173 protein-coding genes, 3 tRNA genes and 5 pseudogenes are annotated in these 204680 nt (G+C 60.5%); 117 read left to right on the top strand and 64 right to left on the bottom strand.

The annotated features are described in order from the left end of the window. The 10 genes and pseudogenes from nifH to V3H18_RS00850 form a co-directional block, all read left to right on the top strand. Positions 1–126: pseudogene (nifH, locus tag V3H18_RS00895) on the top strand (nitrogenase reductase); the annotation flags it as partial. Between the two features lie 6 nt (positions 127–132). Further along, positions 133–897, top strand: a complete 765-nt coding sequence (locus V3H18_RS00890) for a nitrogen fixation protein NifQ (protein ID WP_332079978.1) — start codon at positions 133–135, stop codon at positions 895–897. A gap of 152 nt (positions 898–1049) precedes the next feature. After that, positions 1050–1370, top strand: coding sequence for a HesB/IscA family protein (locus V3H18_RS00885; protein ID WP_332079977.1), 321 nt, complete (start codon positions 1050–1052; stop codon positions 1368–1370). A 151-nt stretch (positions 1371–1521) separates the two neighbouring features. After that, positions 1522–2721: a homocitrate synthase gene (gene nifV / locus V3H18_RS00880; RefSeq protein ID WP_332079976.1), complete on the top strand. Its 1200-nt coding sequence runs from the start codon at positions 1522–1524 to the stop codon at positions 2719–2721. Between the two features lie 7 nt (positions 2722–2728). Then, positions 2729–3517, top strand: coding sequence for a serine O-acetyltransferase (cysE, locus tag V3H18_RS00875; protein WP_332079975.1), 789 nt, complete (start codon positions 2729–2731; stop codon positions 3515–3517). A gap of 11 nt (positions 3518–3528) precedes the next feature. Next, a complete protein-coding gene (gene nifW, locus V3H18_RS00870; protein WP_332079974.1) occupies positions 3529–3858 on the top strand; it encodes a nitrogenase stabilizing/protective protein NifW in 330 nt (109 codons plus the stop codon). A 16-nt stretch (positions 3859–3874) separates the two neighbouring features. Beyond that, the gene (locus tag V3H18_RS00865) at positions 3875–4717 is read left to right on the top strand and encodes an electron transfer flavoprotein subunit beta/FixA family protein (RefSeq protein ID WP_332079973.1); all 843 of its coding nucleotides are present in this window, start codon (positions 3875–3877) and stop codon (positions 4715–4717) included. 26 nt (positions 4718–4743) lie between these two features. Next, positions 4744–5847, top strand: a complete 1104-nt coding sequence (locus tag V3H18_RS00860; protein WP_332079972.1) for an electron transfer flavoprotein subunit alpha/FixB family protein — start codon at positions 4744–4746, stop codon at positions 5845–5847. A gap of 13 nt (positions 5848–5860) precedes the next feature. Beyond that, positions 5861–7168 (top strand): FAD-dependent oxidoreductase, encoded by a 1308-nt coding sequence (locus V3H18_RS00855; RefSeq protein WP_332079971.1) that lies wholly within the window; start codon positions 5861–5863, stop codon positions 7166–7168. 36 nt (positions 7169–7204) lie between these two features. Beyond that, entirely contained in the window at positions 7205–7501 is a 297-nt protein-coding gene (locus tag V3H18_RS00850) for a ferredoxin family protein (RefSeq protein ID WP_332079970.1), read from the top strand. Positions 7502–7611: 110 nt separating this feature from the next. Here the strand turns inward: V3H18_RS00850 and V3H18_RS00845 are convergent, their stop codons facing one another. The 8 genes from V3H18_RS00845 to V3H18_RS00810 all read right to left on the bottom strand — a co-directional run bounded on the left by V3H18_RS00845 (position 7612) and on the right by V3H18_RS00810 (position 15352). Next, the gene (locus tag V3H18_RS00845) at positions 7612–8037 is read right to left on the bottom strand and encodes a group II truncated hemoglobin (protein ID WP_332079969.1); all 426 of its coding nucleotides are present in this window, start codon (positions 8035–8037) and stop codon (positions 7612–7614) included. Between the two features lie 92 nt (positions 8038–8129). Then, on the bottom strand, positions 8130–8999 hold the full coding sequence (locus V3H18_RS00840) for a xanthine dehydrogenase (RefSeq protein WP_332079968.1): 870 nt from the start codon (positions 8997–8999) through the stop codon (positions 8130–8132). A 150-nt stretch (positions 9000–9149) separates the two neighbouring features. Continuing rightward, positions 9150–9464 (bottom strand): hypothetical protein, encoded by a 315-nt coding sequence (locus V3H18_RS00835; protein ID WP_332079967.1) that lies wholly within the window; start codon positions 9462–9464, stop codon positions 9150–9152. A gap of 117 nt (positions 9465–9581) precedes the next feature. After that, positions 9582–9914: a Rieske 2Fe-2S domain-containing protein gene (locus tag V3H18_RS00830; protein WP_332079966.1), complete on the bottom strand. Its 333-nt coding sequence runs from the start codon at positions 9912–9914 to the stop codon at positions 9582–9584. Positions 9915–10005: 91 nt separating this feature from the next. Beyond that, a complete protein-coding gene (locus V3H18_RS00825) occupies positions 10006–10623 on the bottom strand; it encodes a DUF938 domain-containing protein (protein WP_332079965.1) in 618 nt (205 codons plus the stop codon). Between the two features lie 3 nt (positions 10624–10626). Then, a complete protein-coding gene (locus tag V3H18_RS00820) occupies positions 10627–12333 on the bottom strand; it encodes an ATP-binding protein (protein ID WP_332079964.1) in 1707 nt (568 codons plus the stop codon). Then, on the bottom strand, positions 12330–13988 hold the full coding sequence (locus tag V3H18_RS00815) for a SagB/ThcOx family dehydrogenase (RefSeq protein ID WP_332079963.1): 1659 nt from the start codon (positions 13986–13988) through the stop codon (positions 12330–12332). Before V3H18_RS00815 ends, V3H18_RS00820 begins: the two co-directional genes overlap by 4 nt. Before the next feature lie 341 nt (positions 13989–14329). Continuing rightward, positions 14330–15352, bottom strand: coding sequence for an aldo/keto reductase (locus tag V3H18_RS00810; RefSeq protein WP_332079962.1), 1023 nt, complete (start codon positions 15350–15352; stop codon positions 14330–14332). A gap of 302 nt (positions 15353–15654) precedes the next feature. On the opposite strand from V3H18_RS00810, the gene V3H18_RS00805 reads away from it, so the two are divergent. Then, complete coding sequence (locus tag V3H18_RS00805; protein ID WP_332079961.1) at positions 15655–17010, top strand: (Fe-S)-binding protein; 1356 nt, start codon at positions 15655–15657, stop codon at positions 17008–17010. A 38-nt stretch (positions 17011–17048) separates the two neighbouring features. Here the strand turns inward: V3H18_RS00805 and V3H18_RS00800 are convergent, their stop codons facing one another. Next, positions 17049–17390, bottom strand: coding sequence for a hypothetical protein (locus tag V3H18_RS00800; protein WP_332079960.1), 342 nt, complete (start codon positions 17388–17390; stop codon positions 17049–17051). A gap of 113 nt (positions 17391–17503) precedes the next feature. Here V3H18_RS00800 and V3H18_RS00795 point away from each other — a divergent pair, with 113 nt between their 5' ends. Genes V3H18_RS00795 through V3H18_RS00775 form a run of 5 tightly spaced genes read left to right on the top strand, consistent with a single transcriptional unit; the run spans position 17504 to position 20515 of the window. Continuing rightward, positions 17504–18211 carry an alpha/beta hydrolase gene (locus V3H18_RS00795; RefSeq protein ID WP_332079959.1) on the top strand — a complete coding sequence of 236 codons (708 nt, stop codon included), beginning with the start codon at positions 17504–17506 and terminating at the stop codon, positions 18209–18211. Further along, the gene (locus tag V3H18_RS00790; RefSeq protein ID WP_332079958.1) at positions 18183–18824 is read left to right on the top strand and encodes a cysteine dioxygenase family protein; all 642 of its coding nucleotides are present in this window, start codon (positions 18183–18185) and stop codon (positions 18822–18824) included. Before V3H18_RS00795 ends, V3H18_RS00790 begins: the two co-directional genes overlap by 29 nt. Positions 18825–18833: 9 nt before the next feature. After that, a complete protein-coding gene (locus V3H18_RS00785) occupies positions 18834–19532 on the top strand; it encodes a glycosyltransferase family protein (protein WP_332079957.1) in 699 nt (232 codons plus the stop codon). A gap of 17 nt (positions 19533–19549) precedes the next feature. Further along, a complete protein-coding gene (locus V3H18_RS00780; protein WP_332079956.1) occupies positions 19550–19954 on the top strand; it encodes a hypothetical protein in 405 nt (134 codons plus the stop codon). Positions 19955–19984: 30 nt separating this feature from the next. Beyond that, positions 19985–20515: a flavin reductase family protein gene (locus tag V3H18_RS00775; protein WP_332079989.1), complete on the top strand. Its 531-nt coding sequence runs from the start codon at positions 19985–19987 to the stop codon at positions 20513–20515. Positions 20516–20535: 20 nt separating this feature from the next. On the opposite strand, the gene V3H18_RS00770 is transcribed toward V3H18_RS00775, so the two are convergent. From V3H18_RS00770 to V3H18_RS00755, 4 genes are all read right to left on the bottom strand, one after another. Continuing rightward, positions 20536–21657, bottom strand: coding sequence for an ABC transporter permease (locus tag V3H18_RS00770; protein ID WP_332079955.1), 1122 nt, complete (start codon positions 21655–21657; stop codon positions 20536–20538). A gap of 1 nt (position 21658) precedes the next feature. Continuing rightward, positions 21659–24394 (bottom strand): ribosome-associated ATPase/putative transporter RbbA, encoded by a 2736-nt coding sequence (gene rbbA / locus V3H18_RS00765; RefSeq protein ID WP_332079954.1) that lies wholly within the window; start codon positions 24392–24394, stop codon positions 21659–21661. An 8-nt stretch (positions 24395–24402) separates the two neighbouring features. Beyond that, positions 24403–25473 (bottom strand): HlyD family secretion protein, encoded by a 1071-nt coding sequence (locus V3H18_RS00760; RefSeq protein WP_332079953.1) that lies wholly within the window; start codon positions 25471–25473, stop codon positions 24403–24405. Between the two features lie 191 nt (positions 25474–25664). After that, a complete protein-coding gene (locus tag V3H18_RS00755) occupies positions 25665–26363 on the bottom strand; it encodes a pirin family protein (RefSeq protein WP_332079952.1) in 699 nt (232 codons plus the stop codon). Between the two features lie 100 nt (positions 26364–26463). Here V3H18_RS00755 and V3H18_RS00750 point away from each other — a divergent pair, with 100 nt between their 5' ends. Together V3H18_RS00750 and V3H18_RS00745 are read left to right on the top strand one after the other, a co-directional pair. Further along, positions 26464–27399 carry a LysR family transcriptional regulator gene (locus V3H18_RS00750; protein WP_332079951.1) on the top strand — a complete coding sequence of 312 codons (936 nt, stop codon included), beginning with the start codon at positions 26464–26466 and terminating at the stop codon, positions 27397–27399. Positions 27400–27595: 196 nt separating this feature from the next. Continuing rightward, complete coding sequence (locus V3H18_RS00745) at positions 27596–27787, top strand: hypothetical protein (RefSeq protein ID WP_332079950.1); 192 nt, start codon at positions 27596–27598, stop codon at positions 27785–27787. Between the two features lie 169 nt (positions 27788–27956). Here the strand turns inward: V3H18_RS00745 and V3H18_RS00740 are convergent, their stop codons facing one another. The 3 genes from V3H18_RS00740 to V3H18_RS00730 all read right to left on the bottom strand — a co-directional run bounded on the left by V3H18_RS00740 (position 27957) and on the right by V3H18_RS00730 (position 29721). Beyond that, a complete protein-coding gene (locus V3H18_RS00740; protein WP_332079949.1) occupies positions 27957–28157 on the bottom strand; it encodes a hypothetical protein in 201 nt (66 codons plus the stop codon). Positions 28158–28486: 329 nt separating this feature from the next. Further along, positions 28487–29032 (bottom strand): GNAT family N-acetyltransferase, encoded by a 546-nt coding sequence (locus tag V3H18_RS00735; RefSeq protein WP_332079948.1) that lies wholly within the window; start codon positions 29030–29032, stop codon positions 28487–28489. A 113-nt stretch (positions 29033–29145) separates the two neighbouring features. Then, complete coding sequence (locus tag V3H18_RS00730; RefSeq protein WP_332079946.1) at positions 29146–29721, bottom strand: hypothetical protein; 576 nt, start codon at positions 29719–29721, stop codon at positions 29146–29148. Positions 29722–29843: 122 nt separating this feature from the next. Here V3H18_RS00730 and V3H18_RS00725 point away from each other — a divergent pair, with 122 nt between their 5' ends. Further along, the gene (locus tag V3H18_RS00725; RefSeq protein WP_332079945.1) at positions 29844–30878 is read left to right on the top strand and encodes a LysR family transcriptional regulator; all 1035 of its coding nucleotides are present in this window, start codon (positions 29844–29846) and stop codon (positions 30876–30878) included. Positions 30879–30908: 30 nt separating this feature from the next. On the opposite strand, the gene V3H18_RS00720 is transcribed toward V3H18_RS00725, so the two are convergent. The 4 genes from V3H18_RS00720 to V3H18_RS00705 all read right to left on the bottom strand — a co-directional run bounded on the left by V3H18_RS00720 (position 30909) and on the right by V3H18_RS00705 (position 35593). Beyond that, positions 30909–31493, bottom strand: coding sequence for a hypothetical protein (locus tag V3H18_RS00720; protein WP_332079944.1), 585 nt, complete (start codon positions 31491–31493; stop codon positions 30909–30911). 281 nt (positions 31494–31774) lie between these two features. Continuing rightward, positions 31775–32425 carry an ABC transporter ATP-binding protein gene (locus V3H18_RS00715; RefSeq protein WP_332079988.1) on the bottom strand — a complete coding sequence of 217 codons (651 nt, stop codon included), beginning with the start codon at positions 32423–32425 and terminating at the stop codon, positions 31775–31777. A gap of 21 nt (positions 32426–32446) precedes the next feature. After that, positions 32447–33640: an ABC transporter permease gene (locus V3H18_RS00710; RefSeq protein ID WP_332079943.1), complete on the bottom strand. Its 1194-nt coding sequence runs from the start codon at positions 33638–33640 to the stop codon at positions 32447–32449. 153 nt (positions 33641–33793) lie between these two features. Beyond that, positions 33794–35593, bottom strand: coding sequence for a YncE family protein (locus V3H18_RS00705; RefSeq protein ID WP_332079942.1), 1800 nt, complete (start codon positions 35591–35593; stop codon positions 33794–33796). 571 nt (positions 35594–36164) lie between these two features. Here V3H18_RS00705 and V3H18_RS00700 point away from each other — a divergent pair. Further along, entirely contained in the window at positions 36165–36650 is a 486-nt protein-coding gene (locus V3H18_RS00700; protein ID WP_332079941.1) for a GlcG/HbpS family heme-binding protein, read from the top strand. A 134-nt stretch (positions 36651–36784) separates the two neighbouring features. Here V3H18_RS00700 and V3H18_RS00695 read toward each other — a convergent pair whose 3' ends face one another. From V3H18_RS00695 to V3H18_RS00645, 11 genes are all read right to left on the bottom strand, one after another. Further along, the gene (locus V3H18_RS00695; RefSeq protein WP_332079940.1) at positions 36785–39892 is read right to left on the bottom strand and encodes a condensation domain-containing protein; all 3108 of its coding nucleotides are present in this window, start codon (positions 39890–39892) and stop codon (positions 36785–36787) included. A 45-nt stretch (positions 39893–39937) separates the two neighbouring features. After that, entirely contained in the window at positions 39938–40177 is a 240-nt protein-coding gene (locus V3H18_RS00690) for a phosphopantetheine-binding protein (protein ID WP_332079939.1), read from the bottom strand. A 64-nt stretch (positions 40178–40241) separates the two neighbouring features. Continuing rightward, entirely contained in the window at positions 40242–41081 is an 840-nt protein-coding gene (locus V3H18_RS00685) for a siderophore-interacting protein (RefSeq protein WP_332079987.1), read from the bottom strand. A gap of 15 nt (positions 41082–41096) precedes the next feature. Then, positions 41097–42458, bottom strand: a complete 1362-nt coding sequence (locus V3H18_RS00680; RefSeq protein WP_332079938.1) for a condensation domain-containing protein — start codon at positions 42456–42458, stop codon at positions 41097–41099. A 30-nt stretch (positions 42459–42488) separates the two neighbouring features. After that, a complete protein-coding gene (locus V3H18_RS00675; RefSeq protein ID WP_332079937.1) occupies positions 42489–47024 on the bottom strand; it encodes an amino acid adenylation domain-containing protein in 4536 nt (1511 codons plus the stop codon). Between the two features lie 5 nt (positions 47025–47029). Then, positions 47030–47797 carry a 2,3-dihydro-2,3-dihydroxybenzoate dehydrogenase gene (gene dhbA / locus V3H18_RS00670; protein ID WP_332079936.1) on the bottom strand — a complete coding sequence of 256 codons (768 nt, stop codon included), beginning with the start codon at positions 47795–47797 and terminating at the stop codon, positions 47030–47032. 36 nt (positions 47798–47833) lie between these two features. Beyond that, positions 47834–48721: an isochorismatase family protein gene (locus V3H18_RS00665; protein ID WP_332079935.1), complete on the bottom strand. Its 888-nt coding sequence runs from the start codon at positions 48719–48721 to the stop codon at positions 47834–47836. A gap of 18 nt (positions 48722–48739) precedes the next feature. Further along, on the bottom strand, positions 48740–50362 hold the full coding sequence (locus V3H18_RS00660) for a (2,3-dihydroxybenzoyl)adenylate synthase (protein WP_332079934.1): 1623 nt from the start codon (positions 50360–50362) through the stop codon (positions 48740–48742). After that, positions 50353–51552 carry an isochorismate synthase gene (locus V3H18_RS00655; RefSeq protein WP_332079933.1) on the bottom strand — a complete coding sequence of 400 codons (1200 nt, stop codon included), beginning with the start codon at positions 51550–51552 and terminating at the stop codon, positions 50353–50355. Before V3H18_RS00655 ends, V3H18_RS00660 begins: the two co-directional genes overlap by 10 nt. A 135-nt stretch (positions 51553–51687) precedes the next feature. Further along, on the bottom strand, positions 51688–53061 hold the full coding sequence (gene fes / locus V3H18_RS00650; RefSeq protein ID WP_332079932.1) for an enterochelin esterase: 1374 nt from the start codon (positions 53059–53061) through the stop codon (positions 51688–51690). Continuing rightward, complete coding sequence (locus tag V3H18_RS00645; RefSeq protein WP_332079930.1) at positions 53058–54749, bottom strand: PepSY-associated TM helix domain-containing protein; 1692 nt, start codon at positions 54747–54749, stop codon at positions 53058–53060. Before V3H18_RS00645 ends, fes begins: the two co-directional genes overlap by 4 nt. Positions 54750–55491: 742 nt before the next feature. On the opposite strand from V3H18_RS00645, the gene V3H18_RS00640 reads away from it, so the two are divergent. Beyond that, positions 55492–56796, top strand: coding sequence for an NtaA/DmoA family FMN-dependent monooxygenase (locus V3H18_RS00640; RefSeq protein ID WP_332079929.1), 1305 nt, complete (start codon positions 55492–55494; stop codon positions 56794–56796). Between the two features lie 3 nt (positions 56797–56799). Here the strand turns inward: V3H18_RS00640 and V3H18_RS00635 are convergent, their stop codons facing one another. From V3H18_RS00635 to V3H18_RS00625, 3 genes are all read right to left on the bottom strand, one after another. Continuing rightward, positions 56800–57948 carry a pyridoxal phosphate-dependent aminotransferase gene (locus V3H18_RS00635; protein ID WP_332079928.1) on the bottom strand — a complete coding sequence of 383 codons (1149 nt, stop codon included), beginning with the start codon at positions 57946–57948 and terminating at the stop codon, positions 56800–56802. 303 nt (positions 57949–58251) lie between these two features. Beyond that, the gene (locus V3H18_RS00630) at positions 58252–59463 is read right to left on the bottom strand and encodes a DUF5666 domain-containing protein (protein WP_332079927.1); all 1212 of its coding nucleotides are present in this window, start codon (positions 59461–59463) and stop codon (positions 58252–58254) included. Then, a complete protein-coding gene (locus V3H18_RS00625) occupies positions 59460–60323 on the bottom strand; it encodes a DUF6502 family protein (protein WP_332079926.1) in 864 nt (287 codons plus the stop codon). The genes V3H18_RS00630 and V3H18_RS00625 overlap by 4 nt, the downstream gene beginning before the upstream one ends. Before the next feature lie 538 nt (positions 60324–60861). Between V3H18_RS00625 and V3H18_RS00620 the strand changes: the two genes are divergently transcribed. Further along, entirely contained in the window at positions 60862–62280 is a 1419-nt protein-coding gene (locus V3H18_RS00620; protein WP_332079925.1) for a glycosyltransferase family 4 protein, read from the top strand. 132 nt (positions 62281–62412) lie between these two features. On the opposite strand, the gene V3H18_RS00615 is transcribed toward V3H18_RS00620, so the two are convergent. Next, positions 62413–65679 (bottom strand): efflux RND transporter permease subunit, encoded by a 3267-nt coding sequence (locus V3H18_RS00615; protein ID WP_408631741.1) that lies wholly within the window; start codon positions 65677–65679, stop codon positions 62413–62415. 47 nt (positions 65680–65726) lie between these two features. Next, the gene (locus tag V3H18_RS00610; RefSeq protein ID WP_332079924.1) at positions 65727–66932 is read right to left on the bottom strand and encodes an efflux RND transporter periplasmic adaptor subunit; all 1206 of its coding nucleotides are present in this window, start codon (positions 66930–66932) and stop codon (positions 65727–65729) included. 378 nt (positions 66933–67310) lie between these two features. On the opposite strand from V3H18_RS00610, the gene V3H18_RS00605 reads away from it, so the two are divergent. The 5 genes from V3H18_RS00605 to V3H18_RS00585 all read left to right on the top strand — a co-directional run bounded on the left by V3H18_RS00605 (position 67311) and on the right by V3H18_RS00585 (position 75029). Continuing rightward, positions 67311–68906, top strand: coding sequence for an efflux transporter outer membrane subunit (locus V3H18_RS00605; protein WP_332079923.1), 1596 nt, complete (start codon positions 67311–67313; stop codon positions 68904–68906). A gap of 75 nt (positions 68907–68981) precedes the next feature. After that, positions 68982–69320, top strand: a complete 339-nt coding sequence (locus V3H18_RS00600) for a P-II family nitrogen regulator (RefSeq protein WP_332079922.1) — start codon at positions 68982–68984, stop codon at positions 69318–69320. 718 nt (positions 69321–70038) lie between these two features. Beyond that, a complete protein-coding gene (locus V3H18_RS00595) occupies positions 70039–72312 on the top strand; it encodes a TOMM precursor leader peptide-binding protein (RefSeq protein WP_332079921.1) in 2274 nt (757 codons plus the stop codon). Between the two features lies 1 nt (position 72313). After that, a complete protein-coding gene (locus tag V3H18_RS00590; protein WP_332079920.1) occupies positions 72314–73756 on the top strand; it encodes a SagB/ThcOx family dehydrogenase in 1443 nt (480 codons plus the stop codon). 289 nt (positions 73757–74045) lie between these two features. Then, positions 74046–75029 carry an antibiotic biosynthesis monooxygenase gene (locus tag V3H18_RS00585; RefSeq protein WP_332079919.1) on the top strand — a complete coding sequence of 328 codons (984 nt, stop codon included), beginning with the start codon at positions 74046–74048 and terminating at the stop codon, positions 75027–75029. A 133-nt stretch (positions 75030–75162) separates the two neighbouring features. Here the strand turns inward: V3H18_RS00585 and V3H18_RS00580 are convergent, their stop codons facing one another. Beyond that, positions 75163–75432 carry a hypothetical protein gene (locus tag V3H18_RS00580; RefSeq protein ID WP_332079918.1) on the bottom strand — a complete coding sequence of 90 codons (270 nt, stop codon included), beginning with the start codon at positions 75430–75432 and terminating at the stop codon, positions 75163–75165. A gap of 145 nt (positions 75433–75577) precedes the next feature. After that, positions 75578–76198, bottom strand: coding sequence for a hypothetical protein (locus tag V3H18_RS00575; RefSeq protein ID WP_332079917.1), 621 nt, complete (start codon positions 76196–76198; stop codon positions 75578–75580). A gap of 239 nt (positions 76199–76437) precedes the next feature. On the opposite strand from V3H18_RS00575, the gene V3H18_RS00570 reads away from it, so the two are divergent. The 4 genes from V3H18_RS00570 to V3H18_RS00560 all read left to right on the top strand — a co-directional run bounded on the left by V3H18_RS00570 (position 76438) and on the right by V3H18_RS00560 (position 81806). Continuing rightward, positions 76438–76911, top strand: coding sequence for a FeoA family protein (locus V3H18_RS00570; RefSeq protein WP_332079916.1), 474 nt, complete (start codon positions 76438–76440; stop codon positions 76909–76911). Next, positions 76908–79277 carry a Fe(2+) transporter permease subunit FeoB gene (gene feoB, locus V3H18_RS00565; RefSeq protein ID WP_332079915.1) on the top strand — a complete coding sequence of 790 codons (2370 nt, stop codon included), beginning with the start codon at positions 76908–76910 and terminating at the stop codon, positions 79275–79277. The genes V3H18_RS00570 and feoB overlap by 4 nt, the downstream gene beginning before the upstream one ends. Before the next feature lie 9 nt (positions 79278–79286). After that, positions 79287–79556, top strand: a complete 270-nt coding sequence (locus V3H18_RS16620) for a FeoC-like transcriptional regulator (RefSeq protein WP_408631740.1) — start codon at positions 79287–79289, stop codon at positions 79554–79556. Positions 79557–79709: 153 nt separating this feature from the next. Then, on the top strand, positions 79710–81806 hold the full coding sequence (locus V3H18_RS00560) for a heavy metal translocating P-type ATPase (protein WP_332079914.1): 2097 nt from the start codon (positions 79710–79712) through the stop codon (positions 81804–81806). Positions 81807–81879: 73 nt separating this feature from the next. On the opposite strand, the gene V3H18_RS00555 is transcribed toward V3H18_RS00560, so the two are convergent. From V3H18_RS00555 to V3H18_RS00540, 4 genes are read right to left on the bottom strand one after another with little or no spacing between them, the layout of a single operon-like run. Continuing rightward, a complete protein-coding gene (locus V3H18_RS00555) occupies positions 81880–82155 on the bottom strand; it encodes a DUF3325 domain-containing protein (RefSeq protein ID WP_332079913.1) in 276 nt (91 codons plus the stop codon). A gap of 4 nt (positions 82156–82159) precedes the next feature. Then, on the bottom strand, positions 82160–83713 hold the full coding sequence (locus V3H18_RS00550; protein ID WP_332079912.1) for a PepSY-associated TM helix domain-containing protein: 1554 nt from the start codon (positions 83711–83713) through the stop codon (positions 82160–82162). Continuing rightward, complete coding sequence (locus V3H18_RS00545) at positions 83713–84054, bottom strand: hypothetical protein (RefSeq protein ID WP_332079911.1); 342 nt, start codon at positions 84052–84054, stop codon at positions 83713–83715. The genes V3H18_RS00550 and V3H18_RS00545 overlap by 1 nt, the downstream gene beginning before the upstream one ends. Before the next feature lie 19 nt (positions 84055–84073). Next, entirely contained in the window at positions 84074–86071 is a 1998-nt protein-coding gene (locus V3H18_RS00540) for a TonB-dependent siderophore receptor (RefSeq protein ID WP_332079909.1), read from the bottom strand. A gap of 564 nt (positions 86072–86635) precedes the next feature. Here V3H18_RS00540 and V3H18_RS00535 point away from each other — a divergent pair. Next, positions 86636–87313, top strand: a complete 678-nt coding sequence (locus V3H18_RS00535; protein WP_332079908.1) for a response regulator transcription factor — start codon at positions 86636–86638, stop codon at positions 87311–87313. Beyond that, entirely contained in the window at positions 87310–88674 is a 1365-nt protein-coding gene (locus V3H18_RS00530) for a sensor histidine kinase (RefSeq protein WP_332079906.1), read from the top strand. Before V3H18_RS00535 ends, V3H18_RS00530 begins: the two co-directional genes overlap by 4 nt. Before the next feature lie 142 nt (positions 88675–88816). Here V3H18_RS00530 and V3H18_RS00525 read toward each other — a convergent pair whose 3' ends face one another. Continuing rightward, complete coding sequence (locus V3H18_RS00525; RefSeq protein ID WP_332079905.1) at positions 88817–89437, bottom strand: pyridoxamine 5'-phosphate oxidase family protein; 621 nt, start codon at positions 89435–89437, stop codon at positions 88817–88819. Between the two features lie 308 nt (positions 89438–89745). On the opposite strand from V3H18_RS00525, the gene V3H18_RS00520 reads away from it, so the two are divergent. Together V3H18_RS00520 and V3H18_RS00515 are read left to right on the top strand one after the other, a co-directional pair. Beyond that, positions 89746–90696 (top strand): LysR family transcriptional regulator, encoded by a 951-nt coding sequence (locus V3H18_RS00520; protein ID WP_332079904.1) that lies wholly within the window; start codon positions 89746–89748, stop codon positions 90694–90696. 244 nt (positions 90697–90940) lie between these two features. Next, positions 90941–91834 carry a LysR family transcriptional regulator gene (locus V3H18_RS00515; RefSeq protein ID WP_332079903.1) on the top strand — a complete coding sequence of 298 codons (894 nt, stop codon included), beginning with the start codon at positions 90941–90943 and terminating at the stop codon, positions 91832–91834. Here V3H18_RS00515 and V3H18_RS00510 read toward each other — a convergent pair. Genes V3H18_RS00510 through V3H18_RS00500 form a run of 3 tightly spaced genes read right to left on the bottom strand, consistent with a single transcriptional unit; the run spans position 91799 to position 94580 of the window. Beyond that, positions 91799–92557, bottom strand: a complete 759-nt coding sequence (locus V3H18_RS00510) for a peroxiredoxin-like family protein (protein ID WP_332079901.1) — start codon at positions 92555–92557, stop codon at positions 91799–91801. The genes V3H18_RS00515 and V3H18_RS00510 overlap by 36 nt on opposite strands. A 31-nt stretch (positions 92558–92588) precedes the next feature. Continuing rightward, positions 92589–93725, bottom strand: a complete 1137-nt coding sequence (locus V3H18_RS00505) for a patatin-like phospholipase family protein (protein WP_332079900.1) — start codon at positions 93723–93725, stop codon at positions 92589–92591. Between the two features lie 33 nt (positions 93726–93758). After that, positions 93759–94580 carry a 3-hydroxybutyrate dehydrogenase gene (locus V3H18_RS00500; protein WP_332079899.1) on the bottom strand — a complete coding sequence of 274 codons (822 nt, stop codon included), beginning with the start codon at positions 94578–94580 and terminating at the stop codon, positions 93759–93761. A 262-nt stretch (positions 94581–94842) separates the two neighbouring features. Here V3H18_RS00500 and V3H18_RS00495 point away from each other — a divergent pair, with 262 nt between their 5' ends. The 6 genes from V3H18_RS00495 (at position 94843) to V3H18_RS00470 (ending at position 99051) form a co-directional block, all read left to right on the top strand. Further along, on the top strand, positions 94843–95301 hold the full coding sequence (locus V3H18_RS00495) for a cupin domain-containing protein (RefSeq protein ID WP_332079898.1): 459 nt from the start codon (positions 94843–94845) through the stop codon (positions 95299–95301). A 158-nt stretch (positions 95302–95459) separates the two neighbouring features. Continuing rightward, complete coding sequence (locus tag V3H18_RS00490) at positions 95460–96605, top strand: MFS transporter (RefSeq protein ID WP_332079897.1); 1146 nt, start codon at positions 95460–95462, stop codon at positions 96603–96605. A gap of 113 nt (positions 96606–96718) precedes the next feature. Continuing rightward, positions 96719–96991, top strand: coding sequence for a BufA1 family periplasmic bufferin-type metallophore (locus V3H18_RS00485; RefSeq protein ID WP_332079896.1), 273 nt, complete (start codon positions 96719–96721; stop codon positions 96989–96991). A gap of 5 nt (positions 96992–96996) precedes the next feature. Continuing rightward, a complete protein-coding gene (gene bufB / locus V3H18_RS00480; protein WP_332079895.1) occupies positions 96997–97836 on the top strand; it encodes an MNIO family bufferin maturase in 840 nt (279 codons plus the stop codon). Next, positions 97826–98581: an HvfC/BufC family peptide modification chaperone gene (locus V3H18_RS00475; RefSeq protein ID WP_332079894.1), complete on the top strand. Its 756-nt coding sequence runs from the start codon at positions 97826–97828 to the stop codon at positions 98579–98581. The genes bufB and V3H18_RS00475 overlap by 11 nt, the downstream gene beginning before the upstream one ends. Beyond that, positions 98581–99051 (top strand): DoxX family protein, encoded by a 471-nt coding sequence (locus V3H18_RS00470; RefSeq protein ID WP_332079893.1) that lies wholly within the window; start codon positions 98581–98583, stop codon positions 99049–99051. The genes V3H18_RS00475 and V3H18_RS00470 overlap by 1 nt, the downstream gene beginning before the upstream one ends. An 84-nt stretch (positions 99052–99135) precedes the next feature. Here the strand turns inward: V3H18_RS00470 and V3H18_RS00465 are convergent. Then, positions 99136–99212, bottom strand: a tRNA-Met gene (locus tag V3H18_RS00465). A gap of 302 nt (positions 99213–99514) precedes the next feature. Between V3H18_RS00465 and V3H18_RS00460 the strand changes: the two genes are divergently transcribed. The 15 genes and pseudogenes from V3H18_RS00460 to V3H18_RS00390 all read left to right on the top strand — a co-directional run bounded on the left by V3H18_RS00460 (position 99515) and on the right by V3H18_RS00390 (position 117471). Next, entirely contained in the window at positions 99515–100390 is an 876-nt protein-coding gene (locus V3H18_RS00460) for a phosphoribulokinase (RefSeq protein WP_332079891.1), read from the top strand. Positions 100391–100401: 11 nt separating this feature from the next. Further along, on the top strand, positions 100402–102405 hold the full coding sequence (tkt, locus tag V3H18_RS00455) for a transketolase (RefSeq protein ID WP_332079985.1): 2004 nt from the start codon (positions 100402–100404) through the stop codon (positions 102403–102405). 19 nt (positions 102406–102424) lie between these two features. Further along, complete coding sequence (gene fba, locus V3H18_RS00450) at positions 102425–103507, top strand: class II fructose-bisphosphate aldolase (protein WP_332079889.1); 1083 nt, start codon at positions 102425–102427, stop codon at positions 103505–103507. A gap of 2 nt (positions 103508–103509) precedes the next feature. Continuing rightward, on the top strand, positions 103510–104193 hold the full coding sequence (gene rpe, locus V3H18_RS00445; protein WP_332079888.1) for a ribulose-phosphate 3-epimerase: 684 nt from the start codon (positions 103510–103512) through the stop codon (positions 104191–104193). A 147-nt stretch (positions 104194–104340) separates the two neighbouring features. Further along, a tRNA-Gln gene (locus V3H18_RS00440) sits at positions 104341–104415 on the top strand. 241 nt (positions 104416–104656) lie between these two features. After that, positions 104657–105040 (top strand): hypothetical protein, encoded by a 384-nt coding sequence (locus tag V3H18_RS00435; protein ID WP_332079887.1) that lies wholly within the window; start codon positions 104657–104659, stop codon positions 105038–105040. 516 nt (positions 105041–105556) lie between these two features. Further along, a complete protein-coding gene (locus V3H18_RS00430; protein ID WP_332079886.1) occupies positions 105557–106777 on the top strand; it encodes an urea ABC transporter substrate-binding protein in 1221 nt (406 codons plus the stop codon). A 3-nt stretch (positions 106778–106780) separates the two neighbouring features. Continuing rightward, complete coding sequence (locus V3H18_RS00425; RefSeq protein WP_332079885.1) at positions 106781–109585, top strand: response regulator; 2805 nt, start codon at positions 106781–106783, stop codon at positions 109583–109585. Beyond that, on the top strand, positions 109586–109960 hold the full coding sequence (locus V3H18_RS00420; RefSeq protein WP_332079883.1) for a response regulator: 375 nt from the start codon (positions 109586–109588) through the stop codon (positions 109958–109960). 28 nt (positions 109961–109988) lie between these two features. Then, complete coding sequence (locus V3H18_RS00415) at positions 109989–111611, top strand: adenylate/guanylate cyclase domain-containing protein (protein ID WP_332079882.1); 1623 nt, start codon at positions 109989–109991, stop codon at positions 111609–111611. A gap of 682 nt (positions 111612–112293) precedes the next feature. Further along, positions 112294–113028, top strand: coding sequence for a polysaccharide biosynthesis/export family protein (locus V3H18_RS00410; RefSeq protein ID WP_332079880.1), 735 nt, complete (start codon positions 112294–112296; stop codon positions 113026–113028). A 44-nt stretch (positions 113029–113072) separates the two neighbouring features. Continuing rightward, a pseudogene (locus V3H18_RS16615) lies at positions 113073–113426 on the top strand (Wzz/FepE/Etk N-terminal domain-containing protein); the annotation flags it as partial. A 159-nt stretch (positions 113427–113585) separates the two neighbouring features. Beyond that, positions 113586–115379: a GumC family protein gene (locus tag V3H18_RS00400; RefSeq protein ID WP_332079877.1), complete on the top strand. Its 1794-nt coding sequence runs from the start codon at positions 113586–113588 to the stop codon at positions 115377–115379. After that, positions 115360–116013: a DnaJ domain-containing protein gene (locus V3H18_RS00395; RefSeq protein WP_332079875.1), complete on the top strand. Its 654-nt coding sequence runs from the start codon at positions 115360–115362 to the stop codon at positions 116011–116013. Before V3H18_RS00400 ends, V3H18_RS00395 begins: the two co-directional genes overlap by 20 nt. 534 nt (positions 116014–116547) lie before the next feature. Continuing rightward, positions 116548–117471 (top strand): hypothetical protein, encoded by a 924-nt coding sequence (locus tag V3H18_RS00390; RefSeq protein ID WP_332079874.1) that lies wholly within the window; start codon positions 116548–116550, stop codon positions 117469–117471. A 14-nt stretch (positions 117472–117485) separates the two neighbouring features. Here V3H18_RS00390 and V3H18_RS00385 read toward each other — a convergent pair whose 3' ends face one another. After that, positions 117486–118385, bottom strand: a complete 900-nt coding sequence (locus V3H18_RS00385; RefSeq protein ID WP_332079872.1) for a tyrosine-protein phosphatase — start codon at positions 118383–118385, stop codon at positions 117486–117488. Positions 118386–118565: 180 nt separating this feature from the next. Between V3H18_RS00385 and V3H18_RS00380 the strand changes: the two genes are divergently transcribed. The 28 genes and pseudogenes from V3H18_RS00380 (at position 118566) to V3H18_RS00250 (ending at position 148691) form a co-directional block, all read left to right on the top strand. Further along, positions 118566–119219 (top strand): methyltransferase family protein, encoded by a 654-nt coding sequence (locus tag V3H18_RS00380; RefSeq protein WP_332079870.1) that lies wholly within the window; start codon positions 118566–118568, stop codon positions 119217–119219. A 209-nt stretch (positions 119220–119428) separates the two neighbouring features. After that, positions 119429–119896 (top strand): hypothetical protein, encoded by a 468-nt coding sequence (locus tag V3H18_RS00375; RefSeq protein ID WP_332079867.1) that lies wholly within the window; start codon positions 119429–119431, stop codon positions 119894–119896. Positions 119897–120003: 107 nt separating this feature from the next. Next, entirely contained in the window at positions 120004–121368 is a 1365-nt protein-coding gene (locus V3H18_RS00370; protein ID WP_332079866.1) for an O-antigen ligase family protein, read from the top strand. Positions 121369–121577: 209 nt separating this feature from the next. Next, a pseudogene (locus tag V3H18_RS16610) lies at positions 121578–121970 on the top strand (transcription termination/antitermination NusG family protein); the annotation flags it as partial. Between the two features lie 36 nt (positions 121971–122006). Beyond that, a complete protein-coding gene (gene nusG / locus V3H18_RS00365; RefSeq protein ID WP_332079865.1) occupies positions 122007–122189 on the top strand; it encodes a transcription termination/antitermination protein NusG in 183 nt (60 codons plus the stop codon). A gap of 460 nt (positions 122190–122649) precedes the next feature. Beyond that, positions 122650–123441: a class I SAM-dependent methyltransferase gene (locus V3H18_RS00360; protein WP_332079864.1), complete on the top strand. Its 792-nt coding sequence runs from the start codon at positions 122650–122652 to the stop codon at positions 123439–123441. Positions 123442–123634: 193 nt separating this feature from the next. Beyond that, positions 123635–125476, top strand: coding sequence for an asparagine synthase (glutamine-hydrolyzing) (gene asnB / locus V3H18_RS00355; protein WP_332079863.1), 1842 nt, complete (start codon positions 123635–123637; stop codon positions 125474–125476). 74 nt (positions 125477–125550) lie between these two features. Further along, complete coding sequence (locus V3H18_RS00350; RefSeq protein ID WP_332079862.1) at positions 125551–126621, top strand: glycosyltransferase family 4 protein; 1071 nt, start codon at positions 125551–125553, stop codon at positions 126619–126621. Then, entirely contained in the window at positions 126587–127507 is a 921-nt protein-coding gene (locus V3H18_RS00345) for an ABC transporter permease (protein ID WP_332079861.1), read from the top strand. Before V3H18_RS00350 ends, V3H18_RS00345 begins: the two co-directional genes overlap by 35 nt. A gap of 3 nt (positions 127508–127510) precedes the next feature. Next, positions 127511–128812 carry an ABC transporter ATP-binding protein gene (locus V3H18_RS00340; protein ID WP_332079859.1) on the top strand — a complete coding sequence of 434 codons (1302 nt, stop codon included), beginning with the start codon at positions 127511–127513 and terminating at the stop codon, positions 128810–128812. Then, positions 128809–129798, top strand: coding sequence for a class I SAM-dependent methyltransferase (locus V3H18_RS00335; RefSeq protein WP_332079858.1), 990 nt, complete (start codon positions 128809–128811; stop codon positions 129796–129798). Before V3H18_RS00340 ends, V3H18_RS00335 begins: the two co-directional genes overlap by 4 nt. A gap of 37 nt (positions 129799–129835) precedes the next feature. Beyond that, the gene (locus tag V3H18_RS00330; protein ID WP_332079857.1) at positions 129836–130252 is read left to right on the top strand and encodes a cupin domain-containing protein; all 417 of its coding nucleotides are present in this window, start codon (positions 129836–129838) and stop codon (positions 130250–130252) included. Further along, a complete protein-coding gene (locus tag V3H18_RS00325; RefSeq protein WP_332079856.1) occupies positions 130249–131367 on the top strand; it encodes a DegT/DnrJ/EryC1/StrS family aminotransferase in 1119 nt (372 codons plus the stop codon). The genes V3H18_RS00330 and V3H18_RS00325 overlap by 4 nt, the downstream gene beginning before the upstream one ends. Further along, positions 131364–132161, top strand: a complete 798-nt coding sequence (locus V3H18_RS00320; RefSeq protein ID WP_332079855.1) for a class I SAM-dependent DNA methyltransferase — start codon at positions 131364–131366, stop codon at positions 132159–132161. Before V3H18_RS00325 ends, V3H18_RS00320 begins: the two co-directional genes overlap by 4 nt. Before the next feature lie 98 nt (positions 132162–132259). Next, a complete protein-coding gene (locus tag V3H18_RS00315) occupies positions 132260–133069 on the top strand; it encodes an FkbM family methyltransferase (RefSeq protein ID WP_332079854.1) in 810 nt (269 codons plus the stop codon). 57 nt (positions 133070–133126) lie between these two features. Next, on the top strand, positions 133127–134272 hold the full coding sequence (locus V3H18_RS00310) for a glycosyltransferase (protein ID WP_332079853.1): 1146 nt from the start codon (positions 133127–133129) through the stop codon (positions 134270–134272). Continuing rightward, entirely contained in the window at positions 134269–135576 is a 1308-nt protein-coding gene (locus tag V3H18_RS00305) for a glycosyltransferase (protein WP_332079852.1), read from the top strand. Before V3H18_RS00310 ends, V3H18_RS00305 begins: the two co-directional genes overlap by 4 nt. Positions 135577–135596: 20 nt before the next feature. After that, positions 135597–137771 carry an NAD-dependent epimerase/dehydratase family protein gene (locus tag V3H18_RS00300; protein ID WP_332079851.1) on the top strand — a complete coding sequence of 725 codons (2175 nt, stop codon included), beginning with the start codon at positions 135597–135599 and terminating at the stop codon, positions 137769–137771. Next, complete coding sequence (locus V3H18_RS00295) at positions 137731–138861, top strand: acyltransferase family protein (RefSeq protein WP_332079850.1); 1131 nt, start codon at positions 137731–137733, stop codon at positions 138859–138861. The genes V3H18_RS00300 and V3H18_RS00295 overlap by 41 nt, the downstream gene beginning before the upstream one ends. Further along, positions 138861–139865, top strand: coding sequence for a glycosyltransferase family 2 protein (locus V3H18_RS00290; protein WP_332079849.1), 1005 nt, complete (start codon positions 138861–138863; stop codon positions 139863–139865). Before V3H18_RS00295 ends, V3H18_RS00290 begins: the two co-directional genes overlap by 1 nt. Then, complete coding sequence (locus tag V3H18_RS00285) at positions 139862–141193, top strand: glycosyltransferase (RefSeq protein ID WP_332079847.1); 1332 nt, start codon at positions 139862–139864, stop codon at positions 141191–141193. Before V3H18_RS00290 ends, V3H18_RS00285 begins: the two co-directional genes overlap by 4 nt. Positions 141194–141199: 6 nt before the next feature. Beyond that, positions 141200–142264, top strand: coding sequence for a glycosyltransferase (locus V3H18_RS00280; RefSeq protein WP_332079846.1), 1065 nt, complete (start codon positions 141200–141202; stop codon positions 142262–142264). A gap of 106 nt (positions 142265–142370) precedes the next feature. Continuing rightward, a complete protein-coding gene (locus V3H18_RS00275; protein WP_332079984.1) occupies positions 142371–143645 on the top strand; it encodes a glycosyltransferase family 4 protein in 1275 nt (424 codons plus the stop codon). A gap of 8 nt (positions 143646–143653) precedes the next feature. Next, positions 143654–144940 carry a glycosyltransferase gene (locus tag V3H18_RS00270; RefSeq protein ID WP_332079845.1) on the top strand — a complete coding sequence of 429 codons (1287 nt, stop codon included), beginning with the start codon at positions 143654–143656 and terminating at the stop codon, positions 144938–144940. 108 nt (positions 144941–145048) lie between these two features. Further along, a complete protein-coding gene (locus V3H18_RS00265; protein ID WP_332079844.1) occupies positions 145049–145675 on the top strand; it encodes a class I SAM-dependent methyltransferase in 627 nt (208 codons plus the stop codon). Between the two features lie 30 nt (positions 145676–145705). Beyond that, positions 145706–146455, top strand: a complete 750-nt coding sequence (locus V3H18_RS00260) for an FkbM family methyltransferase (RefSeq protein WP_332079842.1) — start codon at positions 145706–145708, stop codon at positions 146453–146455. Beyond that, a complete protein-coding gene (locus V3H18_RS00255; protein WP_332079840.1) occupies positions 146452–147762 on the top strand; it encodes a glycosyltransferase family protein in 1311 nt (436 codons plus the stop codon). Before V3H18_RS00260 ends, V3H18_RS00255 begins: the two co-directional genes overlap by 4 nt. Beyond that, entirely contained in the window at positions 147756–148691 is a 936-nt protein-coding gene (locus V3H18_RS00250) for a glycosyltransferase (protein WP_332079838.1), read from the top strand. Before V3H18_RS00255 ends, V3H18_RS00250 begins: the two co-directional genes overlap by 7 nt. Positions 148692–148738: 47 nt before the next feature. Here the strand turns inward: V3H18_RS00250 and V3H18_RS00245 are convergent, their stop codons facing one another. Beyond that, positions 148739–149374, bottom strand: coding sequence for a class I SAM-dependent methyltransferase (locus V3H18_RS00245; RefSeq protein ID WP_332079836.1), 636 nt, complete (start codon positions 149372–149374; stop codon positions 148739–148741). Positions 149375–149561: 187 nt separating this feature from the next. Here V3H18_RS00245 and V3H18_RS00240 point away from each other — a divergent pair, with 187 nt between their 5' ends. The 10 genes and pseudogenes from V3H18_RS00240 to V3H18_RS00195 all read left to right on the top strand — a co-directional run bounded on the left by V3H18_RS00240 (position 149562) and on the right by V3H18_RS00195 (position 159461). Continuing rightward, entirely contained in the window at positions 149562–150266 is a 705-nt protein-coding gene (locus V3H18_RS00240; RefSeq protein ID WP_332079835.1) for a class I SAM-dependent methyltransferase, read from the top strand. Between the two features lie 51 nt (positions 150267–150317). Continuing rightward, positions 150318–151151, top strand: coding sequence for a class I SAM-dependent methyltransferase (locus tag V3H18_RS00235; RefSeq protein WP_332079983.1), 834 nt, complete (start codon positions 150318–150320; stop codon positions 151149–151151). A gap of 4 nt (positions 151152–151155) precedes the next feature. Beyond that, positions 151156–152331 (top strand): glycosyltransferase family 4 protein, encoded by a 1176-nt coding sequence (locus V3H18_RS00230; RefSeq protein WP_332079834.1) that lies wholly within the window; start codon positions 151156–151158, stop codon positions 152329–152331. Positions 152332–152416: 85 nt separating this feature from the next. Beyond that, positions 152417–153772 carry a hypothetical protein gene (locus tag V3H18_RS00225; protein WP_332079832.1) on the top strand — a complete coding sequence of 452 codons (1356 nt, stop codon included), beginning with the start codon at positions 152417–152419 and terminating at the stop codon, positions 153770–153772. Between the two features lie 5 nt (positions 153773–153777). Beyond that, positions 153778–154947, top strand: a complete 1170-nt coding sequence (locus V3H18_RS00220; protein WP_332079831.1) for a glycosyltransferase — start codon at positions 153778–153780, stop codon at positions 154945–154947. Further along, positions 154935–155720, top strand: a complete 786-nt coding sequence (locus V3H18_RS00215) for a glycosyltransferase family 2 protein (protein ID WP_332079830.1) — start codon at positions 154935–154937, stop codon at positions 155718–155720. The genes V3H18_RS00220 and V3H18_RS00215 overlap by 13 nt, the downstream gene beginning before the upstream one ends. A 42-nt stretch (positions 155721–155762) precedes the next feature. Next, positions 155763–156485 carry an O-methyltransferase gene (locus V3H18_RS00210; RefSeq protein ID WP_332079829.1) on the top strand — a complete coding sequence of 241 codons (723 nt, stop codon included), beginning with the start codon at positions 155763–155765 and terminating at the stop codon, positions 156483–156485. A gap of 136 nt (positions 156486–156621) precedes the next feature. Then, positions 156622–157677, top strand: a pseudogene (locus V3H18_RS00205) (carbamoyltransferase N-terminal domain-containing protein); the annotation flags it as partial. A gap of 102 nt (positions 157678–157779) precedes the next feature. Next, positions 157780–158475 (top strand): carbamoyltransferase C-terminal domain-containing protein, encoded by a 696-nt coding sequence (locus tag V3H18_RS00200; RefSeq protein WP_332079982.1) that lies wholly within the window; start codon positions 157780–157782, stop codon positions 158473–158475. Between the two features lie 161 nt (positions 158476–158636). Further along, positions 158637–159461, top strand: coding sequence for an FkbM family methyltransferase (locus V3H18_RS00195; protein ID WP_332079828.1), 825 nt, complete (start codon positions 158637–158639; stop codon positions 159459–159461). Positions 159462–159503: 42 nt separating this feature from the next. Here the strand turns inward: V3H18_RS00195 and V3H18_RS00190 are convergent, their stop codons facing one another. After that, on the bottom strand, positions 159504–160484 hold the full coding sequence (locus V3H18_RS00190) for a UDP-glucuronic acid decarboxylase family protein (protein WP_332079826.1): 981 nt from the start codon (positions 160482–160484) through the stop codon (positions 159504–159506). 307 nt (positions 160485–160791) lie between these two features. Here V3H18_RS00190 and V3H18_RS00185 point away from each other — a divergent pair, with 307 nt between their 5' ends. Next, positions 160792–162036 carry a glycosyltransferase family 4 protein gene (locus V3H18_RS00185; protein ID WP_332079825.1) on the top strand — a complete coding sequence of 415 codons (1245 nt, stop codon included), beginning with the start codon at positions 160792–160794 and terminating at the stop codon, positions 162034–162036. 47 nt (positions 162037–162083) lie between these two features. Beyond that, positions 162084–163028, top strand: coding sequence for a GDP-L-fucose synthase (fcl, locus tag V3H18_RS00180; RefSeq protein ID WP_332079981.1), 945 nt, complete (start codon positions 162084–162086; stop codon positions 163026–163028). A gap of 63 nt (positions 163029–163091) precedes the next feature. Here the strand turns inward: fcl and V3H18_RS00175 are convergent, their stop codons facing one another. Beyond that, on the bottom strand, positions 163092–164609 hold the full coding sequence (locus V3H18_RS00175; protein WP_332079823.1) for a sugar transferase: 1518 nt from the start codon (positions 164607–164609) through the stop codon (positions 163092–163094). Positions 164610–165037: 428 nt separating this feature from the next. On the opposite strand from V3H18_RS00175, the gene ppsA reads away from it, so the two are divergent. Further along, positions 165038–167464, top strand: a complete 2427-nt coding sequence (gene ppsA, locus V3H18_RS00170) for a phosphoenolpyruvate synthase (RefSeq protein WP_332079822.1) — start codon at positions 165038–165040, stop codon at positions 167462–167464. A gap of 177 nt (positions 167465–167641) precedes the next feature. On the opposite strand, the gene V3H18_RS00165 is transcribed toward ppsA, so the two are convergent. Then, a complete protein-coding gene (locus V3H18_RS00165; RefSeq protein WP_332079821.1) occupies positions 167642–167980 on the bottom strand; it encodes a rhodanese-like domain-containing protein in 339 nt (112 codons plus the stop codon). A 299-nt stretch (positions 167981–168279) separates the two neighbouring features. Between V3H18_RS00165 and V3H18_RS00160 the strand changes: the two genes are divergently transcribed. Together V3H18_RS00160 and V3H18_RS00155 are read left to right on the top strand one after the other, a co-directional pair. After that, the gene (locus V3H18_RS00160) at positions 168280–168924 is read left to right on the top strand and encodes an alpha/beta fold hydrolase (RefSeq protein ID WP_332079820.1); all 645 of its coding nucleotides are present in this window, start codon (positions 168280–168282) and stop codon (positions 168922–168924) included. Then, a complete protein-coding gene (locus V3H18_RS00155; protein ID WP_332079818.1) occupies positions 168863–169243 on the top strand; it encodes an alpha/beta fold hydrolase in 381 nt (126 codons plus the stop codon). Before V3H18_RS00160 ends, V3H18_RS00155 begins: the two co-directional genes overlap by 62 nt. A gap of 50 nt (positions 169244–169293) precedes the next feature. Here V3H18_RS00155 and ppc read toward each other — a convergent pair whose 3' ends face one another. After that, positions 169294–172104, bottom strand: a complete 2811-nt coding sequence (ppc, locus tag V3H18_RS00150) for a phosphoenolpyruvate carboxylase (RefSeq protein WP_332079817.1) — start codon at positions 172102–172104, stop codon at positions 169294–169296. 149 nt (positions 172105–172253) lie between these two features. Further along, positions 172254–172553 (bottom strand): hypothetical protein, encoded by a 300-nt coding sequence (locus tag V3H18_RS00145; RefSeq protein ID WP_332079816.1) that lies wholly within the window; start codon positions 172551–172553, stop codon positions 172254–172256. Positions 172554–172760: 207 nt separating this feature from the next. On the opposite strand from V3H18_RS00145, the gene V3H18_RS00140 reads away from it, so the two are divergent. Then, a complete protein-coding gene (locus V3H18_RS00140) occupies positions 172761–173267 on the top strand; it encodes a PTS sugar transporter subunit IIA (RefSeq protein ID WP_332079815.1) in 507 nt (168 codons plus the stop codon). Continuing rightward, entirely contained in the window at positions 173264–174247 is a 984-nt protein-coding gene (gene bioB, locus V3H18_RS00135; protein WP_332079814.1) for a biotin synthase BioB, read from the top strand. Before V3H18_RS00140 ends, bioB begins: the two co-directional genes overlap by 4 nt. Positions 174248–174277: 30 nt before the next feature. Here bioB and V3H18_RS00130 read toward each other — a convergent pair whose 3' ends face one another. Then, on the bottom strand, positions 174278–174661 hold the full coding sequence (locus V3H18_RS00130) for a VOC family protein (RefSeq protein ID WP_332079813.1): 384 nt from the start codon (positions 174659–174661) through the stop codon (positions 174278–174280). Between the two features lie 51 nt (positions 174662–174712). Further along, complete coding sequence (gene lipB / locus V3H18_RS00125; RefSeq protein WP_408631739.1) at positions 174713–175480, bottom strand: lipoyl(octanoyl) transferase LipB; 768 nt, start codon at positions 175478–175480, stop codon at positions 174713–174715. A 62-nt stretch (positions 175481–175542) separates the two neighbouring features. On the opposite strand from lipB, the gene V3H18_RS00120 reads away from it, so the two are divergent. From V3H18_RS00120 to V3H18_RS00105, 4 genes are all read left to right on the top strand, one after another. Then, positions 175543–175797, top strand: a complete 255-nt coding sequence (locus V3H18_RS00120) for a type II toxin-antitoxin system VapB family antitoxin (protein ID WP_332079812.1) — start codon at positions 175543–175545, stop codon at positions 175795–175797. Next, positions 175794–176186 (top strand): type II toxin-antitoxin system VapC family toxin, encoded by a 393-nt coding sequence (locus V3H18_RS00115; protein WP_332079811.1) that lies wholly within the window; start codon positions 175794–175796, stop codon positions 176184–176186. The genes V3H18_RS00120 and V3H18_RS00115 overlap by 4 nt, the downstream gene beginning before the upstream one ends. Before the next feature lie 82 nt (positions 176187–176268). Next, positions 176269–176353 (top strand) — tRNA-Leu (locus V3H18_RS00110). Positions 176354–176578: 225 nt separating this feature from the next. Further along, the gene (locus tag V3H18_RS00105) at positions 176579–177412 is read left to right on the top strand and encodes a hypothetical protein (protein ID WP_332079810.1); all 834 of its coding nucleotides are present in this window, start codon (positions 176579–176581) and stop codon (positions 177410–177412) included. Positions 177413–177445: 33 nt separating this feature from the next. Here the strand turns inward: V3H18_RS00105 and V3H18_RS00100 are convergent, their stop codons facing one another. Continuing rightward, positions 177446–178351, bottom strand: coding sequence for a polysaccharide deacetylase family protein (locus V3H18_RS00100; protein ID WP_332079809.1), 906 nt, complete (start codon positions 178349–178351; stop codon positions 177446–177448). Positions 178352–178431: 80 nt separating this feature from the next. Between V3H18_RS00100 and mgtE the strand changes: the two genes are divergently transcribed. The 5 genes from mgtE (at position 178432) to V3H18_RS00075 (ending at position 182892) form a co-directional block, all read left to right on the top strand. Beyond that, on the top strand, positions 178432–179844 hold the full coding sequence (gene mgtE / locus V3H18_RS00095; protein ID WP_332079808.1) for a magnesium transporter: 1413 nt from the start codon (positions 178432–178434) through the stop codon (positions 179842–179844). Positions 179845–179897: 53 nt separating this feature from the next. Further along, entirely contained in the window at positions 179898–180908 is a 1011-nt protein-coding gene (locus V3H18_RS00090) for a glycoside hydrolase family 25 protein (protein ID WP_332079807.1), read from the top strand. A 102-nt stretch (positions 180909–181010) separates the two neighbouring features. Then, positions 181011–181199 carry a 50S ribosomal protein L32 gene (gene rpmF, locus V3H18_RS00085; RefSeq protein WP_016919986.1) on the top strand — a complete coding sequence of 63 codons (189 nt, stop codon included), beginning with the start codon at positions 181011–181013 and terminating at the stop codon, positions 181197–181199. 176 nt (positions 181200–181375) lie between these two features. Further along, on the top strand, positions 181376–182140 hold the full coding sequence (locus V3H18_RS00080; RefSeq protein WP_332079806.1) for a bestrophin-like domain: 765 nt from the start codon (positions 181376–181378) through the stop codon (positions 182138–182140). 395 nt (positions 182141–182535) lie between these two features. Beyond that, the gene (locus tag V3H18_RS00075) at positions 182536–182892 is read left to right on the top strand and encodes a hypothetical protein (RefSeq protein ID WP_332079805.1); all 357 of its coding nucleotides are present in this window, start codon (positions 182536–182538) and stop codon (positions 182890–182892) included. Position 182893: 1 nt separating this feature from the next. On the opposite strand, the gene V3H18_RS00070 is transcribed toward V3H18_RS00075, so the two are convergent. Continuing rightward, the gene (locus V3H18_RS00070; RefSeq protein ID WP_332079804.1) at positions 182894–183688 is read right to left on the bottom strand and encodes an SDR family NAD(P)-dependent oxidoreductase; all 795 of its coding nucleotides are present in this window, start codon (positions 183686–183688) and stop codon (positions 182894–182896) included. After that, positions 183685–184203, bottom strand: coding sequence for a tellurite resistance TerB family protein (locus V3H18_RS00065; protein ID WP_332079803.1), 519 nt, complete (start codon positions 184201–184203; stop codon positions 183685–183687). Before V3H18_RS00065 ends, V3H18_RS00070 begins: the two co-directional genes overlap by 4 nt. 367 nt (positions 184204–184570) lie before the next feature. Here V3H18_RS00065 and V3H18_RS00060 point away from each other — a divergent pair, with 367 nt between their 5' ends. The 7 genes from V3H18_RS00060 (at position 184571) to addA (ending at position 199099) form a co-directional block, all read left to right on the top strand. Further along, a complete protein-coding gene (locus V3H18_RS00060; RefSeq protein WP_408631738.1) occupies positions 184571–185479 on the top strand; it encodes a hypothetical protein in 909 nt (302 codons plus the stop codon). A gap of 439 nt (positions 185480–185918) precedes the next feature. Beyond that, positions 185919–187328 (top strand): adenosylhomocysteinase, encoded by a 1410-nt coding sequence (ahcY, locus tag V3H18_RS00055; RefSeq protein ID WP_332079801.1) that lies wholly within the window; start codon positions 185919–185921, stop codon positions 187326–187328. 337 nt (positions 187329–187665) lie between these two features. Beyond that, a complete protein-coding gene (locus V3H18_RS00050) occupies positions 187666–190158 on the top strand; it encodes a PAS domain-containing sensor histidine kinase (RefSeq protein ID WP_332079800.1) in 2493 nt (830 codons plus the stop codon). Continuing rightward, complete coding sequence (gene tsaE / locus V3H18_RS00045) at positions 190155–191690, top strand: tRNA (adenosine(37)-N6)-threonylcarbamoyltransferase complex ATPase subunit type 1 TsaE (protein WP_332079799.1); 1536 nt, start codon at positions 190155–190157, stop codon at positions 191688–191690. The genes V3H18_RS00050 and tsaE overlap by 4 nt, the downstream gene beginning before the upstream one ends. A 34-nt stretch (positions 191691–191724) precedes the next feature. After that, a complete protein-coding gene (locus tag V3H18_RS00040) occupies positions 191725–192417 on the top strand; it encodes a nucleotidyltransferase family protein (RefSeq protein WP_332079979.1) in 693 nt (230 codons plus the stop codon). 11 nt (positions 192418–192428) lie between these two features. Beyond that, positions 192429–195536 carry a double-strand break repair protein AddB gene (gene addB, locus V3H18_RS00035; RefSeq protein WP_332079798.1) on the top strand — a complete coding sequence of 1036 codons (3108 nt, stop codon included), beginning with the start codon at positions 192429–192431 and terminating at the stop codon, positions 195534–195536. Further along, positions 195533–199099, top strand: coding sequence for a double-strand break repair helicase AddA (gene addA, locus V3H18_RS00030; RefSeq protein WP_332079797.1), 3567 nt, complete (start codon positions 195533–195535; stop codon positions 199097–199099). The genes addB and addA overlap by 4 nt, the downstream gene beginning before the upstream one ends. Before the next feature lie 12 nt (positions 199100–199111). On the opposite strand, the gene V3H18_RS00025 is transcribed toward addA, so the two are convergent. The 5 genes and pseudogenes from V3H18_RS00025 to V3H18_RS00005 form a co-directional block, all read right to left on the bottom strand. Then, on the bottom strand, positions 199112–200185 hold the full coding sequence (locus V3H18_RS00025; protein ID WP_332079796.1) for an AI-2E family transporter: 1074 nt from the start codon (positions 200183–200185) through the stop codon (positions 199112–199114). Between the two features lie 277 nt (positions 200186–200462). Next, positions 200463–201023 (bottom strand): hypothetical protein, encoded by a 561-nt coding sequence (locus tag V3H18_RS00020; protein ID WP_332079795.1) that lies wholly within the window; start codon positions 201021–201023, stop codon positions 200463–200465. Between the two features lie 221 nt (positions 201024–201244). Further along, positions 201245–203386 carry a polyribonucleotide nucleotidyltransferase gene (gene pnp, locus V3H18_RS00015; protein WP_332079794.1) on the bottom strand — a complete coding sequence of 714 codons (2142 nt, stop codon included), beginning with the start codon at positions 203384–203386 and terminating at the stop codon, positions 201245–201247. Positions 203387–203581: 195 nt separating this feature from the next. After that, positions 203582–203851 (bottom strand): 30S ribosomal protein S15, encoded by a 270-nt coding sequence (gene rpsO, locus V3H18_RS00010; RefSeq protein WP_332079793.1) that lies wholly within the window; start codon positions 203849–203851, stop codon positions 203582–203584. A 189-nt stretch (positions 203852–204040) separates the two neighbouring features. Continuing rightward, positions 204041–204680: pseudogene (locus V3H18_RS00005) on the bottom strand (sodium:solute symporter); the annotation flags it as partial.

Below are 204680 nucleotides of genomic sequence, written 5' to 3'. Positions count from 1 at the left end.
GGCATCATCCCGACCCCGATCACCATGGACGAGCTCGAAGACATGCTCATGGAGCACGGCATCATGAAGCAGGTCGACGAAAGCGAAGTCGGCAAAACCGCCGCCGATCTCGCCGCGATCGCGTAATAAGAAATGGCGTCAGTCTCTCCTCTCACGGACGAGAGAGTGGCGCCTTTCAACGCCGAACATCACGCGGCTCCGCGCGCAAGCGCGGGCCGCGTGCCGAATGACGCGAACGACCGGACGCCGAATGCGCCCGCGAGTGAAGTTTGCGCCGCCGCCCTTTATCGCAAATTGACGGGCGTCTCGCCGGAAGCGGCGATTATTGACATCGATGAAGATTTCGACAGGCATGTCCTCGCCTGCGTCTTGGCGCTCGCCGCGACCGAACCTGCTCCTTTGACGTCTCAGACCGGCCTTACTGAGGCGGAGCTGGAATCGCTCATCTCGCGCACTTTCGTCGACAGCAAATTCACCGCGCCGCCAAGCTCCGATCGCGCGCGCGCGGCTGGCGTCGACGAAGATGAAATCGAAATTGTCCGGGACCTTCTCGCGGCGAACAGATCCACCCAAGGCGATTGCGGTCTTTGGCTCGCGGCGATGGTGGCGCGCCGTGCGCTGGAGCCAAACCATCTTTGGGAAGACCTCGGCCTTAGAAACAGAACCGAACTCACGCGGCTCCTGGAGCGGCATTTTGGACCGCTCGCCATCCGCAACGACAAGAACATGCGCTGGAAGCGCTTTATCTACCGGGTGATGTGCGAAGCGGACGGCTTTGTGATGTGCAGCACGCCCGTCTGCACCAATTGCGCCGATTACAATCAGTGTTTCGGCGAGGAAGCCGGATTGAGCCGGGTGGCGGGGGACGGCGTCTCGAAGGAAACAATGCGAGACTGACGCTCATCGGCCCTGTCGGCCATGTTTGTGTCGTAAACAATACAATTAAAATCGCAAATTGTTGTAATTGCGCTATATATTGCGGCGCACCCCTGGCATATGCATTGCTTAATCCTTACCCAGCGAAGCAATTGAATTCGGGGGTTCCGGGCATGATTGTCGTCTCAGATACCGCCATCGCCGCGGTCAAGGAAGCGATGGCGCAAGCCGGCCAGCACGAGGGCGGTCTCCGGATCCTGGTTAAGGAAGGCGGCTGCGCGGGATACCAATATGTCGTCGATCTCGACAAGGAGCAGAGGAGCGACGACATCGTGGTCGAAGCGGGCGGCATCCGCTTCTTCATCGATCCTGCGTCTCGCCCGCGGCTGGAAGGGATGACGCTCGGATATAAGCAGGACCTCGCGGGCGCGGGCTTCACCTTCGAGAACCCGAACGCGACTTCCACCTGCGGCTGCCAGAAGTCCTTCAACTGAAGCCAATGAGCGACTCGAATGCGGAACAGGATTCCATCCTTCGAGCGTTGGACGCTTACGAAGCAAAGCCCGTGTCTGGGGCCTTGAAAAAGGGGGCGCGCCGCATCCTGCGCCCGAGAGGAGCGAGCGGCAATCTTGCTCGATCAGGTCGATGTTCCAGTCGAAACGCATAGAGAAATCCGAGCAAATCAGCGGCCCGCAGGGACCCTATGCGCGAGAGGTCGTGCTTAATGACACGACCTTGCGGGATGGCGAGCAGGCGCCTGGCGTCGCCTTCACAGTCGCCGAAAAAGTCGAGATCGCGCGCGCCCTTTCCAAGGCTGGCGTCACCGAACTCGAGGCGGGCACGCCCGCTATGGGGGCTGAAGAAATCGGCGCGATCCGTTCGATCGTGGAGGCCGGTCTGCCGCTGACGCCCATCGCCTGGTGCCGCATGCGGCGCGAAGACGTCGACGCGGCGATCGCCTCCGGCGTGACGATGGTCAATCTCTCCGTTCCGGTTTCGGATACGCAGATCGAGATAAAATTGCGCGGCGACCGTTCGCGCGTGTTGGAGCAGACGAAGAGCGTCGTCGCCTATGCGCGCGGCAAGGGCCTGGACGTCGCTGTCGGCGGCGAGGATTCCTCGCGCGCGCATCCCGATTTCCTCATCGAAGTCATGGCCGCCGCTCGGGGCGCGGGCGCGCGCCGGTTCAGGGTGGCCGACACGCTGAGCGTGCTCGATCCGTTCTCCGCCTTCGATCTCGTCGCGAAGCTCCGCGCCGAGACGGATATGGAGCTCGAGATTCATTGCCATGACGATCTTGGCCTTGCGACGGCGAACACGCTCGCCGGGATCAAGGCGGGCGCGACCCATGCGTCCGTCACCGTGATCGGGCTTGGCGAGCGCGCGGGCAATGCGCCGCTCGAGGAAGTGGCGATGGCCGCCATGCAGCTCTACAAATACCGAACGGGCGTGGTGCTGACCGAATTGCAGAATGTGGCCGCTCTGGTCTCCGCCGCCGCAAGACGGCCGATCCCGTTGAACAAATCCATCGTCGGGGACCATGTCTTCACGCATGAATCGGGCATCCACGTCGACGGCTTGCTGAAGGACCAGCGCTCCTACGAAGCCTTCGATCCGCGTATCCTCGGCCGGGCGCACCGGATCGTCATCGGCAAACATTCGGGTTCGGCGGCGGTCACGGCGGCGCTGGACGGCCTGAGTTTGCCGGCCAGTTCGGAAGAGCTCAGCCAGATCGTGGCTTTCGTCCGGGTTCACGCCCTTAACCACAAGGAGCCGGTCAGCGGCGAGCAGCTGACCTCGATTTGGCGCAACGTGCGCGAACAATCGGCGTCGAGAGGTCTGTGAGGATACGATGCTCGAATGCGCGAAAGAGGCCGTTCACGAAACCGCCCCGGACCGGAATATTCGGCGTCCGACCCGGCTGCAGCTGGTGTGGGAGGATTTGAGCTGCGTTTCCCTGCGGGATCCGGCGGCCCGTGGAATGCTTGAAACCTTGCTGACCTATCCGGGCGTTCACGCCGTCATCTGGCATCGGCTCGCGAACTGGCTTTGGTTGTGTAACTTTCGTTTCGCGGCGCGCTTCATCTCCTGGTTTGCAAGGTTTCTGACAAATATCGACATTCATCCCGGTGCGACCATTGGCCGCCGTTTTTTCATCGACCATGGCGCGGGAGTCGTTATAGGAGAAACCGCCGTCGTCGGCGACGACGTGACTCTCTATCACGGGGTGACGCTTGGCGGCGTCTCATGGTCGCCGGGAAAACGACATCCCACGATCGAAGACGGCGTCATCATCGGGGCTGGGGCCAAGATTTTGGGGCCGATCACCGTCGGCCGCAATTCGCGCGTGGGCGCCAATTCCGTGGTCATTGAAAACGTCATGCGAGAAGCGACGGTTGTTGGCATTCCCGCCAGGATCGTGCATCGTGAAATGAGCCGTTGCACCTTCGATGGGCGCATCAATCTCAATCATCATTTGATGCCGGATCCGGTCGGGGAAGCGTTCGCGGTTTTGGTCGATCGCGTGGAATTTTTGGAGACGCGCCTGTCGCATCTCCAGCAGCGCTTGCGGGATAAGGAAGGCCGCCCGAATAAAACAAGCGACGCGGCGCCCAAGCTACCGGAAGCAAGGATCATATAGAGGAGACTGAAATGACCGACGCCCCAGGCATTTTGGAGCAGCTGCGAAAGGCTTCTTCCGCCGAAGATTTCTTTTCGCTGCTCGGCGTGGACTACGACCCCAAGGTGGTTAACGTGGCGCGCCTGCATATTTTGCGTCGAATGGGCCAATATCTCTTCAGCGAGGATTTCTCCGCCGCCTCCGACGGGGAAGTGACGGAAAAATGCAAAGCTTTTCTGGAGCGCGCCTATGAGGATTTCCTCAAGTCGTCGCCGATAGACGAGCGTCTGTTCAAGGTCCACAAGGACGCGGTCAAGCCGGCTGCGCCGCCGACATTGGTGCAACTCAACGTTCTAAAGTGAGCAAAGGACCATCGCAGTGCACATTGTCGTTTGTATGAAGCAGGTGCCCGACTCGGCGCAGATCCGCGTTCATCCGGTGACGAACACGATCATGCGCCAGGGCGTTCCGACGATCATCAATCCTTACGATCTTTTTGCGATCGAAGAGGCGCTGCGGCTACGCCAGCAGTATGGCGGCGAGGTCACGATCCTGACCATGGGGCCGCCTTCGGCGGAGGATAGTCTGCGCAAGGCGTTGAGCTTCGGGGCCGATCGCGCGGTTCTGCTGACCGATCGCTTTTTCGCCGGCGCCGATACGCTCGCGACGACCTATGCGCTCGCGACGGCCATCCGAAAGATCGGCGCCGAGTTCGGTCCCCCCGATATCGTCTTCACCGGCAAGCAGACGATCGACGGCGATACCGCGCAGGTCGGACCGGGGGTCGCCAAACGGCTCGGATTGCTTCAGCTCACCTATGTTTCGCACATCAATTCGGTCGATCTCGAAAACCGCATGATCGAGGTTGAGCGGCGCGCCGAGGGCGGCGTGCAGACCCTGCGCAGCAAGCTGCCCTGCCTTATCGCCATTCTCGAAGGCGTCAATGAGATACGCATTGGTTCGCTGACTGACGCGCTGAAGGCGGCGCGGGCGGAAGTCGTCAAATGGAGCGCGCAGGACGCCGGCGTCGAGGACATCACGAAATGCGGTCTGCGCGGGTCGCCGACCATTGTTAAAAAGGTCTTCGCGCCGAAGCCGCGCGCCGAGAAGGCCGAGCTTCTGGAGCTTGGCGAGCAGCCTGGAGAGGCGCTCATCGAGGAACTCTTCAAGCGGCGCCCGAAGCTCGAGAGCGAACTCGAGAAGCTTTCAAGAGGCTACTAGCCTATCCAGAAACAGGAGCGAGAAGAATGAGTGACGCACCAAAAGCTCCTGCTCCGGCGGGGCGCGCGGCGGCCAAGAAGGAGCTGCCCGAACATCTCAAAGCATACAAACACGTATGGACCTTTGTCGAACAAGAGCGGGGGCAGGTTCATCCCGTGTCCTGGGAGCTCTTGGGCGCGGGGCGCGAACTCGCCAACAAGCTTCGCGTCGATCTCGCCGCGGTCGTCGTCGGAGAGCCAGGCGAAGCGACGCAGGCGGTCGTGCGCGAGGCCTTTTGCTATGGCGCCGATCTCGTCTATCTCGTCGCCGACGATCTCCTGAAGGACTATCGCAACGAAAGTTACACCAAGGCTTTGACCGATTTGGTCAATGTCTATAAGCCCGAGATTCTGATGTTGGGCGCGACGACGCTTGGCCGCGATCTCGCCGGCTCCGTGGCGACCACGCTGCTCACGGGACTGACCGCCGACTGCACCGAACTCGATGTCGACGCCGAAGGTTCGCTCGCGGCGACGCGGCCGACATTTGGCGGCTCGCTGCTGTGCACGATCTTCACGCTGAATTACCGACCGCAGATGGCGACCGTGCGACCGCGCGTGATGCCAATGCCCGAGCGCGTCGAAAAGCCGCTTGGCCGCGTCATCGAGCATCCGCTGGGGCTGGTCGAAGACGACATCATCACTAAAGTGTTGTCTTTCCTGCCGGACCGCGATTCTTCGAAATCCAATCTCGCCTATGCGGATGTTGTGGTGGCGGGAGGTCTTGGACTCGGCTCTCCCGAAAATTTCCAACTCGTTCGGCAACTCGCCTCGGTGATCGGCGCCGAATATGGTTGTTCGCGGCCTCTCGTCCAAAAGGGATGGGTGACTTCGGACCGCCAGATCGGCCAGACCGGCAAGACGATCAGGCCGAAGCTTTACATTGCCGCGGGGATATCCGGCGCGATTCAGCACCGGGTCGGCGTCGAGGGCGCCGATTATATTCTCGCGATCAACACCGACAAAAACGCGCCGATCTTCGATTTTGCGCATCTCGGCGTCATCACCGATGCGGTACGACTTTTGCCTGCATTAACGGAAGCATTCCGTAAGCGACTGTCTCCGAATCAGCGCGACCGGCTCGCGAGCTAAGGAGAGAAAGCCCATGATCGACGAACGCTTCGACGCTATCGTGGTCGGCGCTGGCATGGCGGGCAACGCCGCCGCTTTGACGCTCGCGCGAAGAGGACTCAAAGTCCTGCAACTGGAGCGGGGAGAATATTCCGGCTCGAAAAACGTGCAGGGCGCGATCCTTTATTCGGACATGCTCGAAAAGCTCGTTCCGGATTTCCGGGAAGATGCGCCGCTGGAGCGTCATCTCGTCGAGCAGCGCTTCTGGATGATGGACGACAACTCGCATACCGGGCTGCACTATCGTTCCGACGACTTCAACGAAGAGCGTCCCAATCGCTACACGATCATTCGTGCGCAATTCGACAAATGGTTCTCCAAGAAGGTTCAGGAGGCCGGCGCCACCGTCCTTTGCGAAACGACCGTGACGGAATTGCTGCAGGATGCGCGAGGCAAGGTGATCGGCGTCAGGACCGATCGCAAGAACGGTCAAGTGGCTGCGGACGTCGTCGTGCTCGCCGAGGGCGTGAGCGGACTGCTCGGGACCCGCGCCGGACTGCGCGACAGGCCGCCGCCGGACAAAGTCGCGCTTGCCGTGAAGGAAATGCATTTCCTGCCGAGCGAGACGATTGAAGCCCGTTTCAATCTTCGCGGCGATGAAGGCGCGGTGATCGAAGCCGTCGGCACGATCTCCCACGGCATGACGGGAATGGGTTTCATCTATTCCAACAAGGAGTCGATCTCGCTTGGCATCGGCTGCCTCGTGTCGGACTTCGAGAAATCCGGCGAGACGCCCTACGGGCTCCTCGAGAAGTTCAAACAGCACCCTTCCGTTCGGCCGCTCATCGAAGGGTCTGAGGTCAAGGAATATTCGGCGCATCTCATTCCGGAGGGCGGCTACAAGGCGGTGCCGCAGCTCTACGGAGACGGCTGGGTCATGGTCGGCGACGCGGCGCAGTTGAACAACGCCATCCATCGCGAAGGCTCCAATCTCGCGATGACCTCCGGTCGGCTGGCGGCGGAGGCGATCTTCCAGGTCAAGTCGCGTCGCGACCCCATGACCAAGGAAAATCTGGCGCTCTACAAGAAAATGCTCGACGATTCCTTCGTGATGAAGGATCTGAAAAAATACAAGGATATGCCTGAACTATTGCATATCCAGTCGCAGAACTTCTTCCTGACATATCCGCAGCTCGTCTCGAAGGCGATGAGCAATTTCGTTCGCGTCGACGGCACGCCGAAAGCGGAAAAGGAAAAGAAGACATTCCGTTCATTCATTCAGGCGCGATCCTGGTCGGGTCTGTTTGGCGACGCCTTCAAGTTGGCGCGAGCGTGGCGCTAGTCGGGAAATTCTCGACGGTTGGAAACGGAGATGGAAATGACCACTGAGTCTTCCGTAAGGGTAGAGGACAAGCTCTATCTCAATCGCTATCTTGTCGACGCCGGCCGCGCCCATATCAAGGTGAGGCCTCATACGAAGCCGTCGCCGCAGCTCCTCAGCCTTTTGAATGTCTGCCCGGCCCATTGCTATGAGCTCAATTCGGCCGGCCAGGTGGAAATCACGACCGATGGCTGCGTCGAATGCGGAACTTGCCGCATCATCGGCGAGCCCACTGGCGACATCGAATGGAACTATCCGCGCGGCGGCTATGGGGTTCTGTTCAAATTCGGCTGATCTTGACGGTTGGCTTTATGCAATAGGCGTTTTGCGCAGCCGCTTCATGCTGCGCGTCGCCGAACGGCAAATCTCGACTTGCGCCTAACTGAAATATCGTCGCGACTGATTTAGCGATGACCCTTATCATGCGCATTATCGGGGTCATTGCGCATCCAGTCCGCTAGCTTCGCGAGATTCTGATAGAGATGCTCGCGCATTTCCACATCGGGGACTGTTGTAGCGAGGGCCTGGCTCATGCAAAGCAGCCAGGCGTCCCGTTCCTGCGGTCCGATTGAAAGATGCATGTGGCGCATGCGCAATCGCGGATGTCCTTTCTGCGCGGAATATTCCCTAGGCCCGCCGAGCCATTCCGCAAGATATACTTTCAAGATCGCGCGCGTCGGTCCGAGATCTTGCGCGTGCATCGCGCGAATGGCCTGCGCCTCGGGCAGCGTCTCCATATTGTCGTAGAAGGCGTCGACCAGGCGATCGACGGTGGTCGCCCCCCCGATGCGGGCGAAGGGTGAAGTATCGCTAAGCGTCGCTGACGTCATGGTTCAACTTTCGCAGTGGTTTGCGCCAAGCGTTTATGCGCACGGGAGGAAATTGACGCGCCAACGGCCGCCGCGTCTATCTGTGAAGTCTGTCAATGATGGGTGACATTGACGGGGACAGCGGTCGTTCGGAGCCGCCAAAAGGCGCTTCTGATCGCCTTCGAGGTCGCTTCGGCGATCGCGCGGCCCCTGTCGTCCGTGTCCGTCCAGCTCGAGTCTCGTCCGCGCGGATCGACTTCAATGAGCTTCACTCCCTCGGGAATATGGGCGCCGTCGCGGGCGACGCCGCGCAAGAAGCCGTCCATGGGCGCATGGACTTCGAGCCCGTCGAGTCGGCCGATGACGAAATTCTTGAAGACCCGAGCGCCGATGTCGAGCGGCGTATGCCACACGCCGGGGCGACTCGAATAGACAAAGCGTTCCTTGCCAACCCCGCCAAGAAATCGGGGCGCGCCGTCCGGATGCCGCGTGGTTCCCTCTTCCAGCATTTCTCCCGTATGGGAGGGATGGGTTTCTATGGCGATGTCGCAGTTGACGTCCGCGGTGAAATTCGGGCCGAGACCGATCGAAAGGCCTGAGATCGCGCGCAAATTTGGCGTCAGCTTGTGCTTTTGAATGCGGGCGTCGACCAAGATATCGGGGACGCGGAGAGCAAGTATATCGGTGAGTTGCAGGGAGCTGACGGCGACGAGACCCGCCTCGGACAGCACTTGGACAATTTCCAGATTGCTCTCGGCGCGACGTCCGCTCACGCCGTCGACTTCCGCGCGATCGTCGAATAGTGCGTCATGGAAAGCCATTCCGCGGCGGATGACAGGGGGATAGGGGTCGTGACTGAGCACCACGCGAAACCCTTCGCGCGTCAATTGAACCGCTACCGCCGAGGCGATCTCATTCGTGCCTAAGATGACGACGAAATGCCCGCTCTTGTCTGACAGAAATTTGTGCAACAATCCCGCCATCGGCCCCTCCGCCCGCGCTTCGCAAAGCAAAGAATGCGCCAGCGATGGAGATAAGCTTCTGGGATAATGCGGTCTTCATCTTTGGCGAGAGGTTTTCCGCCAAGTCGAAAGCGCCGCGCTTTTCAAGCGGCGATCGCTGTTCCTTCGCGCTTATAATTCCACATAGACAAATTTCGTCGCTTTCACGGTGGGGTAATTTTCGCGCAGCGCCTTCGCGATCTTTCCCACCAGCTGCTTGTCGCTCGCCGCCGATGACCCGACGAAGTCCGTTCCCTGCATCCAGGTTTCAAAGAAGCAATGGAGCGTCTCGTCATAATCCGCGCCGGTAGGATTTGCGGTCTTATCCGCAAGATCGGCGACGCCTTCCGGGCTGACCTCCAAGCGCCAGTCGCGATCGTCTTCGACCGAGCCGATCAATGCGGCGAGTTCCGCCTCCGTCCAATCCTTTTTGAGGTCGACAGGCATAATAGAGCCACTCCCGTGATTGCCAGAGCTTCTTCCTTTGGAGACGCGAGGCAAATTAGAGGCCAATAGAGCGCGTCATCGTTCGACCTCAAAACTCCCTTCAGGAGGCAGAAGCAATCATTGCTCGGCGAATATCGGCGTCACGCCCTCCGCATCCACGTATACGATTCCATCCTCGATTTTCACGGGATATTCGGCGAGCGGCGTTGCATGAGGATGCGTCGGCTGGCCCGTGTTCATGTCCCAGGTCCAGAAATGAACGGGGCAGGTGAGCGTCGCGCCGTCGAATTCCGCCTCCGCGAGCGGCGCGTTCGTATGCGGACAAACGCCCTGAAATCCTTTGACGACGCCGTCCTCCGGCCATGCCAGAACGACAAGCTGGGAGTCGACGATCACGATGCGCATGCCGCCCTCGACAAGCGTGTCTTCCTTGCAGACCCTGACGAACATTTCGTTCCTCTATGGCGCGACCAGTCATAGGAAACGCCTTTGGCGGCGTATTCTTCTCAAAGCAGCAAAAATTAAGCCGCCGCTCCTCGAGCTACGCTTCGGTCGCGCTGCGCCGCCGAAAAATCAGGCTCAAATTATTCGCGGGCATTGCGATGATTTGGGGCTCGGAGAAACCATGCGCCACGCCGCATTCGACGACCGCCTCGATATCCCTCACGCCCCAAGCCGGGTTTTTATTGCGGAGCCAGGCGTCAAACTCTTCGTTGCTTTGACTCGTGTGCGCGCCCGCGCGCTTATAGGCGCCGTAAAGATATAAGGGCGCGCCGGGAGCCAAAATTCTATTTGCGCCCCTGAACAGTCCCTCAGTGGCGGCCCAGATCGAAATATGGATCATATTGATGCAAAGGATTGCATCCGCTCTCTCTAACGGCCAATCGGCGCTCGCCGCGTCGAGCGCGAGGGGCGCACGAACATTTTGAAGTCCCGACGTTTGGGTCCAGGCCGCGATGCTTTGACGCGCGCCTTGGTCGATATCGGAGGGACAGAACACAAGCTCGGGAAAATGCGCCGCCAGATAGACAATGTGTTCGCCGGAGCCGCTTGCGATCTCAAGCGCAACGCCTTGCTTGGGCAAGTTGGAACGCAGGACGTCCAATATCGGTTCGCGATTGCGCGCGACCGCTGACGCCGTCTGACGATGGGTTTCCATCGATCAATGAGCGCCGGCGCTTCTCATGACGTCGAGTCCGCGGAAGATCGCGCAACGCCGGAAAACGTCGATATCCGGAACGGCGTTCTTCTGATGACAGAATTTCGCGGTGAGCTTCGCGAGGCCTTTAATGTCGCGGCCCGTCGCTTCAGGGAAGGTCTCGACAAGCTGATCGATCACCGGCTTGTCCAGCGCGAGACCGAATTGTTCGCCCATGACCTGCCAGATGCGTCGTTTGGCGTCGTCGTCGGGGGGATTATATTTGATCAAGGCGATGCAACGCGAAACGATGGCTTCGTCGATATCGTCGACGCGGTTCGTGGTGAGAAACAGCAGGCCGTTGAAATATTCGAGCACGCGCAGAAACACGCCAACGACGGCGTTCATGGCGATATTGTCGTCGCGCCGTTTGATATAGACATCCGCCTCGTCGATGAGCATGACCGCGCCCCATCTTTGCGCGCGCGTCAGAATCTCTTTCAGCGCCGTCTCCATCGTCGCGACATTGAGGCCGAGCTGGCCGGAATGGACCCGATAGAGCGGACGCTGAATGATCTCCGAATAGACTTCCGCGGTCAGCGTCTTACCGACGCCGGGCGGACCGGCGCAAAGCACCGTTGTGCCGCCGGATTTGCCCTGAACGATGTCGTCCATGAGCACATCCATCTCCGCCGTGAGAATATCGATGAGATCGGTCTGCTCCTCCGGCAGCACGAGCTTTTCTTTCAACTCCGGCTGATAGCGATAGAGGCGCATCTCATCGACATGCACCCAGACATGATGGTGCAGATCGAGATGGAACATCAGGATATAGGGATGCACGGGGATTTGCGTGAAAAGTCCCTCCGGGATTTGCGCCTGCAGCTCGGCCAATTCGTCCTCGGCGGCGAAGCGGTTGCTCTTGCCGGCCTTGCGGAGAAAGTGGCCCAGCACGTCGCCCGGCGCTTCGAGCGTCAGGCTGCGCGCCGAGAGCACCGCCTCGTCATTGACGAGCCGCGCCTCGCCGCCGCTTGTCGACAAGACCACCACATCCTTGCGCGACCAGTCGGTGTCGCGATGCGTGGCGTTGGGATCCTCCGCGAAAAAGCCTGTTCCCTTGCCCGAAAATTGCGCGCCGTAGCGGCGACGCCAATCGAAGTAAGTCTCGCTTGAGGCGTCGAACGCCTCGATCAGCGCCGGCGTTTCGCGCAGGAATCCTCTGGCCGCCAGAATTTCGCTTATCGTGCGCCCCGCGACGTCGGCGGCCATGATGCGGACAAGGCTCGTCTGCAAGGTGCCCTTCACATTGGCCTTCATCTCAATGAGAATTTTACCGGCCTCGTCATTGGAGGCCGGCACGTAATCGAACCGCGTTATGACGTAAGGCAGGGCCTTGGTGGTGACGCTCGCCGAAAACAGCCAGCCGCGGATCGCGCCGGTCGTCAGATATTTTACCAGCGCAGGCAGAACGTCTTCGAGATCATTGGCTTCGAAACGAGTGCCTTCCGTTGCGAGCGCGGACCGCAACGTTGCGAGCTGCGCGGCGCGCGCATGCAGCTCCGGTCCGGATTCGCGATAGAGTTCTTCGAGAAAATCGAACTCGGCGGTTGAAAGATGCGCGAGATCGACTTCCACCTTGTCGCCAAACCGCAGTTGCGCGGAGAGTCCGGCGTGTCCCGGAAAGCGCGCGATCAGCGCTTCCACATGCGGCTTATCGATTTGAATGTTCATGCGCGTTCCCGAAGTTCAGGAGGATAGGCCGGCAGCGTCGCGATGCGAACGTCTTCCAAAGGCCCGCCGACAGTGAAGTGGTAAATGTCTTGAAAGAGGTCGCCATCCGGCGAAAGACCGATGAGACGATGGACTTCATCGTCGAAGAAGCAGCCGATCCCCGTGCCCGAGAGACCTGCGGCGGTCGCCCACAGATAAAGCGCCTGGCCGATGAGGCCCGCTTCCCAATGCAGCCGCCGATAGGCGAAGCCGCCTTCTTCGACAAGGGCTCGGTCGAAATCCGCGATCATCGCAACCGCGAAACATCCCTTTCCCGCAATCGGCTGCAGGCAGGCCATTTGCGCGGCCTCTCGCTCGAAAGAGCCTGAGCGCAGGAGAAAAATCTCAAACCCGTTCAAATCGACGGGCGTCCAGGCGAGGTCCGGCGCGGCCGCCGCACGCAAACGGGCGGCGACATCCTCGTCGCGCGGCAGGAGATAGAGGCCGGGCTCGACGCGCTCCACCCGATGAACGTAAAGCAAAAGAGAAAGCGCGGGACGCCACGAAAAGGCGGCAAGCAATGGCTCGGCTCCCGGGAGCGTCGCCATCAGCATCGCCCGGAAGTTTTCGCGGGAGAGAATTGCGACGCCATCCATTTTTTGCGCGCTGCGCCGTTTGCGCACGACTTCGCCGATCTGCGACGCATAAGGGGCCTGTCTTGCCGGATGAGCCGCCGGGGGCGACGGCGGCGACATGCGCGGCTTTCGGCATAGCCGCGGCGCCTGGTCGACGACCGGCCAGCCATCGTGATCGTCGCTGACTTGGTTGGCCTTGCCGCTCCATTGGCGCGGCGCGGCAAGCAAGGAGGAGAGATCGGGCGTCTGCGAATTTTCGCTCGTCGAGATCCAGAGCAGCGCGTCGGGATGCTCCTCCTCGCGCCGGCGCCAGGCGTCGGCGCGATCGAGGCCAATAAGCGCCGCGACCTCATCGTCCGAAGGTTCAGTCAAAACTTCGGCGCGCCATCCCAGGGCCGCGGCCGCCTGCGCGGCCGCGCCAATGGCGTGGCCAGCGTCGAGCTGGCAATAGCGATAGGCGCGTTCTCCATATTTCCAACTTTCACGCCAAGCAATGGCGCTGAGCCCCAGCAGGAATCCGCCTTCGGGCAGCGCATCGGCTTCGTAACGCGCGCGCTCCTCCAGGAGATGATATTCCGGCGCGTAGTGATAAAGCGCGGCTCGGGGGCCCAAATCTGGGATCGCGTTTGTCAGCAGATAGGCTTCCGTCGGATGAAGATTGCCGGAAGACGGATTATTGCGCAGCGCCCAGGTCGAGCCCTCGACGCTCTTCCAGGCGCTCAGTCCAAAGCCCAATTCGCAGAAGAGGCCGAGCGCCGCGCGGCTCAACGGAGCGGGCGTCGGCGCGGGACCGGGGAAAGGCGGCGTTTCCTCGGCGTCGCGCAAGGGCAATTCGACAAGAGGCGCTCCCTCGAAGCGCCGATAGGGATTAGGCTGCGAAGTCCAGTCGAGGAAGGCGGGCCCGAGCGCATAGCGGGTCGGGGCGTGTTTCGTGCGCTGATGATAGGCGCGGATGTCGGCGGGCAAGGCGTCGCCGTCCAAGGCGATCAATGTGCGCAGGGATCGTGATTGGGCGCGAGAATCGCTCTCGGCGTCGGTCATATGGGCCTCCATAGGGAGGCCCAATTCAAGAACGGCGCCGTTCCGCGCCGCTTAAGGAAAAGGGCAAACTGACGCCGCTCATTCGGCCCGAGGGCGTCGAAAAGAGCAGAAATCTCCTTGGCGGCGCATGCGCCCGTCCTGCCTCTTCGCCTCTAAATAGTTGATTAGCATATAAATCTGAGAGAGACGACGAATGACGCCACGCGCGCAACGCAGAAGTTCGCGCTCAATCGCGAGAAAGACCTTGTCGCTTCGCGCGGCGTCAAGCTGCATAGGGAACGAACATAGCTGTGTCGTAGTCAACGACAGAAAGGTCGCTCCAAAAGACGCGGCGCGCCGTTTTAGCCCCATTCGTTCAAGGTGGGAAAACCCCGCTGGTGCCAGACCGGATAGGCCGCCGGCGCATCGCTCGCCGCACAGAGCATTGCGACCTGCTCGGCGGTCAAATTCCAGCCCACCGCGCCGATGTTCTCGACCAACTGCGCTTCATCGCGCGCGCCGATGATGACATTGGACACGGTCGGTTGCTGCAGGAGCCAATTGAGCGCCACCTGCGGAATGGATTTTCCGACCTGCTGCGCCACCACATCCAATGCGTCGACGATCCTGAACAGCCGCTCCTCCTCGAAAGGCGGCCCGGTGTCGGCGATGTCATGCGCGCGCGTGCCTTGCTTCGCCGGCTGGCCTCGACGAATTTTGCCGGTGAGTTTTCCCCATCCGAGCGGGCTCCAGACCACGGCGCCGACGCCCTGATCGCGGCCGAGCGGCGCCAACTCCCATTCATAGTCGCGGTTGAGCAAAGAGTAATAGGCCTGATGCGCGACATAGCGGGGATAGCCGTAACGCTCCGCAACGCCCAGCGACTTCATCAAATGCCAGCCGGTAAAATTGGAGCAGCCGATATAACGAATCTTGCCGGATCGCACGAGCGCATCAAGCGTGGAAAGCGTTTCTTCGACCGGCGTATTATAGTCCTGTCCGTGAAGCTGAAACAGATCGATGTGATCGACGCCCAATCGCTTGAGCGCGCCATCGACGGCGTCGATAAGATGCTGGCGCGAAGAGCCATAATCATTCGGTCCTTCGCCGAAGGCAAAAGTCGCCTTGGTTGAAATCAGCAGCCGATTGCGCTTGCCTCTGATGGCTTCGCCAAGAATCTGTTCCGCCAGACCATTCGAATAGACATCGGCGCTGTCGAACATGGACACGCCATGATCGAGGCAAATATCGATCAAGCGCGCGGCGCCGGCGGAATCGGTCGACCCCCAGGCTTTGAAGAAATCATCGCCGCCGGCGAAGGTGGCCGTTCCAAAGCTGAGAGCGGGCACGCGCAGGCCGGAGCGTCCAAGGCGCCGATATTCCATGTTGGTCTTCCATCAAGAAGGTTGCGTGAGCCGTCGCGACAAATCCCGATGACTGAGATCGTCATCGTCATAAGATCGCATCGTCTTCACTTGTGGGCTTGATATAGGGCGACGACGAAATCCGCGCACGCAGGCCCCGAACGGCCGATGCGCGACATATTGGCTCGCATTAAGCGATCCCACTGTTTTCCTATGAGTTTATTGTTTGCCGACATTGGCCGGGAGCCTTTCGTTGATGGCTGCGTCGCCAGTTCGCGGTGCAGTTCTTGCTTGCGCTCCGCCGGGCAAGAAATAGAAGCTGCATGAAAACCTTCCTCGATTGGTCGGCTTACGATACGTACGGCATCGGCGACGCTTATTCCGGCATTCCGGCCACCGGCGGCAATTACGCCAAGGCGGTGGCGGTATGCATGCACAGCCGTGATTGTCAGAATACCGGCAAGGGGGTGATGTGCCCGAGCTATCGCATCACCGGCGATCGCAAACATTCGACGGAGGCGCGCGTCGCGGCCTTCAAGGCGGCGCTCAATGACGGCGCCGGCGAAGGCGCCTTCGCCGACCCTCGCCTCGACGAAGCGATGGATTTATGCGTCTCCTGCAAGGCGTGCAAGAAGGAGTGTCCGAGCGCCGTCGATATGACGCTGATCAAGACCGAATATCTTGCGCAGCGTCACGAGATCGCGGGCGTTCCTCTCCGCACCCGCCTGTTCGGGGGCGTGCCGGAATGGACCGGCCGATATCGCGCCCTCATGCGCTTCGCCATCCGCCTGCGCAACAGCTTTGGCCCGATCGCGAAACTCGTCGAGAAATGGCTTGGCGTCACGGCGAGGCGACCGATTCCCGAGCCCGCCCCAAAAGCTTTTGCGTGGACGACGCCGGCCCGCCGAGAGACCGGCGCGCGCGGCGAGGTCATCCTGTTCGTCGACACTTTCTGCCATCATTTCGATCCGCATGTCGCCGAAGCGGCCGTATCCGTGCTCGAATATGCGGGTTATCGCGTACGCGTCGCGAAGCCTGCGGCGACCGATGCGGAGCCTGAGAGGCCGCTTTGTTGCGGGCGCACCTATCTCACCACCGGCATGGTCGAAAAGGCCAGGGGCGAGGCCAAGCGGGTTCTGGCCGCCTTCCGCGATGAAATCGTCGCCCAGACGCCGATCATCGGCCTTGAGCCTTCATGTCTGCTGTCGCTACGCGACGAACTCTACAGTCTGGGCCTCGGACAGGAGGTCGGCGACCTCGGCAAGCAGCTTTATCTGCTCGAAGAATTTCTTTCGCGCGAATATCAGAACAATGGCCTGCGCCTCGAGCTGAAGCCGCTGAATCTTCCCAAGGCGCTGGTGCATGGCCACTGCCACCAGAAGGCCTTCGGCGCGATGAAGGCGATGCGCAAGGTGCTGGGTTGGATACCTGGCTTTTCCTTCGACGTCGTCGAGACGAGCTGTTGCGGAATGGCCGGGAGCTTCGGGCTGGAGGCTGAACACTATGAGGCCTCCATGCGGATGGCGGAACTCTCGCTTCTACCGGCGGTGCGGGCGTCCGCAGCCGATACGCCGCTCATCGCCAATGGATTTTCCTGCCGCCATCAGATCGAACATGGCTCCGGTCGTCGCGCCAAGCATATCGCTCTGCTGCTGCGCGATGCGCTTGTGGCGAACTGATGGGCCGCGAAGCTGAATATGAACCGCTTATCCGCCTGTCACGAACGACCGGAGCCTTCGCGTCGCGCGAGTTCCTCCATCCAGGTGGAGACAGTGTCGAGCAGGCGGATCGCTGCGGGAAGACGCGCATGCGCTTCCTGTTGACTTTCGTTCGTTGGCTCCAAGCCGCGCCACCAGTCGATGAACAGCCCGATCAAGGCGCGCGCCGGAATCCGCTCGAAGGGAACGCCCGGAAAGGCGTCGAGCCCAAAGGCGGCTTCCACATCGCGAAGGCAGCCTTCGATATAGCGGGCGTCGTCCGCGCTAAAGGCGAAAGGCTTCTCCGGCGCGCGGCGCACCATGCGGACTTCGCTGAGCTCCGGGATATAATCTTTCTTCAACGCTTCATGCTCCGCGAAACAAGGCCGGCCGTCTCTTTGCATATTGCGAACCAGGGACATATCCGTTCCCGCGCCCCGTTTACAAGATTTCGGCCATCTCTCGGAGACCGGACATGACGGCGATTGTCGAAGGACCCAGGATCGCGGCTTTGTCCTGCGGCAAGCCGGCTTTTCTCGTGGTCCTGCTGCATGGTCCGGGGGCCGATGGGGAGGCGATCGTCAATCAGGCGCTCAACTGGGCGCCGACGATGCCCAAGGCGGATTTTCTCGCCGCCGAGGCGCCTTTTCCGGCGGCTTCCGGCGGCCGGCAATGGTTCGACACGACGGATTGGAGTCCCGCAGGCCTCAATGACGCGATCAGAGCCGTGGGGCCTCTTCTCGATCAATTTCTCGACGAGGCGCTCGCGCGGCGCCGTCTGCCGGACAGCCATCTCGCGCTCGTTGGCTTTTCGCATGGGGCGATGCTTGCCCTGCATGTCGGTCTTAGGCGTCAAAATCAAATGGCGGCGCTCGTCGCCTTTTCGGGGGCGCTTTACGATGAAGAGACGCTCCAAAACGAAATGCGCTCGAAGCCGCCGGTGCTCATGATCCATGGCGAAGAGGATCCCATCGTGCCCTTCAGCGCGATGACGGCGACAAAGGAGCGGCTCAAGGCCCAGGGCGTGCCGGTCAAAAGCATGCGGCGTCCGGGCCTCGGCCATGAGATGGACGACGACGGCGTAATTGCCGCCGGCGATTTCCTCACCGCCCTTGTCGTTCATAAGCCGGCCGCGCACGCGGAAGATCACGACCATGACCATGACCACGATGACCATAGTTGATCCGACATTGCCGCCGTTGGAGCGAGGCCCTGTCCCAGCAGCGCTGAAGCGCTTCATCTGGGACATTCAGTCCATGGTGGAGCTTGCCGACAGCGAACGGGAAATTCTCGTGATCGGCCGCGATCTGATGGCGCGTCTCGTCGCCAGCGACGACTGGTTGCCGGAGACCTTTGCCATAGCGAGCCCGGGCGGCGGCGCGCAGTTCCAGCTCTACAGCGACGGGCTCGAACGCTTCACCGTGGTCAGCACGATTCTCTCGGGTGGCGCCGGCCTGCTGATCGAACGGCCGTCGATATGGGAGATCAGGGGCGTGCTGCGCGGCGCTGTCGTGGAAGAGCCTTGCGACGCGCATGCGAAAGGCGCAGGCCGTTCCTTGCCGCCGCGTTCGGTGGAGACGCGCGCATCCGGAAAGGGCGATCGCTTGCGGCTGTCGAACGCTCTGCCGGATCAGCTCTCGATCAGCATTCACGTCTATGGCGGCGAGATCGGCAAGTTGAGCCGCCGCGCGCTGAAGCAGGATGGGCAGGCGGAGGAACAGCCATTGGGCTACGCCAATGGCGAAAACGCGCCGCCCTACGACATATTGACCATTCAAACCGAAATCCGGGATTGACGCGCGATCATGGACGTTCTCGCCATCATTCCCGCGACATTGGCGCGCGATGGACGCGAGACCGGCATATTGTCGCCGATCCTTGGAAAGCCATTGCTCGGTCATTTGCTCGATCGTCTTTCGGGCGTCGACAAGCTTGCCGGCGTCGTCGTCACGACGAGCGACGCGCCGGAAAACAAAGCGATCCTCGATTATTGCGCCATGCGCGGGACGCCTTGCGAGAGCGGCGCGCGCGACGATCTGCTCGGCCGCCTGCTAACGGCTCTCAAGACCGCCGGCGCCAAGGGCGGGTTGATGGTGGACGCCGGCAATCCGCTCATCGACCCGGCGCTGGTCGATCAGGTCGCCAATCTCCTGCAGATGACCGACGGCATGCTGGACTGGATTGGCAATACGCTTGCGCCCACATATCCCAAGGGCATGGAGATCGACGGATTCACTGCGGCCGCGCTCGAAGAGGCGGGAAGGCGTTGCGCCGAGCCCGAACAGCGAAGGGAGGGACCCGCCTTTCTGCGCCGGAACAGTCGCCTCTATCGGCCCCTGAGCCTGACGGCGCCGCCAGAACTCGCGCGTCCCGAGGTGAAGCTCAATGTCGAAGGGCCGGAGGATTTGCCGCGCATCGAAGGGATTTTTCGCCGCTTCGACGGCAGGACGGATTTTGGCCTTGCGGAAATCCTGGCCTATCTTGACGCCACGCCCGCCGCATAGCTTGCCAGGAGAAGAAAATGGCTCGCGCGCTGACCGCCTATCTCAATCGCAACAATGTTCCCGAACGCAAGCCGCTGCAGCAGGCGATCGACGCGCTCAAAATCCCGCTGACGCTCGACGACGGCTATGCGCCGTTCGAGACCTCTGACTATCTGCCCTGCACGCTCGATGGCGAAGACGCCGGCTTCGATCTGCGTTTTAAAGATGTCGCGGCGGATGTCTCGAGCGCGCTGAACCTTGGCGATCGCGACGCCGCGCTCTCCTTGAAATGGGGCGGAGACCCGCGCGAAGAGGCGGCGGCCCATGTTTTTTGCGCCGCGCTCGCCAAGAATTTCGACGCGCTCATACAGACAGGCGACGCGAATGCGCTATTATCCGTCGAGCAGCTCCTCTCAAAGGCCAAGAACGCTTTAGCCGAATGAGGCGCGCATCGCCGGGAGACTGGCATGACGATGAAAGATCTGCCGCTCGCCAAAGTCTATCAGCTGCTCGAACCCGGCCCCGTCGTGCTGCTGACGACGGCGCATAAGGGCCGCGCCAATGTCATGACCATGTCCTGGCATATGATGGTGGATTTCGAGCCGCCGATCATCGCCTGCATCGTCAGCAATCGCGATCACAGTTTCGCGGCGCTGCGCGCGACCAAGGAATGCGTCATCGCGATCCCCTCGGTCGAATTGGCGGAGAAGGTCGTCTCGATCGGCAATTGCTCGGGACGAGACGTCGATAAATTCGCGGCCTTCCAATTGACGCCGCGCAAGGCGGCGGATGTCGCGGCGCCGCTCCTCGCCGACTGTTTCGCCAATATCGAATGCCGCGTGATCGATACGCGCTTCGTAAATCGCTATTGCCTCTTCATGCTCGAAGGATTGAAGGCCTGGAGCGATCCCGCGCGGAAAAATCCGAAGACGATCCACCATCAGGGTTTTGGCCAATTCATCGTCGATGGCGAGACGATTAAATTGAAGTCGAAAATGCCGTGATCGCCGCGCCTTTGCGGCATTCATTGCATTTCGCTGATTGTCTTTCTGAATCGCGCCAGGGCGATTCCGAAAAGCGCCGCGCCGATGACGCCAAGCGCGAGGAATTGCGGCCAGACGACGCTAAAGCCCGATCCCCGAAAAAGGATGTTCTGCGCGAGGACGATAAAATGCGTCGTTGGAGCGACGAGCATGATGTCTCGAACGAGCCAGGGCATGCTCTCGCGCGGCGTCATGCCGCCCGAGAGCATTTCCAGCGCCAGCGCGACGAGAATGAAGAGAAGGGCGAATTGCGGCATGGATCGCGCGGTGGTCGCGAGAAAAATGCCCAGCGACGTCGTGGCGAAGAGATTGAAAGCGGCGCCCGCCAGGAACAGCGCGACCGAACCCTGAATAGGCATCGACAGAATAATCTGAACGATGACGACAAGCGATACGGCGGAAGCGACGAGGACGACAAGGCCCATCGCGACGACTTTGCTCACCATGATCTCAAAGGGCGTGACCGGCATGACGAGGAGATGTTCGATCGTTCCATGTTCGCGTTCCCGGATCAGCGCCGCGCCGGTCAGCACCATGGACAGCATGGTGATTTGGTTGATGATTTCCACGACAGCCCCGAACCAGGTTCTATTTAAGGTGGGGTTGAAGCGCGTGCGAAGGGCGAGTTCGATCGGCAAAGTCGCCACGGCGCGATAGCGCTGCAGAAAAGCAGCGACCTCCGTCGCCACGATGGTCTCGACATAACCGGCCCCCGAATATGCTTGGCTTATTCGGGTGGCGTCGACGTTAAGCTGGATCGTCGGCCGGTCGCCGGCCAAAACGTCCCGCTGAAAATCAGGCGGAATATCGAGGGCGAAAGTGATAACGCCCGAATTCATCAGCGAATCCATTTTGGCGAGGGTGGTAATGATCGGGGGCGTGAAATAGGGCGGGTAAAAAGCGCCGACGATGCGGGTGGAAAGAGCGGAGCGATCTTCATCGACAATGGCGATGGGCGCCTTGTTGAGCGTATCCGGTATCGCGGTCGCCCCGGTATAGATCGCCACGGAGAACGCGTAGACGATCAACGCAATCATTACGGGGTCGCGCGCCAGACTGCGCAGCTCCTTGACGCTCAGGGCTAGGATGTTCGAGATCCGCATGTCATGCCTCCTGCTTCTTCAGGAGGATGACGCAGACGCCGAGAAGCGTGGGAATGGCGATCAACAGCGGGATGAAGGCGCTTTGCAGATCAAAGAAATTCAAAGCCTTTGAAAAAGCGCCGCGCGTGATTACAAGAAAATATGCGGTCGGATAGATGCGCCCGATAAAGGCGCCGGCGCCTTCGAGCGACGAAACCGGATAAATGAAGCCGCTATCCTGGATCGCGGGGATAAGGGTTGCGATCGCCGTCCCAAAAATCGCCGCGATCTGGCTGCGCATGAAGGATGACATGACGAGCCCCATCGCCGTCGCCGCGCCGATATAGAGCGCCGCGCCTAAAAAGAGCGCAAGAAAACTGCCTTTGAGCGGCACCTGAAACCAGAATACGGCAAGCAAGACGAGCAGCAGGAAATTAAGAAGGCCGAGCGCGACATAGGGAAGCTGCTTGCCGAGCAAGAACTCGAGCCTTGTCGTCGGCGTCACGTAAAAATTAATGATCGAGCCGAGCTCCTTTTCGCGCGTGACGCTGAGCGCCGTCAGCATCGCCGGAATCAGCATCAGCAGCAATGGAATGACCGCCGGAACGATCGCCATGATCGTCTTCACGTCGGGATTGTAGCGATAGCGGATGGCGATGCTGGCGGGACTCGCCAGATCGCTCTTGGCGCGCAACCACTGCGCATGCATCGCCTGGAGATAGCCTTGCGCCGTCTCGGCCCGCATAGGCATGGAGCCGTCGACCCATGCGCCGATCTCGACCGGGCGGCCGCGCGCCGCGTCGCGGCCGAATCCGGGCGGGATTTCGATCGCAACGGTCAGTCCCCCGCTTCGCATCCGTCGATCGAGATCGGCGTAATCGGCGATCGGCGTCTTTTCGCTGAAATAGCGCGATCCCGCGATGTTGATGATATAGTTTTGGCTCGTCGTCGTTTGGTCCCGGTCCAGCACGGCGAAGGACAGATTCTCGACATCCATGCTGATGCCATAGGCCATGATGAACATCAGAAATACAGTGCCGAGCATGGCGGTCGCCGCGCGGATCGGATCGCGTCTCAGCTCCAGCGTTTCCCGGCGCGCGTAACTCAGCATGCGCATGGGTTCGAAAAACCGCGTTGGCGGCGGATCGTTTGGCCTTGCCTCAAACGCCGGCGCGCGGGTTTCGGGCTCCCGAAATGATCCCGGAGAAGCGTCTTTTTTTTTCGCGGTTTCGACGGCGTCTTCCAAATAGCCGATGAAAGCTTCCTCCAGATCCTTCGCGCCGCGTTTCGCGATGAGCGCATCGGGCGCGTCGCTCACCAGCACCCGGCCGGCGTGCATCAGAGAAATCCGGTCGCATCGCTCGGCTTCATTCATGAAATGAGTCGAGATGAAAATCGTCACGCCGTCGCGCCGCGACAGATCGATCAGTCTTTGCCAGAAGGCGTCTCTGGCGATCGGATCGACGCCAGACGTAGGTTCGTCGAGAATGAGCATGGCCGGCGCATGGATCATCGCGACCGCGAGCGAGAGGCGTTGCCGCTGTCCCAAAGGAAGCGTGCCGGGAAGTTCGTCCATAATGCCGCGAAGATCGAATTGGCCGGCGACCTCGGCTATGCGGCCTTCGATTTTTTCAGCCGGCAGGCGAAACAATCGGGCGTGCAGCTCTAAATTTTGCCGGACCGTCAGCTCGGAATAGAGCGAAAAGGCTTGCGACATATAGCCGACGCGCTGGCGGGTCGCGAGATCGCGCGGGTCAACCTCCTTGCCGAAGAGCCGGGCTTCTCCCTCGGTCGGCGGCAGGAGGCCGGTGATCATCTTCATTGTCGTGGTCTTGCCGCAGCCATTGGAGCCGAGGAAGCCGAAAATCTCGCCCCGATGGATGCGAAATCCGACATGGTCGACCGCGACGAAATCGCCGAAGCGCATCGTCAAATCCCGCGCTTCGATGGCGATCTCCGTGTCTTTCTCCTCTCTCGGCGGGATGACGACCGCATGGTGCGTTCGCCGCCGCTCCTCGGGCAGCAGCGCGATGAAGGCCGCTTCGAGCGTCGTCGTCTTCGTGCGCGCGAGCAATTCCTCCACTGCGCCGGTGGCGAGCGTCCGTCCGCCATCCATGGCGACGAGCCAGTCGAAACGGGCCGCCTCCTCCATATAGGCGGTCGCGACGATCACGCTCATGCCGGGTCGGTCATGCCGAATACGGTCGATCAAATCCCAGAATTGTCGCCGCGACAGCGGATCGATGCCCGTCGTCGGCTCGTCCAGAATGAGCAGATCGGGATCATGCACGAGGGCGCAGCAAAGCCCGAGCTTTTGCTTCATGCCGCCGGAAAGCTTGCCCCCCGGGCGATCCACGAAGGGCGCAAGCCCGGTATTTTCCACGAGGTCCGCGATGCGCCGCGCGCGTTCCTCTCGTCCCTGGCCGAACAGGCGCGCGAAGAAATCGATGTTCTCTTCGACCGACAAGGTCGGGTAGAGATTCTTCCCCAACCCTTGCGGCATATAGGCGATATGGGGGCAGACGGCGTTGCGATGCGCGGCGCTTGCCATGTCGCCGCCGAGCGCCTCGACCGTGCCGGTCTGCGTCGCGCGCGCGCCGGCGATGAGCGAGAGCAAGCTGGATTTTCCCACGCCGTCTGGTCCGATGAGCCCGACCATCGCGCCGGCGGGGATGTCGAGCGCGACGGAATCGAGCGCGCAGACATCGCCATATCGCAAGCTGACCTCGCGCAGGCGCGCGACGGGGCCTGAGCGCATTCCTTCGTTCATTGCAGCAATTCGCCCTGAAGATGGTTCGGCCATGGCGCCTTGGGATCAAGGCGCACATAGGCGACGCCTGGGAGCCCGGTCTTCACCTGCTTGATGTATTTTTTTAAAAGCTCTGGCGCGATTTTCGCCTTGATGCGGAACATCAGTTTTTGGCGTTCTTCCGTCGTCTCGACCGTTTTGGGCGTGAATTGGGCCACGTCGGCGACAAAGGTGGCAGTCGCTGGAATGACATATTGCGGCGCGGCGTCGAGGACGATGCGCGCCTCCGCGCCGATCGCGACGCGTCCGGCCGTTTCGGTCGGAAGAAAGAAAGTCATATAGACGTCGGTGAGGTCGACGACATTCAGCACCTTGCCGCCGGCGCCGAGCACTTCTCCCGGCTGCGCCACCCTATATTGAACGCGCCCGTCGCGGGGCGACGACAAAGCGCTGTCGTCGATGTCCGCTTGAATGCGGTCCACGGTGGCGTTTGCGGCGTCGACGGCCGCCTCCGCGCCCACGGCTTGGGATTCCGCGGCGTTGATCGCGGATTCCGCCGCGGCGATTTGCGCTTCCGCCGCGCTGACGGCGGCTTTCGCGCCCTCGAAACGCGCACGATCATTATCTAAGGTTTCAGTCGAAGCCGTGCCTCGCTTCGCCAATTCCCTGGAGCGGTCGAAACGCCTCTGCGCCGCGTCCAACTCGGCCTGCCGCTGGCCGAGCGCCGCGACAGCCGCTTCTTTCTCTGCTTTGCGTTGGACGACCTGAGCGCGCGCGGCGCTGACATTTATGTCCGCGCGCCGACGGTCGGCCTCCGCCTCGCGAAGTTGGGCGCGAAGCGTTCGCGTGTCCATTTCGACGAGAATCTGCCCAGCGTTCACGAAGTCGCCTTCGTCGACAAGGATTTTCTCAATGCGTCCGGGGGTTTTCGCCGCGAGATCGATTTCCGTCGCTTCGACGCGTCCATTGGCGCTGGCGATGCCGGAAGGAAGCGTCTGCGGCTTCAGTTTCTCCCATGCGAAATAGGCGGCTCCGGCGATTGTGACGGCCATGACTGACCGCAGCGCCCAGTTCCGCATATTTGTCATCGCAAGTCCTTTCGATATTCGGCTTGAGCGTCCCGGCGTTTGGACGTCTCTAAGCGCGAGGAGGACTTTATTTGCTAATATGATCCCCACCAAGGCGCACATAACATAGCGCGCATTTTGCCGCATTGACCCACGTTTGGGATCGCCAAAGAAATGCGGCGGAGCGAGAGGGCGCGTGTCGCGCCCTCCTCCTAACTCACGTCGACGAGCACGATCTCGGCGTCTTCGAGCGCCTTGATCGTGATGGCGTCCACATCGCGGATCGCCGCGCCGTCGCGCGCATTCACGGTCACGCCGTCGACCTCGACGACGCCCGTCGCCGGCACGAGATAGGCGCGCCGACCGGCGCCAAGACGGACCTCGCAGCTTTCGCCGGCCTTCAGCGTCGCGCCGAGGACGCGCGCCGGCGCGCGCAGGGGCAGCGCCTCCCGATCCTCGGCGAAGCCCGAGGCGAGGGCGACGAAGCGGCCGGCGCGTTCGCCTTTGGGAAAAGGCCGCGCGTCCCATCGCGGTTCGCCGCCGCGCTCCGAGGGCTCGATCCAAATCTGGAAAATCTGCGTCGAGCCGCTTTCAAGATTATATTCGCTGTGACGAATCCCCGAGCCGGCCGACATCACCTGAACGTCGCCGGCCTCCGTGCGCCCGCGATTGCCGAGACTGTCCTCATGGGTGATCGCCCCCGCGCGGACATAGGTGATGATCTCCATGTCGCGGTGCGGATGGGGCGGAAAGCCTTCCCGCGGCTGGATCGTATCGTCGTTCCAGACGCGCAGCCCGCCCCAGCCCATGCGGCCGGGATCGTAATAGTCGGCGAAAGAAAAATGATGCTTGGCCTGGAGCCAGCCATGATCGGCGCCGCCGAGCGTCGCGAATTTTCTCACTTCAATCATTGGGCTCTCCGTCATTCGGACTTGACATACGGAGGGAGTTAAGTCGCTTGCTGCTATTCGAGAATGGCAATGATAGAATTTCATCTATTCTGAAATTGATATGCACAAGCTCCCCGACCTGGAAGCATGGGCGATCTTCGCCCGCGTGATCGAAACCGGCTCCTTCGCCAAGGCGGCCGAGACGCTGGGCGTCTCGCAGCCGACCGTCTCGAAGGCCATCAGCCGTCTGGAGCGGCGTTTGGGCGTGACGCTGCTGCATCGCACCTCGCGGCGTCTCTCGCTCACGCAAAGCGGACATATGGCGCGCGAGCGCGCCATGCGCATTCTCGCGGAGGGCGAGACGGCGGAAGCGGAAGCCCTGGCCCAAGCAATCGCGCCGCAGGGCCTCGTGCGCGTCGTTGCGCCCATGTCCTTCGGACTCAAATATCTCGCGCCCTTGCTGCCGGAATTTCTCCGCCGCTATCCCAAGGTCGACGTCGATCTCCATCTGGGCGACGAGATCGTCGATCTCGTCGCGGGCGGATTCGATCTCGCGCTAAGAATCGCGGCGCTCGCCGATTCTTCCCTGCGCGCGCGCCGGCTCTGCCGGGTGCGCCGCCCCCTTGTCGCTTCTCCGGCCTATCTCGCCAAATATGGGCGCCCCGAGCATCCGCACGATCTCGAAAAGCATGGCTGTCTTATCTATACGAATCCGCCTTCCCCTGAACTGTGGCGTTTTCATCATGCGTCGTTGGGGGACTATGCGGTCGCTGTCGAGGGGCGGTTGAAGGTCAATAACGCTGACGCATTGAGGCCCGCGCTGCTCGAAGGATATGGCCTCGCGCTTCAGCCCGAATTCATGATCTGGGAGGATATAGCGGCGGGCAGATTGGCGGAGGTTATGCCCGATTGGCGGATCGCCGAAATCGCGCTGCACCTCATTACGCCGCCGGGCGCGCTGCGGCCCGCCCGCGTGTCGGCGCTCCTCGATTATTTATCCGAACATCTCGCGAAAGCGGCATGGGCGCGAGAGATAGGCGACACGCCTGAAGAATAAACCCGACCGACGTCAACCATATCTTTTTTGCGGCGCAAAATGACAATCCACGGCGATTTTGTCCCTAGCGCGCGCATGACAAACACCGTGGGACAATGGCGAGGTTATTGCTTTGGCGCGGACGCGGCTGCGAGCGCGCAGTTTCCCGCATGCGCGGCGTTGCGAGGAAAGCGCCAAAAGCAAAAAGGGTGAAGGTATGGCGGATCATAAGGTCACGGTGGAACAATTGCCGAATGGCAAATGGGCGTGTTTCCTCCATCTGGAAGGCCATGACGAGCCGGTTAATCTGGGCCGGGAATTCAAGAACGACGAACAGGCCGAAAACTGGCTCAATGTTTCGGAGTCGGTGACGGCGATCGAAATGATGATCCGCAAATATAAAAAATAGCCGGCGGCCCATGTCGCATTCCTGACAGGCGATATCCGGATAATGTCTCCTATGTTTTGGTTTTGCGGCGCACAGTTCTTTGTGCGCTGCCGTTAGCGATCGGCGCGAGTTCCACCGCTGCGAAGAGGGTGGCGGGACTCGCGCCGCGGTCGCAGCTTCCTGATCTCGATTATCGCCGTATTGTCCCCCGCGCGACCAGAATATGCATGATCGTTTGCGGGGAGGCCTCCATGGCGAAATGACGAAGGCTGCCGATCGCGCGCTTGCGCGCCGCCGCGTCATTGGGCGATGAGCGCGTGACGCCCGCCGTATCGGGAAGAAAAACGGCCGGCGTTCTTCTCTCCGCCGCGCCGACGGCGACGGCCATCATGCTTCGGTCCAGATCCCCCCCAACGAGGACGATCGGCGGCGCTCCCTGATCGCGATGGAATTCGCGAAATCGCGAGCAGCTCCATATCGACGCCGTATCGCTTTCGAACCAGAGCGAACCCGGCTGAATCAGCGCCGTCTCCGGCGGCGGCGATTGGCCTGACGCCGGGTCTGGAAGAAAATGGACGATCGGCCAGTTTCTCGCTCGCCAAAGCTCGACGAGCGACATTGTAAATGACAATGGAAATGGCGAGCCGAAACGCGAAGCCGCGATACATACAAGCGTAGCCTTATCAGTTAGCCACCATTCCGGTTCCGTCTTGAAATCTTTCATGTCAAAGTCGTCCGCGCTTTTACAGAATTGCTTTCTCGATATGTCGAACCTCTTAACCCGGATTGATCGAGTATGCCCGGTCGATCCCAGTCTCCTTCCGGACGAATGATGACATGACCCCCGCTCATCAGGCCAATGGCGGTGGCGTCCGGCTCCAAATCGATGACCATCTCCTTGTAGCGACAGTCCGAAAATTCAATTGAGCGATTGTCGGCGAAAGGCTTCGCGCCGAACCGAGCCCAAAAAGACTCCAATCCTTCCCTGGAATGGCCGTATATTCTGCGAAACCCTTTTCGACGCGCGAGCGATATTCCCTCCCGCACAAGGTCGAATGCGAGAAGCGAAGCGCGGTATCGTTTGAGAACGGCGAGGCGCTCGAGTTTGACGAATTCGGCGAAAAATCTCGCGCGGAGAACGCCGGCGGGTTCGGAGCCGACGAAGCCCACGAAATGCATGGCGCATGCGTCGTTTCCGTCGAATTCCTCATGGTACGGACAATCCTGCTCGGCCATATAAACCGCCGCTCGGATTGCGTAGACCATCGCCATATCGTCGAACCCTCGCGCGATTCGGATGTCGTGACGTCTAGATTTGCGAGAAGCGAAGTTTGGCGTCGCTTTATGGAATTTCTCATGTTCTGACATTTTGACTGGCCTCAAGCCGCGATTGACGCATCGTTCGAGATAGGGCGCTCGTATCGCCACAGATCCGGTTGTCCGCAGGCGATTGGATGAAAGCCGCCATGGCGCATGAATCGTTCCCCTTGAGTCGTCGTGGGGCGCGAATATAGATGCGCATTTTCGCGACCGTTTTGCTTGGCCCACGCCATGATCGCTGAGAGCGACCCGACGGCGCGGCCCTTCATGCAAAGCGCCCATACGTAGATCGCCGCCGGCGCCTCGCCGGTGGGAGTAAGGTGGTCAAGCTTCGGACGGTTGAAGCAAAAGTCGCCGGCAAGGAGGGCGTCCAGACCACGGGAATTCAGCAATAACAGCGCCGCCAATCCAATTGGCCCTTCGGGGCCGTCGACAATCAAAAATGTTTCCGAATTTCGTTCATGGATGCTTAAAGCCGTTTCGATGTTTACATCGCTAAGAGGTAAAAGCTCCTTCGTGAAAGCAAGCAATGATTCAATATCTTCCGCGCAAGCGGGTCGAACCGGCGGTCCGAATGGCTCCAAATAATCCAGCCGCCGCCGCCCGGCGGAAACTTGCGCCGCTTCCGGTCTCATCAGCCCTCTCCTTGCCTTGCGCCTATTCCTGCAATAACCTCAATGGTTAAGGCTGTATGCAGGAGATTTGGCGTAGGTGTGCTGCGTTTTTGCAGCAGGGCGCTTGATGGGGCGGCGTCGCGATGAGCTGGGACGACTATCGGCTGTTTTTCGCCTGCGCTGAAGCGGGAAGCCTGCGAAAGGCGGCGACCGAACTCGCCATCGATCAGGCGACCATCGCGCGCCGGATCGATCGGCTGGAGAGCGAGCTCGGGCAGCGGCTGCTCATTCGATTCAAAAATGGCGTCAAGCTCACGCCTTTTGGAATGTCGATCTTCGAGGAAGTCGCGTCGATGGCGCGCGCGACGCAGAATATTTCGCGTCGCTCGCACGCGGGGGACGTAAAGGGCGTCGTTCGTCTGGCGGCGACGGAAGGCTTGGGCACTTACTGGATTTTGCCAAAGCTCATCGATTGGCAACGCGCTAATAATTTTCTAACCATCGATTTCCGGGCTTCCATGCAGGAAGCCGATATATCGCGGCTCGACGCCGATATCGCGATCCAATTCCATCGTCCGACGGACTCGGATTTGAAGATCGTCAAGCTCGGCCGGCTTCACACCTATCCCTTCGTCTCCGTCGAATATCGCAATCGTTTCGGCGTTCCCAAATCTCTTGCTGACGCGGTCAATCATCGATTCATCCAGCAATCGTCGCGGTTGCTGGATGACGACGTCATGAAGCGCGCGCTCGCTGTCGACGATCTTTTCGGAATCGTCGGCATTCGCACCAATTCAAGCTCCGCCGTGCTTTACGCCGTGGAATTAGGAGCGGGGATCGGCGTCCTTCCGAGCTATGCGCTGAATTTCGGCGCGCAGATCGTTCCTGTCGACATGGGCGTGGAATATAGCCTGGATATTTTCATGATTTACCATCCTGATCTCAGGAAATCAGAGCGGCATATGCTGGTCATTGATTGGCTGAAGAGAATATTCGACCCGCGCCATTATCCCTGCTTCAGGGACGAGTTTATTCATCCTCTCGATCTGATACGGTTGATGCAGGACACGGGACGAACCGCGAGAGAACGCAGCTATGCGGCGATCAACCTTGGCGCGTCGCTTCTGGCGGGCACGAGCGTCAGATCTGTGGTTCCCAAGACGGAAAAATCTAAATAGGAACCGCCATCCGCTTCGTCAGAGCATGCGCTAATGCGGCGGCATCGTTATATATAGAGGCGGATCGACTGAGTAGTTCATCTGTTTGCGAATGGCGTCGTCATCCGCGTCGAGCGGCTTTAGAAACACGTAATAAGGGTCCTTGCGCGCGACGATGTCCTCGTCCGGTTCGCTGCGCAGGCTTATGAGCATGTCATTGTCGAATCGAATATGCATATAGCCCGGCATCAGCTCGGCCCAGTCCTTGACGTTTGGCGTGAAGATCGTCTGATAAAGCCGTCGCCCAGTCAGTTTGACGACTCCGCTCGAGGAGTCGCGCGGCGTTCGCGCGGGAACCTCTTTCCAAACCAACCCGGACTGCTCGAATACCCGAATTGGATTAAGCATCACGTAGATTGGATGCTGTGGATCGAGACTCTGCATCGCCATGGTCAGCCGATAGCCGCTGCGGTCGGGCTCGTAAGCGACATTCACCAGTTCGACGAACAGGCTCGTGTAGGCGGCGCGCTCAAGCGCCAATTGAGCCGACCGTTTCTGCTTCGCGCTATAGGCTTGAAAGCGACCGACGCCGTAGTCGAGCGAAAGCAGCAGTCCCCCAATCAGGGCCGCCGCCACGATTGCGCCTGGCCGCAAGAAGCGCAGACCGCCGCCCAGCCTGTAAAGGGAATTAGGCGCCCGCTTCGCGGCGCCGCGCTTCGACGTGCCCCGCGCTCGAAGTTCGGCCAAAAGCGGATGAGCGTCCGCTGCGCCCGATTTATCTGCCAGCTGGGCCAATTGGCGATCGAGCAATTGCGACCGCGCGCGTTCCTCAGACAGATCCTTCCAAAGGCTGGCGATCAACTCGTCCTTTTCCGCTTCTGAGAGCGCGGCGAGGCCCTTGAGAGGCTCCTTATCCTTCATGCGACAAGCCCGCCATTGGCGATGTGCAAGATGCGATCGGCCCGTTGCGCCAGAGCGAGATTGTGGGTCACCATGATCAAGGTGACGCCTCGATCGCGATTGAGACGATAGAGTCGGTCTATGATCTCGATTTCAGTTTGCTCATCGAGGTCTGACGTTGGCTCATCGGCGATAAGCAATGATGGAGAGTTTATGAGCGCTCGCGCGATGGCGACGCGACGCTGCTCACCAGCCGAGATTTCGTGCGGATAGGCGTCGACATAATCGGCCAGCTCCAACTCGGTCAGCAATTCTGCCGCCTTTTCATATGCGGCCGCTTCTTCCTTTCGACTATTCAGCAAAGCTGGCAGGGCGACATTGTCGATGATGCGCAAGGTTGGAAGCAGGCTCGGAAATTGAAAGACAAATCCCATTTCCCGGCTTCTGAACTCCGCAAGGCGGCTATCGGGCATCTTCCAAATCTCCGCGCCGGAGACGCGCACGACGCCGCGGGTTGGGCGGCTCAATCCGCCGATCATGGCCATGAGCGACGACTTCCCCGAGCCGGAACGCCCGACAATCGCGACAAACTGTCCGGCGGGAACGCGCAGATCGACGCCGACGACCGCGTGAACAAGTCCGCGTTCGGTCGAATAGCTCTTGCCCACTCCCTCGCAGGTCAGCACGTCCTATCCCTCGGCGCGGATAAGATCATAGGGCTCGCGCCGGCTCGTGCGCCATGCCGGAATCAACGCTCCCGACGCGCCGATCAACGAGGCCAATATCACGCAAGCAAGCGCGATCAGCAAAATCTCCCGCCAGCTCAGCCAAGCGAAGGGAACGCCCATATTGGCGAGGTGGTAAACGAGAGAATGCTGGTAAGAACGCAGAAGCGCGACGCCGAGCATGCAGCCCAGCAATCCGCCTGACGCCGTCGCGATTGCCGCTTCGGTCGCGAGAATGCCGACAACTTGCCACGGCCGGGCGCCGATCGCCATCAGGAGTCCGAGCTCGCGGCGGCGTTCCGTGATGATCGCCGAGAATAATACGCACACCATCGACGCGGTGCTGACGAACATGATGACCAGCAGCGCGAGAACGCCCTCAAGCAGCGCCGAAAGACCCTGGCGAATGGACGTGAGCGTCGACTCGCTGGCGATCGTCTTTACGCCGGGGAAATTAGCCAATACGGCGAATTGGACTTGCTTTGCCGTCGCTCCCGGCGCCAATTCGATCAGCACGCCGGACAGTCTATTTGGCCCCAAATCCGCCTTGGAAGCCGAGCTTCTTTGAATGGACTCCCGCAGCGCGTCGAATGTCTCGAATGACATAAAGACGCCTCGTTCATGCGTGCCGACCGCCGTCTTCTCGAGCTTGCCATAGACAGTATGGCGGACTCCAAAAAGCATCATCTCGGAACCTAGCGGCTCTTCTCGTCGACCGCCGATGATGAGGTCGCCTTTGCCAAAAGCGCGACCCAGTCGCTCAGCCAACCAGGGCTGGATGGTGATGTCGCGTTCGGGGTCGAATCCAATCAGATCCGTCGGATGGCGCTGCTCGCCGGATCCCAGCGACTCGGTTCGAACGATTCTTTGCGGGCCAAGCCGGCCGACGCCTTTCAATTTCGCTAAGCGGTCGAGGACGCCATCCTCCAAAGTAAAGTCGGTAGGTTCGGCGGTCAGAAGCGCCGCCGTGATGTTTGTCAGCGTTCCTTCGGGAACGATGAGCATGTCCGCGCCGAGACGCGCAAAGCCGATATCCATGCTGTTCTTGATGCTTTGCATAAGAACCGCGCCGGTGAAGACGGCGCCGCTGCAAATCGCCACGGCCGACAGCAGCAGGAATGTGCGGGCTTTGCGTCGTCCGAGATTCTGTATCGCCATCCGGGCGAAAAAGAATCTCGCTCCCGTCTTATCTCGCATCGCCGATTGCTCTGCGGGAGACGCTTCCATGCCTTGCGGACATTCCTGCTCGCCGGGCGACCGCGCCGACATGCCGCAAAGAGCCCTCCCGTCTCTTCGACGCCGCGAGAATTTCTATAGCGTGCATGAGCGGGTGTGCTTCATATGTTCGAGTTCGGTTGGAATGATGACGCTGTCGTGATGGCCGCCGCTGCTCGGCAATATGCCGATCAACTCGTCCTTTTCGGCGTCGATGACGGCAATGCCGCTGGACAGCCGCTGGAAGCCGCTGAAGGGCGCGAGTATATATTTGCCGTCATAGGTGATGGCGAGGGTCTGCAAGTCGGGGCCTATGCCCTGAATTTCCTTCTTGATCGTCCAGCTCGCAGTGTCCACGACCATCACGCCGCTTGCCGCGGGCGACGGATGCAGAACCGAGAGGTAAAGCTTCGATCCGTCGAGCGAGAACACCATATGGAATGGATTCGGATATTTGCCGACCCACAATGGGTCCTCGACATGCGCGATCTTTTTCCATTTGGTTGGATCGGGATCGCTTGAGTCGAATACGCCGCAATTGTTTTCGCGCAGATTGTTCATCATGCAAAGAAATTTGCCGTCGGGCGAAAAGCCGATCTCATGTCCCGGCGAAAAGATCGAGTCGAATTTCACTTCCCAATGGTCTTTGTCGATCTTGGCGACCGCATATTGGCTGGGCGAATTCTTATTGAATTGCAGAAAGGCGACCGGGTCGAAATTGGCGTTCGCGTCCAGGATCACGACGCCGCCGCAGAGCCGTACGACCGTCGCCGCCCATCGGCCGCTCGGATGCCAGATGGTGCCGTCAGCGCCGGAGAGCGTATGCGGGGAGTCGCCGGGAATCGTGCCTTCCTCGACATAGAGTTCGCCCATAGGCACCATTTCCCATTCGATCTTCTGGCCTTTTGTGCCGAGGTAATCATATTTGCCGGTGGTTCCGTCCGGATAGATTTTCGAGATTTTCAGAACGCCGCCTTTTTGCCAGCAGTCCGACATGCCGCTCGAATTGGACGACCAGTCGAATTTGAGCGCCGCGCGAACTTTCGACGTATTGCGATCGAAACAGGCGGCGATGTCCTTTTGTCCGTCGGTGACGAAATAGGATTGCGCGTCCTTCGGATTGATCGTGACATGGACGCCCAAGCCAAGGCCGGTGGTTTCGGAAACGTTTTCCAATAGCTCCATTTGCGCGCCGTCATATCGCACGCGGTAGATGTTGAATCCCGGCGCCGGATTCTTGGTTCTGGTCGGAATGCCGTAAATCAGGCTGTTCTTTCCGCCTTGCGTGCTGTTAACGAATTCGAAGGAGTGGTAGGGGTCGGCGCTTGGGAAAGCGCACAGATGATGCGAGATCGGACTGAAGTCGCCATAAGTCCAATACCAGATGGAGGCGAGCACCCTGTTCGAGTTAAGATCAATCGCATAGGTTCCGCCGCCGAGCTTCGTCGGCAGCAATAATATCCATTTTCCCAGGCTGCGACCGCCGACTTCGGCGCTCGAGTCGGTCATTTCGCGAATGATTTGGCCTTGTTGCGCTTGCGCGCCGGCGGCGCTCTGTTGCGCCAAGGCGGGGCTGTTCTTGATTGTCGTATATGTCATGCCGAGCGCGCCGCCAGCGGCTACGGCGCCGACGCTGGCCGCTAACATGTTGCGTCGGTTGACGCCCGAAGAAACGCCCTGTTTCGTCTCTTCTTCCATGGGCTTTTGAAGCGACTTGGCTTCCAGATAAGCCTGAAACTCGGCGTGGTCCTGCGCGGTCATCTCGCTCTTGCGCTTCAGGAAGCGATCGATTTCCGAAAGCGCCGTTTCGCTTGCCGTTGAAGCATCGGTGGAGTTTGTTTCATCCGCGCATTTGGAGCCGCTAATATCACGCGAACCGCCTAGATCTTGAGTCATTCCACTCTCCCAGCCTATCGGCGCTCGGCACATGTCGCGTCATATTCAAGCTTCAACGAGGCGGCATTCAAATCGCCTCCCTGAAAGACGCGACTCCTTTTATGCCATCGGCCGCCGAAGAGCGCCATATGAAACGTCGCGCGCCCGTTCACGCTCCGGTCTTCGCCTCCAAGCTATCTCAAAACGCATAAGGGGTTGGTCGTTATTGAGCGCGTCGGCGATTCAATGTCGCGCCGAAGTCGGCGCCGCAGAGGCTATTGGCCTCTGATCGAATTTGATCGCGGCGCGAGTTCGCGCGTGCATTCGCGCGCGAAAATTTTCCACTGCGGCGCTTTGTCTGAGCGTGAACTTCCGTCAGGCGCGACGAATGCATGCGATTGCGCTTTCACTTTTTGATCTCGCCAGCATGAAGGATTTATGACGCGTCGCCGAGTTATCGGCGCGATCATGTCGCCGTCTCGCCGCGATGCGTGGGAGCTTAAAAGCTTCGTCTGTTTCGAGAGTCCAAGGCGGCTTGACCCGTCAATCCACGCGCTTTAATCACATAAAAACGATAGAGAGAAAAAATGTTATGCGCTGGGTCACCGTCGCCGTCCTCGCCGCTCTTGTCTTCTCAGGCTCGGGCGGCTTTGCAGCGGAGAGCGTTACACAGAAATATGCATTGACCCTTGAGGGCGCGAAGAGAGTCGCCGCTGCGGCCGAGACGGAAGCCTTCAAGAACAAATGGAACGTGGTGATCGCCATCGTCGACGATGGCGGCAATCTACTGTATCTCCAGCGGCTTGATGGGACACAGGCTTCTTCGAGCGAGACGGCCACACGCAAGGCACGCACCGCAGCGCTCTTCAAGCGTCCGACCAAAGTTTTGGAAGACGCCGTGGCGGCCGGGCGCGTCAGCTTGCTTAGCCTGCCGAATATGACGCCGATCGAGGGCGGCCTTCCGCTCGTCTATAAGGGCGAGATCATCGGCGCGATCGGGGTTTCGGGCGCGACGCCCCAACAAGATGCGCAGGTCGCCAAAGTCGGCGCCGATACGCTCTTGCCGCTCCCCCAATAGGACGACTCTTTGCGTTTGGGGGCGACGCACTCACTCCTGTCTCCCGCATATTCGCGCATCCCGCTCGAGCGCATCATGGCCGTTGCAGCCATAGTCGAGAAGCCGCGCTCAGATGCAATTTCATATCCGCGTCCTCATGAGCCGAATTCCGGAGCTTTATTGATTTGCGACCAGAAGGCGGCGAGCGGGAGTTGCGAATCGGCGGCTCGCGAAAACAGCGAGAAGACCTCGCTCATGGTCGATCTGATCAACGCGACCTGCTCGGGATTGTAATGATCGGAACGATAGCTCATGAGAACCCGTATGGTCCGCTCTCCCGCAACTGTCTCCTCCATCACCTCGAATTGCAGGCCGAGGAGCGACTCATTCCTATCGGGATCCACCTGTTGAAATTCTATCGTGCGTCCGTCCGACAGCGTGAACGCGCCGTTGAATTTGTTCTTCGCATGCAACTGGATGAAAATTTCGAACAAATGGTCCTTTCCCTGTACCGCCCCTAGGGCTTCTTCGACAAGATCGATGGGGATGTCCGTATGCGGCAGGGAGTCATTGATGCTGTTTTTTACCTGTTCGATCAGGCCGGCCAATGTGATCCCTTCGGGAAATTTGACGCGATGCGCGACGACCGTCGTGAAGTAGCCGATGGTGTCGAAAAATTGCGGATTGTTTCTTCCAGAAGCGGATGTGCCGATGACGATGTCGTTCAACGAGCCGAGAAAGTGAAGGGAGGCTGCGATCGCAGAATAGACCACGTTGAAGAGTGAGGCGCTATTTTGCTTCGCCAGCGCGTAAAGCCCCTCCGAGACCGCGCGTTCAAGTTTAAGTTCCACCCAGCCGCCAGCGCTCGATGCCTCCTGCTTAGCGTGTCCCTCCGCAATGAAAGTCTCTTTAAAGATCGGCGCGCCTTTGGGCGCTCCCCGCAGCGTTTCGGTCCAATAGGCGAGATGCGCTTGATTGAGTCCCGCGTCGTTCTGGTGAATAGCGAATTCATGGAAGGGCGCCGGCTGGTTCTCCCAGCGCGGCACTTCGCCGTCGACGCGGCGCCGGTAGGCGTGGCCCAGCTCGTCCATCATCAGATTCACCGACCATTCGTCCAGCACGATGTGATGAAACAGGAAGGATAATATCTGGCGGCCGGTCGCCTCCTCGATCATGAAGCGGAGGCGCAGCGGCAATTCGTGAGCGAGGTCGAAGTGGTGGCCTCCTTCGCTACGCCTGTCGACGGATTGGCTTTCTTCGGAGCGCCAGAACCATTTGTAATGGGAGAGCTCGTCGAGCGACACGACCTGTTGCCGCACGTCGTCGCCTTCCTTCCGGAACAGCGTGCGGAGGCCAGGATGTCTTTCCAACACATCGAGGAAGGCGCGTTCGAACGCTTGTTCGTCCACGCGATCCATGAATCTCAGCGCGAACGGAAGATTGAATATTTCATTATAGCCGAAGGCTTCATATGCCTTCCAGAGCGACTTTTGCGCCAATGACAGCGGCGCGACTTGCGAGGCGCGGCGTTTTCGATCGAGAACGGCAGAGGTCGCATCTCCATCGCCGCGCTGTCGGGCGTATTTCGACAGAGCCGCCGCCGTCGGGTGACTGAACAGATCGTTGAAGCGCACCTCGACGCCATGGATGGTCAGCAGTCGACCGATGACCCTTGTGGCGACCAGCGAATGGCCGCCGTAATCGAAGAAGTCATCGTGAACAGTCATGGCGGGAGAGAGGAGAGCCTGGCGGAATTCGGCCAGAATGAGCTGCGCGACCGCCTCTTCATCGATGCCGTTCGCGCCGTTGTAAGAAGAAACGGCGCTCGGTTCGGCGTCGGACGTTCGGCGTTCCGCTCCGGCGGCGGCGCCCTGCAACAAGCCATCGAACGCCACCGGCGCGATTGTCTGGTCCTCCTCAATGAAGGCGATGAAACGCTCCAGGAGAAAGGCTCCAATCGTGGGCGACAAGCTTTGACCCGTCACAAGCTCCAGCGTCATCTTCCGTGCGCCGTCCCAACCGATACCCAGAATGAGGTCGGGATAGCGTTCCGTGGACGGCGTCGGAAGCCGCTCGACGGATAGGCCATCCAGCCGCAGATAGGCGGAAGGGTCGGTCAGCCAAGTCACCAATATGCGAGGATGAGAGAACGCGGCTTGTTCAGAGGCGGCGGGGCGTTTGTCCTCCTGGTGCTCCAAATCCGCGACGATTCGGCGAATGTCCTCCTTTTCGCTCGCGCTATCATGCCGCAAAGTCGCGCGTACGAGATCGAGCTCGGCGAATGATATGCCGAAATCGGACATGGCCGCAGCTGCGCCGCGCTGCATGCATATATCGACTGGGGTTCCGCCATTGAGCGCGGAGAGATATCGGCCAAAAAGCGCCGCGCCCGCCGCGAGCAAGGCGTGCGGCGTCGGCTGCGACTCCAGAAGTCGGAGAAAGGGGGTCGCCTCGATTTGTGCGCCATATCGGGGCGCCGCCTTGGCTCGCAGCGATTTTTCGAGGAACGACGCCTTTCCGAAGTCGACAATATCCAGTTCGCTACCCGCTTTCGATTTTTGTAGCCACGGCGCGAAGGATTGGCCGATGTCGGATTCGATCGCCGCGAGCCATCCAGCCTTAGCCAGAGTCGCTCCCTCGCGATCATCATAGCCGTCTGCGTCGGCTACTGGCGCCAAGCCCTCATTGTATAACTGCGACAGTGAGCCGAATATCCGCTTCCATGGCGAGGCTCCGTCCAGAATGTGATGCGCCACGACGCCAAGAATGACTTCGTCGCGCGCCAGGAACAGCGTGAAGCTGATCGGCGCCGCCTCTTCCAAATTCCAGGGCGTTTCTTGTTCCCTCAGAAGCGCGTTGACTGCGTCGGCGCATGACTCGACGCGCTGGACATGAATGTTCTGCGATGCGCCGGCGCCGTCGTATTTTCTCAGCCCATCGTCATTATCGAAGCGATATCTTACATCGAGGCCTGGAAGCTTCGTGAGCGTCGCGCGTAAGGCTCCGATCAGTCGACCAATATCTGCGCCGCCAACCAGTCTGTAAGCCGCCACATGTTTCAACACGGCGTCTGGATCTTGCTGCTGGCGGAGCCATGTCCTTTCTTCATGTTCCGTCAGCTCCAGGCCTCTCTGGATGGTCTCCTTCGCTTGCCTTATATCCATAGCTGCAGGAGCGCAGGCTGCGTCGTCGAGACCCGGGAGCGCTTGATCGAAACGACGGATCTCCTCGTTTGCCAGCAAGCGGGTGAATTCTTCAGCCATCTCACTCTCCAATGCGTCCGATAGCGTAGGCCGGGATTTTATTGCTCAGACCGTCTTGGATCGGCCCGCGACAAGGACGTCCCAGTCTCGCACCGTTGGTCGACGAGCGAGATCGGCATAGTCGATTCTGGCTCCCGCGAGCTTCGAAAGCGGTTCGATGAGTCGCAGGAGAGCGAGGGAATGCAGGCCGATCTCAATCAGATTGATCTCCTCAGGCACATCCTCGAACTCGATGCCGAGGACGGTCGCCACGTGCCGCCGGATCTGTTTTTTGATCGTCGCCATTTCGAATATGTCTCCCTTTGGCGCCGTTCTCGCTCGTACGCCTGAGTGGGTCCGGCGGCCATTTTCATTCGTCATGGCTATCGTGCGCGCCGGCCTCGCCGCGTCGCCAATAGCCGGAGGCGCGCATCCATTTGGGATTCGCCCCGCGATATTCGATCAAGAAACTTCTCGCCTGCTTGGCGACAAGCGATTCGCAAGCGATCCAGGCGTAATAATCGCCGCTCGGCAGGTTCGTCGCTTCCAGCGCCTCCAAGAGGCCGCCAGCCTTGTTCGGCGCCACGCCATTTCGATGCGCCCAATAAATATCCGCGTCGGCCGCACAGCGCAGAGCGATCTCATCCGCCGCGCCGTCGACCTCGATGAGCGCCACGACGCGCGCGCCCTTTGGCAATTCCTCAAGCCTTCTGGCTAGGGCGGGCAAACCCGACTCGTCCGCAATCAAAAGATGCCAATCGAAATCCAAAGGAATGACCAGGGAACTGCGCGGGCCGGCGATCCAGGCTCTGTCGCCGGGCTTGGCCGACGCGGCCCAATCGCTTGCCGGTCCCTCGTCATGAAGCGCGAAATCTATATCGATCTCTTCGGATTTCGTATCGTGGCGTCGTACTGTGTAGTCACGCGCGATCGGCTTTCGGGCGTCGTCGGACGGCTCGATGCCGTTCGGCCCGATGGAGGGGAGTCGCGGCTGCGTTTCTCCCGGAGCAGAGAAAAACATCTTCACATGGTCGTCGAAGGCCAGGCTGACGAAACCTTCCAGTTCGGGGCCCCCAAGCGTCACCCGCACCATCGACGGCGCAATGCGCGTCGTCCGGCGCACGTCGAGACAGCGCAGCCGGACGTCATGACGGAATCGCTTCGGCGCCCGATCTGTCGCGCGCTCTGGCGCAACGCTTGTTGTTGTCATGTTCAACGTTTGATCCTATGCCGTCAGGGATGCGGGGAGGTTGATGCAAAGATCTTCGACCGGCGCGGCCAGCGCGCCCGGAGTTAAAGCGCGCTCGATGAACGCAGGCAGATTTTGCTGATGCCGTTCGAAGGCGTCACGACTGACCAGGGCTGGGTCCACCTCGATATGCAGCGTTAAGCCGCTCCCGTCCTCGCGCCCTCGAAAAGTAATCTCGAATCCGTCTCCGGGGCCATTGGCGAGAACGTTGCGCCTGACGTTGCATCCTTCGAATACCGGCGGATTGAAGGGCACCACATTGACGAGAGGCGAGAAGAGGTAGCGGGAGCCCTTTGGCATTCCCTGATCCGCGGCGATCTGTTCGACGCGATATCTGCCATGCGACCTCTGCTTGCGCAGAATGCCGGCAAGCCTTTTCAAAAAGGCGGCCAAGGTCTCCTCTCGTTCGATGCTTAATCGAAGCGGCAGGATGTTCGCCAGCATCGCAGGTATGTGCGCGCTCACGCTCCCCCATCGACTCATGAAGGGCAGCCACAATGTCAAAGGCTGCTTGCTGGCGAGCTCCATCGTTGGAAAGTGATAGAAGAAATAGGCGGCGGAGAGCATGACCAGAAGATCTGGCCAGCCTATCCGGGTTTCCGCCGTCGTCCGCTGCAAGTCGCGGCATAGGTCGTCCGACAAGGCGCATTGGAAATACATGCCGGGCGCCCTGTACGCCTCCGCGCCCTTGTGCACGATCGGAAGCTTCGTCGAGGTTTTGAGGTATTCTGTCCAGAACAGCCTGTCGTCGATATATCGCTGATCGGCGCAATAGGCTTCCTCCTCGGCGAGAAAGCTGGCGAAGGGGTAGAATGCGTGTCCCGAGTCAATATGGCCGAGAAAATGCGCATAGAGTTGCGCGCATCTTTGTTCAATCAGCAGCAGGCCGAAGCCGTCGAGGATGATGTGGTGCGCGCGAATATACCAGAGATAGCGCGTTTCGCTCAGCCGGAGGAGCCATTGCGCCGAAACCGGATCGTTCAGCAGATCGAGTTTGGCGCGAACGTCGGCCTGCATGACGTCTTGCGCGGCCTCCAGAGGATCGGACCGATCGCGCAAGTCGAATTGCAACACCTTTGGCGCCTGTTGCGGGTCGCAATATTGCAGAGGATTTTGTTCGCCGGAGGGAATTCGGAATCTTACCGAAAGAATTTCCGCTTCGCGAACCGTCTGGGCGATCGCGTCATATAGCGCAGCGCCGTCGACAACGCCGTCGATGTCGAGATAATGCGCGACAGTCGAAATGGGTTGATCTGGATGAAGAGCAAACTCCTCCCAGAAATCGAGCTGGGGCAGGGTGAGCGGCATCCAACCGCGGGTCAGAACGGTTTCCGACATCGAGCGAATCCTAGTGCGTTTTTGGCTTCATCACGAAAACAGCTGCGCCACTTGTCTGGCGTTCCTACAGCGCACCAGAAGGGCCGGGGAGAGATCGACCCCGAACTCCTCGTTGATGCGCGAGGCGATCTTTTTCAAATGCGAAGGCAAGAGGCCCATCGTTAGGAAGTCCGCGCTCTCGGCTGGCGCGTCGCGCGACGATACGCCGATGACGCTTTGATAAATTTCGAGGATGCGGTCGCCATGCGGCGAGACCCCTTCCAGCGCGACGCCGCGCTTCGTCTCGGCGCGTTCGGCGTCTTGACTCACGGCCAAGAGTTCTCGGGCTTGGCGGCGGTCCGGCTTGCCATTCGCTGACAGCGGCAGTTCCTGAACCCGGAGGAAGCGAGTAGGGATATGCGATTCGGGCAAATGAAGACGCGCGAAGCTCCTCAGCTCGGCCGCCGGAATCTCGACGTCATTCTTCGCGACGTATAAGGCGCCAATGGCCGCTTCCCCCATTTTCTCTGCGCCGTAGTCGACCACAAGCGCTTGCTTGATCGAGTCATGGCCCGTCAGTTCGTTCTCGATATCGGGTAGTGAGACCCTGACGCCGCGGACCTTCACATAGCCGCTGATCCGACTGGCGAAGATGAGGACGCCATCCTTACGGTAGTACCCCTGATCACATGTTCTGAACGCCCGGACCGGCTTGCCTTGTTCATCAGCGATCGTCACGAAGTCGTTCTGATTGACGACGCCATTCTCCAGATAGCCGATCGCGACATTCACGCCGGCCGTGTAGATCCTGCCGACGACCTGGGGCGGGCAATGATCGTTCGCTTCGTTGACGACAAAATAGCGATTGGCGGGCAATGGCCGCCCATAGGGTATGACGTCTATGTCGGCGTCCGTGATTTCATGCCATATGCTCCAGATGGTGGTCTCGGTCGGTCCCCCTAAAGAAAACAGCCTAAGGTTCGGATCGAGCCGCCTAAGTTGGGCGATCACGGCGGGCTTAATGTAGTCGCCGCCCTGTGCGATCAGCTTGAGCGAACGCAGCTCGTCGCCGCAACTGCAGGAGAGAAGCATTTCGAGGATTGCCGGAACGGAAGACCATATCGAAACGCAATGTTCTTTGACTAATTGGCTCCAGCGAATGGCGTCCTTATCCTCGCCGGGACCTGGAATCACCAGCGTTGCGCCGGCGGTCAAGGAGCCGAAAACGTCGAAGACCGACATGTCATGATGCAATGGCGTGACGGAGATGAAGACGTCCGCCGCATCGATCCGCCATTCCTCTAGGGTGCGGCCGATGACGTTCGAGGTCGCCTTATTGGACAGCGACACGCATTTGGGTTTGCCCGTCGTGCCCGAGGTATAAAGGTAATAGGCGGGGTCGTCGCTCTGCGACAGCTCCGACAGCGACTCTATAATCCTCGCCTGATCGTCAATGGCTTTTGCGTCGAGGAGTCGCTGAGGGGTGACAGCGTCGACTTTGTCGATCTCGCCCAAGCTAACGACCAGATCGGGAAGACAGTTCTCCAGCAAGTAGCGCATGCGCTCGGGCGGCGAGCTGGCGTCTACCGGAACCCATATTATCCCCATCAGGGAGCAGGCGACGGAGACCATCACATGCTCGGGGCTCCGTGGAAGGCAGATCGCTACGACCTTGCCTCTCGCGAGTCCGCGATCGCGAAGGCTTTGCATGACTCGCGCGACGCTTTGACCGAGTTCGGAATAGGAGATCCTTCTGTCTCCGCAGACGAGCGCATTTTTCGCAAGCGCGCCGCCGAAAAGGTTTCGCGCGATACGCTCCAGAAAGCCGGAGCAGACAAAATCGCTCTCTGCGCCATTGTAGCGGTAGTGAGCGTAGTCGAGAAAATCTTGAGCTTTGACCTCTAACGCGCCGCGTCGGCAGACCGCGCCGATTGTCTTATCGATTGCCTGGAGAATGTCGCGCACAACCTCCTTGTCGATCGCCTGCCGCGCATAATCGACGCATAAGAGCAGATTTCCCCCCTCATCCAGCGACATGCGGATATCCATCGCCACCTGCGGCGTTTGCGTCAGTCCGGCGTGCAGCCGGATTGGGCTGTCGTCGCCCAGCGTTTCCCAGGACAGTCCGTTGGTGACGATCATCGGCAAGGCCACGCCGCCGCCGTTACGACTCAGCAACAGCCTGTTGATGTCGACGCCGGAGAATGACAGATGCTCCAGCGCCTCGAGCGTGTCCTCCTGGAGCAGGCGCGCTCGTTCTAAAAACGAACCTTCCCTGAGGTCGTAATTAACGGCGATGAATGTGGAGGCGTTTCCCATGTCTCCGGTCGGCGGCGCCACCGGAACGCCGACGCAAAGCGCGCCCTCGCTCATCCAGCGTGACAGCGTCTCCAGAATGGCGGCGGACAGGATCGAATTGCGAAAGAGATTTTGCGACGCCCCGATCTTGGCCAATTTGGCGAAGTCGGCGCGCGATATAGTCAATGTGTCGCGGGCGTAGCGAGAGACAGTAATGGTCTCCAACGGCCTTTTCCACGGCAGGCGCGGCGGTCCGGCGATAGCGTGAAGTTTTTGTGTCCAATAGGCGGCGTCCTCGCTTCGCTGGGGCGCTATCGCCGCGCTGTTTTGCTGGCCGAGTAGGGCGGCCGGGCGCAGCTTTCCGCCCTTATTTGCGTCGAAGAGCTCGACCATGATGGTTGCGATCGAGCGGCCGTCCATAATCAGGGCGTCGAAGCAGGCGAATATTGCACAATTGTAGGCGTCGCTTCCCTCCCCCTCCGGAAGGCGAAACATCAGCATGCGCCAGGGCGAAAGCCGCAAATCATGGAGCCGATGAGCGTATTCCTCTCGCAGGGCGTCGATCCGCTCCGAGGCCTCGGCGCTTGACAGGCCGCGCAAATCCACCTCTTCGAGATTGACGACGGGCTTCTCGCTGACGCTTTGCGTCAGTCTGTGCGGATCTATTCGGGTGCGGAGGCATTCGTGCCGACGCACGAGCTCGTGGAGGCGCCTGCGGAGTTCGTCGGCTTCGATCCTGCCCCTGTATTCGCGAAACTCCTGCATCGCGACGCCGCCAAGCGGCAGATGCTCGCTTCGACCCAGAAGGTAAGCCTGCTGCAACGGCGTTAAAGCCCGTTCCATGATCTTTCCTTCGGATGCCGATGATAACTCTCCGTCGCCCAAGGAGTTCGTCGTGGCGACGCCTTTGCGGTCGATGAGGCGCGCAGCGACGGCATTCCCGTTCCGTCGCTCGACAGACGCAGCGTTCTTTCCGTTAAGGCGGGAGAGAAATTGATCGAATGGCTGCTCTATGACTTCTGGCGCGCGAGCGATATGACGGATAGAGGCCACATAGGCCTCGAACATATCCTCGATCCAAGATTTTGGAATCGCGTCCAGCCGAACGTCCCAATTGATCAGAATTCCGCCATAAGCAGAGACGATTTGCGCATCGAGCGCGACTTGGGGCGCTTGGGAAATAACCCACGACATTTCCCCGAACAGACGCGTCACGCCTTCCGAAAAAAGCTCGCCGCCGATATCGAGGCCTGCCGTAAACACGACGGGAGCCAGCTCCATGCCGCCGTGGCGGCGCGACAGGTCGCGCATGACGCTCACCCCGGGATAGCCCGAGTGCGATATCAATTGTGTCGTCTCTTCGGCGAGGCGCGCGCATAACGCCCCCAGCGACTCTCCCTCTTTCAGATCGACGCTCAGGATGAGGAGGTTTGAAAATTCTCCAATAATTTGATCGACGCCCTCTACATAGCCGTTGCGCTGGAACATCGGCGCGTTCAGGCGGAACCGGGCGGCGCCTGTCCCTGCGCCAAGAAGCCCGGCGAAGAGTCCGAGCGCCAGCATCGAAGGGGTCAAGCGATGTTTTCGCGCCGTTCGCTCGAATACGCGACGCTCCTCGGGCCCTAATTGCGCGGCGAAACTCTTGCTAAGGACTGTGCTCGCGCCGTGGGCGCTTCGCGGCAGCGGCGGAGCCGGAGGGATTTGCCCAATGCGAGGGCGCCACCAGTTTCTATCCCTTTCGCGCCGCAGATTGAGATCGGCGTCGCTCCGCATTCGTTCGAGATAGTCGAAATAGCAGGAAGACGCTTGCGCCAATTGTCTCGGCTCTTCATAGAAACGCGCGAGATCCTCCATGAGCAGGCGAAAGCTCGGCGGATCGACGGCGATCATGTCGGTATCGACATGCAAACGTCGACGCTCGCCAGGAAGAAGACTGAGGCTCAGGTCCGCGGCCTGACCGCGATAGAGGTCAAGCTGTTGATTGGTCTTGGCCAGGCGTTTGGTCGTTAGCGATCTCTCGCTCTCTTCCTGGCTGAACTCCCTCATATCGTCCACATGCAATTCGTGGCGATCGCACGGGGCCTCCACCGTCTGCAGTCCTTCGTCGGTGATGCGAAGGCGCAGCATGGGGTGAGCGTCGTATAGGCGTTTGACCGCCATCCGCAATCTGTCGACGCTCAGCCCGACGCTATCGAACTCGGCATAGAGATGCGCGGCCACGCCGCCGAGCGCCGCGCCGGATTGCCGACCGACCCAATAAGCGGCCTGTATGGGCGTCAACTCTCTCATAATCTCTATGCCGACAAGGTTGCGCCGCCGTCCACGACGACGTCCTGGAGCGTGATATGGCTTGCGAGGTCCGAGGCGAGGAAAGCGACGGTATTGGCGATTTCGGAAGGCGTGGCGATTTTGCCGAGCGGAATTCCAAGCTTGTACATGGAGGGATCGCCCGCGATGGTTTGCGCTTCGCCGTCCCGCGCTCGCCACATCCCGCGAAGCATGGCCGTATTGGTGGAGCCAGGCGAGACCAGATTGCATCGAACCCCATAGGGCGCGAGCTCCAGCCCCACGCAATGGGTCAGACTGGCGAGCGCCGCTTTTGAGGCGCAATAGGCGGTCATCAGCATCCGCGGCGTATGGGCGGCGTTGGAGCCGACGCTCACAATGACGCCAGAGCGCTGGCGCTTTAATTGCGGTATCGCCTGCCGCATTAGATAGAAGGCGCCGGACGCATTGACGCTCATGCAGGCCTGCCAGTCGTCCAAGCTCAATTCCTCCGCTCGTCCCAGGCGCAAGACCCCCGCGGCATTGACCAGCACATCGAGTCTCGGGATCGTATCGAGCAGAGCGCCACAAGTTTTCGCGACTTGCTCATGCTCGCTGATGTCCAGAGACGCGGTGGCGAAGGGATAGTTCTGCTCCGGAAAAGCCTTGTCCAATCCAACGACGTCGCCGCCGAGCGCCACGAAATGCGCGGCGATCTGGTGGCCGATTCCCTGCCCGGCGCCCGTCACCCAAACGCGCTTTCCCGTAAAATCCATCTGCAGATTGGCGCCTGTCATCGTCGCGAGGTCCAATTCATCTTTTGGCGTCGCCGGTTACGCCGAGGCATTGGCTGCGAGTTTGCGCTCGATCAGCTCCCACCAGCCGTTGAGCGTGGGCTGTCTGGCGAGATCGACGAAGCTCACGTCGATCCCCAGCTTCCGCCATTCGGACACGATCGCCATGGTGCGCACCGAATCGAGCCCGTAATCGATGAGATTTTCATTGGGATCGAATTGCTCTTCATCGATCTCGACCATCGTCAGGAGCTGCGTCTTGAGCTCCTTCTTGGTGAGCGAAGACGCGCGCGAAGGTCGTGCGGATGTCGCCGCGTCGCAGCCGATGACGGCTCCGCAGCGGCGCGAAACGTAATTGAGCGTCATAAGATGATCGTCGAGAGAGAAATCGGCGATGGCGTCGCCAATGACGAAGGGCTTAATGTCCTGCATGAAAGCGTCGAGCGTCGTGGTCAGGCAGCCGATGTGGCCATAAACGCCGCAAATCGCCAATTGATCCCTTCCCATGTCCTTCATTAACTGTGCGAGGGGGGAACGCTTGAAGGCGCTGTAACGCCATTTGACCAGAACCGTGTCATTCTCGTCCGGCGCCACAGCCTGCACGATTTTGTCGAGATGCGGATGGGCGTTTAGTCCAGGCCCCCACATGTCGTTCAAGAGCCCTCGATCCTCGTCGCTCTGTTGCTTGGGCTGCGCGGTATAGATCACCGGCGCGCCAAGCGCTTTGAAATGGTCGCGCAGCCTCTTGATGTTGGCGAGGAGTTGATCGACCAGCGGACTTTGTTCGCCATAAAAGCCGATAAAATATTCCTGCATGTCATGAATGAGCAGCGCCGCGCGATCGGGTTCAAGAGTCCAGTCGACCTTGTTCCGCGGCAAAGATTCCTGCCCCGGCATTGGATAGGAAGGGAGCGCCTGTATCGCCATTATCTGCTCCTGTCGCGCTTACGCATTGAGCTTGGTTTGGATGCGGTCGCGCAGCGTCTGCTTGTCGATTTTTCCGAAAGCGGTGACCGGCAATTGACCGACGAATTCGAAACGGTCGGGAAGCTTGAAATCCGCTACGCCGAGGCTTCGCAGATATTTTCGCAGCGCAAGCGCCTGAAGATCGTCGTCATTTGCGACGATATAGGCGCAGCTCTTTTCGCCCATGAGGGAGTCGGGCATGGAGACAAGCGCCGCATCCATGACCGCCTCATGCGTTAGCAGAAGGTTTTCGATCTCTTCTGCGGAAAATTTTTCCCCGCCCCGATTGATCTGATCCTTCTTGCGCCCGACGACCTTCACATAGCCGTCCTCGGTGATTTGAACGAGATCGCCCGTTCGGTAGAAGCCTTCGGCGTCGAAGGCGCGCGCGTTATGTTCAGGGCTGCGATAGTAGCCGCGGATCGTGTAAGGCCCGCGCGTCAGCAACTCGCCGACTTCGCCCGGGCCAACGCGTTCGCCTTCGGCGTTCACGGCTTTGATTTCATCGTCGGGGCACATGGGCCGGCCCTGCGTCGTGAAAATGCGCTCCTCGTCGTCATCGAGGCGCGTATAATTCACCAGCCCTTCCGCCATGCCGAAAACCTGCTGAAGGCGGCAGCCGAGCGCGCATGGAATACGGCGGGCCACGGCGTCGCCGAGCCTCGCGCCGCCGATTTGCAATAGCTTCAGGGTCGCGAGCGGGGCGGCGCCGTCCGCCGCCGCCTCGATCCAAAGAGAGGCGATGGGCGGGACTACTGCGGCGATGTCGATCTCATGGCGTCTGATGAGATCGAAACAGGTCTGCGGGCTGGGGTCGCGCGCCAATACAACCGTCCCGCCGGCGTGAAACACGCCGAGCGCGCCAGGAGAGCTGAGCGGAAAATTATGAGGCGCCGGCAGCGCGCAGAGGTAACGGCTTTGCGGCGTCAATCCGCAGACTTCCGCGCTGCGCCGCACGCTGTAGTAATAGTCCTCATGCGTGCGGGGAATGAGTTTCGGAACGCCCGTGCTTCCTCCCGACAGTTGGAAGAAGGCCACTTGGTCCGGAGCGGAGCTTTCTTGGTTGAATCCGAAGGCCTCATCGCCTGGCTCGGTGAGGAGAGCCAGATTTTCCGCATAGGCGGTCGTCCCGTGAATCGCGACGAGCCGTAGCATGGGGAAAGATTTCGTAAGCGCTTCGGCATAGGCGCCATCTAAAAACAATGCGTGTTCGGCCGATCCGATCAGAAGCGTCGGCTCGATCTGCTCGGCGTAGGCCGTCATTTCCAACCGGTTGTGGCTGAACAACGCATTGATCGGCGCCACTCCCATTTTTAGCAGCGCAAAGAAAGCGATGTAGAATTCCGCGACATTGGGCAATTGAACGAGCGCCGCATCGCCTGCTTTTATCCCGCGCCGTGCGAGATTTTCAGCCAGCTGCGACGAGCGGGCGTCGAATTCCGCATAGGAGATTTGCCGATCGCCGCAAATAAGCGCGACCGCATCCGGATCGATGGCGCATCGTCCCCGCAATATTTGCGTCAAAGACTCTCCCCGCCAGTAGCCTTTCTCGCGGTAAGCGCGAGCGAAGTCCTCCGGCCAGGGCGTGAATTCTATAGGCATGAGGCGCAAGCTCCGGCGTCGATCCCGAAGGCGCGCAGCATGGTGCCGAGCTTCGCGCCGGTTTCCGCCCATTCGGCGTCTGGATCGGAGGCTTCGACGATGCCGGCGCCGGCGAAGAGACGGATCGTTCTGTCATTCACGGTTCCGCATCTGATCGCGATCGCCCATTCGCCGTCGCCCTTGGCGTCGCACCATCCGACAATGCCGCTGAAAAGGCCGCGATCGAAAGGTTCGAGATTGTCGATGAGCGAACGCGATTCCGGCGTCGGATAGCCACAGACCGCCGGGGTAGGATGCAGGCGGCACGCAAGCTGAAGGGCGGAAGTATCGTCGTTCGCAAGCTCGCCCGTGATCATTGTGGAGAGATGCCACATGGTGGCGGTGTTCATCAGCGCCGGGGCGTTCGGCGTCGTCAGCCTCTTGCAGACGGGTCTGAGGGCTTCGTGAATTTCTTCGACCACGAGCTTATGTTCGAAATTGTCCTTGCTCGATTCGAGCAGCTTGCGGCTTGTGAAGTCGTCCTGTTGGGGATCGGCGACTCGTTTGGCGGAGCCGGCGAGAGGATTGGAGCGGATCGAGTCGCCGTCCTTGCGAATCAGCAATTCCGGGCTTGCGCCGAGCAATATGGCGCCGTCATGCAGCGGCGCCTGGAAATGATAGCCATTTGGATTCTGCTTTAGCAGCGCGTTTAAAATGGCCGTCGCGTCGACCCGCTCGGCGAGTTCGATTTCGAGAATGCGCGAGAGTACGGCCTTCGACATTTTTCCGGCGCGAAAACATTCGATCGCGCGCATGACGGCGTCTTTGAAGCCTTCCTTTTCCGGTATGCTGCGGATCGCTACGACTTTCGGCGCACAAAAGCAGTCGCGTTCCTCGGGAACCAGGGAGTCCCTTGAAATCACGTCGTACCTCTTGGGCACGAAGAGGTTGGAAGGCTGACGGACGTCGAATGGGATTGCGCCGACGACAATGGGATTCTCCTGTCCGAGCAGGCTGGCCCTCTCGATGGCGTCGCGCACGGCGGTTTGCAGAAAGCTGTCGGCATGCGCGGCGCCGGAGGCGGAGAGGCGAATCTTTTCGTTCACGCCGAAGGCTCTGATGCTGCGATGCGGCGATGTGAACAGGAATGAAGCGGTCGGCGCGCAGCCCGCTTCATGAGGAGAGATTGTTTCAGCGGCAATGTCGGTCATCGCAAATCCCCTGTGGCCTTCTGGTCATTGACTTGATCGAATTGTCACGCCGGGCGGCGCGATTCGCTTGTTGCGCGCCGGCCGGGAAAGCAGATTAAAAGGATTTTTTGCGCCGCATCGCTCATTGTCGTTCTTTCACTCCTCAATGTGTGAAGCTTCGAACGACAAGGCGCTCGCATCCCGCGTCCCGCCGCGGCCGTCCGTCGAGCGGCGCTCGGCAAGTAGAAATGAAAGACCGTCGAGCAACCCGCCGCGCCAGCAAAGCGGATCATGGCCGCCCGTATAAATGCGATAGCGCGCGTCGCGCCCCGTCGCGATCAGCGCCTGATGCACGCGGTCATTCGCCGAGCGGATGATTTTCTCGAAGCTGCCGGCCTCCATGAAAATTCGCAGGGGAGCGGACGCGCTCTTGGTCTTGCCGATCAATGCGGCGATGACTTCGGATTTGTCGTCGAGAGCGGCGGATGCTGGCGGAGCCGCGCTTTTTTGAGCATAGGCGTCCGACCACCAAAAGGAGCCCGACTGGCTGAGCGCGCAGCCGAAGCGCTCGGGCCAGCGCAGGCCCGCGTAAAGCGCCGCCAATCCGCCAAAGCTCTGGCCTGCGACGACCGTCCTGCGCGGATCGCCGGCGAATGGCGCCGCCGCGGCGATCTGCGGGAGCAATTCTTCCTGAACCGCTTCCCAAAACGTCGCATGGCAAGGCAATTCGCGCGCGCGCGTCTCGACGTCCAGACTGTCGATCAGCGCATAGACGCTAGGCGGCAGCGCGCCCGCTTGCGTCTCGTGGTCGAGAGCGGAAAAGATTGGCATGCCGCCGGCCCAGTATTGACCGTCTAGCAGCAAGATTAGGGGCCGCTGCTTCGTTGCGCCGAGCGTCGGACCTGTGGCGTAGATCCATATGTTGCGGCGATTGCGCAGTCGCTCGCTTTCCCATTCGATGCGCTGGAGGCGGTTCGAATCGCCCCTTGCGCCTTTCCTTCTGTCGGCGTCGCGCCATGCCGGCTGCGCGGGCGCTTCCGGAAGATGCGCCGCCGAACGCAAAAGCCCCCGGCCATCGATATGCGGCGCGCCCGGATTGAGCGGATCGGTTTGCGCATGATCGAGCAGCGCCAGGCGCCAGCTTCGCAGCGTAGCGCCGGCGTTCGGCGCCGCTGCGTCAAATGCCGGCGGCAGGCGCGTGGCGTCGACGGGAATGAAGCAATAGCCGCCTCTCCAATTGGACTCGACCTCCATTGACCATCGCCAGACGTTTGTTCCTTCTATTCTTTGCAGCGATGTGGGCGCGCTGTGGTGGTCGGCGATGGAGTTGATGTCGATATAAACTTGACGCGTGGCGGAAGCGGTTTCGTCTCCTTCGGGGTCGCGCCATAGGAACACGACTTGCGCGCGACCGCGTCCAACCGCCGAAACGATTGGCGTCCCTTCTATCGCGACGCGCCGCCACCATCGATCGCTTCCCAGATCGTTGCCGAAGCGCTCTTGCAGGAATTGCAGGGAAGCCGTCGTCATCTATTGCCTCCCACTTCGTCGGAGAGGGATGCGTTGATGAGTTGCTTTGCGGGTTGGCCGTCGAGCGGAGCGGCGTGGGCTGCGGCGTACGTCAGCTGGCGGCGCGGGGCGGCCCAGACGCTGTCGGCGGGCCCCTCTTCGCTCCGTCGGGCCGCCGCGCGCGCCATAAGGGCGAAGCCGAGCGCGCCGCAAAGCGCCACGAGATCGACGCCAAGCGCGGCAAGGCTCGCCGAGGGCCGCATGCCGAGAGAAGGCAGAGCCCAGGTCGTCGCCCAAGCCGCAAGCGTCGTGAGCGGGATCGCGGCGGTCGAGACGGCGGCGAGCCGTAAGAGATCAACGCCGGCCAAGGCTGCGCCGCGCGCGAAGGACCAGGCGACGCAGGCGAGAAAGACGGCGTAAAAGACGCCCTCATGCCAGGCCTCGGCTTCGGTCACATGCCCATTGAGCCATTTGCCAGCGACGATGGCGACCGAGAGGGCGCAGATCGCGCCAAGGCAAACGCCAACCGTCGCCGCGCCCATCAGCCGCGTTGAACGCTTCTGGTTGACTGGCCCGCCGGCGCGCCGCTCCGTGCGCCGGCGCGATTCGATCCAGAGCAGATTGCCGGAATAAAATAGAAAAGCCCCGGCAAGACCCAGCAGGAAATAGCAGGCGCGCATGGAGTCGCCGCCGAAGGTCGCGAAATGCAGGGCGAAGAAGGTCGAAACCGTGGCCGTCCAGGCGCTCCGCCCGCCCGGAAGATAGTCCGTATTTAGAATATCGCCCGTCGCGGCGTTTAAGACGGCAAAGCCGTTGCCTCGCGTCATATAGCTTGGCTCATGGCCCCAAACCATCGCCGTGGCGTCGCGCAGACCGGCGTTGCGATAGCGAATTTCGATCGGCGTAAAAGCGGGAGAGACAGTCCGCACCCGCTCGACCAACGCCCCGACCGGCAGCATCGACGCCGGATGAGGATCCTTGCCGACCTGCTGGAACGGATTGCCCGCGCTCATGACCGACTTCAACTGACCGTCGTAAACGACGCGGTCGAGCGCCCCGTAGAAAATATCGTGCAAGCCGAACACCACGGCGGTCAGGGCGATCACGATATGGAAGGGCAGGCTCAAGACGCCGACGACATTATGCGCGTCGAGCCACATGCGCTTGAGATTGGCGCCGATGCGCAGCGCGAAAAGATCCTTCGCGAGCGAGGGGAGGACGATGATCAACCCCGAAATGATCGCGACGACATAGACCGCGGCCACGACGCCCATGATCGTCTGGCCGATCTCCACGTCGCCGGGTAGGCCGCCGGTCTTGTGAATCCTGTCGACGAATTCCGCGACGCCTGCGGGATGCAATTGCTCCATGCGCAATTCGCCTTCGGAGGATAGCTCCGCCGACCAGGGCGCCTTGTCGTTGCGCGACTTCTTCCAGATCAGGCGCGCCGGCACATCCTCGGTCTCCCCGAGATAGAGGGTGAGGTCCTTGCCCGCGTCGGGCCGCGCCGCCAGGACGCGGTCGAGCAATTCGTCGGATTGTTCGAGCGGCGTGAGGCGCGTCAGGCCCGGCGTAGCAATCCAGCGCGCGAGCGGTTCGGCGAAGACCGTGATCGCGCCCGCGTAAAAGGCGATGAAAAGGAGCATGCCGGCGGTAATGCCGGTCCAAGTGTGAACGACTTTATAGAGCCGAACGACGTCGCTACGCATCGCTTAATCGCTCGCTCGTCGACGAAGAAAATGCCGCAGCGCCAATAGTCCCGCGTGAGTCGACGCATTCGCCTCGCCAAACAACAGCCATGCGCCTTTCTCCGATGACGCGGCTTGCTGCGCCGACAAGGATGTCGAGACCGATTGCGGCGCGCGCGCCGAGCGAAAGATTCATCGTCCGCTCCTGTTGTTAGAAGTTGCCTGTCGCCGCCGCGCCGACGGCGCCAGAGGCGCTCTGTGCGGGGAGCGGCCTATTGAGAATCGGGGACGGCGAAGCGCCGAAGCCCGATGCGCACAAAGTTACTTCTTCGCTCCACGCCAGCGCGCCGCCGCTGAGTTTAGAGAGCTTCTCAAGCATCTAGGAACCTTTATACTATGTGTTTTATGTTACTGTTGTAAAACATGGTCAAATGATACGTTTTCATTCTGAAAGCGTCAATAAAAAGCTGACATAAATTGGAAATATTTCAATAAGTACTTATATTACATTGGATTTATTCTCATTACAAAGAGGGGTTCTCTTGTTCGGTGCGCGCGCGTGGACTTTGGAAGAATTCGCAGTGATCGCTTTTGCGCCGCCGACGAAGCGCAGGTAAATCCAACCAGCGCTCGCCAAGTCGCTTGCACGACAAATTCGGCTTGGCCGACTGCTTATCGAACGGGAAAAACAATTTCGCATTTCGATCCGAGCCGACGAGCACGCCTCGCCCTCCTGTACGTCGACAATATGCTGGGTTATTGAATGAGTATTGGAAAGAAGCTTCATATTGGGATGTCGCTTGCTCCTACATGGTTGAGCGGCGACGCCTGGCGCCGGGCCGACAGCGATGTCGAGCATCTATATTCGAGCGAGTTCTACATAGATCTCGCCAAGCGCGCCGAAGCGGCGAAGCTCGATTTTGTGTTTCGTCCCGACGCCCTGTTTCTCAATGCGGCGGCGGTCGAGGACGGGCCGGGGTTCGCCAGTCTCGATCCCACGATCCTGTTGGCTTCCATCGCGCGTGAAACGTCGCGGATCGGCTTGCTGTCGACCGTTTCCACGACCTTCTATCCGCCCTATGTCGTGGCGCGCCAGATCCAATCGCTCAATTGGATCAGTAACGGGCGGGCGGGATGGAACATCGTCACGGCGCTCGATGGAAATGAGAATTTCGGCCTTTCCGCGATGCCCTCGGCGCAGGAGCGCTACGAGCGGGCCGCGGAGTTCGCCAAAGTCGTCGGTCTACTCTGGGAGAGCTATCCTCACGCGGCGCTGAAGGTCCAACGCGAAGGCGCGCATTACGCCGATCCTTCGCTCGTCAAGCCGATTAACCATCAAGGAACGCATTTCAGCGTCAAGGGGCCGCTTAATCTTCCAGCCTGCGGCGAAATCCCGATTCCGCTCATTCAGGCGGGCGCTTCTCCCGCCGGGCGCGATTTTGCGGCTTCGGTCGCGGATGCGGTTTTCCTCTCGGCGCCCGATAAGGAAGCCGGAATCGAACAACGCAAAGACCTTCGCGCGCGCGCCGAAGCGCATGGACGCAAGGCGGACGACATTCGCATTCTGCCGGGCCTCAGCCTCTATCTCGCGTCCAGCCGCGCGCAGGCGCTCGATCTTTTCGCCGAGACACATGCGCGGTTGGACAAGGCGAGAAAAATCGCCTCCATCCGGGAGATGACAGGTCTGGACCTTTCCCAGTGGCCGACCGACCGACGCATTAGACTCGCCGATCTCCCGCCGCCGCCGCCTAACGTGCGGAGTCGAACCCATTCAGACTTGCTTCGGCGCGTGATCTCGCGTGAAGAGCCAACAGTGGCGGAATTGTTGATGCGTCCCGAGGTCATAGGATCTGCGCATTGGCAGGTAATCGGAAAGGTCGATGACGCAATCGAACAGATCAAGGATTGGGCCGTCTCCGGCGCAATGGATGGCTTCATCGCCCTTCCGGGAGGAGCGGTCAGCTCGATGCGGCTCGTTTTGGAGGAACTCGCGCCGCGTCTCGTCGAGGAAGGTTTATTCCGCGAAGAATATTCCGGCGCGACTTTCGCCGATCACTTGCGCGATTAAGCGCTAACTTCCCGTGCGGCGGACCTGCCGGCCGTCCAGGCCCTGGCGCAACAAGTCGCCGGCAAGTTTCAGCGTTTCCGGCGTCTTGCAAAAGCAGAAACGAATCTTGCTGCGCCCATCTTCCTTGCGGCTGTAGAAGCTGCCGCCGGGCACGGTGGCGACGCCGAGCTCTTCAATCATCCAAAGCGCGAAAGCGACATCATCGTCATGCCCCGTGCGTCGCATCAGCGCCGAGGCGTCCGTCATCAGATAATAAGCGCCCTGTGGTCGATAGACGATAAAACCGATTTCCTCCAGGACCGGAAGCAGCAGATCTCGCTTCGTCGCATAAAGCCGGGCGAGCTCCTGATAATAGCCATTGGGAAATTGCAGCGCGCAAACTGCGCCTTCCTGCAAGGGAGCCGGCGCGCCCACCGTCAGGAAATCATGAACCTTGCGTATGGCGATCGTGGCCTCGGGCGGCGCGATGAGCCAGCCGATACGCCAACCTGTGGCGCTATAGGTCTTTGAGACGCCGGCGATCGTGACCGTACGTTCCGCCATCCCCGGAATATCAGCCATGCGGATATGCGCGCCATCATAAACGATATGCTCGTAAATCTCGTCCGTGATCGCGACAACGTCCCATTTCTGGCAAAGCGCGGCGATGAATTCCAGTTCGTCGCGATGAAAGACCTTGCCTGTCGGATTGCCGGGGTTGCAGATGATAATGGCGCGGGTCTTGTTGTTGAAAGCAGCCGTCAGCTCATCGGAATCGAAACGCCAGTCGGGTTCGCGAAGCCTGACGAATCTCGGCGTCGCGCCCGAAAGTATCGCATCCGGCCCATAGTTCTCGTAGTAAGGCTCGAAGACGATGACTTCGTCCCCCGGATCGACCAGAGCCATCATCGCCGCCATCATGGCTTCCGTCGTGCCGCAGGCGATAGTGATCTCCCGCTCGGGATCGGGCCTCACGCCATAGTGACGCTCGGTCTTGTCGGCGATCGCCTTGCGCAGGTTTTTCGCGCCCCAGGTTATGGCGTATTGATTGTGGTTATCGCGAATGGCCTGGCAGGCCGCTTCTTTCATGAGCTCCGGCGCCGGAAAATCCGGAAATCCCTGGGCGAGATTGGCTCCGGGCGAATCGCCTCTCGCCTCAAATACGCGAGTCATTTCGCGGATGACGGACTCAGAAAAAAATGAAACTTTCCGCGAAGCGCGAATAGACATGAGCCGAGTTGCTTTCCGGCGGATTGAGAAACCCTCGGCTATATTAATGCATGCGCGCCCGGCGACGCAAAATCCTGGCGACGGGGATCATGCGGCGCGCCACGAAGATATTTTGCGACGAAATAATTCGCCCGCGCGCGCGGTCGTTCCAACGGAACGCGCGTCAGCGGGGGGAGCGGCATCCGGCCCAGCGCCGTCGAATCCATCGTCGTCACGCGTCATGCGGCGACCTTATGCCGGCGTTTCTTAGCGCGGCGGTCCGCCGCCTCCAGGACCGGGACCTCGCGGGCCTCCGAAACCGCCAGGCCCCCTGATTCCGCCGGGCGGCCCAAAGCCGCCGGGGCCGCCAAACCCGCCCGAGCCAAAGGGATCGCCAAAGCCTCCGGGCAAACCTTGGCCTTGGAAGCCCCCGGGACCGCCTGAGCCTCCCATGCCCGGAACGCCTCCAGGACCGCCGCCCTGGCTGTCGGGCGCTGGCCTATCCAACCAGTGAGGCGTTTCCGCGCCGCCCTGATTCTCCTTAAAAGATCCGCGCGTTCCAAGGTTCTCCGTCGCTCGGAACGACTGAATGGTCCATGCGCCTTCCGTATCGGCGTCAACGCCGATGACGGCTCGGGCGACGCCCTGGAACGTCATGTCGCGCGCGGCACCCAGGGTCAGGCCGCTTGCTGTCCTAACCCTCGATCCTTCGCGCTGAAGATAGGTTTCGACAAGAAAACGTTGAGGACCGGGCGGCAACAACGGGTCGGCGGAAACGGACGTCACATCCAACGCTCCGGCGCCTGAAACGCCGCGCACGACCACCCTTTGGCCCGTCATCGCTTTTGCGACCCCGAAAACCGGCTGCGAGCCAATCATTAATTGCCCGTCCGCTCCGTGAGTCACGGTTCCCACGAGTTGCGCGGCGCCGGGCTCGGCGGTCTCGATGAGGCTTGCGACAATTGTCTGATCCGGCAAACGCAAACCGCTCACGGCGACGTGCTGGCCAACCGTTAGCCGGCCAGTCTTCAAATTGCGCCCCAATTCGATCTTCTGCCCGAGAACCTGCAGCCGACGATCGGACACGGCTTCGATCGCGCCGACGGCTTCCCGCAAGATTTGAATTCGCTTGGTCGTGAGTCGCGTCCCGTCGCGTTCGGCGACAAGCGAAACGACATGCCCGATTCGCATTTGCGAGAGATCGGCGGGTCGGCCGTCGATCGTCAGTTCGGCGTCAGCGGGATAGGCGACCCGAACGCCATTCACGATGATGCTTCCGAACCCGCGAATGGTGCCGGCGATTCCGGTGCCGCCGATGCCGTTATCGGGATCGGGCAGGGTCGATATGTAGCCGGTTCCGCCGATTCCATTGTCTTTCGGCTTGTCGCCGGCCGCTCCCGCGCGCGCCGCGAGAGAGGATAATAAGGCAATAAGCGCCGCGCCAAATTGGCGCCGGGAGGGTCGGCGAGAGGCGCTCACGACCGAGGCTCCTCCTCGTCGGTCGCGTCATGCGCGCCGCCCGGCTCCTTTTCTCGATAAACGTAGATTCCAAAATTCCAGCGCCATTCGCCGCCCTCATCCTTTCGATGCAGCGCTTGCGCTTCACGGTTCGCCGCCACCAGCGCGGCCATCGCCAATTCGCGAGAAAGCGCCTCGAGGCGGCGCGCCGCATCTTCGGTCAGGCCTTCGTAATGGACGGCGCGCTCCATGAACGGAGACGAACTGGACGAGATATTTGCGACCGCGGCGGCGATGTGATCGTGGAGATTGCGGCCGAAATAATAGAGCTGGCGCTCGTCGCCCCTGTTAGGCGCGATCGCGGCCTCGGTAAGAACCACTCTTTCCTGTTCGTCGAAAGTGACGATCTTGCGGTCGAGCCAGTCGTCGAGAACGGCGCGCGGCCGCACGTCGCGCGTGACTTCGCCGACGAGATCTTCAAAGGTCGGTCCGTTCCCTTCCAATCCCGAGCGGCGCAGGGGCGCTGGCGCGCCGGCCTCAGTGGCGAAGCGGGGGTCCGCCATCCAAAGCGCGACGATTTGCGTCGTACGCGACACGGCGGCAGGCGTTTGTCGGACCGGGGCGCCGGCGTTGCGCAGCCGTCGGACTTCCTTGCGGTGAATGCCGGTCAAAAGACTGATCCGGCTATCCGTTTGCTCCTTTTTTGGCAGCGGAAAGTCGTGGACGGCCACATTGACGTAAAGCTCGCGCAACAAATCGCAAAGCGCCGGAAAAGTCGTTCCACAACGAATGAAAAGGCGAACCAACGGTCTAAGCAGTCGCGCAATCGGCTGCTGAAGACGCGCGGCGTCGGGAAGCCCGTCGTCTTTTCTTTCGGTCATGCCTGTCCGTAACCCGATCCCGAGTGGGATACAATCCCACGACGGCTTGACGTGAGCAAATTTCCCACGTATACCGATTCAGTGGGATATATTCCCACGGATGCGAGGCGAAGCCATGCCCCGAACTGATTTGTCGATCGTCCCAAATGTCGCCTCGCGTGGGGCGCGCTCCGCCTATCCGGCAAAACGCGGAGTCGCTCGTCGTCTTATCGTCGTGCTGGCTCTGGCGTCGTGTTTTGTGCTCGCCGTCGACTCGCCGCGCACGAATCGCTCGAGCGTGCAGGAGAGACTCTCTTGCAATCCCTTTCTTCCCAACGACCCCTGCAGGGTGACGGACCTTCGATACAAGCAGCCGCTTTTAGCGCCGGATTGACCCCGCTCTCGGCGCGTTCCGACAACGGCTGATCAAAAAAGGCTGCACGGGTTGCAGCGAAACTTCCAGATCAGCCGCCGACATCGACATCCCCGAAACCAATCCCTGGACGACGACTCGAAAGACTCGGTCCAGCCTTTGGCGCGCACTCTGGAGAAAGGCGCAATGGAAACGCAAATTGATTACGAAACCAGAGTCGCTCTCTATTTGGCGTCACAGATTCAGCAAGAGAATCTCGAGATAAATCGGAAACGGACAGCGGACGCGCTGGATCCCGTGACGGCGTTTGTCTATTTTAAACTGAGGGAGCTCTATTGGACAGTGACCCGGCGGATGGGGCTTGCCCATCTCCATGACGGATCGAGATCGCGGCGTCGTCCGATCCTCGAGCCCCGCCCCCCTTTGCCCGAAGAACTCGCGTCGGACGAGGAGTTTACCTTCGCCTCGTCTCGCCGCGTGTTCATCGATGTTACGCCAACGCATCGGTTTGGCGGGAAGACCGGCGTTCAACGCGTCGTTCGCGAAATTGCGAAGAGATCGGTCCGAGATCGATTTGCGCTTCCCGTTATAATCGAAAACGGGGAGCTTCTTTCCTACTATGATCATCCTTCGCTTCCACATTCGATCACATTCAGCGAAGGCGACAAATTTGTGCTCCTCGACGCAAGCTGGGGCATGCTTGCCGAGTATGCGCCTTTCGTGCGGGCTCTTTCCGACGCGGGAGGCCAACTCATAACGGTCATACATGACCTCATTCCCTTGATTCATCCGCTCGGGGTCGCTCCGCAAATGACGGAGGAATTCAGGGAGTGGTTCGAAAGATTCGCGTTGAAGAGCGATCGCGTCATATGCGTTTCGAAAAGCGGCGCGATGGATTTTATTGCTTACGTCACCCGCAGCAATCTCCCCACGAATCCCTATCTTCATATTGGCTGGTGGCGACTGGGCGCGGATTTCGACGATGAAGACGACGCTCCAATCTCCGCTGCGGCCAAAGCCGTGAATGCAAATGAAAGGCCTTATTTCCTGAGCGTGGGAACCATTGAACCGCGGAAAGGCTATCCTATCGCGCTTGACGCCTTTGAACGTCTGTGGTTGAGGGGTGTCGACGTCGGCTACGTCATCGTCGGCCGCGCTGGATGGCAGAGCGAAGCTCTCGAGCATCGGATCAAGCGCCACTGGGAATATGGACGACGGCTCCTGTGGCTCGACAAGGCGAGCGACGCCGACCTGCGTCACTGCTATGCGCATGCCCGCGCTTTAGTCTACCCATCGATGATTGAGGGGTTTGGCCTGCCCTTGGTTGAAGCCGGATATTGCGGGCTTCCTATTATTGCCTCGGATTTGCCTGTGTTCCACGAAATCGGCGGCGACCACGTCCGCTATTTCAACTTACTGGACTCGGTCGACTTGGCGGACAAAATCGAGAAACTCCATCAGCTGCCGGCAGAAAATGAAAGATGGCCTGCATACAGCTGGGACGACTCAGCGCAGAATCTCGAGAGCCTCATCTTGAATGACGCTTATCAAACACAAGCTGAGCTTCGGCTCCCGCGTCTAAAATGGATCCAGGCGTTCCCCTGACGCCGACATTAAGACCGCGCGCAAAGTCCCCATGAGCATTCCGGCATGCTTCGCCTGAGTTGGCGACCCGGCGCGATCAAGACGCCGGGTCTTTGCGGACCGCGATGATTTACATGCGCGCGCTTCCCGACCTCACCCGCCTTCGGACAGACTGTCGATTTTCCCGTCCGCTGGGGGAGGACGCTGCGAAGGAGCCCTCTTAAACGGGACGAGGAAGACTTGACGCAGGGCCGGCGCGACTAAGAGAAGCATGATCGGTCCCAATAACATGCCGCCGACGACGACCGTGGCCAAGGGTCGTTGAACCTGAGAACCGATGTCGTGCGACATGGCGGCCGGGAAAAGGCCGACGCCAGCGGACAGCGCCGTCATAAGCATCGGTCGCATGCGTTGTTCCGCGCCATAAAACACAGCTTCCTTAAACTCCATGCCGTGCAGCAGGAGTTCGCGGATGTATGTGATGTTGACGATGCCGTCCATCACAGCCACGCCGAACAAGGATATAAAGCCGATCGCAGCGGAAACGCTAAAGTTCAGCCCCGATACGTAAAGGGCGATAATTCCGCCGCTAATCGCGAAGGGAATGCCTGCGAGAGCGACGAAGCTGTCTCGGAATGAATTGAACAAGCTATAAAGAAGCGCAAAAATCAGCACGAAGGATAAGGGCACCACAACCGCCAGTCGGCTTTTCGCTTCTTGTAGATTGCCAAACTCTCCCGCCCAAATAATTTGATAGCCGTTCGGGAGCTCTACCTTCTCCTCAATTTTTTTCTGCGCTTCAGCGATCGTAGAGCCGAGATCTCTCCCGCGAATGTTGAACTTCACGGGAATATTGCGTCGACTGCTTTCCCGGTAAATGAACGAGGCGCCGGTCTCCAGCGAGATCGTGGCGAGCTCCTTGAGAGGGATATAGGTCGGTACGGCGGCGCCGACCTCTGTAAAGCCAACTTTTATTTCTCGGATCGTGTCGATGGAGTCGCGAAATTGCGGCGCAAGACGCACTGCGACCCCGAACTGGCGCTCTCCTTCGAAAACGGTCGTCGCATTTACGCCAGCGATCGCCGCCTGGACGACGGCGTTGATGTCTCCGGAATTAATGCCGTATCGCGCCGCTTTGGAGCGGTCGATGCGAATGTTGAGATTGGGTTGACCCAGCGAGTGAAGCGTTTCGAGATCGGTGACGCCGTGGACCGTCTTCAGCAGCGACTTCACCTTTTCGGCGATATTCTCGAGCGTCTGCAGATTGCGGCCGACAATTTTCACCGCATTGCCGCCTTTAACGCCAGACATCGCTTCGTCGATATTGTCTTCGATATATTGTGAGAAATTGAAGACCACTCCCGGAATTTCGTCGTTAAGCGCGCGCCGCAATTCTTCGGTGAGGCGCTCTTTGGTCATGCCATCGGGCCATTCGTCGAAAGGCTTGAGCGGCGCGAATATTTGAACGTCCGCGAAAGACTGCGCATCGCTGCCGTTATCGGGGCGTCCATGTTGCGTGACGACGGTTCTCACTTCCGGATAGCGCATGAAAATTTCGCGAATCTTCGCCGTGGTGCCGATGCCGGCTTCGAGAGACATCGTGCGAGGCAGCGACGCGCGGATCCAGTAGTTCCCCTCTTCCAGCGTCGGCAGGAATTCGCTGCCCAACCGGCTGCCGAGGACGCCTCCGGTCAGCAGGAAGACCGCTCCCATCGCGAACGCCAGTCTGCGATGACCCAACGCCCACCTCAATGTCGGGGTGTAGGCGGCGCGCAATTTGCGCACGAAAAACGTCTCGATCTCGCCGACTTGCTTTGGGAGCACGATTGAGGCGAGTACGGGCGTGACTGTGAAGGTCGCGAGCAGCGCGCCGCTCAGCGCATAGGCATAAGTGCGCGACATGGGGCCAAAAATCTGGCCTTCGATTCCCGTCATGGTGAAAAGCGGCAGAAAGGCCGTCACCGTGATCGCCGCCGTGAAAAAAACGGCCCGGTCAACTTGCAGCGCGCTCACGAATATCAGTCTTAACCGGTCGGTCCAGAGCTGTGATCCGCCGCGCGGTTCTGTCGGAGATGTCGAAGTCGGCCCCCAGAAGCCTTCGGCGAGAAGCTGAAGCAGTTCGGTGCGTTTGGCGCGCGGAGCTTGAAAATTTCGGAAGATGTTCTCGACCAGGATAACCGCGGAGTCGACGATGATCCCGAAGTCGACGGCGCCTACCGAGAGGAGATTGGCGTCTTCTCCTTCTGCGACAAGGATGATGATCGCAAAAAAAAGCGCGAAGGGAATGTTCGCGCCGACAATGATGGCGCTGCGTAAATCACCCAGGAATATCCATTGAATAAAGAAAACCAGCAGACAGCCAAAAACGAGATTGTGGAGAACGGTGTGAGTGGTCACCGAGACCAGGGCGCCGCGATTATAAATTGGAACGAGCTTCACCCCTTGCGGCAGCGTGCCGTCGGAATTCATCCGGTCGATTTCGGCATGAACCTTGGGCAACATCTGGTTGGTGTGCTGGTCACGGCCCATGACGACGATCGCCGAGACAACGTCCGGCTCGGCGTCGCGGCCGAGGATGCCGAGGCGCGGCACGAAGCCAACCGAGACTTTGGCGACGTTCCTTATCTGAACGGGCACGCCTTTCGACTGCCCCAGCACAATGTTCTCTATGTCCTCGGTTCGATAGCCCTTGAGAAGATTGTCAGCTCCGCCATCGTCGATTAGCCCCACGCCGCGAATATTGACCGACTGTTGTCCGATCGTTATTTCGCGGCCGCCGACGTTAACATTTGCGTTCCCGACGGCGGCGATAACCTGTGGAATTGTGACATTGAACGCCTCCAGCTTTTGCAGATCGACCTCGACGGAAAATTGCTTGGTTGTCCCGCCCCAGGAGTTGATCTGAACGATTCCCGGGACGGTCATCAATCTGCGCGCGACCATCCAATCCTGAACCGTGCGAAGGTTTGTCAGGCCGAAATTCGGCGGTCCCACGACCTGATAACGAAAGATTTCGCCGACCAGACTCGACTGCTGGATGACGGGCGTGACGTTGCCCGGCAGCGTCGGACCCTGCTGGAGAGAGAGCCCCGCTCGCGTGTATGCAAAATTATAGTCGGTTCCATATTCGAAAGTGACGCGGATAAAGCTAAGGCCGTAAAAGGAAGTGGATCGAATATTTTTTACCCGGGGAGTCGGGTAAAGCATGATCTCAATTGGAATTGTGTAATATTTTTCCATCTCCTCGGCGGAAAAGCCCGGAGCTTGCGCGGTTATCTCCAATATGACGGGAGCAGGGTTGGGATAGGCCTCGATATTGAGTTTTGAGAAGGCGACAGCTCCGACGAGGAAGAAGATCACAACGCCCACGACAATGATCGCCCGGCGCGTCAGCCCAAACTCCAAAATGGATTTCAGCAATTCCGATCTCCAGTTAAGAGTTCGCGTTTATCGCGCGGTTGCGGTTGTCACGGCGTCTCAATAGCGGCCTCGTTGCTGACAAAAACCGCGCCATCTCCCACGACGAGTTCATCCCGCTGAAGACCTGAAACGATCTGGGCGAAATTGTCCTGCCGGAGACCCACCGTCACGACCCGGCGCGAAAACCGGCGACTGTCTTTTGTGACCCAGCAAATCATTGTCCCGTCTCCTTCGCGAACAACTGCGCTTTGCGGAACGGCGAGCGCATGGATCGCCTCTCCAGTCCGTATGATGAAATTGGCGAACATGCCTGCGCGCAGCAAATGCTGAGGATCGGCGATTTCGCTTCTGACAAACAGGCGACGGGTGATTGGGTCGATGGAAGGTCCAAGGACGGTAATTTTTCCTTGAAATTCGTGGTTCGGATAAGCGGAGACGGCGGCTCTGATTTCCTGCCCCAGGCGCAGCGCGTCGGCATCGCTTTCAACGACATTGGCGACCATCCACAACGTCGAGGTGTCGGCGACGACAAAAGGGGCAGGGGGGACGCCGGGCTGGACGAACTGTCCAGGAGCGGCGGCGCGCGCGGTGACGTAGCCGGTAAGAGGACTTCTCACGATCAACTGAGGGTCGGCGATTCGCTCCGCGACGATCTTGTCGATTTCTTCGGGCGTCTTGCCAAAAATCCGAACCGCGTCGCGCGCGGCTTTTAATGCGCCTTCGGCGGTCTCCTGTTGGGAGGTCGCCTGATCCGCCAGTTGCTGCGAAATGCCGCCGATCTTGAGCAAGGACTTGACGCGACTCACGGTGCGGCTTTGCAGGGTCAATGCGCTGGCGGCCGTGATCAGATTCGCTTCGGCGCTGAGCAAATCGGGGCTATCGAGAGTGAAGAGCACCTGGTCTTTTTCCACGGCGTCTCCGACATTGAAAAATGCCCTTATGATGCGGCCCTGGTAAGGCGCGAAAACCGCCACGAGACTATTTTGATTGAAATCGATGCCGCCGACCGCGCGTTTCTCCTGGGTGAAAGCGCGCTCGCCGACCTTCTCGATCTTTAACGACGCGACTTGCGAATCGCTCAGATCGATCTCGGCTCCGTCCGATACGCTGACGGGATTCGTCGCGGGCTTTTCTGGCCGGTTCGCGTAGATCCGGCCTAAAACAAGCAGACCCAGCACCGCCGCTACGCTGAGGACGACAAGCCACCCAATCCGCCGCTTACGCTCTGGCGCGAAAGGGAAGAACTTAACCATGCCTGGCACTCCGGACAGCCTCGGTTTCAGTCGATTAGCGCGGTCTTATCGCTTCGGGCTAATTGTCTGTCTAGAGTACTAGATATATGAACCTTTGCGGACACACTTTGGAAATAATCGCCATATGCAATTCACAGCATTGGCCTAAAGGCTGTTCGATAAGGCCTGCCAAGAGTCATCATCCTGTAGTAAATGCTGTCGCTATCTTTTAAGGGTCCTCTCGTCACATCCGGCAATCGTGTGGGAACAAGGCTGAGGTGGTTGTTAAGCCGAATGCAGACGTTCCGCGCCATTGTTGCTTTTCTCTGCGGGGTTAAGAGCGCCTTCCCGAAACCCGCGATTTGGGGAGGGGCGCTTTTTCTCATGTTGGGCGGCTGCATGGTCGGCCCTGATTTTCAATCTCCGCCGCCGCCCGACGTCGATCGCATCGCGCCAGACAAACTCGCTAATTCCGGCGACGGCAAAGGAAGCGACATACGACTTGCCGCCGGGCGGAACGTTCCGCAGCGCTGGTGGGAGGCGTTCAAGAACGCGAAGCTCAATAGGCTGATAGAGGCCTCTATCGAGCAAAACGCCTCGCTTCAATCCGCCGAGGCGGCGATAAAGGTCGCGTATTACACGGCGGAAAGTCAGAAAGGCGGATTTCTGCCGACGCTGATCGCGAACAGCAATGACAGCGTCAACCTTCCCTCGAATCTCCGTCCGCTCGGATCGCTTAACCAGGTCATTTTTAATCAAATTTATCCGACGCCGGCGAACAAGATTTTTAATCTGCAGACCGTCAATACGCAGAATCCTTCGACCTGGGTTTACTCTCTCTTTCTCAAGCAGCTCACCGTCGCCTATACGCTCGATGTCTGGGGAATGAACCGACGCATGGTCGAGTCGCTCGAGGCGCAAACGGATTTGCAGCGCTATCAGTTCGAGGCGGCTTATCTGGCGTTGACCACGAATGTGGCCGTCGCCGCGATTCAGGAAGCCGCGTTGCGCGGCCAACTCGCCGCAGTGGAGCGCGTCGTCAAGATCGAGCGCGAGCTTCTCGATCTCTTGCGTAAGCAGCAGAGCGTCGGCTGGGCGTCCGAAGCGGACGTCCTGACTCAGGAAGCCGCGCTTGCGCAGGCCCTGCAACTCATTCCGCCGCTCAAGAAGCTGATCGGCCAACAGCGCGATTTGATCACGGCGCTCGCAGGGCGCTATTCGCCCGACCAGGTTCCCGATACATTCGACCTTGGCGAGTTGAAGCTGCCGGGCGTCATGCCTGTATCGCTCCCGACGGCCTTTGTCAGGCAGAGACCCGACATTCGGGCCGCCGAGGCCCAGTTGCATTCAGCGAGCGCCAAGGTCGGAGTGGCCGTCGCGGCGAGGCTCCCGAACATTACCCTCAGCGCCAACGCCGGTTTCAGCGCTTTGAAACTCGCCGAACTCGTCTCGCCGGGGACGCAATTTTACACCTTCGCCGCCAACGCCGTGCAACCGGTCTTCGCCGGCTTCTCTCTCCTCAATCAACAAAAGGCGGCTGAGGCGGCCCTTGAACAAGTGGGCGCTCAATACCGCCAGACCGTGATCGTCGCATTCCAGAATGTCGCCGACGTTTTGCGCGCCATTCAGGCTGACTCCGACGCGGTCAAGGCGGCCGCCTATGCGGAGAAAGTGTCGGCCAAGAACCTCGATATTGTTCGGGGCCAACTGCAAATCGGCAGCGTCAGCGTTCTTGCCCTTCTAAACGCGCAGCAGACCTATCTTCTCGCGACCGTGTCCCTTGCCCAGGCGCGGGGCAATCTTCTCGCCGACGCCGCCGGACTTTTCATGGCGCTGGGCGGCGGATGGCAGGACCAGAACCTTAAAAATCTGCCGCCGAATGAACCGGGCTTGCCGACGAAGGAGCAAATCGAGCGCGTCAACGCGCCGGTCAATCCTGACTTGCTCCCGGACCCATTGGCCACTTCGAATGGGATTTTCGGGCAGGCGCAATGAGACCTTGCGATATGGCTGTCGCCTTGCCCGCAACTTGTTCTAAGTTAAGGATCAGTCATTGGGGAGACCGACGCCATGAAAGTGGTCACGGCCATTATCAAGCCATTCAAATTAAACGACGTCCATAATGCTCTATTTGCGATAGGCGTCTCCGGAATGACGGTTTATGAGGCCAAGGGACATGGCCATCAGAAAGGCCATTCGGAAATTTACGGCGCCGTCGAATATGTCGCTTATTTCATTCCGAAGCTTTGTATCGAAGTCATCGTCACTCCCGAGCTCGTGACTTCCGTCGTTCGCGCGATCATGCTCGCGGCCCGCACGGGTCAAAGCGGCGACGGCAAGATATATGTGACTTCGCTCGACGAGCTATATAAAATCCGCACGGGAGAAACGGGTCCGGGCGCGCTTTAAGCATGAAAGGATATTTTGTCGTCGCACGCCGCAAGACGCGCTTGGCGGAAAAACTCCGCGGAACATGCCCAAGCTCTCGGCCAAAGAGACTCTCCTCTCTCATCGCTGAGGCGGAACGAGTATTGACCACCGCCAGATAAGCGCTATTGTCTCCCGAGGTCCGTTTTAATTTCTTTTGGGAGGAGTCTAATGGCGCGCTCATCGGACAACCCACAGAACAAGCGTCGTGGCAAAAAGGCGCTCGGCGTGATGGGCGTATCTTTGTCGCTCGCGGGCGCCGCCTGCGTGGACAGCTCTCCCGCCGACGCCTCAGCGACTCCGGAGACGAGCAGGACGCGTACAATCGACCTCCGCGAACAGGAAGTGTTCGATGTGGGGCTGAATTCTTTCCGCCTTTTTGATCGCGAAGAAGTCCCGGCCGTGAAGACCGAACAGGTCGCATGGTGGTGGGGATGCCGCGGCTGTAGGGGCTGTGGGTGCCGCGGCTGCGGTTGCAGAGGCTGTGGCTGTCGCGGCTGCCGTGGTTGCTGGTGACGCGCCGCCTCGGATTTGATGGCTGGGCGGCGGGTTAAGCCTGAGGCGATGCTGCGGGGCGAGTGGGCCGCGCCGCGCGGAACTGCTTCGCGACGTTCCGCGCGCACCTGCTTTTCTGGATTTCTGATCGAGCAAATCTTGTCGCTTATGGGCGCGACGGGGCGGGGGAGCGCGCGACAGCCAAATGACCGTTGAAGCATCTAAACCGCTTTCCCGGAAGCAGGTTTCACGTGAGCGTTCATTCGGCGGCGCCCTTCGATTCTCGCCCAATTTCTCCGTCTATGTCCTGCCTCCTGACGCCGTCTGCCTTTATTCGGAGGACAGGAAGTTTTTTCTTCATGGCGCGCTCTATTGCGCGCTGGCGGAGCGGATCGGCGCGGGAGAGGACGCCGACGCCATACGTCATGCGCTATCCTCGGAGTTTCCCCTCGACGCAATAGACGAAGCGTTCAAGCGTCTGCTCGATCGCCGCTTCGTCTTCCCGGCGGGAGCGTCCGATGGCGTTGCGGCGGCCTACTGGGCGAGCCTCGGCCTGCCGCCCGACGTCGCCGAGAAAAACCTGCAAGAGGTCTCCGTTCAAATCGAAACCATGGGGATCGGCGGCGCGCGCGCGCTGGAGGAGGCGCTGGACGTCTTCGGCGTCAGGGTCGTGAAGCGGGGAGGCGATCTGACCATCGTCCTGGTCGGCGATTATCTCGAAAGCCAGCTCGCCGAGTTCAACCGCCGGCGGCTCGAGGAGAACCAAGACTGGCTGCTGGTTCAGCCCTCCGGCGTTTTCCCGCTGGTCGGCCCGATCTTCAGCCCGGGCAAGAGCGCATGCTGGAGATGCCTCGCCGATCGCATGAACTGGAATCGACAGGTCAAGGCTTTCCTTGGCCGCACGGAGGCGCGCTGCGTCGCTGTCTCGCCGCTCGGCGCCAATCCGCTCGGAATGAGCGGCGTCGGGCTCGCCGCCGCGGAGATCGGCAAGGCCATCGCCAGCGGCTTCCGCACCGATTTACGCCACCATATCGTGAGCCTGGACATGATGGGCTCGACGGTCGCACGGCATTATGTGCCAGCTCGGCCGCAATGCCCCTGCTGCGGCAGCCCCGAGCTGCGCGATCCGGCGCGACCGCCCACGCCTATCCGGCTGCATGCCGGCGGCGCGAGCGTCGTGACGAGCGGGGGATACAGATCGGTCGCGCCGGGCGACACCCTTGCGCGCAATCGCAAGCATGTCAGCCCGCTGACCGGCGTCGTATCGCATCTCGATCGGATCAAGAGCCAACAGCCGCTCGACGCGAGCTTTGTCGCCAGACATAATTTTTCGCCGCGCCCCGAAACCGTCGACGCCCTTCAGGCCGGGTTGAGCGGCGACAGCTATGGCAAGGGCAGCGTCGCCGAGCAGGGCGAGACAAGCGCGCTGATGGAGGCGATCGAGCGCTATTGCGGAATTTTCCAGGGCGACGAAATCAGAACGGTCCGACGATTCGTGGATTTCCCGGCCGGCGAGGCGATCCTGCCCAACGACATCCTGCTCTATAGCGACGCGCAATATGAGCGCGGCAAGACAAAGGGGCGGTGCGCGGGCGAGGGCGCGCGCCGCTTCGATCCCGCCGCAGAGACGGAATGGTCGCCGGTATGGTCGCTGCGGCACGAGCGCTTCAAATATATTCCCACTGGATTGCTGTATTTCTTCCACGAGTCCGGCTGCGCGAATCAGATCAGCGCCGATTCGAACGGCTGCGCGGCGGGCAATACGATCGAGGAGGCTATCCTTCAGGGGTTCCTCGAACTCGTTGAGCGGGACGCCTATGCGATCTGGTGGTACAACCGCTTGCGTCGTCCGGAGATCGATCTCGACAAGCTCGGCGACAGCTATGTGCGCGACCTGCGCGCCGTCTTCGCCAGGATGGGCCGCGACGTCTGGGCGCTGGACGTCACGAGCGATCTCGGCATTCCGGTGGTCATCGCCGTCGCCCATTGGACAGAAGACGGACGGGAATACATCGAAGTCGCGGCGGGGGCGCATTTCGACCCGCGGATCGCGACGCTGCGCGCCATGACCGAGCTCAACCAGTTCATCGCCATCGAGAGCCTCGGCGGCCGACCCGCGCTCGGTCCGGACGACGATTACGGAAACGACCCTCTCCCGCTGCGCAAGCATGCCTATCTGCGGCCGCAGGGCAAGGCGTCATTCGGACGGTCGCGGTTCAAGAATTTCGCGCAACTCGACAGCCGCGACCAGGTGCTGGCCTGCGTCAAGCTCGCCGCGCGCGCCGGCCATGATTTCCTTGTCCTGGATCAGACGCGCCCGGATATCGATGTGCCGGTGGTCCGGGTGATCGTGCCGGGACTGCGGCATTTCTATCGCCGCTTTGGTCCCGGCCGTCTCTATGAGACGCCCCTCGCGCTGGGCCTGCGCAAGCGGCCAGTAAGGGAAGCCGATCTCAACCCGCTGTTCCCCCGCACCTGACTTGCCTAGCGATTCCCAACCGCCCGCGCCGCCGGCACGGCTCTTCGCTCGGCTCAATCCGGGCGTCGCGCTCGAGCGCAATGACGCGGGCGGGCTCACCGCCTTTTTCGACGGTCGGGCCGTGGACTTTGGAAAGTTCGGCGCGGATGTCATAGCGCGCGCCGGCGAGTTCCAGAGCGGCCTGACGTTCGATGGGGATCCGGACGCGGAGATAAGCGAACTCGTCCGAAGGCTGGCGCTTTACGGCCTCGTGGAATATCGCTTGGCCCGCACGCCGGGCGGGCCGGATCTCGTCGTCATCGAGCCGCAGATGCGTGACTATGCGCCGCGAATGGTCGAGATCTCCGAGGATCGCCCCTTGGCGCTGTCGCGCTTTGCTTATATGCGGCGGCGCGGCGCCGACATGGCGCTCGAATCGCCCCGCGCCGGCGCGCTTTTCCGCCTGTGCGACCCCAGCGTCGCCGCAATGATTGCGCGTCTGTCGGCGGCGCGGACTGTGAGAGAGCTTCGCGAATCGGCCGACTTTCCAGGCGTCGAGCTGCTGGCGCTGCTCCTCGACGCCCAGATCCTCTTCACGCCTGGGCGCGACGCCGACAAAGGACTGCGCGCGGCGGAAGGCGACGACGCTCTCCTTTTATGGGATTTTCACGATCTGCTGTTCCACGCCCGCAGCACCAATGGACGGCAGGCCAATCCTACCGGCGGCCTTTACGCCCACGCGCATCTCGCGCCGGCGCCGCCTGCGATACGGCCGAGTTGGCCAGGGCGGGCGATCGACCTGACGACGCTCGATACGGCGCCGCCCTCGGCCTTTGCAACATTGTTGCGACGACGACGTTCGACGCGCGTCTTCGATGAGCGGCGCCCGATCACGCTGGCGGAGGTCGCGCAGCTCCTCGGGGGCGCCGCGCGAATCATATCGCGCGCGCGACAGCCTGATGAAGACGAGGAGGAGCCGGAGTTGGAGATCGCCCCGCGCCCCTATCCGTCCGGCGGCGCGAGCTACGAATTGGAGCTCTATCTCGCCGTCGACAAATGTGAGGGTCTGGCGCGCGGCTTTTATCATTACGACGCCAACCGCCACTCTCTTGTACGGATCGAGACGAGCGAGCCTTGGCTTGCGGCGATGCTGGAAGATGCGCAATTCGCCATGGGCGCGCCGGCGGCTCCGCAAATCCTCATGACAATGGCGGCGCGTTTCGGCCGCGTGTCGTGGAAATACAGCGGCTTCGCCTATGCGCTTATTCTGAAACATGTCGGCGTGCTGATGCAGACGCTCTATCTGATGGCGACCGAGATGGAGATTGGGGCCTGCGCGATCGGCGTCGGGGACATCGATCTCTTTGCGAAAATGACGGGCCTCGCGTTTCACGTCGAAGGGCCCGTTGGCCAGATCGCGATCGGACGCGGCGTCCAAAATGGTTCGACGCCCGTCGCCGATTGACGGCGCCTCGCAATCGCGACATACGGCGGCGATCATGGATCGTCCAACGCCTGGCGCGGGAAGACACGAGTCTTGATCGGAGCAAGGACAGCCGTCTTCGTCTCCGACGGCGTCGATCCCTGAAATGCCCATTTGGGAATTTTGAATTGAATGCTCGGCTAATTCGTCAAGGCGAGTTGATGGTTACGAGCCGAGCAGTTAACCATTACTTTTCCATAAGAAAAACTCTATCCGCCATGCCAGTCTTGTAATTCTCATTGCTTCTTAAAGAACCAAGCGGACGAAACCCATGGCTTCAGGGAAACAAGCGGCGGGCGACTGGCCGGTCGCCCTCGTCATCCAGCGCCGCATCGCCGACGAGGGTTTCGCCGCCTTCACGAAATGGAGCGGCAAGGTCGCCGAGGCGCTCAAATCCTGGCCGGGATTCCTTGGTCAGGAGGTGGCGCCTCCGCAGCCGCCCGCCAATCTCGACTGGGTGCAGGTCCTGCGCTTCGCGACTCCCGCAGCGGCGCGCGCATGGCTAGAGAGCGACGCGCGCGCCCAACTCGTCGAGGAGATCAGCCGGCATTGCATCGGTCCGGAGGACGTCCACATGCTGCAGGACGTAGGCGGCGATCGGACGGACGCCATCTCCGCCATTATTTCCTTCCGCGTGCCGGCGGACCGCGAAGCGGCGTTTCTCGACTGGCAGCAGCGCGTCCAGGCGGCGGAGTCCCAGTTCAAGGGATTCATGCGCCACAAGATCGAAGGGCCGATTGCGGGCTTGCACGACGACTGGATCGTCATCCTGTCCTTTGACGCCGACGCCAATCTGAACGCCTGGCTGGACTCGCCGCAACGCCGGGCGCTGCTTGTGGAAGGTCAGGAATTCAACGCCGGCCTCACTGTGAAGCGGGCGAGCTATGGCTTCAACTTCTGGTTCCCGGCAGGCCAGCCGGCGGCGGAGAGCCCATCCTTCATCTTCAAGAGCAATTTGCTCGTCCTGCTCGTACTCTATCCCATCGTCTTCCTTTGGGGCTATTTCATCAGCGGCCCGTTTATCGACTCGCGCGGCGCGCCATTCTGGCTGTCCTTGTTCATCGGCAATGTCGCCAGCACTCAGCTGCTGGGCTGGAAGCTCGCGCCGCTCGCCTTCAAGACGTTCGGCTGGTGGATCGAGCCCGAGGTGGGCTGGCGGAAGAACCTTCTCGGCTATGGCTTCCTCGTGGCGCTTTACGCGTTCTCCATGGCGGTCTACGCTGGCCTGCTTGCCTGGAACTGGGGCAAGGGTTGATGGAGCCGCGCCACGGCGCGGCGGCCTCTGGGAGAGGTCAAGGGAAAGAGCCCCCGACGCGCCTACAGGACTTCTACTTTGACCGCGCCTTGCGAGAAGGTCCCGGATCAGGCGAAATATGACGCCGCGCTTCTCACTCCACGGCGAGGCGCTCGGCCAACTCCGTCACATCGTCCCAATTCAAATGGTGGCTTCCATCCGCGGTTTCCACGTCAAGGCCTTCTTGTGTGACGGCTGCGGAGAATTCATGGTCGCTTCCGACTGGGCTCAGATAGACGAGATCATTGCGTCGCCAGTCATGAGCCAGCGCGGTGAAGGCGCGCGATAATGTCCGGCCTTCTTCAAGGGTCAAATCGTAAAACAGGCGCTCGCTCAACATCATCCGCAGCATTTCGCCGAGCATCCGGTGGGGCACGCGTTTGACGAGTGGATAAGTCATGTCTCTTCGCTCAATTTGGATCGAGGCGAGCTTGGCGAATAGCGCGCGCCAAGGCTCTCTATGATCGTGACGGCGCGGCCTCGCGGCGATTGTCGCAATCGACCGCCGGCTAAATAATGCGGACCTCTTCCGACTTGGCGATAAATTCCAGACGGTCGGCGCGATCGAAGTCAGCCGTCGGCGCCTCGAATACGAAGCGGTTCGGGTACCAGAAATTGCCATAGGGAAGGAAGAGGCTACTCGATCGCAGGCTGGCGAGTTGCTGCGCGCCGGCAAAGAGAATTGACTCGAATCCGACCCCGTCGGCGGGCGCCGCCGTGTCGTCGCCGAAAACATCGAACTGAATGAACAATTTGTTGGAAGGGATACAGCCCTCGACCGTGCTGATCGCGATGACGCGGAGATCCTGGAAGCGACGACCGATTTTACCGTCTGGCAGGACTTGCGCGAACTCATGCACGCGCCCCTTTTTGACCACGGCCGTATCGACAGAAGGCGCGCCAAGATCGGCCAACCCGACCGGCTTTGCGGGGGCCAATGCCACGACAGTATGGATTTCTTGCAGCACAGGCACGAACGGCTCCTCGCGTGGTTCGAAGTTGAAAATCCGGCCCAAACTCCGGATCTGGCGGGTGCCACGCATATAGCGCGCCAACGCGGGATCAACGACGGTGGGGCGCGCATCAAGAGAGTGGAAGCGAGCGTCGAGCGGCTGCGGCTCAAAACTCATCTACACGCGGTATAGAAAGGCCTTGCGAGCTAAATGCTGACTCATGTAAGCATATAGCAGATATATACTATGAGAATTTTATAATATTGGCGTATCTGAATGTATTAATGGCGGTTGTTCGGAGGCTTTCTAAAACTCCGTTTCAATGTTCTTGCGGTCAGATCAGAGTATCTTTACATCTCCTGGCGCCGCCGACGGCGCATCGCCGCGTGAGGGCGACTCTTTCGGTGCAACCGCGCATGCCAGTTCTTTGTTTGAGCGACGTGCGTCACGGCGCGGTTCGCGTCATCTCGTTCGACGCCGACATGGGGTCGGAGCAACGGCTCGTCGAGCTGGGTCTTCGCGCGGGCTCCACACTTTTTATTCTCGAACATGATATGAATTCTGGCGTGCTGGTGGCGGCGGGCGACAGCCGCATCGCCGTGGACCCTGCGACGGCGCGCCGCATATGCGTCGTCCGCTTGGAGGAGCCATTTGCGGGAATGACGATCGGCGATTTGAACCCCGGCGACCGCGCCCGCATCGTCGGCATGGGCAGGGGAATGTCGGGCTATCGGCAGAAACTCATGGCGATGGGGCTCACCCCTGGCGTCGAATTCACGCTGACGCGCGTGGCGCCGCTTGGCGATCCAGTCGAAATACAGGTTCGCGGGTTCTCGATGAGCCTCCGCAAGGCCGAAGCCCAGCTTCTCGCGTTAGAGAAGCTCCCATGAGGGAAGGCGATCCCAAGCCGATCCTCATCGGGATCGTCGGCAATCCGAACTGCGGCAAGAGCACGCTGTTCAACGTCCTCACCGGCGCGCGCCAGGAGGTCGGGAACTGGCCAGGCGTCACCGTGGAAAAGAAAAGCGGGCGCTATCGCTACGACGGAAACACATATGAGATGATTGATCTGCCCGGCGTCTATTCGCTGGGCGCAACGATCGATGTGTCCGAAGACGAGCGCATCGCGCGTGACTTCGTTCTTTCCGGCGACGCCAGGCTGATCGTCAATATTGTCGACGCCTCCAACCTCGAGCGCAATCTCTATCTAACGGCCCAGTTGCTGGAGATGGGCGCGCCGATGGCGATCGCCGTCAATATGATGGACATTGCCAAGCGCCGCGGGATCGTTGTCGACACGGAAAAGCTGTCGCGCGAGTTAGGTTGCCCGGCGATCCCCATTATCGCCACGCGCGGGATCGGCGTCTCCGATCTCATGGCGCATATCGCCGATCTCGCTGAACGCCCGCGTCCGCCATTGGTGACGCCGCATTACGGCGAGGCCGTCGAGGCGGCCATCGCAAGACTGGAGCCGCTCCTGGCCGAAAACGGCTCGCGGCAACCTCATTGGCGCGCCCTCAAGCTGATCGAAGGCGATCCCGTGCTGGCGGGCGAAGTCGGGGGACATCTCGAAAGCGAAACAACCGTCGCTCGTGATATGGTGGCGCAGGCGTTCGGCGAGGACCCCGACATCGTCATCGCGGATGCGCGTTTTGGCTTCGTGACCGGGATCGTCGAGCGGTCGGCGACCCGCCCGCGCGAAGCCTCGCGGACATTGTCAGACCGCATCGACCATATCGTGCTCAACCGCTTTCTCGGCATCCCGATCTTTCTGATGATGATGTATGTGATGTTCATATTCACGATCAGAATAGGGGGAGCCTTTATCGATTTCTTCGAGCAGGCGACTGGCGCGCTGCTCGTTGACGGCGGCCGGCTGACGCTGGAGCGCCTGGGATTGCCGCAGTGGCTGGTCGCTTTATTGGCCGAGGGGGTCGGCGGCGGCGTTCAAACCGTCGCGACATTCATTCCCATCATCGGCTTGCTGTATCTCTTTCTCTCCACCCTGGAGGATTCCGGTTATATGGCGCGCGCCGCCTTCGTGATGGACCGCGCGATGCGGGCCGTCGGACTTCCTGGGAAGTCATTCGTGCTGTTGATTGTAGGATTCGGCTGCAACGTGCCTGCGATTATGGCGACCCGCACGCTGGAAAGCCGTCACGACCGCATCCTGACGATCATGATGGCGCCGTTCATGTCATGCGGCGCGCGCCTGCCGGTCTATGCGTTGTTCGCCGCCGTCTTTTTCCCCGCAAGCGGCCAGAACGTCGTCTTCCTACTTTATCTGATCGGCATTCTGTTTGCCGTTGGAACGGGGTTCCTTTTGAAAAACACCGTGCTGAGAGGAGAGGCTTCTCCCTTCATCATGGAGTTGCCGCCCTATCACATGCCCACTGTCAGCACGGTCCTGCTCAGAGCCTGGGACCGGCTGAAGGCTTTCGTCTTCAGGTGCAGCCGCGTGATCATTCCCATCGTCGTGCTGTTGAGCTTTCTCAACACGATCGGCGCAGATGGCAGCTTCGGGAATCAGAACAGCGAGAAATCAGCGCTTTCCGCCATCGGCCGGACAATGGTTCCAGCCTTCGAGCCGATGGGAATGACCAGGGACAATTGGCCTGCGGCGGTCGGCGTCTTTACGGGCGTTCTGGCCAAAGAGGTCGTGATCGGCACGCTCAACGCGCTTTATAGCCAACTTGGCGCGCGGGCGGCCGGCGAGGGCGGCGAGAGCAAGTCGGAGAGCGCCGACGTCGGCAAGAAGCTCGTCGACGCCTTCGAGACCGTCCCGCAGAATTTGAAGGCGGTTCTGGCGGCCTTGACGGACCCGCTAGGACTCGACGTTTCGTTTATCCAAGATACGGCCGCGACCGCGACCAAGCTTAAAGTGCAGCAGAGCGCCTTCTCCGCAATGGCGGCGCGTTTCGACGGGCCGGCCGGGGCTTTCGCTTATCTGCTGATGATCCTGCTTTACATTCCTTGCGTCGCGGCGATGGGAGCGATCTATCAGGAGATCGGCTGGCGCTGGACCATCTTCAGCGCCATATGGAATACCGGGATTGGGTGGTGCGCGGCGGTTATTTTCTATCAGGCCGCAAGATTCGATCGGTCGCCCGGAACCTCCGTTTTCTGGATTGCCGCCTGCCTTGCGGCGCTGCTCGCGGCGATGGCCGCCCTGCGCGTCGTGGGCTCTGGGGCGGCGAAGAGGCGCAACTGGAGCGATCTTTCTCGAGCCGTCGCGAGCTGGCCGAAGCAGAGTTGAGGGGCGGCCATGGCAACGCTGTCGTCGGTTAGAAGCTTCATGGAGAGCCGTCATCGAGCTTCCGTGCTGGAAATCGCCGCCAGTCTCCGCACCACGCCGGACGTGGCGCGAAATCTACTCGAAATATGGCGGGCGAAAAACAAGGTTCGGCGCATAGTCGGCGTTTGCGCCGCTTGCGGCAAGGCGGGAACCGCGGGATGCGGTTGCGCCGAGAGCGTGGATATCAGCGACATATATGAATGGGTCGAGGAGCGGCGAGAAAATCGCGGCGATTCCTGACCCTCTGCGATGGGGCGCACGCCATCGGCTTGTTCCTTATAGCAGCGCGCCCGCTCAGCTTCTTTTCGAGTTGGGATCGCCGAACTTGAATGTCGAACGATGACGCCAAGACGGAAGCGGCGGTCGCTTTCGAGGAAAAAGGAATTCCGCTGGTTGACGGCGACGGCGTTGGAGATTGTCCACGAGCTGCCCAAGCGGCTGCGCTTGCGGCTGGCGGCGAGTCCTGAGGTCCTGGCGCGCGCCGCCGCGAGCCTGCGCGATCTTCCCGGCGTCAGCGAAGTCCGCGCCAATCGCGCCTGCGCGTCTCTGGCGGTCAGTTATGACGGCCAGACGGAAACGCGCGAAGCCATTCTCGCGCGGGCTCGACATCCGCTAACAACGGCGCGCGAAGCGTGGCAAGCGCCCGCGGCGGCGAACCCGACCCGGCTGACGTTCGCCGCCGCAGCCGCCGTCGCATCGCTATTTATGCCTGTTCCTCTCGCCCGGGCGATCACCTTGGCCAATGTCGCCGGCGTCGTCTTGCGCGGCGCGGCCCAGGCGCTGCGAGCGACGCTGAAGACCGACGCGCTTGATGCGCTCGCCATCGGCTTGCCGACGGCGCGCGGCGAATTTGTCACCGCGAACGTCGCCCGCTTTCTACTCGAGTTGGCAGGGTATATCGAGACGACCACCGTCCAGCGGTCCGACGAACTATTGCGCTCGCTGCTGCTGAAGCCGCCCGACGACGTCTGGATCGAGCGCGACGACGGCGAGCTTGCGCGCGTTCCTTTCGCCGAACTTAAAGGCGGCGAAAGGGTCGTCGTAGGCGCGGGCGAGACGATTCCAGTCGACGGACATGTGCAGACCGGCGACGCCTATGTGGACCAATCGACGGTGACGGGCGAAAGCCTCCCCTTGCCGCGCGGCGCCGGAGACCAGGCGCTCGCCGGCGGCGTCGTCACGGCGGGGCGGCTCGTGATCCTCGCCGAGCGGGTGGGCGCGGCGACCACGACTGGACGCATCGCCGGTTATATTCAGGAGGGGCTCGATCGTCCGTCGAACATTCAGACGGCCTCCAGCGCGCTCGCCGACAAGCGCGTGGGCATCACCCTGGCGTCGGCCGGCGCGGTGTTCGCCCTAACCGGCGATCTTCGCCGGATCGAGTCCGTCTTCATGGTCGACTATTCCTGCGCGGTGAAGCTCGGCACGCCGATCGCAATCAAATCGGCGATGTATCGGGCGGCGCGCATGGGATGCCTCGTCAAGAGCGGCTCGGCCATAGAGGCGCTCGCCGGGATCGATACGGTCGTTTTCGACAAGACCGGCACGCTCACGCACAATACGCTCGAAGTCACGGACATCTGCCCGCTCGACCGCGATATCGACGAGGAGCGCGTGGCGGCCATGATCGCCTCGCTCGGCGAGCATACGAGCCATCCCATCGCGCGCGCCGTGGTGCAGCTCGCCGAGAAACGGCATCTCGCTCATATTCCCCATGAGGAGGTGAGCTTCATCGTCGGTCATGGCGTGGAAGCGAGAGTGGAAGGCCGCCGCATCCGCTTTGGCAGCCGGCATTTCCTGGAGGACGACGAACGCGTTTCCTTCGCCGGCGCGCGCGACAGAGTGAAGACTTTAGAGGCCGAGGGCAAATCGCTTCTCTATATCGCGGCCGATAACCGTCCGATCGCCGTTTTCGCCCTGCGCGACCGCCTGCGCGCCGAGAGCGCCGAGACGCTCGCACGGTTGCGGGCGCAGGGCGTCAAGCGTCTGATTATGATCACCGGCGACCGTCAGGCGCCGGCGATGGCCTTCGCAAAAATGCTGGGGCTCGACGCGGTGCACTACGAGCAGCGGCCGGAGGACAAGGCGCGCGTGATCGCAGCGCTGAAACAGGAGGGTTGCCGCATCGCCTATGTCGGCGACGGCGTGAACGACGGCCCGGGGTTGATGGAGGCGGATGTCGGCGTCTCGATGCCGCGCGCCGCGGATATCGCGCGCGCCACCGCCGGCATCGTCCTTTTGGAGGACAGGCTCGACTCGCTGGTGACGATCCTCTCCCTCGCGCAAAACACGATGCGGCTCATCCACTCCAACTTCGCCGTGGCGGTCGGCGTCAATACCGCCATTCTGGCGGGAGCCGCCTCGGGCGTTCTCGCCCCCGTCGCCTCGGCGGCGCTGCACAATGGCGCGACCATCGCCGTGCTGCTGCGCGCGCTTCTCGGCGGACGGTCGACTCAGCAAGGATTAGGCAGCGGACATCGAGGCATTTGATGACGGCCGCTATGCTGCAATTCCTCGGCAAGTTGGAAAGAGCGCCGATAGACGCGCTCGCAGTTTGAACTGCCTAGCGCCGTTTAATTCGCATAGCCAGCATGAAGGCGACCGTCAGGGCGCTGACGGCCGAAAGGAGCGTCCACAACAGAACGCCGAAAGCGGGTCCGTCTCGGAAAAATGCGAAAACGAGACTCGCCAGGAGAAAACTGAAGCCGCCTATACGCAATCCCGTGCGCAAATCTGAAGGCAAATGGCGCTCACCCATCGTCTCCCGCCAATGACGCGGAAGAGATAAGGCGAGCAACAGAAAACCAAACAGCGACGCGGCGAAGGAGGCGACGAGCAAAATCTCAGGCATGATCCGTCTCGACTTGCGCGGAGCGACGGTTCTGCGGTTCAACGCGACTCGCCGTTTCGCCGGCGCGACCGAGGCGTCTTGCAGCCATGGCCGCGACGAATGAGGCCGCCAGCAGACCGATGTCCACGCCGGCGACAGCCCATTGACCTTGCGCCAAGCTTTTGGCGAGGTGATCGCCCGTCGTGATCCAATTCAGAACCGGCGCTGCGCCCGCCATGATGCAAACGGCCCAGGCCTGCTCGCGCCAGGCTCCCTGCGCCTGCCCGGCGGCGACGCGTTGGCCGGCGTGAACGACCGAGGCGGCCCATAGCGCAAAAAAAGCGACGGTCTCCCATTGCGCGCGACTGGGCGTATCCTGCGGCAGGAGCCGATTGGCGACAAAAAAGCCGCCCGTCGCGAAAACCAGCCCGACGCTCGCGGCAATGAGAAGCGCTTCGACGAAACGAACTCCCGTCGGATGCGGCTTCGTCTTCCGCTTCTCCAGCCAGATGACGAAGCCCGTAACGATCAGCGCACAGCCGCCGAGCCCCGCGACAAAATAAAGCCAACGCAGAGGCCAATGCTCAAAGCGCAACAGATGCACGCCCCAAATAAAATCGAGCGTAGACCGGGCGGGTCTGTTGGCGCCCTGTCCGAGCATCTGGCCGGCGCGGTCGAAGAAGATTGGTTCGCCGTCATGCGAAACCCGATCCTTCGTATTGCGCCGAAATTCGATCACGGCGTTTGCGTCGCGGGCGTTTGTCACGAGCAGGAGTTCCGCCTCCGCGCCCCAGCGGCGCTCGGCCGACGAGCGCATTGCGTCTAGCGATCCAATCACGCCCGGGCCGCCGGATTTTGGAAGACGAGCCGCTCCAACCGCCTCGTCGAAAAAGACGTTCGCCTTTCCCGGATAGGCCGCGTCGATGCCCGCCGGCAAATAGACTGCGGAAAAAATGACGAGACCCGAAAGCGGAATGACAAAAAAGAAGGGAAGGCCAATGACGCCCATGACGGCGTGAAGATCCTGGCTGGCGCGCAACAACGGCCCCTTCGGCCGATAAGTGAAGAAATTTGCGAAGAGACCCGTGCGAATAAGGACGCCGGAAGTCAGCAAGACAAGCATCGCCATCGCCGCTGCGCCGACAATCCAGGGACCGATGTTGAAGGCGCGAATAAGCAGCGTGTAGTGAAACGGGTAGAAGAAGCGCGTCGCGCCGAGCGTGCCTGAGTCAGGCAATATATCGCCGCTCGCGGGATTGATGGCGAAGTTGCGCGGGCCGCTCTTGCTCCGAAAGCCAAGTTGCAAAAATGGCGCGCGCGCGTCGGGCAGCACGAGCCGCCACTGATCCGCGTCTGCGAGGAGCGCGTCGATCCTTGGTCGAAGCGCGTCGAGCGAAATCGACGCATGCCGCGCAGGAAGGCGTGTCGTGGGAGCCATCCAGCGATCGATCTCGCGATCGAAGACCGAAAGAGCGCCCATGAAGAAAATCACGATGAGGATTACGCCCAATGTGACGCCCGACCAGGTATGCAGCCAGGTCATTGACTGACGGAGCGTCGTAAACATCAGATCAATCCTCTCAAGACGCGCGAGAGGCCGATCAGCCCCGCGGCGCCGCCAATGAGCGCGAAAGAAACGCGGACGAGCGAGCGCGACGCAAAGGCCCAGAGAAGAATGAAGAGATAGAGCGGAAAGCCGAGCAGAGTGGCGATGATCACGCTCTCGCTACGCGGCACGCCAATCGCGATCAAAAGCAAGGTCAAACAGGCGACCGCGCCCCAGACGAAGCCATAGCCGCCAAAGACGGCGGCTATGGCGCGCATCGCGATCGCCCATTTGCGCGGCGTAGCTGTGCGCCGACTGCGTGGTATTTTGTTCTTGTCGGCGGCGATCATTTCGGGCCGCATTCGAGACGCGTCCTTCGCTTCACCAACGATAGAAGAGCGTGCCGATGATCGTGCGCTCGGCGCCCCATTGGCAGTTTGTGGTCGCCGTGCAGATGATATGACGTCTGTCGAGCAAATTGTTCACGTTCAACTGCAGCCGGAATCCATCGAGGCGCGGGATCGTCTTGGGCTCATAGTGCAAGGTCGCGTCGATCAACGTATAACCCTTGTTCTGAACCGTGTTGGCGGCGTCCGCATAGGTCGGGCCGACGGCGCGTAAGCCCCCGCCCAAACCAAAGCCTCGGAAGTCGCCGTCCTGAATCGTATAATCGCCCCATATCGAGCCGAAATCCTTGGCGATATACGCTGGACGCTTGCCGACCGTGCTGACGCCCTGAGCGTTCGGATTATCCTTCGTCACATGCACCGGGTTGCTGGTAAATGCGGCGATGATGTCGAGGCCGGGCATCGGATTGAGCGTGGCCTGAATTTCGAGCCCGCGCGACTCCACTTCGCCCGTCTGCACCTTGTAAGTCGTCGCCGGCCGCAACGGATCCGGCGTGAGGACATTCTGCTGCGTCAGATTGAAATAGGCGATGGTGATCATGCCTGGAAAGCCTTCCGGCTGATATTTGACCCCGCCCTCAATTTGTTCGGCGAAAGTGGGCTTGAAGGGATTGCCGCTGAAGTCAGTTCCCGTCGTCGGCAGGAAGGCGTGGGAATAGCCGACATAAGGCGCGAGGCCGCCGTCGAACACATAGTTGAGACCGGCGCGATAGCTTGGCTCCACATCACGCTTGTTGGCGATAGCGTTGGTGCGATAATTCACCGTCGTCGAGCGCGCTTCGTCCAAACGGCCTCCGACGGTGAGAACGAAATTATTAAATTTTATCTGATCCTGCCCATAGAAACCGAGCTGGGTCGCCGTCTGATGGGAATAGTTCGAAACGGTTGTCGGCTGCGCCACGAGCTGCCCGTAGACCGGATAGAACAAGGCGAGTTTGGGGCCGACGCCGCTAAGCGTCCGTGTCGTATAGGTCGCCGATTGATAGTCGGTTCCATAAATTGCGGTATGCGAGAGCGGGCCCGTGGAGAACTTCGCCTCGGCGATATTGTCGAGCGCGAAGGAATAGATATTTTCGTCGATCGCGCTCGTGCTACGATTCACGATGGTCGACGCGGTTATGCTCGAAGCGGTCATGTTATTGTATTGAAAGTCGAGCGCGCCGTATCGCATATTCTGCCGGAACGTCACGGCGTCGTCGAACCTATGCTCGAACCGATAGCCGATCGTCCCTTGCGTGAAATCGCTCAGATTGAAGTTGGGATCGCCGATCATAATGTTTGTGTAGGTCTGGTTCTGCAATGTCAGCGTGAAGGGGCCGGCCGTCTTATTGTGCAGCCAGTCTCCCTGGATCGTCAGTTTGGTGTCTTCCGTCGGCCGGAAGGTGAAAGACGGCGCGATATAATGGCGGATATCGGGAACCGCCTTGTCGTCGTTATATTTGAACTGCGTATCGCTGTCGCGCACCATGCCGACGACGCGATAGAGGAGCCTTCCGTCTTCATCCAAGGGACCGCTGAAATCCAGGGCCCCCTGCAGGCGATTGAATGTGCCGCCCTGCATATAGATTTCGCCGCGGGCGAAATCCGTCGGCTTCTTCGTGATCTTATCGATGATGCCGCCAGGGCTGCCTTGTCCGTAAAGCACGGATGAAGGCCCCTTGAGCACATCGACGCGTTCAAGGCCATAGAACTCGCTGATAAAGCGCGCCCACACGCCATTGGCTTCGCGCAGGCCATCGCGATAGACGCCGTTCGTGCTCACGTCGAAGCCACGAATATAGGGCGCGTCGAAAGTCGCCCGCGGATCGGCGCCGTAAGGCTCGGCAAAGACGCCCGCCGTGTAGCGGAACGCTTCCCCCTCGCGCTGCACATTGCGCACATCCATCTGTTGACGCGTGATCACCGATATCGACTGCGGAACTTCGAGGATGGGCGTATTGGTCTTTGTTCCCGCAAAACTTTGTCTGGCCACATAGCCTTGCACGTCCCCCGGCGCGGTTGCGCCTTGGCCGCCGCCGGCTCCTCCCGCTGTCGTGGCGCCGGCGGCGGTCGCAGCGGGAGCATGCGCGCCTCTCTGACTGGCGCTCGAAGGCGTCCTCGCCTGACGCGGCCGCGCAATTCTCGGCGCAGCGGCGACAGGAGCCGTTCGAGGACGCGCCTGTTCGTGCGGCGCGTCCACCGTTACAGGCGGTAACACCGTTGATCCGGCTTGTTGCGCTAAAGCCGAACCGTCGGCGAGGGCGGTCGCGGCAAGCAGCGAAGCGACGCGTGGGAGCGTGCGAGAAAACGGAAGGGACATGAGAGACGGGCCTCCAGCTAGGTCAATATGGCTGGCTAAAGCCCAGGGAGGCGTGGCTGGCCTGTTAGAGCGGCCATTTTTAGATAGGCGACCTTACCCCAATCTGCCAAAGCGAATGCTTCCAGAAAGAAGCCGCCGATGTGGCGAAAATGCTACATATGCCCTTATGCTGCTTCTCTGCGAGCGGAATATGCCTTTCCTTCGATGTGTCTTCCGTCCGCGCCAGGAGCATGAGAGATGCGGATTCTCATCGTCGAAGACGAGCCGGACATGGCGCGCCTCATCAGGCGGCGACTTGGTAAAGCCGGTTATGCCTGCGACCAGGTCCTCAATCTGGAAGACGCGCTCGAAGCGCTGAAACAATTTCCGTACGAGCTGATGCTGCTTGATAGGCGGTTGCCGGACGGGGACGGCGCCGAGGCTGTTCCTTGCATACGTAAATTACGGCCGAGCGTGCGGATCATGATGGTGACGGCGATCGACGCGCCGCAGGAAAGAGTAGCGGGCCTCGACGCGGGCGCCGACGATTATCTCGTCAAGCCTTTCGACGGAGAAGAGCTTATGGCGCGCATACGGGCGCGCCTCAGATCGCCCGGTGGCGGAAAGGCGCCGCCGATCATTGTGGGCGCTCTGTCTTTCGATCCGGCCGCGCGTCAATTTTTCGTCGCGGAAAGGCCGATGACGCTGCACAAGCGAGAATTCACGCTGCTGGAGACGCTCGTGCGCCGCGTCAATCGCGTCGTCGCGCGCGCCACACTAATGGAAGAAATATACGGTTTCGACGACACCGTCTCGCCCGGCGCGCTTGACACGCTTGTGTCCCGCCTGCGCAAGCGGCTCGAAAACATTCACGCCGACGTGGAGATTCATCTCGTCCGCGGTCGCGGCTATCTGTTGAACGAGATCGGGTCATGATCGCCTTTCGCTCGCTCGCGGCGCGGCTAACGCTTTACGTCGTCATCGCGCAGGTCGTCGGCTATATCGCGACGCATGTCTCCATCCATATTCTCAGCGCCTATGGAATTATGCCGGGCGCGGCCGAATATTGGAACGATCTGGCCTTTCCCAAGATCCACTCGCTGACGGCCGCGTCGGTGGCGCGCGCGCCCGATGGATCCTTACGTCTCGATCCAACGCCGGAACTGCGCGCCTATATCGAACGCACGCCGACGCTGCGCGTTGCTGTCTTCGACCCCGCGACGACGTCGGCGCTGCCGGGCTCCTCTCCCGATCTCGCGTCCCTCATCACATCAAAGGACCGGATGAAGCCTCTCTCCCTGTCGTACCGGATCCAGGGAGAGCCTGGAACGGATCTTAAAGGCGCATCCGTGTTGGCGAATACGCCTTACGGAAGACTACAGATCGCGACCTATGGCTATGTCTCCTCTTGGAGCGACTTTCCCTACTGGATGTATCGAGCCGGATTGGGCGACGTCAAATATCATCTTTTCGAGATACTGGCGGTCGCAATTATCGGCTGGGCGGCGCTGAGACGAGGGCTCGCGCCACTGGACTCGCTTGTCCGACAGGCGGAGCTCATCGACCTCGTTTCGCTCGATCGGCGTTTGTCGCTCCCCGGGGCTCCATCCGAGATCAGGCCGCTCGTTTCCTCGATGAACGACGCGCTCAAGCGCCTCGACGAAGACGCAAAGCGCCAGCGCCGCTTTCTCGCCAATGCGGCCCATGAATTGCGCACGCCGGTCGCCATTCTGACGGAGCGCCTCAACCATCCCAAAGAGACGGGCTTCGTCAACAATCTGAAGCGCGACGCCCGGCGGATCGGCGCCATTGTCGAACAACTGCTCGCATCGGCGCGGCTACAGGGACGTCAGGACATTCCTATAACCGTCGATCTCGCGGAAGTCGCGCGCTCGGCGATTGACGACCATGCGCTGCTCGCCGTCAAAAACGGTCGGCAACTCGCCGTTGAACTGGAACGGGAACATATCGTCGTCGCCGGCGATCGCCGCGCGCTGGAAAGCATCATCGGCAACCTTGTCGATAACGCCTTGCGCGCCGAGCCGGAAGGAGGGACCGTGCTGGTGCGCGTCGGCGCCGACGCCACGGTCGAAGTGATCGACCACGGCGAGGGCGTGGCTGAATCCGATCGCGAACAAATTTTCGAACCCTTCTGGCGCAAGAGCGAAACGGCGCCCGGCACAGGCCTCGGCCTCGCCATCGCGAAGGAGATCATGGACGCGCATAGCGGCCGGATCTGGGTCGAAGAAACCCCCGGCGGGGGCGCCACTTTCAAGCTGCGCTTTGCAGTAAAATAGACGTCGGAGAAGATGTCCGCGCCAAGGGGCGTCCGGTCGAGATCGCCGCCCGATTAACGGCGCTGCGGGGCGAACAGACGACCGGACAGGGTAGCGCCGCTCTGTGCGATCATTCAGTCAGCCGCATTATTAGCCGTTGCCCCTACGGACGATGCGGGCGCCACGGAAATAAAGCCGCGCCATCCCGCTCCCCCGTTTCGTCTTCGCCAATCGCGGCGGTCAGCGCGGCGATCTCGTCGATCGTATATCGCGGCGTGATGTGCTGCGGGCAATTCCAGTCGAAGGCCGTGACGTCGATAAGGAGTCCGCGTTCGACCCGCGCGCGATAATCCGGAACGGCGAGACGGGTCAACACCGCGACATCGTCGAGTCCAACGACGCGTGCGCGCCCCAGTATCTTGAGCCGCGCACGGTTCGGGTAATCCATCAGAAACAGCGCAACCCGATCTTCGCTCGCGATATTGCCGATGCTCACATATTGCCGATTGCCGCTGAAGTCGGCAAAACCGATCGTCGTTTCATCGAGCGCCCGCAGAAAACCTTTTGGCCCACCGCGATGCTGGATGTAGGGCCAGCCGGTTTCGCTGACAGTCGCCATGTAGAAGCTGTCGCGCGCGCCGATAAACGCCGCCTCGTGCGGACCAAGTCGATCGTGATGCGCCGCGCCGCCGTGAAGGCGCGCATAGCCGCGGCGACTGCCCATTTCCTCCTGAACGCGCTGCACGCCGGGCGTGAAGGCGATTTCCGCAAAGCGATGGCCCATCCGTTTTCTCCTTGGCGCGAGCCGCTCCAACTATTGGAGCGGCGCGCTTCTGTACATTTCTGCCAGCAACGCGCAGCGGCGCGGGCGCCACGACGCGCGCGCGGATCCGCGTCATCGCCTTAGAGCACGGTTGTTGCGGTTGGCTCAGGCGCGCGAGCCGTGTTGGCGCCGATGACTTGGGTCATATTTCGCTCCTGGCGACGGCGGGGATGCGTGTTCCCGCGACAGCTCCAGCAAGATGGGCGCTAACGGAATTTGAAAGAATATGCTATTTTTAGAATAGATTATTCAAAATATCGGAACAATAAATGGGCCGCTTTCAGGAACTCAAGACTTTCGTGGCGGTGGCCGAAACCGGCGGCTTCGCCAAGGCCGCTGCGCAACTTGGAAGTTCGCCGCCGGCGGTGACCCGCCTGATCGCGTCTCTCGAAGCGCGGCTTGGCGTGCAGCTTTTTCATCGCACGACGCGTATCGTTCAACTGACTGAATCTGGCCGCCGCTTTGCTGGGAGGGCGCGTGCGCTGCTCTTGGATCTCGAGGACGCGGAGAAGGAAGCGGGGGGCGAGGGCGGCGCGCCCTCGGGCCATTTGACGCTGACGGCCTCGGCGACAATGGGCCGTTCGCTCTTGCCGCCGATCGTCGCTCCGTTTTTGAATGCGAATCCGCGTGTCTCGGCGACGCTTCTCCTACTGGACCGCGTCGTGAACCTCATCGAGGAGGGCGTCGACATCGCGCTGCGCGTCGGTCGCCTCCCTGGTTCAAGTCTGATCTCGACGAGGATCGGCGAGGTAACGCGCGTACTTGTCGCGAGTCCCGACTATCTCGCCAGACGCGGCGCGCCGCGCGCGCCGGACGATCTTAGGCTGCACTCGATCATCGCCTTTACCGGTCTGATGCCGGATCGCGAATGGCGTTACGGCGGCGTTGGCGCCAAGGGCGGCCGCATTTCCCTGCGTCCCCGGCTGGAGATCAATGACGCGCTCACAGCAATCGCCAGCGCGGAAAAAGGCGAGGGGGTCACCATCGCGCTGTCATACATGGTGTCGGAGGGAATACGCAGCGGACGTCTCGTCGAAGTGCTCAGGGAGCATACGCCTCCGCCGATTCCAGTACAGCTAGTTTACCCTGAAAGTCGGCTCGTTGCGCCCAAGGTGCGCGCTTTCATCGACTTTGCGGCTCCCCGACTGCGCGCAGCTCTGGGCGAAATAGCGCCGCTTGTGACGGGCGACTCAAAGATTTCGACTAGCAGCGGTCCGTGATCAGATTGGATATCCCGTATCGGCATGCGGACTCCCGCACCATCCCGTTCACTCCACGGAGCATAGTCTCGAGCGCCCGACCGCCATTTCCTCGAAAAAGACGGTCGCCGTAGCGGCCGAGCATCGCGTTCCGGCGCCTCGAGGCCTGTGCTAAGCTTGATGTTGTGGCTGTTCACACCCTCGCCGATGATCGATCGTTCGAGGTGGGCCAGACGGGGGAGCGTGTCCAACACGGAAGCATTCAATGGAAATGCAACAGGTCCGCTATTTCCTGGCTGTGGCCCAAACCCTCAATTTCACAAGGGCGGCCGAGCAATGCAATGTCTCCCAGCCGGCGCTGACGCGCGCCATCAAGCTGCTAGAGGAAGAACTCGGCGGCGATCTGATCCGCCGGGAGGGACGGCTTTCCCACTTGACCGATCTCGGGCAGCGCATGTTGCCGCTCCTCCGGCAGTGCCACGAAAGCGCTGTCACCGCGAAGGCGCTGGCGACTTCTCTGAAGAAAGGAGAGATCGCGACCCTCAATGTGGCGGTTGCGAGCGCCGTCGATATCGCGCTGCTTATGCCGGCTCTGAGCGAAATGTATGGCGCCTTCCCCGAACTGTTGCTGAGGCTGAAGCGAGGCGGCGCAATCGCAATCCGGCAAATGCTGGAAAAAGGGGAAATTGATCTCGCGATCGGAAGCGGATTTGGCGAGGGCTCGGACCGTCTCGATTCCTGGCGGATGTTCGATGATCATTTCGACATCATCATCAGCGCTGAACATGACCTGGCGCGCGGCAATGGCGCGGCGCTGGAGGCGGCTCAACTCGGCGAGCATCGGCTCCTGCTGCATAAAGGGGTCGACGCGAGCGAGGCTGAAATTGAGCGTTTAGCGACAGCGGGCGTGTCGCTCGTCAATGTGCATGAGGTCGACTCGCTTGCCGATCTTGAAGCGCTGGTGCGCGCGAATTTTGGCGTTGGTCTCACGCTCGCAAGCGCCTTGCGGACCGGCGGCATTCGCCACCTACGAATCCACAGCGTCGACGTCGAGCGCCCTGTCTCCATCTGCATGATGTCGGGACGTCCGCGCTCGCGCGAGGCGACGGCGCTGCTTAACCTATTACGAGGCGCTGACTGGTCCATAGTTGTCGGATGACGCCGCGGGTCTCGCTGATGACGACGCCATATGGGCTGCCGCGGCGATCAGCGTCGACGGTTCGAGCCGCCGCCGATAGTCCGGATCGACGTGACGAAACCGGACAACTCCCTCCCGATCTAGAAGGAACACTGACGGCACCGGCAGTATCCAAGCCGATCCCCCTTGGTAACATGGCACATCCCAACCAGCCGCCGCGATTAGCGACGACATTTCATCAGGCACCCAGATCGCGAGGTTCAGCGCCAGGGCGTAACCATTGTCGACATCGGTCAGGAAAGGAAAATGCGCCTTCGCCTCGCGTTTGATCTCGCGTGTGTATTTCTGCGTCTCCGCTGAAATCGCGACGAGCTGAACGGGTTTGATCGCATCTTCGATTTCGGCGAGTCCCGCCGCGTTCAACCGGCAATAGGGGCACCAATGTCCGCGGATAAATGCAATCGCAACCGGGCCCCCGCGCAGCAGCGTGTCGAGGTTGACGAGCCGCCCTTCCTCGTCCGGCAGCAAGAAGGGCGACATTTTCTCGCCGATCTGCGGCGCAAGGCTTCCGGCGGCGACTTGCTCCAGCCGGTTGACGAATTTGTCGACGGCCTCAGCAAAAATGGGACTCAGTCGCCGAACTTCGTCGGCGACGTATTTGAGCTTGTCGCTCAAAGGCGTGTTCTCTTTACCAATACGAAGATAGGCGTCTTCAAGCGCAGCAAGGAGTTGCGAAACTTCCATTCGGGCGATCTCCTTGCCTCAGCCTATCACATCAGTTGGTAGGCGAAAGCAAAGCGGTGTCGCCGCGCGTTTCGTGAAGGATGAAGCCTTCGATCGGATCGAAAGTTTCGCGCCAGGGCGCCCTTTCGAGCGTCGCCTGCATGTGGCGATAGCCCGCCTCCCAACGGGACCTGATGCCGTCCGCGCTGAAGTCGATGTCCTTTGTATGGTCTTCATTGTTAAGCTGGGGCGCGAGGAGACGCACAACGTGCATCCGTGTCAGGCATCCGTGTTGGGCAAGTCGTTCGACCTCCGGATCCCGGCGTGTCTCTTCGGGCAATTTGCGCGACAATTCCGCGATGACGTGCCTGAGATAGTGAAGTTGTCGCTGTCGCCTAATGTGAGTCCCGGCGCGGCTCGAATATTGCAGATCCTTTTGCCGGTTCATGACTTCCCAAATGGTTCGCGGTTCGGAGCCATGTGGGTTCCATAGATGCACGACAAACACGATTCCGCTTCTTCGACGCGCGTCATCGAAGACCGCTTCGACGGGCGTGTTGGAGAGGACGCCGCCGTCCCAGTAAAGTCTGCCATCGATGCGGACGGCCGGAAAAGCCGGGGGCAACGCGCCGGAAGCTAATATGTGATCGAATGTCAGGCGCTCCTCGCGACTGTCGAAATAGCGCATTTCGCTGGTTTGCACGTCGCAAGCGCCGACCGTCAGGCGCATCGGTCCGGCGTTTATACGGCCGAAGTCTATAAGGTCGCGCATTGTGTCCTTCAATGGCTCAACCGAATAGTAGCCCGCCTGGTCGGCGCCGAGCGGCGCGTGCGGACTGACGAATGCTGCGAGATTCGGGCGGAAGAAACTTGGAACGCCAGCGCTTATTGTGAAGCTGTTGCGAAGCAGCGCGCCGAAAAAAGGGAAATAGGGCGCGTGTAGAAAATTTGCATGTTCCACGCGTTTCCAGAATTCGCGCAGTTTCGCCATGCGCGCTTCCCGCGGATTGCCGACAATGACGGATGCGTTAATGGCGCCGATCGAGGTGCCGATCACCCAGTCGGGCTCCAGCCCCGCTTCATGAAAGGCTTGGTAAACCCCAGCCTGATAGGCGCCCAGCGCGCCGCCGCCTTGCAGCACAAGCACGAGCTGCCCGAACTCCTTAATTTCGGAAGCAAGATTTGTCATGGCGTTCCCCATTCAAAATTGTTGCGCCTTGCGTCAATGCGCTGTCCAGCCGCCGTCGATCGGCAATGCCGCGCCGGTGATCGATTTCCCTGAATCGCTCGCGAGAAACACCGCGAGCGCGGCGATCTCTTCCGTTTCAGCGAAACGCTTGGTCGGCTGCGCCGCGAGCAACACATCGCGTATGACTTCTTCGCGCGTCAGGCCGCGCGCCATCGCGGTGCTGTCGATCTGATTTTCGACGAGCGGCGTCCAGACATAGCCGGGGCAGATGGCGTTGCAGGTAACGCCAAATTCCGCGCCTTCCAGCGCCACCGTCTTTGTCAGTCCGATGACGCCATGCTTGGCAGCGACATAGGCGCTCTTGAACGGCGAGGCGACAAGGCCATGCGCCGAAGCGACATTGATGATGCGACCGAAATTGTTCGCCTTCATCGCGCCGAATGACGCCTTGATCGTGTGGAAGGCAGCGGAAAGATTGAGCGCGATGATCGTGTCCCATTTTTCGTCGGGAAAATTCTCGATCTGATTTACATGTTGGACGCCTGCATTGTTGACGAGAATGTCGACCTTGCCGAATTTCCACACCGAGCGGACGATCAGATTGCGGGCTTCGACAGGGTCCGCAAGATTGGCGTCGTCAAAGATGACTTTTACCCCGCTTTCATTGGAAAGGTCTTCGCAAGCGCGATCAATATCCCGTCGATCGCCGAGTCCGTTGAGGACGACATCGGCGCCGGCGCCTGCGAGCGCGCGCGCAATGCCGAGGCCAATACCCGAGGTCGAACCCGTAACGACCGCGACGCGGCCGGAAAGATGCCCCGCTGTCCGGGCGTTTTCGAGAACCGGCATATCCATTAGTCGTCTCCATCGGTCTTTTGCGCCGCATGGCGGCGACGACGGAACCATGCGCCGCGGCCGAGATGTTCTGAAATGCCATCTCGTTTTGATCTCGATACCCGATGGTTATACGCGTGGCCGCTTCGCTATGCGCTTTTTGCATGGACTCGATGCGGACATTCGAATGGCTGCGCCCCCGTCCCGCGGCTAACTTCCTCTCGTGTTGATGAGCTTTGAAGGCGCAAAACGCGATCGCCTTCCAAAATCCGAGGAGGATCAAATGAGCACATTCCGAAAATTCTCGATCATATGCGCGACGACCGGCGCCGCTCTTCTGGGCATGATCGCCACGCCTGCTCATGCCGGCCAATGCCCCGCGGGACAGGAGGGCGGCAATACGCTGGCGGATCGTCCAACCGCGCCGAAGGGCGTGAGCGACAAGGTGATCGGTTCGATCGACCTCGGCCCGGAGCTCGGGGCGAACGGGCGCGACCTTCGTCTGCGCAGGCTTGTTATTCAGCCCGGCGGCGTTGTTCCGTTCCACAGCCACAATGGACGGCCGGCGATCATCATCACGCTCAAAGGCGAGATTCTCGAATATGCCAGCAATTGCCGCGCGCCGATTGTTCATCGCGCGGGCGAAACGGTGAACGAAACCGCGGAGGTCGCGCATTACTGGGTTAATCGCGGCAAGTCGGTCGTGGAGTTGCTCTCCGCAGATGTGAAGGGACGCGAGTAATTGCGTTGGGGCCTAGCCCCGACGATCGACAGTGCCGAATAGGGCGCCACGCATGCGTTCCATCGCGCGCGTGGCCCCTTTTTTACGACCCGGAGAGACCGATGCAAGAACTTGCCCGACGACCGTCGCCGCCATCGGAAATGCAAGCGAGCCCCGGCGTGCGCTCCTTTGCTATCGGCTCGATCGGCTTTCTAACGCTCGTTGATCTCTTCGCCGCCCAAGCGATCCTTCCGCAACTCATGGAGCTATATCGCGTGGGCCCGGCCAAAATCGGCCTCGCTATCAATGCAAGCACTCTCGGCATGGCGGTCGCGGGCCCGATCGCCGCGGTCGCTGTGCGCGGATTGTCGCGTCGCTCCGGAATCTGGATCAGCCTTGCGCTTCTTGCGGCGCCGACGGCGCTGCTCGCGATAGCGCCGACATTACTGTCATTCACATTGCTTCGTGTTCTTCAAGGCGTGTTCATGGCAAGCGCCTTTACGCTGACTCTGACGCATTTCGCAGAAAGATGCAGCAAACACGACATGCCCCGTGCGCTTGCGGCCTATGTCACCGGAAGCGTCCTCGCCAATTTGCTTGGTCGACTGATTGCCTCAAATGTGGCTCAGGAATTTGGCGCTTCGGCCGCATTCCTTACGCTTGCGGCGCTCAATCTCTCAGGGGCGCTGCTCGCATTCGTGACGTTGACTCACGTCGCGCCGCTGCCGCTTCGGGTGGAGGCGTTTGAGCTTCTGGGAGTTTTCGCGCGGCACTTGCGCAACCCAGCCTTAAGGCGAGCGTACGCCGTGGGCTTTTTGATCCTCTTCGGCTTTGTCGGTTTGTTCAGCTATGTCGGCTTCGCGCTTGTTGCGCCTGCAGGCGGACTGTCGATGAGGGTGGCCGGCTTGGCGTTCCTATGTTTTGCGCCCTCGCTGGCGACGACGCCGATGGCCGGCCGTTTGAGCGCGCGCTTAGGGACGGCGACAGCGGCGGCATTTGCGCTTTTGTGCGCCGTTATCGGCGCCTTTCTGTCGATTGTCGCCAACGTCTCGATAATCCTTCTTGGCATGGCGCTTTTTTCTTCGGGCGCATTCATCGCACAGGCTGTTGTTACGAGCTTCGTTGGCAGAGTTGCGAAAATCGAACGCGCTGCGGCGAGCGGGCTCTATCTTTCGGCCTACTATTCGGGCGGCCTCGCTGGCGCGGCGGCAATCGGCGCGCTTTACGAGAAATTTGGCTGGAGCGGCGCGGCTTCGGGCGTCGCAATTGTGCTTGCGTTGGCGTCCTTGCTCGCGGCTGGTCTGGTCGAGGACGCCTCGGCGTGACGCGTCACATGCATAGGCTGCATCAAAGCCATGCTTTTTTGGCAGCGGATTATTCCCTCTTTTTCAACGAAAGTTCAATTGCGCCGCGATGGCGCGTCAAGAGGAGTAAGACGATGAACAACACGACCGTGTTTGCCGCAGGGGTTCTCGCTGCGTTGACAGTCGCCGCCCAAGCGGCGCCGGTTGCGCCGCAGGCGGGCAAAGAGAAGTGCTACGGCGTCGCGCTCGCCGGCAAGAACGACTGCGCCGCTGGCCCCGGCACGAGCTGCGCCGGCACGTCTAAGGTGAACTATCAGGGCGACGCCTGGAAATATGTCGACGCCGGCTCCTGCGCCTCAATCAAGACGCCGAAGGGCATGGGCGCGCTCATGCCGCATAAGGGCTGATCGCCATGCGTCGGACCGCCGGAATAGGCTTCAAGCCCGCTCATTTCGAGGAGGCGATTGCCTGTCCGGCGGCCGGCCTCTGGTTCGAGGTTCACGCCGAGAATTACATGGTCGCGGGCGGGCCGCGGCTCGCTATGTTGGAGGCGCTCCGCGCCGAACGTCCCTTGTCATTGCATGGCGTTGGGCTATCGATTGCGGGCGCGGAGAGGATCGACAGAACCCATCTGGAGCGCTTGAGCCGCCTCGTCGATCGCGTCGATCCTTTCATGGTGTCCGAGCATCTCGCCTGGTCGCGGATTGGCCAGTTTCATCTGCCCGACCTCCTACCGATCCCGCGAACGACAGAAGCTCTGCATTGCATCGTTCGAAATATTGATGAAACGCAGGAGACGCTCGGTCGGCGCATTCTGATCGAGAATCCCTCGCACTACGCGCCGCTTCCCGGGCATGAATGGGACGAGCCGGCGTTTCTTTCTGAAGTCGCCAGGCGCGCAGGCTGCGGTCTGCTCATCGACGTGAACAATGTCTGGGTGAGCGCCAATAATCTCGGCTATTCGCCGCAACGATACATCGACGCGCTGCCGTGGCGCGCAATCGAGGAAATCCACATCGCCGGCCATCGGCCCGACGCCGTCCTTGGCGACGCCCTGCTCATCGACAGCCATGACGCGCCTGTCGCGGAGGCCGTCTGGAATCTTCTTGAGCGGCTCATTTCCATCGTCGGCGACGTTCCAGTCCTTCTTGAGCGCGACGGCAAGATCCCACCGTTTTCCGAATTGCTCGCCGAGCGCAATCGCGCGGCGACATGCCTCGCCGATTGCAGGGAGTTCGCCCATGCATACTGATCTGGCATCCTTTCAGCGCGAATTCGCCGCCGCGATCCTTTCTGGCGCGGAAAGCGAATTCGACCGCTGGCCCGGCTTCGCCGTCTATCGCAACAATTCAACGATCGCGGCAATAGAAGCGCTCGCCGGCGCCTATCCGACGGTTCACAAGATTCTCGGCGAATTCGGCTTTCGCAAGATGGCGTCGAATTTCTTTCAAACGAGCCCGCCAGAGAGCGCCGTGCTCGCCGAATATGGCGCGAGAGTCGTCGAGCTGCCCGATCTGCGCGTGCTCTCGGCGCGCTTTCCCTATCTTGCGGATATTGCGCGGATCGATCGAATGCTAATCGAAGCGCATCTGGCGCATGATCCAATAGCGGTGGCCGGTCTCGACGCCGCGCAGATCGTCAGCGCCGAATGGGCGCAGATTGCGGCAGTATTCCATCCCGCGACGCGGTTTCGCTGGTTTGCGACGCCTGCGTCGCTTGTCTGGCTGTCACTCCGGCAGAACGCAATTGAAAACCTTGCGCCGCCGCCGCGCGGCGCCAGCGGAATTCTGTTCACGCGTCCGTTCGGCGCTGTCGGAGCGATAGGCATCGATCGCGTCGAATACCTTTTGCTGGAGGGATTCGCGCAAGGACAAAGCGTCGCCGACGCCGCCATTCACGCCGCGAACGTACAGCCTCAAGCGGATATCGGCGCCGCATTCAAGCGCCTGCTCGACAGCGGCGCCATCCACTATTTTGAGAAGAGGGAGATGCGCTAATGTCCCAGGCAAACGTCCAGCCAGGAAACGCATCCTTTCGCCGCTCGCATCTCGCCTTCATCGGAGGCCTTGGCGAGACGCTTCTTCCGATGTGGCTACTGCTCCTGGTTCAGCGATGCGCCGTCGCCGCAATCTTCTTTCTTTCGGGCCGCACCAAGGTCGAAGGACGGTTTACGATCACCGACAGCGCTTTCGAGCTCTTTCGCAACGAATATCGGTTGCCCTTGATCTCGCCTGAAATCGCGACATATCTAGCCGCTGGCGCCGAGCACCTGTTCCCGATTCTGCTGGTCGTCGGCGCGCTCACGCGCTTTTCGGCCCTCATGCTGCTGGGGATGACGCTCGTCATCCAGGTCTTCGTCTATCCAGACGCTTGGCCGACGCATCTCAGCTGGGCGGGTTTGCTCCTGCCGCTCATCGCCTTCGGCGGAGGCAAGCTTTCGCTGGATAGATTGTTCAAGATTGCGTAGAGGCTCGTGGAGCGTCGATAGGTCGGCTTGATCGCGCCGTTGATCGCGCCGAACCCGCCCTAGGGATTGATTTTTGGCGAATGATGGTAGCGGAGGAGGGATTCGAACCCCCGACACAAGGATTATGATTCCTCTGCTCTGACCAACTGAGCTACTCCGCCCCATGGCCGCTTGAGGCGGTCTGGAAGAATTCCGGCATATAGGTCGGGCGCCGAAGGCAAGTCAAGGCTGCAGGGCGCGTCGCGTGGCCGGGAAACGGCTTTAAGGACAATCGGAAGCTCCCGACGCTTCCAGCCGCGGCGATGGGTCGCCGGAGGGCGCCTCTCGCCGCCGCCCTTGCCGGTTCAAGAGCCTTTTCTTTGGCTTCGCGCCGTGCGACAAGCCGAACGCGGACGCCGCCGCGCGGCCGGGCCCCGCCGCCCTCATCCGCCCGCTCGAAGGGACGTCTCCGGGTAACGCGCCCATGTCGGTCAAATACCCCATCATCTCCATCACCGGCTCGTCCGGCGCCGGCACGAGCTCCGTCAAGGCGACCTTCGAGCAGATTTTCCGCCGCGAGCGAATCGAAGTCGCCTATGTCGAGGGCGACAGCTTCCATCGCTATAATCGCGAGGAAATGAAGGAGGCCATGATCGAGGCTCAGGCCAGAGCCAAACACCATTTCAGCCATTTCGGGCCCGAAGCCAATCTCCTGCCTGAGCTCGAGACGCTGTTTCGCGAATATGGCGAGACCGGCTCCGGCCGCTACCGCCACTACGCTCACGATGAAAACGAGGCGGCGGTCCTCGGCGTCGCGCCCGGAACCTTCACCAATTGGGAGGAATTGCCGGCCAATACCGACGTGCTCTTTTACGAAGGCCTGCATGGCGCCGTGGTGACGGACGAGGTCAATGTGGCGCGTTACGCCGACCTCAAGATCGGCGTGGTGCCGGTCATCAATCTCGAATGGACGCAGAAGCTGCACCGCGACCGGCATTCGCGCGGCTATACGACCGAGGCCGTCACGGAGACGATCCTGCGGCGCATGCACGATTATGTGCATTATATTTGTCCCCAGTTCTCCGAGACGGATATAAACTTCCAGCGCGCGGCGACGGTCGACACGTCCAATCCGTTTGTGGCGCGCTCGATTCCGACGCCCGACGAATCGATCGTCGTCATTCGCTTTCGCGACCCGAGGGGGGTGGATTTCCCCTATCTCGTGGCCATGATCGCCGGGAGCTGGATGTCGCGCGCCAATTCCATCGTCATTCCGGGGAATAAGCTCGATCTCGCGATGCAGTTGATATTAACCCCGAGAATCCTCGAACTTGTGAGACGCAAGAAAGGCGCGACGTGAACGAAACGACAGTGACCGCAGGCCTCGAAACGCCGGCGGCAGGAGCAAGGCCCGACCCGCGCCGCTGCGCCAACGCCATTCGCGCGCTGGCCATGGACGCGGTCGAGAAGGCGAAATCCGGCCATCCCGGCATGCCGATGGGCATGGCCGACGTCGCGACCGTGCTTTTCCAGCGTTTCGTGAAATTCGACGCGAGCCGGCCGGACTGGCCGGACCGGGACCGTTTCGTGCTTTCCGCCGGCCACGGCTCCATGCTGCTATACGCGCTGCTCTATCTGCTCGGCTATCCGGGCATGGGGCGAAAGGAGCTCGAGAATTTCCGCCAGTTCGGCTCGCCGACGGCGGGCCATCCCGAATATGGCCACGCCGCGGGGATCGAGACGACGACCGGCCCGCTGGGGCAGGGGCTCGCGACCGCCGTCGGCATGGCCATCGCCGAGCGCCTCGCTGCAGCCCGCTTCGGCGATGATCTCGTCGACCATTTCACCTACGTTGTCGCCGGCGACGGCTGCCTCATGGAGGGCGTGAGCCATGAGGCGATCGATCTCGCGGGGCATCTCAAGCTCTCGAAACTGGTCGTGTTGTGGGACGACAACGCCATCTCGATCGACGGCCCAACAAGCCTTGCGACCTCGACCGACCAGATCGCGCGTTTCGCCGCCGCTGGCTGGCATGTCGCGCATATCGACGGCCATGATCCGGACGCCGTGGCGCGGGCGCTCGCCATCGCGCAGGCTGATCCTCGGCCTTCGCTTATCGGCTGCCGCACCCTCATCGGCTTCGGCAGCCCGGGCAAGCAGGGCAAGGAAAGCTGCCATGGCGCGCCGCTTGGCGAGGCGGAGATCGCCTTGGCGCGTGAGGCGCTCGGCTGGTCCTATCCGCCTTTCGAACTGCCAGACGACGTGCTGGACGCTTGGCGCGCGGCTGGCAGGCGCGGCGCTCCGGCGCGCGAGGCCTGGGAGTCGCGGCGGGCGGCTTCGCCCAAGGGCGCGGCGTTCGAGGCTTTCTTGAAGGGCGACGTCGCGGCGGAGGTCGCTGCGCCGCTCGCGGCTTTTCGGGCGACGCTCGCCGCGGAGAAGCCGAAGCTCGCCACGCGGAAATCCTCCGAAATGGCGCTCGGCGTCATCAACGCCGCGACGCAGGCGACGATCGGCGGCTCCGCCGATCTCACCCATTCCAATTTCACCCTCACCAAGGGGATGGGGGAGGTGGCGCCGGAGGAATTTTCCGGCCGTTACATCCATTATGGCGTGCGCGAATTCGGCATGGCGGCGGCGATGAACGGCATTGCGCTCCATGGCGGCTTCGTTCCCTACGGCGGGACTTTTCTGGTCTTTTCCGACTATGCGCGCGGCGCCATCCGCCTCTCGGCGTTGATGGGGCTTGGCGTCGTCTATGTGCTGACCCATGATTCGATCGGTCTGGGCGAAGACGGGCCGACGCATCAGCCGGTGGAGCATCTCGCGGCGCTGCGGGCGATGCCCAATCTCAACGTCTTCCGCCCGGCCGACGCCATCGAGACGGCGGAATGCTGGGAGCTTGCCCTCGCCAGCCGCAAAACGCCCTCGATCCTGAGCCTGTCGCGGCAGAATCTGCCGACGCTCGACCGCCCCATCGGCGAAAATCTTTCGGCGAAAGGCGCCTATGTTCTGCGCGAACCTGCCGGCGCGCGCGACGCGACCCTGCTGGCCACGGGCTCCGAGGTTGAAATCGCGCTCGCCGCGGCCGACATTCTTCTGGCGGAAGGAATCAAGACGGCGGTCGTCTCCATGCCTTCCTGGGAGCTGTTCGAGGCGCAGCCCGAGGCTTATCGCGAAGAAGTTTTGGGCGCGGCGCCTCGCGTTGCGGTCGAGGCCGCGGTCCGGCTCGGTTGGGACCGCTGGATCGGGGAGCGCGGCGCCTTTATCGGCATGAGCGGTTTTGGCGCGAGCGCGCCGGCTGCGGAGCTTTATAATCATTTTGGAATCACCGCTAAGGCCGTGGCCGAGACGGCCCGCGCCCTAGTTAAGGCATAGAGAAACACGGGAGGCGACAATGGCGCTCATCACCCTGCGGCAATTGCTCGACCACGCCGCCGAGCACGACTATGGCGTGCCAGCTTTTAATATCAACAATATGGAGCAGGGCCTCGCCGTGATGGAGGCCGCCGCCTCTGTTGACGCGCCGGTCATCATCCAGGCCTCGCGCGGCGCGCGCGCCTACGCCAATGACGTCATGCTCGCCAAGATGATCGAGGCGCTGGCCGCGATCTGGCCTGACATTCCGCTCGTCATGCATCTCGACCATGGCAACGCCGAGTCGACTTGCGCCAGCGCCATTCGCTTCGGCTTCACCTCGGTGATGATGGACGGCTCGCTCAAGGCCGACGGCAAGACGCCCGCCGACTATGACTACAATGTGCGCGTGACGCGCAGCGTCGTCGATATGGCGCATTGGGTCGGCGCTTCGGTCGAAGGCGAACTCGGCGTGCTGGGCTCGCTCGAAAGCGGCATGGGCGAGAAGGAAGACGGCCACGGCGCCGAGGGCAAGCTCTCCCATGATCAGCTCCTGACCGATCCGGCCCAGGCCGAAGATTTCGTCGCGCGCACCAAGGTTGACGCGCTGGCGATCGCGATGGGCACCTCGCATGGCGCCTATAAATTCTCGCGCAAACCTGACGGCGCGATTCTCGCGATGCAGGTCGTCGAAGAGATTCATCGCCGCCTGCCCGGCACGCACCTCGTGATGCATGGGTCGTCGTCGGTCCCGCAGGATTTGCAGGACGCCTTCAACGCCGCGGGCGGCGAGATGCCGCAGACCTGGGGCGTCCCGGTCGCGGAAATTCAGCACGGCATCAAATATGGCGTGCGCAAGATCAACATCGACACCGATAATCGCATCGCCATGACGGCGGCGATCCGCGGCGTCCTGGGTAAGAACAAGGGCGAGTTCGATCCGCGCAAATATTTGAAGCCGGCGATGGACGCGATGCGCGCCGTCTGCAAGCAGCGCTACGAGGAATTCGGCACGGCGGGGCAGGCGTCGAAAATCAAGCCGATCCCGCTCTCCGAAATGGCGAAGCGCTATGCGAGCGGCGCGCTCGATCCGCAATTCGCGAGCAAAAAGGCGGCGGAGTAGGCGTGTCGAGCGGCCTTGTCATTGCGCCCTCCATTCTCTCGGCCGACTTCGCGCGGCTGGGCGAAGAGACGCGCGCCATGGCGGAGGCCGGAGCCGACTGGATTCATCTCGACGTGATGGACGGGCATTTCGTGCCCAACATCACCTTCGGGCCCGGCGTCGTCGCGGCGCTTCGCCCGGTGACGAGCCTGACGCTCGATGCGCATTTGATGATTTCGCCGGTCGATCCCTATATCGGCGCTTTCGCCGACGCGGGCGCCGACATCATCACGATCCACGCCGAGAATGGACCGCATTTGCATCGCTCGCTGCAGATGATCCGGGCGCGGGGAAAAAAGGCGGGGGTATCGCTCAATCCGGCGACGCCTGAAAGCGCGCTCGCCTATGTGCTCGACGAGATCGACCTTGTGCTCGTCATGAGCGTCAATCCGGGCTTCGGCGGCCAGAGTTTCATCGCGTCGCAGCTCGATAAGATCCGCGCCATACGCGAGATGATCGGGCGCCGTCCGATCCGGCTTGAGGTCGACGGCGGCGTGACGCCTGAGACCGCTCCCGCGATCGTCGAAGCGGGCGCCGACGCGCTTGTCGCGGGCTCAGCCGCCTTTCGCGGCGGCGCCTCGGCCTACGCCGACAATATCGCCGCGCTACGCCAGGCCGCGGCGAGCGCCGGCGCGATCGCCGTTTAGCGCATTTTCGGCCCGATTGGGCTCCGGTTCGGTTGATTGTCGCGGCGCGGCGCGCTATCGCCTCTCTGGAGCGAGACCGCTCCCGAAGGAAACGCCGCGCTTTTCCAACTGGAACATGTGTTTCGTTTTCAAAAAGGTTCAAGCTATTGGGGCGTAGCCAAGCGGTAAGGCAGCGGATTTTGATTCCGCCATACGGAGGTTCGAATCCTCCCGCCCCAGCCATTGTTCCTGACGAGAGTTTTTTTAATCCCGGCGCCGAGCTGAAGAATGAGGCTCCGTATAGGCGCGCGGGCTGAAAGCGCCGTCTTCACCCTCCTTTTTCGATATTGTAGCGCCGGCGCGCCGGCGTGCTGCTGACGAGACGATCGTCCCTCGCGCTTTGTGCGATCGCGCACCACCGCCCTGCCGGTTCGGCGTATGACTGAAGAACGATTGCGGCGCCGCCTCATACCTTGAGTAGGAAATGATCCACCTTCGCCATCGTGTCCTATGCACGCTTCTTCTGCTGATCGCAGGCTGGACATCCGCCGCGTCGGCTTCCGAATGCCAGCGCGCGGACGCGTCCCTCGCAGGTCACTATTATTTGCGCGGCGTGATGGAAGTCGGTTCAGAACTTCAGCTGCAAGCAAATGGTAAGTTCGATTACATGCTCGCCTATGGCGCGCTCGATGAGCTTGCCTCAGGCTGCTGGTCGCGCGAGGGGCAGACCGTCACGCTCGTCGTATCGAAATTCAAAGCCAATACGGAAGACCCGATGAAATTCGAGCGTCTCGTACTGGAAATCAAACCCGACGGAAAGCTGATTCGCCGGTTCGATGGCGGCGATACCGGCGCCTATTCGCGCTAACGCAGAAACAGGCAAACTTGCGAGCAAGAAAGTTGGTAAGGCGCAGTCGGAACAAAGCCGAAGCCGATCCAAATACCAGGCCAGATTTCGGAAAAATTTCTTGTTATTTCTCTCTAAGGCAAGGAAACCTATCGGAAGACCGGGTCGCGCCCGACTATGTCGAGAGCGGCGCATGCGAGACGCCGGCGCCGAGAAACGGGGTTCTTGACCCCGGCGCCTGTTCCGATAGCATCTTTGGTCTGTCGGCGCGGCCGCCGGAGTAACGCCTCAAGCCGACTCCGACCCCCCGCGTCGCCGCGTAAAGCTTCCATAGACTAAAATCTAAAATGAACGCCCTGAATGGGTGGAGCATCTGCCTATTCGATCAAGGGTCCGCAAATAAGATATCGAAGAACGCGACGGCGTCCGGACAACAATCTTTCCAGGCAAACAGGAAAACCGCGTATGACTCTTGAGGCGCCTTACTTTCATGTGACGCGATCGAAAGTCTTCGTTCTATTGGCGGCATTTCTTCTTGTGGCCGGCGTCGTCGGCTATTGGCGGATTTTCCTTCCTAAAGACGATGCGCCGATCAAGGTCGGCGTTCTCCATTCCCGCTCGGGGCCAATGGCGATCAGCGAAAACTCGATGGTCGACGCCGAGCTTTTGGCGATTGAGGAGATCAATGCGAGAGGCGGTCTGCTGGGTCGGAAAATTCAGCCCGTCATTGCGGACGGCAAGTCCGATTGGCCGACCTTTGCGAGAGAAGCGGAACGACTGATAACGGAGGAAAAGGTCTCGGTTATTTTTGGCTGTTGGACCTCGGCGTGCCGCAAGACGGTGGTGCCGGTCTTCGAAAAATACGGCCAGCTCCTCTTTTACCCTATGGCCTATGAGGGCCTCGAACAATCTCCCAATGTAATCTATACGGGCGCCGCGCCCAATCAGCAGGTTATTCCCGCAGTAAAATGGAGTTTAGATCATCTGGGGAAGCGATTTTACCTCATCGGCTCGGATTATGTATGGCCCCACAGCATTAACGAAATTATGAAGGATGTCATTCACGCCTTGGGGGCCGAACTCGTCGGCGAAGATTATATTTTCTTTGGAAGCTCGAATGTTTCCGCCGCGATTGAAAAGATCAAAGCGGCGCAGCCGGATGTTATCCTGAGCGCTGTCGTAGGAGATTCGAACAGGGCGTTTTATCAAGCGCTTCGCGCCGTCGGCCTTACAGCTGAAAAACTTCCCGTCGTCTCGGTCAGCATAGGCGAAGAAGAGCTGCGCAGCCTGCCGATCGGCGATTTGGCGGGCCATTACTCCGCATGGAGCTACTTCGAAGCGATCAATAGGCCCGCGAATGACAAATTTGTCCGCAATTTCCGCGCCCGTTACGGCAGTAATCGCGTCACAAGCGACGTGATCGCGACGGCCTATTCGAGCGTTTGGTTGTGGGCCATGGCGGTACAGGAAGAGCAGTCCCTCGATGTCCAGCGCGTCAGAAAGACCATTCTGACCGAGAGCCTTGACGCTCCAGAGGGATTGATGTCCGTCGACCCCTATACGCAACACACTTGGCGGTCTTTCTCGATTGGAAAAATCCGTCCTGACGGGCAAATCGAAGTGGTCTGGACGGTAAAACATCCAATCCGCCCCGTTCCCTATCCGCCGTCCCGAACGAAAGCCGATTGGGATGCGTTCCTGTCGGCGATGTATAATCAATGGGGCGGCAACTGGGCGAACCCTACCGAGGCGAATTAACCAATGAAGCCTCTCAATATCGCTTCGCTCAGCAACTCGATCGGCAGTTCGATCGGCAAGAAAATTGTCTTCTGGTTCCTCACGATCAATGTTCTCTCATGCGGACTTCTCGCTTGGCGCACCTATGATATTTCGCGCGCCTCTCTAGAAGACGCGGTTCAGACCTCGTTGTTGGTCGTCGCCAAGAAGAAGGCTGAACAGTTAGAAAATCTCACGCTCGAGAAAATTAGGAGCGTCGAGTCGCTGATGCATAATCCGTCCGTCAGCGAGGCGGCCCGCGAATTTTCCCAAGCAATCTCGGAAGGGGGAAGAGAGTCGGATTTCTACAAAGCGGTCGCAGAAAAGTATGGGCCCAATCTCAGCCGAATTGCGGACACTTTTAACTACACCGATTGCGCTTTGATTTCGCCAAGCGGCGATGTCTTGTTCGATCAATATGGGACCTTGCCGTTTAGCGAAAATCTGCTGAATGGACGCCTCAAGGGCACGGAACTCGCGGATACCGTAGACAGGGCTCGAACCCTGCTGCAGGCTGAAATTTCAGCCTTCGAGATTTATCCCGGGATGAAGGATCCCGCGGCTTTTATCGCCAGTCCTATCTTGGAAAATGGCGTTGTCGTCGCCGTCATCGTGTTTCAGCTGAACAATCGAGAACTTTACAGCGTCATCAATGATTACACCGGCCTTGGCGAAACCGGAGAAGCGCTCGTCGCCGCCAATCTCAATCAAAATGAAATGGTCATCGTCAATCCGCTGCGGCATGCGGCGGCGCCGGCGTTTAGCATCCGGACGCCTTTGACGAGCGGGGCGTATCCCGCGCTCTCAAAAGCGCTGGGAGGCGTGCATGGATCGGGCCTCTTCAGCGATCCCGGAAATAGGCAGGTCGTCGCGTCTTGGACATATGTTCCGTCCTTCCGCTGGGGAATGGTGGTCCAACAACGCGTTGAGGAAGCTTTCGCGCTCACGAAAGCGCAGCGGAACGCCACGATCTGGCTGCTTCTCTTCATGGCGCCGCCTATTGTTCTTTTGGCCTTGGCCGTTGCGCGCACGATCACGAAGCCAATTCGCGTTGCCGTCCGCGTCGCGAAACAGGTCGCGGCGGGCGACCTCGACGCGACATTCGAAATCAAGAGCCATGACGAAACCGGCCAGCTGCTCGCCGCCATACGATCCATGACAGCCGATCTGCGCGAACTATATGGTTCGATGGAGGACAAAATCCGGGAGCGGACGAGTGAGCTTCAACTCGCCAATGAGGAATTGTCGGTCGCAAGAGTTGCGGCGGAGGAAGCAAGCAAGACAAAAAGCGCCTTTCTGGCCAATATGAGCCACGAACTGAGAACGCCGCTCAATGCGATTATTGGCTATAGCGAGATGCTGCAGGAGGACGCCCAGGACAAAGGCGACTTCGGGCCCGTGGAGGATTTAAGAAAAATTGAGAGCGCCGGTCGGCACCTCTTGGGTCTTATCAACGATATCCTCGATCTATCGAAGATCGAGGCTGGAAAAATGGAGGTCTTTATTGAGAGGGTGGATATCAGAGCCCTCGTCGCCGAAGTGCGATCGATTGTTCGTCCTCTCGCCGAAAAGAGCGACAACAAGTTGGAAGTGATCTGCCCTAAAGACATTGGCGCCTTTTGGTCGGACGAAACGAAAGTCAAGCAATGTTTGCTCAATCTGATGAGCAACGCCAATAAATTCACCAGCAAGGGAAAGGTGACCCTAACCGTAGAACGGAACGCTGATTCTTTCATATATTTTAGGGTCGCGGACACCGGTCTCGGCATGAATGAGGAGCAGCTTGGTCGGCTCTTTCAGGCTTTTACCCAGGCCGATGCGTCGACGACCAAGCGTTTTGGGGGAACAGGGCTCGGACTCGCCATCACGAAGCATTTTTGCGTCGCGCTCGGCGGCGACATAGCCGTTGAAAGCACGCCCGGGACAGGCTCGGTCTTTACAATCATGATTCCCGATCAGCAGGAGCCTTTCGAGAGGAAGCCGGCTGGCTTAACCTCGGAGTCCAAAAACGCACTCGTGCTCGTCGTCGACGACGATCTCGTCGCACGCGAGCTTCTGACGAGAACGCTCGAAAACGAAGGCTATCAGGTCATCACCGCGCGCCATGGTCTCGAAGCGCTGGCGCTGGCGAGGCAACACAAGCCAAACGCGATCACTCTGGACGTCATGATGCCCCACTTGGATGGATGGGGCGTCCTCAAGCAGCTCAAGGACGATCCGGAGCTCCGAAACATCCCGGTGATCGTGGTGACCATTCTCAACGAACGGGGGCTTGCCATCCCCCTTGGGGCGGTTGAACTGCTCACAAAGCCGATCGACCGGCAGCGTTTGACCTCGCTGCTTACCGAATATTGCGGCAATCCGACGGAAACCACCGTTTTGATCATTGAAGACGATTCTGCGACTCGCGACCTCCTTTGCCGATCCGTGCGGGGGGTCGGCTATAGAGCGGATGCTGTCGTCAATGGGCAGGAAGGTCTAGACTGGCTTTCCCGGAGTCCTCCGCCCAATCTCATTCTTCTCGATTTGATGATGCCGAAATTGGACGGCTTCGGCTTTCTGCGAGAATTACGGAAACACCACGCCTATGATCATCTCCCTGTCGTCATCGTGACCGCAAAGGAATTAAACGCCGACGATATTCGCGATTTAAGCGAGCTTAAGGCGGAAATAATCACGAAAGACAACGACTATCTGCGGGAGCTGGTCACAATTATGCAAGAGTGCAAAAGAGCGAACGGTTCAGACTCTCTCCGGCAAGTGCCGCGCCAGGCGATGGAGAACCAGTAAGTGGTCAAGATTCTCTTAGTTGAAGACAATGAGATGAACCGCGATATGCTTTCGCGTCGGCTTAAACGCAATGGCTATGACGTCGTCATCGCCGTCGACGGCCGGGAGGGCGTCGATATGGCGGCGTCTGAATTGCCGGATCTCATATTGATGGATATGAGCCTGCCTGAAATCGACGGGTGGGAAGCGACCCGTCGGGTAAAGAATAACGATGCGACGAGAAGCATTCCTGTTATTGCTCTAACGGCGCATGCAATGGCGGGGGACAGAGAAAAAGCGATCGACGCAGGGTGCGAGGACTACGACACCAAACCAGTCGAAATCAGTCGCTTGCTCGGCAAAATAGCGGCGCTGCTCAACCCCGGCGCCGCCTGATGATCTCTGGCTGTTAGGCCAATTCGGCATGACGCGACAGAACAACCCGACCTCCGCCAGGACCGACCGAGCGCTCATCTCATACATTCAGGCCGAATTGAGCGCGCCCGCGATCGCCATCGCCGGCTATGCCGAGATTCTCCTGGACGAAGTCCGAAAATCCGGCGCGGCGACGTTCCTCGACGATCTAGAGCGTATTCATCTCGCAAGCCGTACGCTTAGCGATCTCATCTCGTCCTTGATTGATCCGATTCGCTCGCGCCCCCCTCAAGAGGGGGCGGACGCCGACGCCTATCGACGGCAATTGCGCCATGATTTGCGAACCCCGATCAACGTCATCAAGGGCTATGGCGAGATGCTCCGGGAGGACGCCGCCGACGGCGGCGCGTCTGCTCTGGTGACGGATCTCGATAGGCTTCTCGGCGAAGCGTCGCGGCTCCTAGAGGGCATCGACCGCTTGGTGATATTTTCGCTGCTGGAGAATCAACGGCCCGGCGCCAACACTTCTCAAGTGAGCGAAGGAGCTGTCCCGGCCGGCATGATAGAGGGTCTCCTGAAATCGGTTCGGCCGATTTCCGAGAATGAAGCGGATGGCGCCGCGCTCCTGCCGAGCCGCATTCTTGTTGTTGACGACAACCCGTCGAACCGAGACCTTTTGCGACGCCGCCTCGAACGGCAAGGCCATTCGGTCATCCTCGCCGAGAATGGAACGACCGCGCTATCATTGGTCGACAGCGAAAGTTTCGATTTGATTTTGCTCGATTTGCTCATGCCTGACATCAGCGGTTTCGAAGTTCTTCTATCCCTTAAGGCCGACGCGCGATTTCAGGATATTCCGGTCATCATGATCTCCGCTTTGGACGAGATCGACTCAATCGTTAGATGCATCGAGGCCGGCGCAGAGGATTATCTTACAAAGCCCTTCGACCCCATTCTTCTTCGCGCGCGAATTGGCTCCTCTCTCGAGAAGAAGCATCTGCGCGACAAGGAACGGGAAGCCTCGGAGGCGTTGCGGATCGAGAAAGAAAGATCGGAGCGGCTTCTCCTCAATATCTTGCCTGCCCCCATCGTTACGCGTTTGAAAGAGGGCGAAACCGTCATCGCCGACCATTTGGCGAACGTCACGATTCTGTTTGCCGATTTTGTGGGTTTCACCCAACTCTCATCGAGGCTTTCGGCTCCCGATTTGGTGGGAATATTGAGCCAGGTCTTTGCGGAATTTGACAAATTGGCGCTGAGATTTGGCGTGGAGAAGATTAAAACGATTGGCGACGCCTATATGGCGGCCTGCGGTCTATTTGGAGGGCGGGAGGATCATGCGCATGCGGTCGCCGACATGGCGCTCGCGATGATCGAAACAGTTAGCCTGATGAATGAAAAGCTGCCCGCCCGGCTCGAGATACGCGTTGGCGTCAACTCAGGCGACGTTGTTGCGGGAGTGATCGGAGCTCACAAATTTATCTATGATATTTGGGGCGACGCCGTGAATGTGGCCAGTCGACTCGAATCGCATGGTTTGCCGTGCCGAATTCAAATTTCTCATTCCACCTATGAAAGTCTGCGCGAGGATTATGTCGTCGAGCCCCGCGGAAACCTCGAAATAAGGGGAAGGGGCTTCATGCAAACATATTTTTTAATTCGAAGAGCGTGAGGACTTTCGGCTTCGCGTCGAGGTCGCGGAGGAGCCCGCTGCGGAAGTCGATGCGTCCCTCGCGCTAAAATCGCGTCGCCGCCGGTCTGAAAATTATCCTGCGCAAGAGACGTAAAGCGTCATAATAATACGAATTAACAAATGATTACATGTCGAAGTGTGCGCGGCCTTTTCCCGACAACGAGGCTGGAATTTGCGAACATCATATTGAATTATATGGATAAAAGGAAACCCGATGGGATGCTGGCGGGAACTTTTCTTTATTGGGGGATCGCTCACTAAATGAGGCTCGATCGGCTCGCCTCAGCAAGCGGGCGTTGGAGGATCACTACAAAAAACAAACGTTTGCGTTGCCAGTTGATGTGACTTACGTTCTTGGCCAACCACGCTAAATTTATGGCCGCTTGCCAGAGTCGGTCGTTAGCGGCAGGAGATGATGAGCGTCCACGTAAGCAGCATTTGGGCGATTCTACCCAAATGCCGCGTGTTCCAAAGAAGGCGCAGCCGCTTCCGGATTTGGTTTTAAGATGAAAGAACTGCAATATTCGAGGGTTTCTATCGCGGAATTGGGAGGGAGATGCGGCGTCGCCGTAAATTTCGCTCCCGGGCGGACTATAAAGGCGAGAGTCCTTCAATCGCTGGGCTTGGGGGCTTAATCGTGATTGGACGGGCCAAAGATAAGGTGGCGAAAGCGACTCGGAAATTCGCAGCAGTCGCTTATGGGCTGGGGTGCATCGCGCTCCTCGCCGCTTGTACGGGCGCGCCGGGGGATGGCGGCGACGGCTTTTCGGGTCAAACGGGCGACCAGGCGGAAATTGCGCGCGTCGCCAACAAATATGTCGCGACCTCCACGCCGGGAACGACCGGCTATTTGATCGGTCCGCAAGATGTCCTGGACGTTACGGTCTTTAAGGCGCCGGAACTGTCAAAGACCATCCAGGTCGCGGAGGATGGAATGATCAATTTGCCTTTGACCGGGCCGATCGCCGCCGCGGGGAGGAGCCCATCACAGGTGGAGCGCGAAATCGAGAAGCGGCTCGACGCCCGCTACATGAAATCCCCGCAGGTCACGGTCTTCGTCAGAGAATTTAATAGCCAACGCGTAACCGTGGAGGGCGCGGTGAGAAGCCCCGGGGTTTTTCCCGTGCGCGGATATGAAACGCTTATGCAGGTCATCGCCAAGGGCGGAGGGCTCGATAGGGACATCGCCTCGAGCAATGTCGTGATCTTTCGCACGGTCGACGGCGCGCGCACCGTCACGCGCTATGATTTCGGCGCCATCCGCAGCGGCGCCGCGCCGGATCCTCAGGTGCTTCCCGGCGACGTCGTCGTCGTCGACGATTCAATGGCGAAGCAGGGCCTGCAGGCCCTGCTCAGGCTCACGCCGCTCGCAACGCCCTTCTATTATCTATTTTGATCGCTCGCTCAGGGGTATGCTCGCTCTGAATCCAACGGGAACGTATGACCAACGATCGTCGCCACGAATTGCTTCCAAAAGGCGGACCGCCGGCGAGCGGCGCGATCGTGGAACATCGTGCGGACCCGGCGAACGTCGGCGCGCCCTACCAGGTTGGCGGATATTATTACAGCGCGTCGCCGGTGGATACCGAGTGGGACCTTCGCAATTATATTCGCGTCCTACTCAAGCACAAATGGCTTATCGTCGCCGCGACGGCCGCATCCTTGGTTCTGGGGCTTCTTCAGGTCATGACGGCGCCGCGGCTTTACACCGCGACGGTTCGGCTGCAAATCGACCGCAGCGTCGCGAAAATTATTGAAAGCGGCAATGTCATGCCGGCCGAGGGCAGCGACATCGAGTTCTACCAGACGCAATATCAACTCCTGCAAAGCCGGAGTCTTGCGGAGAGGGTGGCGGCGCTCAGCCAATTTGCGCGCGATCTCGAGCCGGCCGATAAATCGAAGCTCTCGCAGGCCGACGACTCTCGCGAACGCGCGGCGCGCGAGCGCGGGGCGGTGGATGCGGTGCTCGGGGGCCGCGCCGTCAAACCGGTGGCCGGTTCGCGTTTGGTGGACGTGAGCTACACAGACACGGAGCCGGCGCGCGCGCAAAGAGTCGCCAATGCTTTTGGCGAGGCCTTTATCGCCGCCAATCTCGACAAACGCTTTCAGGCCAACGCCTATGCGAAGTCTTTCCTTGAAGATCAACTCCAGCATTTAAAACTCCGCTTGGAGGAAGCCGAAAAAGCTCAATTGGCATTCGCCGAAAAAGAGCAAATCGTCGCGACAACGGACAAAACATCTATCGCGGAAACCAATCTGGCCGCCGCCAACGCCGCCTTGGGCGGCATTATCGCCGAGCGGATCAGAAACGAACAATCATGGCGCCAGGTGCAAGATGCGTCAGGCATCGATCTCCCCCAAATATTGAGCAATAAGGGGATTGAAGATCTGCGGGCCAGACGAAACCAGTTGGAGACGGAATATCAGGAGAAGTCCGAGACATTCCGACCCGACTATCCTGACATGGTGAAACTGAAGAACAAGATAAAGGAAATAGACCGTCAGCTTGGTTTCGAGATCAAAACGATCAAAGGTTCATTGAAAGCCGCTTTCGAGGCGTCTCTCAGTCAAGAAAACGAAATGAAGCAGCGGGTGGAAAATCTGCGCAGGGAGGCTCTCGATCTCCAAAAGCGCAGCATTCAATATAATTTGCTCAAGCGCGAAGTCGACACGACTCGCTCGCTTTATGAGAATCTCCTGCAGCGCTATAAGGAAGTGGACGTCGCCGGCGGCGCAGGCTCCAATAATGTATTTATCGTTGACGCGGCCCAGACGCCTGGCGCGCCAAGCTCCCCTAACGTGTCGAAGTCGTTGATGATGGCGATGGCGCTCGGCCTGGCTTGCGGCGTCGCGGCCGCCTTTGCGCTCGAGCATTTCGACGACAGGATTTATTCGCCGCTCGACGCCGAATTGGCGACAGGTTTGCCGCTTCTCGGCGTGATCCCTATGATCAAAGACCCAAAGGAGCTTGCGGCGCAGTTCGTCGATCAGCGCTCCGCGCTTTCGGAGGCCTATCGGTCCACGTGTACGTCCTTGCAATTCTCAACGGAAGCCGGCCTGCCTAAATCCATTCTGATCACAAGCGCGGCTCCTTCGGAAGGAAAGTCGAGCACGGCCTACGGCGTTGCGCGCCAATTCGCCGCCATAGGGCTCAAAGTGCTGCTCGTGGACGCCGATCTTCGCCGTCCATCCCTGCATAAGAAATTGGATATCAATAACGATGTCGGTCTTTCAAGCTATCTCACGCGTAAATGCGAGATGCGTTTCGCCATTCGACGGCCCGAAGGCTCCGATGAGAAAGTTTACTTCCTGACCGCGGGCCCCTTGCCACCCAATCCGGTGGAATTGCTTAACGGACCGCGGTTCGCCTCGCTCATCAATGTGAGTGGGCAGGTCTTCGATTTGATTGTCATCGACGGGCCGCCCGTGGCGGGAATGGCCGATACGCTCGTGTTGGCGAATATTACGGAAGCGACGCTGTTTGTGATTGCGGGCGGACAGGGACGCGTAAGCAGCGTCCGTAATGCGCTTAAACGATTGGCGCAGGCGCGCGCGCGGCCGGTGGGGATGATTCTGAATAAGTCCGACGCGAGGTTGGCCAGTTACGGCTATGGCTATGGCTGTGGCTATAGCTATGAGGAGGTTTATGAAGAGGGACGTGGCTCTGATACGGCGCCAGGCGCCGACGAGGGGCCGGAACATACCCAGCCCCTGCAGAAGTTGAGCGATGAGGCAGCCGTCGGTTGACGAAGAGACCGCAGCTTTAAGGGCCGCCTTATATGTGGTTGCGGTTCCATCGTGTTGCGCTCAATTGCGAAATGCGCCCCTCGCCGATGGCGTCGGCGCGTTGCTTCGTGTCGTTGCAAAGGAAGGCGACGCGCTCAAAACCTTTGCCGGGCGTTTAGAAAAATCTCCAGAAGAATTGCAGGAGGCGGCGGCGTTTTACCTTGAGCAGGTCGTCTTGGCTCCGGGCGCTGACAGCTATCGCGTTCTGGGAACGCAAAGACATGCTTCAGCGGCGGATCTTCGTCAAAATCTCGCGCTGCTTTGCAAGTGGCTGCATTCCGATATTTGCGAGGATTTGGCGCGGTCCGTATTTTTCCTGCGCGTCACGCAAGCCTGGAACGATCTTAAAACGCCGGAGCGGCGCGCCGCATATGACGCCGCATTAGGCCTCGAGGCGGCGTCGAATGCCGCATCTCGCGCCTCTCAAACGAAGGGCGACAAAAAAAACGCGAAAGGAGACGCCGCCGGCCGAGAGTCCCGTAGGCGGAAACATCGTGAAGAAGGCCGAAGCCGGCGAATGGTCCATCCTGGAATAGCCGGCCCGAGAGGATTGTGGCGTTTCATTTTGTCTGGGTTGGGGTGGCGCGTCCGCTAGAGCAAGTTCCCAAAAAGTTGACGGACTTTTTCGATCGGAATCTGCTTGGGCTTATAATTTGGCGCGCTTTCTTATGGTTCGGACAATTCCGTCTGATCGGAAAGCGCGCTAAGCGAGATCGAAGGAGCTCCGGCTGTGCTCTATGCCAAGCGGTCTAGCGCTGCGAAATCTTACCCCCTCACGCAGGTCAAATCGCTGCGTGGCGCGATCTTTGGCATTGCCGGACTCGCTCTTTGCTGGCTCGTCGTTTCTCATAGCGTCGTCGCCTATCTTTCCTCGGTTTCATCCGAAGAAGCGCTCAAAATCCGCGCGAATGATTCACGGTCGCTATTGCGTCTCGTGACGGACGAGCTTGGCCCGACCCTCCAGAGCGATAAGACGCGAGCCTCGCCTCGACTATCGTCAGACCAGCTAACGGCATTAAGCGAAAAGGCCGAAACGGCGCTGGCCGCCGCCCCGCTTTCGGCGCGCGCCAATCGCTTATTGGGGCAAGTCGCGGAAGTCCAGGGATCTGAGGAGAAGGCGGAGAAATTCATGTATGCGGCCGCGCGCCGGTCGCTCAACGAAAAAATTGCGGTCGATTGGATGATGCGCAAGAGCGTCGAACGGAAGAGCTATCGCTCGGCCGCATTTTATGCGGACGCTTTGTTGCGATCGACGCCGGAGGTTTCCGCCTATGTGGCGCCGGTGCTAGCGCGAATGGCGGAGGATTCCGCGGCTCGGCCGGAACTCAAGAAGTTGCTCGCGACGAATCCCAACTGGCGAAGCATTTTTTTTGCTCAGCTCGGCGCCTCGCTGACCGATGCGCGCACGCCGCTCGACTTGTTCTTGAGCCTTAAGGACTCTGCGGCGCCTCCCACGACGGACGAACTCAATTACTACGAGTCTTTCCTTTTCCAACATAAGCTCTATGAGCTTGCGTATTACGTCTGGCTGCAATTCCTGCCGCCCGAGAAACTCGCATCCGCCGGTTTTCTGTTTAACGGCGACTTTCAAAGAAAGCCATCGGGCTCACGTTTCGACTGGCGGGCGCCCACCGGCGCCAATGTCATTGCGGATTTCGCATCGCGGCCGGAAAACGCCTCGAACCGCGCGCTCGCCATCGAGTTTGGTCCGGGGCGGGTTGAGTTTCCGGGAGTCTCGCAATCGATCATGCTGCCGCCCGGCGCCTATGCCTTAAAAGGTTCATTCATGGGCGAAATCAGCGGGCCGCGCGGCGCGGTATGGAGCGCGAGATGCATCGATGGCGCAAATCTTGGTCAGAGCCAGATGATCCTCGGATCGTTCCCCAACTGGCGCGCCTTTGAATTTCCCCTGGTCGTGCCAGAAAAAGATTGCGCCGCTCAATTAATAGAATTCAAACTTGCCGCCCGCTCGCCTTCTGAAAAACTTGTCTTCGGCGTTATCTGGTTCGACGATCTTGCAATTTCGCGGGCGGCCACGGGAGCTTTAGATTGAAGGAGCCCACGGGTTCAGAAAAACCTTCCAAGCCAGCCTGAGAGCCCGCGCTGGGCCTCCCGTCCCTCCCTTTTCCTTCCCGGCCTGTGCGCTTTGAACGAAGGCGCCCCTCGGTCGAGAGAGCGAGCCTCTTCGCCGCGATTACGATCCTCGAATTCGGAAGCCCCATACGCGGCGCCCGCCGGAGCCCATACGGAAGATGGGTCGGCGTTCTCTAAAATCGCGCGCGGGCGTATAGAGACAAGCTGCTCGGCTTCTTGTTCGCCGAGCCATTTCGCGGCCGCCGCGCGGCCTTCCGCAAGGTCCGGCGGGCGGCGGTGCGCTCCATGCGCATCGGACGCCAAGATATGGACGAGCGCCTCGTTCAACATGCGCTCGGCCCAATATTTGGGTCTGCGTCCGAATACCCCGGTCAATGAACCCGCCGTTACTTGCATCCAGACGCCGGCGCGGAATAATTGGACGAAGGTCTCATAACGCGATTCGATCCATCTCAGCCTTTCGGGATGAGTCAAAACTGGCACATAGCCGGCGGCCAAGAGTTCGAAAAACAAATGTTCGATGCGTGGCGGGGCGACATCGTGCGGCGGCTCGACAAGGACATATTTGGTGTCGGCGAGCGAGAGAATCTCTCCCGTCCGCAAACCCGCCACCATGTTCGGAGTCACATGGGCGTCAGCGCCCGTGACCAGCCGTAGCGGTATCCCGTTCTCGTCCAGATGGCGCTGTAGCTCCTGCGCCGCCTGTCGAATTTTGGGGCCTGAATTATTATAGACGCCCGGGAAGATATGTGGCGTGCAGGCTTGAATAGCGACGCCGTTGGCTACTGCGATGCGCGCCATTTCCAGAGAAACGGCGAGGTCCGGAGCGCCATCGTCAATTCCGGGCAGGATATGGGAATGAAGATCTATCATGGGCGGGACCCCGACATGATCTGACTTGCTGCAGCGCGAACGTTCCCTTGCCCGCTACCGTAAAGTAAAGAAGCGGGTTGTCGACGTAAAATATATTATTCTCATCGAGCGGTCCGGTCGAGATGGAAGGACGGCTAAATAGCTATCGAGACTTGTTCCCTTATAAAGGAAAAGACAAGCATGATCGGCGCGGCGACAAGGACGAGGCTTCTTGAATTAGCCGCCGCCTCGCCGCTCATCTTTTGGCTGGGGCTCGGAATTATCGGGTCGACGTCAAGAATCTCGCGGATCGAGCCCGCTTGGGGATCGGTCTTCGCCATCGGCTCTCAAATCGCTACAATCCTGCTTTTGGCGTTCGTCATCATTTTTCTCATCATACGACGCCCAGCCATTCGCAAGGCGCCGGGGCTGGCGCCTCGCCTCGCTGGGATCGCCGGATGCGTCTTGCCTTCCTTTATCGCCCTCCTGCCTCGCGCTGAGGTTTCTCCCGCGATAGCGGCGTTTTCGGCGGCGGCTGTTCTTCTAGGCACCATAATGGCGATTTTCGCTGTCCTTTTCCTTGGACGCTCCTTCAGCGTGATGCCGCAAGCTCGGGGTCTGGCGACCGAGGGCCCTTATCGGATTGTTCGTCACCCGCTTTATCTTGCAGAACTTACCGTACTGTTCGGAGCTACATGGGAAATTCGGCAACCGTGGCCCGTTATTGTATTAGTCTGCGCTATCGGGGTTCAAGTTATACGGATGCATTTTGAAGAGAAAATCCTATCTGAAACCTTTCCATCATATCGCCAATACGTAATGAACACGGCAAGATTATTTCCAGGTATTTACTAATTTGCTGCTCTTCTTGCCTAAACGACGCGCCGTCAAAATTGCTCCTCGCCCGTTGCAAATACGCCACAGTCGCAGTTTATCTGGGCGATCGACGATTTCGGCCTTGCCCTTTTTGGCTCCTCCCATAATTCTTGCACAAAGTTTTGCCTATGTTCGAGCGAGCGATTTGAGAGTTCCGCGTTCTTCTCAGGCCAATGGGAGCCCCGCTCATGAAAACCGATAAAATTTTCATTGCGGCGGCGTTGCTTGCGAGCGGCTCGGCTCAGTCGGCGTCGCTTGAGGCCGTCCAGGGCGAAGTTTGGGTGGGCCGCGAAAAGGGGTACAGCATCGTTCAGGGCGCTGCCGAGCTGTCTCCGGGGGACAGGGTTAAAGTCGGGCGCAAGGGTTTTGCGCGCTTGGTCTATCCGGATGGATGCAACGTGAGCCTGAAGGAGAACTCCCTGGCCGCCGTCGCTCAGCATTCTCCCTGCTCATTTAGAGCCCAGGCTGACGGCTCGACCCAGGGAGATAATCCAGCGACGGGCGATGGGGGATTCAACCCGGGATTATTGGCGTTTGGCGCCGGCTTAGCGGGGGCGGCTGCGGGCGGCGCCGTCGCGGCGACCTCTTCTTCCAACCAAGGTTCCGGCAATCAGGAACTCTTTCTTCTCCTTGTCCCGCGGCCCGCGAGCCCGTAATAATTTTCAACGGCCTCGTTTAACGGCAGGTGGAAGTGTTCTTTTTCCTCGCCGTCTTTGGCCTCTTGTCCTGTCTCGTATTGGGAGGCGGGACAAAGGCGGGCTTTTTGTCCGACGCCCTTCTTCAATTCTTATCTATCCCGGTCTTTCTCGTTGCGCTTTGGCGCGTCCTCGATGCGCCGTTCACACGAGAAAGACGGCTTGCGCTTGCATTTTGCGCAACGATTCTCGTCATTCCCCTGATCCAGCTTTTGCCGATGCCGCCCCTAATCTGGACGCATCTTCCCGGGCGCGAACTCGTCGTTCAAACCTTTAGCCTTCTTGGCCATCCGGCCGCCTGGGCGCCCATCAGCGTGGCGCCGGAGGCGACTTGGCTTGCCTTTCTCTCGCTTCTGCCGCCGCTTGCGATTTTCCTTGCCGTTCTCACGCTCGATTGGCGCGAACGCAGGCTGATGAGTTTTGCGCTCATCGCTTTCGGAGTCGTCAGCGTTTTTCTCGGACTGCTTCAACTCGCGCAAGGGCCGACGAGTCCCTTGAGATTCTTCGAATTTACGAATCAGACCGATCCGGTGGGATTCTTTGCGAACCGCAATCACTTCGCGGCGCTGCTTTATTGCTCGATTTTGCTCTGCGGCGCGATGCTCGCGCCCCAGTTCGCGGGATTGTTGTCTGGGCGTAAGAAGGGTCGCCTAAGCGGCGACGGGTCCTATCCTCTGGCGGCCATCGCCGTAGGCGTCGCGCTCGTCGTGCTCATCGCCGGCGAAGTTGTCTCTCGCTCCCGAGCCGGCGTAATTTTGATGGTCGTCGCGCTGGTTGCCGGCTTCGTCCTCTACGGCGACAATCGTCGCGCCGTCGAAAATGTCACTTTCCCTCGGCTCTTGGGCGCAATTGTCGCGCTGGCGATTGTCCTTCTCGGGCAGGCCGCCTTGTCCCGACTGCTCGATCGATTTGACGTCGATCCGCTCGCAGACGCCCGCTTCGTCTTCGCGCGAAGCACAATTGCGGCCGCCAAGAGCGTCATGCCGATAGGGGCGGGAGTAGGAAGTTTTCCTTCGATCTATCCGACTTTCGAAAAATCTGGGGATTTACTCCCGGGAATTTACGCCAACCATGCTCACAATGATTTCCTGGAGGCGTGGCTTGAAACGGGCCTTATAGGTCCGATCTTGTTTGTCATTTTTCTAATTTGGTTGGCTCGGAAGGCGATCGCCGCCTGGGCGTCGTCAAATCCAGATCTTCTCCCTGTCGATCGCGCCTTGATCCGGGCGTCGATCTTGATCATTCTTCTGCTTCTCGGCCATTCCTTCGTCGATTATCCTCTGCGCACCGGCGCAATGATGGCGGTTTTCGCCTTGGCCTGCGGCTTGTTGATTGATCCGCCGATCGCATCGGCGCCCGCCGCGCCTCTTTCGAATAGGAATCGACAAAAGCTTCGCAGAAGGACGATGGCGCCCTCAAAATTGTCGCAGTGAATGAGCAAATCCGCGTTGCGCTCTCGCCAAGGCCAGCAAAGCCCTTCGCCTGGGATGCGGGCCATCGATAATGTCCCCGGAATCAACATCTAGAAAAAGCTAAACCCGCGACAACGAGCCATATTTTAGATGACTCGGGCATTACGCCGTGGCATTACACGAGAACTCTGAAGCTGAGCGGAGCGCTTGCGCCGAGAGAAGTAAAACGCGTGTGGAGGGAAAGAAATTCGATAAGGGGCGGGGAGGCAAGCGTGCATTTGGCGCACCATGGGCGATCGGAAAACATTGCTCGGACGAATTGGAATAAGCGAGTGCCCCTTACGAGCGGGGAGCGGTGGTATGTTGCGCGCTCCCTGCCGCGGCAAGAGACGAAAGCAGAGATCCAGCTGCTTCGCCAAGGTTTCTCGGTTTTCCTGCCGCGCGCGATAAAGACGGTTCGGCATGCGCGAAAATTGCGCACGGCGCCAACGCCGGTCTTCCCATCCTATATGTTTGTCGTGCTTGATCTCGATCGAGACCGCTGGCGATCCGTCAATAGCACTGGCGGCGTCTCAAGCTTGATCATGCAAGGAGAAAGGCCTCTCCCCGTTCCTGGCGGCGTCATCGAGAATCTGCTCCGCCTTACGGATGAGAGAGGCATGGTTCGGTTCGATCGCAATCTGCGCGAAGGCCAATCGGTGCGAGTCGTCGCGGGTCCCTTCGCCAGCGCCATAGGCATATTGGAGCGATTGGACGCCAATGGGCGGGTGCGCGTGCTTTTAGACATTATGAACGGCAAGGTGTCCGCATATTTGGACTGCTCCGCGCTGGAAGCAGCCTGAAGTTAGATGCGGGCCGAAAATGCGTGTCGCGCTTGGCCGTGCGGCGCTCGTATTTCTCTGGGGCGGATGAAGGAGAGTCCTTCACCCGAAGGGCGGTAGCATGCCGAGCGCCCGTTATTTTGTCGCTCTTCGCTCCGCCGCGATATGCCAGAGGCTGTCGCGCTGATCTTCAGTTCGGCGAAGCATTCCAACAAGCGGCTATATTGAAGTGAGCGGACTAACATCTTTTCCAGTCCAGCTTACCTGTCCGATAGATGGCGCTCCGCTACGGGGTTCCGCCAAAGAGACTCTCTCTTGCGAAAATGGCCATGCATTCCCTGTCGTAGACGGCATTCCGGTTTTGCTCCGAGAAGACGTCGATCAGACGATCGGACTTGCTGAATATTCGCTCGCCCGCGCGAGGGCAGGCTCTTCCGTCGGCGACGCAAGGCGGCCCGAACTTTTCTTGGAATCGCTTGGGGTGAGCGAAGATGAAAAGCGGCTTGCCGTCGAGTTTGCGCAAAACGAGTCGCATGTTGATCCCGTGGCCGCCGTGCTGATCGGCGCGACTAATGGAATTGCGTACAAGCACCTCATTGGTCGCCTCCGAGAATATCCTATTCCGAAGATACGCCTGAGCGACGGCGGCGGAAGAACCTTGCTTGACATAGGATGCTCATGGGGACGCTGGTCGATCGCCGCGCGTCGGAAAGACTATCGCGTGGTCGGCCTCGATCCGTCGCTTGGCGCGATTATGGCGGCGAGACGGATCAGCCGAAAGATGGGGCTTTCGATCGATTTCGTCTGTGGCGATGCGCGTTATCTTCCCTTCGCCAGCCATTCCTTTGACAACGTATTTTCATACAGCGTCATCCAGCACTTTTCGAAAGTCGACGCCGCGCATGCTGTGGGAGAGATGTCTCGAGTGACGAAAGACGGAGGAATTGTCCTCGTGCAGATGCCCAATCGTTATGGATTAAGAAGCCAAATGCATTTGGCCAAGCGCGGCTATTCCGAAGGAACAGGCTTTGAAGTGCGATATTGGACGCTGCCCGAATTGGAAAGGCTTTTCTCGCAGGCTGTCGGTCCAACTGAGAGTTCCGTTCACTGCTTCTTTGGCCTCGGGCTTGAGCCAAGCGACTTGCGTCTGATGCCGCCTCACACGAAATTTTTCATCGTCGCTTCCGAGATGCTCAAATATTTCGCCAAACGAGCGCCGGTCCTGCGACGCGTCGCCGACAGCGTCTACATGCGGTCGATCAAGATCGCTTGAGCTTGCAAAGCGCTGCGTTTGTCTGAAGCCGGTCTGGTTTCGGAGGCGCTCTATGGCGCTCTCTTGGCGCGCGTCGTTTCCGTTGCGCGAGGGCCTCAGCAGCAGCATCGAGGCCGACTGAGGGTCGAAGGCGGAATGCGTTGAATTCAGCTTGGCGTCGATACGTCTATGGCGAGGGAAGCAAGCAATCCTGATGTGCGGCGTCAATGGAATTTATGCCTATCACTATGCCGCCAATCCGGTGGATCGAGCCGAACTCTTCAGGACGCGCGACCATATGGCTGCGCGCGGTCCTGATGCGTCGGGCGAATATTTTTCGCAAGAGGGGCGCGTCGGATTGGGGCACCGACGCCTCTCTATTATTGATCTTTCCGAAAATGGCGCGCAGCCCATGGCTTCGCGCGATGGACGGTTTGTCGTCACTTTCAACGGCGAAATATACAATTACCGGGAGCTGCGCGCCGCGCTCGAACATAAGGGGTTTGTATTCCACAGCCAGTCGGACACTGAGATTTTGCTCCATCTATATGCCGACAAGGGCGAGGCGATGGTGCATGAGCTGCGCGGCATGTTCGCCTTCGCAATCTGGGATGCGGCGCGTGGCGTGATGTTTCTCGCGCGCGACCCTTACGGCATTAAGCCCCTCTATTACAGTGACGACGGCTGGACTTTTCGTTTCGGCAGCCAAGTTAAGGCGCTGCTCGCGGGCGGCGCCATCTCTCGCGATCCAGATTCGGCCGGGGCCGTTGGCTTTTATTTATTCGGTAGCGTGCCGGAGCCCTTTACGACTTGCCGTTCCATTCGCGCGTTGCCCGCCGGCGCGACGCTGCTGGTCGACTGCACAGGCGCAAAAGCGCCGCAGCGGTATTATTCGATCGCCGAGGTTTATCGCGACGCGCTGTCGACGCCGAGGAAAAATACTGACGACCTTCGCATCGCGCTTCTCGATTCCGTTCGCAGCCACCTCGTCGCGGACGTTCCGGTAGGAGCATTTTTGTCGTCCGGAATCGACTCGGGCGCGTTGGTCGGACTGATGCGCGATGCAGGCGCGCCAAACATTCAGACGGTGACGATCGGCTTCGAGGAATTCCGCGGCAAGCTGGAGGATGAAACGTCGCTCGCGGCCGAGGTCGCCCGCCTATACGAGACGAGGCACACGACCCGATTTGTCTCCCGCGCGGAATTTGAGGCTGATCTGCCGCGAATCCTCGATGCGATGGACCAGCCGACTATCGACGGCGTCAATACCTGGTTCGTCTCCAAGGCGGCGCGCGAGCTCGGCCTCAAGGTGGCGATCTCCGGTCTTGGCGGCGACGAGCTCTTTGGCGGATATCCCTCATTTCGCGATCTGCCGCGCTGGGCGCAGGCTTTCTCTCTGCCCTCGCGAATCCCCTTTCTTGGCTTGGGGACGCGAAAGCTTCTCGCGCCGCTGACTGGATTTTTCGGCTTGAGTCCCAAGGCGGCCGGAATGCTGGAATATGGCGGGAGCTACGCCGGCGCTTATCTTTTGCGACGTGGCCTCTATATGCCATGGGAATTAGAAGCGGTTCTGGACAGGGAGACCATCGTGCAGGGGCTGAGGCGCCTCGCGCCGCTCCGCTTGATTGATGCAGAGTTGAGATCGGCTCCGTCAAATCCCTTCGCACGCGTCGCGACGCTCGAATCAACCCTCTACATGCGCAACCAGCTCCTTCGTGACACGGATTGGGCCAGCATGGCGCATTCCCTCGAGGTGCGCACGCCGCTGGCGGATCGGACATTGCTGGCGCGGTTGAGTCGAATCAAGCTGAACGAAAATGAAGGTAAGGTGGCGCTCGCCTCCGCGCCGTCACGACCTTTGCCAGAAGCAATCATCGACCGTCCGAAAACGGGCTTCACGACGCCGATTGATGGATGGCTACGCTCGTCTCCGAGTTTTCGTCACGTCCCCATCCGCGCGGCCGAGACGCCGCAATGGGCAAGGATATGGAGCCGCATGGTTGGCGCAGAGGCCAGTTTAAACAGGCATGCGCTGGAAAACCTCGCCACGCTATGATGGCTTTCTTGCTTCATAGACGGAGGATCAAAAAGTAATGATCATGGCTTGTGGCCGCGATAGACGATAGCGCCATGCATATGCTCGCCCTTCTGACGGACGGTCTCGGCGGCGAAGGAGGGATCGGCCGATACAACCGGCACTTGCTGTCGGCGCTCGCGCATTCCAATTCGATCGCGGGCATAACCGTCTTGCCGCGTTTCGCCGCTCAAGCGGATGTGGATGGCAAAATCGACCATCTGGCGCCGTCATCGGGCAGGCTCGCTTGGTGTTTGAGAGCCTTGCGGCTTGCGCTAACGAGTCGGCCGGACATCATATTTTGTGGACATATTTACGCCGCGCCCCTCGCCGCCGCCCTGGCGCAAGCGAGGTCCGCCAAACTCTGGCTGCAAGTTCATGGAATCGAGGCGTGGGAAAGGCCGCGTCGACCGATCATTGACGCCGTGGAGCGGGCGGATCTTGTCACCTCCGTGAGCCGCTATACGCGACGGCGGCTGCTCGAATGGTCGAATGTCGATCCGGCGAGCGTTAGGGTTCTGCCCAATACGCTCACCGGCGGTTACGCCCCGCGGCCGCGTCGTCCTGATCTTGTCGCGCGATGGGGCCTCGAGGGAAAAAAGACGATCTTGACCGTCGGGCGGCTTGCAAGCGGCGAACGGTATAAAGGGCACGATCGCATTATTGCGGCGCTGCCCGCCGTGGCGGCGCGCGTTCCTTCCGTCGTTTACCTTGTCGTCGGTTCGGGCGATGATATGGAGCGGCTCCGCCAATTGTCGCTCGACGTCAATATATGCGATCGCGTGATTTTCGCTGGGCAGGTCCCCCAGGACGAATTGGCGGATCATTTTGCGCTTGCCGACGTCTTCGCGATGCCGAGCGCGGGCGAGGGTTTCGGCATCGTCTTCCTTGAGGCGGCCGCTTGCGGCCTGCCGATCATTGGCGGGGATCGCGACGGAAGCGTCGACGCGCTGGCGGACGGTCGGATTGGACGCCTCGTCGACCCGCTATCGCAGGAGCAAATTGTCGCCGCTCTGATCGCTGCTCTAAATGGCGGCCAGAAGCCGTTTCCCGAAGCCGCGCAGCGTTTCGCCTTCCAGAATTTCGCAAGTCATGTCGACGCTCTTCTCCAAAACTTCGTCCGCTAACGCCGAAAAGGCGGCGACGCCCGTCGATGCGCCGGCCGCGAGCGGAACGATCGCAAAGGAGAGCGAGCGTCTCATCGTCCTGGCGCCAGGGCGCGCCGAGCGCAATTACTGGTCAGATCTCTGGCGCTATCGGGAGCTGTTTGCGATACTCGCTTGGCGCGACGTCGCGGTGCGCTACAAGCAAACGGCGATTGGCATGGGCTGGGCGCTGATCCGCCCCTTCGTCGCCATGGTCGTCTTCACGATCATCTTCGGGCGGCTCGCCGGTCTGCCGACCGAAGGCGACGCGCCCTATCCAATCATGGTGTTTGCGGGAATGCTGCCATGGTTTCTGTTTTCGAGCATCCTCTCGGACGCTTCGGGCAGCCTCATCGGCAACGCCAATCTTATCTCCAAGGTCTATTTCCCGCGTCTCGTGATTCCGGCCGCGGCGGCGGTGGTCGCCTTGACGGATTTTCTCGTCAATCTGTTGATGCTCGCCGCGCTCATGATCTGGTATGGCTTCTTGCCGGGATGGCGGGTTCTCTTGCTGCCGGCCTTCGTCCTGCTCGCCATCATGGCCAGTCTTGGCCCGGCGCTTTGGATCACGGCGCTCAACGTCAAATATCGGGACTTTCGCTACATTATCCCTTTCATCGTGCAATTCGGCGTGTATGTCTCTCCCGTCGGCTTTTCGAGTTCGGTGATCCCCGAGAATTGGCGCTTTTTCTATAGCCTCAATCCCGTCGTCGGCGTCATCGATGGCTTCCGCTGGTGCCTGCTCGCCGGCGAAAGCCGCATCTATCTTCCCGGATTCTTAGCGAGCCTCTGCGTCGTCGCGCTATTCCTCTGGCATGGCGTGCGTTACTTCCGCGCCACCGAACGCACCTTCGCGGATATGGTCTAGAAGGTGAGCGACGTCGTCATCCGCGCCGAGGGACTGGGCAAGAAATATCTTATCGGCCATCAGTCGAACGAGCGATACACGGCTCTGAGGGATGTGCTCGCGCGCACGGCGAAGGGACTTGTCCGTTCGGCCCGAGACATGATCCGCGGCCGCCAGCTCATACAGGGTGATGAGGTTGAGGAATTCTGGGCGCTGAAGGACGTGAATTTCGATGTCCGGCGCGGCGACGTCGTCGGGATCATCGGCCGTAACGGCGCCGGCAAATCGACCCTGCTGAAGATATTGTCGCGCATCACCGAACCGAGCGCGGGCCGGGTCGAGATCAAGGGCCGCGTCGCGAGCCTGCTGGAGGTCGGCACGGGTTTTCATCCGGAATTGACGGGACGCGAGAATATTTTTCTCAACGGCGCCATCCTCGGCATGTCCCGCGCCGAGATCAAACGCAAATTCGACGAGATCGTCGCATTCGCCGAGGTGGAAAAATTCCTGGATACGCCCGTCAAGCATTATTCGTCGGGCATGTATGTGCGCCTCGCTTTCGCCGTCGCAGCGCATCTCGAGCCCGAAATCCTGGTTGTCGATGAGGTGCTCGCGGTCGGCGACGCGGAGTTTCAGAAGAAATGCCTCGGCAAGATGGGAGAAGTCGCAGGGCAGGGTCGGACGGTTCTGTTCGTCAGTCACAATATGGCGGCGGTGCGTCGTCTCTGCCGTCGCGCCATCCTCCTCTCGCGGAGCCGTGTCTTCAAGGACGGCGGAACGGAAGACATTATTGCGCACTACTTCGACATCATGGATCGAGAAGGCTCCGCTTCCCAGGACGAAATAGAAAAGCGGATTGCGGGCTTCCCGCCGGATCCCAATTGCCGGCTTATCCGTGTTCAGCTTCGCCAGGAGGGAAAGCCCCCCGCTCGCGTTGAAAGCGCAAAGCCGCTGGAAGTCGTTTTCGAATACGAGATTCTGCAGGAGACCGTGGGATTTCATGCTTTCTTTCGGCTGTTTGACAATGAGGATTCCATGCTCTTTGAGAGCATCGATTTCGCGGAAGAAGTTGAAGTCCCAAGCGTCGCGCGGGGGAGCTACCGTTCCACCGCCATTATTCCCGCAAATCTGCTGGGCGCGCGACGCTATGAAATCGCGCTTGGCGTCGCCATCGCGCATAAGCGCTATTGCACGCCCGAACTCATTCGCATCCCTTTCGATGTCGAGTTGACCGGAAAAATCAATCAGTGCCTCCCGGGATATGTCTCGCCCGGGAAACTGCTTCCGTCCATCGACTGGCGAATGGAGCAACGGCCGCAATCATGACGGTCGAGCCGGATAAGTTGATGTTTCGAGCGGGTCGTAAGCTACGCCGACTTGGGTTGGCGGCGCTTGCGTTTCCCTTCCGCCCGCGTGACAGAAAAATTGTCCCTGACTTGCGTCGGGGGTTGCCCGCATTAGGTCAAAGGCTTGCTCCTCCCTATTTTCACGGGGTTTACGGTTCGATGGCGGAAGCCGCCAGGGACTGTGGCAATCCATTTGATTCTGCGCCCTGGGTGGAGACGGCCGAATTCGTAACAAGGAGCCTTCTCGCAAGAACTCGATCAGCGAATTTTGTCGTCGACGTTCACCTCATTCCATTCGCGACGCTTGTCGCCGACCTCGCGGCGCGGCGAAATCATGTGCGGGTGCTCGATTTTGGCGGCGGGCAAGGCGATAATTTTATTCAGCTGCAGGCGGCTATCGATGACTCACTGAAATCGAAGATCGAATATCATATCGTCGATACGCCGAACAATTGTAAGGCGGGCGAATTGCTTCTCGCAGAATTCGGCGGGCGCGTCTCTTTTCACCGCGCCGATCCAGATCATGGCGTTCATTACGAACCATCCGCTCGCGGCGTCTACGACATAACAATGCTGTGCGGCACGCTGATGTACATCGATGGATGGAAAGAACTGCTCGCCGATCTGGCCGCGAGGACAAGTGATTATTTATACATAACGCGCACTTTACACACTTCAGCGGCTCCAACGTTCTACGCCAACCAGTTCATAGTTCCGAGCGTTGGTCCCTGGGCGGGAAAATATATTGGAAGAATAGCAACAGCGATTATCTCTCCCGCAGAGATCGAGGATCTGGCGGCGAGAGAGGGATTTACGCCGAGTCTCGACGCGCTTTTATTCGCATACGACCATCGCATGTCCTCGAACGCGCCGCCTTACAATCAGATTTTTCAGGCGATGACTTGCTTCTCAAAGCGTCCGCCGCTCAATGATTCGCCCGAGATAAATGCCCGTCTGGCGCATTGATGGTCGACCAAGAGTTTACGAGCGGGAGCCTCAATAAATGACGGTAGAGGTGTTCGAGCGCCAAGGCGTTAAATATGCCGAAGTAATCCGCGCCGACATAAGAGTCGATATTACGCGCTTTTTTTCGCCCCCTGAATCCTCGTTTCAATTTGGATTGCTCGCGCATCAGGCGGGCTTCTTCGAGGCGCCGCATTATCACAAGCCGTTTCAAAGAGAGATCGCCGACCTTCAGCAAATGTTCGTGATGCAGCGCGGCGTCGTTGTGATCGAGCTCTATACCGACGATGGCGAGTTTTTCCAGGCGATCGAATTGCGAACGGGAGATGCGATCGTTCTCATTCACGGCGTTCATGCCCTTCGCGTCGTCGAGGATTTTCAGGCTATCAGCGTCAAGCAGGGGCCGTTTCTCGGAACCGAGAATGACAAAATCAATGTAGAGGCGAAAAAGAAATGATCCCTGTCTTCGAACCGGATTTCGGCGAAGACGAGATCGCTGCGGTCGTGGCGGCGCTGCGTCGTGGCGAGATATCCGGGTCTTTTGGAAAGGACATCAGCGAATTCGAAGAGGCGTTCGCGAGCTTTTGCGGCTGCAAATATGGCGTGGCGACGACGAGCGGAACCACGGCGCTGCACCTTGCCGTCGCCGTGTTGGACCTGCCGCCGGGCAGCGAAGTTCTGATGAGCGCCTCAACAAATGTCGCGACGGGCTTAGGCGCCTATCACAATGGAATGATTCCCATCGGAGTCGATTCAGAGCGGCAAACCTGGAATCTCGACATCGATCTTATCGAAGCGCTGATAACGCCCAAGACAAAAGCGATCATTCCGGTTCACTTATTTGGTCATCCCGTGGACATGGAGCGTCTTTGCGCAATCGCCGACAAGCATGGGCTTAAAGTAATTGAGGATTGCGCTGAAGCGCACGGCGCTCGTGTGCGAGGGCGCGTTGTCGGCGGCTTTGGCGATATGGGCTGTTTCAGTTTCTACGCGAATAAGATCATCACGACTGGCGAAGGCGGCATGGTCGTCACGAATGACCGTGCTCTTGCCGAACGGCTTCGCCTGCTGCGGAACCTCGCTTTCACGCAACCGAGATTTCGTCACGAACTTCCGGGATTTAATTTCCGGATGACTGCCTACCAAGCAGCGATGGGCGTTGTACAAACCAAGCGAATTGAGAAAATTGTCGAGGCGAAGCGCGCAATGGCTGAACGCTATCGGCGATTGCTCGGCCAAATCCCGGGCATTGAGCTGCCCAGAGAAATGGATTGGGCCTATCATGTATATTGGATGTACGCGGTTATCGTCAGGCCCGAGTTTGGCGTCGCGCGCGACGAACTCGCCGCAGCGCTGAAGGAGCGCGGCATCGAGACGCGGACATTCTTTCATCCCATCAATACGCAGCCTTGCTTCAGCAAGGTTCTTGATGCGCGTTCCGTTCCGACGCCCGTGGCCGACGACCTCTGGAAGACCGGACTTTATCTGCCTTCCAGCCATACGCTGAGCGAGGAAAGAATTTCAATGGTCGCGACAGCCATTTACGAAATTGGAAGGCAAGTGAATTCGTGAGCTTTTATCAGGGCCGATACGCTGAGCTCTATGATCTATTTTATTGCGACAAGCCCTATGCGGATGAAGCAAGATTCGTTCATGACCGCTTATGTTGGCACGCTGGCGAGCCGCCGCTGCGGATTTTGGAGCTTGCTTGTGGCACCGGCAGGCATGCGATCGAGCTCGCCAAATTAGGATGCTCTATCACTGCGACCGACTGTTCCGACAGCATGCTTAAAGTCGCAGCGCAGAAAGGCTCTCAAGCCCGCGCGAATATAACATTCGACCTCTGCGATATGAGCGCATTGCCGACGACAGAGCAGCCCTTCGACGCGGTTATCTGCCTTTTCGATTCGATTGGCTATTTGGGCGCAGATGAAAACATAGCAAGCATGCTCGACGGCGTTCGACGGAATCTTAAACGCGGCGGATTATTTTTGTTCGAGTTCTGGCATGCCGACACAATGGTAAAAAAATTCGAGCCTGTGCGAATAAGACGACTGGAAACAGATACGTCGTCGATCATTCGACTCTCGGAAACGACTCTCGACATCGAGCGACGTCAGGCGCATGTGAGGTATGATATTTATGAACTGAAGCAAAATGGCACTTATGAATTTTTTTCTGAAACGCAATCAAATCGCTTCTTTACGGTCGACGAAATGGAGGGGTTCGCCAATAGGGCTGGATTCGAGCCGCTTGCGGCCTATGCGGGCTTCTCGGAATCGTTGGATATTACGGATGAAACTTGGCACATAGTGGCGGTGTGGCGAAGGAGCGATAAGCCAAGCGAGGTTGGAACGAATAAATGAACATAGCGAATAAGCTTCGTGATATCCGCAATAAATTGATCAAGCCGCTCGCCGACCATCTCGGAGAAATCCGAAAGGATTCTCACAGATTGGCGGTTATGGAAAAAGTCAAAATTGTCGATCTCCTGCTTCGCGATCCGCGCTATGCGGATCGTCTCAGGCTCGAGCCATTTGGCAATAAGATATTTTCTCAATTTGACGAAGACGGAATCATTCAGGAAATATTCCGACGCATCGGGACGACGAATAAACGCTTCGTCGAATTCGGCGTTGGGACCGGCATCGAAAACAATACGCTGGCTCTGCTGCTTTACGGATGGAAGGGGCTCTGGATAGAAGGCGGCGGCAGTTCGGTTCGGCGGATCGAGAGCCAATTCTCGGACGTACTGAGCGGAGCGCGATTAACGCTCATCCATTCCTTCATCACCGCCGACAACATCAATGCGCTCATAGGGACGTGGGGCCAAGGCGAAATCGATCTGCTGTCGATCGATATCGACGGCAACGACTATTACGTGTTCGACGCGATAGATGTCGTCCAGCCGCGCGTGGTCGTCATAGAATATAACGCCAAATTTCCCCCCGATCTTTCGGTTGTGCAACGTTACAAGCCCGATCACCTTTGGGGGTTGACCGACTATTATGGCGCTTCGCTCGCCGCGCTCGAGCGGTTAGGGCGTAAGAAAGGATATGCGCTAGTCGGCTGCAATCTGGCGGGGGCGAATGCCTTCTTCGTTCGGCAGGAATTGGCGGAAGGGAAATTCCAAAAGCCTTTTACCGCAGCTAATCATTATCAGCCCGCGCGATATTTCCTTTGGCAATTGTATGTGTCGGGACAATCATACGTTCCGGCTTGGGGAGAATATCGGCGCGTGTCGGAAAGCGGCAATGTCGAGCAGTTCGATTGAAGACGATATGATCGCGTCTCGTCGTTTCTATTTCCCTCTCCCCTCGGAAGAATAGCCATGCAGACGCGACGCTGCTCTTCCGTTCGACTCGTTTTGCATGAATTTTGTCGGGGCTGGATCATCGAGAAGATGGCGTTAAAGCTCTGCGAGGCTTTGCGTGATCTTGGCGTCGACGCCGTTGTGTCGGAACGGCCGTCGCCCGACGCGGCCGTCAATCATTTCATGATCTTTCACTATGTCGACGTCATGCCGGGAACGCTCAACACGATGGCGATCACGCATGTTGACGACATGTTGAAGGTCGACATGGCGCGAAGACATCTAGCGAATGGCGTGCGCGCCGCCATATGCATGTCTTCCATGACCGCCGAGCAGCTTGCGGGATACAAAGTCGATCGCGACCGGCTCACTTACGCCTTGCCGGCGCATGACGTCGCGACGGCGCCTCGGCGCATCGTCATTGGAATTACAAGCGCGAATTACAGCGACGGCCGCAAGCGCGACTGGCTTTTGACGCGGCTCGCGAACGACATGCGGCTCGACGATTTCGAGTTCCCTATATTCGGCCGGGGTTGGGAGGCGGTCGCCGCGCGGCTTGAAGCGGCGGGCGCAAAGGTCGAATTGCATGTGCCCACAGTGGATTACAAGGCGGATTATGAAGCGATCAAGTTGGCGATTCCGCTATTCGACTATTATTTCTACCCGGGGCTGGACGAAGGCTCGATGGGCGCGCTCGACGCCTTGGCCGCGGGCGTCAAGACGATCGTCACCAACCAGGGTTTCCATCTCGACATTCCACATGGCGTGACCCATGGGTTCTGGGACTATGACGAGCTGTTGAAAATCTTTCGCGGCATTCGCGACGATATGCGCGGCCGCGTCGAAGCCGCCCGCGCGCTTACCTGGACCCGTTATGCGCAGCGTCATCTCGATATTTGGAATGCGCTTCTTGAGCGAGACGAGCTGCCGCCGGGGGATAGGCTCTCTGCGGAATGCGATTCCCCGCGCATAGAGGTCAATAAGTTTCCGGTGCTCAGCTATCGCGAGTTGCTGGCTGATCCGTTTCGCCGCGAGATGGCGCTGCGGTTCTGGACGCCCGCCCTGTTCAAATTCTATCTCGCCTTGAGGCAGTTCAGACAGGATCTGGGTTTGGGCAGCAAATTCAGGAAAATGATTCGCGCGTCAGGCGCCGAATCGCGATGAAAGTTCTGCACTTCTCGGCGTTGGACGGTCACACTGGCGCGGGCGCCGCAGCGGCGCGCATCCATTCCGGCCTTTTGGAGCGCGGCGTCGACTCGCATTTTTGCGTCGCGCATCGCGTGTGCGACTTGCCAAATTCATTTACGCCGAAGGCGACGTTCTTGCATCGTCTTGAGCGCAGGGTCCGCGCAAGGTTCGACGAATGGCTTACTCGCCGATATGCGCCCGACTATGATTATGTGCTCTCATCCGGGCTGGACGGGTTTAATATTCGCGAGATCGTCAGGCAAATGCGGCCAGATGTCGTGCATTTGCATTGGATAGCGGGCAATTCCTTCAAAATTGGATCGTTGGCTGGTCTGCGCACGCCAGTTGTTTGGCGCTTGGCCGATATGTGGCCGTTCTGCGGAATGGAGCATCTGGAAGTTGACGCGCATAAATATACGACGCCTGTCAACGAGAAGGCCGGCATACTGGCGGGCGGCAAGCACGCTTCCGAATGGACTCGCCGCCGTAAGCTGAGAGTGTATCAAACGTTGCCCCACCTGCGACTGGCGGCGCCGAGCAGGTGGATGGCGCGGGAGACCATGCGCAGCGCGCTTCTCGGCGAGCGCCCGCTCGATATTATTCCGACCGGCTGCGATTCGCGGCAGTTCTATCCTGTGGCGCAACAAGCTTGTCGTGAGGCGCTCGGCCTGCCGCGAGACTCATGCGTCGTTCTTGTCGGCGCGACGAGCATGCGCACCCGATGGAAAGGCGTCGACCTATTTATACAGGCGTCCAAGTCGGCGTTTCATGCGCTTTCGGCAAAGAACCATCCCAAGCCGCGCATTCTGACTTTTGGGGCCGAGGCGTTTCCCGAAACAGTCCTCGAGGGACTGGTCGACGTTGAGCATCTCGGCCCAATCCGAGACAAGCGACTTATGCGCATCATCTATAACGCCGCAGACGTGTTTGTCGCGCCATCGCGGATGGAAAATCTCGCCAATACGGTCCTGGAATCTCTTGCCTGCGGAACGCCTGTCGTGGCTTTCGACATTGGCGGCATGCCTGACGCCATCGAACATGAGAAGAATGGCTTTCTTGCCCGTCCTTTCGATACGAAGCATTTGGCCGAAGGCATCCGATTCGTATTGAGCCGTCGCGACGATCCTTCGATGCGTCTCGCGGCGCGGGAGAAGATATTGCGGGATTTCTCGCTCGATCGCGAAATCGATCTCTACATGGACCTCTATGCGCGCATGTTGGCGGAGGTTTCAGCCGGGGCGAGCACGATCGCTCCTGCAATGGCGGATGCTCGCGGATAACTGAACCGGCGAAAGGTCCTATGCAGTTCTTGATACTTGGCGGCGGCGCGGTCACGACCGAATATTATCTCACGGCGCTACGGATAATGGGACGATTGGCCGATGCTATTGTGGTCGATCCAGACGCCGCGTCGCTCAAGGAACAACATCCCGAATTCTTGGAGGCTGATTTTCGCACGCAGGACTATAAGACGTTCCTCGAGAACCTTCCTTCCGCCGGCGCGGGCCGCTCGGAGGGAATCATCGTCGCGCTTCCAAATCACCTGCATGTGGACGCTGTGCGCGGCGCGCTAAACTCGGGCCGGGACGTATTATGCGAGAAGCCGTTGGCGCTTCTTGCGGCTGATGTCAGCAAGCTGCGGGCGATCGCCTCGGAAAAGGCGCGGTTGCTGAAGGTCGCCATGTCGCGGCGATATCTTCCGGCGCTGATGTTGGCGCGCGACATTGTGGCGAACGAAGAAATGGGGACGGTCCAATCGATTGAGGCGCAGGACTGCGCGCCATTTGGATGGAGGCCGCGCTCCTTTTCATTTTTCGCGCCGGAGGCGGGAGGCGTTCTCGCCGACATGGGCGTGCATTATCTCGACTATGTCGCGACTCTTGTTGGAGGGCTGACGCCGATCTCCTATGACGATGACGCGAAAGGCGGCAATGAATCGAGCGTTGAATATGCGCTTCGCGCCGGCGACATTCCTGTCCATGTGCGTCTTTCCCGCATTCATCAGTCCGGCGCACATATCAAAATCAAATGCGCGCGCGGAGAAATCACCGTCGATAAAACCAATGAAAGCGAAATACTGGTCAAGCCGCTTCGCGCTTCCGCACGCCGCGTCAGCGCTGAAACGGCATTCGAGCGCCCGGAATGGCCGAATGAGTTTCATGGCGGATTCTGCCAGATGCTTGCCGATTTCGAAGCCGAGGTCTTGGGCGAGACGACACGAATCGCCGATGCGGCGGATGCGGAAAAGACGGTTGCGCTGATCGAATGGGCCTATGAGCGGCGTCGGCAGAATGCGTCCAGGACATATATGCGCGCCGAAGGCGGGGGGCGAGACAAGGCGCTGGTCACAGGCGGCACCGGGTTCATCGGCGGGCGTCTTCTCGAGCGGCTTTCGACGCAACCGCTCGACATTCGTCTTGCGGCGCGTTCGCCGGCCAATTGCGCCAATGCGGCGCGGTTTCCGGTGGCAATCGAGCCGACCGATCTGCTGGATTTCAACTCGGTGCGCCGGGCCGTCGCGGGCGCGCGATTTGTCTATCACCTCGCCTATGGCAATGCCGGCCGAGACGCGGCGCGCGTCACGATCGAGGGAACGAAGAACGTTGTCGAGGCGGCGATCGCGGAAGGCGCCGAATGCGTGCTCGTATTGAGCACAATGTATGTATTTGGTTTCCCTCAAGGCCAAGGGACCATCGACGAGAGTTTTCCCTATCGCCCCTACGGCGGGGAATATGGAGAGAGCAAGGCGGCCATGGAAAAATGGTGCCTTGCCCGCGCCAGAACCTCGTTGCCGACGCGAATTGTCATTCTCAATCCGACCTGCGTATTTGGTCCCGGCGGCGGCGCCTACACGCGGTTGCCGATCGATCTCGCGGCGCAGGGGCAGTTCTGCTGGATCGATGAGGGTTCTGGCTCCTGCAATTATAATTACGTCGAGAATCTGATCGATGCGATTCTCGCGGCAGTCGCGACGCCTCAGGCGCATGGCGAACGCTTCATCATCAATGACGGCGTAGCCACCTGGCGGGAGGTAATCGGGCCGTTCGTCGACCCGATCGCAAGGCAAATTCCGAGCTATTCGCCTGAAGAATTGAAAAAACTGCCGCGGTTTGGCGGGCGCTTTCGCGCGACGGATCTGCTCTCGGCGACGATGTCGGCGCCAGAGGTGCGAAACGTCGTTAAGCGGAGCGCGTTCGCGCGCAAGGCCTTTGCTTTCTACAATCGCATCAATCCGAAAGCGCCAATGGGCGCCGGACCAGTCGGCCCCGTGATCCCGCAAGAGATCACGAGCGATCCGCCCGATTGGCTCGGGCCGCTCTACGGACCAGCCCGCGCGGAATTTTCGTCAGCCAAGGCGGAGAAAGTTTTTGGTTGGCGTCCGCGCATATCCTTGAAGGACGCTCAAGCGGAAACCATCCGATGGCTCGTGGAGAATGGGCGGCTACCCAGTTCAGCTGCGAGAGAATGCAATTGATTTGACCCGTGACGGAGAACAGATCAGCGTTTGGGACGTGCGGCTTAAACGAGACGCTCGCAACGCTTTCGACATCGTGCGTCTTGTGCTGGCGACTCTCGTCGTCCTTGAACATTCTTATTTTCTCGTCGAGAACACGACGGCGAAGGATCCGCTTTCGGTTCTATCATGCGGGCAAATGAATTTCGGCCAATTTGCCGTCTATTTGTTCTTTGCCCTGAGCGGCTTTCTTGTCACCAATAGCTTTTGCGAGAGTTCGAGCACGGCGAGTTTTATCGCCAAGAGAATCGCGCGTATCGTTCCGGGATTCCTTGTGGCGTCGGCGGTCGGTTGGCTGATTGTCGGACCATTGACCGCGGACCATTTTGACTCCTATTTCTCTTCCCAGAACTGGCGCAGCCTCATCATTCAGGTTCTTGCCTTGAAACAAACCAATGTCGCCGGCGTGCTGGAAGGCAATCCTGTGCGCTTGGCGCATGGCACATTGTGGACGATCCAGTACGAATTCGACTGCTATATTTTGTTAGCGCTTTTCGGCGCCTTGGGTTTTTTGCGTCGGGCTGCAAGACCCAAATTCTATCTCGCGCTTGGCGCCGTCATCGCTTTGTCGATGGCGACTGGCTTGCCCTCGGTCTCTTACGGCCTGCTGGGATTGCTGATTTCGAGTCCCGAACGCTGGCCCGACCTTTTCCCTTTCTTTTTTCTCGGATCGGCTTTCTTTCTGTTCCGGGACAGGATTCCAAAATCGGGTTTTCTTTGCGCAAGCGGTCTCGCCGCAATCATGCTGAGCTTCATTTCTGGCGTCGGCGCTTATTTTGCGCTGCTGTTTTGCGGCGTTTACGCGCTCCTGTACGTAGCGCTTTCTTTTGCAGGCGATATTGTCATTCGCAATCGTAGAGTAGATTTGTCTTATGGCGTTTATCTATATGGTTGGCCGATCCAGCAATTGCTTCTTTATTATTCCGGGATGCGCTTGTCGCCAATGGCGCTGTTCCTGGCCGCTGTCGCATTTTCCTATCCCGCGGCTTGGGCGAGCTGGACTTTTATCGAACGGCCTTGCCTTCGCTTGGCGCATCGTCGTTCGCTTTAATGTCGGCGTTGCATCAGACAGATGACCGCGTTGCGATCATCGTTCCATGCTTCAACGGGGAAAAGACGCTTGCGGCGACGCTCGAGAGCGCCTTGGCGCAGGATTCGCCTGTGGAAATTGTCGTCGTCGACGATGGGTCGCGCGACGCTTCCCTCTCGGTCGCGCGCGCCTTCGAGCCGCTTGTGCGCGTAATATCGGGTCCTAATCGTGGCGTTTCGTCGGCTCGGAACAGCGGGATCGCGCTCACCTCGGCGCCATGGATCATTTTTCTCGACGCGGATGATTGGCTCGAGCCCGATACGCTCAAGAAGAGACTGGCGATTGCGAAGTCCGAGAACGCCGACGTGACGGTCTGCGATTGGATCGAGATCGAAGATAACGGCGGAGGAGAATTGGTCGAAGGGGCGCGGCGATCGATCGACTGGGCGGCGATCGGATCCAGGCCGGAAGTCGCGATCGCGCATCATGCCTGGGCCACCACGGCGGCAATTTTATACAGCCGCAAAATTGTGGACCGTATCGGCGGCTTCAGTTTGGATTTACCGGTCATACAGGACGCCCGCTTTCTATTCGACGCCGCCTATCATGGCGCGCGATTTGCCCATTCGCCGCATGTTGGCGCAAGATATCGTGTGCTGCCGAATAGTCTTTCGAGAAGCAATGCCGCCCGCTTCTGGCGGGACGTGCTCGTCAACGGCCGGCAAATCGAAGAACTCTGGCGAGTGCGGGGCTCGCTCGATGGCGCTCAGATCGAAACTCTGGCCGGAATCTATAACAACGCCGCGCGCGGGCTGTTCGCCGCAGCCCATCCGACCTATTTCGACGCGGTGGCGTCGCAACGGCGGCTTGGCGCGCCGTTGCCGCGCCACAGCCGTCTGGCGCCCATGCTCGCCCGTCTCGTGGGATTGAATGCGGCGCGCTTGCTGCTGTCGTTGGCGACGCCGCTCGCCGGCGGCCCGGGCCGGGCGCACGCGCCTTTTTCCTTTTCGGCAAAGCAGCGGTGAACGGGCTCGCCGTTCTGCAGTCCACGGCTTGGTATCCGCCCTACAGCCTCGGCGGGACGGAAGTGTATCTCGAAGGGCTGACGGCTGCGCTCGCGGATTTAGGCGTCGTCAGCACAGTCCTCGCGCCGCGCCATGCCGACGCTCCGCTTGAATATGAACATGCGGGCGTCCGCGTTGAGACTTATCCCGTCAATGAGTCGCCCACCCGGGAAGAATTCAAATTCGGGCGCCCGCATGAAGGTTTCGAGACCTTCCGAGCGCATCTGAGGCGGCGTCGGTCGGCCATATATCATCAGCATTCCTGGACAAGAGGCTGCGGCCCCCATCATTTGCGCGCCGCGCGAGAATTGGGCATGCGCACCGTATTGACCGTGCATGTGCCAGGAGTGACATGCCTGCGCGGAACCATGATCAAATTCGGAGCGTCTCCATGCGACGGCTATGTCGAGGCGAAGGAATGCGGGGCATGTTGGGCCGAGTCTCGCGGTCTGCCGCAGCCAATCGCCAAAGCCGTCGCGCGACTGCCTCTGGCGATAGGCCAATGCGCCCGGCGGCGACACTCGCGTTTCGCAACGGCGCTTTCCGCGCGATGGCTCGGCGCGGAGCAGTTGAAGCGGATCGCCGAAATGATCGTCCACGCCGATCGCGTCGTCGCTGTCTGCCAATGGCTCTATGAGGCGCTTGCGATCAATGGCGTTCCGACCGACAAGCTCACCTTGAGTCGCCAGGGCCTGTCGAAGGCGGATCTCGGCGCGCTGAAATCGGTCGACGCCATGCGGTCGAGCCGCGAGAGCCCGCTTCGGCTGCTGTTCATGGGGCGGTGGGATCCGGTCAAGGGCGTTGATGTCGTCGTGCGCGCCTTGCGCTTGCTGTCCCAAGATGCGTCTGTTCGCCTGACCATATGCGCCGTGCCCGCGCCAGCTGGCGAAGACGCCTATGAGCGGAAGGTGCGCGCGCTGGCCGCTTCGGACCGCCGCATTGTCATCCGCGATCCGGTGGCGCGCAAAGACCTCGCCGCGACGCTCGCCGAGCATGACGCGCTGGTCATTCCATCGACTGGGCTGGAGACCGGCCCTCTAACGGCGCTGGAGGCGCAAGCCGCGGGGTTGTTCGTTTTGGGATCGCGGCGCGGCGGCATCGCCGAACTGGTAAACGAAGCGGATGGCGCAGGCGCGTTGGTGGAGGCGGCGGACGTTACGGCTTGGGCCCAGGCGATTACGCGCCTTGCGGCCCTTCATGCGCAGGGCCGCTTGAATCTGCCCGGACGCGCCGTGCGCACGATGGCCGCGGCCGCCGCGGAAATGGCCCAACTTTACGGCGCGCTTTGAATCTTGATGAGACGGGGCCTGCGTATCGCTCTCACGGTCGATCCCGAGCTTCCGGTTCCTCCCCTGCATTACGGGGGGATCGAACGGATCGTAGACATGCTGGCGCGTGAACTTGTCTCGCGCGGTCATGAGGTCACGCTCTTCGCGAACCCGCGGTCGACCTGCCCCGTCCACAAGATCGCCTGGCCGGGAGCCCGCAGCAATTCGCGTCTCGATACGATAAGAAACGCGGTGACTTTGACACGCGCCGTCGCATTTGGCGGTTTCGACATCGTGCATAGCTTTTCGCGCATCGCCTATATGACGCCGATTCTGCCGGCGCCGATCCCCAAGCTGATGAGCTATCAGCGGGAGGTTAGCCGGCGCACGACCGCGCTCGCGCAAAAGCTGGCGTTTGGAAGTCTCGAATTTTCGGCGATCAGTCGGAGCATGATCGAGCCGGTGCGCCATATTGGCGAGTGGCACTATGCGCCAAATGGCGTGTCGCTCTCCGCATATGCTTTTCAGGCAAAAGTCGATAGCGATGCGCCGCTGGTCTTTCTGGGACGTATCGAGGAAATCAAGGGGCCGCATTTAGCGATCGAAGCGGCGCGCCGGGCTGGATGCAGGCTCGTTCTCGCCGGCAATGTTCCGAGTGAACATCGAGGCTGGTTCGAGGCGAATGTGCAGCCGCATATCGACGGGCGCGAAATCGCCTATATCGGCCCGGTCGACGATGCGCAAAAGAGCGAATTGCTCGGCCGAGCGCGCGCTCTGTTGATGCCGATCCTCTGGGAGGAGCCGTTCGGCATCGTCATGGCGGAGGCGATGGCGTGCGGAGCGCCTGTAATCGGTTTCAGACGCGGCGCCGTCGCCGAGGTCGTCGAGGACGGGACAACCGGCTATGTCGTCGACACGCTCGACGACATGGCCGCAGCGGTCGACCGATTGCCCAATCTCGAACGGCGCGCTTGCCGCGCGCGCGTCGAACGGCTGTTCAGCGAAATCGCGGTCGCAGACAGTTATCTGCAGATTTACGCGCAAATGCTTTCGCGCCGACAAAAAGAGAGACGCATTCCATTCGCGCAATAGCCCTTCTTCAAAGCTTGCGCGGAATGGCGATGACAGCCGCGAGGTTTTCATGTTTTCGCGGCGACTGGGCGCGGCCCTGTAGGCATAGGGATTAGACTTGCGGACAGTGTTCGCCTATCCGGGCAATATGGCGCATGCGCAAAATGCGGCGTTGGCCTTGTATGAGAGAGGCGCGCTTGAAGCATTTGTCACGACCTTCAGATATCGGCGCGATGGCGCGTTCGCCAAAGGACTTGCCCGGCTGCCTGGAGAATTGCCCAAGAGCGCGGCGGCGCAGTTAGAGCGCAGATTGGTCGATCGCGTTCCGGCTGAATTCGTTCGCGCCTATCCATTTTGGGAGATTATTCGCACGGCCGCGGCGAAGGCGAATGCGAGCCCGGTCATTGTGGATCGCATATGGGATCGCATGAGCCACAGCTTCGACGCTCTCGTCGCCGGCCGCTACGTTCCGCGCGCGGAGGTCGTTCAATCTTTCGAATACACCGCGCTCGAGAGTTTCCGGCGGGCGAAACAGTTGGGTGTCGTGAGGGCGCTCCATCTCCCTTCGCTCGACAGCCGACAGTCCGAAGAGATTCAACAGCGTGAAAAGCGTGAATGGCCCGAGTTGCGCAGCGAATATGACGCCTACTTCGACAGCAAATTCGCCCGCCGCTATGCGCGCAGACAAGAGGAGATAGCGCTCGCCGACATCATCATCGCCAATTCTTCGCTGACGGCGCGTTCGCATATCGCCGCCGGCGCCGATCCGACAAAGGTTCATGTCGCAATGCTGGGCGCTCCGCCTCCAATCAGCGAGGAGATGATCGACAGCGGGTCTCGTCATGGCCCCTTGCGTTTCATTTGGGCGGGAAATTTCCGATTGGCCAAGGGGGCGCATTATCTCTTGCAGGCCTGGCGGCTCATTGGCGCGGGGCCCCATGCCGTCCTTGACGTTTATGGAAGCGTGCAAGTGCCGGCGCGTATGCTCGAATCCTGTACCGATAATATCGTATTTCACGGATCGGTCCCGCGCGCCAAGCTCCATGCGGCTTTTCGAGCGGCTGACGTTCTTGTTTTCCCGACTCTGTCCGATGGCTTCGGCGCGGTCGTGGCTGAAGCTTTTGCAAATGCTTTGCCTGTCATCGTTACGGATCAGGCCGGCGCCGCCGATCTTGTGACGCCGGAGAACGGCCTCATCATTCCCGCCGCGGATGCGACAGCGCTTGCCGATGCGCTGAAATGGTGCCTCGACAATCGGGAGCGCCTGGAGACGATGCGTTTTGCCGCGCTTGCCGCGGCGCGCCAGCGGCAGTGGTCGGACTTCCGGCGCGACCTGATAGAGGCGCTCGATACGGGGCTTAGGCGGGGGGGCCATATTTCTCATTTTGCTCCATCCGCATAGAGAAGCCGATGGATATGATAAGGAAGGCGCGTGTTTGTATCCTCACTCCTGGTCAGATCGGCTCCAATCCGCGCGTCGTGAAAGAAGCGCAGACTTTGCAAGAGGCAGGGTTTGACGCGATGGTGATCGCGACGCGCATGCTCGATCGGATCGAGCCGCGCGACCAATCGATCATGCGTAATGCGCCCTGGCGACTTCGTCGCATCGATCTGACGTCGAAATGGCGCTGGAAGGCGCGCCGCGTCCTCCAGTTTGGTTTGCGCGGCGGCTATATGGCCAGCAAGGCCGCATGGCTCGCGGATATTGCGTTCAGCGCCGCGACTTTGCCCCTGCGGCGGGCGGCGCTGCAAACGCCCGCCGAACTTTATATTGCGCATTACCCTGCCGCGCTCCCGGCGGCGGCGGCGGCGGCGCGGCGGCATGGAGGACGTTACGCCTATGACGCCGAGGATTTCCACCTCGGCGACTGGTCCGACGCCCCATCGTTCAAGAAAGAACGGGAACTCGTCCGCGCCATAGAGGCGCGGCATTTGCCGGGATGCGCCTATGTCACTGCGGCGTCGCCGGGAATCGCCGACGCCTATCGCGACGCATATGGAATCGAGCGGCCAAGGATCATCCTCAACGCCTTTCCGCTCGAACAGGCGCCGATCGGCTCGACAGAGAAGGGAACCGCCGAGCCGGGACCGTCCGTCTATTGGTTTTCGCAGACGATTGGGCCCGATCGCGGGCTGGAATGCGCGGTCCGCGCAATCGGGCGGGCGCGCATGAAGCCGCATCTTTATTTACGCGGGTCGCCGGCTGGAGGTTTCATCCAGCGCCTGCGCGCCATAGCCGCAGAGGCAGGCGTCATGGAGCGCATTCACATTCTTCCGCCCGAGGCGCCAGAGCGGATGGAGCGTTTGGCGGCCGGCTACGATTTGGGGCTTGCCGCGGAAATTGACCTTGTGACAAGCCGAAAGGTAGCCTTGACCAACAAGCTCTTCAGCTATCTCCTTGCTGGCGTTCCGCCCATCATGTCCGATACGCCTGCACAAAGGGCCTTCGCGGCTGAAGCCGGATTAAGCGATCAGCTCTATCCGATCGACGATAGCGCCGCGCTCGCGGCCGTGCTGGACAGCTTTCTTGGCGACCCCATTCGCCTCGCCGCCGCCCGCGAACGGGCGTATCGGCTGGGGCAAGAGCGCTTCAACTGGCGGCTGGAAAGCGTGAAGCTCCTTTCCGCGGTGTCGCAAGCCGTGGGCGCCGCGGGGCCGGCGCTTTGCGAAGAGTCTTGGAATTTACACAGCGTTTGATGGACCGATCTTGTGTCGACCCTGAAATCGAGAATCGGAAGCGTTGTCATACCGCGTCTGCCCGTTAGCCGCAGAACCTTCGATATTTTGCGGCATGAATTGCGCGCGATGTGGACCCGAGCCCTCAACGTCGTGAATCCTTCTTTCCATATGACGGTTCATCGGCTGCGGCGGCGCGAAGGATTATCGCTCAACATCGGCAGCGGCGGACGCGGCTTGCAGGACTGGGTCAACATCGAACTTACGCGCCACCGCGACACCACGATCTGTCTCGATATCCGTCGGCGTCTGCCTTTCGCCGACGGCTCCGTTCGCCGTATCCTTATCGAGCACGTCCTGGAACATGTCGATTTCGCTGACGACGCGCCGGCGATGCTGCGGGATTACTATCGGCTGCTCGCTGCTGGCGGCGTGTTGAGAATTATCGTGCCTGACGCGAAACGCTTCGTGGAGGCTTATGTTTCCGGCGATGAGGCGACTTGGAGCAAGCTTGGTTGGGACATCGCTCATTTGCCGAGCGATCTCGTGACGCCGATGCATGTCGTCAATCATGTCTTCCATCAGGGCGGCGAACATTTGTTCGGCTACGACTTCGAAACATTGAAGGCTCTCCTGAGTCGGGCGGGCTTCGAGCGGATCGAGCGGCGGGCTTTTCGTCAATCCGCCGATCCGCAACTGGCGATCGATCAGCAAAATCATGCGCCTTATAGCCTCTATGTCGAGGCCGCGCGGTAGACGCATTATAGAGATGGAAGATCGGGAAAGTTGAGTTTGACTTTTCGTGACATGGGGCTCGCTATTGTCCGCGCCATTCCTTCTTTGGAAAGAGTGGCAAGACGCCTCTATACATGGCTCCCGCACGCTTTTCATGATACGCCCGCCAAACGGCTTAGGGCGTTTTTTGCCGGCGAATCCGACGTCGCATTCATCCAGATTGGCGCCTATGATGGCGTTGCTGGCGATCCGGTTCGGCCAATCTTGCTGGATTCGCCCGGTTGGCGGGGCGTCCTGGTTGAGCCGCAGCCGGGAGCTTATGCGCGATTGATCCAGAACTATGCTCACCAGACTGACAGGCTGGTGTTTTTGAACGCCGCGATCTCGACGTCGCGCGGAGAACGATTGCTATTTCGCATTGAGGACGCTGACGTAGAGCGGCTCGCTCTGCCGGATTGGGCGGGGGAAATCGCTTCTTTGGATGAAAGCCATCTGACAAGGCATTTCCCTCACGCGAACATCACTCAAATTTGCGTCAAGACGTTGCTTTTCGCGGACGTGGCGTCAAATTTCGCCGATGGCCGGGTCGACGCGGTCATCATGGATGTGGAAGGTCACGAACGTCCGATACTCGAAAATATCGAGTTCGATCGTCATCGCGTACGCTTCATTCTCTTCGAACACAAACATATGAACGTCGCGGAAAAATCTCTTGTGGCGGATCTGCTGGGACGGCGCGGGTTTGCGCTTAAGGAATACGGACGCGACACGGTCGCCTGGCGGAAGTCCGCCGCCGCATGATGCGTGCGCCTCGCACCGTGGCCCTCGTCGCCGCGCATTTCCCGCCCAGCAATCTCGCAGGGGTGCACCGCGCGCGACTCCTGAGCCAGCATCTGCATGAATTCGGCTGGCGGACGATAATCGTCACGACGCATTGGCGCCATTACGAGGAGGCGCTCGATTGGGACCTCGCGGCGCTCGTTGATCAATCTCTCGAAGTCATACGAACGCCCGCCTTGCCGACGCGGCCGATCCGAATCGTTGGAGATATCGGCGTTCGCGCGCTGCCATGGCATTTGGCGGCCTTACGGCGGCTGCGCAGGGAACGACGGATCGATTTCGTTCACATCACGGTTCCATCCTTTTATTCGGCGCTGCTTGGCGAGCTTCTCCATCGCGAAGCGCCGCTGCCTTTTGGCGTCGATTACATCGATCCCTGGGTTACGGTTTGGCCCGAGGCGGAGGTTAAATTTTCAAAGGCATGGGCCTCGATGACGCTTGGGAGCGCGCTGGAGCCCTGGGCCGTGCGCAACGCTTCGCTTATTACCGGCGTAGCAAGCGGATATTATGCGGGCGTTCTTGATCGTCATCCGCGTCTACGCGAAACATGCGTAACCGCTGCGATGCCCTATGGCTTTTCGAGCTTGGATTTTGCGGCGCCGGACCTTGGGATGCGAGAGCTCTCGCAGTTTGATCCCTCTGACGGGCGATTTCATTTGGTTTATGCGGGCGCCCTGCTGCCCAAGGGGCGGCCCGTCCTCCAAAGGCTTTTGGAGGGCGTGGCGCTTCTTCGAGAGCGTAAAAGCCCCCTCGGGGACCAACTACGGCTTCATTTCATTGGCTGCGGCAAATCCCCGAACGATCCGCGCGGGTTCAATGTCCTCCCCGTCGCCGAACGTTTGGGGATTGCGAGCCTCGTCACCGAGCATCCGCATCGCATGGCCTATATTGACGTGCTTGCGCATCTCAAGAAGGCGTCCGGCGTGCTGATCGTGGGCTCGACAGAGCCGCATTATTCGCCGTCGAAAGTCTATCAAGCCGTGCAGGCGCGCCGCCCGGCGCTGGCGTTGCTCCATGAGGCAAGCGCCGCTGTCGAGGTTCTCGCGCGCAGCCGCGCGGGCCGCGCCATCGCGCTCACCGAAACGGCGTTGCCAGAGGCGACTCGGGTGGCGGATATAATCGAGGAGTTTGTCGCCGCCGAATATGATCCGGATAGCGTCGACTGGGGCGCCTTCGGCGCATTTTCGGCCCGAGAGAGCGCACGGCTCATGGCGGCAGCGCTCGACGAAGCCCTGGAACGTCAGCGACAGCCGAAGGCCGGATGCTGATTTCCGTTGTGACGCCCGTTTACAACGGCGCTCCCTTCCTGAGAGCGGCGCTGAGTTCGATACTCGCGCAAGATATCGAGTTCGAGTTGATCATATCCGATGACGGCTCAACCGACGACACTGTCGAAACGATCGAATCGATCGACGACAAGCGCCTAAGGTTTTTCAAAAATCGGTCGAACGCCGGCATTTTCGGCAACCTGAACCGCTGCATCGAAAGAGCGCGCGGTTCATATATCCAAGTCTTTTGCCAAGACGATCTCATGAAAAATGGGTATTTGGCGGCCCAATTGGAAATGTTGCGAAAGCATCCTGACGCGGGTTTGGTTTATGGCAATCCGGAATATATCAATGAATTTACAGGCGTGGTCACGACGAGCTTAGAGGATCGCACGCCGGAAGTCGTCAATCGAAATCTCTATGTGTGGATCGCTTCTCACTATGGGGCTTTGCCGGCGTCGTTGTCGTCGATCATGTTTCCGCGACGCACGATAGAAACGATAGGGCTGTTCAACGCGGCCTTTCGAGTTGCTGGCGATCTTGAGTTCTATCATCGCGTCGCCGAGCGCTTTCCGATTGTTCGAGACGCGCGCATTTTTCATAGCGTCCGTTCGCATAGCAAAATGGCGTCCGTTCATTCAAAAACCGGCGGATACTATCTCCGAGAGGAACTTGCGCTCGACGCATGGAGTCGGGCGCTTTGGAGCGGTGAGGACTATCGAAAACTTCAATATTTCCGCTCCGCGGTGCGTGGCAATTATCATTTGAGCTGGATTATGCGAGCGGCCATGCGTGGCGAGCTCATGCTGGCTCTGAAGTCGCTTGCGCAATTGAATCAGATATATCCGTTGAACTGGGTTCTATGGTGGCGCATTGCGCGCGCATTCGGCAAAATTCCCGCGCCTTTGCTCCCTGCGCCGCCGCGATAGTCGATGGCGAAATCGGCGCCGACCTCGCAAAGCAGCTCGGCCGCCTATCAGGCTTTCTCAAATACGGCGCCAATGGCCACATGGTGGGCGGTCCACTGGCCTCTGCCTGTCGTGTTGAAGAGCTTGTGCACGCCGCGAGAATACAAGCTCTCAGCGGTATGCCTGAATGGGGATGGAAGACGTCTTTCTCCATTTTGCATGAAGTCGGCGACCGGACCAAAACCCAGGAACTCAAAATGCCGCTCCATTAATCGAACATTTGGACGCCGCTCGGCATAGGTTACGAACCAGTCCGGCAGAAGGCGCTGATAGTCTCGCGGATAATTATGAACAGGCCACATGCAAGGCGCTATCGTGACAACCGTCCCCCCTGCTTTGCATAGCTTGATCGCGTTATCCAAAACGGCAATAGGCAAAAACGCGTGCTCCAGAACATTCAGCACAAACACGCTTCCAAAGTCTGTTCGCGGAAAGTTGGACAAGCAGTCGTCGGCTTCGAAGTTGGCGCGGTAGTCGACGCCGGGACCTCCACATATGTCCGTCGCTTTATATTCTAAACCCGCTCTCTCCACGACTTCCCGAGCCGTTGCGCCGCCATATCCTGCTCCCAACTCCAGGACCGGGGAATGAATGCATCCGGCGTCGACAAGTTTTTGGATATAAAAGATATCGTTAGGGGTCATGAAGGCTGACTCGGGCAGATATTAAAAATATGCGATTGTTTCAATGGCATTTTGTCTTATCGAATCCAGATTTACAATTAAAAGCTTGCTAAGTGAATTGGATTGTGACCATCCGAATTGAGCGCATTCGGTAAGATTCCTAGACCTTTAATCCCTGCGCTGTGGCGATAGTCGATGGAGAGGTTGGTTGGCGCTCAACTCGCAAAAGCAGCTCTATTCGAACGCGGGCAACAGCTTTGTTGTAAAACTAATACCAAGGGGCGTATCCAATATATTGGATATCGGTTGCGGTTGCGGGGACACTGCCACGCTGATCAAACAGAAAAGGCGTGACGTGTGGATTGAAGGGATCACCTTCAATCCCGCGGAAGGGAAAATTGCGCGGGAGATTGTGGATAGAATTCATATAATCGATATTGAAGAGCGCCGTTTTTTGGAGTGCTTCGAAGCAAATCAATTTGACTGTCTGCTGTTTTCTCATGTTCTAGAGCATCTGCGAGAACCTTCGCGGATAATTGAAGCGTTTTTGCCGTTCCTGAAACCCGAAGGATTTTTGATAGCGGCCGTTCCCAACGTCTTGGAATGGCGCACGAGATCGAGATTTTTATTGGGGAAATGGAACTACGAGGACTTTGGCGTTTTGGATCGTACCCACTTGCGATTCTACACATTCAATTCCGTTCTGGATGAATTGTTCCGCGGGCCGATTCGCGACGCGTTTGACAGTTTCAAAATCATTGGCGACGGAGCCGCCCCGCTTTTTGGATTGAGGCGCATCCACGCCTTTGGAGGAGTTGCGCGCCAAATAGATAGGCTTGCCGTTCGCCTGTTTCCTAATCTGTTTGCGCAGCAAGTTGGGATTGTAGCGGTAAAGCGCTCGCCCGCGCGGTAGTCTCGCTTTGCAATCGTCAAATTCATTTATGGGGCGGTCGAATTGGGTGCGATGAAGGATCGCGCATTAAGCGCCAGCGCCGCAATAGCCCAAGTGGAGGAAATTGTCCGAGGCGGGGCAAACGAAAAGGATGTCGCTTATTTCAAGGAGCATCGGGGCCGATTCGAGCGTACCTTGCGCCGGATGACTGAGTTGGCTCCGCCCCCGGCGAAAGTGCTGGATATTGGCAGCCACTATCTGCACCTGTCGCTGGCGTTGCGCGCGATGGACTATCATGTGGTCTCAATCGACGCGCCGGCTTTCGCGGATCAGCCCTTGATGCGGGCGCGCGCGCAGAAGGGCGGCATCGACAATCTCGCCGTCGGGAGATTGGAAGATGGCGACTTCCTTCAAGAGGAAGGGGAAAGTTTCGACGTCGTCGTGTTCACAGAGATCATGGAGCACATCACATTCAATCCGGTCCTGTTGTGGCGACGCGTTTACGACCTCCTGCGTGTAGGCGGATTCGTATACATCACCACCCCAAACTCATTGACGCCATGGAAGATGCTGCATGTGTTGAAGCGTATGACGACTCTCGCGGGCGTCGGCGTTTCTCCTGACGAAATTATGCACACCGTGACCTACGGACATCATTGGAAAGAATATTCGGCAGATGAAATACGCAAATATTTCGCGCTCATGAGCCCGGATTTTTCGGTTGAGATCGCTCATTTCAACGAGGATTGGAAGACGGCGCCGCCAGACGCCTCGATCAAATCAGCATGTCGGGCGTTTGTGCGCGGCTTGGCCGCAAACATTCCGGTTTTGCGTGACCAGATCGAAGCGATCGTCCGAGTCCAAGGGCGCACGCGGTGGTTGATCGAACCGCCAGGCTTTATTTGACGTCATGCAGCGTCTTGCCGTTCTTTCGTCTCATCCAATCCAATATCATGCCGTGCTGTTTCGGGAACTCGCCCGAAGGTTAGACGCGCATGTGTTCTTTGCTCACCGAGCGACGCCCGACGAGCAGGCGCGCGCCGGTTTTGGCGCCGCTTTTGAGTGGGACGTGGATCTTACGACAGGCTATAATCGCAGCTTCCTGAATAATATATCGCCGCGTCCCGGGACCGATCGCTTTTCAGGTTGCGATACGCCGGAAATCGGGGCGCGCCTGCGCGAAGGGCGGTTCGATGCTGCGCTCATTTTCGGATGGCATCTGAAATCATTCATGCAGGGGCTGATCGCGGCGAAGCGCCTCGGCATGCCTGTCTTGGTGCGCGGCGACAGCCAGCTCGCTACGCCCCGCTCAAAGCTCAAGATGGAAGCGAAAGCGATCGCCTATCCATTTTTTCTGCGCATGTTTGATGTGGCGCTTTATGTCGGCGCCCGTTCGCGCCAATATTACGAGCATTACGCTTATCCAGCGGAGCGACTGTTCTTCTCACCGCATTGCGTCGACATCGGCTGGTTCGCCGCTCGGGCGACGGAAGGCGCGAGACGCGATTTGCGGAACATGCTGGGGGTGTCGGATGAGGCGCGCGTTCTTTTATTTGCGGGCAAGTTGCAGCCCTTCAAACGGCCTCTCGACATCATCAGTGCTGCGCGGATTTTGAGAGCAAGAGGCCAAAACGTCGAGGCGATGGTCGCCGGAGACGGCGAACTCCATTCCGCGATGATAGAGGCGGCTGCAAAAGATGACGTCCCCTTGCATATGCTAGGGTTTTGCAATCAGTCCAGGATGCCCGCTGTCTTTGCCGCGTCCGATTGTTTAACGCTTCCATCGACGGGTAGAGAGACTTGGGGACTGGTGGCGAACGAGGCTCTTGCGTGCGGGCGCCCGATTGTCGTGTCCGACGCCTGCGGTTGTTCGCTCGATCTCGCCGCTGATGGCGGCGCCGGGCGCAGTTTCAGGACAGGCGACGTAATGATGTTGGCCGATATGATCGATGACATATTCGAGACGGCGCCCGACGCAGCGGCTATGACGCGAGTCTCGGAGCAATATAGCCCCCAAGCGGCGGTCGACGGCGTCATCGCCGCGCTCGACTACCTCAAACGTCGACGGTCCCGCGCGGTTTCCTGACCAAATGTCTCTCGCATGGAAAAGCTTCGACCGACCGCGCTCAAGATCGCTGGGCTTTCTTCCGCTTGTCTGCAGCGCGCTGTTTTTGCTTGGCGGCCTGGGGCCAAATGGGCTGATGGCGCTGCTCTCGGTGATCGTCTTCGGGGCTTCGGTGATATTGCTGTGGCGGCCCGGAGAGTCGCCGATCCTGTTATTTACTTTTGTGTATCCTTGGCTGCAGGCCTCCGCCGCCATCTTTCATGCGAACTGGCTTGGCATCCCGTTGGCGGATTATTCGCAAGTCGGCGGCGACACCGAACTTGCCGCCTCGCTGACGTTAATCGGTCTCCTTTGTCTGGCGGCGGGGATGCGCCTGGGGGCGGGCGGATGGGACTGGCGCACGGGAGAGCAAACGCGCGCCATGGCGCTGGCGCATCCTGTATCGGACTGGTTCAAGCTCTATTTCCAGTACGCTCTCGCGAGCGCCGCCATCATGATTGGCGGAAGTCAGATCGCCCCCGGGCTGATGCAAGTGCTGTTGGGAATTTCTGCGTTACGGTGGGCGTTCTTCTATCTTCTCGCTTACGCTAGTTTTCTGCGACCGGCCGCGTCTCGGCAATTTCTTTACGGCGCCTTCGCATTCGAACTGCTCACCAGCATCGGGGGTTTTTTTTCCGACTTCAAGACGGTGTTCTTCTTTCTGCTGATGGCGCTGCTCGCCTCCCAGCTCCGTCCGACCGCGCGCGCTTCGGTTGGAATCGCAGTCGTCGCCGCGATGGCGCTTTCTCTTGGCGTCGTATGGACGGCGGTCAAGAACGAATACCGCGCTTATGTTTCCGGCGGCGCCTCGGCGCAAATCGTCGCCGTCGATGCGAGCGCACAATGGAGCAAGCTTGCAGAATTGGCGCAAAGGCTCGATGGCGCGGCTCTCGCGAACGGCGCCGATCAGCTCATACGACGGCTCTCATATACCGAATTTTTCGGCGTCGTTCTCGAGCGAGTGCCGCAAATGGTCCCCCATGAGGACGGCGCGATCTGGTTCGACGCGTTAATCAGGCCGTTTACGCCGAGAATGTTTTTCCCGTGGAAAACGGAAATAGACGACTCCATGCGGACATATATTTTCACGGGGGGACTGACCAGACCTAGAGAGGGCACGTCCATCAGCCTCGGATATGTCGCTGAAAGCTATATAGATTTTCGCATGTTTGGCATGATGGCCTGTCTCGCCTTGTTTGGGTATGCGTTGGGGAGAACCTACAAAATACTATTGTCTTGGCGCCGGTCGCGCGGCGCGTTGGGCATGGCCCTCGCCAGCGCCGCGATCTTCGGCGCGACTTTCCTTGAAGCAAGCATCACCAAGACTTTGGGAGGCTTCGTGGGCTCGCTGTTGGCGGCATGGTTGATCTGCAGATGGGGCGTTCCGAAGTGGTGTCCGTGGGTCGTGGACGATCGCGCCTAGGATCCATGCGTATCCTTCACCTTGTCCCAACCTACCTGCCGGCGACGCGTTATGGCGGGCCGATTTATTCGGTGCACGGCCTTTGCAAGGCGTTGGCGGCGCGCGGTCATGAGGTCCACGTCTTTACGACCAATATCGACGGCTTGGGCGTCTCCAGCGTGCCCCTCGCGCAGCCAGTCGATCTTGAAGGCGTGAAAGTATGGTATTTTCCGGTGGGCCTGGGGCGACGGCTCTATCGTTCGCCTGCAATGGCCAAGGCGCTCGACGAGCACGCCGACGGATTCGACATTCTACATCTGCATTCAGTCTTCCTGTGGCCGACGACTTTTGCGGCGCGTCTCGCACGGCGCCGCCAAATTCCGTACGTCTTATCGCCACGAGGGATGCTCGTCAGCGAACTGATCGCCAGGAAAAATCGATTGCTCAAGTCCGCCTGGATCGAATTGTTTGAGCGCGCCAATATCGCCGGCGCGGCGACTCTGCATCTGACGGCGCCGATCGAGGTCGTGGAACTGCAAAAACTGCGGCTCGCCGCGCGGCGCATCGACATTATTCCTAACGGCGTCGACATGCCCCCTTTCGAGAAAGCGCGCTCCTCCGAGGCCTCGCGCCGAGCCGAACCGCCGCGCGTGCTATCGCTCGGACGCCTTAACTGGAAAAAGGGGCTCGATCGGCTCATTTTGGCCATAGCCCGTGTTCCGCAGGCCGAACTCGTCATTGCAGGCAATGATGAAGAAAACTATCGCGTCCGGCTCGAAGCGTGCGCCCGAGATGCGGGCGTCGCCGAGAGAGTAACTTTTCATGGTCCCGTCCACGGCGACGCGAAATGGAAGCTCATCCGCTCTTGCGACTTGTTTGTCATGCCGTCCTATTCGGAAAATTTCGGCATAGCGGCGCTCGAGGCGATGGCGTGCGGACGTCCCGTCGTGGTGACGCCGGAGGTAGGCCTTGCGCAAACGGTTCAGGCGACGGGCGCTGGCGTCGTTGCAGAAGGAGCGCCGGAAATTTTCGGGAGAGCGATCGCTGCGTTGCTCAACGCTCCCGCGGAGCGCTGGAAAATGGGTGGAATAGGCGCTTGCATCGCGCGCGACCAATTTTCCTGGAGTGCGATTGCGGCGCAGATGGAGGCCGCCTACGGCGCATGTGTCGGTGAGAGGCGCTCGTGCTGCAACTGATCACGCCCGTTATTCTAACATTTAATGAGGAGGCAAATATCGAAAGGACGTTAAAGGCGCTTCATTGGGCGGATGATATTGTTATCGTCGATAGTTACAGCACAGATCGGACAATCGACATTATCTCGAATTTTCCAAAGGCGCGGATCGTTCAACGTCGGTTTGACGCGCATGCCAATCAGTGGAATTTCGCCATCGGGGAGAGCGGCATCGGAACCGAATGGATATTGGCGCTCGATGCGGATTATCTTTTGACCGACGAATTCGTCAGCGAATTGGCCGGATTGGATCCTCGCGGCGCCTGCAGCGCCTATGCCGCGGATTTTACTTATTGCGTTATGGGTCGACCTCTTCGGGGGACGCTGTATCCCGCGGTCACATTGCTCTTTCGACGACTCGGCGCGCGCTATGTTCAGACCGGACATACGCAGCGTCTGGAGATAGACGGACCGATTCGACGATTGGGCGCTAAGATTCTACATGATGATCGTAAGCCGCTGTCGCGATGGCTGACCTCGCAGCGAAACTACGCGCATCTCGAAGCCGAGCATCTTCTCAACAGCCCTCGAACCGCTTTGCGCGCGACGGATCGCGTGAGATCGATGGCGTGGCCGGCGCCGGTTCTTGTGTTCATTTACGTTCTGCTGGTCAAAGGTTGCATTCTCGATGGTTGGCCGGGATGGCTTTATGTCTTGCAGCGTACGCTTGCTGAAATCATGATCGCAATGGAGATCGTCGAACGATCGTTGCGTTTGGACGCACAAAGGAAATGACGGCGCGCAGCGCGCGCGTCCGTTTCCGCGTTGGAGACGGATATGAGCCGGACTTGGCTTGAAAGCATCGCCAAAGTCGCCAAAGCGCTTATGCCGCCAGCATTATGGCGGACGTCGCGCGCATTCGCGACCGCGTTCGTCACGCCGATCCGGTTTAGCCTGTTGACCGGACATTGGAAAAGCAGCCTGCGTCAGTCCGCCTGCTCCGCGAGCGGCGCGCCCATTCCCTGGTATACATATCCCGCGATTAATTTTCTTGCTCAGCGAGCATTCGACGATAAGAACGTGCTCGAATTTGGCGGCGGTCAATCGACTCGGTGGTGGGCCGCGAGAGCGAAATCTGTTCTCACGATTGAAGAGAATGAAGCATGGTGTGAATCGCTTCGCGACACAGCGGCGCCAAATGTCACGCTCCGTTACATCCCAGTTGATCACGCCACGCGGTCCATCGAGGACGTGCGGCGAGTCCTTGCCGCCTTTGGGATCCGACGGTTCGATATCATCGTTATCGATGGGCACTTACGCCGAGAACTCGTGAAGCTCGCGTTCGAGGTCCTGGCGCCAAGGGGCGCTATCTTGCTCGACAACGCCGAAGGCTATGGTTTTTTTGAAGAGATTCGCGATCGTGATTGTGGAAGGGTGGATTTCTTCGGCTTCGCGCCAGGAGTCTCGAAACGTCATTGCACATCGCTGGTCTTTGTCGACGGCTGCTTCCTCCTCGACGCCAAGACGCCGATCCCGGCGATAGAGGATATAATGGGGTGATCCGAGCGTGTTGCGATCGAGATCAGCAATTAGTCGCGATTCAGGCCTCGGGGATTCCCCATCTGACTTTCCTAAAGCGTTCAACGACCGTTGCGCAGCGGCTTGAGGACAGCGACCGCGACAGCTTGTCGAAGCCGTGGCTCGCCAAGTCGATTGTCGCCATAGCGTGAATTCTGGGACGCGTGGAAGAAGCGAGCGGCATTTGATCATTCTCGGCCTCAATGCCTTTCATGGCGACGCGTCCGCTTGTCTTGTCCGTGACGGCGTTCTCATTGCAGCCGCCGAAGAGGAACGCTTCCGACGCATCAAGCATTGGGCGGGTTTTCCTTCTCGGGCGATCGAATATTGTCTATCCGAGGCTGGCGCGACATTGGGCGACGTGGACTGTGTCGCGCTCAACCAGGATAGCAAAGCCAATTTTGCCCGTAAGTTGCGCTATATTTTCACCAGTCGTCCGAACTTCTCCCTCATTCTCCAGCGACTGAAAAATCGCAGCGCGCGGGAGGATGTCGACGAACTCTTCGAACGCTGTTATCCAGGACAGCGGAGCCTCCGCGCCGTCGAGCATGTAGAGCACCATCTGGCGCATCTTTCCTCTGCGTTTCATGTATCGCCTTTCACTGAAGCCGTCGTTGGCTCCGTCGACGGATTCGGGGATTTCGCCAGCGCCGCGTGGGGCGTCGCCCGAGAGACGGAAATCGTCGTCCACGGACGCGCCTTCTTTCCGCATTCGCTCGGTGTTTTCTACCAGGCGATCACACAATATCTTGGCTTCCCGCATTACGGCGATGAATATAAAGCGATGGGCCTTGCGCCATACGGCGCGCCATCTTTCCTCCCGCATATGCGCCGGATCGTGCGGCTTCGCGCCGATGGCGGTTTCGAACTGGACCTATCCTATTTTCGACATCACCAGGAAAAACTCGCTTTCGAATGGCGGGGAGGTTCGCCCGAATTCGCCGATCTTTTCACGCCCGCCCTGGAAGACCTGTTGGGGCCGCGCAGACATTCGACTGATGCGTTGAACGATCGACACCGGGATATCGCCCGTTCGGCGCAGGCGATGTATGAGGAGGCGTTTTTCAATCTGCTCAATGCTCAGTATGTAAGACACAAGCTTCCCAATATCGCTCTTGCCGGCGGCTGCGCGATGAATTCCGTCGCGAATGGCAAGATCCGCCGCATGACGCCCTTTAAGAATGTCTATGTGCAGTCGGCCGCCGGCGACGCCGGCGGCGCCATCGGCGCGGCGTTCGCCGTTTGGCACAAGCATGGCGGCAAACGCTCCTTCGTCATGGATCACGCTTACTGGGGGCCGGAATTTGGAGCGGATTACATCGAGCGACTATTGTCGGAGCGTTCTAATCATATTGCAGAAGCGGGTTGCATATTCGAGAAGATCGATGATGAGCAAGAACTATGCAGACGGACTGCGGAGGCGGTCGCGTCGGGCAAGGTAATCGGGTGGTTTCAGGGCCGTATGGAATGGGGTCCGCGCGCGCTCGGCAATCGCTCGATTATCGGCGATCCCCGTCGAGCGGACATGAAGGATATTCTCAACAAGAAGATCAAGCGACGCGAGTCGTTTCGTCCCTTTGCGCCTTCCATTCTGTCGGAAGCTGTAGGCGAATGGTTTGAGGAGGAAGACGACGTTCCCTTCATGATGCAGGTATTTCAGATTCGTGAAGAAAAGCGCGCGCTCGTTCCGGCGGTCACGCACGTCGATGGCTCGGGGCGCCTGCAAACTGTGAAAAGATCAGCGAACGCCCGCTATCACGCGCTGATTTCCGCTTTCCGAGACGTTACCGGCGTGCCCCTGGTTTTAAACACTTCCTTCAACGAGAATGAACCGGTCGTTTGCAGGCCCGAAGAGGCGCTCGACTGCTTTCTGCGCACGAATATGGATGTCCTCGCATTGGGGGATTGGATCATCCAGCGAAGCGAACCAATGCGCAGCGCGCGTTCGAAGGCGCAAGAGGAGTTTTTTTGAGCTACAGATCGAAACTTGGCGCTCAGTCAGCGGCTGCGGCCGTCCACAACGTCTCACGACTTGTGAGGCCCGCCCTAGTCGCTTTGCAGAAGCTCCTAGCGCGAAGTTTATCAGCTACCCGCTTATATTTCGCAATCATATCTCCGCTATGCAGACATGTGTTGAACGAAAACATTGCGGCTCACATACAAGTGTTGGCGGTCGGTTCTGGCGTGCGTTGGCCAGCGCTGGCGTTCGCCGCAAGATCGGTGGTCGTGGGCGAGGCGACCAGGATCAAGCTCATTCCGCATTTTTTAGAGTTCGATCAAGCCGTCCTGTTTAGAAAAAGGCTCGACTATGAAGCCGAAGTTTTCCGCTGGCTTGAACGAGAGGCGGCTGATCGCTATGACGCTATTATAGAAATTGGCGCGAATGTTGGCGTCTATTCCGTCTTTTTCGATGCTTTGATTAAAGCGAGGCGCCGATGTCGACTGCAGACCATTGTATCGTTCGAACCTTCTCTTGAAGCCTTTCGGCGCCTCCTTGCAAATCTCGAAGCGAATGAAGCAGACTTTGTGCAGCCATTCAGGGCGGCGGTGGCCGACGTCTCCGGGTTTCGCAACTTCTTTGAGCCGCGAGACCATTTGACGAACGGCTCCCTTATCGAGAGTTTTGCACAAATTTTCTCAGACGATGTAGATAGGCGACTGGTCTCCACACACGGCGTAGCCGACCTTGAATTTTTTTTCGGCGCCCAACAGAAACTGTTGCTGAAACTCGACGTCGAGGGCTATGAGCCTGAACTCTTGCGCGCGCTCCAGGAAATTATCATTCGCTATCGGCCTGATCTCATCATCGAGGTTCTTCCGGGGACGCCTGCGGAAGTCGAGGCGATGCCGTGGATAACAACCTACCAACGATATTTGATCGCCCCTGGGGGCGCACAACAGCGTTCAAAACTAACCGCCGACAAGCAGTATAGGGACTGGCTCCTCAAAGCGGCCTGATTGCAAGTCTCGCTTCGGACGCGCTTTCGCGCCGCCAATGTTTTACGTCGTCCGGTTCGCGCCGATTTCATGAGGGCCATCGCCGCGGCGCAACAAATCGTCGAAATAGCCGATCGTCCTGATAAGGCCGTCGCGCAGCGCGATGGTCGGCTCCCAACGCAGCAGACCCTTCGCCTTGCTGATGTCGGGCTGGCGCTGCTTTGGATCGTCGGCGGGAGGCGGCTGAAATACGAGCTTCGATTTCGACCCCGTCAGTTGCACGACCAATTCGCCGAGCTCCCTTATCGTAAATTCATTTGGATTGCCGATATTGATCGGCCCGGTCATCTCGTGGCTCGTCGCCATCATTCGAACCATCGCTTCGATAAGATCGTCGACGTAGCAGAAGGAACGCGTCTGGCTGCCGTCGCCATAGAGCGTGATATCTTTGCCGCTGAGCGCTTGCACGACGAAGTTCGAAACCACGCGCCCGTCATTGGGGTGCATGCGCGGGCCGTATGTATTGAAAATTCGTACGATCTTCGCGGCCACTTTGTGCTGACGGATATAGTCGACGACGAGCGTCTCGGCGCAGCGCTTTCCTTCGTCGTAGCAGGATCGATATCCGATCGGATTTACATTGCCCCAATATTCTTCGGGTTGCGGGTGAATGGTCGGATCGCCGTAAACTTCCGACGTCGACGCCTGCAGCATTCTAGCCTTTACGCGTTTGGTGAGACCGAGCATGTTGATGACGCCCATAACGCTGGTTTTCGTCGTCTGAACCGGATCGAACTGATAATGAATGGGGGACGCCGGACAGGCCAAATTATATATCTCGTCGATTTCCACATAGAGAGGGAAGGTCACATCGTGACGCAGCAGTTCGAAATTGCGATTGTCGAGAAGATGTGAAATGTTGCGTCGTGAGCCGGTAAAAAAATTATCGACGCATAAGACGTCATGGCCGTCCTTAAGAAGCCTTTCGCATAAATGCGAACCGAGAAAGCCTGCGCCTCCCGTCACCAATATCCGCTTTTGCATGATTGACCCGTGATAAGCATTCAGCACGCTTGAAAATTAGACATGCAAATTGATGCCTGTCTAGCGTTTCGCCTCGTCGGAGGGCCTGATCCTGTCTCATAAGGATGTTTGATCATGACGTCCGGAAGTCGAGCGGCGAAAGACGTCGGCTTCTCATTGCCGGCGCCGATTATTTTGGACGGCGCGGCAAGGCGGGAAGGGACGAGCGCGCCGACATGAAGCGTGAGGCCGCCAAATCCGCCTGCCGAAAGGGAGTCGGATCGATTGCGACCGCGGCGTCCGCGCGTCAAAATCGATTAAGCGCGCGATGACGTCGGCCCGGCTCATTTTCGTCAATCGGTTTTTTTATCCTGATCATTCGGCGACAAGCCAAATTCTCTCCGACCTCGCTTTTCATTTGGCGGGCGAGGGGATCAAGGTGAGCGTTATCGCAAGTCGCGGCCTCTATGACGACCCGGGCGCCGATCTTCCCCCCTTCGAGATCAAGAACGGCGTCGAAATCCATCGGGTCTATAGGCCGCGGTTCGGCCGCGGCTCTCTTGCCGGCAGGGCGGCGGACTATCTTGCCATGTATCAGCGCTTCGCTTTCGCCGCGTGGCGTCTCGCCGCGCCCGGAGATCGGCTGATCGTCAAAACCGACCCGCCGCTATTGTCGGTCGCCCTTGCGCCCGTCGCGCGGTTAAAGAAGCTGGCGCTGATCAACTGGCTGCAAGATCTCTATCCCGAATTGGCGCTCGGCCTGGGAATGCGCGCTCTCGCGCCCTTTGCGCCCGCGATCATCGCCGCTCGCAATGCGAGTCTGAGAGCGGCGCGCTACAATGTCGTTCTTGGAGAACGCATGCGTCGCCGCCTCGAATCGGCGGGCGTCGACGCGGCGCAAATCGAGATCATCGCGAATTGGTGCGATGACGAATCGATCGCGCCCTTGCCGACGAAAGACAATTCGTTCCGTTCCGCCTGGCGGCTCGATGGCAAATTCGTGATTGGCTATTCCGGCAATCTCGGACGGGCGCACGAATATAAGACTGTGCTCGATGCGGCGGAACATTTGCGCGATGAAGGGGATCTTCTTTTTTTGTTTATCGGAGGCGGATATTTGACGCCCTTTTTGCGCGCCGAAGTCGAGCAGAGGGGACTTGGGGAAATGTTTCAATTTCGGCCCTATCAGGCGGCGAAGGATCTGGCGCAGTCCTTGGCCGTTCCGGATGCGCATTGGATTTCGCTTCTGCCTGCGATGGAGGGGCTGATCGTGCCGAGCAAATTCTACGGCGTCGCCGCAGCGGGGCGTCCCACGATCGCCGTGACCGACCCAAGCGGAGAGATCGCGGAACTGGTGACGCGACATCAATGCGGCGCGGTCGTCGCGCCCGGAGATGGCCGAACGCTTGCTCAAGTGATCCGAAGCTTCAAGACAGATCGCCCCCGTCTTGAACAAATGGGCCGCAACGCGCGCGCCATGCTCGATCATTCGTTTCGCAAGCAGCTCGCCTTGCAGCGGTGGGAGGTGCTCCTGCGTGATCATAAGTCCGAGCCGGAGAGAGCAGGCGTCTAGTCGGACCTCCTATTAATTTGGCGTCGAGAATAAGGTAGCCAGTGTCAATGGAAGAACGCATCTGGGTCGCCGGCCATCGCGGCATGGTCGGCTCGGCGATCATGCGCGCCCTCTCGTCGCAGGGCCGCACGGCGCTTACCGTCGATCGTTCGATTCTCGATTTGCGGCGCCAGCCCGAGGTCGAATTCTGGCTGAGAGCCAATCAGCCGACGGCGATTATTTTCGCGGCGGCGAAGGTTGGCGGCATTCTCGCGAACAGCGGCTATCCGGCCGACTTCATTTACGACAACCTGACGATTCAAACCAATGTGATCCACGGCGCGCATAAGGCCGGGGTCGATCGTCTCGTCTTTCTTGGCTCTTCCTGCATCTATCCAAAGTTGGCGCCGCAGCCGATCGTCGAGTCGGCGCTGTTGACCGGCCCGTTGGAGCCGACGAACGAATGGTATGCGATCGCCAAAATCGCCGGGGTCATGACGTGCCAGGCTTACCGGCGACAGCACGGCCGCCGCTATGTTTCTGTGATGCCCTGCAATCTTTATGGGCCCAACGACAATTTCGATTTACTGACCAGCCATGTGTTGCCGGCGCTCATTCGTAAATTTCATGAAGCGAAAGTCGGCGGCGCATCCGAGGTCGTCGTATGGGGCACGGGAACGCCGTTGCGCGAATTCCTGCATGTAGACGATCTCGCCAGGGGCGTCGTCTATTGCCTCGACCATTACGACGAATATGAGCATATCAATTGCGGCGCGGGCTTTGATGTGACGATTCGCGACATCGCCGAAACCATCGCGCGCGTCGTCGGCTATAAGGGAAACATCGTCTTCGATACGACCAAACCGGATGGCGCGCCGCGCAAGATTATGGATTCCAGCCGGATTCGCGCGCTTGGATGGAAGCCGGAAATCTCGCTCGAAACAGGCCTCGCGTCGACATACCAATGGTATCTCGACCATGTCGCGGGCGGCGTGAAAGAGGGAGCTGTTTAAGACGCCGGATTGCGCCGCCTCAGGGCGAGTGGAGCGGCTTCTTCGTCCGGACGGGCCCGGCAATTATGCCATCAAGCGCGTCTTATCGCCGACGCCGGCCGCGGCGTTGGGCGCGTTTAGATTATCATTGCGCCAGCGCAGCGCTTCTTCCACAGCCGAGTAATTCAATTTCTGGCCAGTGAGCGCGAAGAGCAGCGTGCCCGCGGCGATTTTCAAATCAAGCCAGAAGGATGCGTGCCGGATATACCAAACGTCGAGCGCGTCCTTCTCCGAGGGCGTGACGATCCTTCCGCCATTGATCTGGGCCCAACCCGTAATGCCGGGACGCACGAGCAATCGCACGCTCGGATCGCTCGGCTGATCTTGCGGCAGCAAAGGGCGGGGTCCGATCAGCGACATATCCCCAACCAGAACATTCAGCAGTTGCGGGATTTCGTCCAAATGCCAGGCCCTTATCATGCGTCCGATTCTCGAGAGGCGTTGATCGTCGGGAACCCGCGCGCCACCCTTATCGAAGGGTGCGTGATAGGTACGAAACTTATAAAGAAGAAAATTGTGTCCGTTGCGCCCCACTCTTTGCTGCCAGAAGATCACCGGCGCGCCGACGTCGAGCAGCGCCAAATAAACGGCGGCCAACGTCAGCGGCGTGAGCGCGATAAGAAGAACTACCGCCGCGACGACGTCGATCACGCGTTTGAATTTAAAATAATGTCCTACATCCATCGTGCCCGTATCGCCGCTTCGAAGTTTGGGCTCCGCTAAAGATGACGGCGCCAAATTCAGCGCCTCTGAAATTCGAGCGAATTTCACCCCGCGATTTTCGCATTGCCCGCCTATTTTTTCGATAAGGCCGACCGGCATCTCCGGGGCGTCGTCGGAGAGCCAAACTTCGTCGACCTCGACCCCGTGGACGGCGTATTCTTCGAGAACTTTTTCCAGATCGGAAAGAACGCCGACGATTTTGACCCCGCAGATGCTGCGACCGACAAAAGACGGCCGCGGGTCAAGCGCCGCGATCGCCTGGGTTGTTCGTACGCGTTGTTGGTCCAACAATTTGATCGTGAGCGCCGCAAAGCGGTCCGCCCCTATTATGATGACGCGACGTAATTTTTGCGTCGCGGCGGCTTCGCCTTTCGGCCTCCGCCATTTCCAGGGCTTCCTGTGAAAAGCCCTTGCGGCGGCGCGGTCGATCATCAGGCCGGCGCCTAGCACCAGTCCATAGACAAGCGGCGTCGATCGGGGAACGCCTTCGAGGCGGGTGAAAATAAAAAGAATCATGCTGCTCGAGGCCGTGGCGGCGGCGACCGCCGCGCAGACGGCAAGCGCGTCCTGAACGGAAAAGAAATGGCTGAGTCCGTCGCTGACGCGAAAGAGAAGCAAGGCGGGAATGGCGCATAAAATTGTAGCGAGAACGTAAATATATGTCGCTGGAAGGCGTTGTGGGAAACCACTCGGGTCGAGCAGGCCCGGATCGCGCAACGCGAGGGCGATAATGGGCGCGAGCGCGACCCATAAGACATCGGATACGGCCAGCTTCGCCCGGAAACGCGACTTTGAGGTCGGCGTATGTAGACGCAGCACGGCACCCCCCTGGCGTTAAAAAAATGGCGTCCCACGAATCGTGATAGAGTTTCGGTCAGATAGCGGCAAAATCAAGGCTCGGCAAGTAAAGATGGCTCAATCGCCGTTTTATTCTCTCCTTTAGAAATATTTGACCGGTTGGAAACGGAGAAAGTCCTCCTCGCGGAAAAGAAAACGCGATTTTTCCGTTTTTCTCTGTAGTTTAGAGAGAGGCGGCGCTGCGCCTCGCCAAAAAACTAGGCCGGCGCGCTCGCTTCAGAGCCTTTGGCGCGTCCTCTCGGCCGTTCGCGCGGCAAAAAGCCCCATGAACGCTTTTCCAAAAATTCGATGTGATCGTTGAAAGGCGTCACGTCTCCGCGTCAATTATGACGGCATAAGCTCCAGGGGGAGCCGCATGCGCTTTCGCCCTCGTCGTAAGAGAGTTCGTCATGAATGCAGGATCGGGTCGGTTCATTCGCTTCTTTTCGGAAATCGGCATAGAGGACGTGCCGCTCGTCGGCGGAAAAAACGCCTCGCTCGGCGAGATGTATCGAGAGCTGACCGATAAAGACATTCTCGTTCCCAATGGTTTCGCCATTACGGCGGAAGCCTATCGCTATGCGCTCGATTCGGCGGGCGTCTGGCCAGGGCTCAAACAGGCGTTTGAGGGGTTGAATCCGGCCGACGTAGACGATCTTGCGACGCGCGCCGCGCAAGCGCGGGAAATCGTCTACGGCGCGGCGCTCCCGCCCGATCTCGAGGCGGAGATACGCCGCGCCTTGGCGCGGCTCACGGAAGAATATGGCGCGGCGCTCACCGTCGCCGTGCGCTCCTCGGCCACGGCGGAGGACTTGCCGACCGCGAGTTTCGCCGGCCAGCACGACACCTATCTCAACGTGTATGGCGACGCGGCGGTTCTCGACGCCGTGCGCCATTGTTTCGCGAGCCTCTTTACCGATCGCGCGATACGCTATCGCATCGACAACGGCTTCGATCATTTCAAAGTGTTCAATTCCGTCGGCGTCATGAAGATGGCGCGGTCGGATTTGGCCGCCTCCGGCGTCATCTTCACGATCGACACGGAGAGCGGATTCGAGGATGTCGTTTTCATCACCGGCGCCTATGGGCTTGGCGAGAATGTCGTGCAGGGCGCCGTCGATCCTGATGAGTTCTACGTCTTTAAGCCGACCTACAAGCAGGGCAAGCGCGCCGTGCTGAAACGCGCGCTGGGGCCGAAAAAAATCAGGATGATCTTCTCCAAAGGCGGCCGCGCGACGACGCGCAACATTCCCACGGATCGAAAGGAGAGAGAGCGCTTCTGCATCTCCGACGAAGAGGCGTTAACGCTCGCGGGCCATGCGATCACGATCGAGGATCACTATAGCGCCAAGGCCGGCGCGCGCCGGCCCATGGATATCGAATGGGCGAAGGATGGCGTCGACGGTCGTCTCTATATCGTGCAGGCGCGCCCCGAAACCGTGGCTTCGCGCCGCGACCGCAACATCGCCGAGACCTATCGGGTCGCAAGGCATGGCGCGCTCAAGCTCGAAGGACGGGCGGTGGGAGCCAAGATCGCCGTCGGCAAGGCGCGCGTGATCGAACGCGCCAATGAGTTGTCGAGCTTCATTCCCGGCGAGATTCTCGTCGCGGATACGACTTCGCCCGATTGGGGCACGGTGATGAAATCGGCCGCCGGCATTGTGACGAATAGGGGCGGCCGCACCTGTCACGCCGCGATCGTCGCGCGCGAACTCGGCATTCCCGCGATCGTCGGCACGGACGCCGCGACGCGCGTGATCCGCACCGGCGACGTGATCGCGGTGAGCTGCGCCGAGGGCGATGTCGGCAAAGTCTATGAGGGCGAGATCGACTTCGAGATCGAGAGGACGGATCTCTCCACCCTGACGAAGCCCAAGACGCATATCATGATGAATGTCGGCAACCCCGACAGCGCCTTCGGGCTTGCGGCCTTGCCCAATGACGGTGTCGGGCTTGCGCGCATGGAATTCATCATCGCCGAATCGATCAAGGCGCATCCGATGGCGCTCGTCCATCCCGAACGCCTCGATGCGCGCGAGCGCGAGGAAATCGCGCGATTGACGGCGCATTATGCGAGTCCCGCCGAATTTTTCGTGCAGCGTCTCTCCGAGGGCGTCGCGACCATCGCCGCGGCCTTTTATCCCAAGCCCGTCATCGTGCGCATGTCCGATTTCAAGACCAATGAATATGCGTCTCTGCTCGGCGGAGGCGTTTTCGAAACCAGCGAGGCCAATCCGATGATCGGCTTTCGCGGCGCCTCGCGCTATGCGCATCCGGCCTATCGGGAGGGCTTCGCGCTCGAATGCGCGGCGATGAAGCGCGTGCGCGACGAGATGGGGCTAACGAACGTCAAGCTGATGATCCCTTTCTGCCGCCGCGTCGAAGAAGGGGAAAAGGTGCTCGCGCTGATGCATGAACTCGGGCTCGAGCGCGGGAAAGACGGGCTCGACATCTATGTGATGTGCGAGATTCCCAACAATGTCATGCTGATCGACGAGTTCTCCAAACATTTCGATGGATTTTCGATCGGCTCCAACGATCTCACCCAATTGACGCTCGGCGTCGACCGCGACTCGGAAATCGTCGCCTTCGATTTCGACGAGCGGGACGCGGGGGTCAAGGCGATGATCCGGCTCGCGGTGGAGGGCGCGCAGCGCAACGGGCGTCACAGCGGCATCTGCGGCCAGGCGCCGTCCGACTATCCCGAAATCGCTGAGTTCCTCGTGCGCCTCGGGATCGACTCGATCAGCCTCAACCCGGATACGGTGCTGGCGACGACGCGGCGCATCGTGGAATTGGAGAAAGAGCTTGGGCGCGAAGGGCGAAGCGAAGGTTGATCGCTTCGCGACGCCAGCAACGCTGCGGCCAATTGATTCCGCTCGGCCGGCGATCCCGGACGCGCGCCTCGCGCGCGACCGGGAATCCAGAATAAATTCTCACGGACGCGCGATATTGCTCTGAATTCCCGTCAGGCCTTGGCCTGCCGGGAACGACATGCTCGCCTGATCGAGGCGTCACATGCCCGGGACGACCGGCTCGCCGGCTTTGAGCCAGGCGAGAATGCCGCCGCCGAAATGCGTATTCGCGTCGCGGCGGCCGAGCAGGCGCGCCTGCTCCATCGCCGACACGGAGCGCTTGCCGGAGCGGCAATAGATCACGACTTTCTGGCCGTCGCCCGCGACCGGAATTTTGCCCGGATCGAATTTCGACAGCGGATTGAAGATCGCGCCGGCGATATGGCCGGCCGCGTATTCGTCCGCTTCGCGCACGTCGACAAGCAACACCGCGCCCGTCGCGAGGCCGGATTTCAGCTCTTCGAGGCTGATGTCGTTGAATGGACTGGAGGCGTTCATTTCCTTCGCTTCCCTAAACTGGTTTCGATATGATTCGCACGCCCCGCCCTCGACGTCCAGACGGATAGGCTAAAGGGCTGATTTTACGTGACTCTTAGAGCGGGATCGTTTGAAATGGAATCGCATCGCGTTTCCATTTCAAACGTGAATCCTGCTCTCTCTCTAAATTAGGACGAGATTCACGTTCTTGATGGAAGCGCTGCGGGCTTCCATCAAGAACGATCTCCCTCTAGGCAAATGGCGTGCCGCCGGCGTCGAATTTTTAGCGGTTCCCAATCAATACACAGGAAACATCGATCATGAGCATGGAGCGCCGCGCCTTTCTTCTTGGAGCGTCGACTCTTGCGACCGGCGCAATGGCGTCTGGGCCGGCTTCGACAAGCGAGATCGGTTCGCCAGCCTCGGCGGAGTACGGAGCCGGCGCCTTGCCGCCGAAAGGCGGCCAGAGCCTCTTCGCGCACGTCAACGGCGTCAGGCTGCACTATGTGCGCGTCGGCGAAGGCCCAAATATTGTCCTGCTTCATGGCTGGCCGCAAACCTGGTTCGCCTGGCGCGATACGATGGAGCGCCTCTGCTCGCGGTTCACTCTGATCGCCCCCGATCTGCGCGGTCTCGGCCTTTCCGAACGAACCGCCGGGGGATACGACAAGCAAACCATAGCGAAGGACATCCGCACCCTCATCGATGAGGCGGCCGGGGGCCGCGCTCATGTCGTCGGGCACGATATGGGCGGCAAGGCGGCCTTCATGCTCGCCTGCTTTCACCCCGAACATGTCGAAAAGCTCGTTCTGGTGGATTGCTTGATTCCAGGCACGGAGAATATGGACGCATTGCGCGGAGGCGCTTGGCATTACGGATTTCACATGGCGCCTGTTTCCGGAGATGCTCACGAAAGGGCGCGAGCGCGATTATATCGCGGCGCAGATCCGCGCCTGGTCGCATAAAAAGGACGCGATCCCGGAAAGCGCCATCGCAGAATTCGCCACACATTACGCCGCCGCCGGCGGCATGACGGCGGGATTCAACTATTACCGGGCGCTCAAGGACGACGCGGCCGCAGTTGGATCTTTCGAGGGCCGGAAGCTGAACATGCCGGTGTTGGCGATCGCGGGGCGACACGGCGTTGGCGAGAGGCTCGCCGAGGCGCTCCGGCCGCGGACGACGAACCTAAGGTCTGTGATCGTGGAGGATAGCGGCCACTTCGTCGCCGACGAAGCGCCGGAATATTTTTGCGAGCAGACCGGGGGATTCCTGTCCGCTTAACGCATTTGCGGGACATCGCGAACACGGAGAAGCGCTCGCGCGAGACCAGCCTATCCCGTATTGCGCAGCCCCGCCGAGATGCCGTTGATCGACATCAGAATGCCTTCGCGAATGTCGTCGCCGCTCTCGCCGAGGCGATGGCGGCGGATCAGCTCGACCTGCAGATAGTTGAGCGGCGCGATATAGGGAATGCGGTGCCGCAGCGACCGGGCGAGCGCGGGATTGTCCGCGAGCCGCTCCTTGGAGCCGCGGATTTTTTCGAGCGCGTCGAGCGCCCGCGCATGTTCGTCCGCGATCATGCCGAAGATGCGCTCGGCGAGCGCGCGATCCTCGACGAGCCCGGCGTAATGTCGGGCGATCGACATATCGGTCTTCGAGAGGATCATGTCGATATTGGAGAGCAGCGCGCCGAAAAACGGCCATTCCTGGCTCATGCGGCGAAGCAGGGCGAGCTGCGCCTCGCCGTCCTCTTCAAGAAAATGCGCGATGGCCGAGCCGAAGCCGAACCAGCCGGGCAGGGCGACGCGCGCCTGCGCCCAGGAAAAGCTCCATGGGATCGCCCGCAAATCCTCGATCCTGCGCGAGGGTTTGCGCGAGGCGGGACGCGAGCCGATGTTGAGCGAGGCGATTTCGGCGATCGGCGTCGAGGAGAAGAAGAAGTCGACGAAGCCCTCCGTGCCATAGACGAGGCCGCGATAGGCGGACATGCCGGTCTGCGACAATTTCTCGGCCGCCTCGAGAAATTCGGGCGGCGGCGCCTTGTGCTGCGACAGCAGCGTCGCCTCCAGCGTCGCCGCCACGAGGAGTTCAAGATTGACGTGGCCGATCTGCGGATTGGCGTATTTGGCGGCGATGACTTCGCCCTGTTCGGTCAGTCTGATCTGGCCGTTCACCGTTCCCGGGGGCTGGGCCAGAATGGCGTCGTAGCTCGGGCCGCCGCCGCGGCCCACCGTGCCGCCGCGCCCGTGGAAGAGGCGCAGCGTGATATTGGGCAGCGAGGCGAAGAATTCGGCGAGCGCGGTGGAGGTCCGATAGAGCTCCCACATGCTCGTCAATATGCCGCCGTCCTTGTTGGAGTCGGAATAGCCGAGCATGATGTCTTGCTGCGCGCCGGAATTGAGAATGAGTTTGACGATGCCGGGAAGCGCGTAGAATTCGCGCATGATGGGCGTCGCATTGCGCAGATCGTCGATCGTTTCGAACAGCGGCACGATGATGAGGTCGGCCGCGACCTTCTCCCAGTCGCGCGGATCGAGCGTCCCGCGCATCAGGCCGCATTCCTTTTGCAGGAGCAGCACCTCGAGTAGATCGCTCACCGTCTCCGTATGGCTGATGATGTAGTGGCGGATCGCCTCGTCGCCGTAGAGGCGGCGCATCTCCGCGGCGCGCTCGACGATCGTGAGTTCGCTGGCGGCGTTCTCGCTATAGGTCGCCTGCGGCAGCCGCACCGGACGGGGATCGCTCAACAGGCGCAGCAGCAGCGTCTGCTTTTCCGCCTCCGTCAGCGCGGCGTAATCGTCCGCGATGCGCGCGACCTTGAGAAGTTCGGCGATCGTCTCCTCGTGACGATCCGAACTTTGCCGCAGATCGAGCGTCGCGAGGTGGAAGCCGAAGACCTCCACGGCGCGAATGAGCGGCTCGAGGCGCTGCGTGGCGATGACTTCGCTGTGATGCACGCGCAGCGACTCGTCGATGGTGACGAGATCGGCGAGCAGCGCCCATGAATTGGCATAAGGCTCGCCGGGGGCGACGGCGTGGCGCGCCGCCTGGCCGCCGGTGAGCTTCTCCAGCGTGCCGGCGAGGCGCGAATAGACGCCGATCAGCGCGCGCCGATAGGGCTCGTCGTCGCGATGCGGATTGTCGTCGCCCGAGCGCGCTGCGAGTTCTTCGAGCGCCTTGGTGCAGCCGGCGTAGCGGCGCGAAATGGAGAGTTCGGCGCCAAGCTCATGCACCTCGACGAGATAGAAGCGCAGCGCCGTTTCGCATTGCATACGCATCGCGGTCGAGAGCGATTCCGCCGTGACGTTCGGATTGCCGTCGCGGTCGCCGCCGACCCAGGCGCCCATGCGCAGGAAGGGCGGCACGCGCAAGCCTTCGAGCCGCTGCTCGATATCGGCGTAGAGGCGGGGAATTTCGCGCAAGAAGGTCGAGCGGTAATAGCTCAACGTATTCTCGATTTCGTCGCGCACGGTGAGGCGCGAATGGCGCAAGAGCTCCGTCTGCCAGAGCTGCGCGATGCGGGCGCGCAGCTGCATCTCATTTTGCGCGCGCTCGGCTTTGCCGCGCAAATGTTCGCGCGCGGCGAGAAGCTTGAAGATGGCGTGTTCGGCGTCGAGCAGGCTTTTGCGGCGCACTTCCGTCGGATGGGCGGTGAGCACCGGCGAAATCCAGCCATGCGACAGGGCTTGCGCGATCTTGCCGACGCCGACGGCGGCCTTGCGCAAATGGGCGAGCGTCGTCGCGAGGCTCGGCGCGCCGGAGACGGAGCCGTTCGCCTGCGCGCGGGCGCGCTGCTGCAGCGGATGCAGGTCTTCGGCGATATTGGCGAGATGGGAAAAATAGCTGAAGGCGCGGATGACGGTGCGCGCCTCTTCGGCGGTCAGCGCGCGCAGCAGCGCGTCGAGATTGCGGTCGGCGTCCGCGTCCTGATAACGGCTGGCCGAGACGGATAGCCGGCGGATCGTCTCGATGCGTTCGAAAGCGGATTGGCCTTCATGTTCGCGCACCGCATCTCCGAGCAGGCGGCCGAGCAGGCGAATGTCTTCGATGAGGGACTCGTCGCCCTTCGCCGCCTCTGGCTCGGCCGCCGCCATGGGCGCGAGGGAATCCGGCTTTTCCTGCGTCTGCGCCTCGACCTGCATGATGCGGCGTGTTCCTCATCAAAATTGCGCCCCCGTCCGGACGCTTCTCGTTAACTATAGCAGGCTTGAGGCCGCATTTCGACGCGGGGAGACGCCGGCCGCGAGCCTGGGGGCAGGGCGCGTTGACTGCAGACGGCGCGCCTCGTCCTTCAAAAGTCGAAGGGGTGAGGCTCGGCGCGATAATATTTTCTGAAATCGGTCGGGGCGAGCGCCTGGCGGCAGGATTTCGAGAGCAGATTCGCTTGCCGCTTGAGGCAATTCTCCATCTCGAAAATGAAAATCGTATTGCCGCCGCAAAGGCGATCGGCGTCGCTTTGGCAGGCGTCCTGCTCCGAGGCCATGTCTTCGGCCGTGTTTCCAGCCCAGGTGTTCACGCCCCAGTCTTGCGCGAGCGCGGGGGAAACGCCGCTCATCGCGCAGCATAAGGCTATGGCTATGATCTTTCGCATGCGATCCTCATGGGCGAAGGCCGGTTCTTTCAGCATCGCCGAGATTGCTGCAGTTGCGCTGATTTGACAAGCTGCGCCGCGCCTCCATCCGCGAGCGGCGCTTCGAGCCGCGATTGGCGCTTGTTCGCCGCCGTTTCGCCGCTTATAGACCATCGGCGGCAAATTTTCGGTCATGCCCGCGATCGTCGCGGCGCCAACGGTCACGCCATGCTCGACATTACGGAAATTCTCATCTTCGCCGCCGTCGGCCTTGTCTTCGCATTGGGCCTTATCGGGCTTTCGCGCTGGTCGGGCCTCGCGGCGTCGCGTCTTGGCGCCTATGCGCTGATCGCCGTCTCCTTTCTGTACGTCGGCTTCGCCCTGCGCGCCGAACAGCCGGGCGCCTGGGCCGGCTTTGAAATGACCGGCGTCGCCGTCTTCGCCTCTTTCGCCTTCATGTCGATCGTCGGCGCGCCCTGGTGGGGGGTCGCGGGCTTCGCGCTGCATCCGTTCTATGCGATCTATTTTCATTATGTCGGCGCCGGCTCCGCCTTCGCGCCGGCGCCTTTCGTCATCGCCAACGTCGCCTTTGACGTCGGCATGGCGCTTTTCATCGCCTATGCGGCCCTGCGCGGCAGGGCGGCTCCAGCTGCGATAGAGGCGCAAGCGCAACGCCGGCTGGCGGCGCGCTCGCAGCATCGCGCGCAGCGCCGCGATACCGGAGGCGCTGCGTGAACGCGCCCGCGGATTTTACGATGCGTCACGACTGGCGCGTCGAGGAGATCGTCGCGCTGCACGAGCAACCGCTGCTCGCGCTGATCGCGCAGGCGAACGCCATCCATCGGCGCTTCCACGACGTCAACGACGTGCAGAAGGCGGCGCTGCTCTCGGTCAAGACCGGCGGCTGTCCCGAGGATTGCTCCTATTGTCCGCAATCGGCGCATCACCGTGAGGTGAAGCTCGACCGCGTCGATCTCATGGAGACGGACGCGGTGCTCGACGCCGCGAAAATTGCGAAAGAGGCGGGCGCCGATCGTTTCTGCATGGGCGCGGCCTGGCGCTCGGCGCCCGAGGGCAAGCGTTTCGACGCGGTGCTGGACATGGTGCGCGGCGTGCGGGCGCTCGGCATGGAAGCCTGCGTCACCCTCGGCATGATCAACGACTCGCAGGCGCAGCGCCTCGTCGAGGCGGGGCTTACCGCCTATAATCACAATCTCGACACCGGCCCTGAATTCTACGGCGAGATCATCACCACCCGCGCCTATCAGGATCGCCTCGACACGCTCAAGGCCGTGCGCGGCGCGGGACTGGAAATGTGCTGCGGCGGCATTATCGGCATGGGCGAAGGCGTGCGCGACCGCGCCGGCATGCTGCAGGTTCTCGCCTCCTTCGATCCGCATCCCGAAAGCGTGCCGATCAATGCGCTCGTCGCGGTCGAAGGCACGCCGCTCGCGGGCCGCGCGCAGATCGATCCTTTGGAACTCGTGCGCATGATCGCGGCGACGCGCATCGTCATGCCGAAAGCGCGCGTGCGGCTTTCGGCGGGACGCTCTTTCCTGTCGCGCGAGGCGCAGATTCTCTGTCTCGTCGCCGGCGCCAATTCGATCTTCTACGGCGAGAAGCTGCTCACGACGGGCAATGCCGGCGTCAATGAAGACGATGCGCTGTTCGCGGCGCTCGCCGGGCGCGAGACGCAAGCCTCTGCGGCGTCCTAAGCGCCTGATCCTGGATCTATTCCGCCGGCGTCAGGCGATTGGTCCCGTCACGCAGAATCCATTGCCGAAGGGGTCGCTGCAAAATGCGATGGGCGGGCGTGCGCCGCCGCCTTCGAATTTTCGCTCGCATTTCGCGCCGGCGCTCACCGCCTTCGCCAGGAAGGTTTCGAAATCGTCGACGTGAAAGTCGATATGGACCGGCGTCCAGTGTCGCTCATATCGCCGAATGTCGTCGCTTCCCTCCGCCGGTTTGCTTCCAGCTGATTTCTCGATCAATCCGATTTGGGAGTCGCCGCATTTGAGAGTGACATATGTCGCCACGGGCCTTGCGATTTCGGCGAGCCCCAGGGCGTCGCGATAAAAGCGCAGGCCGTCCTCAAGCAACGGAACGTCGATTGAAACCGAGTATTTCATACGCATGCTCCGTCGCGAACTCGTCGCCAAACGCCGCGCAAGGCTTTTCGTTCATCGGTGGTCATTTCGCGCCGGGCTTTGAACTTCGGTAGAAGGCCCGAAAATTCTCTCGAAATTGCTGCGCAGCGCCGCGTCGACGGCGCGCATGTCGGCGCGAACGCCCAAATCCTCGAGGCTCGTGACGCCGAGATGCGTTTCGCGCACGCCGCAGGGCGCGATGCCGGAAAAATGCGTCAAATCGGGCGCGACATTGAGAGCGACGCCGTGAAAGCTCACCCATTGCCGCAGCCGCACGCCGATGGCGGCGATCTTGTCTTCCGCCGTCTCGCCGGCGAGTCCGCGCGGCTTGTCCGGCCGCGCGACCCAGACGCCGACGCGCGCGTCGCGCCGCTCGCCTTTGACGCCGAAGTCGGACAGGGTCGCAATGATCCATGACTCAAGCGCGCAGACGAAGGCGCGCGCGTCGCGCTGGCGCCGCGTGAGATCGAGCATGACGTAGGCGACCCGCTGTCCCGGCCCGTGATAGGTGAACTGCCCGCCGCGCCCCGCGCGATATACGGGAAAACGCGCCTCGAGCAGATCGGCCTCCTTCGCCGAGGAGCCCGCTGTGTAGATCGGCGGATGTTCGAGGAGCCAGACGCATTCGCGCGCCTCTCCCGAGGCGATCGCCGCGGCCCGCGCCTCCATCCAGGCGACGGCGTCCTCATAGCCGATGAGGCCTTCGCTGACCCGCCATTCCGCCGGCGGCGCGCCGGCGCGCGCGCGCATCGCTTGCGCATCGGCGGCGCGCGCGGTCGCGGGGCAGACGGCTTGGGTCATCAGGGCCTCGTCTTGAGCCAGATGGTGGATATATATACCATAGAGGTAGAAAGGCTTAATGCATGGCTCTGAACATCAAAAACGCTGAAGCTGAAAAGCTTATCAATGAATTGGCGCGCGTCGCGGGCGAAAGCAAGACGGCGGCGGTGACGGCCGCGGTGCGCGAACGCCTCGCGCAATTGCGCGCGCGAGAAAAAACGCCGCTCGCGAAAAGGCTCGTCGCCATCGGCGAGGATTGCGCGGCGCGCCTCGACAAAAAGACCCGCGCCCTCGATCACGACGCGCTGCTTTACGATGAACGCGGCCTGCCAAAATGATCCTCGACACCTCCGCCCTTGTCGCCATCCTGCGCGCCGAACCGGAGGCGCTCGCCTTCGCGCAGGCGATCGCCGCCGCCAAGACGCGGCGCATCTCGGCGGTGAGTTACGTCGAAGCCGCGGCGGTGATCGACTCGGCTGGCGATCCCATCGCCAGCCGGCGCCTGGACGAACTGCTCGAAGAGGCGGAGGTCGCCATCGAGCCGGTGACGGCGGAGCAGGCGCGATTGGCGCGCGCCGCCTATCGCGACTTCGGCAAAGGGCGCGGCCATGGGGCGAAATTGAATTTCGGCGACTGCTTTTCCTATGCCCTGGCGAAGGCCCTTCGGGAGCCGCTGCTCTATAAGGACGACGATTTTAGCCATACGGATGCGCGAAGCGCCTTGTGATCGCCTGTCGCCCGCTTGTCATCCATGGGCCGATTTGTTAGAGGCAGCGCGCCGGCGCTTCGCGGTTGATGCAAAGCGCCTTGCGGCCGTGGCGGAATTGGTAGACGCGCTAGCTTGAGGTGCTAGTTGGGCAACCAGTGGAGGTTCGAGTCCTCTCGGCCGCACCAGCCCTAAAAATTGCGTCGAAACGCCCTGATTTGCGGCGCCGCAGCGGGCAAAGAACAGCCACATTCCTGATTGCATCATGTTTTTCGCCGGCGCTGGCCCGGGACGAGTGGGTCCCGCCCGGCTCCTCGCGATCGGGGCGGCGTGCTCCGACGCGGCGGTTTCGCGATTTAGGGCGGCGGCCTTTCACGCCGGCTCTTTTCGTTCAAGCGCGACCGGAGGGAAGCATGGCTGTATCGTTGAGAGACCGCGAGTTTCTGGCCACGGGGGACGATATCGAAACCCGCGCGCGCTACGCCTGGTCCGATATCGAAGAGGAATGGCGCGCCGCGCCGTCGCGGCCGCGCGGCGCGCAGCAACAGGCCCAGACGGTCGAGAGGGACCTGAATTTCGAACGCATGGAGCGATTGCTCTATGTATGCGTCGGCATGCTCGTGCTCCTCGGCTCCGGCATCGTCATCGGCTCCTCCTTCCGGCGCGTCGCGCCCGAAAATGCGGAGACCGCCATCGTGGCGCCCGCGCCCGAAACGCTCGCGCCGGCCGCGCCAGTCAACGAAATGAGAACCATCGTCGCCGAATCGACTGATTTGCGATCGGGCGAAGAGGCGACAATCCCGCCGGCGTCCCTTGCGGCCGCTCCCGCGGCGCCGCTTCAGGAAGGCGGCGCGGCGCAGGACGAGGGGCCAGCGTCCGCCGCCGCTCCGGCCGCCGCTTTCGAGGCAGGCCCTGTGAGCGAAGGCGCGACCGAGCCGGCGCCGTCTCAAACCGCTTCCGCCGCCCGCGACGAAGCCCCCACGGCGGCGGCCGCGAAAGCGGCGCCCGAAGGGCGCGCCGGCAAATGTCTCGTCAAAATCTCCGGCCGCGTCGTCAATAGCGGCGCCTGCCGGATTTCCAGCAGCGGCGCGGCGGTGACGTTCCAATATTCCGGCCAGACCGCCACGCTATCGCCGGTCAAGGGCAAGACATGGTCCCTGACGCTGGGCGGAAAGAAGCTCGGCCCCGTCTATAAGAGCGGCGGCTGCTGGGCCAGCAGACAGGCTTACATCTGCGAGCGCGGATGACGAACGACAGCGCGCCTTAAACCTGCGCCTGGCTCAATGCGTATGGTCGCCGTTGGCGGGCGCCGGGGCTTGCGGCTGCGTCGCCGCCTTGTCCTTGCCGCCGGTATATTTGCTGAGAGTTTTGGCGATGATCGGTTCGGTCGTCGAGGTCCAGCCTGGACCGGCCTCGGCGATGGGCGTCGGTCCGTCGCCCGGAACGATGTGCACGAGCTTGTAGCCGCGCTTTTTCAGCTCGCGCAGAAAGTCGGGCAGCATCTGCGCCGTGATCGATTGCGAATCGTGAAAGAGCACGATGCCCTTGCCTGTTTTCTCGAGCCGCGAGAGCACGAGGTCGAGTTCGGCCTTGGGGGTCATCTGCGACCAGTCCGAGGCCCATAGATCGGAGCCGAAGACGGTATAGCCGCGCGCCAGAAGATCGGCGACGAGCTCGGGCGTATCGGCGAAGCCCGGAAAACGGAAGAAGGGCGCGGCCGTGCCGCCCGCCGCCTTCGTCACCGCGGCGATCCCCTTGTCGATATCGGCTTTCGCGGCCGCTTCGCTCATTAGCCGCAGCGTTTTCGCCGGATGGCTATAGGAATGATGGGCGATGCTATGGCCCTCGGCCGCCGTGCGCTTGACCATCCCCGGCATGTTTTCGGCGTTCTGGCCGATGATGAAGAAGGTCGCGCGCGCGCATTCCTTCGCCAGCGCGCTCAGCACGCGCTCGGTCGTGTCCGCTGGCCCGTCGTCGAAGGTGAGCACGACCTCATGGTCGTTCAGATCGAGCGTGCGCGGATAGGTTTGGAGGCCGACGGCCGCGCCATGGGCGCGGTCGATCTCGATGACGCGCGATACGCCGAGCGCCTCCGGGCCGCAGTCGGCGCGGGCGGCGGCGGGCGACGCAAGGGCGAGCGCGAGGGAGAGGAAGCCGAATTTTTTCGAGATGGAAAATCGCTTCATGAGGGTTTTGCCGGTTTGATTTCGCGTCCGAGCGGGTTAAGAGCCGCCACGGCAGTATACCAATAACGCGGGATTGGCCCATGACGTTCGATCATGACGATAAGGCGACGCCCGCCGAGGAATTGCGCGAGGAAGACGCAGGCCCCATCGGCCAGGAATTCGCGCTTGAGGTCGAAGGGGCGATCGCGCTCGGCGACGCCACGCGCGTTCACGAACTCGTCGGCGGCCTGCATGAAGCCGATCTTGGCGCGCTGCTCGAACTTCTGAGCCATGACGCGCGTCCGCGCCTCGTCGAATTGATGGGCGCGGATTTCGACTTCACCGCCCTGATGGAGGTGGGCGACGCGACACGCGAGGACATCCTCGAGGAGTTGCCGGTCGAAACGCTCATCGAGGGCATGCGCGACCTCGAGAGCGACGACGCCGTCGCGATTCTCGAGACGCTGGAGCCTGCGGAACAGGCGGAGGTGCTTGAGGCGCTCCCGGCGCAAGAGCGCGTCGTCCTGCGCCGCTCCCTCGATTATCCCGAGGATTCCGCCGGCCGCCTGATGCAGACGACGCTCGTCGCCGCGCCGCCTTTCTGGACGGCTGGCCGCGTTCTGGACTTCTTTCGCGAGACCGACGGCGAGAGCCTGCCCGACAGTTTCTTCGAGGTCTTCGTCGTCGATCCCGGCTACCATTTGCTCGGCACGGTGTTCCTCGACGCGCTGGTGCGCGCCAAGCCCCTGGCGCGTCTCGACGAAATCATGCAGGCCGACCGTCGGCGGGTGAAGGCGACGGAGGACGCCGCCGAAGCGGCGCGGCTCTTCGAGCGCTACAATCTCGTCTCCGCCCCGGTCGTGGACGAATCCGAGCGGCTCGTCGGCGTCTTGACCATCGACGACATCGTCGACGTCATCCAGGAGCAGGCCTCCGACGAGATCCTGGCGCTCGGCGGCGTGAACCCGGAAGAAGAGCTGACCGACAATTTCTGGTGGATCGTCAGAAGCCGCTTCACCTGGCTTTTCATTTACATGCTCGCGGCTTTCGTCACCTCGTCCGTCCTCAAGACCTTCCAGGCGCAGCTCGAACAAATGGTGGCGCTCGCCGTGCTGGGACCGATGGTCGCAGGGCAGGGGGGAAGCTCGGCGACCCAGACCATGACCGTGGCCGTTCGGTCGCTGGCGACGCGAGAGCTTAACCGTGGGAACGCCCTCAAGATTATTTTCCGGGAGCTCGCCATCGGCGCCGTCAATGGCGCGGCCTTCGGCCTCGTGACCGGGACGGTCGCCGCAAGCTGGTTTCACAATGTCGGCCTCGGCCCAGTTATGGCTTTGGCGATGTTCACGAATCTGGTCTGCGGCGCGTTCGGCGGCGTCGTCGTCCCGCTCGTCTGCGACCGGCTGAAATTCGACCCCGCGGTCTCCTCGGGGCCGTTCGTGACCACGATCACCGACGTCGTCGGCTACAGCTCTTTCCTTACAATCGCCAGTTTGTGGTTTCATCTCAATTGAGGCGAATTGGCGCGTTAACGCCGCATTACCGCCTATGGGGATATTTTGTCGAAATGCGCTTCCTGACTACTCCTCCCTTGCGTTTCGTCGCGCTCGGCTGCGCCGTGGCGACGCTCGCGCTCGCCGGCTGCGGCAGCTCCTTCGACCCCTCCTATGCGCATCGCCCGCGCTTCGCCACGAGCGCGCCGCTCGTCAACGCCAAGCGCGACCCGAGCTTCCTCGCCTATGCGGTGCCGGAGTCCGACCTTCACAAATTCCCGGCGACGCGGAGCGCCGAACTCGCCGTGCACGGAATCGACGTCTCGAAATATCAGGGCGATATCGACTGGCAGGCGGTCAAGGAGTCGGGCGTCTCCTTCGCCTTCATCAAGGCGACCGAAGGCGGCGACCGCACCGACTCGAAATTCGCCTACAACTGGGCGGCGGCGAAGGCGGCCGGCGTGCCGCGCGGCGCCTATCACTTCGTCTATTGGTGCCGCCAGCCGCATGAAGAGATCGGCAATTTCGCGAGCGTCGTGCCCAATGAGCCCGACGCCCTGCCGCCCGTGCTCGACGTCGAGGCGACGCCCACCTCCAGAAGCTGCAAGCGCACCCTCTATCGCGAGGAAGCGCTGCGCGACATGAAGGCGATGCTGGAGGAGATGGAGCGGCGCTACGGCAAAAAGCCGATCATCTATTCCTCGGTCGATTTCTACCAGGCGATCCTGCATTCGGACGCCTTGTCCGAATATCCGATCTGGGTGCGCTCGACGAAATATCACCCGCAAGTGCGCTACGGCGACCGCAAATGGACCTTCTGGCAATATCGCTCGGACGGGCGCGTTCCGGGCATCGTCGGCGCCGTCGATCAGAACGCCTTTTACGGCTCGTCCGACGAGTGGCGGAGCTGGCTCGCCTCAACCACGGGCATGCGGGCCGCCCCCCTCATGGCGGCGCGCAAGCCGATCGACGATCGCGGCGCCAATAAGCTCGTCGAAGAGGATCCGGCGATGCTGTCCGGCGGCGAAAAGAACGCCTATGACAGGGAGCCGGGCGCGCCTATACCGCCGGCCGCGATCCGATAGGCCGCAGGGGTAGCCAGACGCTGACAGATCGCGTATATGCGCGGGGCCAGTTTCCGCCGCGCGGCGCCGTCGCCCGCGGCTTTACCGTTTAGAGAGAGACAAATGGCTGTTCCGAAGAGAAAAACCTCGCCGATGAAGCGGGGCTTCCGCCGCTCCGCCGACGCGCTGAAGGCGCCGACCTATGTCGAGGACAAGGATTCGGGCGAATTGCGCCGGCCGCATCACATCGACCTCAAGACCGGCATGTATCGCGGCCGTCAGGTGCTGAAGGTCAAGTCGGCCGAGGAATAGCGGTCGGGCCATCGCGCGCATGAAAGCGAGCCGCAGGGCTCGCTTTTTTGTTTTGCGACAGTCGTATGGGATTGCTTTATATCATGTCCGGACGGTCGCGGATCGATCCGGCCGCGCGAAGACCTCGGCGTCTTCCGTAAGACGCGTTCTTCCTTGGCAGGGCGGGGGAAACAGACGTGAACAGCATCACTTTAGCCGTCTTAACGCTTTTTTTAACGCTGCTTGCAGGGCTGGCGGGATTTTGTATTACCTCCTATCTTAAAGAGAGCTGGCTTGATGGAATATCTAGAGATCAATTTAAAGCCTTGAGAAACATGATTGGCTCATTGCTTGCGGTATGCCTTGGTTTTTTATTGATAACGGCAAAAAATAATTATGATAAAAAAGTGGATGAGCTTAGACTGGAAGCGTCCAAGGTTATATTGTTGCATCGTGTTCTTGATATATTTGGCGGTGAGGCTGACCAGGCGCGAACAAAGATAATACGCACTTTGCAGGGCCAGATCGACCTATTGCGGGTCGCGACTAACAGTTACATCGATCAAAAGGAGGCTTTCAAAAAAGCCAAGATCGATTCATTTCGTCAAGCGGTGCTCTCGTTAAAAGGCAATAACGAACAAAAATCATGGGCAAAATCGACCGCCCTTAGCCTAACGCAAGAAATCGCCGGCATAAGATGGAAAATATATAATGACTTGAACGCCAATATACCAATGGCGGTGGTCATCTTCCTGATAGCTCTGCTCGTAACGGTTTTCTTCAATTTTGGCGTCATCTCGCACCGTCACTGGACAGCGGCGCTTGGGCTGGTCTCGGCGTCTATGTGCGTCTCCGGGGCCATCTTTCTGCTCGTTGAGCTGGATCGGCCCTTTCAAGGATTTTTCGCCGTTCCGACCGACCCCCTGAAATCCGCGGTCGATATTATTTCGACAGATCGATAACGCGCCGCCAACTGCTCCGCCGACAGACGCGGCGGTGCGGCGTCGCGGCCGTCAATTGCTGAAGGTGAAGTAGACCGAGGAATAGGCGCGCTCATATCGATATGCTATGGGAAGCGGACCCGCTCAATGCGGGACCGCTTCTTTTATTTTTTGGAATTAGGCTATGGGATTGGATTTATACCATTTTCAGGCGGTCGAGGATTGCTCTGGCGCCGAAATCATTATCGACCCCGGCGTTGAGGATCTGAAAGTCCTCCAGCCTCTTTCTTATCAAACAACCAATCAATACATTGACTGGGAAAAGATGTTCGCTTCCAAGGATCTTTCGGTGGATGATCACCAATTGGTGAGCCGCACGATGGCGTCATCCGCTTCTTTATTTCGAATAGGAAAAATTGACGAGACATACACTTTCATTTCGCGGTTGGACGGAATCGAAATTTTCCTTCAGCAATAAACCCGCTCCCCTTTTTAAACTGCCTTTCGGCAAGCAGAAGCCTAAAGTCTTCAGTGGGGCTTTCACCTATAGGCCGCAACAAGATACGGTAGTGTCCGCGCATCAGGCGGGCTATCAGCGAAAAGATGTCGATGAACAGTTTTTCAACGAGTTTCCGCCGGACCTGATCACGACTGACTTCAGTCGCGTCCAGCGAATTCATGAACTCACCCTTCCTTATGCCAAGGATGCTTACCGTCAGGCTTTTGTCGATAATTGGTCGCCTAGCCGCAGCTTTCTTATTGTTTCCTGGTGAGTCAGCGGCGCTTTTGCGCGACGGCGAGAAGCGGCAGCAACACTGCCCGGGGCGTCGCCGCCGAGCTCCAGATGAGCGCCCGGTTCATCCACCCGGGCACGACAATGCGCCTGCCCGCCATCAGCCCCTCATAGCCCTGCCGCGCGACCTCATCGGCCGGCGCCATCGCCAGCTTCATCGCCGCCATCAGGCCCTCATAGCTCATGCCCGCGCGGGCCTGAAAGCCGGTGGGGACCGGGCCGGGACAGAGGCACGAGACCTTCACGCCCGCGGGCTTCAGCTCCTCATAGAGCGCCTCGCTGAAGGAGCGCACGAAGGCTTTCGTCGCGTAATAGACCGCGAAGCCCGGCCCCGGCATGAAAGCGGCGACGGAGGCGACGTTGAGGACGCCGCCCTTCGTCGCGACGAGGGACGGCAGGAAAGCGAGGGTCAGCGCCGTCAGCGCGCGGATGTTGAGATCGATCATGTCGATCTGCTCGGCAGCGTCGAGTTCGGCGGCGCGGCCGATGAGGCCGAAGCCTGCGTTATTGACGAGATATTGCGGTTGAAGGCCCGCCTCCGCGAGCCGTTCGGCGAGCGCCTTTTCCGCGCCCTTGGAGAGAAGATCGAGATCGATCACGACGGGCCGCGCTGCGCCCTTTGCTGCGATCTCGTCGGCGAGCGCCTCCAGGCGCTCGCGCCGGCGGGCGACGAGGGCGAGCTCATGGCCCTTGGCGGCGAAGATTCGGGCGAGTTCTGCGCCGATCCCTTCCGAGGCCCCGGTGACGACGGCGACGGGACGCGCGGTCTCCGTCATGCGTCGCCCGGTTTGGGAGCGACCGGCTTGGGCGCGCCCCAGGGGCCGGTCGGGGGCGCTTCGACGCCGTCGCGCGACTCGCGGCGCAACTCGACCCGGTCGCGGGTCGAGACGCCGAGCAGCTCGGCGACGCGCCAGACGACATTCTCCTCGAATTCATGCACCTCGCCGTCGGCATGGGCCATGTCCCACAGCATGCCGATGATCTGGCGGCGCCCGTCCTCGTCGAGGCGGCGCTTCAACACGCTGGTGAAGCGATAGAGATCGACGGCATCGCGCTCGCTCTCGCGCGCGGCCTCGATCAATTCATGCGCCTCGTCGCCCTTGAGCCCGAAGCGCGCCTCGATGAGCTGCTCGATGCGCGCCTTTTCCTTGTCGTCGAATTCGCCGTCGACCGAGGCGATATTGACGAGGAGGGCGGCGGCGGCGAGCTGATAGTCGGCGGCTTCGAAGGGCTTCGGCGCGTTGGCATCGCCGGCGAGTTCGCTGATGAAATTCTTGAGGGCTGCGAGCATGGGCGGCGGGGCTACCGGGGCAGGAGTTGCGTCCCGATCCCTATAGATCATGCGGCGGGGGAAGGGTAGGTGGGAGCAGGGGGGAATGGGTTAGGGGGCGGTTTGGATTTCCGCTTATGAACTAACTTGGCCCTTTCCATAAGAAGCGTTCTATAGGCTGCGACCTTTCCTTATCGACATACGTTCTGCCTCGCATTCACAAATAAATTTTGAGGGTGGGTTGTTGGCCGCTGACAGATTGCGGTTCGCTGGGTAAAGAGGTCTAGGTGAGATGGGATTGCTGGGCGTGACAATATCCGCGATGACTTCCAAGATGCTTTGGGGACGCGCTGCAGCAAGATGCTCGATCTGCAGGATTCAGTTGGTCTTGGACGAGACCGAGACTGACAATCCTGCCTTGGTCGGCGAAATGGCGCATATGATCGCTGAAAGTGACGATGGCCCGCGTGGTAAGTCTCCCATGGCACGCCAAGAGCGTGACTGCTATGACAATCTTCTTCTCCTCTGTAGAAACCACCACGGCGAAATAGATCGCCAGCCAGAAACCTGGCCTGTGGAGCACCTGAAACAGATTAAAAGTGCCCATGAAACATGGGTGAGCGGGTCTCTCACTGAATTCGACAAAGAGAAAGAATCTGACGACGAAACTTACGCTGGTTATATTGACGAATGGAGCAAGCGTTGCCGCCTCGAACGTTGGACGGAATGGAGTAGTTCCTTGCTCTCATTTGGTCAGCCGAATCTGGATTGTGAGATATATAAAGACTTAACCGACCTGCCGTCTTGGATCATGAAGCGTGCTTGGCCGGCCCGATATCGAGAACTTGAAGTAGCTATGTATAATTTTGCCCGTGTCCTCAACGATCTAAACTTAGTCTTCAACAGGCATGCCAAGAAACGACATGATGACGATGATGAGCTTTGGACAGAGAAATTCTATAAAATAAATGAATGGAATCCTGAACGATACCACAACCTATCTCGCCAGTATGACTATCACGTAGATTTGGTGCAGGATCTCGTCCTCGAACTGACGCGAGCTGGTAATCTTATATGCGACAAGTTTCGAGCCAATATTCTTCCATCATATCGCTTAAGCGAAGGCCGACTGTCTGTCAGATCTGGTCCAGATGAGCACTTGAGATGGAAAGAGATAGTGGTCGAATACGACAAAGACGAACGCATCGCTGAATTTCCTTATCCAGGCTTGGAAGTATTTCTTACCGATCGAGAAAGCCGTGACATGTTCTTCGGAAAAGGTCTTGCCCCATCATGAACTTGCGCCGAAGACTGACGTATCTAGCTTGGTTTAGGACACGCTAGGCGCTGCGACAAGCACGCGTCGCTATCCGTCATTATCGTCTTTTGAGGGGATGAGGCATCGCGACGGCTCGCGCGACCATGCTCTGCCGCTTGCCAATTCCCGCCCGATCCCATCTTTGACATAAAGAAATCTTTATATCTTTATTGTCTTTCCCGCCCGCTCCTGTTATAGGCTCGCCCCGAGCCGCTGGCTTGCGCCAGCGAGACGACATCCGGTCGATCCGTTCGCCCGGGCGCGTCATTCCCGGCAGGCCGCAGGCCTGACCGGGAATCCAGAGCAACACCCAAGAATATTGGTCTTGCTCTGGATTCCCGATCGCGCGCAAAGCGCGCGTCGGGAATGACATCCGAGCCGTTCAATCGAACTGGGTATGAGAAGCAGAGGATTTCGCATGACCGCCCATCACTTCAACGATTACGCTGTCACCGATATTTCGCTCGCCGACTGGGGCCGCAAGGAAATCGCCATCGCCGAGACGGAAATGCCGGGGCTGATGGCCACGCGCGCGGAATTCGGCCCCTCGCAGCCGCTCAAAGGTGCGCGCGTCGCCGGCTCGCTCCATATGACCATCCAGACGGCGGTGCTGATCGAGACGCTGAAAGCGCTCGGCGCCGATGTGCGCTGGGCCTCCTGCAACATTTATTCGACGCAGGACCACGCCGCCGCCGCCATCGCCGCGACCGGCACGCCGGTCTTCGCCAAGAAGGGCGAGACGCTGGAAGACTATTGGGACTACACCCACAAGATTTTCGAATGGGGCGACGGCGGCTGCCCGAACATGATCCTCGACGACGGCGGCGACGCGACGCTGCTCATTCATCTTGGCCTCCGCGCCGAGAATGGCGATACCGCCTTCCTCGACAAGGCGACGAATGAGGAAGAGGAAGTTCTCTTCGCCGCGATCAAGAAGCGCCTGAAGGCCAATCCCGGCTTCTACAAGCGCAACGCCGAGGCGATCAAAGGCGTCACCGAGGAGACGACGACCGGCGTGCACCGCCTCTATGTGATGCATAAGGAGGGCAAGCTCCTCTGGCCGGCGATCAACGTCAACGACTCGGTGACGAAGTCGAAATTCGACAATCTCTACGGCTGCCGCGAGTCGCTCGTCGACGGCATCCGCCGCGCCACCGATGTGATGATGGCCGGCAAGGTCGCCTGCATCGCCGGCTATGGCGACGTGGGCAAGGGTTCGGCGGCCTCGCTGCGCAACGCCGGCTGCCGCGTGATCGTCACCGAAATCGATCCGATCTGCGCGCTGCAGGCGGCGATGGAAGGCTATGAAGTCACGACGATGGAAGAGGCCGCGCCGCGAGCGGATATTTTCTGCACGGCGACTGGCAATGTCGACGTCATCACCCTCGATCACATGCGCGCGATGAAGGATCGCGCCATCGTCTGCAACATCGGCCATTTCGATTCGGAGATTCAGGTCGCGGGCCTGCGCAATCTCAAATGGCACAATGTGAAGCCGCAGGTCGACGAGATCGAGTTCCAGGACGGCAAGCGCATCCTGCTGCTGGCCGAAGGCCGGCTGGTGAATTTGGGTTGCGCGACGGGCCATCCTTCCTTCGTGATGTCGGCCTCCTTCACCAATCAGACTCTCGCGCAGATCGAACTCTTCACCAAGCAGGGCCAGTATCCGGTGGGCGTCTATACGCTGCCGAAGCACCTCGATGAGAAGGTGGCGTCGCTTCATCTCGACAAGATCGGCGTGAAGCTCACGGCGCTGACAGAAGAGCAGGCGGCCTATCTGAACCTGCCGCAAAACGGCCCCTTCAAGCCCGATCATTATCGTTACTGACGCTTCTCGGCCAGCGTTCGCGTTTCGGCCTCGCTCCTTTGGGGAGCGAGGCCTTTATTATTTGAACAACCGCCGCTTCCTTGCCGAAACACGATTCCGTTTTGGCCCTTTGCGCTTTAGATTGGGGTGATTCGTATACGCGGCGCGACGTGAGGCCGGCGGGGCCCATCCGCCTATCATGTCGTTTTTTCGCGCGGATCGCCCTGCATCCTCTGCAGGTCGCGGCTGCGCCTCGCGCGGACCGCTTCGGCGTTGTTGTGATGAGCACCCGCAATCGACCGTGGAGACCGGTTCTCGTGACACGCCAAGCTGATTGTCCCGCGGGGTCGCCGAGGCCATGTTGAGAGGCGATTTCGTCGGCTGCGGCGCGCGCGCGCTTTTGCTCTGCGGCGCCTCGGGCGGCGCGCTCTTGAGCGCGTCCTCCGCCGCCCACGCCGCGCGTCTTGGCGGCGTTCCGCTCGGTCCCGACGTTCTCGCTTTCGCCTTTAGCGGCGGCCTCGCGCTTTTCGCCGTCGTCGTCGCGCTCGCCTATGTCGGCGAGCGCCGCGCCTGGCGGCGCCGCGAGGCGGAGCTCAGCGCCGATCTCGAGGAAGCGCGCGCAAAGCTCGACCGCGCCAAGATTTTTCTGGCGAGCGAACCGCAAATATTCGTCGCCTGGAGCGGGCCGGACGGCGCGCCCGACATTCTTCATTCTTCCGCGTTGCTCCTCGCCGACGCCGTGCCGACGCCGCGCCGCGTGCTGGCCTTCGGCGCCTGGCTTGACCCCAAGGACGCGCAGGCGCTCGAAAGCGCGGTCGATCGGCTGCGCCAGAACGGCGAGAGCTTTCGTCTGGCGCTCGCCGGCGCCGGCCGCCAGTTCGACGCAGAGGGACGCGCGATCGGCGGCAGCGCGGTGCTGCGCATTCGCGAAGTCTCGGGCGACAGGCTGGAGCTCATTGGTCTGCGCGCGCGCTATGCCGAGGCGCAGTCGGAGATTTTGGGATTTCGCGCCCTGCTCGAAGCCTTGCCGGCGCCGGCGTGGATTCGCAGTGGCGCGGGCGCGCTCGCTTTCGTCAACAGCGCCTATGCGCGCGCCGTCGAGGCGAAGGACGCCGCCGACGCGATCGCGCGCGGCTTGGAGCTGCTGGACCAGTCGGCGCGGGCGACGGGAGAAGAGGCGCGCGCGAAAAATATCGTCTGGCGCGACCAGCTCCACGCCGTCGTCGCCGGCGAGCGGCATCGTCTCGACGTGACGCAGGCGCCCGTCGCGGGCGGCGCCGCGTCGATCGCCATCGACCGGCACGAAGTGGAGACGGTGCGCGCCGATCTCGAACAGCAGATGCAATCGCATGTGCGCACGCTCGATCAATTGCCGACAGCCGTCGCGATTTTCGACCGCTCGCGGCAACTGATCTACAACAATGACGCCTACGCCAAGCTCTGGCAGCTCGACGCCGCCTTTCTCGATCAGCGGCCGACCGACGGCCAGATCCTCGACCGCCTGCGCGCCGCGCAGCGCGTGCCGGTCGAATCCGACTATAGAGCCTGGAAGGAGCGGCTGTTCGAAGCCTATCGTTCGCCCGAGCCTCTGCGTCATACTTGGCATCTGCCTGATGGGCGGATCATCGACGTCGTCGCGCATCCCAATCCGCAAGGGGGCGTCACCTATCTCTATGACGACACGACGAAGGCCTATGATCTCGAAACGCGCTTCAACACGCTCGACCGCATGCAGAGCGAGACCCTGGAGACGCTGCATGAGGGCGTCGCGGTCTTCGGCTCCGACGGGCGGCTGAAATTCAGCAATCCCGCCTTCGCCAAGCTCTGGCGTCTCGATCCGCAAGAACTCGCCCAGAAGCCGCGTTTCGACGCGCTTGTCGGCCAATGCCGCGCGCTGCACGCCAAGGAGGAGACCTGGGCCGAGCTGCGCGGCTTCGTCAATGGCTTGAGCGACATGCGCGAAGGCTTCACGCGGCGCATTGAGCGCAGCGACGGCATGGTGCTCGACTGCACGGCGGAAGCCCTGCTCGACGGCGCGGCGCTTTTGACCTTCGTCGACGTTTCCGCGGACGTGAATGTCGAGCGCGCGCTCACCGAGCGCAACAGCGCGCTGCTCGCGGCGGAAAAGCTGCGCAACGACTTCATTCATCACGTCAGCTATGAATTGCGCTCGCCGCTCAACAACATCAACGGCTTCGTGCATCTTCTGGGAGAGGACTCGACCGGCCCGCTCACGACGCGCCAGCGCGAATATCTCGGCTATGTCAGCAAGTCCTCGGCCGCGCTGATGGCCATCGTCGACGACATCCTCGATCTCGCGACGATCGACGAAGACGCGATGGAGCTTGAGTTTTCCGATGTCGACGTCAAGGAGACCATGCGCGCCGCCATCGAGGGCGTGCAGGATCGGCTCGCCGAAAATTCGATCGACGTGCAGATCGTCGCGATGGACGATGTCGGAACCTTCCGTGGCGACGCCAAACGCGTGCGCCAGATATTGTTCAATCTTCTCTCCAACGCCATCGGCTTCTCGCGTCCGGGCCAGACCGTGACGCTTGCCGCCATGCGGCGCGACGACGACGTCGTCTTTAAGGTCACCGATCGCGGCCGCGGCATTTCGCCTGAAATTCTCGAGCGCATCTTCGATCGCTTCGAGTCGCATACGGCGGGCTCGCGCCATCGTGGCGTCGGCCTCGGGCTTTCCATTGTGCGCGCCTTCATGGAGCTGCATGGCGGCAAGGTGCTGATCGACTCCGCGCCGGGCGAAGGCACGACCGTCACCTGCATCTTCCCGGCGCGCAAGGCGGGCGAGGCGAGGATCCGGCTGACGCGCGAAGGAGGCGCCGAATGAGCGGCGAATCCGTCGCCAAGACGGTGTGGCGGCTCGACGTCGCCAATGAAGAGGAGACGGCGGCGCTGGCGCGCGAACTCGCGACATTGCTGCGCGCCGGCGATCTCGTGGCGCTCGCCGGCGACCTCGGCGCGGGCAAGACCACTTTCGCGCGGGCCCTGATCCGAACGCTCCTCGAAGACCCCACGCTCGAAGCGCCAAGCCCGACCTTCACGCTGATGCAGACCTATGAAGGCGCCGGCGCGCGCGTCGTGCACGCCGATTTCTATCGGCTGGAGAGCGCCGCCGAACTTGCCGGAGTGGGATGGGAGGAGGCGGTCGAGGACGCGATCGTGCTGGCGGAATGGGCGGAGCGCGCGCGCGAGGCTTTTTCAGGCGACAGGCTGGAAGTGCGATTGAGCTTTGCGGAAGCCGACGACCGCGCCCGCCGCCTCACCGTCTCCGGCTATGGCGCTTTCGCGGCGCGCCTCGCGGCCTTTAAGGCGCTTTACGAATTTCTCCGGCGGGAAGGCTGGGCGGAGGCGAGACGCAGCTTCATGCAGGGCGACGCCTCGACGCGCGCCTATGAGAAGCTCGAAAAGGAGAATGGCGAACGCGCCATTCTGATGATTTCGCCGCCAAGGCCCGATGGGCCCCCGGTCCGCTTCGGCAAATCCTATAGCGCCATTGCCCGGCTGGCGGAAAATGTCACGCCCTTCGTCGCCCTGTCGCAGGGGCTGCGCGGCCTTGGCCTTTCGGCGCCGGAAATCTACGCCAGCGACCTCGACGCCGGCCTGCTGCTTATCGAAGACCTCGGCTCGGAAGGCGTCGTGGACGAGAGCGGCCCCATCGCCACGCGCTATCTCGAAGCCGCCGGCGCGCTCGCTTATCTTCACGCCCAGCGCCTGCCGGACAAGCTGCCGGTCGAGGGCCGCGGCCCGTATCAAATCCCGCCTTATGATCTCGACGCGCTGCTGATCGAAGTGGAGCTTCTGCCCGATTGGTATCTCCCGCAGGCCAAGGCGACGATCACTTCGGGCGCGCGGGCGATCTTCGTCAATCTGTGGCGTCATGCGCTGACCGAGGTCGCGCGTGCGCGCGCCACCTGGACGTTACGCGATTATCATTCGCCAAATCTCCTGTGGCTTACTGGGCGCGAAGGCGTCGCCCGCGTCGGGATCATCGACTTTCAGGATTGCGCGCTTGGCCACCCGGCCTATGACATGGCCTCGCTCGGGCAGGATGCGCGCGTCACCGTCCCCGACGATCTGGAGCTGAAGCTTCTCGCCCATTACACGAAGCTGCGCCGCGAGGCCGACGCGAGTTTCGACATGGCGGCCTTCGCCAAGGCCTATTCGCTGCTTGCGGCGCAGCGCGCGACGAAGATTCTCGGCATTTTCGCGCGGCTCGACCAGCGCGACGGCAAGCCGCAATATCTCGCGCATCTGCCGCGCGTCGAGGCCTATCTGAGAAAGAGCTTGCGCCACCCGGCGCTCGCTGACATTAGGGCTTGGTATGAAGTCAATCTCCCTGGCCTCTTTGGCGACGCCTGACGCGCCCGTGGGGGCGCAGGTCCCGGGCGTCGCCATGGTGTTCGCCGCGGGGTTGGGGACGCGCATGCGCCCGCTCACGGAAGCGACGCCGAAGCCGCTCGTTTCCGTCGGGGGTCGCGCTTTGATCGATCGCGCCCTCGATGATTTTGCCGAAGCCGGCGTCGAGACGGCGGTCGTCAATGTTCATCATCTCGCCGATCAGATCGAGGCGCATCTTGTGGATCGCGCCCGCCCGCGCATTATGATTTCGAACGAGCGCGGCCTGCTTCTCGATCAGGGCGGCGGGATCAAAAAGGCGTTGCCGCTCATTGGCGAGAATCCCTTTTTCATCTGCAATACCGACGCTTTCTGGATCGACGCCGCGCGCTCTAACATTCTTGCGCTTGCCGAGGCCTGGGACGCCGAGAAAATGGATGTCGCGCTTTTGCTTGCGCCAACCTCCGGCAGCGTCGGCGTCGATTGGGACGGCGATTTCGATCTCGATCGGGAGGGGCGCATCATTCGCCGCGACGGGCCGAAACCTTATGTTTACGCCGGCGTCGGCCTCATCAAGCCGCAGCTTTTCGCCAATGTGGCGGAAGACGTGTTCAAGCTCGCGCCGTTCTTTTTCGCCGCCGCGCAGACGGGACGACTCTTTGGCGTCGTCTCCAGCGGACTTTGGCTTCATGTTGGCACCATCGCGGCGATCGCCGAAGCTGAACGGGCGATCGCGGCGCGCCGCGGCTGAGCGGCGCCGACATGATCGCAAAGCCGCGCAATCTCTTCACCATCGCGCCCGGCGCGCCTTTTCTTGAAACCTTCGTCAAGGCGCTGCTCGGCGGCGAGATCGTTTCCTCCTTCTCGCGCGAGGCGACTCCGCTCGAAATGGCGCGCGCGACGATCTATGTGCCGACGCAGCGGGCCGCGCGCGCGCTCGCCGTCGAATTCGCCCGCGCGTTCGAGGGGCGCGCGACGCTGCTGCCGCGCATTCTGCCGCTCGGCGCGCTGGAGGAGCGCGAGACCGTCGCGCTGTTCGACGCGGATTTCGCGCCGGGCGATGAGGAGGCGCTGTCGCCGCCGATCGAGGAATTGGAGCGCCGCCTGCTGCTTTCGCAGCTCATCATGCAATGGGCGCAGGCGATGGCGCGCGCGATCATTTCGATCGATCCATCCGGCGCGCCCAATTTGCACGAGAGCGAACCTTTCCTCGTCGCCTCGACGCCCTCCGCCGCTTTCGCGCTTGCCGCCGATCTCGGCGCGCTGATCGACGAATGCCATATCGAAGAGCTTTCCTTCGAGGCCTTCGAGGCTTTGAGCGACGACGCCTTCAACGATTATTGGGCGATCACGACGAGATTTCTGCGCGTCGCGCTGCATGAATGGCCGGCGATTCTCGCCGAGCGCGGGCGACTCGACGCGAGCGCTTATCAGAAGCGTCTTGTCGAAGCGCAGATCGCGGCGCTCGCGCGCACGGCGCCCCTCGCGCCGGTAATCGCGCTCGGCTCCACCGGCGCGCATCCGACGACGGCGCGGCTTCTCGGAGCCATCGCCAGGCTCGACAATGGCGCCGTCGTTCTGCCCGGCCTCGATCAACTCATGAGCGAAAGCGCCTGGTTGGGCGTCGGGCAGGGCGAGAAGCCTGGCGAACCGGCCTTCACCCATCCGCAGACCATGCTGAAACGGCTGCTTGCGACCATGGGCGCGGCGCGCGATGAGGCGTGCGAACTCGGGCGTCTTGCGCCGGCGCTCGCGGCGCGGCGCGCGCTTGTCTCGCAGGCGATGCTGCCGGCGGACGCCACCTCCGCCTGGCGCGACTATCGCGCTGACGAGGGCGCTGGCTTTGCGGCGGCGCTGGAAGACGTCGTCGTTTTGGAGGCGTCCGACGAGCGGCTCGAGGCGCTGACGCTCGCGCTTTTCATGCGCGAGGCGTTGGACACCCCGGGCCGCACGGCGGCGCTCGTCACGCCCGATCGTAACATCGCGCGGCGCGTCGCCGTGGAGCTACGACGCTTCGAGATTGAGATCGACGATTCCGGCGGCAAGCCGCTGGCGACGACGCCGATCGGCGCGCTGGCGCGGCTCGTCGCCGCGATCGGCGCCGATGGCGCGAGCGCCGTCAATGCCGCGGCGCTCTTCGCGCATCCGCTGACGCGGCTGGGCTTCGCCCGCGGCCGCATCGCCGCGCTCGCGCCGCTTATCGAGATTGGCGTGTTGCGCAGCGTCGCGTCGCCTGACGGCCGCTGGGCGGCTGAGGTCGCGGCGGCGCGCGAGATGGCGCGCTCGCCGCATGCGCATCCGGCGGCGCGGCGCATCGGCGATGACGATTGGTGCGCCGTTGAAGATATGCTGACGCGCCTCGACGCCGCTTTCGCGCCTTTGGCGGCCCTTGCGACGAACGCTTCGCTCGCGGCGCGGGCCGAGGCGCATCGCGCCGCGTTTGAAGCCCTGATCGCGAGCGAAGAAGAGAGCGGCGACGAAGACGCGGCGACGCTCTTCGAGCTTCTGGACCGGCTCGCGCGCGCCGAAGCGCCGCCGGGATTTGACGCGCAAAGCTATGCGGCGCTGTTCGATCGCGTCGCTTTCGAGGCGACTTTGCGCGGACCGAGGCGCGCGCATCCGCGCCTCAAGATTCTGGGGCCGTTGGAGGCGCGCCTGATCGAGGCCGATCTCATTCTGCTCGCCGGGCTCGATGAAGGCGTTTGGCCGCCGCAGACCGATACGGGGGCCTTTCTCAATCGCTCCATGCGTACGCAACTCGGCCTCATGGCGCCGGAACGGCGCATCGGCCAGAGCGCGCATGATTTCGTCATGGCGCTCGGCGCCGCGAGGGTTGTGGTGAGCCGCGCCGTAAAGCGCGACGGCGCGCCAACCGTCCCCTCGCGCTTTCTCGCGCGGCTTTCCGCGCTCGCAGGCGAAGCTTTCGCCAATTGCAAGGCGCGCGGCGACGCCATGCTCGCCATCGCCGCCGCGCTCGACCGCCCGAAGGAGACGATCGCGATTTCGCGGCCGGAGCCGCGCCCGCCCGTCGAACTGCGGCCGCAGCGTTTAAGCGTGACCCGCGTCGAGCGCCTGCGGCGCGATCCCTACGCCATCTTCGCCGAATATGTGCTGAAGCTCGCGCCGCTGCCGCCGCTCGGCCTGGAGCTCGGCGCGCGCGAAATCGGCATGGCCATCCATGAAGCGCTCGCCGCATTCGTTAAGCGCCATCCGCGCGGCGCCCTGCCTCTCGACGCGCGCGAAACGCTGCTCGTCTTTGCGCGCGAGAAGCTTGGCGGCTTCATGAGCGATCCCGCTTTCCTCAGTTTTCAATGGCCGCGCCTCGAGGCCGGGCTCGACCACGCGCTCGCCTTCGAACGAGAGCGCCGCGACGAGGATCGCGAAATTTTCATCGAGACACAGGGAAAAATGACGCTTGCGCTCGAAGATGGCGCGAGCTTTCTTCTCACGGCCGTCGCCGATCGCATCGAGGTCGATGCGGAGGGCCGCGCCTATGTTTTCGACTACAAGACCGGCGCGCCGCCGTCCAACAAGCAGGTCAGGGTCGGCTGGTCGCCGCAATTGACGCTTGAAGCCGCGATGATCGAAGCGGGCGCTTTCGAGGCGGTCGGCGCGCGGCAGGTTTCCGGCGCCGCCTATGTCGGACTGAAGAATGGCGGCGAGACGCGCTGGCTTGGGTGGAAAGACGAAAGCTTACCCGATGTCGTCGCCGAGCATCGCGCCGAGGCCGTAAAGCTGCTTTCGCAATTTCGCAACGCGGCGACGCCCTACGCTTCGCGTCCGCATCCCGCTTTCATGAGCGATGTCGGCGACTACGATCATCTCGCCCGCGTGAAGGAATGGATGCGCGGCGGCGGAGACGGCGCATGAACGCGCGGCCCGTCGCCAGCGAAACAGAGCGGCGCCAGCGCATGGCGTCCGATCCGCGAACTTCGGCATGGGTCTCGGCGCATGCGGGTTCTGGCAAGACGCATGTGCTGACGCAACGCGTGCTGCGTTTGCTGCTCGAAGGGACGCGGCCTTCGCAAATCCTCTGCCTCACCTATACGAAGGCGGCGGCCGCCAATATGGCGGCGCGCGTCTTCGACGCGCTGGCGCAATGGGCGACGCTGGACGACGCGCAACTTGCGGAAAGCATCGCGAGAATCGGCGCGGCGGCCGCTTCGCGTCAGGACCTCGATTTCGCGCGCAAGCTTTTCGCCCATGCCGTCGAGACGCCGGGCGGCCTCAAGATTCAGACGATTCACGCCTTCTGCGAGAAGCTGCTGCATATCTTTCCCTTCGAGGCGAATGTTCCCGCCGCCTTTCGCGTCGTCGAGGATATGGAGCGGGCGGAGCTGATGGAGGCCGCGCGCCGCCGCGCTCTGGAAGGCGCCATACGCGCGCGCGGCGCCTTGCACGGCGCGCTGGAGCTTGTCGCGCGCGAGACGTCGGGCGCGGGCTTCAACGCGCTTTGCGAAGAGCTGCTGCGGCATCGCGCGACCGTCGCGCGCATCGGCGAACGCGACGATTATGCGGCGCGTCTTAACGCCGCGCTCGGCTTGCGTCCCGACGAGACGCTGGCGCGTGTCGAAGCGGCGATGATCGAGGAGGGCGAGGCGCCGGACGCATGGCCGGCGCTCGCCGCGATGCTGCGCGGCGGCTCAAGCAATGATCGCAAGCTCGCCGATTCGCTCGAGGCCGCCTATGCGCTAGCGCCGCATCCTTCCTGCATCGACGCCTATCTCTCGGCCTTCTTCACCCAGAAAGGCGAGCCGCGCGGGGTCGGAAAAACGAAAATCGTCACCGCCGGTCTCGCTAAGGGCGAACCTCAACTCCTCGCGCGTATGGAGGCCGAGCGCGACCGGCTCGCGCCGCTCATTGAAAAGCGCAAGGCGGCGGCGGCGGCCGAGCGTTCGCTCGCGCTCGCGCAAATCGGCGACGCCATTCTTGCCGAATATGAGCGCGCCAAGCGGCTGCGCGGCCTGCTCGATTACGACGATCTCATCGAAGGCGCGCGCCGGCTGCTCTTTCGGTCGAGTCCCTCCTGGGTGCTCTACAAGCTCGATTCGCAGATCGACCATATTCTGCTCGACGAAGCGCAGGACACGAGCGCGAAGCAATGGGACATACTCGCCGCGATCGCCGACGAATTCTGCGCGGGCGTCGGCGCGCGCGCCGCAACGGGGAAGCGCGCGCGCAGCTTCTTCGCCGTCGGCGACGAGAAGCAATCGATCTTCTCGTTTCAAGGCGCGGCGCCTTGGCGTTTCGACGAAATGCGGCGCGATTTCCAACGCCGTTTCGAGACTGTCGAGATGCGTTTCCAATGGGTGCGGCTCACCCAGTCGTTCCGCTCTGCGCCGGGCGTGCTCCAGGCCGTCGACGATATTTTCGCGCTTGAGGAAAACCGCCTGGGTCTTTGCGCCGACCCCGAGGAACCCGCGCCAAGACATGAATCCTGGAAGCACGACGTCCCGGCGCTCATCGAAATCTGGGAGCCCATTGGTCAGACGAAAGCCGAGGAGCCGGCCGACTGGCGCCTGCCGCTCGATTACGCCGATGCGAATGATCCGGCGGAGCGGCTCGCCCATAAACTCGCGCGAAAGATCAAGGCGCTGCTCGCGCCCGAGAACGGCGAATGCGTCGAGGACAAGGGCGCGCCGCGTCCGGTACGGGCGGGCGACATTCTCATCCTTGTGCGCAAGCGCGGCGCGCTTTTCGAGGCGATCATCCGCGCGCTGAAAAGCGAGCATGTGCCGGTCGCGGGCGCCGACCGGCTCGATCTCGCCGCCCATATCGCCGTCAATGATCTCGTCGCGCTGGGGCGCGCGGCGCTGCTTCCCGACGACGATCTGACGCTGGCGACACTGTTGAAATCGCCTTTCTTCGGCTTTGACGACGACGATCTGATCGCGCTCGCGCCGCATCGGCCCACTTCTCTATATGCCGCCCTGGCGCAATCGGACGACGCGCGCTTTCGCGCCGCGGCGCAGCGTCTCAATGAACTTGCGCGCGCGGCCGCACAGACCCCGTTCGATTTCTACAGCGGAGTCCTCGGGCCGGGCGGGGGCCGCAAACAATTGGTCGCGCGCCTCGGCGCCGAAGCCGACGACGCCATCGACGAATTCCTAAAACTCGCGGCGAGCTTCGAGCGCGAACAGCCGTCTTCGCTCACGAGCTTTCTCGCCACGGTCGAATCGCTCGACCTTTCGATCAAGCGCGACATGGAGATGGTCGGCGGCGCGGTGCGCGTGATGACCGCCCATGCGGCGAAAGGGCTCGAGGCGAAGATCGTGTTTCTGCCCGATACATGCGGCGCGCCCGCCGGCAAGCACGATCCGAAGCTCTACAGGCTCGGCGCAGAGGAAGATGCGCCGCTCGCCTGGTCGCTCGGCAAGGAGAGCGATCCGCCGGCGCTGGCGCAGGCGCGCGAGGCGCATCGGCGGGACGAGCGCGCGGAGCATCAGCGCCTCCTCTATGTCGCGCTGACGCGGGCTGAAGAGCGGCTTTACATCAGCGGCTGTCACGGTCCTAGCGGTCCCGCCGCCGGATGCTGGCATCAGTCGATCCGCAACGCGCTCGAAGCGAGCTGCGAGAATTTGCCCGATCCTTTCGATTCCGAATCGACGATCCTGCGGCGCGGCGAAGCGCCGCCGCGTTTCGATCTCGCGCGCATGGCGTCGTCGTCGGGCGATGTCGACATCCCTTCTTTCGCGACGACGCCGGCGGCGCCGGAAGCCGCGCCCGCGCCGCCCTTGCGGCCGTCGAGCGCGCTCGCGGGCGCCGACGCCGCGCCCTCGCTCGGCGAGATGGCCGCGAGAAGCCGCGCCGACGCCGAGCGTCTCCTCTATGGACGCCTGGCGCATGCGCTTCTGCAGCATCTTCCCGCTTGCGCGCCGGAACATCGCGAGAAGGCGGCGCAACGTTTTCTCGTCGTGCGCGGCGGCTTCCTCGATGCGGAGCGACGCGCGGAACTTGCGAAATCCGCGCTGGACGTGATCGCGGATGCGCGTCTCGCCGCGCTTTTTGGACCGGATTCGACCGCGGAAGTCGATATTGTCGCGACGCTAGATCACGCCGCATTTGGGCGGAATCGCCCCAATGCGGATAACGTGATCGACTCTGAAAGTTTAGAGCGCGCTTTACGCGAAAAACCGGCATCCACTTTTTCGCAGCGCGCTCTAGAGAATGGCGTCGGGGTTTCCGGCCGCATCGACCGGCTTGCGGTCACGCCGAGCGAGATTCTCATCGCCGATTTCAAGACCGGGCGTCCGTGCGCCGTTCTCGACGACGCGCATTTGCGGCAGCTCGCGCTTTATCGCGCGGCGGTCGCGCCGCTCTATCCAGGCAAGCGCCCGCGCTGCTTCCTGATCTGGACGCAAAATGCGCGGGTCGTCGAAGCCGAGGAGGCGGCGCTCGACGCCGCTTTCGCGCGCGCTGTCGCCGGAGCGTGACGCTCCTCGTCTTTACGCCGCGCGATCCTCTTCCGCCGCGGCGCGCTCGCGCCAGAACTCCAGCATCAGCGCGGTAAGCGTCATGACGATAGGCCCGAGCACGACGCCGGCGGCGCCGAAAAGATACAGCCCGCCGAGCAATGCGATGAAAGTCGGAGCCGTGTGAAGCCGCACGCCCTCGCCGATAAGCAGGGGACGCACGAGATTGTCGGCGCTGCCGATCACCACGCCGCCCCAGACGGCGAGGGTGACGGCGTCGGCCCAGCGTCCCTCGATCGCGAGATAGACGGTCGCCGGTATCCAGACGACGAATGTGCCGAGCACGGGAACGATCGACAACAGGCCCATGATCAGCGCCCATAAGGCCGGCGCCGGAAAGCCGAGCCACCAGAACATGAAGCCGCCCAGCGCGCCCTGAAGCGCGGCGATGACAAGCGCGCCGTAAATGATGGCGTAGATCGTGTCATCGGCGCGCTCGACGAGCCGGTCCGTCTCCGCCCGCGAGAAGGGCGAGAGGCGCGTCAACATATCGAGCGCGGCGACTCTGTCGCGAAGGAAGAAGAACAGCAGATAGAAGGCGAGCAAGACCGTCAGAACCTGGCCGGTGGACTGGCGGATGATCGTCCCACTGGCGTTGGTGAGAGTCGCGGCCGATTTTTGCAAAATGGCTGGGAGATCGATCTGCGCGCCGATCAATTCATAGAGGCTTTGCAGCCATTGGTGCTCCGCGAGGAATTTTGCCCAGTCGGTTTTGGCGATCTCCTCCTGAACATAGGCGGCGCCGACGATCGCCTCATTGATCAGCCGCTGCGACACGAGGAGAAGCGGCGCGACGACGATGAGAGCGACGATCAGCACGGACAGCCCAGCCGCGATGGAAGGACGAAACCAGCGCTCGATGAAGCGATGCGCTCTTGAAAAGACCACCGCCATGACCAGCGCCCATGTCAGTGCCGAGAGAAAGGGGGCCGCGATCCAGAAAGTCAGCGCGATGAAGACGATCGTAAGAGCGAGCCGCGCCAGAAAGGATATGTCGGCATCGAGCCGCAGACGCTGCGCGCCCTTGGCGTCTGTTCCCTCGGACATTGCAAGCTCCCTCAATCCGAGGCGATAGTCGGGTCGCTTGCGCCAATTGGCAAGCTCAAGAAAAGCCGCAGGCGGCGGCCTTACGACTCAGAGGACGATTTCAGCTTCGCGATGGCGATGGTCACCGAGACCGCGATGCAGAGCAGACGGGCGAACATGGCGATACCTCCATAGGGAGAGATATTCACTCAGACGCATGGCGCCATATTCGCGCGAAAAATTCCGTGCGCGCGCACACTTCCCGGGAACGGCCTATGTGGCGGCGCGCTTGAAGGTTTTAAAAGGCGCAGGCCTCGGGCGGCTTATCGTCGGACCAGTCGGCGAGCTTGGGCGCGGGCGTCTTGATCGCGACCGGCTTGCCGTCGCGCAGGCCCTTGCCGGTCAGGAAATTCAGATCGCAGGAATGATGGTTCTTCAAATCGAGCGTATCGCGCGTCTCGCGCGTCATCCCGGCGACGATGAATTCCTTGTTGCGATAGAGGACGGTGAGCGTCTGGCTCCAGCGGTCGCGCCCGATGGAGTCATTGCCGGATTTTATCAGCAGCGCGCCCTTGGCGTTTGTGTCGAGAGAGGGGAGCTGGCCCCACATGGCGCCGCTCCAGGCGGCGTCCTTCTTGACGAGCGCGGGCTTCGGCGACGCCTCGCGCGAGGGCTCCAGCGCGCGGTAGATGTAAAGATCGGCGCCCGTGTCGCCATTCTCGACGAGCACGGCGCGGTCCATATCGCCGCCCTCGAAGGAGAGCGTGACCGAGGAGAGGACGCGCGAATAGTCGGGCGCTTGCGCATAAGCCGGAAGCGCAAAAACGAGAAAAGTCAGAGGGAGAATTTTTTCGATCATGAATGCGAACCAATTCCAAAGGCGAGAGAGCGCGGAAGGCGTCGCATGACTTGGCCTAACCGTGCTGCGCCCGACTTGTATCCCACAACTTCTCAACCGTCATGCCCGGCCTTGACGTGGAGAGGGTGCGCGTGGATTAACGGCGTGCCGAGACGAAAATGGCCGGGACAAGCCCGGCCATGATGCGTTGACGTAACCGAAAGGAGCGCGCGGCGAGCGCCTCACTCTCCCCCGGTCGCTTCGGCCTTTTCCTTCGCCTCGAGGTCTTCGCCGGTCTCCTGATCGACGGCGCGCATGGAGAGGCGCACCTTGCCGCGATCATCGAAGCCGAGAAGCTTCACCTTCACGCGGTCGCCTTCCTTGACGACGTCGGTCGTCTTCGCCACGCGCTGCTTGGAGAGCTGCGAGATGTGGACGAGGCCGTCCTTGGCGCCGAAGAAATTGACGAAGGCGCCGAAATCGGCGGTCTTCACCACCGTGCCTTCGTAGATCATGCCGACCTCGGGATCGGAGGCGATCGATTTGATCCAGGCGATCGCCGCCTTGATCGAATTGGCGTCGGCGGAGGCGACCTTCACCGTGCCGTCGTCCTCGATATTGATCTTGGCGCCGGTCTTTTCGACGATCTCGCGAATGACCTTGCCGCCCGAGCCGATCACGTCGCGGATCTTGTCGGTCGCGATCTTCATCGTCTCGATGCGCGGCGCGAATTCGCCAAGCTCCGCGCGCGACCTGGTGATCGCCTTCGCCATTTCGCCGAGGATGTGGAGGCGTCCGTCCTTCGCCTGGCCGAGGGCGACGCGCATGATCTCCTCGGTGATGCCGGCGATCTTGATGTCCATCTGCAGCGAGGTCACGCCGTTCGACGTGCCCGCGACCTTGAAGTCCATGTCGCCGAGGTGATCCTCGTCGCCGAGAATGTCGGAGAGCACGGCGAATCGCTCGCCTTCGAGGATGAGGCCCATGGCGATGCCGGCCGTCGGCGCCTTGATCGGCACGCCGGCGTCCATCAGCGCGAGCGAGGTGCCGCAGACCGTCGCCATGGAGGAGGAGCCGTTCGACTCGGTGATCTCCGAGACGACGCGCAGCGTATAGGGGAATTCGGCGGCCGCCGGCAGCATCGGACGAATGGCGCGCCAGGCGAGCTTGCCATGGCCGATCTCGCGGCGCCCGGGCGAGCCCATGCGGCCCGTCTCGCCGACCGAATAGGGCGGGAAGTTATAGTGGAGCAGGAAGCGCTCCTTATACGTCCCTTCGAGCGAATCGACATATTGCTCGTCCTCGCCGGTGCCGAGCGTCGCGACGACGAGCGCCTGCGTCTCGCCGCGGGTGAAGAGCGCGGAGCCATGCGTGCGCGGCAAGAGGCCGACTTCGGCGACGATCGGGCGCACGGTCTTCACGTCGCGGCCGTCGATGCGCAGGCCGGTGTCGAGAATGTTCCAGCGCACCACCTTGGCCTGCAGCTCCTTGAAGATTTCGCCGACCTGCTCCTTGGTGTATTTCGCCTCGCCGCCTTCGGGGAAAAGCGCCGCCAGCACTTTCGCCTTCACCGCGTCGACGGCGGCGTAGCGCTCCTGCTTCACGGTGTGCTGATAGGCCGCGCGCAAATCGGCCTCGGCGACCTCGGCGACGGCGCGGGCGATTTCCGACGTGTCGGGGAGGACGAGGTCGCGCGGATCTTTCGCGGCGCGCTCGGCGAGGCGGATGATGGCGTCGATCACCGGCTGGAAGCCGCGGTGGCCGGTCATCACCGCCTCCAGCATCGTCTCCTCGGAAAGCTCCTTTGCTTCCGACTCGACCATCAGCACGGCGTCCTGGGTGCCGGCGACGACGAGATCGAGATCGGAGAGCTTCATCTCCTCAATCGTCGGATTAAGCTTCAGCGCGCCGTTGACATAGCCCACGCGCGCGCCGCCGATGGGGCCCATGAAGGGCACGCCCGAGAGCGTCAGCGCCGCCGAGGCCGCGACCAGGGCGAGAATGTCGGGGTCGTTTTCGAGATCATGCGACAGCACGGTGGCGATCACCTGCGTGTCGTTGCGATAACCGTCGGGAAACAGCGGCCGGATCGGCCGGTCGATGAGGCGGGAGACCAGCGTCTCGCGCTCCGACGGGCGTCCCTCGCGCTTGAAATAGCCGCCGGGAATGCGACCCGCGGCGAAGGCCTTTTCCTGATAATTGACGGTGAGCGGAAAGAAGTCCTGGCCTGGCTTGGGCGCCTTGGCGGAGACGACGGTGGCGAGAACGGTGGTCTCGCCCCAGGTAGCGACGACGGCGCCGTCGGCCTGGCGGGCGACCTTGCCGGTCTCGAGCACGAGCTTGCGCCCGGCCCAGTCGAGTTCTTCACGATGAATTTGGAACATGCTGTGTCTTTCTCAGATGAACCAACGGTTCGTCATGAGCAAGACGGCGAGAAGCTGCGGAAACGATGATGCGTTAAGCGTCGACGCAGCGTCCGGCGATCCTGCCATGACTTCACGCGTTGGAATGCGCGCCGCCCTCGGCGCGCCATAAAGGCGAAAGCGGCGCAGGATGCGCCGCCTTCGGGGGAGGCCGACTTAACGGCGAATGCCGAGCCGCTCGATCAGAGTCTTATAGCGCGCTTCGTCGCGCACTTTCACATAGTCGAGAAGCTGGCGGCGTTGCGACACGAGCTTCAAAAGGCCGCGACGCGAGTGATTGTCTTTCACATGCGTCTTGAAATGCTCGGTCAGATTGGCGATGCGCTCGGTGAGGATCGCGACCTGAACTTCGGGCGAGCCCGTGTCATCGGCCTTGGTGGAATATTCCTTGATGAGCGCCTGCTTGCGCTCCGCCGTGATCGACATCGAATTTTCCTTATGTTTTCAGGTTGATCCGCGAGCGGCGGCCAAGGCCGGGATGTCGTCCAGCGCGGTCGCCTCAAAGCGGCGCCGCCCCGGCGGACCGGGGCGTGCGAGCGCCTTATAGCAGAAAAAATAGCGAAGGACAGAGGCGCGTCGGCCTGGGGCTTGGCCGTGGCGCGAGGAGGGCGCGGCTCAGGCCCCTTTATCGGGCTCGAACATCGGGGCGTCCCCATGCAGCATGCGGGCGATGAACGCCCTGGCGGCGGGCTTTTCCTTGCCCCCGGCGAGCCCTGACATGACGCCGCTCGCGAGACCCAGCGCCGCGCCGGCGAGCCCCGCGAGCGCGTAGATTTCGATGCGGCCATTGGGTGGGGCGGCCGCGAGCGACGCCGTGAGGCCAAGGACCCCGCCAGCGAGAGCGGCCAGAGCCTCGCGATCCCCCGCCCTTGGCCAAAAGGCCAGCGCCAGCGAGGGGGCGACGCAGGCGGCGGAGATGGCGAGCGCCGCCGCGACCAGCGTCGCCGGCGCGACGAGGCCGGTGAGGCTCGCCGCATAGCCGAGCGTCGAGACGGCGACGAGCGTCACCCGGCTGATGGCGAGACGCCGGCTCGTGAGGTCGATCTCGCCGCGCAGTCGGTAGAAGGCGTCATGGCCGACGGCGGTGGCGCAGGCCTGCAGACCCGCGGCGGCGAGGATGAGGCCGAGCGCGGCCATGGCGGAGGCGAGGAGGCCGGAGGCCGCCGCGCCGAGGTCGGTCGCCTGTGGCAAGGCCTCCAGCAGATAGGCGCCGTCCGCCGGGCGCACGTCCCTGGCCTCAAGCGGCGCGCCTGTC

This window comes from Methylocystis borbori (genome assembly GCF_036576025.1).
In the GTDB taxonomy this organism is placed as follows: domain Bacteria; phylum Pseudomonadota; class Alphaproteobacteria; order Rhizobiales; family Beijerinckiaceae; genus Methylocystis; species Methylocystis borbori.
Note: the sequence above shows the minus strand (reverse complement) of the source record. Positions and strands in the feature narration are given on the sequence as shown.

What these genes read in the sequence shown, in the direction of transcription:
- V3H18_RS00640 (WP_332079929.1), top strand. Translation starts at nt 55,492, where the DNA reads ATGAGTATTGGAAAGAAGCTTCATATTGGGATGTCGCTTGCTCCTACA.
- V3H18_RS00600 (WP_332079922.1), top strand. Translation starts at nt 68,982, where the DNA reads ATGAAAGTGGTCACGGCCATTATCAAGCCATTCAAATTAAACGACGTC.
- V3H18_RS00105 (WP_332079810.1), top strand. Translation starts at nt 176,579, where the DNA reads ATGGCTGTATCGTTGAGAGACCGCGAGTTTCTGGCCACGGGGGACGAT.
- V3H18_RS00605 (WP_332079923.1), top strand. Translation starts at nt 67,311, where the DNA reads ATGGTCGGCCCTGATTTTCAATCTCCGCCGCCGCCCGACGTCGATCGC.
- rbbA (WP_332079954.1), bottom strand. Translation starts at nt 24,394, where the DNA reads ATGCGCTCAGGCCCCGTCGCGCGCCTGCGCGAGGTCAGCTTGCGATAT.
- V3H18_RS00610 (WP_332079924.1), bottom strand. Translation starts at nt 66,932, where the DNA reads ATGGTTAAGTTCTTCCCTTTCGCGCCAGAGCGTAAGCGGCGGATTGGG.
- V3H18_RS00545 (WP_332079911.1), bottom strand. Translation starts at nt 84,054, where the DNA reads ATGCGGCCCGAAATGATCGCCGCCGACAAGAACAAAATACCACGCAGT.
- V3H18_RS00815 (WP_332079963.1), bottom strand. Translation starts at nt 13,988, where the DNA reads ATGACCGACGCCGAGAGCGATTCTCGCGCCCAATCACGATCCCTGCGC.
- V3H18_RS00375 (WP_332079867.1), top strand. Translation starts at nt 119,429, where the DNA reads ATGAAAACCGATAAAATTTTCATTGCGGCGGCGTTGCTTGCGAGCGGC.
- ppsA (WP_332079822.1), top strand. Translation starts at nt 165,038, where the DNA reads ATGAATGCAGGATCGGGTCGGTTCATTCGCTTCTTTTCGGAAATCGGC.
- V3H18_RS00190 (WP_332079826.1), bottom strand. Translation starts at nt 160,484, where the DNA reads ATGCAAAAGCGGATATTGGTGACGGGAGGCGCAGGCTTTCTCGGTTCG.
- V3H18_RS00825 (WP_332079965.1), bottom strand. Translation starts at nt 10,623, where the DNA reads ATGGAAACCCATCGTCAGACGGCGTCAGCGGTCGCGCGCAATCGCGAA.
- V3H18_RS00625 (WP_332079926.1), bottom strand. Translation starts at nt 60,323, where the DNA reads ATGACCGAAAGAAAAGACGACGGGCTTCCCGACGCCGCGCGTCTTCAG.
- nifV (WP_332079976.1), top strand. Translation starts at nt 1,522, where the DNA reads ATGTTCCAGTCGAAACGCATAGAGAAATCCGAGCAAATCAGCGGCCCG.
- V3H18_RS00335 (WP_332079858.1), top strand. Translation starts at nt 128,809, where the DNA reads ATGACGGTCGAGCCGGATAAGTTGATGTTTCGAGCGGGTCGTAAGCTA.
- V3H18_RS00750 (WP_332079951.1), top strand. Translation starts at nt 26,464, where the DNA reads ATGCACAAGCTCCCCGACCTGGAAGCATGGGCGATCTTCGCCCGCGTG.
- pnp (WP_332079794.1), bottom strand. Translation starts at nt 203,386, where the DNA reads ATGTTCCAAATTCATCGTGAAGAACTCGACTGGGCCGGGCGCAAGCTC.
- V3H18_RS00140 (WP_332079815.1), top strand. Translation starts at nt 172,761, where the DNA reads ATGCTCGACATTACGGAAATTCTCATCTTCGCCGCCGTCGGCCTTGTC.
- V3H18_RS00595 (WP_332079921.1), top strand. Translation starts at nt 70,039, where the DNA reads ATGACCGTTGAAGCATCTAAACCGCTTTCCCGGAAGCAGGTTTCACGT.
- V3H18_RS00890 (WP_332079978.1), top strand. Translation starts at nt 133, where the DNA reads ATGGCGTCAGTCTCTCCTCTCACGGACGAGAGAGTGGCGCCTTTCAAC.
- V3H18_RS00510 (WP_332079901.1), bottom strand. Translation starts at nt 92,557, where the DNA reads ATGGAAGTTTCGCAACTCCTTGCTGCGCTTGAAGACGCCTATCTTCGT.
- V3H18_RS00710 (WP_332079943.1), bottom strand. Translation starts at nt 33,640, where the DNA reads ATGGCGATACAGAATCTCGGACGACGCAAAGCCCGCACATTCCTGCTG.
- V3H18_RS00065 (WP_332079803.1), bottom strand. Translation starts at nt 184,203, where the DNA reads ATGCTCGCAGCCCTCAAGAATTTCATCAGCGAACTCGCCGGCGATGCC.
- V3H18_RS00245 (WP_332079836.1), bottom strand. Translation starts at nt 149,374, where the DNA reads ATGACCCCTAACGATATCTTTTATATCCAAAAACTTGTCGACGCCGGA.
- V3H18_RS16620 (WP_408631740.1), top strand. Translation starts at nt 79,287, where the DNA reads ATGGCAACGCTGTCGTCGGTTAGAAGCTTCATGGAGAGCCGTCATCGA.
- V3H18_RS00695 (WP_332079940.1), bottom strand. Translation starts at nt 39,892, where the DNA reads ATGGCTGAAGAATTCACCCGCTTGCTGGCAAACGAGGAGATCCGTCGT.
- V3H18_RS00860 (WP_332079972.1), top strand. Translation starts at nt 4,744, where the DNA reads ATGAGTGACGCACCAAAAGCTCCTGCTCCGGCGGGGCGCGCGGCGGCC.
- lipB (WP_408631739.1), bottom strand. Translation starts at nt 175,480, where the DNA reads ATGACCCAAGCCGTCTGCCCCGCGACCGCGCGCGCCGCCGATGCGCAA.
- dhbA (WP_332079936.1), bottom strand. Translation starts at nt 47,797, where the DNA reads ATGACAGGCGCCAATCTGCAGATGGATTTTACGGGAAAGCGCGTTTGG.
- V3H18_RS00700 (WP_332079941.1), top strand. Translation starts at nt 36,165, where the DNA reads ATGCGCTGGGTCACCGTCGCCGTCCTCGCCGCTCTTGTCTTCTCAGGC.
- V3H18_RS00290 (WP_332079849.1), top strand. Translation starts at nt 138,861, where the DNA reads ATGTCGGCGTTGCATCAGACAGATGACCGCGTTGCGATCATCGTTCCA.
- V3H18_RS00680 (WP_332079938.1), bottom strand. Translation starts at nt 42,458, where the DNA reads ATGTCGGAAACCGTTCTGACCCGCGGTTGGATGCCGCTCACCCTGCCC.
- V3H18_RS00155 (WP_332079818.1), top strand. Translation starts at nt 168,863, where the DNA reads ATGCTCACGAAAGGGCGCGAGCGCGATTATATCGCGGCGCAGATCCGC.
- V3H18_RS00090 (WP_332079807.1), top strand. Translation starts at nt 179,898, where the DNA reads ATGCGCTTCCTGACTACTCCTCCCTTGCGTTTCGTCGCGCTCGGCTGC.
- V3H18_RS00425 (WP_332079885.1), top strand. Translation starts at nt 106,781, where the DNA reads ATGAAGCCTCTCAATATCGCTTCGCTCAGCAACTCGATCGGCAGTTCG.
- V3H18_RS00040 (WP_332079979.1), top strand. Translation starts at nt 191,725, where the DNA reads ATGGTGTTCGCCGCGGGGTTGGGGACGCGCATGCGCCCGCTCACGGAA.
- V3H18_RS00145 (WP_332079816.1), bottom strand. Translation starts at nt 172,553, where the DNA reads ATGCGAAAGATCATAGCCATAGCCTTATGCTGCGCGATGAGCGGCGTT.
- V3H18_RS00270 (WP_332079845.1), top strand. Translation starts at nt 143,654, where the DNA reads ATGGATATGATAAGGAAGGCGCGTGTTTGTATCCTCACTCCTGGTCAG.
- V3H18_RS00530 (WP_332079906.1), top strand. Translation starts at nt 87,310, where the DNA reads ATGATCGCCTTTCGCTCGCTCGCGGCGCGGCTAACGCTTTACGTCGTC.
- feoB (WP_332079915.1), top strand. Translation starts at nt 76,908, where the DNA reads ATGAGGGAAGGCGATCCCAAGCCGATCCTCATCGGGATCGTCGGCAAT.
- V3H18_RS00740 (WP_332079949.1), bottom strand. Translation starts at nt 28,157, where the DNA reads ATGATGGCCGTCGCCGTCGGCGCGGCGGAGAGAAGAACGCCGGCCGTT.
- V3H18_RS00820 (WP_332079964.1), bottom strand. Translation starts at nt 12,333, where the DNA reads ATGAACATTCAAATCGATAAGCCGCATGTGGAAGCGCTGATCGCGCGC.
- V3H18_RS00780 (WP_332079956.1), top strand. Translation starts at nt 19,550, where the DNA reads ATGGCTCGCGCGCTGACCGCCTATCTCAATCGCAACAATGTTCCCGAA.
- addA (WP_332079797.1), top strand. Translation starts at nt 195,533, where the DNA reads ATGAACGCGCGGCCCGTCGCCAGCGAAACAGAGCGGCGCCAGCGCATG.
- nifW (WP_332079974.1), top strand. Translation starts at nt 3,529, where the DNA reads ATGACCGACGCCCCAGGCATTTTGGAGCAGCTGCGAAAGGCTTCTTCC.
- V3H18_RS00495 (WP_332079898.1), top strand. Translation starts at nt 94,843, where the DNA reads ATGAGCACATTCCGAAAATTCTCGATCATATGCGCGACGACCGGCGCC.
- V3H18_RS00050 (WP_332079800.1), top strand. Translation starts at nt 187,666, where the DNA reads ATGTTGAGAGGCGATTTCGTCGGCTGCGGCGCGCGCGCGCTTTTGCTC.
- bufB (WP_332079895.1), top strand. Translation starts at nt 96,997, where the DNA reads ATGCGTCGGACCGCCGGAATAGGCTTCAAGCCCGCTCATTTCGAGGAG.
- nusG (WP_332079865.1), top strand. Translation starts at nt 122,007, where the DNA reads ATGGTTCGGTTCGATCGCAATCTGCGCGAAGGCCAATCGGTGCGAGTC.
- V3H18_RS00120 (WP_332079812.1), top strand. Translation starts at nt 175,543, where the DNA reads ATGGCTCTGAACATCAAAAACGCTGAAGCTGAAAAGCTTATCAATGAA.
- tsaE (WP_332079799.1), top strand. Translation starts at nt 190,155, where the DNA reads ATGAGCGGCGAATCCGTCGCCAAGACGGTGTGGCGGCTCGACGTCGCC.
- V3H18_RS00255 (WP_332079840.1), top strand. Translation starts at nt 146,452, where the DNA reads ATGATGCGTGCGCCTCGCACCGTGGCCCTCGTCGCCGCGCATTTCCCG.
- V3H18_RS00230 (WP_332079834.1), top strand. Translation starts at nt 151,156, where the DNA reads ATGCAGCGTCTTGCCGTTCTTTCGTCTCATCCAATCCAATATCATGCC.
- V3H18_RS00520 (WP_332079904.1), top strand. Translation starts at nt 89,746, where the DNA reads ATGGGCCGCTTTCAGGAACTCAAGACTTTCGTGGCGGTGGCCGAAACC.
- V3H18_RS00845 (WP_332079969.1), bottom strand. Translation starts at nt 8,037, where the DNA reads ATGACGTCAGCGACGCTTAGCGATACTTCACCCTTCGCCCGCATCGGG.
- ahcY (WP_332079801.1), top strand. Translation starts at nt 185,919, where the DNA reads ATGACCGCCCATCACTTCAACGATTACGCTGTCACCGATATTTCGCTC.
- V3H18_RS00675 (WP_332079937.1), bottom strand. Translation starts at nt 47,024, where the DNA reads ATGAGAGAGTTGACGCCCATACAGGCCGCTTATTGGGTCGGTCGGCAA.
- V3H18_RS00200 (WP_332079982.1), top strand. Translation starts at nt 157,780, where the DNA reads ATGGATCACGCTTACTGGGGGCCGGAATTTGGAGCGGATTACATCGAG.
- V3H18_RS00350 (WP_332079862.1), top strand. Translation starts at nt 125,551, where the DNA reads ATGCATATGCTCGCCCTTCTGACGGACGGTCTCGGCGGCGAAGGAGGG.
- V3H18_RS00330 (WP_332079857.1), top strand. Translation starts at nt 129,836, where the DNA reads ATGACGGTAGAGGTGTTCGAGCGCCAAGGCGTTAAATATGCCGAAGTA.
- mgtE (WP_332079808.1), top strand. Translation starts at nt 178,432, where the DNA reads ATGACGTTCGATCATGACGATAAGGCGACGCCCGCCGAGGAATTGCGC.
- V3H18_RS00705 (WP_332079942.1), bottom strand. Translation starts at nt 35,593, where the DNA reads ATGACTCAAGATCTAGGCGGTTCGCGTGATATTAGCGGCTCCAAATGC.
- V3H18_RS00475 (WP_332079894.1), top strand. Translation starts at nt 97,826, where the DNA reads ATGCATACTGATCTGGCATCCTTTCAGCGCGAATTCGCCGCCGCGATC.
- V3H18_RS00745 (WP_332079950.1), top strand. Translation starts at nt 27,596, where the DNA reads ATGGCGGATCATAAGGTCACGGTGGAACAATTGCCGAATGGCAAATGG.
- V3H18_RS00130 (WP_332079813.1), bottom strand. Translation starts at nt 174,661, where the DNA reads ATGAAATACTCGGTTTCAATCGACGTTCCGTTGCTTGAGGACGGCCTG.
- V3H18_RS00505 (WP_332079900.1), bottom strand. Translation starts at nt 93,725, where the DNA reads ATGACAAATCTTGCTTCCGAAATTAAGGAGTTCGGGCAGCTCGTGCTT.
- V3H18_RS00525 (WP_332079905.1), bottom strand. Translation starts at nt 89,437, where the DNA reads ATGGGCCATCGCTTTGCGGAAATCGCCTTCACGCCCGGCGTGCAGCGC.
- V3H18_RS00265 (WP_332079844.1), top strand. Translation starts at nt 145,049, where the DNA reads ATGTGGACCCGAGCCCTCAACGTCGTGAATCCTTCTTTCCATATGACG.
- V3H18_RS00115 (WP_332079811.1), top strand. Translation starts at nt 175,794, where the DNA reads ATGATCCTCGACACCTCCGCCCTTGTCGCCATCCTGCGCGCCGAACCG.
- V3H18_RS00250 (WP_332079838.1), top strand. Translation starts at nt 147,756, where the DNA reads ATGCTGATTTCCGTTGTGACGCCCGTTTACAACGGCGCTCCCTTCCTG.
- V3H18_RS00795 (WP_332079959.1), top strand. Translation starts at nt 17,504, where the DNA reads ATGACGGCGATTGTCGAAGGACCCAGGATCGCGGCTTTGTCCTGCGGC.
- addB (WP_332079798.1), top strand. Translation starts at nt 192,429, where the DNA reads ATGATCGCAAAGCCGCGCAATCTCTTCACCATCGCGCCCGGCGCGCCT.
- V3H18_RS00885 (WP_332079977.1), top strand. Translation starts at nt 1,050, where the DNA reads ATGATTGTCGTCTCAGATACCGCCATCGCCGCGGTCAAGGAAGCGATG.
- V3H18_RS00435 (WP_332079887.1), top strand. Translation starts at nt 104,657, where the DNA reads ATGATCCACCTTCGCCATCGTGTCCTATGCACGCTTCTTCTGCTGATC.
- V3H18_RS00325 (WP_332079856.1), top strand. Translation starts at nt 130,249, where the DNA reads ATGATCCCTGTCTTCGAACCGGATTTCGGCGAAGACGAGATCGCTGCG.
- asnB (WP_332079863.1), top strand. Translation starts at nt 123,635, where the DNA reads ATGTGCGGCGTCAATGGAATTTATGCCTATCACTATGCCGCCAATCCG.
- V3H18_RS00855 (WP_332079971.1), top strand. Translation starts at nt 5,861, where the DNA reads ATGATCGACGAACGCTTCGACGCTATCGTGGTCGGCGCTGGCATGGCG.
- V3H18_RS00070 (WP_332079804.1), bottom strand. Translation starts at nt 183,688, where the DNA reads ATGACGGAGACCGCGCGTCCCGTCGCCGTCGTCACCGGGGCCTCGGAA.
- V3H18_RS00805 (WP_332079961.1), top strand. Translation starts at nt 15,655, where the DNA reads ATGAAAACCTTCCTCGATTGGTCGGCTTACGATACGTACGGCATCGGC.
- V3H18_RS00685 (WP_332079987.1), bottom strand. Translation starts at nt 41,081, where the DNA reads ATGACAACAACAAGCGTTGCGCCAGAGCGCGCGACAGATCGGGCGCCG.
- V3H18_RS00395 (WP_332079875.1), top strand. Translation starts at nt 115,360, where the DNA reads ATGAGGCAGCCGTCGGTTGACGAAGAGACCGCAGCTTTAAGGGCCGCC.
- V3H18_RS00345 (WP_332079861.1), top strand. Translation starts at nt 126,587, where the DNA reads ATGTCGACGCTCTTCTCCAAAACTTCGTCCGCTAACGCCGAAAAGGCG.
- ppc (WP_332079817.1), bottom strand. Translation starts at nt 172,104, where the DNA reads ATGCAGGTCGAGGCGCAGACGCAGGAAAAGCCGGATTCCCTCGCGCCC.
- V3H18_RS00775 (WP_332079989.1), top strand. Translation starts at nt 19,985, where the DNA reads ATGAAAGATCTGCCGCTCGCCAAAGTCTATCAGCTGCTCGAACCCGGC.
- V3H18_RS00585 (WP_332079919.1), top strand. Translation starts at nt 74,046, where the DNA reads ATGGCTTCAGGGAAACAAGCGGCGGGCGACTGGCCGGTCGCCCTCGTC.
- V3H18_RS00730 (WP_332079946.1), bottom strand. Translation starts at nt 29,721, where the DNA reads ATGAGACCGGAAGCGGCGCAAGTTTCCGCCGGGCGGCGGCGGCTGGAT.
- V3H18_RS00485 (WP_332079896.1), top strand. Translation starts at nt 96,719, where the DNA reads ATGAACAACACGACCGTGTTTGCCGCAGGGGTTCTCGCTGCGTTGACA.
- V3H18_RS00850 (WP_332079970.1), top strand. Translation starts at nt 7,205, where the DNA reads ATGACCACTGAGTCTTCCGTAAGGGTAGAGGACAAGCTCTATCTCAAT.
- V3H18_RS00025 (WP_332079796.1), bottom strand. Translation starts at nt 200,185, where the DNA reads ATGTCCGAGGGAACAGACGCCAAGGGCGCGCAGCGTCTGCGGCTCGAT.
- V3H18_RS00580 (WP_332079918.1), bottom strand. Translation starts at nt 75,432, where the DNA reads ATGCTCGGCGAAATGCTGCGGATGATGTTGAGCGAGCGCCTGTTTTAC.
- V3H18_RS00760 (WP_332079953.1), bottom strand. Translation starts at nt 25,473, where the DNA reads ATGACAAATATGCGGAACTGGGCGCTGCGGTCAGTCATGGCCGTCACA.
- V3H18_RS00380 (WP_332079870.1), top strand. Translation starts at nt 118,566, where the DNA reads ATGATCGGCGCGGCGACAAGGACGAGGCTTCTTGAATTAGCCGCCGCC.
- V3H18_RS00100 (WP_332079809.1), bottom strand. Translation starts at nt 178,351, where the DNA reads ATGAAGCGATTTTCCATCTCGAAAAAATTCGGCTTCCTCTCCCTCGCG.
- V3H18_RS00575 (WP_332079917.1), bottom strand. Translation starts at nt 76,198, where the DNA reads ATGAGTTTTGAGCCGCAGCCGCTCGACGCTCGCTTCCACTCTCTTGAT.
- V3H18_RS00735 (WP_332079948.1), bottom strand. Translation starts at nt 29,032, where the DNA reads ATGGTCTACGCAATCCGAGCGGCGGTTTATATGGCCGAGCAGGATTGT.
- V3H18_RS00310 (WP_332079853.1), top strand. Translation starts at nt 133,127, where the DNA reads ATGCAGACGCGACGCTGCTCTTCCGTTCGACTCGTTTTGCATGAATTT.
- V3H18_RS00415 (WP_332079882.1), top strand. Translation starts at nt 109,989, where the DNA reads ATGACGCGACAGAACAACCCGACCTCCGCCAGGACCGACCGAGCGCTC.
- V3H18_RS00770 (WP_332079955.1), bottom strand. Translation starts at nt 21,657, where the DNA reads ATGCGGATCTCGAACATCCTAGCCCTGAGCGTCAAGGAGCTGCGCAGT.
- V3H18_RS00725 (WP_332079945.1), top strand. Translation starts at nt 29,844, where the DNA reads ATGAGCTGGGACGACTATCGGCTGTTTTTCGCCTGCGCTGAAGCGGGA.
- fba (WP_332079889.1), top strand. Translation starts at nt 102,425, where the DNA reads ATGGCGCTCATCACCCTGCGGCAATTGCTCGACCACGCCGCCGAGCAC.
- V3H18_RS00460 (WP_332079891.1), top strand. Translation starts at nt 99,515, where the DNA reads ATGTCGGTCAAATACCCCATCATCTCCATCACCGGCTCGTCCGGCGCC.
- cysE (WP_332079975.1), top strand. Translation starts at nt 2,729, where the DNA reads ATGCTCGAATGCGCGAAAGAGGCCGTTCACGAAACCGCCCCGGACCGG.
- V3H18_RS00645 (WP_332079930.1), bottom strand. Translation starts at nt 54,749, where the DNA reads ATGCGTAGCGACGTCGTTCGGCTCTATAAAGTCGTTCACACTTGGACC.
- V3H18_RS00515 (WP_332079903.1), top strand. Translation starts at nt 90,941, where the DNA reads ATGGAAATGCAACAGGTCCGCTATTTCCTGGCTGTGGCCCAAACCCTC.
- V3H18_RS00620 (WP_332079925.1), top strand. Translation starts at nt 60,862, where the DNA reads ATGGAAACGCAAATTGATTACGAAACCAGAGTCGCTCTCTATTTGGCG.
- V3H18_RS00305 (WP_332079852.1), top strand. Translation starts at nt 134,269, where the DNA reads ATGAAAGTTCTGCACTTCTCGGCGTTGGACGGTCACACTGGCGCGGGC.
- V3H18_RS00500 (WP_332079899.1), bottom strand. Translation starts at nt 94,580, where the DNA reads ATGGATATGCCGGTTCTCGAAAACGCCCGGACAGCGGGGCATCTTTCC.
- V3H18_RS00280 (WP_332079846.1), top strand. Translation starts at nt 141,200, where the DNA reads ATGAGACGGGGCCTGCGTATCGCTCTCACGGTCGATCCCGAGCTTCCG.
- V3H18_RS00315 (WP_332079854.1), top strand. Translation starts at nt 132,260, where the DNA reads ATGGAAAAAGTCAAAATTGTCGATCTCCTGCTTCGCGATCCGCGCTAT.
- V3H18_RS00665 (WP_332079935.1), bottom strand. Translation starts at nt 48,721, where the DNA reads ATGGCGATACAGGCGCTCCCTTCCTATCCAATGCCGGGGCAGGAATCT.
- V3H18_RS00185 (WP_332079825.1), top strand. Translation starts at nt 160,792, where the DNA reads ATGACGTCGGCCCGGCTCATTTTCGTCAATCGGTTTTTTTATCCTGAT.
- V3H18_RS00550 (WP_332079912.1), bottom strand. Translation starts at nt 83,713, where the DNA reads ATGTTTACGACGCTCCGTCAGTCAATGACCTGGCTGCATACCTGGTCG.
- V3H18_RS00655 (WP_332079933.1), bottom strand. Translation starts at nt 51,552, where the DNA reads ATGACCGACATTGCCGCTGAAACAATCTCTCCTCATGAAGCGGGCTGC.
- V3H18_RS00690 (WP_332079939.1), bottom strand. Translation starts at nt 40,177, where the DNA reads ATGGCGACGATCAAAAAACAGATCCGGCGGCACGTGGCGACCGTCCTC.
- V3H18_RS00295 (WP_332079850.1), top strand. Translation starts at nt 137,731, where the DNA reads ATGGGCGGCTACCCAGTTCAGCTGCGAGAGAATGCAATTGATTTGACC.
- V3H18_RS00790 (WP_332079958.1), top strand. Translation starts at nt 18,183, where the DNA reads ATGACCATGACCACGATGACCATAGTTGATCCGACATTGCCGCCGTTG.
- V3H18_RS00160 (WP_332079820.1), top strand. Translation starts at nt 168,280, where the DNA reads ATGAGCATGGAGCGCCGCGCCTTTCTTCTTGGAGCGTCGACTCTTGCG.
- V3H18_RS00810 (WP_332079962.1), bottom strand. Translation starts at nt 15,352, where the DNA reads ATGGAATATCGGCGCCTTGGACGCTCCGGCCTGCGCGTGCCCGCTCTC.
- V3H18_RS00220 (WP_332079831.1), top strand. Translation starts at nt 153,778, where the DNA reads ATGCGTATCCTTCACCTTGTCCCAACCTACCTGCCGGCGACGCGTTAT.
- V3H18_RS00840 (WP_332079968.1), bottom strand. Translation starts at nt 8,999, where the DNA reads ATGGCGGGATTGTTGCACAAATTTCTGTCAGACAAGAGCGGGCATTTC.
- V3H18_RS00210 (WP_332079829.1), top strand. Translation starts at nt 155,763, where the DNA reads ATGAGCCGGACTTGGCTTGAAAGCATCGCCAAAGTCGCCAAAGCGCTT.
- fes (WP_332079932.1), bottom strand. Translation starts at nt 53,061, where the DNA reads ATGACGACGGCTTCCCTGCAATTCCTGCAAGAGCGCTTCGGCAACGAT.
- rpsO (WP_332079793.1), bottom strand. Translation starts at nt 203,851, where the DNA reads ATGTCGATCACGGCGGAGCGCAAGCAGGCGCTCATCAAGGAATATTCC.
- V3H18_RS00830 (WP_332079966.1), bottom strand. Translation starts at nt 9,914, where the DNA reads ATGTTCGTCAGGGTCTGCAAGGAAGACACGCTTGTCGAGGGCGGCATG.
- V3H18_RS00235 (WP_332079983.1), top strand. Translation starts at nt 150,318, where the DNA reads ATGAAGGATCGCGCATTAAGCGCCAGCGCCGCAATAGCCCAAGTGGAG.
- V3H18_RS00385 (WP_332079872.1), bottom strand. Translation starts at nt 118,385, where the DNA reads ATGATAGATCTTCATTCCCATATCCTGCCCGGAATTGACGATGGCGCT.
- V3H18_RS00570 (WP_332079916.1), top strand. Translation starts at nt 76,438, where the DNA reads ATGCCAGTTCTTTGTTTGAGCGACGTGCGTCACGGCGCGGTTCGCGTC.
- V3H18_RS00390 (WP_332079874.1), top strand. Translation starts at nt 116,548, where the DNA reads ATGTATGCGGCCGCGCGCCGGTCGCTCAACGAAAAAATTGCGGTCGAT.
- V3H18_RS00785 (WP_332079957.1), top strand. Translation starts at nt 18,834, where the DNA reads ATGGACGTTCTCGCCATCATTCCCGCGACATTGGCGCGCGATGGACGC.
- rpmF (WP_016919986.1), top strand. Translation starts at nt 181,011, where the DNA reads ATGGCTGTTCCGAAGAGAAAAACCTCGCCGATGAAGCGGGGCTTCCGC.
- V3H18_RS00165 (WP_332079821.1), bottom strand. Translation starts at nt 167,980, where the DNA reads ATGAACGCCTCCAGTCCATTCAACGACATCAGCCTCGAAGAGCTGAAA.
- fcl (WP_332079981.1), top strand. Translation starts at nt 162,084, where the DNA reads ATGGAAGAACGCATCTGGGTCGCCGGCCATCGCGGCATGGTCGGCTCG.
- V3H18_RS00020 (WP_332079795.1), bottom strand. Translation starts at nt 201,023, where the DNA reads ATGATCGAAAAAATTCTCCCTCTGACTTTTCTCGTTTTTGCGCTTCCG.
- V3H18_RS00535 (WP_332079908.1), top strand. Translation starts at nt 86,636, where the DNA reads ATGCGGATTCTCATCGTCGAAGACGAGCCGGACATGGCGCGCCTCATC.
- V3H18_RS00300 (WP_332079851.1), top strand. Translation starts at nt 135,597, where the DNA reads ATGCAGTTCTTGATACTTGGCGGCGGCGCGGTCACGACCGAATATTAT.
- V3H18_RS00835 (WP_332079967.1), bottom strand. Translation starts at nt 9,464, where the DNA reads ATGCCTGTCGACCTCAAAAAGGATTGGACGGAGGCGGAACTCGCCGCA.
- V3H18_RS00635 (WP_332079928.1), bottom strand. Translation starts at nt 57,948, where the DNA reads ATGACTCGCGTATTTGAGGCGAGAGGCGATTCGCCCGGAGCCAATCTC.
- V3H18_RS00660 (WP_332079934.1), bottom strand. Translation starts at nt 50,362, where the DNA reads ATGCCTATAGAATTCACGCCCTGGCCGGAGGACTTCGCTCGCGCTTAC.
- V3H18_RS00755 (WP_332079952.1), bottom strand. Translation starts at nt 26,363, where the DNA reads ATGATTGAAGTGAGAAAATTCGCGACGCTCGGCGGCGCCGATCATGGC.
- V3H18_RS00470 (WP_332079893.1), top strand. Translation starts at nt 98,581, where the DNA reads ATGTCCCAGGCAAACGTCCAGCCAGGAAACGCATCCTTTCGCCGCTCG.